The following is a 230,686-nucleotide window of genomic DNA, read 5'->3' on the forward strand; positions in this document are numbered from 1 at the left end:
GAACGCCAGCGATGTGCAATGATTACCGGCTCGAGGTCGACATCGCGTCGATCGCCGAGGATTTCGAAGATCTGGAGATCAACATCGAGATGCCCGAGGGCGTGCCGAACGTCGAAGCACGGGAAGACATCAAGATCACCGACATGGCGCCGATCGTGCGGAGCAGTGAGGGATCGAAGCTCGGCGAACTGGTCAACCGGCGATGGAGCTGGCCCGGACCGACCGGCAAGCCCGTTTATAATTTCCGCTCCGAAGGGCGTGACTTTTCGTCGCACCGCTGCCTGATACTCTGCGACGGATTCTACGAATTCACCGATCCGACGGACAAGACGCAGAAACGCCTCGATAAATGGCTCTTCACGATGAAGGAGCATCGCTGGTTCTGCATGGCGGGCATCTGGCGCGAATATAATGGCGGCGAAGCCTTCACCCTCCTTACCATCGATGCCGGCCCTGATATCGCGCCCTATCATCATCGACAGATCATCCCGCTCGCGCGCGACCGCTGGGCCGACTGGCTCGATCCGCGCGTCCCGGCATCCGAGGTGCTTGGGTGGCTGCCCAAGGGCAGCCTCGAGGTCACGCAGGTCTTCGGTCGGCCACCCGCGCAGGGAGCGCTGGCATTATGAGCGAGGCTTCGGGGCTTGAACGCTTCGTTGCGGCGCAGGGACAGGTTTAACCGCCGCAACTTCGATTGCGCGGTGGGGATGGGGCGAACTGTCGATCGAAGGCATCGGCATTGCGAGAAGGCGTGGTCAGGAATGGGCGAGCGCGAAGTCTAGGGCGGCGCACACTGCGGCCACCTGTGCCAGGACGCATTCGTCCGGCGTCGTGTGCGGGCTGTCGGGATAGACTTCGGTGGTCGTCGTGTAGCGCGCACCCGTGATCGACGGGCATAGCCCCAGCTCTTTCAGCGGATATTCGATCACGCCATGGGAAACGACGGTCGAACCGATAATCTCGCCCTTCGCATCGGGAGGGGCGATATGGGTTACCTGTTCGACCGCGGCGATAATCGATTGCTGGAATTGGAGCTGCGGATTCTCGCTGTCATCGACAAGGTAAAAACCGTCCGGAATTACGCCGGGCTCAAATTGCTCGCCATCGCGCGCGGCACGCGCGGGTCCGAATTCGCTTTCGTCGCTATCGGTCGTCTCATGGAGATCGATATGCAGGAGAAACACACCTTGCGCGGACCGGACGAGTTCGATCAGCGCGGTGGCTTCGCGGGCCGGCCCGTCCGTACGAAAATTCCGGTTGGGATCGATGGCGTCGTAGTTCCAGCGATTGATGCGCTCATAGGCCCACGGGCTGACACATGGCGCCGCCAGAAGGTTGACCTTGCCCGCATAGTCCGCCGCGCTTGTCTCGAGAAACTCGAGCGCCCCGAGAACCCCGCTGGTTTCATATCCGTGTACGCCGCCAGTGAGTAGCGCGATGGGCAGCGTGGGGTCGAAGTGCCGGTCACGCAGGGCGAGCAGTGTGTATTGCTCTCCGGCATAGTCGAGCCCGCCATATTCGATCTTTTCGTAGCGGCCGGCCAGAGCATCGATCCGCGGCACGACATCGACATCGTAACGACGCAACCGCGTTTGGCGACTTCGCCAGCGGTCCAGTTCGATTGCACCCCACGGCTGGCCGAGGGTGCCGACGGGATAGAAGCTCGAATTGGTCATCGCGTTGTCACCTAGCTGAAGGGTATTGCGTAAACAGGGAATGGTCGCAGGTTCAACCGTCAAGAAGCACGGCAACGGAAAACCGTCGTTTCCTCGTCGCGTACGTCTACCGGAAGTCGCGCGGCTTGATCTTGATGCCGTCGGTCGCCCGTCCGGGGACGATCCCCGAGCCGAGGCGTAGATCGGGGATATAGATGTCGCGTGGATTGCGGCCGAGCGGCTTTTCGGCGGGGTCGCGCGGGTCGCGGCCGACCGGGCTTTTGACGACATCGGCGCGGCTGACGCGATAGACATCGGCGACGTCGGCGCGGTTGCCGACGCTCGCGAGCAGGGCCGAGAGATCGTCGAGCCGCTGCGCGATGACATGGATGACTTCGCCCTCCCGCTGGACCTGGCCGCGGACCCCCATCATCGACGCCCCGAGCACGGTACGGCGGTTCGCCTCGAACACCTTGGTCCAGACGACGAGATTGGCGACATTGGTCTCGTCCTCAAGCGTGATGAACATGACGCCCTTCGCCGACCCCGGTTTCTGGCGAACGAGCACGACACCGGCGAGTTCGATCCAGCGCCCGTCCTTGATGCCCTGCAGTTGCTCGCAGCTGATCATCTTGCGGGCACGCAGCTCGTCCCGAAGGAAAGCGAGCGGGTGGGCGCGGAGCGACAGTCCCGAGGCGCGATAATCTTCGACGACCTCGGCGCCTTCGCCCATCGACGCGAGCGCGACGACGGGTTCGTTCGCTTCGCGGCGGATTTGGCGGTCGCGTTCGTCGGCGGATGCGAAGAGGGGAAGAGCAGCGTTGCCAAGCCCTTTTACTTCCCACAGGCCCTCGCGACGCGAACAGGCGAGTGAAGCGAACCCGTCGGCATCGCCGATCCGGTCGAGCGCGCCGCGCCCGACCTCGGCGCGGCGCTGGATCTCCTCGACGCTGGTGAAGCGCTGATCACCGCGCGCGGCGACGATTGCTGCGCCGTCCTCGTTGGCAAGGCTGCGCACCATACGCAGCCCCAGGCGCACCGCGAGATATTTACCGCCACTTTCTTCGAGCGTGCAGTCCCAGCGGCTGTGGTTGACGTCGATCGGACGCACCTCGACGCCGTGCTGGCGCGCATCGCGGACGATTTGCGCGGGCGCATAAAAACCCATCGGCTGCGCGTTGAGCAGCGCGGCGCAGAAGACGTCGGGGTGGTGGCACTTCAGCCATGACGAGGCGTAGGCGATTAGCGCGAAGCTCGCGGCATGGCTCTCGGGAAATCCGTATGAGCCGAAACCCTCGATCTGCTTGAAGGTCTTTTCGGCGAACTCATGCTCATAGCCGCGATCGACCATGCCGTTGATGAGCTTGTCGCGGAAATGGCTGACCCCGCCGGTAAGCTTGAAGGTCGCCATCGCGCGGCGGAGGAGATCGGCCTCCGACGGCGTGAACCCTGCACATTCGATCGCGACGCGCATCGCCTGTTCCTGGAAGAGCGGGACGCCGAGCGTCTTCTCGAGCACGCGGCGCAGCTCGGGGGTCGGATAGGTGACCTCTTCCTCGCCGTTGCGCCGACGGCGATAAGGATGGACCATGTCGCCCTGGATCGGGCCGGGGCGGACGATCGCGACCTGGATCACGAGGTCGTAGAAGGTGCGCGGCGCCATCAGCGGGATCGACGCCATCTGCGCCCGGCTCTCGATCTGGAAGACGCCGAGCGTGTCGGCCTTGCGGATCATCGCATAGGTCGCGGGGTCTTCGGCGGGGATCGTCGACAGATCATGCTTCAGCTGCTTGTGCTCGGCGAGAAATTCGAACCCGCGGCGCATGCAGCTCAGCATGCCGAGCGCGAGGATATCGACCTTCATGAAGCCGAGCGCGTCGATATCATCTTTGTCCCATTCGATGACCTGGCGGTCGTCCATTGCCGCGGGCTCGATCGGTACCAGCTCGTCGAGCCGGTCGCGCGTCAGCACGAATCCGCCGGGATGCTGCGAGAGGTGTCGCGGGGTGTTGATCAGCGTGCGCGCGAGCTCGAGCGTGAGCATCAGCCGCTTGTCGCCCATGTCGAGGTTCAGCGCCGCAGCATGGCTTTTATCGACGCCTTCGCGGCTATAGCCCCACACCGCGCCCGCGAGCCCGGCGGTCATATCTTCGCTGAGGCCGAGCGCCTTGCCGACCTCGCGCACCGCGCCGCGCGAGCGGTAGCGCGTGACGACCGCGGTCAGTGCCGAGCGCGTCCGGCCATAAGTCTCGTAAATCCACTGGATGATTTCCTCGCGCCGTTCATGCTCGAAGTCGACGTCGATATCGGGCGGCTCGCGCCGTTCGGCCGAGACGAAGCGTTCGAACAGCAGTTCGGTGCGGATCGGATCGATCGAGGTGATGCCAAGCACGTAACAGACCGCGCTGTTCGCCGCCGAACCGCGCCCCTGACAGAGGATTTCGCGGCGGCGCGCCTCGGCGACGATCGAGTGGACCGTCAAAAAATAGGGTGCGTAATCGAGCTGGCCGATCAGTCGAAGTTCATGCTCAAGCTGCGTGCGCACCTTGCCATCAATGCCTTCGGGATAGCGAAGCGGGGCCTTCTCCCATGTCAGCCGTTCGAGTTCCTGTTGCGGCGTGCGTCCGGGGTCGCGGATTTCGTCGGGATATTGGTAGCGCAGCTCCTCGAGGCTGAAGGTGCATCGGTTCGCGAATTCGACCGTGCGTGCGACGGGCGAGGGGTCCTTCAGATAGCGGCGGAACAATCGCTCCATCTCGGCGGCGGCTTTGAGGTGCCGGTCGGCGAAGCGCTCGCGGCGATCGCCAAGATCGTCGATCGTGCATTTTTCCCGGATGCAGGTGACGACATCCTGCAGCAGCCGGCGTTCGGGGGCGTGATAGAGGACATCGCCGGTCGCCACCGTCGGCACGTGCGCGGCGGCGGCCTGCGCGGCGAGGTCGCGCAGCCGGATCGCATCGCGCGGGCGGCGGCGGATCGTCAGCGCCATATAGGCGCGGTCGCCGAAGATGCGCCGCGTGCGTTCGAGCGCGGCCTCGTTCCTCGCGTCGGCGCGGCCGGGGATAAGGCAGGCGATCAGCCCTTCGTTCCATTCTTCGACATCAGGCCAGTCGAGATGGCAGGCGCCCTTACCGGCGCGGCCTTTTCCGACGCTGAGCAGCCGGCACATGCGTCCGTAGGCCGCCTTGTCGGTCGGATAGACGAGGAGCGTAGTGCCATCGAGGAGATCGAGCCGCGACCCGACGATCGCGCGCACGCCGGTCGCCTTTTCGGCATCCCACGCGCGCACGATCCCCGCGACCGAATGGCGATCGACGATGCCGAGCGCGGGCAGGCCGAGCAGCGAAGCCGCGGCAAACAGTTCGTCGGGTGAGGAGGCGCCGCGCAAGAAGCTGAAATGCGTGGTGACCTGCAGTTCGATATAGGCGGGTTCGGCCGCACTCAAGCGAAGGCTCCGTGAATGAACCAGCGCATCGATCCGGTCGAGGCGTGGACGCCGTCGCCGAGGCGAAACAGCCAGTAGCGCCCACCCGCCTCGGTCTCGACCTGGTAATAGTCGCGCACGCTGAGCGGGGTTTCGCCTTCGATCCCGCCATCGCGCCACCATTCGCCCTGCAGGCGTTCGGGCCCGTCGCCTTGCGTCACGCGATATCTTTTGCCGCGCCACATGAAGAGGCGCGGGGCATCGTCGGGCAGCAGCGCGATCACATCGACGGGCTCGGGCCGCGCGAGCATTCGCGACGGGCGCGGCAGCTCGTCGGACCATGTCGCGCCGTCGACTTGCCGAAGCGCCGGGGTGATCGCCACCGATCGCTCGGGCATCGCGCCGGCGCGGGGCACCGTCCGGTGCAGGCTGCGCTGACCGAAGCGGTTGGCGAGCGTATCAACGAGCGCGGGAAGGTCGGGACCGCGCCGCGTCAGGCTTTCGAGGCTCTCGCCCTGCCGCAGCGCCTGCACCTCGACGAGCGGCGCGACGAGCGTCATCGCCTCGATGCCGAGCCCGGGCTCGACGGTCTCGATCTTTGCCGACAGCAGTTTCGCGAGATGCTTCGGGTCGCGCGACGGCGCCGCGGTACCCACCCGGATCGCCTGCACCTGGCCATCGACGCGGTGGAAATAGCAGTCGAGCCGGCGCGCACCCTTGCCGAGGCGGCCGAGTTGGCCGGCGATGTCGTGCGCGAGATCGCCGATGACCTGCGCAAAGGCTTCGGCGGTCGCGATCGGCTCCATGAAACCGCGCCGAGTGCGCGGCAGCTCCTCTGGAAAGATCGGCTCGATCGGCTCGGGCAGGGTACCGAGCGCCTGGTCGAGGCGGCGATGCAGCTCGCGTCCGAATCTCTTGGCGAGCGGGCCGCGCGGCGCTCCGATCAGCTGCTCGATCCGCTCGAAGCCGAGCTTGCGCAATCCTTCGACGTCGGCGGGGGGCAGGCGGAGCGCGCGGATCGGCAGCAGCGCGATCGCCTTGCGGTGCGCCCCGGGTTCGATCGTCACCGGTCGGCCGGCAGGGACATGCCGCGCGACGGCGTGCGCGCAGCCAGCGGTGTCCGCGACCGCGATCTGGAGCGACAGCCCGAAAGCGCAAGTGCGGCGGTGGAGATCCTTGAGCAGCGCGCGCTCGCTTGAGAAGAGCGCGGCGCAGCCGGTGATATCGAGCCACAGGCCATCGGGCGGATCGGGCGCGACGACCGGCGAATAGCGCTGGCCCGCCCACAGCGCGAGACGGCGCAGACCCTCGAAGTCGGCGTCGGGCTCGGCATCCACGACATCGAGCTCGGGCGCAAACGCGCGCGCCTTGGTGATCGTCATGCCGGGAGCGATACCGAGCGCGCGGGCGTCCTTGTCGACCGCGGCGACGATCCGCCGGCCATGATCGGGGATCGCGGTGACGAGCGGCCGGGCAGGGGCGGCGCCGTCAGGCCGCAGCTTGCCGGTCTTCCTGCGCAGCCGGTCGGTCGACCAGTGCGGCAGGAAGAGCGATACGACCCGTCGCATCGCAGCCCTCCAATATCCAGAAATGTGGGTTGCCGCCGCGGACGCGCTCGAGCGCGACGCGCCAGCGCGGACGGCCAAGGCTCGGAATGCCGAGATCCTCGCTCGGGCTCGCGGTGATCCGCCAGCGCGTTACCGCGGCGCTGCCCTCGGCCGCCTGCTCGGCCTTGCAGCCGCGGCGAAAGACGAACGCGGGTACGCCCGAGGTCTCGGCGGCGAGCTGGAGCCGCTTCGACGCCGTCGTCGAATATTTGCTGACTTCGCCGACGACACCGGCAAGGCCGGGGTGCCGGAGGCATTCTTCCATCGCGAGCAGGACATTGGTGTCACTGCCCGCCTCGACATGGATCACGCGGTCGGGGTGCAACCCCGCGAGGTGAAGGGCAGGGGCGAACAGGTCGTGCCAGCGCAGGCACCAGAAGACGGCGCCCTCGGTCCGCGCGAGGATGCCGGCGAGGAAGATCGTCGCGCTCGCATCGTCGGCGAGATCGGAGCTTCCGGCAACTTCATGGAGCGCGCCGGTCGTGATCCCGCCGCTTGGAAGCCGCGAATCGACCGCCTCGACGCCGAACGGAATGACTTCGTGCCGCGCGCAGACGCCTTCGATCCGCGCAATTTTGGCGCGAAGATCGGCGAGGACGGCAGGGTGGCGCATGATGTCATAGGACTCGTCAGATAGTTGATTCGTTCCCTCTTTGTTCCTTCTCGGCTTGCCGAGTCAAGCGCGACGCTGGAACTTGCGTCCAACCGAAGCGCGATCCTGTCCATTTTGAATCGAGTTTGGCTTGCCAGAGTCTTGATTGTCCGCCAGATTCAGCGATAGAAATGAAAACGGACATCGATCATCTTCCGCAAAGGCAGCAGGGCGAACTCCAGCGCATCAAGGATGTGCTGATGGAGGAATTCGCGCGTTCGATCGAGCGCGCGACCAAAGCCGAGAAGCGCAACGGCAAGATTCTAAAGATCGTCCTGTTCGGCAGCTATGCGCGTAACGACTGGGTCGACGAGCCTGAAAACGGCTACCAGTCCGACTTCGATCTGCTCGTCATCGTTAGCCACGAAGACCTGACCGATATTTCGGACCATTGGTATATCGCCGAGGACAAGATCCTTCGCGATCCTGCGGTTGGCCGAACGCTCAACATCATCGTCCATACGCTCGCCGACGTGAACCGGGCGCTCACCCGCGGCGAATATTTCTGGGTGGATATTCTGCGCGACGGTATTCTGCTGTACGAATTGCCTAATCATCCTTTGGCGGTCCCGAAGCCGCTGACGGCGGCCGATGCGTATCGAATGGCGCTAGAGTATTTTGAAACGAACCTGCCGGCGATCGATGTTCAATTGCAGACTGTCGATTTTCAGGTCCAGCGCGGTGATACAGACTTGGTCTGGCGAAAAGCGGCCGCGTTTTCGCTTCATCAGGCGGTTGAGCGGGCATATGCATGCTTCTTGCTCACCAGTACCTTCTATTTCCCGCGCTCGCACAACATCAAGTTCTTGCGCTCGCTAGCCGAAGACCGCGAACCGCAGCTTATCGAAGCATGGCCGCGCGAGAGCAAATTGGATCGGCGCCGTTTCGAGCTGTTGAAGCGGGCATACGTCGAGGCACGATATTCGCCGAGCTACGAGATCACCGCCGACGATCTGGAAGCGCTCGCAGCCTCAGCGCGCAACCTGCGCGAGATTGTCGAACGGCTTTGCCGGGAGCAACTCGACGAACTGCGTTCGGCTGCCGAGCTCTAGTCGCGCCAGATCAACGGGGCGTATAAGCCTTCCCATCGCCGAAAAATTTCTTGCTGCGCGCCTTCGCATCGGCTCGGATCACAGCCATCTCGGCATTGCTGCATTCCTCGCCGCGGACCGATCCGTCCTGGCATCCCGCGAAAACCTCTCGGGCCTCGTCGACATGTGCGTCGAAATATTGCTTGCTGCGTGGCTCGGCCTTGCCGCAGCTCGCGAGCGCGGTTCCGAGAAGCACGATTCCAATGACTTGCGTGTTCATGAGGCTCTCCTTTGCGAGCCGGCAAATTATCGTGAAGCGCCACGACTGAGCAACAAAAGAGCGAAGAAACTCTCAAATCGAGAGCGATTGTTTGTCCGCGCAGTCGCCAGAACGCCGGACATTTGATAAAGGCGACGCCGCCGGGCGGCCGCCGCATATGTGCAAGCCTCGGCTAAAAGCGGCGGCGCAAGTTCTCGAACTTGTTCTCAACGCCCGGCCTATCCTCCATAAACGGCCGGTTTGCGCCCGATCTAAGCCGTAGCCGGCCGCGAGGCGGCCGCCTGAAACCTGCCGTTCGCGAATGTCAGAGCAGGAAATCAGCAATGCGCCTGATTTCGTTAGTTCGACATGCTGACTACTCAACGGAAACCAGCTCCTCATTCGTTGCAGCTTGCGCAAGAGGAGAAGGGCGTGAGTGCCAATAAGGGCGCGACCTGAGTGTGCTCACAACAGCCCGAAGCGCCCCTCAGCCGGGTTGCGCGTAAACACTGTAAGGTTGAGGCCCGCGAGCTCGCTATCTGGCGGATGCTGATTTTCAATGATGATCACCTGGCTTTCAACGCTATGATGTGCCTTGAGGTAGCCATAGAAGCGCTCTTTCAAATCAGTACCCTGCAGCGCGGTATCCTCGTCCCCTTCGGGCTTGAAATAGGCAAGGAGCGGGGAGTCCAGGAGCAGAAAGCCCGGGTGCGGCAGTTCATGCTCTTGGCAAAATTCGAGCAATGCGATCGAAACGGCGGCATGCGTAATTGCGCGCAGTCCCTTGCCGCGACTGCCTCTGGGTTTACCGTCGATGACGAAATCGCTCGCATCCTTGTCGTAATGGACGCGGCATTCGCCAGGAAAATTCCACGCTTTGAGGATCTGTTCGACCTTCAACGAGAACTGGTGTGCGACCACTTCCGAGAAGCCAATCGCAACCTTAGCATTTGCGGCAGGCTCTGGCGCCACGTCATCGAGACTTGCGCGGCGCGCCTCAAGCTTTTCGAACCGATCGAATAAGGCCAAAAATCCGCGGACCGCTGACCGGGTTTCGATGATGTCGGTGAATTTGGCGCGGGCCTCTTCCACCTCGGGCGCCATGGTCTGCCGGATCTCTGCGTCAACATTCGCAAAGGCATTCTCGACTGTCGCCCGTAGCTCTGAAAGGCTGTCTTTTTCGGCCAGCAGGTCAGTTACCGTCGAGGCAAGTTCCTCCGACAGTCGCTCAATTTTACTGATTTCGGCCGTCGCCGCTTCGACGATCGTCGCAACATTCCCCTCGCAATCGGCTTCAGAATGCTGCGCCTCGGGGTCCGCTCCGCATAATGGACAAGCCACACGCCCGACATACGCGAACAGCGTCCCGCTCTCCTGGATGGCCCTCAGGCGCTCCCGGTCGACGCCATAATGCTCCCGAAGCAGATTGAAACGCGCGAGCAGTTCAAGGATCTCGTCGAGACGGTCGTCGATTCCGCGCCGCTGCTTCGCTAGTTCTCGGCGCTCCTCCATCTGCGCGTCAAGGGTCCTCTGCGCATTGGACACGCTGTCCCGATGTTCCGCCACGGAGGAATCGAGCTTTTCCAACTGCGCTTCGAGCTCGCCTTTCTCCTCTCCCATATCGATGATTTCCGACGCAAGGTCTGCGATCATCTCGTCGAGCAACCCGATTTGTCCGGCTTGGTCGGGTTCGTCGGACGCGGCCGACACGACGGCGGAATCATCAATGCCGGTCAGGAGTAGCTTGATCGTGGCGAGTTCGGCCGTCTTTAGCGTGTACTGCCCGCCCCAGAAAGGCGATCCCTTTTGCTGGATTTCCCCTTCTTGCACTATCACCAGACGCGCAAGATTACGAAAGCTGAGGCTATTCGTCTTGCTCTTCGTGCTGCTCTTCAGGATCCGCTTTCCGAGAAGACCGATTTTCTCCAGTAGGAATCCCGAGACATTGTCTACGCGCTCATGGGCATGCGATTGGCGCAGCTTTTCTGTCACACCGCCCTGACGCAGGGCAAAATCCCCGCCCGAGATCGCGCGTTCGAAGGTCCAGGATTCGCCTTCGGTGCTGGATAGACCGAGCTCGATCGTGCTGTAGCCTTCTCGTTCCGGGATCACCTTCAGATCAGATCCGCCGAGCATAAAATCGACTGCCTCGGCAAGGAACGATTTGCCGGTGTCCGACGCGCCACAGATCACGTTGACGCCCGCATAAAAGCGGATTTCGCTGTGCTTGGAAGGACCTGTAAAGCTCAGTTGGTCAAGACGCAGATAGTCGCTCACGCGGTAGGTCCCCGAAGCTGCCCAGGTTGGAACTGGGTAGTCCATCTCTCGAAGAAACGCTGGGTAATGGTGCGGATCGCATCGGTGGTCATATGGCCGAATGCCTGCACGGCCCAGTTTGCTCGGGCGCGCAACTCAGTTGAGTAAGGCGCGCTCAACGCTGCCATGTAGGGCGCCGCAGCCTCGCCTGCGCGATAGAAAATCCCGTCCGGGCTCGCTACCCGTTCTACCAGCCCGCGGCTCGCCATCAACAGCAGTCCCTTCTCGATGATTTCCCTGCGCACCAGCAGTTCGCCCGCGCGCATAGGCAGGGCGGCGTGCAGGCTCTCCGGACCCCCGGCGTCCCCGGAATGAACCACGAGATAATCAAGTTCGACCAGCCTCTGCAAATCGCAGCCGTTGGGGTGCGCCGCCTCCAGAATCGACAGCGCGCGGACGCCGGTTTCCAACGGGCTGTTGAACGGGCTCACGCGTTTACTCATCGGGCGATATCCAATGAAGGCGATCCTCGTTGACAAGCTGATGACAAATACCCTGCCGATCCTGAACGCGTGTTGCTGGGGCCAGCGGGTTGGATGTCGCGGCTATCTGGGCCGCTTGCGACACGGTCGCCTTCATGCGTTCGAACCCCGTAGAATGCGAACTCTCGCATAGGTCAACGACGCCTTGGAAGACTTCCTCCTGCAGGGCGTCGAACGTGCCCTCGGGCACGGTGTCGCGAGAGAAATTCCTAAGCGCCTCCGCGCTGTAAAAGCGTTCGCGCTGCCTACTGAAATCGCGTTGCAGCGGCGGCTGCAGGGCGAGGGCGGGGAGATCCGGCACCTGTTCGCCCAGATGGTCTCCATAAGCATCTAGGAGTTGCCGGATATACCTGCTCTCGTGCGCGGCGGGCTCCGCCGGGGGACCATGTGGGGCCGGACGCGGCGGAAGGCCGCCGCCGAAACGAACCGAGTGGAATTTGGTCATTTCATGTTGCGCAATCAGGTCCAGCACGCTCTTTGAAGCGAAGATCGAAAAGTCAAAGGCGTCGAAATAGGAGAGTAGGTCTCCTGTGAGTGCCACGTCTGCCGTCGTTGTGATTTGATGCCTGCACTGCTTTTCCCAAGCCTGCCCGACGCTTTCCTTAAGTTTGTTTGAATCAAGGAGAAGCTTTGCGGCCGTAGTGCCTACGTCTCTGCTCGCGGCGAAATAGTGCCTTCTCGGCACCGTATATTCACCTAGCCACGAATAGTAGATGATCTTTCCAATTTCGACATGGATGTCTGCGGGCCGCAGCGGATGATTGTATCGCTTGCACTGATAGTTGTCCCAAGGTGCGCTGAAGCCGGCAGCATCGGTGAAGCCGGCGACATCAAGGCCCATGTCTCCGGCGCCGGCGAAGCGCCGCACGATGGCATAGCCTGTGAGCGAACTGGCCCACTCCTCAGTGAATCCCTCCCAGTCGTCCGGAGAAAAAATCTGCACGCGGGCCGCCTTCGGGATAGGTAGCCCAGATTGGACATGATTTGCGGAAGCGGCGTGTACAATCTCTTTCGGCACAACCGCCTTGAAGTCGGAATTTTGAACCAAAAGCGACCAAACCTTCCCCAGGCTGTGCGCCATCAAAGCGCTACTAACAGACAGAAACAAACGAAATTAGAATCAAATCGGACTGATAGACTACTCTTTCTCAATCAGGTGAAGCTGGACGTTGAATCCCATTCGATCGATGCGCGCGGCTGCGGCGCGAAGCGCCACTTTGCTGAAGAACGGAAGGTTGAGATTTTTCGACTTTTTGTGCGCATGACGCATCACGCCATATATGACAGTGAAATCCTTGGCAGTAGGCCTAGTGCGTCCGTCCGGAATGAGGGCGGCAAAGCCCTGGCGATTATATTTCGCCTCGCGCTTTGTTACGGCCCGCCGAAAGTCGCCCCGAAATTTTGAATCGCTCATAAACGCCTCGGCGGAGATCAACGCTTGGTTCCATAAATGGCTGAGCGGGGCCGATGAGTGGCCGTCCTTGAGATGGATCAGCTCGCTTTGTCGAGAGAGGAAATCGCAGGCCTCGATCTTGGCGGTGGGTGCGCCGGCAGGATTGGAGCGGGTCTGATCGAGGCAAAGAAGTCGTTGGTCGGCGATAAGCGCCGCGATCAACGCCTGCTCCGTTTTCGCTACCGTTTTGGTTAAGAACGACGGTTTCAGGAGGGCTTGGTAGCTGCGTTCGACGTCTTTCTGAAACTTGTCCTCAATCAGATACCATATCCCGTCAAATAGGACGTAGCTATTGTCCGCATCGCTCGTCTCGAAGACAAAGCAGGAATACAGCTTTCGGCGATGTGTGCCGTCGCTGCGTCCGTTTTTCATTACGCGAATCTCGTGCGATGGTTTGAGTGCCCGCATGTCAGTGATGGTGTCGAACTTCCCTTTTCTAAGCTCGGAAACGTAGTCCTCGATCGCCAGCTCCAGATAGCTCTCCTTGCCGGAGCTCAGCCCCAGACCAAAATAGCCTATCTCTACCGAGTCCTCTGGACCCAGTATGTCAGGGATTGCGAGATGCAGGTCGGAGACGCCGCCATCGACCAAGATCTTCAACTCCTCGAAAACCATGTCATCGAGGGCCTGGATCAGCGTACGACTGGAGACGGGCTGCACGTGGTCGATAAAGCCGAAGTCGCGTTGGTAGGACGTCTCGCCATAGAGTTCGAGCGCACGCTCGCACTGAGCAACTACACGCGTCGGAGCAAGGTGCGCCCGGAATTTTAGCGCGTCGCGGCCGGTAAGCGCCTTAGCAAAGTCGCTCGATGACGGAATGCCCGACGCGAGCCGAACCAAATCTCGGTCTGTATCCACTTCGAAAGCACCAAGATCTGCATTACGACTCGCTTGAGTGCGCTTTTGCATAACGGTCGAGTCGAGCTGTGCGCTATCAATGACACGCAGACGATCGCGCGATACGAGGTTAAGCGTAACCTTCAAGCCGAACCCCGTCTCGACGGCGCCGTCGGCCAATGCATGATGGCCCTGCCCAAAACAAATGGCAAACAGCCGCTTGGCCGGGTGTTTGGTTTCTACGAACAGGACGGCCGAGCAGCTTTGTGCACGGAACTCGTCGCGCGCTGCCGGTGCAATCTCTTCCAAGAAATTCACCCAACCCGGCGGGTGCGCAGCGGACTGGTTGAAATAGAGCTGCCCGATACTGCTCGGCATCGGCGTGAAGTCATGATCATCCTTTAGCGCTTCTTCTGCCGTCGATCCGCGCATGAGTCGCAGCGAAATCTCAACAATGTTTGGCACTGGCCCCACGAGAGCTCCGGCATCAGCCACAGCACATCTCCCTCATCCCCGGACTTATGTGACACAATCGGAAGCGATTTAAAACTGATTTTGCCGAACCTTTATTGTCATAGGGGAAGCGAATTATGGTCATCTCTCCAGAGATATTTGGCGAGGATGGAGAAATCCAATTTCATCGTCCACCATTAGGATCAGATTGGCCTGGTCCCAAGATCGTTTCGGTCTGGAATATTTCGGGAAGATTGACCGGCTTGTAACCAGGCACTGCGCCTTGCCGGTCGATCACTGACGTATGCACCCTCGCGTTTGGTAAAATCGTGCGTGGCTCACCGCGCGGAAGATAATAGCCGAGAAATGACCGCCGTTCGGTCCAGTCGAGATACTTCTTGGCCTTGGGGACGATCTCGAAAGGGGTCCAGCCCCAGCTCAGCGAGCGATGCAACAGGCCGGCGGGATCGGGCTTCATATAGTCTCGTGCGCCTTCGCGCGGCTGACCGCGCGCGATATGATTGACCATCGAGGTGCGAACGCGCAGGCCGTGCTTTTGGGCCTCTTCGATCATCCAAATAAGCGGATATTTGGAGAGCGCGCTTTCGGTTTCTGCAAAGCCGCCACCGACATCGGAGTGACAGCCAGCGAACCAGACTTGGCGACAATCCTGCGCGGGGAAGGTTTCGTCCTGAGAATAGCGATTGGGCCGAAATTCTTGGGGCTCCTTCCACGGGAGAATGCGGAACATGCGGCGGAACTCGTCGATTGCCATTGCGTGGCGAAACACGGCGACAGCGGGATTGTGGCGGGTGAACGGAAGTTCCTCGAGCGTCGGGTCGGATAGGGGTGTGCTCCCCGGGACGATGACCGAGGCGACAGTATCCCACACGCCGAGGAAATCAACGGCGGCCACCTGCGGCCGCACGACATCACGAAACTCGCGTGCGGTCGCGTGTCCGTCGATCTCGCTCGATCGCTTGTAGGCTTTAAGTGCATATTCGGCGAAGTTAATCTGATGCTCGCGCAGCAAGCCTACGAGATAGATCATGCCCGCGAGCACGCGCACGGTGTAAGCCCCGCGGCTGAAACCGAAAAGATAGATGCGGTCCCCTTCGCGGTAGTGGCGGCAAAGGAAGCAATAAGCCGCAAGAACGTCGCGATCGAGCCCATGCCCCGTCATCATCTCGAAGAGCGATGAGGTCGTCCGCCGCCATTTTCCCCAAGTGCCCGGCATTGCAATCGTGCCGATCCCGGGGTGGTAGTAAGCGATCTGACGCTCGCTCTTCTCGGCAATCTTGTAGAGCTTCAGGACATTCGAAAGCCGCGTTCCGATTTCGTTATTGGTCCCGTCACAGCATATGACGAGATTGCGACCCTCGGTTTCGTCTTTTGCCATCTTCGTCTCCCGTCGGCTCCGGCTGCGGCCGGCGCTGATCGCGGCGAATGTCGCCGCTAGTCACTCAAACCGCTGTAACCTGAACGGATTGAACCGCCGGGGCCGATATCGATCAGGATATTGTCGCATCCGCCCGGCATCTCGTCGGCGTCCGGCCCGACCTTACGGTCGCGCATTTCACAAGCGCGCGCATCATCTTCGAGGCGAAACCCATCTTCGCGGTCGGTTCGCAGGACTTGGCCCCGCCGCTCGAGTTCGGAAACGATCTCGGCATCGGGTAGCCTTACGCGGTGATAGGGGTAGGGGCCTGACGAAATCGCATAGATTAATGCGCCCACCGCATCAAGAAAAGCTGTTCGGGACGAAGTGAGGCTGCCGTGATGGCCGACAATAAGGACGTCGGACTTGAGATCGGCGGCGCAGCATAGAAGGAGCTTCGCCTCGATACTCCGCGGGCTAGGAGGCGTCGCGGGGAGCTCACGTTCTCCACCTTCAGCGTCGCCCGCAAGCAATATACGTTTTTCGCCGAGATCGAGGCGTACAACCACGCTGTTGCCGTTAGGATCGGAATAGGGATGTGCGTCGCGATAGAGAAACCGCATCCGCCCGCCCGTCCCGAGCTCGACCGGTGCCTCGCTCATCATCTCAGCCTGACGCACGGTCACGGTGCCGTTGCAGCCGGTTCCGGTGAAGGTCACGTTGCGCGTCGCGTTCGACGCAATCGCATCATGATAGCGTGCGCCCGGTTCCGCCATCGCGGCCTTGAGGAAATGGCAATAGCCATCGGTCTTGTTGACGCGCCCTGACTCCCAGACGTTGCCGATCTGAAACGTGTCGAAGACTGCAGGCATCAACTGAAGATGATCCTTGTGCGGGTGGCTGAGGATCAGGTGATCGATCCGTGTGAGGTCGGGGCGCGCCGCGCGGATGTAGGCTACGACGCGGTTCTCATCGCCGTCGTGGAGATCGTCTTGGCTTCCGGCATCGTAAAGCAGCGTGAAGCCGGGGCCTTCGACGAACACCGCAAGGCCGGTGCCGACATCGATGACATGGATCTTGTAACGGCTCTGTGCGAGCGCCTCGGTGCCTTCTTCGGCACGAACGATCGTCCACGCCTTGCTGACATAGCCGCGAGTGCCATCGGCGAGCTCGACGACGTACCAGCCGCTAACTTCGCCGATGAGCGTCGCGCTGTCACCGGGTCGCAGACGTGCGAGGACGGGCGTGTCTGTCGACGGGCCCTCGCGCACGAGAACCGCGCTCGATACACGGGCGCTCGGCGCGACATCGTCTGCCGTCGCTGGCGACGACATAAGCGTGCCGACGCTGAGGAACAGCGCCGCAAAACAGGATCGAAGCGTCATGAGGCCCCTCCTCGCAAGGTCGAGCCTAGCGACCAATTCGCGTGAGGAACAGGGTGGCCGTCCTTTCGCGAAGCAGAGATGTACCCAAATTGGCGGCTATCGCATCGAAGCGCCCGGTTTCGAACTTGCCTGCCAATTTTTGCAAAGGGCGGCTTCATCGAATGATTCGCCTTCTGATCGCCTCCCTCCGTCGTTCGATTTCGTCAGGTGGTATCGTACACCGGGAACGCGGCGCCAGCCGTGTGAGCATCGCACCGAGATGCTCGGGATCGGTGCCGGCGCGTTCGAGTTCTCCGATCAACCACAACAGGCTGCGGCACTCGATGCCCAGCTTCGTCCCTTCGCCGTGCAGATGACCGCCCCCAATCAGAAGCGGCCACTTGCGAGCCTCGCCAATCGCGAGGGCGAAGGAATCGCTGACCGAAATGCCGCGGCACGATCGCCGCAGCATCGTCGCGCGCAACAATTCTACCTCGTCAAGCATCTCGACCCGCAAACGGCTTCCAAAGATTTTTTCCTGTTCCGCACCTTGGATCTCGCTTTCGTAAAGCGCGTCGCAAACCGCAAACTCGAGCGGCAGCCCCAATGCCGGCTCGATCATTTCGCTATGCTCGAGATCGAGCAGTACTGGCGTGTCGGAAATTACGACAATCATGCGTGCTTGCGAATTGCCTCCCAGGGCGCCGACATCCGGCGATCGAGTTCGCGGACCGTAATACCCAAGGCCTCGGCGGCGCGACCTTCGGATAACATGTTCTCCTGGACCGCGCGAAAGCAAAGTCGGGACAGGCGCTGCGCCGCCTCTTTCGGTACTGGATCGGGTTCGGCATAGGGTGGCGACCGCCAACCCTGGGCCTTGAATTCGTCGAACAGCCTTTTGAAGAGGGCCGGGCCGACGATACCAAGATCCTTGCAGCGATAGGTGAGCGCCTGCACCGATACGCCGAGAAGCCTCTTGAGCGAAAATAGCTCGCCGAGGCTGACGTTCGTGCGGTGCCGCCCAATTTCAGCCCATAATATCTCTGCGGGCATCAGGAACGCGCCGGCGAACCGGTGCGCCGCCTTTTCGATCTCGGCTTCGCCGAGCTCGCTCCCCATCATCATAATGATATGACCAAGCTCGTGGGCAAGCGTGAAGCGCTGCCGCTCACCCCAATGCCGCGCGTTGATGACAATCACAGGAATCGAGCCTCCGTCGGCACGACGTATATATGCCGTCATGCCGTCGATCGCGTCCGCTAGCGGCTCACAGACTACCTTCAGCCCTCTTTCCTCGAGCAACTCGACGAGGTTGGGGATCGGATCGCGGCCAAGACCCCAAGCTTCGCGAAGCTGCATCGCTGCCTGATCGGCTTCGACGATGTCGTGCAGCGGGTAGGGCGCATGGCGCGGTTTGTCCCAAACCATGCTTTCGAGTGCGAGAATTTCTTCGACCATCAGGTAATTTTCGACACGGTGGAGTAAGGTTGCCTGCACCTGCGCCTCCTCACGGCGGCTGGAGCTCGGCTTCTTGCGAAAATCGACCCCTTCGAGCGCGAGCTGATCGGCGTTCATCAGATAATCGCGCGAGACGCCAAGCACCCTGATCATGGCGCTCAGAACCGCCGAGCCCGGCATCGCTTCGTCACGTTCATATTTGCCGATGGCCTGCGCGCTGACGAGACCGTCGATCGCCGCCGAAAGATCGCGCAACGACAAGTCTGCGGCCGTTCGTGCCAACCGCAACCGTGATCCGATCATTTTTTGACCCTTCCCCTTGATGGTTTACAAACAGTGACTATATTGGATGAACTGTAAACCAACGATCGTTGCCATAGTTCCCATGCGAGGGAAGGGCAATGGCTAAATACAGGGAGTTGTTGGCATGGATCGTCCTTCTTTTGACCGCTTTGGCCCGATCGCATCGGAAGCCGACCTCCTCCTTGCGGAAACCTTGGGATCGGTCCAGCTGCCGCCGAGCGACTATGCCAAGGCGGAGGGCCGCTACCATACGCTCGCCGACTGGATCGAGCGCGAGGGCAGCCCACTTCGCGGCCGCGTCGAGCGGGTCTACGGGCAAGGCGGCGTGGCACAGGGTTCGTCGGTCGCGGCCCGCGCGACGAACGACGAATTCGACGTTGACGCGATGGTCGAGCTGCACCCCGACGTCGATCGTGGGCCGGCGTATGTTCTCGACCTCCTCCACCGCACGATCCGTGGCGAGCCGGGGTCGCGCTACTATGATGTGACGACGCGCTGCACGCGGTGTGTGCAGGTGCAATATGCCGACAAGATGCATGTCGACCTGACGCCTGCAATCCTGCAGTTCGGCGTGCCCGACCGGCAGAGCACGATTTTTCACCACCGGGTTGAAACGCCGCACATCCCCGGCAAGCGGGTGACCGCCAATCCCTATGGCTTTACCGAGTGGTTCAAGGAGAACACGCCCGCCGAGCCGCTGTTCGCGGTCGCGATCGCCCGGGATTCAGTTGCCGTCGCGAAAGCCGATGTCGAGCCGCTCCCCGACCAGGTGGCGCCGCACGGCATGTCGCGCGCGCTTGCCAGCCTCCAGCTGTTTAAGCGTTATCGCAACCTGCGTTACGATCGCCGCGATGGACGCTGCCCGCCGAGCGTCCTGCTAGCCAAGCTAGTCGCCGGATATCATGCGTCCAGCCTAACGTTCGCGGCGGCGGTGCTTGAACATGCCGTCGCGCTGCGCGACCGTTTCCAGTTCGAGGTGGAGCGCAACCAGTTGATCGCCGAGAGCAATCCGCGCTGCCGCGAAGACGTCTTCACTGACCGCTGGCCGTCGGCAGCCTATGAGCAGACTATTTGGCTTGGCGATCTCAACCACCTCGTTCGCCAGCTTGCGCGCTATGTCCGCGACACGCTGACGCTGCGCGAGCGGCAGGAAATTCTGGGCGATCTCTTCGGGGAACATGCGGCGGGCAAGGCGATCCGCGATTTCGCCGAACGCATGGGCCGCGACAAGGAACTGGGCACATCGCGTTACGAGGCTGGGTCGGGGCGCTTGATCCTTCCCGCGACGATGCTGCCTTCTGCAGCGCACGCCCGCCCGGTTCCGGCAACCCAATATTATGGAGGTCGTCCGTGGCGGTGATGCCGCTCGCCGAGCAGGACCGGTTGATCCGGCGGGCATGGCCCTTTCGAACTATCCTTCTCGGCAGCGGCATGGCGCTGTGGCGGGGAACGGTTACCGCGTTGTCCTGCCCGTATGATGTGTCGATTTTCTATGTGCAGCGTCGCAATTGCGACAGCTTCAGCTTCGCACATGCAGATTTTCCGGAAGTCAGGGTCCACAGCCCGCCGGTGACCCGGCGCGCGGAAGAACCGGACACGCCTATTCCGCACGTCTTTGACGAAGGCCTTGTCCGCCTACCGCCGCTCTGTCTCTTCGATCCCCGCGAACGCGGCTGGGACGCGTCGCAAGCCATCGCTGAGACAACCATCCCTTGGATTGCCGACTGGCTGCGTTTCTACGAGGCTTGGCAAGCGACGGGACATTGGGCGGGCGGCGGGCGCGAGCATGATCGGCGCGTCGTCGCGGGTCCAGGGGGCCGCTGCCCTGCGCGGCTTACCACCGCAATTGACGAATTCTTCGGCATGGGCGCGAGCCGTGCCGTGATCACCACCGCCGAGGCTCGCGCGGCAGCACCCGTCGCGCGCGCGCAGCTGGCGGATCATCTCCAGGATCTGCCCTTTGACACGGTGGTCGCGGGCTCACTTGCCGCTTCAACCACGCAGCTTGCTGCATGAGCGTCGTAGCGGCGAACAAGGGACGCGCAGGCGTAAGGGTTTCGGAGAAGAACCGTCTGATCCTGTGGACGGGCGCGGCGGGTCGCTGCCAGTACGAGGGATGCAACGAGCTTCTACTCGGCGACATTGTCTCGGGCCGCGAGAAACTCAATAAGGCCTATATCGCCCATATCGTCGCAGCGGCGCCCGATGGCCCCCGGGGCGATTCGGTACGGTCGGCGTTGCTCGCCAATTCGGTCGACAATCTCATGCTGCTTTGCGATCCGCACCACCGGCTGATCGACCGCGAGGACGTGCCGGGCCATCCCGAGCCGGGCCTGCTCGCGATGAAGCAGGCGCATGAAGAACGGATCGCCATGGTGACAGCCATCGCTGCCGACCGGGGAACGCACATCCTTCACTATGCGGCGCGGATCGGTGAGCATGATTGCCTCGTGTCGACCGCGATGAGCAAGGCGGCGGTTCTTCCCGGACGCTACCCGCTTCAGGCGCCGATCAGCCTCGAAGTCATTGGCTCGGACTATCGCGACAGCGAAGCACAATATTGGACGCTGCAGGTCGAGAATCTGCGGCGGCAATTTGCGCTCAAGGTCGGGGAGCGCCTCCGCAGCGGGGAAATGCGTCATGTGTCGGTCTTTGCCATCGGACCCCAGCCGCTGCTCGTCGAACTGGGGCGCCTGCTCGGCGATATTGCCGATGTCGATGTTCGCCAGATCAGCCGTGAGCCGCGAGGGTGGGCCTGGCGCGAGGGCCGACCAGAGATCCTCTTCCGGGCCCGGCGCGCCGGAGCGCGCGGCGCGGCGAAGGTCGCGCTGAATCTTGGCGTCAGTGCCCATATCGCCGACGAGCGGATCGCCGCTGTCCTCGGCGCCGATTGCCCGATCTGGACGATCGAGGCGGCCGAGCCTGGCAATGACATTCTGGCCAATCCCGACTGTTTAGCGCGCTTTCGGACTCTGCTACGCGAGACGTTTGGCGAAATCCGGCGCGAACATGGCGGCGAAGCGGAGATCCACCTGTTTCCGGCGCTGCCGGTCGCCATGGCAGTTGAAGTCGGGCGCGTTTGGATGCCCAAGGCCGATCTTCCCCTGATCATTCACGACGAACACCGCGAGCTCGGGGGCTTTTTTGCTCGCCATCGAATCGAAGGCGCGCGGCAAGCCTAGTATTTGCGCGTCGGCGGCTCCGGCGTCAGCCGCCATCGTCCGTCGCGACCAAGACGCTGTCTATTTCAACCACGAAGCAACCAACGTCTGCTTTCGTTGTTTGGCGCTCAAAAGCTGCCTGTCTCCAACCGGCCAAACCTCACGCGCCACGCGCAAACGAATTTCGGCTTGCCGCCTCAGGTAAAGCTGCGCAATATCTTGGCAAATCCATGGGGGTCGCAAAATCTTGCCCATTGGAGACCTTCCATGAATATTCGCAGTTCCGTTCCATGCGGCCTTCTGTCCCATCTCGCGATGCCCTCCGCGGAGGTACGCCCATGACCACCAGTCGTCGGAAATTCCTGGCTGCGACCACGGCGGTGCTAGGGGCCTCGGCGGCAAGCCGGACAGCATCGGCTCAATTGCTCAAGGGGCCACTGCGCAAGATCGCGACCGAGGAAGCATTTGCCACGCCGGAGCTCGCAAAGGCATGGTTGGAGATTGCCCGGTCACAGCCCAACTCCAGCCTGGATATTCCCACCGGCATCCTGTCGATTTTCGACAATCCGCGTCCCGGATCGAACCAGGAGCGGTTTCGCCGCCAGCTGCTCGATGTGGACGCCGAGCGCATCCGCGACATGGACGAAGCCGGCGTCGACATGCACCTTCTGTCGGTGACGATACCAGGCGTGCAAATCTTCGAGCCAGCCCGGGCGAGCGAGCTTGCAGCGACAACCAATGACTATCTCGCCGCCGCCATCGCGCGGCACCCGGCACGCTTTGCCGGGCTTGCCTGCTTTGCACCGCACGATCCGGTTAGAGCGACGCGGGAAATGGAGCGCGCGGTCAACGTGCTTGGCCTGAAGGGCTTTATCGTCAATTCACACACTCACGATCTTTATCTGGACGATCCGCGCTTTGCCCCGATCCTTGAGGCGGCGCAGGCGCTCGATCGTCCGATTTATCTTCACCCGCGCGCACCGTCCAATGGCATGGCCGCTACGTTTCGGGACTACAGCATGGGAGGGTCGATCTGGGGCTTCGGTGTCGAAGCCGGGACGCATGCGGTACGGATGATCCTGAGCGGGGTTTTCGACCGTTATCCGCGGCTGCGCATCATCCTTGGGCATATGGGGGAAGCACTGCCCTTCTGGATGTGGCGCCTCGATCATATGGCGGCGCGCCGGGCAAAGGACGGGCGGATGAAACCCTTGTCGCTAGCGCCCAGCGACTATTTCCGGCGGAACTTCGCGGTGACGACCAGCGGCTTTGAATCTCCCGATGTGCTTGATCTCGTGATCAAAGTTGCCGGCATCGAGAATGTCATGTGGGCGATCGACTATCCCTATGAAAGTTCGCGCGATGCGGTGACCTTCATCGAAGGCGCCGACCTGACGGCCAGCCAGCGCGCCAGCATCTTTCATCGCAATGCGGAGCGGCATTTTCGCCTGTCTTGAGACGCTTCTCGGCGAGCCTTGATTTGGCAGAAATGGCTCGCCAATGTCTGCGGATATTCGGTATAGATTTTCACACATGCAAACGAGGGGGCTTGGATGCATCGGTTTTTTTTGGGGATATTGCTGTCGATCGCCGTCGTGACCCCTGCCAAGGCGGAATATGGCTGGTGCACGATACAGAAGGACGGGTCTTACGACACATATCTTTCAGCGGTCGTCGACATCGGCGAGGGATCGAATGTCCATCAGGAAGTGCTGACGCGCCAGTTTGGCCGCGCGTTCCAGAGCTATGTTGCACAGTTTGAGACAATCGTTCGCGAGCCCGACTGCCATTCCTCCAAACGACTGAGCGATGCCGAAGAAGGCAACAGGCGCTATTCGATGAGCGTCGGAGAAGTCATTCGGACCAACTGGCGGGGAGCATGGCCCGCGCCCGGCGCATCCTCTGGTCCAGTCGCGGCATCGGGTAGCCATCTTACCGTCTCGTCACCGCCAGCCCCCGCGGCTCCGGAGTGGAGCGAGGCGCAGCAGCAACAACAGCGTCAGGCGGCTGCGGAACTCGCCCGCAACATCGCCGCCAGCGCCAAGGCGAGGGCGGAATCGGAGGCGGCGCTCACGGCGTTTCTCGACGCCATGCGCAAGCGGGGGCGCGCGCAATGAAACATCATCTGAAGCTCTTCGTGCTGGCGATCGCGGTCGCGATGATTGGCGGTCCCGCGATGGCGCAGATCGAAAGCGCACAGCCTTTGCCGGTCGGCCAGCCGTTCACGCTTGCGGCTGGTGAGCGCAACGCAGTGCGCTATTTCTATTTTGCCGGCGTGCCCGGGGAAACGCGAAGCATCGACGTCAGTCTCGCCGGGAAAGTCATCATCGAAGTCTATGACGCCGCCGGAACGCTGTTGATGGTGCGGAGTGCGAGCGCTGGGCGGTCATTCGACTTCATACCCTCCTACGCCGAAACCTATGTCATCGCCGTCATCCGACCGGGCGCGCCGATCGAAGCGGTGCTGCGAACCTCCGTCGTGGCTCCAACCCTACAGCAATCGATCATGGCCATAGGCGTGGGCTATGAGTTCGCAACCGAGCATGGTGTCTCCCGATCGTGCTGGAGCGAGCAAGGCGCCGAGGTCACGCACACAGGCACGCTTCGGAAGGGCGACGCCTTCACGATGCGTATCAGGCTCGGCGCGGATCGATTGTCGCAAACCAATGAGACGCTTGTCGGGGCCATCGCTTCGCGCAGCACGGTCCGTAGCTGGCTGGAGGGTGCCAACAGGGTCAGCGAAGTCGACACGAACGGCACGGTCAGCGTTTCCAAACAGGTAAACGATCCGGCCAGCTTCCGCTGGCTGCCCGGCGTCGCGCGCAAGTGGTATCGCTACACCTGTCCAAGCTAGAGGGAGGCGGATACTCGCGACGCTGCAGGCGGCATTTGGACGATCCACTTCGTCACCGAGAACCCCTTCGATAATTTCCGCTATCTTAAATCCACGGCTAGAAGCCGCCAATCCCTGGTCGACCAATCTTACTCAGCAAGATGACCGGTGATCCTGTGGCGGCCGGACTCTGCGGCAGGTGTGAAATCGACGTGACAGCAATTGCTCGGCGCGGCAAAGTGCAAGCCTGATTTCCCCCCGCTCGGAGGCTCAATTGGCGACCGTTGCACACCCGCGGCCCGGTTACGGCCGAGACGACCGGTTCTTTCTCTTCATGGCGCTCGTCATGGCAGCCATCATAGTCGCGGGATTTTCCATGCAACTGGCGATGGGGCGCTCGAGCTTCTCGGCTCCGCCGCTCGTTCATTTTCATGCCGTCATATTCTTCGGCTGGGTCGTGATTTATGTAACGCAAAGCGCCCTTGTGACGCGCGGATCGATGCCGCTTCACCGTCGGTTAGGCTGGCTCGCCGCAGCCTGGGCCACGACGATGGTCGGCGTCGGTATCTTCACGACCATGACCATGGCGCGTCAGGGGACCGTCCCCTTCTTTTTTCAGCCTGCCTATTTTCTCGTCATGAACTCGATGACGATGCTCTGCTTCGGCGGGCTTGTCGCGGCCGCCATCACACTGCGCATGCGGACCGAATGGCACAGGCGCCTCCTCTTTTGCGCGATGGCCTTTCTCACCGGGCCCGCGTTTGGCCGCCTGCTGCCCATGCCGCTCCTCATCCCGTTTGCCGAATGGGCCGTGTTTGCGGCCGTGATGGTCCTGCCACTCGTCGGCATCGTTTCGGACATGCGGCGTCGCGGATCGGTGCACGCCGCCTGGTGGTGGGGTATGGCTGCGATGGTCACATCGCAGCTCGCAATGACGTTGATCGCGCACAGTCCACTTGGCCTCGCCATCTACGGGCAAGTAACGCGCGGGTCGCCGGGCGCGGCTGCGCTGCCGTATGAATTCGCGCCTCCGCCCGAAAGCCCTTTAATTACGGGCCGCGGTTAGCCGTTTAAGCCTGCCAAGCGTCGCGCGGTTTCTTATTTGTCTGGCGGTGCGCGAGCATAAGGACCCGGCGCAAGTCTGGAAGCTGGACGGCGGCCGGGACCAGCGACCGCCGCCCTACTTGATGCCGCATGTGTGTGGGGCACATGGGGGTGCGGCACGGGGAGATCGTGGCGCCAGATGGTTAAACAAACCTTAATTTTCAGGCAAATTGAGATGAGGTGAATGCTGTGGGGAGTCTCACCGCGACAGTTCCCGTCGAGCCAAGCTATCAGCCGAAATGGTCGCGTGCCCGGGATCGGTCGATTGACGTGATCGCGGAAAGGCGATCGCCGATGTCCGCTTCTCGATTTTCGGCCCCGAAAGCCGCCGGTCGGCTGGCGTTGAGAGTTTCAGACGCCGCCAGGCGTCGGAAAGTCTTCGATGCCCGAACCGCGGGCTGCACAGACTGAGCTATGGGGAAAGCGGTTTTGCGCAGACCGTGGGGTTGGACGTTGCTGCCCAAAATCGGACGCATCTGAGAGCGGACCGTCCGGATTTAGGTCGAGCGAGCGGACGCCGAAAAGCGGACGGGCCGATTTTGATATAGCGGCGTCTGCTTTTGGGCAGTGCGAGCGCAAGTGTGTCCGCTTCCGGACGCAGGGCTGCGCCGGGTACGGGAGTGGATGAGCCGTGCCGGATCACGGCGCCTGTGTTCCGGATGAGAGTGATGGCGGTGGCGGCGCTCGGGGTTGATAGCGACGTTCGAAGACCTCGATGATCACCATGGTGCCGCCGCAGCACGGGCACAGCGGCCGGGCCTCGGGCTCATCGATCGAGTCGGCGGCCGGTGGAGGCGCGGCGCTGAGCAAACGGCGGGCGCGTTCGAGATGATCCTTGCGGCGTGCGCTGGCGAGGAGGCCGTAGTGGCGGATGCGGTGGAACCCGCGCGGCAGGGCGTGGAGAAGAAAGCGGCGGATGAACTCGTCGGCCCCAAGGGTCATGACCTGCTGCCGTCCGGCACCGGCCTTGCGGTAGTCCTTGTAGCGGAAGGTGACCCCGGCTTCGTCGAACCGGAGGAGGCGGCTGTTCGATATCGCAACGCGGTGGGTGTAGCGCGCGAGGTAAGCGAGCACGGCCTCGGGCCCGGCGAACGGGGCCTTGGCATAAACGACCCAGCGCTTTTTGCGGACCGGCGAGAGGTGCCGCAGGAATGCGCGTCGTTCGGCGAGATGCGTGAGGCTGCCAAAGAAGGCGAGCTTGCCGGCATCGTGCAGCGCGCGAAGGCGGGTCAGGAACAGCCGGCGGAACAGGGCGCCGAGCACGCGGACCGGCAGCAGGAAGGCCGGGCGTGCTGATATCCAGCGTGTCCCATCGCGCGAGATGCCGCCGCCCGGTACGATCATGTGGATGTGGGGATGATGGGTGAGCGCTGAGCCCCAGGTATGGAGGACGGCGGTGATGCCGATCCGGGCGCCGAGGTGCCTGGGGTCGGCGGCGATGGTCAGCATCGTGTCGGCCGCGGCCTTGAACAGCAGGTCATAGACGAGCGCCTTGTTGTGGAAGGCGATCGCGGCGACCTCGGCAGGGAGGGTGAACACGACGTGGAAATAGCCGACCGGGAGCAGGTCGGCCTCGCGGGCCTCGAGCCAGGTGCGTGCAGCAGCGCCCTGGCACCTCGGGCAATGCCGGTTGCGGCAGCTGTTGTACGCGATCCGCCAGTTCCCGCAGTCGGTGCAGGCCTCGACGTGGCCACCTAGGGCGGCGGTGCGGCAATGCTCGATCGCCGACATGATCTTGAGCTGGTGCAGGCTCAGATGCCCGGCATGGGCGGCGCGATACGCGGGCCCTGCGGCCCGGAAGATGTCGGCGACCTCGAGTGAGGCGCGCATCGGCCTCAGCCGTCAGCCGCCTCCTCGCTGGGCGATGCGAGCGCGAGCCTGTCGAGCGGGCTGACGATCGAGCGAACGGTCTTGGTGGCAACCTGCGTATAGAAGGCGGTGGTGTTTAGCTTGGCATGACCGAGCAATGCCTGGATGACGCGGATATCGACACCGTCCTCGAGCAGGTGGGTGGCGAAGCTGTGGCGGAGCGTATGCGGTCCGATCCGCTTGTCGATGTCCGCCGCCTCCGCGGCCTCGACAACGACACGGTAGAGCTGGCGGGTGCTGATCGGCGCCGCGGCGCTCTGTCCGGGAAAGAGCCAGCCGTCGGGAACGAGGATGCCCTGCAGTCGTCCCGCGCGCCACCAGTCGCGCAGCAGCAGGAGCAGCCCTTCGGGCAGCATGGCGTTGCGGTAGCGCCCGCCTTTGCCGCGCTCGATCCGCAGCAGCATGCGCTTGCTGTCGATATCGCTGACCTTCAGCGCCGACACCTCGGCGACGCACAACCCCGCGCCATAGGCGACCGACAGCGCGGCCTGGTGCTTGAGGGAACGGGTCGCATCGAGCAGGCGCTTCACCTCGGCCATGGTCAGCACCACCGGGATCTTGCGCACCTGCCTGGTGCGGACCAGCTTGCGCGCGAGATCGGGGCGGTCGAGCGTGTGCGTGAAGAAGAACCTCAGCGCGCCGACGATGCTGTTCATCGTTGGTGCGGGGACGCCCGCCTGTTGCTGCTCGATCTGGAACTGCCGGACATCCTCGGCGCTCGCGGTGTGGGGCGAGCGTCCGAGCCAGGTCGCGAACCGTCCGACATCGCGAAGATAGTTGCGCTGCGTCTCCTTCGAGAAGCGGCGCATGGTCATGTCGTCGATCAGGCGCTGGCGCAGCGGGCTGATCGGGCCAATCTGGATAAGCTCATTCATCGTTCGACTCCTCAGGTAAAGGAGCCGAAAGGGTCTGCCTGCGGCAGCCCGCGTTCAATCAGGTGCGGCGATCGCTGGGCCGCTTTACATCGAGGCTAGCACCAATCCGCGCAGCGGTTCGTGCATCGGCCACAGTCAGCCAGAGGCGCTCAGAACTCGGTTCTTAGCCTTAGCAAACGACCGTTAAGTAACGCAGCCCCGAAGCGGGGTCACCGCCGATCGGGGGCGGCACGAAAAGTGACCTCGACCAATTGTTCGGGGAAGGCGAGACGTGAGACCCCGATAAGATTGCTCACCACCTGTGGTTGCTCGCACCCATAAAATTCCTTGCGGACCTTGGCGGCAGCTGGAAAGGCCGCATCGACATCGAGAACATAAATCGTTTCCTCGAAGACATCGTCAAAGGTGGCTCCAAACTCGGCCAACAGCCTTCCCGCATTTTCATACGTGCGGCGGAGTTGGGCCTCGGTATTGCTGAAGTCTGATGGTTTTCCATCCTCGTCCAGCTGCGCCGGCGATACAAGTTTTCCACACACATCATGGCTTAACTGACCGGAGATATAAATGATGCCGTCCCGCCGCAGCGCCTGGACATAACCGAACGCTTCTTCCCAAGGCACGCCAAAAGTGGCGACGTCCTTCTGCGTCTTGAATTTCTCTTCCATGTCGTCCTCCTTGCTGTCTACCGTCTATTCAGCGGCTAATAAAGTGGCGCACCACTGGCGGGCGATCGTCCGACTGGAAGGCCGCAAGCGCGTCCTGATGAACGCGGTCGGCGTTCGTGACGCGGTCGTGCTGGCGCAGATGCTCGAGCCAGCTTTCGACGGTGAAGGTCTCGACGACCGTCCCCGGCTGCGCGGTATCCTCATAAACGCCCCAGTGGATCGCGACGTCGCGGCGGCGAATGCGGCGCATCTCCTGAATCGCTGCAAAGAAATCGGAAACCTTGTCGGGCGCGACGCGATATTCGATCGTGACGAGCACCGGACCGCTGTCATGTTCGACTTGGCCGTCGACCAACGGGGTCGGCCAGTGCGCCGAGGGTGACAGATCGAGTGCGCTGGTGCGATCGAACGGGAACCGCCATGCGAGGATCACACCCGCGGCCGCGAGCAGCGCCGCAGCCGCGAGCAAGGTCGAAGGCACGCCGATGCGCGAGGCAACCGATCCCCACAGCGCCGACCCCGCCGCCATCGACCCCTGAAACACCAGGAGATAGATGGCGAGCGCGCGTGCCTTGATCCAGCCGGGCGAGGTCGCCTGCGCGCCGCCATTGAGCGACGCCATCATTGCGATCCACGCCAGCCCGGCGACAACAGCGTCGCCGAAGCCGACCAGAATCCGGTGGCCAGCGACAGCGCCGCCATCGCCGAGGCGAGCAGGATCGACGCCGCCAGCGTGATCGCATTCGCGCCCATCCGCCCGCGCAGTCGCGGCATCAGAATCGCGCCGCTGATCGCGCCCAGCCCCATGAACGTCAGCAGCCCGCCATAGCCCGCGGGGCCAAGGCCCAGATCGCGCCGCGCGATAATCGGCAGCAGCGCCCACAGCCCGCTGGCAAAAAGGAAAAAGCCGACCGAACGGATGAGAACGACCTGCAGTTCGGGCGCGCGCATCGCATAGCGCAGCCCCGCGCGCATCGCACCGACCATATGTTCGGCGGGCAAATGGCGCTCGGGTGCGGCGCGGCGCCAGCGGACAAGGACGATGATCACCCCGACCACCGACAGGGCATTGACCGCAAAGACCGCGGCGGGCCCCGACGCCGCGATGATGACGCCGCCGAACGCGGGACCGATCGCGCGTGCAATATTGACCCCGAGCGAGTTGAGCGCGACCGCCTGTTGCAGCGCCTTCGGTTGCACCAATTCGGGGACGATCGCTTGGAACGCGGGCGCCGAAAATGCGGCGCCGACGGCGATCACGGCCGTGAAGACAAGTAATACCCATGCCGTCGTGAACCCTGCCAGCGTGATCAGCGCCAGACCGGCAGCGCCGATCAGGCCGAACAATTGCGCCGCGATCAGCAGGCGGCGCCGGTCGACGATGTCGGCGAGGGCGCCGGCGGGCAGCGCGAGCGCAAACATCGGAAAGGTCGTCGCCGCCTGAACAAGCGCGACCATCAGCGGATCGGGCGACAGCGACGTCATCAGCCAGCCGGCGCCGACATCGTGCATCCAGGTGCCGACGTTCGACACGATCGTCGCGATCCACAAGGCCCGGAACATCGGGCTGGCGAGCGGCCGCTCGGCTTCGGATACAGCCGCGCTCATGCCCGACGCTCGCGCAGGATGGCGGCGAGCATCAACCCGCCGATCAGTCCGACATGCTCAAGGAATGCGTTGCGTTCATGAAAGCGCGCCATCGGATCGGCGACCTGCCAGAATGGATGCGCGATCAGCGTGGCAATCGCGGTGAACATGCCGAGCGCACCCGCGCCGAGCCATGCCTGGCGGCCGACGATGATCAGCAGCGAACCGCCGATCTGGACGAGGATCGTCACGGCGACGACAAGCGCTGCGGGTTCGAGCCCGAAATGCCGCGCCTCGCCAAGCGCACCGGCGAGATCGAAGAGCTTCGCGACACCGCTGGTCCAATAAGGCAGCGTGAGGAGCGTCGCGGCGAGCACCGCAAAGCGCGTGTCGCCGAGCAAGCGGGTTATGGGTACAGGCGCCATCGCTCAGACTGCCCAGCAGCCGCAACCGAACGCGCCCCAGAAACTCTGGACGTCGGCAGCGGGGACATTGGCGCCGAGCGCCGCGGCATGGTCGTGGCCATGCACGTTGCAGGAGGAAGCACAGCCGCACGCCGAAGCCATCTTCTGCGCGCCCTCGGGACGGCGATAGTGACCGCCGAAGGTCGCGACAGGCGACCAGTCGGGCATGGGTTTGGGCAGCGCGGGCGCAATGGGGCCATAGTCGCCCTCGCCATGTACGACCTTGCCGCCCAATATGGTGAGCACCGAGCGGAGGTGGACGATCTCGCTTTCGGCGACGCCGAAATAATCGCCCGAGAGCAAGGCGAGATCGGCAAGCTGACCCGCCTTGATCTGCCCCTTCTTGCCGACTTCGTTCGAGAACCAGGTGTTTTTCTCCGTCCACAGGCGCAGCGCCGTCTCGCGGTCGAGGCGATTGCGGACCGGATAGAGCGTCGCCCCGCCCAGCGTCGTTCCAGTGACCAGCCACGACAGCGAGACCCACGGATTATAGCTTGCGACGCGCGTTGCGTCGGTGCCCGCGCCGACGGGAATGCCGGCATCCATCATCCGCTTGATCGGCGGGGTCGCCTCGGCCGCCTTGGCACCATAGCGTTCGATGAAATATTCGCCCTGGAACATCATCCGGTGCTGAACCGCAATCCCGCCGCCGAGCGCGGCGATCCGGTCGATATTGCGTTCGCTGATCGTCTCGGCATGATCAAAGAACCAGTTGAGCTCCGATAGCGGGATGTCACGGTCGACCTTCTCGAAAACATCGAGCGCGCGACTAATCGTCTGGTCATAGGTGGCGTGGAGCCGCCATGGCCATTTGCGTGTCGCAAGGAGGCGCACGACGGGTTCGAGATCGGCTTCCATGCTGACGGGCATATCGGGCCGCTCGACGCGGAAATCCTCGAAATCCGCCGCCGAATAGACGAGCATTTCGCCCGCGCCATTGTGGCGATAGGTGTCGTCGCCGTCGCCGGGTTTCACTTGCGTCGACCAGCTGGCAAAATCCTTGAGCTCTTCCTTCGGCTTTTGCGTGAAGAGATTATACGCGATGCGCAGCGTCATCTCGCCGTCCTTGTGCAGCTTTTCGATGATCTGATAGTCGTCGGGATAATTCTGGAACCCACCCCCGGCGTCGATCACGCTGGTGACGCCGAGCGAATTCAGTTCGCGCACGAAATGCCGCGTCGAGTTAATCTGATAATCCTCGGGCAGCTTCGGCCCCTTGGCGAGCGTCGAATAGAGGATCGTGGCATTCGGCTGCGCGAGGAGCAGCCCGGTCGGGTTGCCCGCGGCATCACGGACGATCTCCCCGCCCGGCGGGTTCGGCGTATCCTTGGTGTAGCCGACGGCGCGCAGCGCGGCGGCATTGAGCAGCGCGCGGTCATAGAGATGCAGAATGAACACCGGCGTCTCGGGCGCAGCAGCGTTGATTTCGTCCAAGGTCGGCAGGCGCTTTTCGGCAAATTGATGTTCGGTGAAGCCGCCGACAACGCGCACCCATTGCGGCGGCGGCGTGTTTTGCGCCTGTTTCTTGAGCATCGCCATCGCGTCGGCGAGGCTGGGAACGCCGTCCCAGCGCAATTCCATATTATAATTGAGCCCGCCGCGGATAACGTGGATGTGGCTGTCGATCAGCCCCGGGATCAGGCGGCGGCCCTTTGCATCGATCACGTCGGCGTCGGGCCCGGCAACCGCGCGGACCGCCTGCTCGCTGCCGACGCTCAGAAATTTGCCGCCGCGGATCGCAACCGCTTCGGCGACCGGGTTCGCCCGGTCAAGCGTGGTCACCTTGGCATTGACGATGATCAGGTCCTTGGGACTCATGGCGAAGCTTTCCGATGCGGTGAGAAGGGCAGTCGTGGCGGCGCCGGCGAGCGCTTGGCGGCGAGTGATGGGGTTCATGCCTCGCGGTCGTTGCGCTGCGTGGGCGTACCCAATATTTGCGGCGCGCAATCCTCGCGGACGAATCGACTGAGTTCAGTCCGGTCCGCCATTCGCTTGGCAACCGGGATGATCTGTTCCCCGATCAACATGCCCGCCAGTCCGATAAGCGCGACAATCGGTGGAGCCGGAGATCGGACGCTGAGCAGGCTGTAAACGACGCCGACGAGCAAACCAGCACCCAACGACACTAGATAGACCTTCATTGCTTCATCCTCCTTAGATTGGTCGACGGGCTTGAACGAAGGCAAACGGACCGGGGCTCACCAATCGCGCCACAAAGGAAAAGTGTTGCCGTTTGTGTGCACGAGGCTTCGCGCAGCATGAGCAAGCATCTCGCAGGCTGACTTCAGTCGCTGGTTAGTACCCACAGTCTCTCGCGCAGTTCGGCATTTTGCTGTTCGAGCGCGCTGATCCGATCATGCAGCGGCTTCACAGCGACACTCACCTCTCGCTCCGAAAAGCGGGGGGTGATGTGCTGCGGGCAATTCCAGTCGTACGCGTCCAGCGTGAACCGAAAAACTCGCTCAGCGATGGCCCGGTAGGACCCGTCGGTCAGATTCGCTGTCAATTCACGATCAGCATCGCGTGCGAGCTTCTCGGCGCGGCCAAAAATCTTCAGCCGCGCCCGATCGCGATAGTCGACCAGGATCAGGCATATGCGGCTGTTTGCGAGCACATTGCCGGTACTGATATATTGCCGATTGCCGCGATAATCGAGAAAAGCGAGTGTCCTCTCATCGACCATCTTGAGAAAACCTGGCGGTCCTCCGCGGTGCTGGACATAGGGCCAGCCCGTCTCCGAAACTGAAGCCATGTAGAAACTGTCCCGCTCCGCGATGAACGCGGCCTCGCGCGGGGTAAACCGGTCGAACGCGCGTTTGCCCTTGAAGTCAGTCCAGAGCGTTTCGGCTCCCATCTCGATTTGGGCGGCGCGGACGCTGGGCGTCAGCGCTATTTCCATAAAACCATAAGGCATCGACTCCTCCTATTCGAGGCTCGCAATCCCAAACTCTGATCGTCAACCAAGCGTCTTTAGCTGGCCTCTCTCGCGGCCTGCTGCGCTCGCACATAACTCTCGGCGACCGCTGCATAATGAGGCGCGACAAGACCATATAATTTTCCAAGCTCAGCCGCCTCGGGGCGCGCCCAGGTGCGATGAAGTTCGGACAGCAGCGCATTGGTCGACGTGGGCGTGACACCGCCCTGAACGAAACGTGCGAGGGAAATCCGAGATGCCATCTCGCTTGGATCACCCGATGCGTCGAGCACGGCGTAGACATCATAGCCCGCTGCCTTGGCGTCGAGCGCAGGAAACATCACGCAAACACTGGTCCATACACCGGCCATGACGAGCGTCTTGCGCCCTGTTGAACGTACTTCAGCCACGAAGTCGTCATTGTCCCAAGCGTTCACCTCGCCTTTGCGCGGCACATAAACAGCGTGCGGCGCATGCTCGTGGATCTCGGGCATGAGCGGGCCGTTCGTCCCGGCAGGTTCGGATGCGGTCGTGATGACGGGAATTTTCAGGAGCGTGGCGAGCTTCGCGATCATTTCGACGTTCCGGCGAAGATCCGTGATCGAAATATCCTTCACTGTCTGGAACAGGCCCGATTGATGATCGAGGAGCAGGATCAGCGTGTCGGCTGGGTCGATCAACATCGCACCGCCGCCCGACGGAAGAACACTCGATTTCGATGTAAGGCTATTCATGATTTTTCTCCTCATATGTCGCGGGATTTGGCGGAACCAAATGGCGCGCCAGAAAATCGTGGATTAGCGGAATCATCTCATCCGCTTTGTCTTCGAGTGCGAAGTGTCCGGTATTGAGAAAGTGGAGTTCGGCATCGGGCAGATCGCGAAGAAAGGCGGTCGCGCCCTCGGGTGCGAAGATCGGATCATTTTCGCCCCACAGGATCAGTGCGGGAGGGCGATGCGCGCGGAAATAACGCTGAAACTCGGGATAGAGTGCCACATTGCTCTGGTAGTCGTAGATGATATCCAGCTGAATTTCGACACTGCCGGGCCGATCCAGAAACAGTTGGTCATGCAGCCATGCAGCTGGATCCACGCGCGTTTCGTCTTTCACACCGGAAAGATATTGAAACTTGGTTCCTTCCAGCGTGAGAAAGGGCCGCATGGCATCGCGATTCGCTTCGCTGCCATCGACCCAATAGGCACGAGTGGTGGTCCAAAATTCTTTCATGGCTTCTTCATAAGCGTTGCCGTTCTGGACGATTATTGCGGTAATCCGTTCAGGATGCCGCAGCGCCAGCCGAAAGCCCGTCGGAGCGCCATAATCCATGATGTAAAGCGCGTATGTTTCAGCGCCAAGTTGTTCGAGCAACGCGTCGATGATCTCGGCAAACTTTGCGAAACTATATTCGAAATCGCCGCGCGGCGGCATCGCGGAGAGCCCGAAACCGGGCAGATCAGGCGCGATGACGCGGTAGCGGTCCGCGAGGGCGGGAACGAGTTTGCGATACATATGCGACGAGCTTGGAAAACCGTGCAGAAGAACCAAAACGGGCGCTTTGGCGTAGCCAGCCTCACGAAAGAATATCTCGACGCCGTCGACGCTGATTGCCCGGTGGTGCGTAACCTGACGAGAGACCGCCTCCCACCCCATCAGTCAGATCCGGCTGCTGCCGCGATGAAATCGGCAACCGCCCCGGGGTGCGACAGCATCGCAGCATGACTGCTGCCGATCTCGGTGACGGCGGCTCCCGCGCGCTGGGCCATGCGACGCTGCGCGCTTGGCGGCACCATACGGTCGTCAGAGGCAACCATGTAATAGCTTGGTTTGACTCTCCAACTGGCCCTCCCGACGGTGGCCGTCACCGCGCCGAGCCCCCAAGGCAGTTGTGCGGCCGCCATAAAGTCAGCCTCCGCCGGATCGATGTCCGCCGCGAAGGCTTTATGAAATGCGGCGGGGTCGACGATCAGGTAGCCATCTTGCGGGGGAAGCAGTGGCGCCTTTGCTTCGCCGGACTCTGCCGGTACTTCATTCAGCATCGCGACGGACTCACCTGCATCGGGCACGAATGCCGCGATGTAGGCAATGGCCTTCACCTTTGGATTGTCACCGGCCTCGGTGATAACCGCGCCGCCGTAGCTGTGGCCAACAAGAAGAACTGGGTGGAGGGCAGACGCGATCACCCGCTCACAAGCGGCGACATCGCCTTCCAACGAGATCGTCGGGTGCTGCACAATCAGCACCTCAAAACCGCGGGCCGAAAGCAGGTCATATACCGGCCGCCATCCCGATCCATCGACAAACGCGCCATGGACTAGAACGATCGATAGGCTTTGTGCTTCAATTGCCAGGGCTACCGGTTTCTTGCTGGTCATGGATCTTTTCCTTTGCGGACGTAACGCAGGGCGTTCGACCCCGCGTCGCGCGTCATTTGCAGATCTTGCGGTCAAGAAAGTCCCGAATAAGCGGCGCCATAACGTCGAGCTTGTCCTCAAGTGCAAAATGGCCGCTATTGAGGATATGCATCTCGGCGTCGGGCAGATCGCGCAAATAGGGATGGGCGCCGGCTTCGGGAAAGATCACGTCGTTTTTGCCCCAGACAATTAGCGTCGGCGGCTTGCGCTCGCGGAAGAATGCCTGGAATTGCGGGTAGAGCGGCACATTGCTGCCATAGTCGCCAAGCAGATCGAGCTGGATGTCTTTGTTGCCGGGCCGATCGAGGAGCGCCTGATCGACCACCCAATTGTCCGGGCTGATCCGCGCGACGTCGCCCATGCCATCGGTATACTGGAACTTGGTCGTCTCGAGCGTGAGGAGACCGACGAGCGCTTCGCGGCGTGCAGGCGTCTTTTCCGCCCAATAAGCCTTGATCGGATCCCAGAAGGCCGCGAGACCTTCGGTATAGGCATTGCCGTTCTGGACGATCAGGCTTTCGACGCGCTCGGGATGTTTGAGCGCGAGCCGGTATCCGATGGGCGCGCCATAATCCATGACGTACATGCTGTAGCGTCCGGCGCCGACCTTCTCGGTCAGCTTTTCTACGATATCGGTGAGGTTCGCGAAGGTGTAGGCGAACGTCTTGTGATCGGGCGCATCGCTCTGGCCGTAGCCGGGATAGTCGGGGGCGATGACGCGATAGCGGTCCGCGAGAAGCGGAATGAGATTGCGGAACATGTGCGACGAAGTCGGGAAGCCGTGAAGCAGGAGGATGACCGGTGCATCCTTGGGGCCGGCCTCGCGATAGAAGACTTTCACGCCGTCGATCGATACCGACTTGTAATGAATAACAGGTATCGACTTTACGGGCTGCCCGGATTGCGGAATAGAGCATCTTTCTTCAGCGATCGCCGGTGTTGCAATAGCTGAACAAAGCGCCGCAATTAATATGAGCCGTTTCATGTTTCCCTCCGCTTGCATCTTATCCAATGTCATGGGTAAAACGCTTCTCAGTGCGGATACAATGCCTACTTGGTCGTTGTTTTTTATTCAGAGATCTAGCGAAACTCGACCTTCGTCTAGCCTCGGCGCCGCGACCATTTGCCCTGTCGAGACCTTAGCGATGGCGCCTGCGATGGCGCGAGCCGTGTCTAGCGGGTGAAGCAGACTTCGAGCACGAGGGTACGCGGCGGCGTTATGGTCGACCTCGGTTCGCCAAGTACAACGAAGTTATGGCCTATCCGGCGCTCATTCGTGAGATTCTTCGCAAGGAGCCCAATCGACCAACGACGATCGGCGGTCCGATAAGCCAAGCGGCCGTTGAAGAGGTGGGTGGGCGCGCGCGAAAAAGCCGTCAAATTCCCCGGCTGGTGGTACAATCGGCTCATATGCTCATATTCTCCGCGGACCGCGAATTCGGCCCCGCTTTCGAGCCGAAACGCATATTGTGCGCCAAAACTGGCTTTCAGCTTGGGCGCCCGATTCAGCCTGGTGCCTGAATAATCAGCCAAGGTCACAGGATCGATAAATTCACCGTATCGGGCGTCGAGAACAGCAGCGATGGCGGTGAGATCAAGGCCCCGTATCGGCTGCGCCGACATCTCGAGCTCCAGCCCGTCCACGCGCGCATTCGCTGCATTCCTGACAATCAAAAACCCAAACGCATCGGTCGTGCGTACTTGCAGATCCTTATAGTCATAGTGAAAAGCCGTGATGTTCACCCGCAGGTCGTCGTTGAACCAGTCGCTCTTGATACCTGCTTCAAACGCTTCGAGCGATTCCGGAGCGAAAACGTTGGGGACCGGGGTAGTTATAAGGCTGACCGAGGTCGAGCCGCCGCTTTTGAAACCGTCCGAATAGCTCGCATAGACGAGGAGATTATTAGAAGCCCGATAGTCAACCGCGATGCGCGGCGACACGTCGGTCCAGCGGGTTTTTTGCCGCGAACGCGGGTAGCTGCTGAAAAGTGGCGGGATATCAATCGTGAATTGCTGGTTGAAGGTGAATATCTTCTGCTCTTTGCTCCAACGCAGTCCGCCGCTGATCGTCAACTGATCGGTTAACTTAAAACTGGCTTGTCCAAACAGAGCGAAAGCCTTGGTGCGGTTCGTCGCTTCGATCGTCTGCGTGGTAGGGCTCGGCAGGCCCAAATTCTCGGTGAAGTCTAGGAAAATGGGGCTAAACGTGTCTGCATCCTCTTGGAAAAGATAGATGCCCGCCAGCCATTGGAGGCGCGTCTTGGGGGCCGAGTTCAATCGTAGTTCCTGGCTCCACTGCGCGGTTGCGTCAAATTGACTGAACTGAATTGCCCTCGTTGGGCCAGCATCGGTGTCGATGACATTTGTCAGCCTGGCTTCGCGGTATCCGGTCACCGATATCAGCTTTACCGATCCCAGATCATAAGCGGCATCGAGCGAAACGCCCCAATAGTCGCGGTCTTCTCGCGGAGCGGAGTCAAGCTCGATACGCTCAGGATCGAAGTTTGCGCCCAAGCTGCTGTGCACAACCACTGGCATGTTGTGATACCCGCGATCGGCATTCAGTTGCACATCGAGCGATGGACTTGGGTTCCAGCGCAGCGCTGTCCTGACCGCGAAACTTTTCTCGGGGTCGAGGTCTGCGCCCGACCGCGCCTCTTTTGTATAACCCTCGCGCCGACTTGTGGCCAAGGCGATCTTCCCGAAAAAATTGCCGCCTAGTGGTCCCATGGCAAGTGCTTGAGCTCCCCAAGCGTCGTAATTTCCGTATCGCGCCTCGCCCTGAACTACGACTTCAGGCCCGGGGCGTCGGCTTATGACGTTGACCGCACCGCCGGTCGCGTTTCGGCCATAAAGCGATCCTTGCGGACCGCGCAGGACCTCGATCCGCTCGACGTCGACCAGCTCGAACAGATTCATATAAGGGCGCGCAAGATAGACTCCATCGAGATACACCGCGATCGGCGCGTCCGCCCCGATACCGAGATCATTTTGCCCCACCCCCCGGATCGAGATTGGCACCGCGCCTTGACCCTCGCCCGTGCCGATGGTCAGGCCGGGCGTAAAAATTGCGACATCGCGAAGGTCGCGAACGCCGCTCCGCTCCATCTGTTCGGCAGAGTATGCCGAGATCGCAATCGGCGTGTCCTGCAGCCGCGTCTCCTGCCGCGTCGCGGTGACGACGATGTCGGTTTCGTGTTGTTCAAGCGATTGGGCCGACGCGTCTGCCGACACCACAAAGCTCGTGACCAGCAAGCCGATACGAAAAAACGCCAGCTCCCTCTGCAACATTTCCGCCCCCCTGGTCATAGTTTACGGCATCGCCTTGCCCCGCCAGCCCGAGCGGCGCCCTTGTCCTGCTGCGGTCAAAGACAGGTGTCTTTCGGTCCTTTCGCGCTAGTCACCCTGACAGGCTGTCTCAAGGGGCTCTTCGTCGCAATTTCGTAGCCGAAGGTAGGAGGCCTATCGACCTTGGTCGAGATGGATGAGGCGCCTTGAACCTCCTAAGCTCCTTCGTGGCTTGCAGTGACGGCACAGCGAAGGATATGGCTTTCAGCGACCGGCCCAGACAACGGTTTGTTTCCCGGACAGATGGAAAGGGCTTCGCGTGAATGCTCATCCGCCGCTCGCTGCACCTGGCGAAGACGCGCCGCAATCCCGGAGCCTTGGCCCGCAAAAGCCTTGGGAGGAGCTCAATGATATTGAGCGCCTCGTAAATCTTCCAAAAACCTGGGCCGGACTTGATCCTACCGCGATTGCCGAGAGCGTCATGCAGACGTTGCTCGATATGCTCGATCTGGACTTCGTAGCAATTCAGTTCAGCGACGCTACGCCCATCTTCCTGCACTTTAGCGGTCCGCCTCGCTCGGCGCCGTATCGCGCGGAAGTCAGCGACGCGATTGAGCGCTGGTTGCTTTCCGAGGCACTTGATCGTGAGGCGAGCCTCTCCTTTGCCGGTCATAGTTTCGCGATCACATGTTCACCGCTCGGGCATTTTGCCAACGTGGGAGTCCTTGTGGCTGGCGCACGGCGGTCGAATTTTCCGCTATTAGAAGAAACGCTTCGGCTCGATCTTGCTGCATCTCAAACCGGGCTTGCGTGCCGTGAAGTGCGTGAACTTAGCGATCGAAGTACCCCTGTTGATACGCGAACCGAGAAACCGACAGGCGACGCGCTTGCTGAAAACGAATGGCGGCTGAACCTCATCATCAACACGATGCCCGCAATGGCATGGTCATCCACCCCCGACGGAATGATCGATTTCGGTAATCAGCATTTTCTGGATTTTATCGGCGGTCCTTTCGAGGAGATAGCCGGCCTGAATTTTTATCGGATTTTTCACCCCGACGATACGCCTAAGCTCCTTGCTGCCTGGCAAGAGATTATGGCGACGAAACGCAGTCAGGATATCGATGGCCGGCTTCGGCGCGCTGACGGGGAGTTTCGCTGGTGTACACTTCGTCAGAAGCCGCTGTTGAATGAGAGCGGCGAGGTCATAAAATGGTACGGTCTGGTGTTCGACATCGAGGATCGAAAACGAGCGGAAAATGCCCTTCGGGAAACCGAGAGCGCGCTTCTAGCAAGTGAGCAGAATCTCAATCTCATCATCAATTCGCTTCCGGTTCTCGCATGGTCTGCTCGGCCCGACGGGACCGCCGATTTTATCAATCAAAGCTGGCTCGATTATGCCGGCGTATCGGAAGATCAGATTCTCGAGTGGGGGTTCCAGGATCTCTATCATCCGGATGACATTGACGGGATGATGGACATCTGGATACGCGATCTCGAAACTGCGGGAGCAACGTTCCTCAAAGGACGCATTCGCCGGTGGGACGGTGAATATCGCTGGTTCTACTTCTCCGGACGCAAGTTCACTGACGCGAACGGCGTTGAACGCTGGTTCGGGGTAAATGTCGATATCGAGGATTTGCAGCGCGCCGAGGATGCCCTCAAAGCCAGCGAGGCAGCATTGCGGGAGAGCGAACGGCGCTTGCAGCACATTATCGATACGATCCCGGGCTTAGTGTGGTCATCTGACGCCCATGGCTCCGTTACCTTTCTGAGCCAGAGTTTTCTCGACTACATCGGCCTGGGTCCCGAAGAAGCGAGCGACGGCGGCTGGGCCGCTGCCTTGCACCCGGAGGACGCGCAAGCGCACCTCAAAACATGGTCCGCGGTCATGGCTTCTGGCCGACAGGGCGAATGTGAGGCCCGCCTGCGCGGTCGGGACGGACGGTATCGCTGGTTTTTGTTCCGCGCGAACCCGTTTTACGACGAGGCAGGCGATTTGACCCAATGGTCGGGCGTCAACATCGATATTGAGGAACGCAAACGCGCGCTGGAAAATTTACGGCAGAGCCAGACAGACCTCGCCCATGTCACTCGCATGACGACCATGGACGAACTGGCCGTCTCCATCGCACACGAAATCAATCAACCGCTGATGGCTGTTGTGACCAATGCCGGAACCTGCTTGCGCTGGCTGGAAGAGGCGCAGCTCGACCTTGTGCTGGCGCGGCAAGCCGCTGAGCGGATTGTTCGTGACGGCCACCGTGCCGGCGACATTATTGCGAGCATCCGCGCGCTCGCGCGCAAGGCACCTCCGGATATGGTGCCCATCCTACTCAACCAGGTTGTTCAGGAAGTCCTGGACCTCTTGGGCGGCGAGCTGCGACGGCGGGGCGTGCGGGTCGAAACGGAATTTTCCTCCGAGCCGCTCCGCATCATCGGCGATAGTACGCAGTTGCAGCAAGTGGTTCTAAACGTGGTGCTGAACGGGGTGGATGCGATGGAAGCGAAGGACAAGGAAGATCGCCGATTGTCGATCCGTACCCTTGCGGCCGACCTTCACGCCGTGGTGGAGGTGGCGGACAGCGGCGTTGGATTGCGTTCAGGGCAAGAGGGAAAAATTTTTGAAGCCTTCTTCAGCACGAAATCAAAAGGAATTGGCATGGGACTCGCAATATGTCGCTCGATCATCGAAGCGCATGGGGGCAAAATTTGGGCGAACGCGAATCGCCCAAGCGGAAGCATTTTCAGCTTTTCGGTTCCGCTCCAGCAACGGGTAGATGTCATTGTCTGACCACCGCTCAAACGACGAACCTGTCGTCGTCGTTATCGACGATGACGATAGCGTGCGAGAGGCTCTCCAAGGCCTGTTTCAATCGGTCGGTTTACGGACGGAATGCTATGGTTCGGTGCAAGATTATCTCGCGATCGACCGAGTTGGCCGTGCGGGATGCATTGTACTCGATATTCGCCTTCCGGGCATGAGCGGTCTGGAATTTCAGGAAATTTTGGCAACTGACGAGATCCCCGCGTCGGTGGTCCTCGTAAGCGCGCATGTCGACGTCCAGATGGCGGTTCGTGCGATGAAGGCAGGCGCGGTCGACGTTCTCACCAAACCGGTCCGAGAACAAGACCTGCTGGAGGCTGTCAATCAAGCCATCGCCCAAGATCAACAGAGGCGCGGCGACATCTCGCGTGGTGCGGCGCTGCAGAGCCGCTATGCCACGCTGACCGAACGTGAGCGCCAAATTATGGGATTGGTCGCCGCGGGCCTTCTCAACAAGCAAATCGCTGAAAAAATCCATATTACGGAGGCGACTGTGAAGCTTCACCGTGGTCAGATGATGCGGAAAATGGAAGCTACGTCAGTTGCTGATCTAGTAAGAATGTCAGACGCCATAATGCTGGGTCATTAACGCATTGAGCGTTCGGCCGGTCTTCGTTTCGGGAATGGCTACCTCCGCGATCCTAGTGCCTCGGTGGGCGCCGAAAGCTTTAGCACCGCTCCGAGGAAAAATGGTGACGCTGTCGAAGGGCAGCTTCTCTTAATTTCGACCTGAAAACCGCCGGTCCGCTTTCGGCCACTTTGCGCTCCGATCAACGCCTGAGGCGCGAGACAATCAGGTCCGGGTCAGCATAGGCGAGTAGCCGTCCATGGTTCGGCAGTATTTCAAACTCGCCTTGGGGTAGTAGCTCACGCCAGTAAGCGAGGGCGTCGGCGGGATCGGAAAGGGTATCGTGCCCGCCGACGAGAATCGACCAGCCGGAGCCGTCGACGGGATATTCGAACGTCTTGCCGCGGGCAAAATAAAGCTGTTCGCGTACATAGCCCTCGAGCCGCCCGGTGGCGAACATTCGGACGGCGCGGTAATAATCGTCAACGACATCATCATCGGCCAGCAGGGCCTCGTCCGGCGGGCTGCCGCGCATCGATTTGAGCAGCACCTTCCCGAGATAGTCGCGCGTCATCGCCCGCGCGATAAGCCGGGCGGCGGGAAGGATCAGCCCGGGGCGGCGCTGATAGGCTTCCTTGAACGAACCGAGCACGCCCCACCGGCGCTCGTCGCGCGAAGATATGGGGTCGGGATTGACGAGGACGACCTTTCCGCAGCGGTCTGGATAAAGTCCCGCGAACGCGACTGCGGCCTGTGCGCCGCCGCGCCCGATGACGTCGATCTGGCCTATGCGCAGCTTGTCGAGCACGAGCGCCATGTCGTGCGCGGCGTCGGCGAAGACATCCTGTTCATCTGTCCCGACAGCTGGCGCGCTCGGATCGGTCATACCGAAGCCGGGACGGTCGATAGTGATCACCCGATAGTCTGCGCTCACCAGCCGGGCGACCAGCTGCCGGGGCGGGTGCCGCGTCGTCATGCTGCTGTGGAGGATGACAACCGGCCGGCCTTTGGGACGGCCATATTCGGAGATAGCAATTCGCCGCCCGCCCGCGGTATGGACGAAGCGGAGCGGCTCGGAACTGCCGTCGATCCAGCCGATGCGGCTGTGGCTTGCGGACGTCAGCGCCTGCATGACGGTTGCGACGCTGATCAAGCGGACCATGTCGGCCGCGCCCGACACGCCCAGGATCTGGAAGAGGATGTCGGCCTGCTTTTTCACCGTGGCTTCGGAAATTTCCATGGCGCGGGCGGTTTCGGCGCGGGTAAGCCCCTGCGCCAGCAGCATCGCGATCTGCGTCTGTCGCGGCTTCAGTCCCCAGCGATCGACGAGTATCGCCGGCGCCTCCTCGCCTGTCTGAAAAATGCCGAAGGCGAGGAGCGAAAGGCTGTGCAGCAAACCGGGCAACCGCCGGGCGCCGACCTTGGCGAGCGCGGACGACATGGCCTCGCGTGCGGTCGCATAACTTACGCGCGCAGCAAGCGCGCCGTCGCGGATACTGCCTGCTTTCAGCGTCGCTTCGGTCACGCGCGTCTCGAGGCCCGTCATCGCGAACGCCTTGCAGGCGCGCCGCAACGGCCGTTCAGGCGTCGCCGGCGTGGCGATGACCAGAGCTCGGTCTTCGGATTTGTCCGTGAGTGCGTTCGCGATGACATCGGGCAGGTCCCACGTCATTGCCTCCCGGCCGGGTACATAGATCAGCGACGGCAGCCCCACCGGTCCGCTTCCGAAGGGCTCGACCCGAACCTCCGCCTGTAGCTGGGCAGCTTCCGCCGCATCCCAGTCGATGTGGCGCGCGATATCCGGAAAGTCGAAGCCGGTCGACGCGAGAAGTTGCCGGGAGCCCAGTGCGGCGACTGCCAGATGCAGTGCTTCGCTGTCGACCAGCGAAGTTGCCGTAAACGCGTGCGCAGCGTCGAGCCCGTGAAAATAGGCTTCGAGCGCGTCGGGCTCCGCTCGGGCCCGATCGAGCAGCCGCTCGGGCTCGCTCAGCCAATCGAGCGCATAATCGGCATCCGCCGGTCTCGTCCCCTCATTCGAATCGCTGCGTGGCATCGGTCTTTCGATAGCGAGAGGGCCGATACCCTACAAATGGGGATATGCGTAGCCAGCCGCCCGCGGCATTTAGTCCCGAAATGAGTGGCTTGTAGAGGGGTATGGGAAAAGTCGGGACGATAGGCGCAGGCGTATTGGTTTCGCTGACGGGCGCAGTCACCGCCGGCGGGGGCGCGGCGGCTGCGGGCGAGGGAACAGCGATCTTCTATTGGTGCAACGCCCGGCCTGCCGCCCCCGACATGATCGTGCGGCAATCGCGCATCTATCGTGCGCATCTGCCGCTCGACGGGTTTCCCGATGCCGGAGGCGCGCGTGCTGCGTTCCAACGCGACCTGGAACGCAGCAGTGTCACCGGCATCGGGATCCTCAACTGCCTTGGTCCCTTCGACACTCGCCGCGAAGGGGTCGCCGACCGCCTGCGCAAGGCTGAAATCGCGCGGATCAAGGGCTGGACGGTGATTTCCGCCAATGGAGGAGTTGAACGATGAATATGGGCAAGCGCTGTTTATTCCTGATGGCTGCCATTGCAGCAGTGAATCCGGCGGCCGCCATGGCGCAGACCGGCTTCTCGAAATGGTATTTCCAGGACGAGAGCGACGGCGTCGAGGTCTATTACGCCGTCAAGGTGGACCGCGACGAAATCAGGGTGGCGTGGAAATGCGTCAACACCGGGTCCGAGACGCGCGCCTGCTCGATCGGTGCCGGCGGCGACAAGACCTATCTCTGCCGCCGTGATGGCGTCGGCGCGGGGGTGACATCGTCGCTGGGCGAGCGAGCGACGGTCGGCGCTGGACGTGAATATGTGTTCCCGTCCGACTTTGCATGCCGCGGCAAAGCCGCGAACGAGGTGCAGCCTTCGGTACGGATCTCGATCGAGCGCTGACCGGCAAGCGCTGCAAAATCATTCGATCGATTGTCGGGGGACATCAATATTATGGAAATACGCATTCCTTCAGCGGCGATGGTGCTGGTTGGCGCTCTTGTGGCAGCAATGCCGCCCGGCGCGGCGCCTGCGGCCGCGCAATCCGTTGTTGCTACAAGCGACGCCTGGGGCATCGCCAAGGCGCAATGGGTCCGGCTCCCAGCACCCGAACTCAGGCGGCTGGCGGGGCTTCCAGCGTCGGCGCCGCAGCTACTTGCGGCTGCCGAGCGAGGCGACGCGCATGCGATGGCCCTCATCTCCAGTGCCTATGCCACCGGGGCGGGGGTGCCCAAGGACCCGTCCCAGGCGTTTCGCTGGGCGCAGCGCGCCGCCGACACGGGTCTTCCCTTTGGCCTCCACGCGCTCGCTCTCGACTATTTCTATGGCACCGGCGTCGCTGTCGATCACGGCCGATATCTCGATATTCTGCGCAAGGCGGCCGATGCGGGATCGATCCTGGCAGCCTCGGAATATTCGCAGGCGCTTTTCGTTGGCGCGATTACGCCCAAGAATTTCGCTGCGGCGAAGCCCTATGCCAAGATCGGAGCCGAGGGCGGCGATGCGAAGAGCAAGATGCTCTATGGCACGCTGCTCTTCGATCGCTCGATACCCGGCGCGGATCCCGTTGAAGCTGCAAAATGGATTCGTGCCTCGGCCAGTGACGGCTTTCCCTTCGCGCAGCAGGCGGCCCGCGCTCTCGCGCTGCAGGAGGAGTTTTCCGAGAGCTCGGCAAAGCTCTTCGTTTCGAACTTCGGCAATGCGCTCGTCGGCGCCCATACCCTGTCGGCGCGGCCCGAGGACCCCTGCGTGACCCGCATCGTCGTCGACCACAACGGGACGACGGGCGTGTTTCTCGTGAACTGGCAAGAAACCTCAGTCGCCACCGCCGGCGACAGCTTCCTCAACCTGACGGGCGCCATCCTCAACGGAACCGATCCTAAAGGCGGCGATGTCCGCACCAGCTTCGGACTGTCGCTGCATCGGGATCAGCTGGACGTGCCCGAGGAGCGCGATCGCGTGGCTATGCTGGGCGACACGGCGCGAGCTCTGTCCGCCACATGCCGAACGCTTTGAAAATGGGATCGGTAGGAAAATGGCCTTTCGGATGAAATATTTTGCGGCCGTCGCAGTCTCGCTGACCGCATTGACCTCCGCGCCCGTCGCTATCGGGCAAGCGCAAACGCAGGAAAATGCCGTTCGCTTCCTGAACCTGTTCGCGTCGCAGAACCCGATCCCGATTGGATTCACGGCGCGTTTCGATCGACTGGACGCCATGCAACGGCTTCAACTGGCGGTTCCGGGTACGAGGCTGGTCGGGGCCAGCACATTTGATCAAGAAGCGCCCTGTGTCACCGATATCAAGACCTCCGACGGCAAAACCACCTATCTCCACTGGGCGAAGTCTGAAGTCTATTTCTGGCCGCGCTCGGGTTGGTCGGAGGCGCTGCTCGCCTCCGGCTACGGCCCTTCGGTCAGGACGATGATCGAAGTCCGCCGCCTTGACCAAGGCTTCAGCGACGTGTTCTGGCCGGCCGACGAGGCGCAGGGAGCACGGTTTTTCAAGGCGATGCAATTTCTCAGAGACAGCTGCGATCCGATGAAGGCCACGGGCTTTTAGCTTCATCATCACGAGAGGGAAAATGATGCGAACTGCGACTTTAATGATAGCTCTGATGCTTGCAGCAGCGCCTGCTACCGCCCAGACGGTGCCGGACTTGCCGGCGGATCCCGTCAAGGCGATCGACGGCGAGTGGTACGGCGTCGATCACAAGCTGAGGCTATCGGTGGTGAATGGCGTCGTCACGGTGGTGGAAAACGATACGGCGGACCTCCATCTGAAGAAGATCACGGCTCCCGCGGGAACGGTCATCGCGCGTCTCACCGGCGCCGAGGCGACCGGACCGAAATCAGCGCGGTTCGTGGGGCAATGTCTCGAGCTGATCGATACCTCGCGTTCGCAGATGCTCCCGTGTCCGACCCACGCCTTCGTGCAGTCTGCGGCCTATGGCGGCAAGCCCGGACTGATGCTTCATTTCTGGACTGCGGACTTCCTTCGCAAGGATAATATTCCGTCCTACCAGTGGCAGTACCGCAAGTAGCGCTCGGCCAGAGGTAGTACGCACCCGTGAGGCATCGGCTGCGGCTAAAATTTATGCCAAAGGCCCCGCACAGCTTCCGGGGGAGGGCGGCATATTGATTGGGGGTCGGATGACGAGGGTTTTTATGCCGCAGCAGCGATGTCGAACGGCACCGCGCGTGAGAGTTCCGGCGGTGCGATGCGCGCTGTTGCCCGTCGCCGCGCTGCTTCTCGTCGCGGGCGGCGAATCGATGGCCGGGGCAGCCGATGCCCCTCCTCCCCATGCAGGCAGCCAGGTCGAGCGCGACGACGGGGCAGCGCGGCTGGCGGCCCAAGCCATCGATGCGGGCCACCCGGCCGAGGCCGCCGGCATCCTTGAGACCCTGGTGGCGCCGCGGCATCATATGCTCACGATAGGGCCCGGCTGGCATCGCGATCTCGCGCGCGCCTATGCGGCGCTCGGGCTGATCGACGGGGCGCAGGGACAATATCGGCTCGCTTTGGCCGGGACGGCGGGCGACGAAGGCGCGGCCGGCGAAGAGCTTGCCGCGCTCATTGCCCGAGCGGGGCGGGCAGACGTCGTGCCGGACACGCTGGGGCCAAATGGAGCCAAATATTTCGATCTCCGCTGGGTCGATCGTGGCAACGCGACGATCGATTTCGTCACCGCCTTTGTGCTGCCGCAGGATGATGCCGACGGTGGGGCGTTCACGACGGCGACCTACCGCGCCGACTGTGCCGCGCAGAAGACACAGTTGCTCGGCGGCGCGGCCTTTTCGGCCGCGGGCAAGAGGCTGCGATCGTTCGGCGAGGGCGAGGCAGCAAGGCCCGCCAACGACCTCGCAAACCATAGCCTGAGAATGATCTGCCGGCGCGATCCGGCCCTGCAGGTGAAGCGCGTGCCCTCGATCGATGGCCGCGCGCTGCTTACAAGCTACCGCGAGCAGCGTCTCCGGCGGACGGCCCCGCCGTCATCCCCAGGCGAGCGCGGCGCACGCGAGACGGCGTGCCGCGCGCACGTCGAGTTGTTCGTCGGTCAGCTCGCCGCCGACGGGCAGGTGTCGGGGCCGAGCTGGCAGGTCCGCGATTGGTGGGACATGCGCACCGAAGGTTTGCCCAAGGAACGACTCGCCGCGGCGACGTCGGCGGTGGCGGCGCTGGCTCGTGCCGATCCGGGCGCCGCGCGCGCTTTCCAACAGGCCTGCGTGCAAGAAGCGCTGGCGGGCGGAGCCGTGCCCGGACTGTAGCCGTCTACCGAAGCCGGACTTGACGACGCCGGACGTGAAATCATTCCCCCGTGCAAAGACAAGAATTCGCGCCGCGTTCCAAACGTCTGCTTCTCTCAATTTAGGCCTTAAAGCCGCCTGGCCGAAATCGGCCAGTATGTACGACTTGGTTGTCCCATTTTGAGCATCGCGTCCTTGACGGTGCTGCCCGCGAGCGCCCCAGCCGCAGCGAGAGGAAAGCGTTTCCGACGAAGAACTCCGAAACCCCCACGACGGTGCTGAAGGCAACCATTGCGCACGTGGCTAGGAATCGATGCTGCCATTGAATACGGAGCCCAATCGGAAAATTCTGCCGTTCGTGCCGCTCTCGCTCAACGTAAGGTGCAGCAAAACGTGCCACGCGAATGCGCTTCTCGGTCCGCCAGACGTGGTCTTTCGCATTTTATCTGCGGACGAAGCAAAACGTGGTCCGTCCCGGTTTTAAATCCCACAGTCGAGCGCAGCGAAAGAGTTGGAAATTTAACCTATGGTTAACTTTTTGAGCGCTTATTTCCGTTTTAGATATTCAGATAAATTGAGGAAATCGGACCGGTATAAATAGGCTGCCTTGGGAGATTGAAGATGGCGCAGGGTAAACTTGTCGACTATGTGTTGATCAACAAAGTATCTGCGCGCCAGATATCTTCTGCCGGCAATCGAATTGACCTGAAGTCTCCAACGATCGTGAAAGTCTTCTCGCGCCGTGAAGACGTCAAAGAAATCGTACGCGACGGCGATGACGTGATCGTGCGGTTTGACAACGGCGATGTTCTTACGATCGAGAATTTCTTCCTGGAAGATGGCGAATTTCCAAACGATCTCGTTTTCGAGGACAGGGATAGCGGCGGGCTGTGGCACTGGGCTCCCACCGGCGCCAGCGTCGACGGCCTGGTCCCGTTACAGTCCGTTGAATCGCTATTGATTGCCGAAGAAGGCAATTCGATCGCACCGATCTTGCTGGGCGCGGGCGCGCTTGCAGGCTTGGCAGCGGTCGCCGCAGGCGGCGGTGGGGGCGGCGGCAATGACGGCCCCGGCAATGGCGGGAGCACCAACAGAGCTCCCGTTGCCGTAGATGATACCGCGAGCGCGACCGAAGACACGCCGTTCAGTTCGACGGTTCGACTGCTTGCCAATGACACCGATGCCGATGGCGACACGCTGACCGTCGTGGCCCGAACCTTTGCGACGGCGCAGGGTGGCAGCGTTACGATCAACGCCGATGGCAGTTACGTCTACACGCCGGCCGCCAATTTCAACGGGGCGGACAGTTTCAACTACACCGTAAACGACGGAAAGGGCGGGAGCGATATCGGCACCGTGACGCTGACCGTCGCTGCAGTCAATGACGCGCCAACAGCGGGACCAGACTCCGCCACGACGTCCGAAGACACCGCCGTGGTCATCAATGTTTTGGCCAATGACAATGATGTCGAGGGTGGCACTTTGGCGGTGACAGCCGCGACCGCGCCGAATGGCACGGTGACGATTAATCCCGTGACCGGGGCGCTGACTTATACCCCGAATGCGAATTTCAACGGCAGCGATACGATCACCTATACGCTCAGCGATGGAAATGGCGGCACCAGCACCGGGACCGTGACGATCACCGTCACGGCGGTCAATGACGCGCCGGTGGCAGGAGCCGATACGGCGTCGACGCCCGAAGACACGCCTGTCGTGATCGATGTACTGGCGAATGACAGCGATGCCGAAGGCGGCGCATTGACGGTAACCGCCGCTACTTCGCCCAATGGCACAGTCACGATCGATCCCGTGACGGGCGCACTGACCTACACTCCCAACCCCGATTTCAGCGGCAGCGATACGATCAGTTACACGGTGAGCGACGGCGCGGGTGGCACGAGCACTGGGACAGTTGTGGTCACAGTATCACCAGTGGCGGACACGCCCATCGCGGTCGACGACGTCGTTACAGTTACCGAGGACACGCCATTCAGCTCCACCATAAGCCTGATCGCGAATGATACCGACGGCGATGGCGATCTATTGACGGCGGTCGCCGGCACCTTCGCGACGGCGCAGGGCGGCAGCGTTACGATCGCTGCCGACGGCAGCTATATTTACACCCCCGCCACGAACTTCAACGGCACCGACAGCTTCACTTACACCGTGTCCGACGGCACCTTGACCGATACCGGCACGATGACGCTGACCGTGACGGCGGTGAATGACGTTCCGGTCGCCGGGGCTGACACCGCCGCGACGGCCGAAGACACGCCCGTGGTGATCGATGTTCTAGCCAATGATAGCGATGCCGAAGGCGGACCGCTGACGGTCACCGCGGCGACCGCTCCGAACGGAACGGTGACGATCGACCCGCTGACCGGAGCGCTGATTTACACCCCGAATGCGAACTTCAATGGTAGCGATACGATCACCTACAGCGTGAGCGACGGCGCCGGGGGCACGAGCACGGGAACGGTTGCGGTCACTGTGTTGCCTATCGCTGACGCGCCGGTCGCGGTCGATGACGCCGTGACGGTAACCGAAGACACGCCATTTAATTCGACCATAAGCTTGATCGCCAACGACGCCGATGGCGATGGGGACGCGCTGACGGCGGTAGCCGGAACCTTCGCGACGGCGCAGGGCGGCAGCGTCACGATCGCTGCCGACGGGAGTTATGTCTATACGCCTGCGGCGAACTTCAGCGGCACCGACAGCTTCATCTACACTGTGACCGATGGCTCGCTCGCTGACACCGGAACGGTGACCCTGACCGTGACGGCGGTGAATGACGCTCCGACGGCCGGGCCAGATTCGGCATCGACGGCCGAAGACACGGCGGTGGTGATCGATGTGCTCGCCAATGACAGCGATGCCGAGGGCGATCCGCTGACGGTTACGGCCGCCACCGCCGCCAATGGCGTCGTGACGATCGACCCGGTAACGGGTGCACTGACTTACACCCCGAACGCGGGCTTCAGCGGCAGCGATACGATCAGCTACACCGTGAGCGACGGCGGCGGAGGAACGAGCACGGGAAGCGTTGCAATCACGGTCTCGCCGGTCGCCGATGCGCCGATTGCAGTCGATGACACCGCGACGGTGACCGAGGATACGACTTTCAGCTCGGTCGTCAGCCTGATCGCCAACGACACCGATGGCGATGGGGACACGTTGACCGCAGTGGCGGGAACCTTCGCTACGGCGCAGGGCGGCAGCGTTACGATCGCCGCAGACGGCAGCTTTGTTTATACCCCTGCGGCGAACTTCAACGGCACAGACAGTTTCATCTATACCGTGACCGATGGTGCGCTCACTGACACCGGAACGGTGACGCTGACCGTCACGGCGGTGAATGACGTCCCTGTGGCAGGCGCCGATACAGCGTCGACCGCCGAAGATGTCCCGGTGGTGATCGATGTGCTGGCCAATGACAGCGACGCCGACGGCGATCCGTTGACGGTCACCGCTGCGACAGCAGCCAATGGTGTCGTGACGATCGACCCGGTCACTGGCGCGCTGACTTATACTCCCAATGCCAATTTTAGTGGCAGCGATACAATCAGCTACACGGTCAGCGACGGCGCTGGCGGAACGAGCACGGGAACGGTTACGGTCACCGTATCACCAGTGGCGGACTCGCCAGTCGCGGCCGATGATGTCGCGACCGTTACCGAGGACACGCCGTTCAGCTCGGTCGTCAGCCTGATCGCGAACGACACCGACGGCGATGGCGATACCTTGACCGCTGTCGCGGGCACCTTCGCGACGGCGCAGGGCGGCAGCGTCACGATCGCTGCCGATGGCAGCTATGTCTACACGCCCGCCGCGAACTTCAACGGAGCCGACAGCTTCATCTATACAGTCACTGACGGCGTGCTGACCGACACGGGCAGCGTGACGCTGACCGTGACGGCGGTGAATGATGTTCCGGTCGCAGGCGCCGACACCGCCGCGACGGCTGAAGACACGCCGGTGGTAATCGACGTGCTCGTCAATGACAGCGACGCCGATGGCGATCCGCTGACGGTTACCGCCGCTACCGCGGCCAACGGAAGTGTGACGATCGACCCGGTCACCAGCGCGCTGACCTATACTCCCAATTTGGGTTTCAGCGGCACCGATACGATCAGTTATACGGTGAGCGACGGCGCGGGTGGAACGGCTGCGGGGACGGCGATCATCGTCGTCTCGGCGGGCGCGGCCGCGCCGGTGGCCGTCGACGATGCGGTTAGCGTGACCGAAGATACACCGTTTACCTCTGCCGTGAGCCTGATTGCCAACGACAGCGATGCGAATGGCGACCCATTGACGGCTGTCGCCGGCACCTTTGCAACAGCGCAGGGCGGCAGTGTCACGATCGCTGCCGATGGCAGTTATGTCTATACGCCTGCCGCGAACTTCAGCGGCACCGACAGCTTCATTTACACGGTGACCGATGGCGTGTTGACCGACACCGGAACGGTGACCCTGACCGTGACGGCCGTCAATGACGCTCCGACGGCGGGCGCCGACACGGCGTCGACGGCCGAAGATGTCCCGGTGGTGATCGATGTGCTCGCCAATGACAGCGATGCCGATGGGGATCCGCTGACGGTAACGGCCGCCGCCGCAGCCAATGGCGTGGTGACGATCGACCCGGTCACTGGCGCGCTCACTTATACGCCGAACGCAAACTTCAGCGGCAGCGACACGATCAGCTACACGGTAAGCGACGGCAATGGTGGGACGAGCACTGGGACTGTTGCGGTGCTTGTGTCGCCGGTCGCCGATGCGCCGGTCGCCGTCGATGATGCCGTAACGGTGACCGAGGACACGCCGTTCAGCTCGGTCGTGAGCCTGATCGCGAACGACACCGATGGCGATGGCGACGCGCTGACGGCTGTCGCGGGGACCTTCGCGACCGCGCAAGGCGGAAGCGTCACGATCGCGGTCGATGGCAGCTATGTCTATACCCCGGCCGCGAACTTCAGCGGCACCGACAGTTTCATCTACACCTTAACCGATGGGGCGCTGACGGACACCGGAACAGTCACCCTGACCGTGACGGCAGCTAACGACGCTCCGGTGGTAGGCGCCGATACAGCGTCAACGGCCGAAGACACGCCGGTGGTAATCGACGTGCTCGCCAATGACAGCGACGCCGATGGCGATCCGCTGACGGTCACGGCCGCCACCGCGGCCAATGGCGTCGTGACGATCGATCCCGTTACGGGCGCGCTCACCTATACGCCGAACGCCAACTTCAATGGCAGCGACACGATCAGCTACACGGTGAGTGACGGCGCCGGCGGAACAAGCACGGGGACCGTCGCGGTCACTGTGTCGCCGGTCGCCGACGCGCCGGTCGCAGTCGATGATACCGGGGCGGTCACCGAAGACACGCCGTTCAGCTCGGTCGTTAGCCTGATCGCAAACGACTCGGACGCCGACGGCAATACATTGACGGCTGTCGCTGGCACCTTCGCGACGGCGCAGGGCGGCAGCGTCACGATCGCCGCCGATGGCAGCTATGTTTACACGCCCGCCGCGAACTTCAGCGGCACCGACAGCTTCACCTACACGGTGACCGACGGCGCGTTGACCGACACCGGAACGGTGACCCTGACAGTGAACGCCGTCAATGACGCTCCGGTAGCCGGCGCTGATACGGCGTCGACGGCCGAAGATACGCCGGTGGTGATCGACGTGCTGGCGAACGATAGCGATGCCGAAGGCGATCCGCTGACGGTCACTGTTGCCACAGCGGCCAATGGTGTGGTGACGATCGATCCGGTGACCGGCGCGCTGACCTATACGCCGAATGCAAACTTCAACGGCAGCGATACAATCAGCTACACGGTGAGCGACGGCAACGGCGGCATCAGCGTGGGTTCCGTAGCGGTCACGGTGGCGGCGGTGAATGACGCGCCAATCGTGTTCGACGCAGTCGCCGGCGTGGAGGAATCGGGCCTTCCCAATGGTTTGCTCGACGGAGGAGCATTGCCGGTTTCTCCATCGGCGGCCGGGACAATGTCGCTGACCGATGTAGACGGCGTCGTCGCGAGCGTGTCGGTGACGGGTCCAGCAGGCCTGACATCGAACGGAACGGCGATCACTTGGGCCGGGGCCTTCGTGGGCGGCGTCTATACACTTACGGGGACCGCGGGCGCATCAACAGTGGCAGTTCTTACGTTGAACACCTCCGGAGCCTATACATTCGACCTTGTAGCCCCGCTCGATCACCCCGGCATCGCCCAGGATATTCTCGCGCTGGGCTTCAACGTCACTGCAACCGACGATAGCGGCGCGTCGAGCGCCGGTGTGCTCACGGTCGAAGTTCTCGACGACGGCCCCATGGCCCAGCCGGCAGACCATGTCGCGGTTGGCGTACCGGGCGATGCTTCTGGCGACCTCGTCGTTGGCTATGGCGCCGACGGCGGCTACGTCCAATCGATCACCCTCGGCACCTATACCCTCGTCTTCGATCCCGCGAACGATGCTGTGACAGGCTCCGGAGTCCAAGGTGCGGTGGCGAGTTGGAACTTCGACCCTGTCAGCGATCAGCTCACGATCAATACCACTGCCGGCGAAACGATCGCGGTCGATATGGTGACCGGCGAATATAATTACGCCGCCCTTGCGACCGCCGCTTCGCAGGCGGCGGGGCCGGTGGTCAATGTCAATCCGTCGGCGAGCTTGCTCGGCCTTGGTAACGCCGACGCACTCGACCTGATCGGCATCGGAACCGACCAGATGCTGACCGCAGTCGATGCCAATAACGATATCTTGCAAGTGCAGGTCCGTGCGGAAGCGCTTCTGGGTGCAGGCCTGAGTCTTGGCACAAGCGCCGGCTATAATCTGGCATGGTCCGCCGCAATGGCCGCCGAGTTTGGCCTGACCGTTGTCGAAACCAACGATATTTTCGCGATCACGATCGGCATTCCGCCGCTCGCAATTACCGTCAATACGCAATCATTCTCCGGGCTGTCGATAACCTCAACCAACGGCCAGCCCGTCGACAACCTGCGCCTGAATGAATTTCTTGCGACCGTCTATGTCCAGCAAAGCGGTGGGCTCAATCTTGCAGCGCTCAATATTCTTCCGGACATCTCGATCACCGCAACGGATTCGCAGGCGAGCGTGGCAACGGATTCGGACAGCGACCTGCTCGGAACGAGCCTGCTCGACCCGGGTAACGATCCGTCAGGAATCTGGGAAGGCAACTCCGCCGCGAACAGTCAGACGGGTACCGCCGATGACGAACGCTTCTACGGTTATGCGGGCAATGACGACCTGAACGGCGGCGGCGGAAATGATCTGCTTCGCGGTGGTCTCGACATCGATATCCTGAACGGCGATGCCGGCAATGACATCATCGTTGGCGGCAAGGGAAATGATACGCTGACCGGTGGTTCCGGCAACGACCGATTTGTATGGGAGGCGGGCGACGAGGGAACGGCTGGCGCGGTCGCCCTGGACGTGATCACCGATTTCAATGGCGCGCCCGTCAGTGGGGGCGGGGATATTATCAACCTCGCCTCACTGCTGCAGGGGGAAGGCGCGGTCGGCAACATGGCGGGCAATCTCGCCAGCTATGTTCATTTTGAATTTGTTGGCGGGAACACCATCGTCTCGATCAGCGCGACTGGTGCGTTCGCGGGCGGCTTCAATGCGGCACTCGCGGATCAGCAGATTCAGCTGGCGGGCGTCGACCTGGTCGGCGGGCTCACGTCGCAGGCCGAAATCATCGGCAAGCTCCTGGCCGGCGGGAATCTGGTTGTCGACCAAGCGAACAGTGCTGCCCAAGCGAACGGCCTGACGACCATCGATGCCGTGATCGCGGATAACGACGGCGACACGACATCCACGTCCGTGTCGTTCGATAGCCGCACGCCCACCGTGACACCCGGCAATCAGGCACCGATCGTTCAGGCCACCGACGTCGATCTTCTGGGTCTGGTCGGTGTGAACGCTCTCGATGTTGTGGACCTCAGCCAACAGGCGATGATTGCGCTCGACCCGAATGGCAACCTTCAGCAGGTGGTTGTTTCCTACGCCGCCCTCGTCAGCCTCAATCTGGCGGATGCGGCATTGACGGCGTCCAGCGCCCTTGCCGCTGAACTCGGGCTTTCCTTTAAGGTTGTGAACACCCCTGGAGTCCTCGGCGTCGTCGGTCCGACATCGACGCTGACGATCACATCCGCCGACGGGAGGCTGATAGACAATTTTGCGGTGAATCAGTTGCTCGCGACGGTGCATCTCGAATCGAGCGTTAATTTGCTCAGCCTTCTGCCGCCAGCGAGCCTGGACGTCAGCGTTCTCGGCAGCTTCACCATTACCGCGACCGATTCAGACGGCACATCCGATACCGATCTGGTATCGACGCTCGCCAATGCGTCCGTCCTCGAAGGACTGTTGGGACCGGGCGGCAGCGACGATCTCGTTCTGGGCACCTCGGCGAATGACAATCTTGTCGCAACCGTTTCCGGAACCGCGTTCGAGCGGCTCTATGGTCTCGCTGGAGACGACACCCTCAACGGCGGGAGCGGGAACGACCTGCTGCTCGGCGGGTCTGGCGACGACGAACTGATCGGCGGAACTGGTAGCGACATCCTTGTCGACGGCGATGGGTCGGATATCTTCAACGCCGGTGACGGGAACGACATCCTCATCCTGTCGGGGCTCGATTTCCTGTCGATCGACGGCGGCGCTGGCAATGACACGCTCGTTCTCGACGGAATCGACCTCATCCTCGACGGCAGCAGCGCTATAACCGGAATGGAAGCGATTGATCTTGGTTATGACGAAGCGAGCAATATACTTGATGTTTCGGAAGCAGGCATATTGGCCGCGACCAGCGGCGGCATTTTGCAGGTCACCGGCGATGCCAACGATATCGTCAAGTTGAGCGGAGCATGGGCTGCCGGGGCGAGCCAGGACATCGGCGGTACGATCTACGACCAGTATATGCTGAATGGATCGACCGTGCTGATCGAGCAAGGGGTGCATGTAATCGCATAGTGCGCCCCACTCCGGCCGATCTCGCGTCCCCCACGTCTTACGCGGGATCGGCCGGACTCCTCGTTCGCTGTTTAACAATAAGTTCTATAATGCTGCGAGTTTCTGAGGCATGATTGGCAGGACGCCAGCAAAAGACGGCGCGGCAGGGGGATACGTGTTCAGGGAATCACGGCACTTAATATCGGCAGTGATGTTGACGCTGTCGAGCTTGCCTATGCTTACTCCCGCTGGCGCAGGTGCGCAGGAAGAACCGGCTCCGCTCCAAGGACCTCCATCCCAGACAGCCGCGAGCCTGGAAGCTGTGCCCTGGTTCGATCCGCAACTTCAGGAGTTGGCGGACCGCGCCGTATCGGACCATCCTTCGATTGCCGCCGCGAAAGCCAACGCCCGCGCCGCGGGGGCCGATCTCAGGGCATCGCGCTGGCAACGCTTTCCAAGCCTCGGGGTCGAGGGCCTCATCCTCGGCCAACGCAGCGATCGGGCGCAAGCCACCGTCACCGTCGAACAGCCGTTGTGGACGGGCGGCCGGATCAAAGGTTCGATCAGCAGAGCGAAGGCTGCCGAGCAGGCGGCGCTGGCGGGCTACGAACAGGCCGTGCTCGATATCGCGTTGCAGGTGGCGAGCGCCTATTATGAGTATTTCCGGGCAACGCAGCGCCGGGCCATTCTCGACAATAGCCTCGAGCAGCATCAGCGGCTCCTCGGGTCGATGGAGCGCCGGGTGGCGCAGGAAGTTAGCCCTCGGTCCGATCTCGAGCTCGTCCGCGCGCGCACTGCGCAAGTGTCGCAGCAGATCAATCTGACGGTTGCGCAGCAGCAATCGGCCGTTCAGCGCCTGCGCGAACTTGTGGGCGATCCGTTCTACATGGTCTCCTCACCCTATCGGGAAGCCGCCGATTTGCCGAAACTTGACCGCGACGCAATTGTCGCCGACGGCTTGACCTTTGATCCTAGTCTCCGCCGCGTGCGCCTTGAAGCCGAAGTGGCCGATGCCGACGCCCGGATCGCGAAGGCGCAGACGCTGCCTCAGCTAAACGCCCAATATGGCTATGGCGAGTTCAACGGTCATCAGGTCGGACTGGCTGTCCGGATGCAGATGGATGGCGGGCTTTCGCGCTTCGCTGCTGCCGATGCGGCGCGGCTGCGACAGGTGTCGAGCGAGGCGCGGATCGGAACCGCCGAACGCGAATTGCGCGATATTCTCGTCATCGACCATGTCGAATATGAATCGGCGTCGGCGAGGGCGGAGACGACGCGCTTCTCGGCCGAAGCGTCGCAGCGCGTGACCGAATCCTACATGCGCCAGTTCACCAGCGGCAGGCGTACGTGGCTCGACGTGATGAATGCGGTGCGCGAGAGCACGACCGCGCAGATCGACGCGCTCGACGCGCAAGTGAATATGCTCGTTTATCTGAGCCGGCTCATGATGCGGACGGGGCAGTGGCAACCGGCGGAACAGGCGGATAGCCAATGAGCCAGCCGTTTCTGGAGCTGGTCGAAACCCTCGCTCGGAGGCGCGGCGTTACGCTGGCGCCAGACTGGGCGGCGGGGGCTCCCGATGATCTGGAGCTCGATGATCGCGAAGCATCTTCCCGGCTCGCTTCGGCATTGGGCTGGCCGGAGCCGCAACGGGTAATGGCAAGGCCGCGCGCCAACGCCTTCCCTATGCTTGTCTTTACGCCGTCGGGCTGGGCGCTGGCCGAGCAATGGGAAACGCGCACGACGATCCGCGCGCTGGCGATGGGCGGGATCGAAGAGGTTGTCTGGGACCGGAACAGCCTTCTGGTCGAAATTCGCTTCCCTGCGAGGGCCGAACGACAGAGTTTTGGGCGGGCGCGAAGCATATTCTGGTCAGCCATCATGCGCCGCAAGCATATCTTGTTCGAGACTGTTGTCGCGACCGTCGTCGTCAACGCGCTCGCGCTCGCGACCTCGCTCTATTCGATGCAGGTCTATGACCGTGTCATTCCGCGCGGCGGCTTCGCGACGCTCTGGGTGCTGACGGCGGGGATCGGCTTTGCGCTACTCATCGACTTCATGATGCGCGTCATTCGCGCCTTGATGGTCGGGCGTGAAGCGATGGCGATCGATGCCGAAGTCTCCGAATATTTCTTCGATCGCATGCAGGCCGTTCGCCTCGACGCGCGGCCGCCGGGAATCGGAACGATGGCCGCCCAGCTGCGCGGGCTCGAGCAGGTGCGCCAGATTTTTTCGTCGGCGTCGATCTTCGTGATGGCGGACTTGCCGTTCGCGCTGCTTTTCCTCGTCGTGATGGGTGTGATCGGCGGCGTTGTCGTCGTCGTGCCGCTGGCGATCTTTGCGCTTTCACTTCTGCTCGCCGTCCTGTTTTCAAAGGGAATTCGCGAGCATGCCGACCGAACGCAGGTTACCGGCAATCGCAAGAACGGCCTTTTGGTTGAGGCGCTCGATGCCTCGGAAACGATCAAGGCCAACCGGGGCGGCTGGCATATGCTCGCTGCGTGGAACAATCTGATCGATGCGGTGAACAGCCATGATGTGAAAGTTCAGCGATGGTCGGTCTTCGCCAGCCAGACCTTCTCGTTTCTTCAGCAAATCGCTTATGTCGGCATCGTCGTGTGGGGCGCTTACCGCGTCAACCAAGGTGACATGACCATGGGCGGGCTGATTGCCTGCACGATCATCAGCGGCCGTATAAACGGCCCGCTCGTCGCGTCGCTGCCCGGGTTTGTGGTTCAATGGGGCTATGCTCGCGCATCGCTTCGCGCGCTGGATCAATTGCTGGCAATGCCGAGCGATCAGCCGCTCGATATGCAAAAAATCCGGCCGGACACGCTTGGATCGGCGTTGAAGGTCGAGAATATCGCGTTCGCGCATGGCGAATCGCGTTTCGGTCTGGTTGTGCCCAAATTGGAAATCGGGCCGGGCGAACGTGTCGGAATTATCGGGTCGGTCGGTGCTGGCAAATCGACCTTGCTGCGGCTGCTGGCCGGTCTCGTCCCGCCGCAAAAGGGGCATGTGCTGCTGGGCGGCATTGCGCTCGACCAGATCGCCGAAGACAGTCTCCGGCGCGAAATTTGCTATTTCCCGCAGGACTACCGGCTGGTTTCGGGGACTTTGCGCGACAATCTGACCATGGGTCTGTCGACGGTCTCGGACGATCGCCTCATGGAGGCCGCTTCGCGCACGGGCCTCGATGACCTGGTGCGAATGCATCCCAAAGGATTCGATCTTCCGATTTTCGAAGGCGGCGGCGGATTGTCGGGGGGACAGCGCACCATGGTGGGGCTGGCACGCGTATTCCTGTTGAGACCGCGTTTTCTGCTGCTCGACGAGCCGACGTCGAATCTCGACCAGGAGAATGAGGCGCGTGTTCTTGAATTTCTTGCGAAGGCAAGCGAGCCGTCAACGTCGATCGTCATCGTCACGCATAAACTGCAGTTTCTCGGCGCGATGTCGCGCTTGCTCGTCATGCAGGGGGGCAAGGTCGTACTCGACGGCGACACCGCGTCGGTGATCGATAAACTGCGCCGCGCGAAGGCGGCTTCCCCCATTCCGCATCCGCCGACTGGAACCGAAACATGAGGTTGCCAAAAATTTTTCAGCGATCCAGCATGGTCATCAACGTGACCGCGGTCGCATTGATCGGCCTGCTCATTTGGGCCGGCTGGGCGGAGATTGATCAGGTCAGCCGCGCCATGGGACAGGTCATTCCGGCGGGGCGAGTGCAGGTGATCCAGAGCGCAGACGGCGGCGTGATCGGCGAAATCCTCGTTCGCGAGGGCGATCGCGTCCGGCGTGGACAAAAGCTCGTCGTCCTTGACCCCGTCCGCATCCAGGCAGTCGTCGAAGAGTCGCGGGCGAAGGTCGCCAGTTATCGCACGGTCAAAAGCCGCATCGAGGCCGAGTTGTTCAATCGTCCGCTCGCTTTCACGGACGATGTGCAGGCGTTCCCGGAATTCGTGGCGAACCAACGACAGCTTTATAGCCGCCGGCGCACCGCGCAGGCTGAAGACATAGGCACATTACGCAACATGCAGGCGATCGCGCGCCGCGAACTCGAGATGAACATGCCGTTGCTCGAATTTGGCGACGTCAGCCGCAGCGAAATCATGCGCCTTCAACGGTCGGTTGCCGATATCGAGGGACAGATTGCCAATCGGCAGAATAAATATCTGCAGGACCTACAGGCCGAATATAGCCGGACCGAGGAAGAGCTTGTCGTCGCCGAGCAGACGCTAAAACAAAGGCAGGCCGCGCTGGATGCGGCCATCCTGTTCGCGCCCACCGACGGGGTGGTCAAGAATGTGCGCTTCACAACGATCGGTGCCGTTCTACGTCCCGGCGATGAAGTGCTGCAAATCGTCCCCACCGGCGACAAACTCATCATAGAAGCGAAGGTGTCTCCAGTAGATATCGCCTATTTGCGGGTCGGCCAGAACGCATCGGTGAAGTTCGATGCCTATGATTCCTCGATCTATGGCTCGGCCAACGGGCGGGTCACCTACATCAGTCCCGATACGCTGACCGAGCAGAAACCCTCTGGCGAGCAGATATTCTACCGCGTTAACGTCGCGGCCGACGCCCGTTCGCTACGCCCGAGGGTGGGTGAAAGGATCGAAATCCAGCCGGGTATGACCGCCACTGTCGAGATCAAGACTGGGAAAAACACGGTGCTGGGATATCTGTTGAAGCCGATATCAAAGACGTTCGGCGATTCTATGGGCGAACGTTAAGCCAGAAAGGCTGCTGCCTCCACGCATCTTCCCGGCATTCCACTTTATGCTTCGTTTCTTATTTTAGCCATGCTCGCGGTATTCTTCATGCGATCGTCCGGGAGATGAGGCGCTGCAACGCTTTAAATGAGCAGGAAGTGTGACCCGCTAAACATCTGTTCACGGCATTGCGGTAGCAATTCTTCTCGACACGCTTACGCGGAGCTTTGCAATGTTCGAGAAAGGAAAGATTCGGGTTGCGTCGGTCATCGGGCCGCTTGGCGAAGCTTTGACGCTCGACACCATACCGCCCGCCACGACAACCCGGTGGGTAAGCCGGCGCAAGGCTGAGGTGGTCGCCGCCATCAATGGAGGCCTGCTGACGATGGATGAAGCGTGCGAGCGCTATCGGCTTAGTGTGGAGGAACTGGCCTCTTGGCAGCAGGCGCTTGATCGGGCTGGGGTTCCGGGACTTCGTATCACAAAACTACAACATTATCGCGGGCGACGCGACGTCTAGTCGCGAGTTGCTCGGATTTACGATGCGATTGCCTTCCTCGCTCCGGCTTGCAGCGGCGCAGGTCTTGCCGTGCCCTGTGCATGTTTGAGGAGCAGCGCCGTCGTCGCATCGCGATCGACGGCCTCCGAATACAGATAGCCTTGACCGAGGTGACAGCCCGCAGTGCCGAGTTGACGCGCCTGGTCCTCGGTCTCGATCCCCTCGGCAATGACCCGGATATCAAGCTTTCTTGCGATCTGGAGGAGTCCCTCGACGATAGCCATGCTGGCGTCACCCGGTTCGAGGCGGGCAACGAAGCTCTTGTCGATCTTGATGATATCGACTGGTACCGTCAGCAGGTGCGTAAGGGACGCATAGCCGGTGCCGAAGTCGTCCAGGGCGACCAGCAGGCCCTTGGCGCGAAGCGCTTCGACCGCGCGTTGAACAAGACGATCGCCTTCGCCCATATAGACTGTTTCGGTTACTTCGAGAACCACATGCTCGAGCGGCACATTCTCTCGTTTGAATGCGTCGGCCAGAAGGCGGTCGAGCATTCCGCCGTGCATGTCCGCTGAAGAAACATTGATGCCGACATGCTGGAACGGAATGCCCATGTCGAGCCAGGCGCGGACATCCGCAGCGACGAGGGCCATCATCCGCGCCGTCATCGCCATCGCGACATGAACGTCGTTCGTCGCTTCCTGAAAATCGGCGGCGGCGACGACCCGGCTGCCGATGCGCATTCTGCATAGAGCTTCGAGCCCAACGATTTCACGCGTGTCGAGCCGCACCACAGGTTGGTAATAGGCGTCGATCCGATGATCGCGAAGCGCCGCATCGACATCTCGGATATTTCCGAGACGGCGCGTAATGTTTGTGCCGAGGCCGGGCCAGTAGCGCACGAAGCCTCCGCGTCCCGTTTCCTTCGCATGGTACAAAGCGAAGTCGGCGTTCTGGCGGACGCGCTCCGCGACCCGGTCGCCGGCGGACAGTGCGGCTCCGCCAATCGTCGCGCGCGGAATGATCATATGATCTGCGCATTGCGCGGGCTCGGCTAGCGCCGCTAAGATATCCTCGGCCGTCTTGTCGAGGTCAACCAGCGCCTCCGCAGATTGCAACACCGCTGCAAATTCATCGCCGCCGATCCGGAATGTGGGGTTCGGCGCGACTGCGGCGGCTATGCGTTGTCCCGCGACTTTGAGGAGGCAGTCGCCGGCATAATGGCCGAAGGTATCGTTGATGATCTTCAGATTATCGAGGTCGATGACGAACAGCGCCCAATCGCCCGGCGTGCCGCAATCGAGAGCCCCCAATGCGGCGTTGAAAGCCGCGCGGTTCGGAAGTTCGCTGAGTGCATCGGTGAAGGCGCGCTGACGATGCGCCCGAATCCGGCGTTCACGGTCGAGCGCGATGGCGCAAAGATGGACGCACTGGCGGACGATTTCGCGCTCGTCCTCGGTCGGCCCCCTGGATAGCCGATAGTAAAACGCAAACGTTCCGACGGGTTCGCCGGCAGCATCCAGGATCGGGCTCGACCAGCAGGCGCGGAGCCCGATCGGTAAGGCTAGATGTCGATAGTTAGCCCAGCGAGAATCAGTTTCGATGTCGGTCACCGTCACTTCCGACCGCAAATAGGCAGCGGTCCCGCACGACCCGGCGGTGGGGCCCATCTTGATACCTTCAAGCGCCGCCGAATAGTCGGAAGAAAGACTTGGGCCTGCCAGGGGATGAATAATGCCTGCGCCGTCGACTGTTAGGATCGAGCAAATCGCGCTCGGGACTAGCTTTTCAGCTTCGAGGCATAGCCGGGTGGCCGTGTCGGCCAGCGGATCGCCCTTGGCGATCATTTCAAGGATAATGTTTTGGAGCGCTAACACCATTTCCTCGCGGGAGGCGCCGGCCGTTGAGATGGGGTTCGGACCATGGCTAAAACTACATGGAGAGGGTTTAAGATTCACTTTCAAACCCGTCCGAAATGACATCGTTCCAGCCTCCGCATTTCTAAGAGGGCCATTCCCGCATACCCGCCGCTTTTGCTCGCCGAAGCGGACTTTTGGAACTTCCTGTGCCCTGTGGCGTTGTCAGCCTGAGGCTGGAATTTAAGGGGGATGCGGTGGCGGTAGTTCAGATTTCAACCGCCCGTGCGCATCGCGAGCGTATCAGCGAAGCTGCGAGCTGGATCGCCGCGAATGTACCGTGGACTGAAGATGGCGCCGACTGGCCAGCGTTCCGCGAGCGCTGGCCGGCCATGTCCCCGTCTGATATTGCCGAAATCGAAGCCGAGTTGCAGCACCGCGGCGAGATAATTTGCGCGAGCAATGTCGACTTGGACCGCATCTGTGAGACACTGTCTGGTCGTCCAGAATTGTGGAAGGCGGCAGCGTCTTGGCTCCTTGAGCACTTTCCTGAGGCCGAGATCTGCCATCCGGAATTTATCGCACGATACGGACGGCTGACGCGCGAAGAATTGCTGCTTGCCGCGATCGAGCATCGACGTATCCTTTGTTTCTCAGGCCCGCAGGCGGGGAGAAGCACTCATCGGTTCACGCACGCTCGGGCTTGATGCCCCGGTCCTGTGCTCGTCCGCGATCCGCATCGGTGCCCGATGAGGGAAGCCACAGGCAACGAACAATTCGTGCACTGTGTCTTGCCGTCGGGCAGTCCGTCCTTAGCATCGGAAAATGCTTGTGCTTTGCTCACTTCAAAGCAAGTCCCCTCCTGACGCCATATAGATGCTCTCTGCAGTGCGATAAGGCGGCGGCGATCCTCGCCCTGTGCTGGAACTGTGCGGATGTCGGCTTCTTGCGATTTGCGCCTAAAAGCGGACGGTCTCAAAGCGGCCAATGGTCGACTGTCAGGTCGCGGCTTTCTCACAGGACCTAAAAATCCTGATCGCCGGAAAACCATAAATAATCGCGCCGGTGGAGCAAGCTCCGCCGGCGCGCTGTCGTTTGAAGCGATCTAGATTCCCTGACCGCCCGATACCTCGATGCGCTGGGCATTGATCCACCGATTTGCCTCGGACAGCAGGCTGGCAACCATCGGCCCGATATCGTCGGGCATACCCACCCGGCCGAGCGCGGTCATGCCGGCGAACTGCTCGTTGAGATCTGGCGTGTCGCGCACCGCGCCGCCGAGAAAATCGGTTTCGATTGCGCCCGGCGCCACCGTGTTGACCGCAATGCCCCGCCCGCCGAGCTCCTTCGCGAGATAGACGCTGAGCACCTCGACGGCACCCTTGGCGGCCGAGTAGGCCGCAAAACCGGGAGCCGACACCCGGGTCAGACCGGAGGACAGGTTCACGATGCGCCCGCCGTCGGCGAGGAGCGGCAGCAGCGTCTGCGTCAGGAAGAAGACGCCCTTGAAGTGGACATTCACAAGCGCGTCGAACTGGGCCTCGGTGGTGTCGGCAATCATCGCGAACTCGCCGTGACCCGCATTGTTGACCAGGTGGTCGAAGTTGCTTCGCTGCCAGGTGTCACGAAGCGCAGCCTGCAGCCGGTCCGCAAAATCGCCGAAGCCAGCGACGGCTCCGCAGTCGAGCTGAAGCGCGACCGCCTTGCGGCCCATTGCCTGAATCTCCGCAACGACGGCGTCGGCATCGCTAGAACGGCTGTGGTAGGTACTGATGACATCGCCGCCGGCGCGGGCGATGCTGAGAGCGGTGTTGCGGCCGAGGCCCCGGCTAGCACCGGTAATGAGCGTGATCTTGGTCATGGTCGGTCTCCTGTGCCGTGAGTGGCCACACCGATATGCCGCAGCCGCACCCCGAGAGGTTGCCGGCACCTCGCTTATCTTTGCCTAATCCTCCAAAAGCGTGGCGACGGCTGGACTCCTGCGCTATACAGGCGGGCATGAACGACCTGCTCACTGCCGTCAGCCGATACGCCAATACCCATGCCGATGCGAACGGCGTCGCCGCCACCCCGATCGCGGGCATGTCGACCATTCGCGCAACCGCGCCCAGCGATCTCGTCTATGCGATTTCGCGCCCGCTGGTCGCGCTCGTGGTGCAGGGCAGCAAGCATGTCACCATGGGCACGACTGGATTCGCCTTTTCGGGAGGCGAATCGTTACTTATCGCCGCGGATGTCCCGACCGTCAGCCAGGTCACGCGGGCGAGCATCGCCGCGCCCTATTATTCGCTCGTGCTCGAACTCGACACCGCCATCGTGGCCGAGCTGGTTGCCGAGATGAAGCCGGGGCTGGTCCATGACCATGCCCGCGTGAGGGTCGACCCGACCGATACGGAAGTGGCCGACGCGGCCCTGCGGCTGATCCGCCTGCTCGATCGCCCGGCATCCATCCCGGTGCTCAAGGCGCAGCTCCTGCGCGAGATGCATTATTGGCTGCTGGTCGGCAGGCACGGGGCCGCGATACGCCACCTCGGCTGGCCCGATGGTCATGTCCAGCGTGTAGCCCGCGCTGTCGCCATCCTGCGCTCCGACTATGCAAGGCCGCTGCCGGTCGAGCGGCTGGCGGCCGCAGCAGGCATGAGTCCGTCCGCTTTCCATCAGCATTTTCGCGCCGTCACGTCGCTTTCTCCGCTCCAGTTCCAGAAGCATTTGCGGCTCGTCGAGGCCCGCAGGTTGATGCTGTCTGAAGGAAAGACTGCCAGCAACGCCGCCTTCGATGTGGGATATGAAAGCGTCTCCCAGTTCAACCGCGAATACAGCCGGATGTTCGGCCAGCCGCCGGTCAGAGACATAAGGCTGGCTCGCAGCAGGGCCGTCGCTGCCTGACGATCCAGAGAGATGCTAGTCTCTTCGAAGCCTTAGGAAGGCGCGGATGATGTAGCCGAGTCGTGTATCGCTATTCGATGAGGTCGGCTTCACGTCGTGTCGAACTTAAAGCTGATTGTCGGCTATTGGCCAGATACCGTCGGCATCAATGCCGATGCCGACGGTTCGTATTGCGATATTTCATTAAGCGACGTCGGCGAAGCGCAGCAGGTCGATCATCTTGAAATCATCGCCCTTCTTCGATGCATCGACGGTCGGCAGGAACGGCTGCCATTCGGGATCCTGCGAAAGATAGGATCCCTTGTCGCCCTGCAGCAGTCCGAGGAACACCTCGGTGACGATCCGCGCGCCAACCGGCCCGAGCCGCTCGCCATTCTGCGTCACCTGCGCCTCGCGCAAGATATAGAACCAGAGCGGCGTCCGGTCGTCGAAGCCGTGGGGTTTCAGATCGGCAAGGTCGCCCTTCGACAATTCGGGCAGCTTCATCGCACGCGCGACCCGCTGTCCCGACGGCAGCGAGAAGGTCAGGTGACGCAGCAGGTTGCGCTGCGCGAGCGAGGCCGGGTTCGTCTTGGGATCGGGGTTCGGGACGACCGATCCCGGCAAGCGGAACAGCGACGTCGACAGCGTCGAATCGATCTTCTTGTTCGGCTTCACATTGCCGTCGCTGAAATCGAAGAAGGTCGGCCAGTCGATGAAACGCCGCGGGGCGCGGCAACCGCCCGACAGGTCGTCGGGATCGTTCGGGTCCGACGGCGTCGGGGTAAAGATCATCGCAAAGAAGGGACTGCCGCCGTTGCCGGTGAAATTGGCGCGATACGACGGCCGCACCTGGCTGTGCCCGAACCGATAGGCCGCGACCGAAAATTCGACCGGAATATAGGGCTCGTTGTGCCAGTTGTAATATTTGCGCCCGTTCGTCAGCACATCGTCGACCACCGCGTCGCCGCACGTCTTGCGTAGGAATTCGTGGACGATGATCCACTGATAGTGCCAGCGCACGATCCGCTGCGCCTCGGCGAAAATCTCTTCCGATCCGGTCAGCTTGATCTTGGTCTTCACATGCTCGACGACCTGATTGTGGAATTTCAGGAAGGCGACCTGAAGTTGGCCGATGATCAGATTCTCGTCGTCGCGCGGGTCCGCGATCAGGGCGACCTTCTGGCTGTTGCGCGGGACGTCGAACTTGTTTGCGGTGCCCGTCGGCTCGAGCAGGAATTTGCCGCCCTTGCCGCCTTGCGTGTCGTACAGATGCGGGCTGCCGCCGGGTCCGGCGCCATAGACATTGTCGAGGCCCAAACTCGGCGTGCGAAAATTGGCGATCTGTTCGGGATCGACCTGCCGCTCCAAGCTGGAGGTCGGGTCAAAGGTCATGTCGTGATCGAGAAACTGGCCGAGGAAGGTAAAGCCCGCGGTCAGCGTCGGATTGTCGCTGTTCTTTGCCGACAGCGCCGGGTTGGTGATCAGCTCGGCGGGGGTCTTGGTCAGATTGTCCTTCGCATCCATGATGCCGCCGACCTTGCCGATGTCGAGCAGCGCGGCGCGCACATCGGGGGTGTCGGCAGCAAAGGGCGGCAATTCGCCAAACATGCGGCCAAAACGGCCAGAGTCGGAATATTTGGAGCGCGGCGGAACGATGTCGCGCGGATATACGCCGTGACGAGGCATGGCATTCTCTCCTGTGGTTTATATTTTTGGGTTTTTCGGGACGATCCACCCACCAAGAGAGCTGGCATCCGCTGTTTTAGGTGCGAACCTAGAGCGGGGTGTGCACCCTATCGGCGCGCAGCCCCAAGACTATAGGTGGCTAATGTGAAATTAAGCTGCCGGACCGCGGCGGATTCGCGACGGAGCGAACATATTCAGCCTTTACGCTTGGCCCGAATTTCGCCGGCTGATTTGGCGTTTCCATTCAATCGCGGCCCCGAACACAGCCCTAACAGCGCCGCGCGACTCAAGAGAGCCCGACCTCGCAAGAGGGCAAAATTCCTCATCTGGCGCCTGGGTGGGTCCAAGCCGGGGCAATAGGGCCGCCTTATGTGCCCCTGGCGACCCAGACGAGCTGTTCCTCACCGAGGATAGATATCCCCATCTGGCGCCCGCCCGATCTCGATTTTAAGGGCGCTGTTTTTTCGGGCGCAATGCCAGTCGCGCTCAAGCCCATTCATATACGCGGCAAATCAACTGCTCGATTTCCCATGGAAAGTTGATGTCGCTTTCGCTCGCTTGAAAACCATGTTTCAATGCTGCGATGCGGAGGAGCGAGGCCGAGTTTGCCTTCCCGTTCCGGATGTCGAGGTCTGCGCGGTAAGCGAGTTCGAGCACGAACAGCCTGACGAACTCGGCAAGCGCCGGGAAGCCCATCTCATCGAATCCGGCCCGGGCAGCACCCCAACTCAATACCCTTGCATCGGACGGCACCGCAATCCTGCGGTCTCCGGTCATGACGGAGATCACGAGGGCGGTGTTCCAGATGAGCTTTTCAGAATCGGTCAGCGCGTCCCGGCCATGTGTCGCGATTGTTTGCGCGATGGCACGAAGGACCGCGTTCGGTGCCTCTGGATGACTTCGTGCCACGGGGATGCGCGGCCCGGCGTCGCGCGCCGAAGCTTTTGCCAGCTTTCGGACCAGGAGACCTAGCAACACAGCGGCAGCGTCGGCACGGGCATGCCGGGAAGGACCGGCGGCGCGTTGGCCGGTCGCCGCACTAGTGCATTGGCCTGCGCCAGTCGCGCCTGGCCCGAGGCATCCTGTCGATCGCTGAGTTCGACGCCTCTGAACGATGTCGCCGCGCACAGGAAAGCCTCGCGCGGGCCATTGGCTTCGATGGGGCCGAGGGCCGGGAGCAGTTGCCAAGGCAGGGCGTCGGCAACGTTTCCGCCCAGAAGACAGGTGACGAGAGGTGAAAGGAAAAGGCGGGCGGTCGTCAGCGCCGCAGTGGGATTTCCGGGGAGCCCGAGGATATGCCGCGCTCCAACTTTTCCATACCAGACTGGCTTGCCGGGTTTCATGGCGACGTCGGCGAAAGCGATTTCCAGGCCGAGCGGAGCAAATGCCGCGCGGCCATGGTCTCGATCGCCATGCGACGCCCCGCCGAGGACGACGAGGATGTCGGCCGATGCGGATTCCATGGCTCGGGCAATCACGTCCGGGTCGTCCGGGAGCCGGGCTCTCGATATCACCGTCGCACCTGCGGAATGGCAGAGCAGCTCAATCGCTGCGCTCAGGCTGTCTGGGATGACGAATGCGCTGCCCGCTGCGGCGCCGGGCGCAACAATCTCGTCGCCGGTCGCGAGGAGCTGAATGCGCGGGCGCGGCGATACGAGCAGTTCGTGATGGTCGGCGGCCGCCGCTGATATAGCCACCGCCGGTGTAACTTTGGTGCCCTTGGGAATGAGAAGCTGACCCAACGCAAAATCCGACCCTCGCTGCCTGATATGCGGCTTCCCGAGCGGCGAATGCTCGATCGCGACGCCGCCTTCGCTTTGGCGGCAATATTCGATCATGACGACGCGATCGGCGCCGCGGGGCACCGGAGCCCCCGTCATCACGCGCATCGTCTCGCCCGGTCCGATTTCCCCGGCGTCGTGGCTGCCAGCATAGCTGATGCCAATTGAACGGAACGTCGCGGCACCCCTGGAAAGGTCGCATTCGCGCACGGCATAGCCGTCCATCGCGGCGCAGGCGTGCCGCGGAGAGTCGAGGAGGGCGTGGATTGGCTCCGCCAGATGGCACCCGCCCGCGTCAGAGAGCGGAACGGCTACCGGTTCAAGCGGCCTTGCACCGGCAGCAAGTATGGCTAGTGCTGAATCGAAATCGATCGAGGCAGCGCACGCTGCGGTGATTTCACTCAGCTTAACCACGGGTCGACCGCACGACATTCGTCAATCCGGAACGCGCGACATCGGCCTGTGTCACTGCCGCTCCGACGACGATCAAAGTGGGGGCGTCGGCGGCGAATGATCGAGTCGCCAGTTCGAGCAGGTCGAGGCGAGTTGTGAGACGCTGTTCGCCGGGCCCGCTGACATGACACGCAATCATGACGGACGTGTTTCCGACCATCCCCGCACGCATGAGGCCGCGCATGATCTCTCCCGCGGCCTCACGTCCCATGTAAAACGCCAAGGTCGATCCACCGCCGGCGAGTGAATTCCAGTCGACATCGAGCGCCGCACCACGCTGGCTGTGCGCGGTGACGAAGCGAACATCGCGTGCGACGCCGCGAAGCGTGAGCGATATTCCAGCCGAGGCAGCGGCCGCGCACGCGGTCGTAATGCCCGGGCAGATGGAGACCAGATATCCAGCTTCGCGCAGCGCACCAAGCTCTTCCGCCGAACGGCCGAAGATGGAAGGGTCGCCTCCCTTGAGACGAACGACCCTTTTGCCGGCCGCCGCCGCCTCGACGAGGAGCGCATCGATCGTCCGCTGGTCTTTGGAATGCCGTCCCGATCTTTTGCCGACGCTCACCGTCTCGGTCTTGGAAGGGATGAGGCTCAGGATGCCGGCTCCGACAAGCGCGTCGTGAAAGACGATGTCGGCGCACTCGATCAGCTTCACTGCCTTCATCGTCAGCAGGTCCGGATCACCGGGGCCCGCGCCGACCAGCCATACGGTCCCCGGGGCAAAATCGTCACGCTGCATCGCTTGTCTCCTCGGCCAATATTCTTGCAAGTGCCGGACGGCACGACCCGCAATTGGTGCCAGCCCCGATCGCTGCGCCGATCGCGGCAACGTCGGCGAGTTGCTGGTCGCGGATCGCCGCGGCGATCGTCTTCAGGCCGATGTCGAAACAGATGCAGATGATCGGGCCGCGGTCGGCCTGAGCGCCGGGTGCACGACCGGCGAGTAGCGTCGGGGCGACTTCGGGTGCGGCAAGCTGCGCGATCAGCCAGTCGCGCGGGGGCAGCTCACCGCTTTCTGTGATGAACAGCGCGGCAGCGAGGCGGCCGTCGGCGACGATGGCGACGCGGCGCGTCCCGCGCGCGGCGTCCTGTGCGTCGATCCGCTCACCGCGCGGGAGCAGCGCTTCGATAGACTTCAGGTCGCCGTTGCCGGCGAGTTCCCATAGCGTGCCCGACGGGACGGCGATGCGCGTCGCCCACAGGCATTTCGGCGGCGCGTCGAGTTCGTGCGCCAGCAGCAGGAAGCCGCGCCATTTCGTCGCGACCGCCGCGATCGATGCCGGGGTTCGTTTGAAACCCGGCTGGCCCGAGACGGGGTCGACGAGCGGCCGCGAGAGCAGGCCGGTGCGGCCGCCGCTGCTGGTGCGGTCGGTCCAGTGGATGGGCACGAACAGCTCGCCGGGGCGCTGCCCAGCGCTGAATTGAACGCGATATAAGCTGTCACCCTGCGGCGTGTCGACGCGAGCGAGGCCGCCGTCGATGAGGCCGAGGCGCTCGCCATCGTCGGGATGCACCTCGACGAGCGGCTCCTCGCGGTGGCGCGCGAGCTTGGGCGAGAGGCCGGTGCGCGTCATGCTGTGCCATTGGTCGCGGTAGCGGCCGGTGTTGAGCGTCAGCGGCCATTTTTCGAGCGGCGCGGGCAGGGGCTTTTGCGCAACCGGAACGAGCCGCGCGCGCCCGTCGTCGGTGGGGAAATATCCTTCGGCCAAAATGTAATCGCCGCCCCAGCGGAAAGGCTGCATGTCGTTGTAGGCGGCGTTGCCGCCCGGCGGCGCGCCGGGCAGCGCGAACAGGCGGCTGCCGTCATTGTCATAGGTCGAGAGGCGGCAATGTTCGCGCCAGATGTCGGCGGCGCGGTCGTAGGCGAAGGCGTTTTTCCATCCCATCCGCCGCGCGACCTCCTTGACGATCCACCAGTCGGGCATCGCTTCGCCCGGCAGCGGGAACAGCGCGCGCTGGCGGCTGATCGTCCGGTCGCTGTTGGTGACGGTGCCGTCCTTCTCGCCCCATGCGGCGGCGGGCAGCCGGACATGCGCGAAGGCGCCGGTGTCGGTCTGTTCGATGACGTCGCTGACGACGACGAAGGGGCAGGTGGCCAGTGCTTCGCGAACCCGGTTCGCGTCGGGCATCGACACCGCGGGGTTGGTCGCCATGACCCATAGGGCCTTGATGCGGCCTTCGCCGATCGCGCGGAACATATCGACCGCTTTGAGGCCGGGCTTTTCGGCGATTGCGGGTGCCGCCCAGAAACGCTGGACGCGGTCGCGGTTCGCGGGGGCGAAATCCATATGCGCCGCGAGGGTCGAGGCAAGCCCGCCGACTTCGCGCCCGCCCATCGCATTGGGCTGTCCGGTGATCGAAAAAGGCGCCGCGCCGGGTTTGCCGATGCGGCCGGTGGCGAGGTGCAGGTTGGTGATCGCGTTGACCTGGTCCGTCCCCGACGTCGACTGGTTGATGCCTTGGCTGAACATCGTGACCGTCCGCGGCGTCGCGGCGAACAGCTCGTAGAAACGCCTGAGGTCGGCAGCCGGCACTTCGCATGTCCGTGCCACCGACCACAGGTCGTTCCCCTCTCCAAGCTGGTCCCAGAAATACGCGGGCACCGCGACGTGCGCGGCGAGGTATGTTTCATCGACGACGCCCGCCTCAAGGCAATGCTGGAGCATGCCGTTCATCAGCGCGACGTCGCTGCCGGGGCGGATCGCGAGGTGCAGGTCGGCTTCCTCGGCGGTCTCGGTGCGGCGCGGATCGATGACGACGAGCTTCGCGCCCGCTTCGCAGCGCGCGCGGATGCGCTGATAGACGATCGGGTGGCACCAGGCGGTGTTGCTGCCGACGAGAACGATCAGGTCGGCGGCATCGAGGTCGTCGTAAGTGGCAGGGACGATGTCCTCACCGAAGGCGCGCATGTGGCCGGCGACCGCGCTCGACATGCAGAGGCGTGAATTGGTGTCGATGTTCGCTGTGCCGATGAAGCCCTTCATTAGCTTGTTCGCGACATAATAGTCTTCGGTCAGCAATTGCCCCGAAACATAGAAGGCGACGCTGTTCGGGCCGTGGCGCGCAATCGTCTCCTTGAAGCGCTTTGCGACGAGATCGAGCGCCTTGTCCCAGCTGGCGCGTTTCTGGCCGATCATGGGATGGAGAAGGCGGCCTTCGAGGCCAACGGTCTCGCCCAGATGCGTGCCCTTGGAACAGAGTTTGCCGCGGTTGGCGGGGTGGTCGGGGTCGCCCTCGATCCGGACCTCGCGCGCCGCCGTCACCGTCGCGCGGATGCCGCAGCCGACGCCGCAATAGGCGCAGGTCGTGCGGACCGCTTCGCTCATCAGGCGGCTGCCTTCAGCGTACTGGCGCGGCAGATAAGGACGCGGCCGGCATCGATCTTGACCGGAACGGTCGGGGTGCAGCCCTTGTCGTCGCCGAGCGCCTCGCCGGTCGACAGGCTGATCCGCCAATTGTGCAGCGGGCAGGCGACCGCGCCGCCATGGACGATCCCCTGGCTGAGGCGGCCCTGCTTGTGTGGGCAGCGGTCGCGGAGGGCGAAGACCTTTCCCTCGGCGGTGCGGAACACCGCGATGTCGTCGCCGCCGGCGACCTGCACGGTGCGGCTGCCGCGCACGGGGATTTCATCGACCCAGCCGATGTCGAGCCAGTCGCCGGTCATGCCCATTCCTCCTGCGGGGTGAAGCGCGCCATCGGCGCATGATGCTCGGCTTCGGCGCCCTCGGCGCGCTGCGCCCAGGGGTCGTCCTGCGAAAAGCTCTGGGCATAGAGGAAGCGCGCGCGGAGCGCTTCGCGGCCGACGGCATCGTCGGCGATCCGCGATTTGATGTAGTCGACCCCGACGCGCTCGATCCACGGCGCGGTGCGTTCGAGGTAGCGCGCCTCCTCGCGATAAAGCTGGATGAAGGCGGCGCAATAATCCATCGCCTCCTGCTCGGTCGCAACCTTGCAGAGCAGGTCGGTGACGCGCACATGAATCCCGCCATTGCCGCCGACGTGGAGCTCGTATCCGCTGTCGACGCAGACGATGCCGAAGTCCTTGATCGTCGCCTCGGCGCAGTTGCGCGGACAGCCTGACACCGCGATCTTGAACTTGTGCGGCATCCAGCTGCCCCAGCTCATCCGCTCGATCTTGACCCCGAGCCCGGTCGAATCCTGCGTGCCGAAGCGGCACCATTCGGACCCGACGCAGGTTTTCACCGTGCGCAGCGCCTTGCCATAGGCATGGCCCGACACCATCCCCGCGGCGTTGAGGTCGGCCCACACCGCGGGCAGATCCTCCTTTTTGATCCCGAAGATGTCGAGCCGCTGACCGCCGGTCACCTTGACCATCGGCGCTTCATATTTCTCGACCACGTCGGCGATCGCGCGCAGCTCGGTCGGGTTGGTCAGCCCGCCCCACATGCGCGGGACGACCGAATAGGTCCCATCCTTCTGGATATTGGCGTGGAGGCGCTCATTGACGAAGCGGCTCTGCTGGTCATCGACATAGTCGCCGGGCAGCGCGCAGAGCAGGTAATAGTTGAGCGCGGGGCGGCACGAGGAACAGCCGTCGGGGGTGGTCCAGTGCAGTTTCTGCATCACCTCGGGGATCGAGCGCATGTCCTGCGCGACGACTTCGCGGCGGACGTCGTCGTGGCCGAAGCTGGTGCATTTGCACATCGTCTTGGGTCCGGCCTGCACCTCGTCGACCAAGGTGAGCGCGAGCAGATTTTCGACGAGGCCGGTGCAGCTGCCGCAGCTCGCCGACGCCTTGCAGGTGCCGCGCACCGCGTCGAGGCTGTGCGCCCCCTTGGCGATGCACGCGACGACCTGGCCTTTGGTAACGCCGTTGCAGCCGCAAACCTCGGCATCGTCCGAGAGTGCCGCAACGGCCGCCTTAGGGTCCGCGGCGCCTCCTCCCGAGGCGAAGGACTGGCCGAAGATCAGCAGGTCGCGGAGATCGGAGACATCCTCCTGCTTCTTTAGGAGGTCGAAATACCAGCTGCCGTCAGCGGTGTCGCCATAGAGCACCGCGCCGACGATGCGGTCGCCCTTGACGATCACCCGTTTGTAGACGCCGCGGCTGGCGTCGCGGAGCACGATGTCTTCGCACCCATCGCCACCTGAAAAGTCGCCCGCCGAGAACACGTCGATCCCCGACACCTTGAGCTTGGTCGATGTCACCGAGCCGCGATAGCCGCTGGGTTTCTCGACCAGCCCGTCAGCGAGGCTGCGGCACATGTCCCACAGCGGCGCGACGAGGCCATAAACCTGCCCGTCATGCTCGACGCATTCACCGACCGCGAGCACGGCGGGGTCGCTCGTGACCATATGGTCGTCGACCTGAATGCCGCGCCCGACCGCGAGGCCCGCGTCGCGTGCGAGCGCCACCGAGGGGCGGATGCCGACCGCCATGACGACCAGGCTGGCGGGGATCAGCCTTCCGTCCTTGAGCTTTACGCCCTCGACCTTGCCGTCGCCGACGATCTCGGCGGTGTCGGCGCCGGTCAGGATGCTCTGACCGCGCGCTTCGAGCGCGTTTTTTAGCAACCAGCCCGCGGCTTCGTCGAGCTGGCGTTCCATCAGTGTCGGCATCAGATGGATGACGGTGACCTTCATCCCGCGCAGGCTCAGCCCGTGGGCGGCCTCGAGCCCTAGCAGCCCGCCGCCGATCACCACCGCGTCGCCGCCAGCACCGGCAGCCGCGAGCATCGTGTCGACGTCATCCATGTCGCGGAACGCGATCACGCCGGACAGATCCTTGCCCGGTACCGGGATGATGAACGGGTCCGAACCCGTCGCAATCAGCAGCCGGTCATAGCTTTCGGTGGTGCCGCTGCGCGCCGTCACCGTTTTGGCCGCCCGGTCGATCGCGGCCACCGGGTCGCCCGCGACCAGCGCGATACCGTTTGTCGCGTACCAGTCGGCATCGTTGATCACGATGTCGTCAAAGCTTTTTTCGCCCGCGAGGACGGGTGAAAGCATGATGCGGTTGTAGTTGACCCGCGGTTCGGCGCCGAAAATCGTTACGCGATACCGGTCGGCGTCGCGCGCCAGCAGTTCCTCGACCGCGCGGCAGCCCGCCATGCCGTTGCCGATCACGACCAGATGCTCGCGCGTGTCGGCCTTGGGCTTGAGGGGTTTGTGTTCCATCAGAGCATCCAGTCCAGTTGGAGCCAAAATTTGTCGGTGTCGGTGGCGAAGCCGTCGGCGCTGTAGTGGGCGTAGCGCACCGAACCGGTGATCTTGCCGAGCTTGGCGCTGGCGAGCAGGTCGATCTCGTCGCCATAGGATCGCGCGGCGCGGTCGCTGCGATAGTCGTGATAGGCCGCCTGCACGGTGACGGCTTTTAGCGGACCCACCGCTTTCCAGCTCCACCCCGCGCTCGCATACAGGTCGTGCACCCCGTCGGGCGGGGTGACCAGAAACTTGTCGGCCCAGCCCTGGAATTTGAAGCCGGTGGCCAGCGGGGTCTGGAAGCTGGTGAGGGCGGTGCCCCCAATTGCTCCTGAACCGGCGCCGAGTATCTCGTATCCGACGCCGACCCGGGGGCCACCAAGATCGACCGCGAAGTCGGCCAGATAATAGTCGGCGCTGTAGTCGTTGGGGTTGCGGTGCCAGTCCGACTGGCGGGCATAGCTTAGCTGCCAGCCGATCTTTGCCTTACCGAGCGGCCTTGATCCGTCGAGGCGAGCGCCATAGCTCTGGCTCGACATGCGGAAACCCTGCATCGCGGCTTCGTCCTGATCGACGAGATAGGCAAAGCCGCTGAGCTTGCCGACGGGGGTCTGGGCGCCGACATTGGCGAAGACATTGTCGCCCGAAACCGCCTGCTGCCGCGCGCCGGCGCCGTCGAAGCCCCAGATGGTGCGCACGCTCCACGCATAGGCGATATCGACCTTCACGCCCTTGAGCGGCGTCACTTCGGCCCGCACCGCGTCATAGCTCTGGCCGTTCTGGCGAAAGCCGACGCCGCCGACGAAACGCTCGTCGTCGAAACCGATCCGCTGGCGCCCTGCGGTCACCGCGAAGGCAGACGAGGCGTAGCGGAGCTGGGCGCGGGTGAGGGCGATGTTTTCGGGATCGGCGACGATCGGACGTGTCGCAGCACCGTGGAGCCCGTCGAAGTAATTATCGACGACCGCCAGATTGCCTTGCCCTTCGACCAGCGCCGACCAGCGTCCCGCCTTGGCCTCGACCCCGGCGCGCAGCCGCAAGGTCAGGGCGTCGGCGTTGGCGGCGAGGCCGTCCTGATCGACTGTTTCATAGCGGAGGCGGGCTTCGCCGAGCGGCTTGATCTGGACGGCCTGGGCATGCGCCGTCCCGGCCGGCGCGAGCGCCAGCAAGAATATGAGGGTGCGGGCCATGACTAGATCCGCACGCCTTCGGCGGCGCCCCAGGTCGCGCGCCACTGGCTCTTGACGAAGAGCAGGCCGACCAAGGCGACAACGGCCAGTCCGGCGAAGATGTAGAAGCCCGGCGCAAAGCTGCCGCTCCACTGCTTGGCAAAGCCGAGCGACGAGGCGAGATAGAAACCGCCGATGCCGCCCGCCATGCCGACCAGCCCGGTCATCACGCCGATCTCGGCCGAAAAGCGCTGCGGCACGAGCTGGAACACCGAGCCATTCCCGGTGCCGAGCGCGAGCATCGCGATCACGAACAGCCCGAGCGAAGCGGGCAGTGTGTCTGCCTGCGGCACCCCGGCGAGCGCCAGCGCCGCGACAACGAAGACCATCATCAGCGCCTTGACCCCGCCGATCCGGTCGGCGAGCGCGCCGCCCATCGGCCGCACCAGCGATCCGGCGAACACGCACGCTGCGGTGCAATAGCCCGCCATCACCGGGGTCAGGTGGAACTGGTCGGTGAAATAGATCGGCAGCGATGCGGCGAGTCCAACGAAACCGCCGAATGTCACCGAATAAAAGGCCATCAGCCACCAGGCGTCGGCGGTCTTGAGCGGTTCGAAATAATGCGCGAGCTTCTTGGGTGCAGGCGCATTGGGCGCATCCTTTGCCATGACAAGGTAGATGAAGAAGACGATGGTGAGCGGGATGCAGGCGAGGCCGAGCACCGCATTCCACCCGAACATCACCGCAAGGCCGGGTGCGAACAGCGCCGCGAGCACGGTGCCCGAATTGCCCATGCCGGCGAGACCCATCGCCTTGCCCTGATGCTCGGGCGGATACCAGCGGCTGGCGAGCGGAAGCGCGATGGCAAAGCTGGCACCTGCAAAGCCGAGCACCACACCCAGCGCGAGCGTGCCGGTGAAGCTGGTGACTCCCATCAACCAAGCGAGGAACAGCCCGGCGATGACGATCACCTGGCTGATCGCGCCGGCGCGCTTGGGACCGATGCGGTCGACAAGCAGGCCGTTGACGACGCGCAGCAGCGCCCCGGCGAGCGTCGGCACCGCGACCATCAGCCCCTTCTGCGCCGGGCTGAGGCCGAGGTCGGCGGAGATCGCGGGCGCGAGTGGGCCGAGGATGACCCACACCATGAAGGCGAGGTCAAAATACAGAAAGGCTGCGACCAGCGTCGGCCAGTGCCCGCTGGACCAGAAATTCGATTTGGGCGCCGTAGCCGTCCCCGCTTTTGCCGTCGTCATCGTCCGTCCCCTTGTGCGACGGGCAATAAAAAAGCCGCCAGGACGGCGGCCACGCGGGCGCATCCTGACGGCTTCATTGCCTGTTGGATTACGGGAAAAGGCTTCCCGCCTGCCGCGCGGACCGGCCCCGTCGTTGGAGCCGTAGCCGCTTTATCCTGCCCCGGCAGCCTTGCCGAGTGCCTTTAAGCTGCCTGATTCGCGGCCCCACCGCAAGCGGTTATTTCGCAGGTGCAGCATAAAATAAAAACTAAGGAAGATCGGCAAGATAGCCCTGAATATCGTCGGGATCGAAGGCGCGGCCATCGAAAAACCGATCGCTACCGAGCAGCAGGCGCCCCTGCACCGACCCGGCCCCAAGCGGGGTATCGATGCCGCCCTCCAGCTTCGAACTCGCCCCCGGCAGCGGTGCTCCCGATCCGGCGAGCGCGGCGCGATAGATGTCGGGGCGGAACACCGCGGCCGCAGTGGCGGCGTCGGCGCTCGAATAGGGCGCCGCGTCCCAGCGCAGCATTTGTGAATAGAGCCACGCCGCCTGGCTGCGCCACGGGAAATTGGCGGCTTCACGGTGCTGGAACATGAAATCGGGATAGTGGATCGCGTCGCCGCCCGGGGTCAGCCGGACGCGGTCGGTGATCGCGCGCAGCACCGCATCGCGCGGCGCGTTAAGATATTCGGGGCGTGACAAGATGTCGGCACTGTCCTCGGCGGTGCCGGGTTCGACGAAATGGGCGGCGGCAGCGTGGAGTGCGCGGAGCAGCGCCTCGACCGCATCGCGGCGCTCATCGACGACGGCGTCGCGCAGCGCGAGCACTTTTTCGACGCCGCGGCGCCAGATCTGCGCAGTGGCGAGCGCGATATGGCCGACGCCGCGCTCGACCGCGATCGAGTTCCAGGGTTCGCCGACGCAAATGCCGTCGACCTCGCCCGCGGCCAGCGCATCGGCGGCAAAGGGAGGGCTGGTAACGACAATATCGATATGGAGGTCGGGACGAATGCCCACCCCCGCGAGCCAGTATCGCAGCATATAATTATGGCTCGAATAGCGATGCACAACGCCAAAGCGCAGCGGCTTGCCCGCAATTTTACGCGCCGCCGCCACGCGCTGCAGCGCCGCGCCGATTGTGGCGGGATCACCAAGCGTGTCGCCCAGCCCGACATCCTTGGCGAGCTGGGTGGAAAAGGTCACGGCATTGCCGTTGAGCCCCAGCACGAACGGCACCGCCATCGGCACCGCCGGCCGATCGCGGCCAAGCGCAGTGGCGATCGCCAGCGGTGCGATCATGTGCGCGGCATCGGTATGGCCATAGAGCAGACGGTCGCGCACCGTCGCCCAAGTCATGTCGCGGACCAGTTCGATCTGTACGCCTTCGCGCGCTGCAAAACCCAGCTCGTGCGCCAGAATCGGGAGCGCGGCATCGACCAGCGGCAGAAAGCCGATGCGGAACGTCTCGGCGCTCATTCCATGTCTCCCAGCAATGCGTCGCTGGTCACGATCGCTTCCGCTATTTCCGAAATGCGGCGGTTGGTGCGCATCGCCTGACCGCGCAGCAAGGCATAGGCGGCGGGTTCGTCGATCGCGCGCCGTTTCATCAGGATCGCCTTGGCGCGATCGATCGTCGCACGTTCGACGAGGGCATTTTTCGCTTCGTCGAGCTCGCGTTGCAGCCGCGAAAAGGCTTGGAAGCGACGGATCGCGAGGTCGATCACCGGCTTGATTCGCTGTTTTGACAGCCCGTCGACGACATAGGCCGACACCCCGGCATCAATTGCGGCGCCCGTCGCCTCGGCATCGCTCTGATCGACGAACATCGCGATCGGCCGCGCCAGCGCGCGCGACATGGCGAAGAAATCCTCGAGCAGGTCGCGGCTGGGGTTTTCGAGGTTGATCAGGACCACTTCGGGCCGTGCCGCTTCGATCTGGGCGGCCAGCGGACCCGCGGTGTCGATCAAGACCAGGTCGTCGAGCCCAGCCTCGCGCAGCCCATCCGAAATGATGGCAGCGCGCGTCGTGCTGGTGTCGATGATCGCGATCCTCATGACCGCGGCTTTACGCTGCAGCGCACAAATCTGCTAGCAGGTTTCAGCTTTTCTATGGATATCTGCTGCCGAATGGCCGCTATTTGACATTTTGAGCTCAAAGCCGTCAGGCAGCTATCGGCCACAAGCCCCGCGAGATTAATGCTCGACAGCCGAAATCCTCTTCTTCTCGGCGGCTTTGATCGCATTGATCCGTTCGAACGTCGCCGTGTCGGTCGGTTGAAGGGCCCCTGACTGTTTCAGCGCATCTGTTTGGTCGCTCTGACTGCCAAGCCATTCGTGGACAATCTCGTCGGTTTGTTCGCCCATGAGCGGTGCCGCTTTGCCTGTCGGGGCGTGGGAGAAGCGGTGGTTGCCTGCTGTGCGTTCCGAAATCACGGGGTCGGCAAGATACGGGTGGCTGTCCACGCGGAAACTGCCGCGTTCGAGGCAATATTCGGAATTTGGCAGATCGGCGACGCGCAGCATTGGCGCTGCCGCAATGCCGACTGCCTGCAGGCGGACTGCCGCGTCGAATGCGGACTGGCCGCAGACCCATTCTTCGAGCGACACACCGCCGAGCAGGCCGCGAAGTGCGGCGTCGTCGCATGGAACCGTGATGGCACACCACTGATCTTCGCCGCTGGCCGGCAAGACGAGAGACTTAGGTCTCCCCTCCATTTGGATTTCAGGCATGAGCAACTCGGCGAATTGTCCCAGCATCACTTCGGCCTGCGACACGCTTGCGGTGCCGCCGCGGCCGGTCCGCAGACGTCGGATCAACAATGCGGTCGCCCCGAGCGCGCTGATGCGGCCCGCGACATGGTCGGGGTACACCGTCACCGCGTCGCTGTAGCTGGCCGGATCGTCAGCGTATCGCCACATATCTGTTAGTCCCGTCGCCGCGCGGACGAGCGGGCCATAGCCGAGCCGCTTCGCCCATGGCCCCGTCGGCCCGAAGGCCGAGCTGTCGGCCATCACGAGGCGCGGATTCGCCGCGGCCAGCACATCGGCGCCGAGGCCGAGCGAGTCCAGCGTCCCCGGCTTGAAGTTGGAAAGCAGCACATCTGCTCGCCGCACCAAATCGAGGAACAATGCGCGTCCCTCTTTTTGCCGGAGGTCGAGCCCGAGGCTCCGCTTGTTGCGGTGCCCCGCCGCAAAGCTCGCCGACAAACCATAGGGCAGATAGGATTGCCGTGATCCGTCGGGAAAGGCGGCGCTCTCGACCTTCACGACATCGGCGCCGCCGTCAGCGAACATCCGCCCCGCCTCGGCTCCCACGACAATAACGCCGAGGTCGAGGACTCGCAGTCCCTCGAACGGCCGGGCGAGCGTCTCGTCGCCGATCGCCATAGCAGGCGGGGGTGACACCGTGCCAACCGGCCCCATGCGCGCATCGTCGATCGTCAGAACTCCGTTCGGCAGCGTAACGCGCCGCCCATCGGTCAGCGTCACCTCGGCCAGCGCGTCGCGCGCCGCGACCTGCTCGCTCGACGCAAATTCTTCGAAGCTCAGCAGTCCCGCGATCGGCACGCCATATGCTTGGCCCTCGACTTCCAAATCGGCTCGCTTTCCTCGCGCGAAGAATGCCGCCAGCGCCGTGTGCAGCGCCTCGGACTGCTGCCGCACGGTGATCTTGGCAAACTCGGGCCCGGCAAAGACCGCTGGCTCGCCCATCCAACGGAACATGCCTTGCCACTGGCGCGGTGCGAGAAGGCAGATCCGCACTTGCCCGTCGGCACAGGGAAAGATCGGATATTGCGTGCCCTTCGCGGGCCGGTCCCGCGAAAGCAGGTGGATCGGGCGTCCCATCGTGGCGCTGCCGTTGATCCCATAACCCGGATCGAGCGCCTGCATCGCGCCGTCGAGCGCGGAAAAATCGATCAGGTCGCCGCGCCCCGACAGGAGCGCCTTGTAACAGGCGGCAAGGACGACATAAGCGCCCTGCGCTGCGGCGCATTGCCAAGCAATCTCGCCAGGCGGCAGCAACGGCGCGCGGCCGCGAATGCCCGAGCGCGAGAGGCTGCCCGACAAGGCGTGCAGCACCGCATCGCTCGCGTTCCATTCGCTGAAGCTGTTTCCCGTCCCAAACGGGCTGACGTGCATCAACACCAGCGCGGGATTTGCCCTGGACAGCGCCTCATAGTCGAGGCCGGCCGATGGCGAAGCGACGATGATGTTCGCAGCGTCCAGCGCCGCCGCGTCGATCCGTTCCGTATGCAGGATCTTCCCCACATTTGCCGCGATGTCGGCGGCGTCGCCCTTGGCCAGCACGTAACGATCGACGCGCGCGCCGAGCTCGGCGAGATAGCGCGTGATCGGTGCGAGCGGCCCATCGGCGAGGTCGACGACGCGCAGCCCGGCAAGCGGTCGATCGGCGGTCATCCAGGATTGCGCGGAAATTGCGGCAGCCCGGCGGGAATTTCGACCCACGGTAGCGCCGACGACGTCCATACGTGAATTGCGGGAGTGAATTGCCCCGGATTGTCGGCGGTACCCGCTTTGACGATCGCGACCTTTGGTGAGGCGGCCGACAGCGAGCGGATCGGCGAGCCGCAGGTCGCACAAAATTGCCGCAGAACCGGCTCGCCGCTCTCGGTGTCCGGATCCTCCCATGTGGTGAGGTCGCCGGTGACCTGCATCGCGTCGCCGCGGAAAACGACATTGACTGAAAAGGCGCTGCCCGACTGCCGGCGGCAATTGCCGCAGTGGCAGACGGCGACCGCCATCGGATCACCGGTCAACCGGTAACGCACGGCGCCGCAATTGCATCCGCCCTCGATTTTGCTCATCTCGCTCTCCCGCATCTTTTCATGTTGCGCTTTTATCTAATGACATTAGGTTATGGAGTCGGCAACAGACAATCGATCCGCAACAAGCGGACCGCAAGAGGTGGAGAGACGAATGAGCGAGCATTTTGCGATGACGATCGATGGCCTGGCCGTCGAAGCCAAGGCGGTGATCGAGGTGCGGAACCCCGCGACGGGTAAGGTGTTCGCGACCGCGCCCGACGCTGATGCCGAGGATCTGGACGCGGCCGTTGCGGCGGCGACGCGCGCCTTTCCCGCATGGCGCGACACGCCGCTCGCCGATCGCAAGGCCGCGCTCGTCAAGGCCGCCGAGGCGATCGAGGCGCATGCCGACGAACTCGCCGCCTTGTTCGTGAAGGAACAGGGGCGCCCGCTCCCCGGCGCGAAGATGGAAATACTTGGCGCCGCGATGTGGATGAAGGCGACGACGATGCTCGATATACCGGTCGACGTCACCGAGGACAGCGACACGCGGCGGGTCGAAGTGCATCATGTGCCGCTCGGCGTCGTGTGCGGCATCGTACCATGGAATTTTCCAGTGCTGCTGGCGTCGTGGAAGATCGGCCCGGCGCTGATGGCGCGCAATACGCTCGTGCTCAAGCCGTCACCGTTCACACCGCTTTGCACGCTGCGGATTGGCGAACTCATTCGCGACGCGTTTCCTGCGGGTGTCGTCAACATCATCAGCGGCGGCGACGCGCTGGGGCCGTTGATGACGGCGCATCGCGGTTTCGCAAAGATCAGCTTCACCGGATCGACCGCGACCGGGCGGCGCGTGATGGAATCGGCGGCGAAGGATTTGAAGCGCATCACGCTCGAACTCGGCGGCAATGATGCCGCGATCGTGCTGCCCGACGTCGATGTCGATGCGGTCGCTGCGCAATTGTTCGAAGGGGCCTTCCACAATACCGCGCAGGTCTGCGTTGCGACCAAGCGGCTCTATATCCACGCCGATATCTACGACCGGCTGCGTGACCGTCTCCACCAGTTGGCGAAGGAACTTCCCGTCGGTGACGGTGTGGAGCAGGGCAATCGTTACGGCCCGATCCAGAATGAACCGCAATATCGCCGCGTCCTCGCGCTGCTCGACGACGCGCGCGCCAATGGCCTAACCTTGCTCGAAGGCGGCGCCGTCCCCGACACGGGCTATTTCGTGCCGCTCACGCTTGTCGACAATCCGCCCGAGGACAGCCGGGTCGTGGTGGAAGAGGCTTTTGGCCCCGTGCTGCCGCTACTCAAGTTCACCGACATCGACGATGTCGTCGCGCGGGCCAATGACAGCGAATATGGGCTGGCGGGCGCGGTCTGGTCGGCGGACGTCGCAGCGGCGACCGCGATCGCGCACCGGCTCGACACCGGCACCGTGTGGATCAACCAAAATCTCCAGTCGACGCCTTTCACACCGCTCGCGGGTGCGAAGCAGTCAGGCTTTGGGCAGGAGAATGGGTTGCCGGGTTTGCTTGAATTTACGCGGCCAAAAGCGATCTTCATTCCAAAGGCGGCATAGGCGATGGAGCTTAGCGCTGAAGATGAAGCCTTCCGCGACGAGGTTCGTGCGTTTTTCGCGGCGGAACTGACGCCGGAACTTCGCCGCGCGGGCAAGCTGATGACGTCGGTTTACGCTGACCATCAATCGCAAATGGCGTGGCAGGAAACGCTCTATGCAAAGGGATGGGCCGCGCCCGCCTGGCCCGTCGAGCATGGCGGCTGCGACTGGAGCGTCGTCCAGCATCATATTTTCGCGACCGAGCGCGTCCGCGCGGGTGCGCCGCCGGTGTCGCCGATGGGGATCAAGATGTGCGGTCCCGCGATCATCGGGTTCGGCACGGACGAGCAGAAGGCGTTCTTCCTGCCGCGCATGCTGAGCGGCGAACATTTCTGGTGTCAGGGTTATTCGGAGCCGGGCGCCGGGTCGGATCTTGCCGCGCTGCAGATGAAGGCGGTCCGCGACGGAGGCGATTTCGTCTGCACCGGCACGAAGATTTGGACGACCCATGCGAATGTCGCGAACTGGATCTTCTGCCTTGTTCGCACGGCGAAGGCCGAGCGAAAGCAGCAAGGGATCACATTCCTGCTGATCGACATGACCTCGCCGGGGATCGAGGTGCGCCCGATCATCATGGCGTCGGGCGAGCATATCCAGAACCAGATCTTCTTCGACGATGTCCGTGTGCCGGCCGGCAACGCGTTGGGCGACATCGATAATGGTTGGACCGTCGCCAAATATCTCCTCGAATTCGAGCGCGGCGGCAGCGCCTATGTGCCAGAGATCGAGGTCGCGCTCAATGAATTGGCGCAGCAGGTCGGGGCTCAGCCGGTGGGACCGGCACGGATGCTGCTCGATGTCAGGATCGCGGAGGCGCGCATTCGCTGCGATATTCTCGCACGGATCGAAAGTGACATCCTCTCGCGCCTGTCTGCGGGGGGCCCGACCGGCGCCGATGCGTCGATGATGAAAATCCTCGGCACCGAGTTGCAGCAGCGCGTGACCGAGCTTGCGCTCGACGCAGCGGGGCCGTTCGCGCGAGCCTTTCAGCCCGGCGTTGCGATGCCAGGCGGGCCGATACCCGCGCATGTTCCCGACGATTATTGCAGCGGTGAGATATGGCAGGCGATCGCGCCGCTCCACTATCTCAACGAGCGCGCGAGCAGCATTTATGCCGGCACCAACGAAATCCAGCGCGGGATATTGGCAAAGGCCGAGCTGCGAATCTAGGAGAGCGCCATGTAACGCGCGAGATGGTCGTCGCGCGTGCCGAACTCGCTTTCGATCACGGTCAGCCGCTTGAACAGCGACGACACCGGCAATTCCTCGGTCATGCCCATTCCGCCGTGCAACTGCACCGCATTTTGACCGACAAAACGGCCGGCGTCCGCGATCGTCACCTTGGCGGCGCTGATCGCTTTCGACCTTTCGGCCGCATCGAGGTCCAGTGCATCGGCGGCGAGTGCTGCAGCGGCGGCCGCGCGCCGCGCCTCGATGTGCATGTCGACCAGGCGGTGCTGCACGACCTGAAAGCTCGACAGGCTTTGTCCGAATTGTTCGCGCTGAACCACATAATCGCGCGTGTCGGCAACGAGGCGCGCCATGATCGCGGCCGCCTCGGCGGCGACCGCAGCCGTGCCCGTATCAAGGATATCGTCGATCTCTTCGGGCTCGATCGCCAGCCGGGCCTCATTCGGAACAGTCGTATCGTCGAGCAGCAGATCTGCAGCGCGGCGGCCATCGATCGTCGGATAGGCTTTCATCGCGAGCGCCTCGCGCGCGATCAGAAAGGCCGCCATGCCATCGTCGGTCGCTGCCGTCACGATTACCGCATCGGCCTCGGCGGCGCCGACCGCGAGCAGCTTGCCGCCGGACAGGCGCCACCCCGCGGCGTCGATCACCGCGCGCGCCGGTTCGCGGTCGTCGATCCATGCGAAAGCGAGTTTCGCTTCACCCGCCGCCACGCGCGGCAGCCAGCGTGCTCCCGCTTCGCCGCCTGCGCGATCGAGCAACGAGCCCGCGAGCAAGACGCATTCGAGATAGGGCAGGGGCAAAGCGCGCGCGCCGATGACTTCCAGAACTGTAAAGCCCTCACTTGCGGAAAGACCAAGGCCATCATGGGCTTCGGCAAAGGGCAGTCCAAGGACTCCGGCAACGGCCAGCGCTTGCCAGCCGTCCTCATGCGCCTTCAGCCGATCGAACCTCGCTTCGAGTGCATCTTTCAGATCGGAATTCATCTCAACCAGCCTTCACTTGCGGCGCGTCGCGCAGGATGATGTCGGCGCCGCGCCATGCCATGGCCATCGTCGGGCCGTTGGTGTTCCCCGACGGGATAACGGGCATGATCGACGTATCGATGACACGAAGTCCTTCAACGCCGCGAACCCGCAACGCCGGATCGATCACCGACACCGCATCCTTGCCCATCCGGCAACTGCCGACCGCATGATAGCCGCAGGTTCCGAAGCGATCATAGGCGTCGAGGATCTCGGCGTCGCTGTTGTATGCCGGACCCGGTAGTGTCTCCTCGGCGATCATGTCGGCGAGCGGGGCTTGTTTCGCATAATCGCGCATCACGCGCACCGCGCCAACCATTGCCGCCCGGTCCTCGTCATTCGCCCGGTAATTGGGTTTGAAGCTTGCCGCCGCGTCGGGATCGCGCGTCGCGATGTGGATGCTGCCGCGCGAGGTCGGGCGCAGTGGATAGATCACGGCATTCATTCCCGGATGTTTTTCCAGCGCGGCGCGCTGCGTCGCCATGTCGAAGCTGAACGGCGCAATCAGCATCTGCGCGTCAGGGCGATTGAGTCCGGGGCGCGTCTTGAACCAGCCGCCAATTTCATAGGCTGCGGCCGACATTGGACCGTCGCCGGTCAGATAATAGCGCGCCGTCGCGAGCAGCAGCCGCCAGCCTCCGAACACGCGATTTTGTGACAGCGCCGCCTTGGTAAGCTTCCACTGCATGATGATCCCGCGATGCTCGATCAGCCCTTCGCCAACCTCAGGACTATGATGCACAAGCGGGATGCCGAGCGCGGCGAGCCGATCCTTGTCACCCACCCCAGAGCGTTCGAGGATTGCCGGGCTTGCCATTGCGCCGCCGCACAGGATCACCTCATGGTCGGCATCGATGCGCTTGTGCGTGCCGGCATGCAAAACTTCGACCCCTACCGCGCGGGTCCCGTCAAAGATCACCCGGTCGACGGTACGATCGGTCAGGATCGTGAGGTTAGGGCGCTTTTCGGCCGGTCGCAGAAACGCCTGTGCGGCGCTCTGGCGCTTGCCCTTGAAAATGGTGCGCGGCGCATAGCCGATCGCAACCTGATCGTCGGGCGCATTGATGTCGGACTTTTTCACCCAGCCCATCGCTTCGCCCGCCGCGACCTGCGCATCGCTGATCGGCAGATGCTGCGTCGGCATCGATATTTTGAGCCGCCCCGCGTCGCCGCGGGTTTCATCGGCGCCGAGCTCGTGATTTTCCAGCGCGCGATAGGCGCCGCCGATATGCGCCCAGGCCCAGTCGTCGCTCGATTTCTCCGCGATTGCGTCGAAGTCGGCGGGCTGGCCGCGCACATACATCATCCCGTTCACCGACGACGATCCGCCGAGCACGCGCCCGCGTACCCACGCTTCGGACTGGCCTGCGGTCGATGCTTCGGGTTCGCTCATATGAACCCACAGATGCTTCGGATCCTGCATCACCTTGGCGAGCCCCTTGGGCATGGCAATGAAGGGATGCCGATCGCGCGGTCCCGCCTCGATCAACGCGACTCTGATCGCGGGATTTTCTGACAGGCGGTAGGCGAGAACGCATCCGGCCGCCCCGGCGCCGCAGATGATATAGTCGAAGCGCATCCTCATTTTCCCTTGGATCCGGCCGCTTTTGCAGCGCTAGTGACACTCTCCATAAAAAACTATTGTCATTAGGTAAAGGGTCGAATAGGCTGATGCCAACGATAAGGAGAGGATCTGCAATATGAATGGAGTTGCAGAAGTCGCGCGCGCGGCGCGCAAGGTCACAACGCTGGCGGAACTGACGCCGAGCCAGATCGAAGCGATCCGCAAGATCCCCGCCGAAAAGGACGCGGTGATCGTGCCCTTTGGCGCGACACGTCCCAATGCCATCTTTACCGGCCGCGAGCGGTTCGAACTCGAACAGGAAAAAATCTTCCGTCGCTATCCGGTGCCCGTAACCGTGTCGGCGCTGCTCGAAACCGGCAGCATCATGGCAAATGACAGCTATGGTTTTCCGATGCTGGTTTCGCGCACGCGGGACGGAACGATCAAGGCGTTTATCAACGCATGTCAGCACAAGGGCTCGAAGCTTCTCGAGGATTGCGCGGTCCACAAGCAGGGGCGGGTAACCTGTCCCTATCACGCCTGGACCTATGGCATCGACGGCAAGCTGATCGGTGTCTCGCGCAGCGAAGCGTTCGAGGATTTCGACAAGAGCAAACGTGGTCTCGTCGAACTTGAAGCGCGCGAGTGGGGCGGCATTGTCTATGTCCAGCTCAATCGCGACATTCCCGCCGACTGGCCGCAGCTCTCGCAGCAGGTCGCTGATGATTTCGATGCGATCGGCATCCCGTCGGCGCATGTCTATGGCCGCAAGACCTTTGATCTCAAAGCGAACTGGAAGGTCGTGCTCGAACCTTTCCTCGAAGGCTATCACGTCCAGCGGCTCCACGCCGCGTCGATCGGCGACCGTTTTCAGGACGCGCCGAATATCGTCGACATGTTCGGCCCGAACATCCGTCAGGTGTCGGGGCGTATCGGCTATGTCCCCGAAATGCTCGACGAAGACCCGGCGACGAACGTCCACAAGCTGGTAACGCATGCCTATACGGCTTTCCCCAACTGTGTCGTGGTAACGAGCCAATATTATACGAGCGTGATGCTGCTGATGCCGCGCGATGCCGATCGTACGACAGTCGAATATTTCATGCTGACCCCCGAGGTTGCATCAACGCCAAAGGCCGAAGAAGTGTTCGCGCGCTCCTATGAGCTGATCCTGGGCGTCTTCGGCGGCGAAGATTTTCGCGCCGCCGAGATCAGCCAGCAGGGGTTGAATGCGGGCGTGCCCGAAGAAACCGTTTATTGCGGGCTCGAGACGAACATCGTGCGCTATTATGAAGCGATCGAAGCGCTTCTGTGATGACGGAACCGGCAAAGACCGGATGGAGAGGGATTGATGGCGCAGACCTTGCCGAGCGCAATGGATTGGTGGGCGCGAATGCGGCCCGAGCAGCCGGCGGTGGTGCTTGGCGGCGACCGGCTGAGCTATGGCGAATATAAGGCGTGGTCCGACCGGGTTGCCGCGATGCTCGAAGCCGATGGCCTCCAGCCGGGCGACCGCGTCGCGATCTGTTCGACGAACAGCCTGGCCTATTGCGCGTTGCTGATGGGCGTGATCCGGGCGGGCGGGATCGTCAATCCAGTCAATTTCCGTTTCACCCCGCGCGAAATTCGCGAGCTGTGCGAAACGACTGAGCCGCGCTTCACCTTCGCCGCCGCCGATTTTGAAGCCAATGTCAGCGCAGCGGGGCTGACCCCGCGGCCGATGGCCGAGATCGAGACACTGCGACAGGGCGCGCTCGTTACGCCGGCGCATGATCCGCAATCTGACGCGCCGGTGGTCATCATTGCGACGAGCGGGTCGACCGCGAAGCCCAAAGGCGTCGTCTTCACCAATCGTTCGATGACCGCCTATGCCGCCTGCTGGTCGCTCGAAGAAACCTCGTCGTCGGCCGGCGCCCGGATCATCAGTCTCGCGCCGCTCAACACGTCGGCGGGCTTTGTCCAACTCATCCATTACACGACGCAGGGTTGCACCATCTTCATGGAGCCGGTCTTCGCGCCCGACGCGATCCTGCAATTGCTGCAGGATGAGAAGATCAGCTGCTTCGGCGCGGTGCCGACATTCTTTGAGGCAATCGCACGCTGCCCCGGCTTTGCCGATGCCGACCTCTCGTCGATCCGTCTCGCGACCGCGGGCGGCGCACGCGTCAGCCGCCAATTGCTTGATGCCTATAAGGCGAAGGGGATCACGATCCGACAGATATACGGCCAGACCGAGGTCGGCGGGAATGTTACGATGATGCCCGAGCATCTCGCGCTCGAAGAGCCGGAAAAATGCGGTTGGGGTGGGATCTTCATGGCGGTGCGTGTCGTTCGTCCCGACGGCAGCGACTGCGATCCGGGCGAAGCCGGCGAGATTGTCATGCGGTCGCCGGGAATGATGCAGGGCTATTGGCGGAACCCCGAAGAGACGGCGAAAGCGATCCGCGATGGCTGGCTGTGGTCGGGTGACATCGGGACGCTCGACGAACGCGGGCTCCTCACCTTTGTCGACCGGATGAAGGATTTGATCATTTCGGGCGGGCTCAATATCTCGGCTGCCGAAGTCGAGCGCGTCGTGTGCGAGTTTCCGGGCATCGTCGAGGCGCTGGCGATCGCGGCGCCCGATCCGAAATTCGGCGAGACGCCCTTCATCGTCTATCATGCCGCGGCGGAAATCGACGTCGCGGCGCTGATCGAGCACTGCAACATCAATCTCTCAAACTATAAGGTGCCGCGCTACGTCGCGTTCTCGGCCGACCCGTTGCCGCGCCTTGCCACCGGAAAATTGTCAAAACCCGCCGTGCGCGAGCTGTACGCCGACGCGCATCAGACGATGGATCGCGTGCGATGAGGAACAAGACATGACCGCCCCGAAGTTGGCCATCGCGCCGGTACCGCCGCATATTTCGGAGGCCCTTGTCTTCGACTTCGATATCTATGCCGATCCACGGATCAGCGAGGATGTTCAGGGCAGCTATGCGGCGGCGCTGACTGATGCACCCGACATTTTCTGGACGCGGCTTAATGGTGGGCACTGGATCGTCAAAAGCTTTGACGCGATCAGCAAGGTGGTCCTCGATCCGGAGCATTTTTCGGTCCGCGAAATGCAGATTCCGCGTGTCGAAAACCCGCCCTTCTTCATTCCGCTCAGTCTCGATCCGCCTGAAAATCTTCCCTATCGCAGGGCGATGATGCCGATGTTCGGGCCGAACGCGATCAAGGCGCTCGAACCGCGTATTCGCGAATGGGCGGTCCAGCTGGTCGACGCGGTCGTTGCGAAGGGTGCGTGCGATTTCCAGGCCGATCTGGCGAAACTGTTTCCGGTTAGCGTGTTCATGGAACTGATGGGAATGGATCTGTCGCGCCTCCACGACTTTCGGCATCTCGCCGAGGCCTTTTTCTCGGCGCAGAATGACGAAGCTGAGATGGGGCGCCTCAGCGCTGCCATCCTCGGCGAGATGAAGGCGCTGATCGAGACGAAAAAGGCTGCGCCCGATGACAAATTGATGTCGCACTTCATCAGCGTCGATATCGACGGCCGGACGATGAGCGACGACGAGATTCTCGCGATGAGCTTTGTGCTCTTCCTCGGCGGCATGGACACCGTCACCAACGTCACCGGCTTCGCTTTTCAGCAGCTGGCGCAAATGCCCGATGTGCAGGCGCGGCTCGCCGCCGATCCGTCGTTGATCCCGGCTTTCGCCGACGAAGCCGTCCGCCTCTACGGGGTGGTCAATACCCCTCGGCTGGTCGTTCAGGATCAGGCGATCGGCGACGCGCAGTTTCGCGAAGGCGAGATGGTGTTGAACATTCTTTGCCTCGGCAGCCGCGATCCCGCAAAGTTCGAGGCACCCAATGCATTTGATCTGGATCGCAAGAAGACCTCGCACCTGACTTTCTCGTCGGGTCCGCATCTTTGCGTGGGGCATGTTCTTGGGCGCGCCGAACTGCGGATCCTGACCGAAGAATGGGTGAAGCGTGTGCCGGCGTTCCGCGCGACACCGGGCGAACGACATGCCTTCCGCATCGGCACCGTGATGGCGATCGACACATTGCCGATCGAGTGGACGGTGGCGGTCTGACCATGCAGGTAAATGACGGCGCCGACGCGCCCTATTGGAACCGATTGGCCGAAGGTCGCCTGCAGCTGCCGCGATGCGCAGGTTGCGGCGAGTGGATGTGGCCCGCCATGAGTCGCTGCAGCGCGTGCGCCAGCGAAGACATTGAGTGGGTGCAACGCGAAATGCGTGCGACGATCTTTTCGTGGACCCGCACCTGGCACCGCTTCGGCTTCACCGAAAGTATCGATCTGCCGTTCATTTCGATCGTCGCAACGGTCGACGATTGCGGCATCCGGTTGCTCGGCAGGCTGGACGATCCCGATCAGATCGATCCTCTCATCGGTCAAGCGATCGTCGGGCGCATCGGCGCGACGCGCGTCGAAGCGCGTGACATTCCCACCATCATCTGGAGCCGCGGCTGATGCACCCGCTATATGGAAGTACCGCCGTCGCGGGCATCGGGATGCGCCAGTATAAGCGCGGTACCGCGCCGATGCCCGAGCAGGGCGTGCTGGTCGAGGCCATTCTTGCCGCCTGCGCCGATGCGGGTTTCGACCCTGCCGAGGTCGATGGTTTTGTCTCCTACGGCGACGACAAGAATGAGCCGGTCCGGCTGATGCCAGCGCTCGGCACGCGCGAACTCAAATGGTCGAGTGTTGTTTGGGGCGGCGGCGGCGGCGGCGTGGCGGGCGCTTTCGGACTGGCAGCAGCAGCCATATTATCGGGGCAGGCGAGCGCAGTGATCGTGTTCCGCGCGCTGGTCGAAGGATCGAGCGGGCGATTGTCGGCGGCGGTGATGGCGCATCACCTCAACGACCATATGCTGGCGGCGGGCATTGTCGCGCCCGCGCAGGTCTGCGCGATCCGTGCCAACCGCATGTATGAACATCATGGCGTGCCGACATCGGTCGCCGAGGAACTGGTTCGGGCGTCCTATTATCACGGCGCGCGAAACCCCGAAGCGGTCGCCTATGGAGCCGAATTCGATCTTGAGGAGATGCGAAGCTCGCGCTGGATCGCCGAGCCGTTCCGCCTGTACGACTGCAGCCGCGAGAATGACGGCGCCGCAGCCTTCCTCATGGTGTCAGCCGCGCGCGCGCGCGATCTTGCGAAACGGCCCGTCTATCTGCTGGGCTGCGCGAATGGCGCCGAAAAAGGGTGGGGCGATCTCCTCGAGAATGACGATGAGGCGCTTTATCCGACTGCGGGGTTCCGCCCGATCGCACGGCGCCTCTACGCCGATACGGGGCTCTCGCCTGCCGATATCGACGTCGTCCAGCTTTACGAGAATTTCAGCGCGCAGGGCGTCGCTTCGCTGATCGACCACGGCTTTTGCACTTACGAGAATGTCGCCGAGGTCGTTCGCTTCGACAATCTGATCGCGCCGGCCGGAAAGCTCCCCGTCAACACCGGCGGCGGCAATTTTGCGCAAGGCTTCATCCACGGCATCGGCACCGCCTACGAAGCCGTGAAGCAGCTCCGCGGGGAATCCGCAAACTCCGTTCCCGATGCCAAAACCTGTTTGCTCGCCGGAGGGCCGGGTGCGCCGACGGTCAGTTCAGCGATCTTCGCAAACGAAATCCCGTAGTCGAGCGCCCTGGTCGAGCGCCCTAGTCGAGCGATTTTCCGATCGAATCCGAAGCGATGCGCTCGCGCACGCCGACGAGGAACGACCGAAGCGATTCCACGAACAATTGCTCGTCGTCGAAAGGATTTGCCTCAATCGCTTTTGCGAGGCTCGGATATTTCTCGCCATCGACGGCCGGCATCGGATCGATCCCCCGCGCGCGCGCCGACGCCTCGAACAGCGCGGCGCCGTAGGTATATTTCTCGACCGCGTCGATCACCGTCATCTGGATCGCGGGCGGATAGGGCTCTTCTGACGCTGCCCGGTTATAGGCGGAAAGCAACATATGCCGGGGAAAGTATCGCAAAATCAGCGGGGCGGCGCTGGGGTGCTTGAGCAATGTCTGGCGCGTCGCGACGCAGCGCGCGATGATCTGCTCCTCGAACGACTGGCTCGTAGCACTGACTGCAGGCATCTTGACCAGCATGATGCGCGCGACTTCCTGCAGCAGCTCCGACTTGTCCTTGAAGTGATGATAGAGCGACGGCGGGCGCACGCCGATCTTCTTGGCGACGAGGCCGAGGCTCAATGCCTCGAGCCCATGCTCGTCGATCACGGCAAGGGCCGCTTCCGCTGCGTTGGCGCGGGAGATCAATGGTTTCGACGGTCGTGCCAAATGGATGTCCTCTGTTTTCGTCCCTCATGGCAGCAGGGGAGCGCGAGTGCCAGCCTAAAAGGGTTCGGTTTAGGTCAGCGCAGCATGATCCCGCCATCCACGACGATGCTCTGGCCGGTAATGTAGGATGCCTGCGGCGAGGCAAGAAACAGCGCGGCGGCAGCGACCTCGGCGGGCGTTCCAAAGCGTCGCAGCGGGATTGCGCGCAACGTATTGCCCGCTTTGCGTTCGTCGGCCCGCACACCAGCCGTCATCCGCGTTTCGATGAAACCGGGCGCGACGAGATTCACGCGGACTCCGTCGCGCGCCCATTGATCGGCGACCGCGCGGGTGAAACCCAGCAGGCCGGCTTTGCTCGCGGTATAGGCCGGCGCATATCCGATCGCGACAAAGCTGGCGACCGAGCCGACGTTGACGATCGAACCGCCGCGTTCGCGCAGGATCGGGTGGAAAAGATAGCAAAGCTCGGCGGCGGCATTGAGATTGACCTCGATCACCTGGCTATAGCCCGTCATCGAAAATTCGTCGGGATGCGACTGGCCCGCATTGTTCACGAGGATGTCGATGGAGCCCGCCGCCTCGACCAAAATGGCGCGATCATCGGGTTGGTCGAGGCGCGCGCGCAGATAGGTGAAACGCGAGAGATCATCTTCATAGTCGGTCGCGCTTTCGCGCGTTCCGCTGACAATCACCTCGGCGCCACTGTCGACGAAGGCCTCGGCGATGCCGAGGCCGATGCCCTGCGTGCCGCCTGTGACAAGTACGCGTTTGCCCTGAAAATCGAAACGGATCATCGACACTCTCCCAATATCTTAAATCTATTGACGTTAGATAACGGGAGGCGCAGTCTTTTGGCAAGCAGGAGAGAAATTATGGCGAGCGATTTGCAGCGCAGGACTTTTGTCGCGCGCGATGGCGTGCGGCTCGTGGGCGATTGGGGCGGCGATCCGCGCGCGTCGGCAGTAATCCTTTTGCACGGCGGCGGGCAGACGCGCCATAGCTGGAGCCGTGCGGTCACGCGGTTGCTCGCGGAAGGGCTGCAGGTGATCAACTATGATGCGCGCGGGCATGGCGAGAGCGACTGGTCGTCCACGGGGGCGTATCAGCTGGCCGACCGTGCCGACGATCTTGCGACCGTCGTTGCCGGTCTCGACGTGCCCTTCATCCTCGTCGGCGCCTCGCTGGGCGGGGCGACATCGATCGTGGCTGTCGAACGGGGGCTGCGTCCCGCGGGGCTGGTGCTCGTCGATATCGTGCCCGAACCCGACCCGCGCGGGATCGAGCGGATCGTGTCCTTCATGCGTGGCAATCCCGACGGATTTGCGACTGTCGACGAGGCGGTGGTGGCGGTCGGCGCGTATAATCCGCAAAGGTCGGCGTCGCCTGACAGTGCCGGAATGATGAAAAATCTGCGCGAGGGCGCTGATGGAAGGCTGCGTTGGCATTGGGATCCGCAAATCATCGCGGACGCGCCTGAGCATCATCACGGCGTGGTTCAGAAGGCGGCGCAAGCGCTGGCGGAGCTTCCTAATTTGCCGGTACTTCTCGTCCGCGGTCTTGCCAGCGATGTGGTCAGCGACGCCGGGATCGAGACGTTCCGCCGCGTCTTGCCGCGGCTCGAATTGCTCGACGTCGTCGGTGCCGGCTATATGGTCGCAGGCGACCGAAACGATGCCTTTAACAATGGCGTAATCGCTTTTTCTCGACGCGGGCTTGCTACCATGGTGTAAAGGATGTGGTGATTAAGATATTGTATTAGATATATAAAATATGTTCAGGCGAAAACCTTACGGCGTTAATTTTAGCGATTGACTTTAAATCTAATAAGAATAGGTTATTCGGCAAGGCCGCAGATGATGGCCCACATTTTGGAGAGGACCAGTCATGGAACGCCGTGCTTCGTTTCGCGCTATTCGCTACGCCTGTCTCGCCTCGGTCATCGCCGTCGCAGGGGCCGCGTTTCCGGCGCATGCTCAGACCGCCGCAGCCGATGCTGCGCCCATCGCCGAAGATAGTGCGTCGGCGCCCGCCGATGGCGAAATCATCGTTACCGCACGCCGCCGCGATGAGCGCCTGATTGACGCACCTGTCGCGATCACCGCGCTCGGCGGCGCCGCGCTCGACAATTATGCGGTTACCGATTTCAGCGACATGGCGTCGCTCGTCCCGACGATGGTCGCGGGCAAGGCAGCCTCGGGTTCCTCGGCCAGCATCTTCCTGCGCGGCGTCGGTTCGACCGCGCTCAGCGCTGGTTTCGACCAGTCGGTGTCGTTCGTGGTCGACGGCATGCCGATGAGCCGCGGTCGCGAGATCGGGCTGAGTCAGTATGACGTTCAGCGCGTCGAAGTGCTCAAAGGTCCGCAGGCGCTCTTCTTCGGCAAAAACGCAACCGGCGGTCTGATCGCGGTGACGACGAACAGCCCGCGCGACGTGTTCGAAGCGGGCTTCAAGGCCGGGTACGGCTTCGAGGCCAAGGAAAAATATGGCGAAGGCTATATCTCGGGACCGCTCGCCGACGGGCTGCGCGCGCGTCTGGCGTTTCGCGTTTCAGACAGCGAAGGCGCCTTCACCAACACGGCGGCGCTGACCTATCTCGATCCGCTCGGCATGGAGCGCCATCGCAACAGCAAGCATCGCGGTGGCGGTCGCACCTACAGCGGCCGCGCGACGGTCGAATGGGACGCGACGGACAATCTGACTTTCCAGGTCAAGACCGGCTATACCGATCAAAAGGACGGCGGTCCGACCGACATCGTTGAGCGGATTTGCGGTGGCGGCAGGACGACACCCTTCGCGGCCAATGGCATCCCGCCCAGCCCGAACGCCGATTGCCGCATCGATGGTGGCTCGGACAGCTCGACAATCCCGCTCGCGGTTGCACAGGCCAATTACCGCTACGCCGGCGACGGGCACATGTATTCGCGGCTTAAATCGGGTTACGGCATATTGACGGCAACGCTCGAAAGCGACGTTTTCGACGTGACCTCGATCACTTCCTATTATCGCTTCAAGCAGACCGACCTCAACAATGTGTCGGGTGAGGCGTATCCCGCGACCTTCTCGCAGTTGGCCGATTATCGGCAGACGTCGGAAGAGCTCCGCTTCCAGTCGAAGTGGGACGGTTCGGTGAACGTGCTGTTCGGCCTGTTCGCGTCGAGCAACAAGTTCATCTTCAACACCGACGCCTATATCTTCCCGGTGCCGATCAGCCCGGTGACGAACACCTACACCACGTTCAAGCGCGACAATGGTTTTTCGGGCAGCTCGATGTCGGCGTTCGGCGAAGTGACGGCGAATGTCACCGACTCGATCGAACTCGCGGGCGGCGCGCGCTGGAGTTATGAATCGCGCGACAGCTATCAGACGTCGCAGCCTGCGCATCTTGCCTTTGCCGGTGCCTTCCCGGCGGGGCTGCGCCTCGACGACCGTTACCGCGAAACCGATGTGTCGCCGCAGGTCACGCTGCGGTACAAACCCTCGCGCGACCTGACCTTTTACGCAGCCTATAAGGAAGGCTTCAAATCGGGCGGCTTCAACATTTCGCAGACGCTGACGCCCGCGGCGACCGTGGCGGCTGGCGAATTCGGTGCCGAACGGGCGCGGGGCGGGGAGCTGGGTGCGCGCGCCATATTGATGGGCGGCGCACTCTCGCTCAACGCCACCGCTTATTATTACGACTATCTCGACCTGCAGGTGCAGAATTTCGACCCGGTCACGATCGGCCAGGTGGTGGCGAACGCCGGTACGCTTCGCGTGAAGGGGATTGAGGGCGACTTCAACTGGCGCTCGGGCGGCTTCTCGCTACGCGGCGCGGCCGCTTTCAACGATGCGTCATACAAGGACTATATCGGGCAATGCTATGGTGGTCAGACCGTCGCGGCGGGCTGCCACCTGCTGGCTCCGACGCCCGGTGCAGCCTTTACGAGCCAGGATTATGACGGCCGCACGCCGCCCAAGGCGCCGCGCTTCGCCGGACGTCTTGGCGCAAGCTATGATGTCCCGCTGACCGCTTCGGGCTGGACGCTGAAATTGTCGAGCGACGTCAGCTACACCGGCAAATATAATTTCACCGATACGCTGCGGCCCGATGGGGTGCAAAAGGCCTATACGAAAATCGACGCAGCGGTGCGTGTAAATGGCCCCGATGACCGCTGGACCCTCGGCGTCATCGGCCGCAACCTGACCAACAAGCTGGTGGTCACTGCGGCAAATGACATCCCGTTTGCCGGTGGTACGGGAACGGGCGCAGCGGGGCCGGGCGTGCTCGCCGACATGTCCGCCTTCGTCGACAATCCGCGCGAAATCCTTGTCGAGGTCGGGTTCAAGTTCTGACCGGACGGCCGCGTAGCGGTTAGCCGTATCATCTCAGCGCCGCGTTTCTGTTACCATCGGCAGGATCGCGGCGTCTCAGTTCCCTTTCCGCAGCCAAGCCGGAGGGCCTGTTTTCGCCGTGTCCCTTGCAGGATGCAGGCTTCGCAAACCGCAAAGAAGCATGGAACAATCGATGCCAAAACTGATCGTCGTGACGCGCGACGGGACCGAGCATGAGATCGAAGGCGACACCAGCCTGACGATAATGGAGAATATTCGCGACGCCGGCTTTGACGAGTTGCTCGCGCTGTGCGGCGGTTGCTGCTCGTGCGCGACTTGCCACGTCCATGTCGAAATCAAAGATACCGGATTGCTGCCAGCAATGAGTGACGACGAGAACGACTTGCTCGATTCGACGGCCGATCGCGGCGACAATTCGCGTCTATCCTGCCAATTGCCGTTCAGTGACGCGCTGAACGGCCTGCGTGTTCGGATCGCCGACGAGGATTAAACCCCGAACATGTCGGTCTGGAAAGCGGCTGCTGCCCGCGCATCGACACTCACACCGGACTGTCGCGGCCAATCGCTGCCATCCGAATCTGCATATGACGCTAGGTCCGCTTTCCAAAATTTCTCTTCAAAAGCGGACGGTCTCCAAACGGCCATTCAGCGCCGGCGGCCTCGCGGGATTTCCGGACAATGAAATGACCGGAATACCGAGGGAAATGGACCATTAACCCTTGTCTGCCATTGCAATGCGTTAGTCGAAATCGAGAGTCTGCGCTGTGCCGAATTTTGCGTCTTTCCCGACCTTAGGCAGTGTGATGAATGACCGTTTTCGCGGGCATGCAGACCGGGACTTTTCTGTGTGGGGAGAATGTTACGCATATACGCAAGCATGCGATGTCCCGGCCGATGCGCAAAATGCATGGATAGGTCGGCAAAAGCTTAACTATCGGGGCATTGTTGGACGGCAGAACTTACGCCACCTGATCAGCGGAAATGTCGATCAGCCATTCCTGAACGAAATTGGCAGTCTCGTCGGTCTCGATCGGCTTGAGTTGGAGTGGCCGATGGTCGCCAAAGACCTTAGCCCGCTGCTGGCCCTGAAAGGCCTGACTTTCCTGAGCATTGATAGTCCACGACATATCTCGGACTTTCGAGTTTTGCTCGAGCTTCCGGCGCTTCGCACGCTGATCATCACCAATCCAAAGAAAATGGCCGATTTAGGCTGGCTTGCTGATGCGCACCATCTTGAGGTCATCGGCATCGAGGGCGGAATTCTGACCCCATATAATATTCCCACTCTTGAGCCGCTCTCGGGACTACGTTCGCTGCGCGCCTTTCTCGGCGTGTCAACGAGGCTTGCAGACCAAAGCCTTGAACCTTTGATAAATTGCCCGCGCCTTGAGTATCTTGGCATCGCCTGCGTCGCGCCTCAGCCCGAATTTGATCGGCTCAAGAACGCAAAGCCAAACCTTATTTGTGATTGGTTCAGACCTGAAATGTGGGCCGCTCTTCGAACAGCGCGAATTTAGCGATGTGGAGCCGAATAGTCTTTTGTCGTCTCCGAAGGGCGTTCGACGGTGGGAGGCCGGAGCGGTGAGCGCGCGGATGATATTCACATCACACTGGACCGGCCGAATGGGCAGCCATGGAACACACTAGGCGCAACCTGGTGATCGGCGGCTCCATTTTTGGAGTCTTTGCCCTCGGCGGGCTGCTGCCTTCTGCCTGTGCCTTGCTTCAGATCGCGAAAAAGCCAGCGATGCCGATGGGCAGCATCCCCAAGCGGCCAGAGGGCGAAGCGAAGCCGATGCTGGAGGAAGACATTGCTCCGGTGCTCGCGCGTCTCGACGCTTGGTATGGCCCCAATCTGGCAGCCGATAAATATATGTTCAATCCACCGGCCACTGATGCGGATATCGATGCCTTTGAACGGCTTGTCGGTTTGAAGATGCCGAATTCGTATCGCCAGCTTTACAAGTGGCATGATGGCGAGAACGATGATCGCTGGGGTCACATCTACGGACTTCCGCTGCTGTCGCTCAAACACGCAGTGGCCGATTGGAAGTCTTGGGCGAGCACATTGGTCGGGTTTGCAGGCAATCGTTACGCCGTCCCAGGCGGAGCTTGGCCCGAAGGCGCAGTGGATCCAGCTTATATCAATCCTAGTTGGATACCTCTGACCAATGACAGCTCTAGCAATCATGTTGGTCTCGACTTTGACCCGTGGCCCGGCGGCCGGGTTGGTCAAGTGATCCTCTACGGGCGCGATGAAGATGTGAAGGTCGTTCTCGCGGAATCCCTCGGTCAGTTTCTCGAATGGATCGCTGGATTGCTAGAGGGGGGCAATTTCCGATTGGGTGCGGCAGCCGACGAGGTCGTGTTGCGGCAGTTCAGATTGAAAGAACCGCGCGTAGACCACTTCCATGAAGGGGCGCGAATAATTTTAGGCGCTCCCGGCCAGTTCTTGTAATAAGCCATGGGTCGCATCCCAAGAAAAGACTGATAGCAATAGCCGCAGCATTCATAGGTAACGTCGCCGGCTTGGAACGGGGAATTTAGGGTCTGGCCATGCAACCAATTCCAACGAATGCCAAAGAAGCCTTAGCAATCTATACTGATCCCAATTCAGAGGATTGGGAGCGCGATTACGCCGCGAAACTGATTGGCGGATTGAAAGAGGGTCGGGATGCTCTGTTCGCGACTGCTGGGGACGACAATGCAGATGGCATGCTTCAACAGCGGGCGGCGGAATGCTTGTCATATGCGTGGCGTGACCTAGGCGTCCTTATGTCTGCGGATATATCGGGATTCACATCGACGGCGCTCCAAGAGATTCTGTTTCAGCGGGGGAGGGTCCACCATTCCGCGTATGAACGTCTGCATCACATGAATTCTCGCCGATAGCGGCCTTGCGGCAAGCGGCTATAGTCGGCAAGCTCCCGAATTGTTCACCGCTGCTCGATATACACAGCATACCGCAGGTGGCTTGCATCACTTTCTCGATGGTTCACAATCGACCCGGTGGAAATTCTTAGTCAGCCAGCCCATTCGGCCGTCCGCCGTTTTGTTCGCTCTTTCGGACAGCGTCGCGTCTCGCTGACGGGCGTGAATGTTACAACACCGCTCGCAGCCCGGCCCGACCAATTTATCGAATTCTATCTTGGCGAACGCTACCAGATCAGCATGGAGGAGGGGCCCTCGTCGCTCGTGCCGAAGACGGCCGTCGTCGGTCCGCAGACCCGGCCCGGATTACGATTGCACATGAGCGGCGAGATCGAGGTCTTCACCATCCGGTTTCAGCCGACCGGCTTTCATCGGCTGTTTGGGGTCTCCATGCCGGAACTTGCGGACCAAGGGCTCGCGATTACCGACCTGTTAGGTCGGGTCGCGATCGGTCTCGACGATGCGGTCCGCTGCGCTCATAGTTTCCAAGACCGCGTAAGGGCAGCACAGCATTGGCTGCAGTCGCGCTCCGAGAAGAGCAGCAAAACGAGCCGGCTCGATTATGCGGCGCGGCTCCTTGTTGCCGCGCGAGGACGGGCGCGAGTCGATGCGATCGCCGACCGCTCAGGTTTGAGCCTGCGTCAATTTCAGCGCCGTTTCGCCGCCGAAGTTGGCGTTGCACCGAAATTCTATGCCCGCACGCTGCGGCTTGAGGCAGCGCTCTTAGCGAGACGTCGGTTTCCGGAGCGCAGCTGGGCGGCCATCGTGCATGACGCGGGCTATGCCGATCAGGCGCATTTCATTCGTGATTGCCAGCTGCTCGCGGGCGCAACGCCGACGACTTTTGTATCCCAATCGTCGGGCGTGGCAGAAATGTTCAATTCCGAAACGGCGTGATCCCGTAACCGACGGTCTTGAACGGAGGCCAATATGAAAAGGCGCGAACTATGCGGTGCAATTTTGGCGGGATCGGCTCTGATGGTCGGAGGGACGGCGATGGCTGCTGAAGAAACGCTGGCTTACAAGGCTGACAAGGCCATCAACGCTTGGATCGATGCGTGGAACCGCGAAGACCTCGATGCGATGTTCGCACTGTTCACGCCCGACGCGCATTGGGTCAATATCGTCGGCATGCACTGGCAGGGCCGTGATGCCGTAGAAAAAGCCCACCGCGTTTATTTCGACATCATGTTCCGCGGCGTTAAACAGCGATTGCTGGCCACGGAAAGTCTCACCCCCCTGCCTGGGGGCGGGGTGGTCGTGGTTGTTCGCCTCGCTGTCGATGCGTTCCGGCAGCCGAATGGCGTCGTCAAGCCGCCCAGCGAAGACCGGCTGACGCTGATTATGGTTCCGCGCGGAAGCGATTTGGCAATCGTCCACGGCGCGAACGTTGCCATCGTTGCCGAAGCGCAGCAGCACGATCCGGTGCTCAGAAAACCGTAGGACCGCTTACAGATGCGCGGCACTACAACGGTGTTTGCTGGCAGGAACGCCGTCATGCCATCAGGAAGCGCGTACCGACATAAGGCCGGATTACCTTTGAGGGCATCTGCCGAAGGGCCTCTTCGATGAAGACCTCACCGGTGCAGTGCATCGGGACCATATAGTCGGGATTGATCACCTTGAACGCCGCGACGGTCTGCCGCGCCTCCTCCTCAGTGCGCGGGCGCACGAGATGAAAGCCGCCGATCACCATATGAACCTTTGAAATGCCGCTGATCGTCTGCGCGCGCCGGACAGAATTGAGGACGCCGCGATGACTGCATGATGCGATCACCACCAGACCAAGCCCATTGACAGCATAGCAAGTGGCAAGCTCATGCTCGCCGTCGTCAGTGACTTCGGCGAGATCACGCTTGTCACTGCGCAGCCCGGCCCGCTCGCAGCCGGTTCCGGGCCGCATCCGCGTCGGGATCGCCGTGCGCTCTGACGTTTCGAGCGGGATGATACCGGTCGTGAACGCCTGATCGGCGATGATCTGAGGTGCTGGTGCGATGCGGACCTCGAATCCGGCTTTGGTCAGCGCCGCGCGATCGAGCACGCCCATCACCGGCGGTGGATCACCGATCATAGCGACCCGCTCGCAGAAAGTTTCCTCCCCGCCTACATAGAGCGGTAGCGGACCGCCGCGTTTTCCAGCGCTGCCGGTAAGAGCAGAAAAGCCGCCATAATGATCAAGATGGCCATGGCTTAGCACGGACGCGTCGATGCTCGACGCATCGATAACCAGCATCCCCATATTGTGGGCGAGGACCTCAGCCGTGTATCCGAAGTCGACGAGCACTCGGCGCGACACGTCTCCGACGCGCGAGTCCGCAAGCAGCGACAGCCCAAACTCCCCCATCAAAGCCTTCTTCGACATGCGCGCGTAGCCAGGGGGGCTTCCATTGCCGGCGCGCAGTACCTTTAGACCGGGAAGGTCTAGATCGGGAAGAAAAGGTCCGAATGTACCGCTGTCGGTGAGAACGGTCAGCGTGAGCGAGCCGACGACCGGCACTCGGAAGTCGGCATCCTTTGCACGTAGCGGCAAGCCGGACATCGCGGCCGCCCCGATAGCCCCTGCCAGCATCGATCGGCGTGTGAATGGTCCCAGAGCCTCGGCTTTCATCTGCGCCTCCGAATTTTTCCGAACGCTAACCTATTGGCCGCCCGATTCCTACGGATATGAAGTTCGCCGTGCGACTGACCGGCAAGAAGATTGCGTAGGGATCGGGCGCTATGATGAGGGTCGGCTCAAGACCAGCAATGTCAGATTTCTCCTCATCGCGATCCGAAGCGCCTGTTCGCGATCGGCCGCTTCGAGAACTCATTTCAGCTAATCTAGCACGCAAAATTTTGAGTTTGCATGCGATCACAAGCTTTCAAGGAGCGGAACAAAATTGGCAACGATGGCAGACCGCGCGGCGGACTGCGCCAACAAAAGGTCGTGTCCTAGCACCCCGGCCGCATCGCCCAGAGCCGTGTCGCCGAAAAATCCGGCCGTTCCGGCGAGGCGGTGCAGGTCGTCGAGAAACTTGTCCCACTCGTCGTCGGAGGCGGTCGTCGAGGTGGCCAACCATGTCGCTTTTTCAAGTATTTCCGCCCTGCGCGCGCGATATTGCTCGTGCAATGTGTCGGGCAGGTCGGCGTCGGCCGCTTCACCTGACAGTTCCAGCGCCTTCGCGCCGCCGCGGCCGAACTGCGCGATCGCGTCGGTCAAAGCCGATGCGGAAATCGGCTTGCTCAAATGATGCTGCATGCCCGCCTCCCGGCAAGCGGCAATGTCGTCTGCATAGGCGTTTGCCGTCAGCGCGACGATCGGTAGCCGTTCGGCATCGAAACCCATTTCGCGAAGGCGCCGGGTTGCCTCGAGACCATCCAGCACGGGCATCTGCACGTCCATGAACACAAGATCGAACGGCCGCTCCCCCGATGCACGGTCCTCGATGGCCCCGATGGCTTCCATCCCATTGGAGGCAATGACGATCTGGTAACCGAGCTGGGCCGCCATGGCCCGCATCAGGGCCTGGTTGATGTCATTATCCTCGGCTACCAGGATCAGCGGAGCCTGGTCGCTCTGGCGCGAGGCCTCGCTCGCCGTCGGGGCGTTCGTGGGCAGCGGCGCATCCGCTTCGGCGGCACTGAGCGGCAGGCGAACCGTGAAGGTCGATCCCGACCCTTGAACGCTGTGCACGTCGATCGAACCGTGCATCAACCCGACCAATTGGCGGGTGATCGAGAGGCCGAGTCCCGAGCCGCCAAACCGGCGGGCGATCGACGTGTCTTCCTGCGCAAAAATGTCGAAGATCGCGCTGGCCCGCTCGGGCGCTATTCCGATTCCGCTGTCAGACACTTCGATCTGAAGTTCGGCGCCCACTTTTTTCGCGTCGACGCTGACGGCGATCGCGACATGGCCATGATCGGTAAATTTGATCGCGTTGCCGATCAGGTTCAGCAGGATCTGGCGAAGCCGAAGCGGGTCGCCGACGATCCTGTCCGGAACCTCGTCGGATACTCTTGTCCGAACTTCGAGGCTCTTTGTATGAGCGCTGGGCTCCATCAACCGGACGACCCCGCGGAGCAGGTGCCTAAAATCCAGAATCTCGGCCGCGATCTGCATTTGGCCGGCCTCGATCTTCGAGATGTCGAGGATGTCGTTGAGCAAGCGCATCATCGTGCGTCCGGAATCGGCAATCATGTCCACCTGCTGTCGCTGCGCGGGAGCGAGATCGCTGGCCTGCAACAGTTCGGTAAATCCGATCACGCCATTCATCGGAGTCCGGATTTCATGGCTCATATTGGCGAGAAAGGCCGATTTGGCGACGGCCGCCTGCTCCGCCCGCCCGCGCGCATCGCGCAGTTCCGCTTCCAACTGCTTGTTCGCCGAAACGTCGCGGAGCGATGCGATGATCTCGCGCGGAAGGTTCGTCGCCGGATCGCGGAGCAGGGCACAATGCGCTTCCATCCAGCGGTAACGGCTACGATCGAGCGGCGAGGCCGAGCGGAAGGCGATCAAGGCGCGATCGGTCGTACCCTCGGCCAGCGCGTCAAATTGCGCGCGGACACGCGCGTCATCGTCGGGGTGGAATTCTGCGATCATATTCTGGCCGACGAGGACCTCGGGCGGAAGCTCGAACAATTCCTTGGACGACGGCGACGCATAGAGACATTCGCCGCTGAGCGTCAGGCGCAATATGGCGTCGGTAGCGTTGTCAGCGAGCAGGCTCAGTTCGGCCTCGCGGTCGGCGAGCGCTTCGAGCGCGGCGCGCCGATCGGTGATATCGAGCACGACGCCGATATAGCCCCGCGTGGTGCCGTCCGGACCCAGTTCGGGGCGACCCACGGCATCGAGCCAGGCCGTTGCGCCATCAGGGCGGATCCAGCGAAACTCGGAGCGAAACTCGCGTTTTCCGACGACAGCCCTGGTCCATTCGGAAACGATGCGATCGCGATCATCGGGATGGATCGCCCGCTGCCACGCATCGCCCTCCCACTCGTGCTCATCGAGACCCGTCATGCGGAGCCAATCCGGGTTAACATAGGTCATGCCGCCGTCGGCGTTGGCGCGGAAGATTCCCGCGGGTGCAAGCTTCGCGAGCGCCTCATATCGGCGCTCGCTGTCCGCTAGGCGTTCGGCAGCCAAGCGCTGCTCGGTGATGTCGATGATAACGCCGATAAAGCCGGTGACCCGCCCCTCATCGTCGAATTCCGCCGTGTTTACCGTCTCTACCCAAAGGTCAGCATCGTCGGCGCCGCGAAAGCGTGCGATGCGTCGCTTGACGTCTCCGGGCCCTTCAAAGCCCTGCCACGGCGGATCGGCAAGAAAAGGTGTCACATCGGCAAGTGCTGACATCCAGCCGTGGCCAAGCGACTGCTCGAGCGTTAAGCCGACCTTTGCGCACCAAGCGGCGTTGACATAGGTGAGCTTCCCTTCGGCGTCGGCGCGAAAGATTCCAACAGGCGCGGCTTCGGCCATGCGGCGAAAGCGCGCCTCGCTCTCGGCCAATGCGCGCTGCTGCAATACAAGGGGGGTGACGTCGCGGATGTTGCCGCTCGTTCCCAGGAAGCGTCCGTCGGCATCAGCGAGCCGTCGCACGCTGACTTCGATATGCGACCATTCACCATCGCGGCGCTTGAATCTCTGCCGCAGCGTGGCTTCTGCAATCGTGCCGGACGCGAGGTCGGGGTAGACATTTCGTGCCGCCTCGATGTCGTCGGGATGAAGCAAACGCGCCGTCCGCCAGCCAATGCTTTCCGCCACGGCGTATCCGGTGAATGCCTCCCAGGCCGGATTGAGAAAGGTCCAGCGACCCTCGGCGTCGGTCTGGAACACCACTTCGCGCATATTGTCGAGGATCGACCGATTGCGCGCTTCGCTCGCGGCTAGTGCGCGAACAGCTTCGGCGCGGCTTTCGAGAACCGCCGCGACGGGCAGGCTCATGGCAAAATTGACCGCCAGAAAGGCTTGGAGCACATGCAATCGGTCGGTGAGGTCGCCGTGGACCAGCGCGATCGGACCCATATCGCGCGCGGTGGCCACCGACGCGACCACGGCGACGAGGATGGTTGCCGCGGTCGCGCCGAGGCCGCCAAGCCGGAACGCCGCGATCAACACGACGGGCGTCGCGAGGAACAGCAGCGGAAATCGGGCTTGGGAGAAGAGCATGGTGACGACGAACAGCCCGCCGCCCATGATCGCGAGCCATTCGACAATATCCTGGCGCGATGGGCGTGTGCGGTGCTGCCAAGCGCGCATTGTCACCCAGATCGCGGGCGCCACGATCAGCAGTCCCAAGGCGTCGGTGAGCGCCCACCCCAGCCAAAGAGCGATGAACGAAGTGCCCGGCGCGCCAAGGATCGATGCCGCGATCAAGGCGCTCGTCGCTGGGGCGAACAGCCCGATTGCGATAAAGGCGACCAGATGATCGAAGCGCAGCATGTCGGGCCGCGCGAGACCTTGCCGCCGCATGATGTGACAGACGATTCCCATTTCGACGCTGTTGACGAGACTGAGCGCGGCAGCGCGGAAGGGAGGGTCGCCAGCAGCCAGGTTGGCGACGATGTTGGCGGCGCAGGCGGCGGCGATCTGAAACGGGTCGGCGCGGCCCTGGCGCAGCATGAAGGCGACGAGCACCGCGTTCGGCAACCAGATAGCCGCTATGCGATGCTGATCGCGCGTATAGGTGATCGCGAGATATGCGAGGAGGCCGAATAGCAGCGCTAGCCCGAATATGCGCGCAAGTCGGACCACCGACATCGGCTGGGTCATGACCGGCGCGCCTGGTCGCCCCTGACTGGCGTTGGCGGCGACGCTGTGCCGTCCTCTTCCGTTGCCAGCATCGATGCCAAATCGTCCGCCGTTTCGCGGCGTTCATCAGTGAGCGGCCATTCGGTCTTGGTCTCGATTGCGCGCGTGAACCCGGTTCGCGGCACCGCCGCCCAGCTGCTGTCCTTGCGCAAATAACGCCACATGCCGCGCAGGCGAAACACCAGGTTTGCTTGGCGGTAGCCGAAATTCTCGACGAGCGCGGCAAGGACGATGCGCGCGAGATCGGCGGCGCTGGGCGTCCGCCGTAGCTGGCGTTCCTCGAGCGCGAGCGTCGCCACGCTGATCGCGGTGCCGAAGACGAAGGTCAGGCAAAGAAAGGCGATTGCCGTTTCCGGAGCCAGGATGCCGAGCCACCAGGCGATCGGGAAGACCAGATAGCCGATCAGCTCGAGTGGTGGGCCGAGGACATCCTCGATCACCATCAATGGCATTGCGATCGTGCCGATCCGTCCGTACCGCGGATTGCCGATCATCCGGCGATGGAAGGTCAGCGTTTCCAGCGCGCCCTGCTCCCAGCGCATGCGCTGATTACGCAATCCGCCAAGGGTTTCGGGCGCCTCGGTCCAGCAGACGATCTCGGGCACGAATTCGATCCGGTACGGGGTCTTGAGCTCGCGCATTCGGCGGTGGATGCGCGTCACGAGCTCGAGATCCTCGCCGACCGTGTCGTGACGATAGCCCCCGATATCCACGACAACCGACCGCTTGAAGATGCCGAACGCGCCCGAGATCAGCATTAGCATCCGAAAGTCGGCGTTTGCGACGCGCGCGGTCAGAAAGGCGCGCATATATTCGACCATCTGGAACCGCGGCAGCCATTTGTCCGAAATTCCGATCCGTTCGATATGGCCGCCGCGCACCTCACTGCCGTTGACGACGCGGATCGCCCCGCCCACCGCGACAAGGTCGCCGCCGTCGGTCATGAAGGGTTCGACGGCGCGGAGCAGCCCGTCGGGTTCGATGATAGAGTCCGCGTCGATCACGCAGACGAGCGGCGTCATCGCAAAACCGATACCCGCATTCGCGGCGTCGGCCTTACGGCCATTTTCCTTGTCGACCACCAGTAAATTGGGGTGGCGCCGTGAACCATAGACGCCGAGGATACGCGTCTGCTGGAGTGCGGCGAGCTGCTGGCGCTCGACAGGATGCATGTCGAAAGCCGCGAGCAGCTGGGCGAGGGTCGCATCTTTCGACCCGTCGTTGACCACGATCACTTCATGCTCGGGATAATGGAGCGCGAGGAGCGCCTGGACGCTGTCGACGATCGAAAGCTCCTCGTTGAATGCCGGCGCGACGATCGTCACCGGCGGTGCCAGATCCTGATATCGCGACCAGAGATCGACCGAATTTCGGGCGGGTTTGATGCGGCGGGCGAAGACGCGCGCAGCGCCGAGTAACTGCACGACCGAAACGCCATTGCGCAGCGAGATGACAATCAGGCTGAACCAGGCGAGCGCGAGAATCCCGCCGTTGACGGCGGCAGAAATCGGCGAAACTTCGGTCATTTGCGCAATCCGGTCACGGCGAAGGGTGCCGGCTGGTCGGGGCGCAATATGGCAAGCGCCTCGGCTGCGCGCGTGCGCACCCACCATGAGGAGTTTTCGACGAGCTTCGCGAGGATCGGGATCGCTTCGGTCAATCCGAGCTGGCCGCAGGTGCGCGTGGCCTGGACGCGCACATTGTCATCGGGGTCGAGGAGCAGGGGAATCGCCCAGTCGCGTACCCCGGGATGGCCAAGATGGCGAGCGGCCTTCAGGCTGGCGATCCGCGTTTCGGCCGTGGCCGCTCCCGCGAACAGGGCGAGATCGGGCAGCATCGCAAAGTCCTCGCTCCAGCCGAGTGCTTCGATGAGCATCGACTGCAACAGCCCCGACGGCACGTCGCGCGCGAGCGACACGATCTCGGCGGCATGGCGCGGTGCGCCCGCGCGAAAAATCGCAGCGTGAAGAAGGTTGGGCACCCGCGCTCGCAGGTCAAGCGCGTCGATGACCTCTGCGGGAGAGGGCGGCCGGCCGATCCGCGACAGCGTCGCAGCGGCCTCGGCGCGCGTAGGAGCGTCCGGATCGGCGGTCATCCGTTCGTGGATTGCCGACACCACTTGGTCTGACGGGAAACGTTCGAGGATATGCAGCGCGTCGATGCGGCGCGCGGCGCTGCGGCTGCGCAAGTCAGCCAGCGCGCGTTCGGGAATGTGCAATGCATCGGCGACGGCGAGGAGTCGCTCGCGGTCTTCGCCGCGAACCAGCTGGACGAGATGCGAGAACACGCGCTCGAGATCATCGGGATCCAAGCTTTCGGGCAATGTCATCGCGCGGCCGCGGCCCGCCGAGCCAAGGGCATTCATCAATTGCCGCGACAGGTCGCGATCGGCTTCAGCCTCATGTGGCGCCTTACGTTCGTCGAGCCGTCTGCGGATATAAAGAATCAGCACCGCCACCAGCGATAGGGCGGCGAACAGTAGCGACGCGCCGATCGCGAGATGCGCCGGATCGAGCAAAAGGGGGAATGCATCGATCAAAATCGAATGCTCACCGCACCGACGACACCGTTGCGGCGGTAGGTCTGCACGCGGCGATCATGTTCGTAAGTCACGCGAAGCGTTGCGCGCTCGCCCAGCGCTACGATGACGCCCACAAAGGCGGAGCGCGTCCGGCGCGTCACGCCGGCTTCCGTATCAGGATAGGTTGCGCCACCAGCGACGATCCGTAGGGCGTCGCTCGCTTGGAGCTCACCCCGCGCCGACCAGCCACTACGATAGCCGTCGTTCCACAGATTAATCGATTTCACCCCGAGCGCCCAGCGATCGTCGACGGCGTGCACGCGGATACCGGGTTCGATCGCGACGACTTGGGCGCCGCGATACTCCAGATAACGGAGATCGAGCGTGCCGCTTACGTGGCGAGCAATCGCGGCCTCGCCACCGGCCCGCACGCCCCACTGCTCGCGAAAATCGGAGCTCGGTGTCGACGAGATTGCGACATAGGCGTTGCCTGCTTCGCCAAGCCGCGCATCGGCGCGCAGCTCGATCCGCGTATCGACGATGCCTTCGCGGCTTTCGCGGTCGGCCGATGCCGTCACGGTGGTCTGCGGCGAGACTGGGATCGCCAGGCTCGCCGCGCTGCCGTACCAGGTCGCATTTCCACCGCGGTCGAACGCTACATCCGAAACGGACTGTGTGAGCGTCAGCGCGGGACGGCGTCCGTTACCAACAGGGCCGCGTCGCGCCTCAACAATCAAACTTTTCAGTTCGCCGATTTCCGGGTTGGACGGCTCGGCGTGTTCGACGGCGTCAGCAATTGCGGACGCATCGTCGAGGCGACCCGCCCACAGATAGGCGCGTGCGAGTGCCAGCGCGACGTCCTGATCGCCCGGGGCAATGGCACGCGCGCGGTTCAGCACTGCAATCGCGTCGTCATACCGGCCCGCGAAAGCGTAGGTCGATCCGAGCAGCCGCAAGATCGTTGCGTCGTCGGGCCGTGTCCGCATTTCCGCCTCGAGCAGCGCGATAGCCGTCCGATAATCGCCGGCCTCACGCGCCGCGAGGGCACGGTCTACGGGCGCGGAAGCTGGCTCGATTATGGCAGGCGGCTGCACGGCCACGAATATTGCCGCACAAAGCATGTCAAGATGTGCCATCGGTCGCCTGGGTTTTGTTCAATACGGCGCGCACGCGCAGGATGAATTCATCGGGGATGAAGGGCTTGGTCACATAGTCGTCGGCGCCCGACTGCAACGCTCCAACCACATCGTCGCGGGCCTTGCGGGCCGTCAGCATGATTACGGGAATTGCTGCCGTTTCGGCTTGGTTCTTTAAACGCTTGAGTGCTTGCGGTCCGGAGAGAACGGGCATCATCGAGTCGAGAATTAAAAGATCTGGCTGCTGGCTAATTGCGGCCGCGCATGCGGCTTCTCCATCGGTAACGACCTCGACGCGATGGCCCGCGGCTTCCAGCTTGAAGCGGACGAGTTCGCCGAGCAGCGGATCGTCGTCCGCCAATATGATAAAAGCCATGTGGATGCTCCTGATGCCGGAGCCAATATACTTAACGGCAATGGTCATATCGTTATCAAGCTTGGAATTATGCGACAGAGCGGTGTCACCATGCGCTCGGGGTTCGCGCCCAGCGCGAGCCAACCGCCGCGTTCAAGCTCATACAAGATCGTATACGGCGAGTGCGTCGGTTGACGTTGAGGAATCGCAGTCGCTGGCGGAAGGTACGAAATCTGGCGAACGTTAAATGGGCGAGCACAGAGCTCCCATGAAACTTCCGCTTTAACCCCGAATCGGAAGTCTTCTTACCGATGCCGCTGCTCTGTATCAGCAAAATGCTCCGGATCGGGACAGACGGCGACAAGCCGTTGGCCGGAATTTTACACCTCGCTAACCCTGCTCTTCTAGCGTCCGCCGCTGAAGGAACTGATATGCTGCGGGTTTACGCGTGCTTGGTGCTTGAGCATGATTGGACGATGGTGTTGCTCGCTGCCGCCATCTGTCTCGTTTCGTGCGTCACGGCTTTTCATCTCGCAGCCCAGATTGACACAATGGGCGCGCGCCGAGGACGAGGCTGGATGCTGCTGCTGGCCTTCGTCACGGGTACCGGAATATGGGCGACCCACTTCGTCGCCATGTTGGCTTACCGGCCCGGTCTTCCCACCGTCTTCCTGGCGGGCCCCACGATAGGATCGATCCTGATAGCGATCGGCGCGACGTACGCAGCTTGGTCCCTGCTATTTTCACACAGTTCGGGTCGCCTCTGGGGCGCTGGCCTCGCGTTTGCCGCCGGCATTGCGGCCATGCACTATACAGGCATGGCAGCGCTTCAGACGACCGGCCGATATAGCTATGATTATCCGCTCGCCGCAGTTTCAATCATCATCGGTTCGCTTTGCTCCATGCTGGCTGCCCGCCTGTTCGCCGCGCGGCGCGGTCGACGGCTCGGAGCGGGGGCCCTTCTCGCTTCTGCTATCTGCGCGATTCATTTTGGTTCAATGGCCGCCGTTTCGATCCGGGCGGACACCAGCGTGCGGCTACCCCCGTCTTCGATGGACGCAAACTTGCTGACCGTTTTCGTCGCGATGGGCGTGGTGACGCTGATGGCGGTCATGCTCGCGACCGCGATCTACGAAGCGCGAATGGCTCGCGCCTCCGAAGACGAAAAGCAGCGGCTCATGAATTTTACCCAGAGCGCGCTCGAAGGTCTTGTCATGCTCGATGGGGAAATGATCGTCGATGCAAACGAGACCTTCTGGTGCATCGCAGGCTACGATCCTTCGCGGCCCCCGACCGGTCTCGCGATCTCAGACATATTGCCGGATCATAGAGCCCGTCCGACGCAGGCATTGGGACCTGCTTTCTTCGAAGCCAAATTGCTGGGAACCGACGGAGCCTTCGTCGAGGTCGAGACCGCGGTCCGGACGGTCTTGATTGGGGGCGTCGCGCTCGAGTCCATCATCGTGCGCGACATAACCGAACGTAAAGCGGCGGCGGCGAAGATCGCGCACCTCGCATCGCACGATTCGCTGACCGGTGCGGGCAATCGCCTGTCTTTCATCCAGGCGCTCGATGGCGCGTTACGGCAAGCTAGTGCGACCGCGCCCATCGCGCTGCTTTGCCTCGATCTCGATCGTTTCAAGGCAGTGAACGATTTACATGGACATCCGGCCGGCGACGCGGTGCTCATCGAGACCGCGCGGCGGATACGCGGATGCCTGTCCGAGCACGAATTTCTTGCGCGCCTGGGCGGCGATGAATTCGCCATCGTCCAGCGGCGCGAAGGCCAGCCGAGCGCTGCGGGGAGCCTTGCAGCGCGTATCATCGAAACGCTCGGCAACGAGATGCGCGTCGGCGAACTCTCAATTCATTTGGGATCGAGCATCGGCATCGCGCTTTTCCCGTCCAATGCGGCCGATGCGGACGATTTGCACAAAAAGGCGGATCTGGCGCTTTATCGCGCCAAAGCAGAGGGACGCGGCACCTATTGCTTCTTCGACAGCGCAATGGATCAGCAACTCGTTCAGCGGCGTCGTCTTGAGGCCGATCTTCGAAGTGCCGTTCAGAATGGCGAGCTCCATCTCCATTATCAGCCCATCGCCTGCCTCGAGTCCGGCCGAGTAACGGGGTTCGAGGCGCTTCTTCGCTGGGATCACCCGGTTCTCGGTGCTGTTTCGCCCTCGGACTTCATTGCCCTTGCTGAGGAAAGCGGGCTTATTCTCGAAATCGGCGCGTTCGTGCTCGAGCGGGCTTGCGCCGACGCCGTCCGTTGGGAGCGGCCGCTCAAGATCGCCGTCAATATTTCGCCGGCTCAGATCGCGCAAGGCGACATCGTGGAGACTGTCCGGGGTGTTCTCGCGAAAACCGGCTTGGATGCGGACCGTCTCGAACTTGAGGTCACCGAGGGAATGCTTGTCAGCAATCCAGAGAAAGCCGTCGCGGCGCTGAGCGCCCTCCAGGCGCTCGGCATTCATATCGCGATGGACGATTTCGGCACCGGCTATTCGTCACTCGGATATTTCAGGTCTTTTCCGTTCGATCAGGTCAAAATCGACCAATCCTTCGTCAGTGGCCTGACCGAGAGCAGCGAAGCGCTTGTCATCGTGAAGGCGATCATTGGACTTGGCAAAGGCCTCGGCCTGGCGATCGTCGCAGAAGGCGTGGAGACGCCGGAGCAGATGCGCCTGCTGAAAGCGAAAGGGTGCCACAAAGCCCAGGGCTACCTCATCGGACGTCCGGCGCCGATCGAGAATTTCCAAGATATTTGCTCCTGGAGCGACGACGGGACCAACCGCGAGGATACCGGCGTGGCAAACGAGACTGCCCAGGTAAACACAAGCCGTCATCTCCGTCCGCTTCATCTTGTTTGAGGGCGAACAGACGTGCAGCGAAGACTTAAAAGCAGTGAGCTTGTAAGCTTCATGCTGCTGCTCGTGGCGTTCCTGGTCCTCGCGTTATAATTCGGGCAGGTGCGATATCGAGTGACAGCAATTGCTCGGCGCGGCAGAGTGCAAGCCTGATTTCCCCTCGCTCGGAGGCTCAATTGGCGACCGTTGCACACCCGCGGCCCGGTTACGGCCGAGACGACCGGTTCTTTCTCTTCATGGCGCTCGTCATGGCAGCCATCATAGTCGCGGGATTTTCCATGCAACTGGCGATGGGGCGCTCGAGCTTCTCGGCTCCGCCGCTCGTTCATTTTCATGCCGTCATATTCTTCGGCTGGGTCGTGATTTATGTAACGCAAAGCGCCCTCGTGACGCGCGGATCGATGCTACTTCACCGCCGGCTAGGCTGGCTCGCTGCCGCTTGGGCCGCGGTTATGGTCGGCGTCGGTATCTTCACCACCATGACGATGGCGCGTCAGGGGACCGTCCCCTTCTTTTTTCAGCCGGCCTATTTTCTGGTCATGAACTCGATGACGATGCTTTGCTTTGGCGGGCTTGTCGCGGCCGCCATCACACTTCGTAAGCGGACCGAATGGCACAGGCGCCTCCTCTTTTGCGCGATGGCTTTTCTCACCGGACCAGCGTTTGGCCGGCTGCTGCCGATGCCGCTCCTCATCCCGTTTGCCGAGTGGGCCGTGTTTGCGGCCTTGATGGTTCTGCCGCTCGTCGGCATCGTGTCGGATGTCCGGCGCCGGGGTTCGGTGCACGCCGCATGGTGGTTGGGTGTCGCCGCAATGACCGTATCGCAGACGGCGATGACGTTGATTGCTCACAGTCCGCTGGGCCTCGCCATTTATAACGAAGTGACGCGCGGGTCGCCGGGCGCGGGTGCGCCGCCATATGAATTTGCGCCTTCGCCCCAGAGCCCTTTGATTACGGGTCGCGGGTAGCAGACCCGCATATCGGAAAGTTTCTTGTTGGCTCGTGATTACTGCCTCTGCAGACCTGCCGTTTCCAGGATGACGCTGCTTGTTGACACGTGATGGGCATGCGAAGCGGCCGGGACATAATAATCACGACGATCCCGTGCAGATGTCCCGAGTATTGCGTGCCTTGACTCGTCCGGGCCGCTTCAAATTATTCCTCACCTCATTACGACCTGGCGACCCGGGAAGTTTGAGGGGCTCCTCTAGCGTAGCCATACCAAGAGGACGGAAGGGTCCCACCCCCGGTGGGACCCTTCCTCGTGTCCCGGTCCGGCAGCGAGATGCTTGTCCGGAGCGGTTCCGATCACCCATGCCTTGTTGCGATAATCGGTTGGGGGGTGCCCTCCCGCGCTTGCGCTCCTTAACATGGATCATAGGCTCAAAATTTAAGACTTGGGTGCGTAACGTGGGCCATGCGAATTCTTATAATCGATGACGAACAAGCGGTTCTGGATGCCTATCGGCACATTCTTGCTTCCGATCCGGTCGACCCTGCCTCCGATTTAGACGCGCTCGCCGACGCGCTGTTTGACGACGCTGCTCCAAATCGGTCTCCTGCGCTCGCTGCTGCAATAACCTATTGCCGACAAGGTGTGGACGGCGTCGCGGAGGTGGAAGCTGCGCTTGCGAGCGGACGACCGTTTCAGGTCGCCTTTCTCGACATCAGAATGCCGCCCGGTATCGACGGCAAGGAGACCGCGCAGCGTATTCGCGCCATCGATGCCAATATCAACCTTGTGATCGTATCCGCTTATTCGGATCACAATGTGACCGACATATCGCTGGTTGCCGGGCCACCGGACAAGATATTCTACATTTCAAAGCCTTTTGCCGCGGACGAAATCCAGCAGATGGCAGTCGCATTATCGCGTCGATGGGAGGTCGACGCCCAGCAGGTGTCGCTCCTCCACAAGAAGATCGACGAGCTCGCCGAGAGCGAAGCACGAGCAAGGCACGCGGCACTCCATGACTTCCTCACCGGCGCTCCAAATCGGCTCGCCTTCCAGCAACATCTCAACGCCAAGGTGCAGACGCAGGATAAGCGCTTCGCGCTCGCTCTGATCGATCTGGATCGGTTCAAGGTGGTCAACGACACTTTCGGTCACGGGGCCGGGGACCATTTGCTGCAAACCGTCTATGAAGCCATCCGCGAGGAGGTGCCTGCTGGCACGCTTGTCGCGAGGTTGGGCGGTGACGAATTCGGAGTCGCGATCGAGGCTGAAACGGTCGAGGCTGCGGAGGAGCTCTGCCAGCGGATCATCGGCCGATGCGCTCGGACGATGATCATATTCGGCAACAGCGTGCAGATCGGCGCTTCGATCGGGATGATCTGGCTTGCGGACTTCATCGGCCGGGACGCAAACGATGTGCTGCGTTTTGCCGACATCGCGTTGTACGAAGCGAAGCGTCGCGGCAGGCAGCAATATTGCCGGTTCGACGCTGCGCTCGATGCGAGCACGCAGTTTCGGCAGACCGTCGAATCGGCACTTCGTCTGGCTGTCGCCAACGACGAGCTCACGGTCCACTATCAACCGATTATCGAGCGCGACAGCCTGGTCGCGATTGGGTTCGAGGCGCTTCTGCGCTGGCAAAGCCCGCTCCATGGGGAAATACCGCCGGCGGTGTTCATTCCGATCGCCGAGGAGACCGGTCTTATTCATGAGCTGGGGGACTGGATCCTTCGGCAGGCGCTGACCGACAGTCTCGGCTGGCCCGAGTTCATCGTGTCGATCAACTTCTCGGCTGCGCAGTTCAAACGAACGGATTTTGTCGAGAATATTTGCTCTGCGGCTCGCAGCCTGGCTGTGCCTTTTGAGCGCATTCAGATCGAAGTGACTGAAACAGCGATGTTCGAGGACATTGATCGCGCCTCTTCGACCCTGTCCACACTCCAGTCGCTTGGCTTCCGTGTGGCCTTGGACGACTTCGGGACCGGCTATTCCAACCTCCTGAGCGTGAAGAATTTCGCGATCGACTGCATCAAGATCGACAAAAGCTTTGTCGATGGTCTGGGCACCGAGTCCGAATCTGCCGCGATCGTCAACGCGATCACGCATCTCGCGCGGGGCCTTGGCCTCAGCGTCACCGCGGAAGGCGTTGAAACCGACATGCAGTGCCAGGCTCTTCGGCTGATCGGTTGCTCGCATATGCAGGGCTATTTGTTCGGCAAGGGCGTGCCGCTTGCAGAGGCCAATGAATATTATCTGGCCTATCGCGACGCGGACCGGCGCGTCGTGGCGGATAGCTCCCCCTATTCGGCAAGAGCGGTTCGTTGAACCGGCTTGAGGGGCTCCGAGAGACGCTTGCCCGTTTCTTTTCCGGCTCCCTCGGGCGGCGACTTGGCCTCAATCTTTTTGCATACAGCCTTGTTGGACTCGCTGCCATTCTGCTTCTGCTTGGAAGCGTCATCGACCACCGTTTCTCGCAGCTTGAGCAGAAGGAAATCGATGGGCATGTCGAACGCACCAAATCGATGCTCGACGGCTTCGAGCAGACAGCTCTGACGCGTGCGCTTGACTGGGCCGTCTGGGATGAAAGTTATGATTATCTAGCTTCGCCCAGCGCGGACTACGAGTCCGGCAATCTGAACTTGAGTTCGATGCAGAATATCGAAATTTCCGGCATGAGCTTGGTGCGGTTCGACGGTTCGTTTCGAAAGACTGTCTATTTCGATCTCGGATCGGGAAGATCCGACGCTGCGGCTGCCGCCGCGTTCGAGCGGACAATCATGGCTCCTGCTTTCGCCAAGGCGATGCGCGACGCAGCAACCAAGACCGGCTTCGTGCAGGTCGAGGATCGGACGCTCGTGATTGCCGCCGCCCAGATATTCCGAAGCGATGAATCTGGGCCGCCGCTAGGTTATCTCGTCATGGGCAAGGAGCTGAAGGACGCGGACATCGCAGAAGCCTTGCAACTTCCTGCCCGCATTCGTGTCAACGCGCCACACGATGCGCCTGTTGTCACGCAAACGGCGGAACGAGTGATGATCGTCGAGCCGATCGAAAATATTGGTGGCGCCGCCGGGGCGGCCGTTCACTTCTCCGTGCCGCGTTCCCTTCATCAGGAGGGATTGAATCTCCTCTGGATTACCATGGGAGGCGTGGGACTCTTGCTGACCATCATGATCATCCTGCTCAACTGGCGCTTGCGCGCCGTCCTCATTCGCCCGGTCGCGGCTTTCCAGGCGCATGTGTCTCGAATATCGCGGAGCGGCGATCTCGCCCACTATGAGGATGAACGCCGCGACGAGCTCGGAGCGCTATACCGTGAATTCAACCTCATGACGGACGAACTGGAGAGCCTCCGTTCGAGAGTTGAAGCGCAGAGCTTTGCGATCGGCAAGAACGACAGTGCGACCGACATCATGCACAATGTCCGCAACGCCATCAGCCCGGTCCAGGCTATTCTGGGCAAGCTTGATCAGCGGCTCCAGTTTCCTGCGGAGTCTAACGTCAGACGCGCGCTGGACGAGCTTGAGCAAGATCAGATGCCCCTGGATCGGCGCGCCAAGCTGCTGGCGTTCGTGAAGGCGGCATTCGTTAAGCTTCAGACCGACTTGGCACAGCACCGCTGCGATGTGCATGAAGCGCTCCGCAGTGTCGGTCATGTCGATGAAGCGATCACGTCCGCCCAATCGTTCGGCTCCGCCGGCGGCGAGGCACCGGCTGAATGCGACCTCACCTCCGTGATTGGCGCGTCCTGCGCGATTGCCCGGCACAGCTCCGTGGCTGATGTGACCGTTGAATTTGCCACCGACGAACGGTTCCGGGTGGCTTTGCCGCGCGTGCTGCTGGCGCAGATCATCGACAATTTATTGACTAACGCTGTCGAGGCCATTGCAGCGACGGCTCGGAGCCACGGCGAAATTCTGATCAAGGCAGCGCGTGACCAGGTTTCCGACCGCCTCGTCCGCGTGGTCATAAAGGACAATGGCGACGGCTTTCCCCCGGATAGCGCGGCTTCGATATTTGAGCGAGGCCACTCGGGCCGCGGCAAGAAGCAGGGCGGCATTGGCCTCCATTGGTGCGCCAACACGCTAAACGCGTGCGGAGGCTCGATCAGATTGTCCAGCGAGGGCAGCGGGAAGGGATCGACCGCGGAGATTTTGTTACCGCTCGCGACATTTAAGCTCGCTGTTGCAGATCAGCCTTTAGCTGAGGATCAATCTTCAGTCGCGAATGCCGCCTGACGTGGCGCGTGTCGGCAATATTCGCGGCGTAGCGATTGTGGCCTTGCTCGTGATGTCATTCCCCGCAGCCGTTTGGGCTGAAGAAACGGCGGTCGATACCGACACGCTGGACGCGTCATTCACTTTATCCGCCGTCTCTGACTATCGCTACCGTGGGTTGTCGCTGAGCAACAAAAAACCCGCGTTGCAGGCTGAATTCTCGGTAAGCCACGATAGCGGGGTCTACACCCGGTTCTGGGGTTCCACGATTGCCGATAACGGAGGGTCCGATATCGAGACCCAGGTCACCGTCGGTTATTATGCTGAATTCGGGGCGTTCAACGCAGACGCTCAAGCGGCATACTATATCTATCCCGGCGCAGCGGGCGACAATTATGGTGAGGTAGCCCTGCGCCTAGGGCGTTCCTTTGGCTCGGCGGAGCTCGGAGCTACGGTCTCATATGCGCCCCGCCAACGACATATCGGGGGCGAAGATAACCTCTATACCGGTCTGGATGCGAGCGTTCCTCTATTCGGCGAGCTGCTCACGCTTTCCGGCAACTTTGGAGTCGAAGACGGCGCGTTCGGCAACAGAAAGCTGGACTGGTCGGTGGGGGTAAGCGGCCGGGCGGACCGTTTTCTGCTGGGTCTCGCCTACGTTGATACAAGCCGAACATTCGGAGATCGCCTCGGTGAACCAAGCATGGTGGCTTCCGTCTCCGCGACTTTTTAAACTGCTGTCGCTAACGAGCCTCCATTATATACGGGGGCCAGTAATTTCTTCGACGATTAGCGGCGGGTTAAATCCCAAATGAATGTCCGCTACCGGGTTCGCGCCTAGGACCAGGCGATCCGAGACCGGCCACGTTTGGCAAACTGCCACGAAGTGAAGGAGCACCGTCCAACCGCCGCGTTCCCAAAATGGTGAAATCCCGCACAACCGCTATAGCGGCGCTCCGGCGCGGGAATGATCCCGGCTGACCTATGGAGATACGTATGAACCACGCCGAACTGTCGGATAGCGTTGCAGCATCGCTTAGCTTGAGCAAGGCGGAGGCCAAGAAGGCGGTGGACGCTGTTTTCGCCGCGATTACCGATGCCGCCGCAAAGGGAGACGAAGTTTCGGTCAACGGATTCGGAAAGTTCAAAATCAAGGCCACACCCGCGCGCGAAGGGCGCAACCCATCGACAGGCGAAACGATCCAGATCAAGGCGGCGAAAAAGCTGACCTTCGGTCCGGCCAAGGCCGTCAAGGATCGCCTGAACGGCTAAATCGGAAAGAGGTCCCGTCGGTGTTCGCCGGCGGGACAAATCTTTCAATCGAGACCGACCGGCGAGCGAAGTTTGAGGTCGGTCTCTTGTTCCTCTGAGGCGTTAGCCGCCTCGTCGTCTCGCACGGGCGACGCCCTGATTTCGCTCGGCTGCGGATCTTTTTCCTGAGCTTCGATCTTTTCGCTGCATCCCGCGATCGATACCAGCGCCGGGACCAACAACAGATATCTAGTTTGCATCGCCACCTCCGCATCTGCAGTGCGATTGTCGGCCAGGGCCGGGTCACCGCGCTGCCGGGGAATCCGCGACGAGCTTTTTGGTTCCCGCGTGAGCGCTACGTGAGGACATTGCTCGCATCTCGCCTTCGCTGGACGATTGGCCCGAAAAATCTACGCCTGAAACCCGCTCGGCAACACGCGGCCAGATCACGATGTAGGTCGAGCAGCCCATGCAATGGTACTGCCTGCGAACGAGAAGCACGGCAGGACGTTTAGCGGCAGTAGTTCCTCGACGTTCCCAGTCGCGCAGGTTGTCGGCTCCATCTCCCGAGAGCTGTGAGACATGCAGTCTCAGGAGATGGAGTTGGATGCGGTACGCGAAACGGCGTCTGAAGTTCCCGAAACTTCCAATATTTTAGAGTGTATTTCGCATATTTTATAGTATTGTACGAATGTTATCACGTATTCCAAAATAAAAGATAGGCTCTTTAAAAGTTGTGAATGATTTCTGAATAATCCATTCAGGATTGAGACAATATCTGGGGCGCTCAAGGGCGGCATGCTTGGGGGCCGTGTGGAGAAATCAGATGAAAACCTTTCTATTAAGCCTGGCCATTTCGGCCGCGGCGATAACGGGCCCTGCGGCTGCGCAGACTCCGGACAATCGGTATCACGACCGGCCCGGAAGCTATCGCGATGACGACGGTGGCCGCGGAAACATGTCTGCCCGCATCGAGCAGTTGCGCGAACGCATCGAGACAGGCGTCCAATCGGGCGCGATCAGCCGCCGCGAAGCCCTGTCACTGCGCTCCTCCCTCCGCTCGCTAACCCAACTGGAGCGCCGCTATAATCGAAACGGCCTGAACAACGAGGAACGGCAGGATCTCCAGAGGCGGTTGCGCTCGCTCCGGCAGGAAGTGCGCCAAGCCGACACTGGCGCGCGGGGAAGCTACGACGACTGGGATCACCAGAGTGGGGGTGACGACGACCGCTATGATGATCGGGACGGCGACCGGGACAATGGGCGCGGATATGATCGCGACGATAACAGGTACGACGATAGCGATGACAGATACCGCGAGCCCGAACAGCGCGGCGGACTCGGCGGCGTGATCGACGGCGTGTTGGGTCGAAATTCTGCAACATTGGAGGTTGGGCAGCGCGCGCCGTCGGATCTTTACGGCGTTCCTTATGAATATCGCGACCGGTACCGCGACACCGACCAAAGCTATTTTCGCTCGGACGGACGGCAGATTTATCAGATCGATGCAAGAACCCAGGCCGTGGTCCGCATTCACGCGATGAACCGATAAGCCTCACGATATTCCCGTCCGGTCGCAGGGCCGGCCGGGATTATCAATTGTGTTGGAGAACGTGGAGCATCTCGTTTACTCCGAGAGAGCTGGCGGTCCGAACCGCGGCTTTTGTCAGCCCCGGCGCAATGCCCATCAGGGCAAAGGCCAATGTCGGCGATCCATGCTTGCTCATGAATGTCTCGTTCAGCCGTCGTTAGGCCCGTCAGGATTATCGCTCTGCGTTCAAAGAAGGAGACGGGCCATGAAGAAATATATTGCTGCCGCGGTTCTCGCGGCCGTTGCCATCCCCAGTGCTCCGGCACTTGCCGACCCGCCGCCTTGGGCGCCCGCACATGGCAAGCGCGCCAAGGATCGCGGGCTGTACGACGGGTCTGGCCGATATTATGAGCCGCGTCGTCTGTCGCAAAACGACCGCATCTGGCGAGCGAAGGATGGACGTTATTACTGTCGCCGCGACAATGGCACGACCGGGCTGATCATCGGCGCCGCCGTTGGCGCGCTCGTTGGACGCGAGCTCGATGGCGGCCGCGACCGGACGGTCGGGACGATCATTGGCGCGGCCGGCGGCGGTTTATTGGGGCGCGCCATCGATCGCGGTGAACTCAAATGCCGCTGAACTGAATGGGCGGCGCGGGAGGGACCAGTCTGCCCGCGCCGCCCTCTTGGTGCCGCGCGCTGTGGGGAACGCGCCGCACCCATTGTCTATTCAAAAATATACTGATCACGAAGGCGCTGCCTGTTTGTAATACGGAGACCGGGCACCCCAGCACGATCGAGCATTCGCCGCCATGCGGCAAGCTCCTCGCGGCTGAGACGATATTGCTCGCAGGCTTCTTCGAAGTCCAATAGCCCACCGTCTATCGCCGACAGAACCTCGGCCTTGCGGCGAGCCGTCCAATAGGTTGTCGAGGACGATGGTAAATCGTCCAGTGTGACCGGGCCCAGCGGTCCGGAGACCGATGTCGGCTTTATCTTTAAATCGAGCACCGCGAACTCTCCATTCGCACGGCTGAAGCCGCTTGCATGCCCCCCGCAATAAAACTGCGCCGATAAGGTTAACAAAATCTTGCCATCTGCGGATCGATGCGACCAACGGTTGATCGCATTAGGGGTACTGCCGCGACCGACAATGTGTCGCGGCGTGTCTGCTTTCCTTGATTTTCGACAAAAAGCGGAACGTCTGAAAACGGCCAACTTTTGCCGTGTAGGGGTAGGGCGACGACGCGCATGATTGCGGTTAGTCGGCAGTGCAATTGCGAATCTCAAGTGCTTCCGCCTGTTTGGACCGCGCTATCCTGTCACCGGGGTTGCGCTAAGGCGTGTCCAAGCCTCTGCCCGCACGGCAATTCATGCCCTTTCCAGCCGGATAATAATCGACATATCGGGCAAATTCTGGCGCTAATCTGCGGATACCGCCCGCCCTTTCGCGCAAATACACGGATCGCCGTTCTGTTAAAATCTGGAATTCGCTTTTATTTTTCGAATATGCTGTTACTAAGCCTGTGCTTACGTCGCATGCGACGGATAATCGGCAGCTTTATGCCACCCCTTTATCCCTTTCTAGCACTATTGAAGCCGGGATGCGCCGCTGTTGGCGTATGCCCGTCATACTTGGGATAAAGGATACCCATATGACTACCGGAACTGTGAAATTTTTTAACGCCGACAAGGGCTATGGCTTTATCGCGCCGAACGACGGCGGCCAGGATGCATTCGTGCACATCTCGGCCGTTGAACGTGCCGGTATGAGTACCCTCCAAAAAGATCAGAGCGTATCGTACGAACTGGAGACCGATCAGCGAGGCAAGACCTCGGCAGTGAACCTCCAGGCTGCATGATCTCTTGGCGGCGGGCTGCATGAGCGTCCGCCGCCATTTATATGTGCCTCAGCGATGTCGCCTATGACGTGGGCGAGTGATGGCCGAAAATCCGCCATGCGTGGCACGCCCTCATTTGGTTTAGGCGAACGGCCCTCCGGCCGCGCCAACAACGATCGATGAGACGTCTAACAACTATCTCGGTGACGTCGGGCGCGGGAGCAATCCCCCTTTCGTGTCGAGCATCGGCATCACGCTTGCCCGCATCGTAACCGCTCATAGCGTGACAAGCGAAGCGGGGCAGCCCTTTCGGAATTAAAAGCCTTTGGCAAAAGAAGAACTGCTGACGATTGAAGGCATCATTGAGGAAATTCTTCCCGATGGACGCTTCGCCGTTCGGCTCGATAACGAGCACAAGATCATTGCTTATACGGCCGGCAAGATGCGCAAATTTCGCATCCGCTCGGTTGTCGGCGACCGGGTGCATCTCGAAATGACGCCCTACGATCTCACCAAGGGTCGGATCGTTTTTCGTGAGCGCGACGCCAGCCAGGCTGGTGCCGCGAAACGGCGCACGAATTTCAGAAAATAGACAAGCGCGGCCAAGGCCACGGACGAGGACAATATGCATAATTCAAACGCGGGTCGCTGCGGCTTTCGCATGACCAAAATTTTCACCAACACCGGCTCGAACCGCCGTGCCTCTACGCAAAACAATGGCACGGGCCAGTTGGCTACCGAAGATCTTCGCCTTCTCGTGGCCGCGATGGTCGACTGAATGCGACTGCAAACGGGGAGGACCCCATAATGCAAGGCTACAAAGAACCGAGTTTTCAGGACCGCATGGCGGTCGCGCAAAATGCGAAAAACAAGGCGCTCAAGCAGATGAACAGCAGAGCTGCTGTCGATCCCGCTGAACGAGATCGCCGCATCGCAGAGCGAGCCGCCAAGGATGATGCGCAGCAGATCAAACGCGCCGCGGCTCAAGAGGCGAAGAAGGCCGTTCAGGCCACCAAGGATTTGGCCAGGCGTGAAGAGGCTCGTTTCGCGGCTGAGGCAGCACTTGCCGAGCCGCCGCGGGTCCTTGATGAGGCTGAATTGAAATCGGCGCGAGATGTACGGTACGCGGCGCGCAAGGCGCGCAAGACGCGACGATCCTGAAGATTATCCCGTCGCGGCGATCTTCGCCGGATGGTGACAGGGGCCACTGTCATTTCTTCAGCCCTGCCAGATCCGTCAACCGCTCTTTCGTGGTGAGAGCCGGGAATAAAAGGATTCCAGATGAATGATATTCCCAGCCTTGTCGCGATGAACCTCATTGAGGCTCACGAGGCGTCGGACGTTTCCGCGATCAATGGAATTGTCAGCCTCGCCAACATCCTGCGCAAGCGGGGCCTCCTGACCGACGCTGAGGCATCGGCCATGTATGAGAGCATGAGCTTGCCACTCGGGCTACCTAAATATGCCGAAAACCCAGAGGTCCAGGACCTTCAGGCAAACCTTGACCGACTGTTTGCGGTGGTCATGGAACCTGAATAACGGGGGCGGGGCAGGCGCGTTCGAGCAGGGGCAACGCTCATACTCCGGCGCTATGGGCTCGGGCAGGCTCGCTAATCAAGGTCTGCAGAGCCTTGGTTTGCGCCCATTTGGAACCTTAGGTTTCTGCTTCGCGTTGCGAGTGGATCCCATCGCGGACGGCGTGCGAGCCCACCCGGGCTAGTCCAGTCTGGTTTGGGCAAAGGACCGCAGTGGGAAATCAGACCATACTCGTAGCAGAAGACGAGTTTCTTATCCGCTTCGTTCTTACCGACGTCCTGAGAGACGCCGGATACCTGGTTGTGGAGGCGCGCGACGGCGAAGAAGGGTTGGCAATCCTTCTGTCTGGCCAAGCGATCGATCTGATCGTTACCGACGTTCGCATGCCCGGTGCCATCGACGGCATGGAACTTGCGCGCCGCTCCAAGGTGTTAGATCCGGCGCGCTGCGTCATTGTTTGCTCAGGGCACCTGCTAGCCGAGGAATCCGACCCCGCAGATGCTTTTATGGCAAAACCTTATGCCACCGCGGCGCTTCTCGAAATCGTGGAGCGGCTCATGGAGAAAAGTGTCCAGCCGCGCACGATCTGAATACTCGGATCGCCACGCCACCCTTCCGAAGACCGTGTCGACGGCCATAGCGGGCTCGATCAGGCGAGATAAGCCATGCCGGCAGCGGCGCGCGCATCGCGTGCGGCTTCGGCGACGCGTTCGCGGCTGTCACGCGCGCTCTCGGTTTGAACCGCGCGCTGCGCCATCTCGCCCCATGCGATCGCCGCGCGAAGGTTGCGGTCGCGGACCTGTGTCAGCTTGGACGCGGTGGCATCGGCCGTGCATTTATCGGCCTGAGCTTGGTAGAAGTCACTTGTCGCAGACATTGCAGATTCCTCTCAGATTAATTGATATGTCATAAATCAGGATTTCCGGCGCGCACGTCGCGAGAACGTCTAATGCGGGTCGCCGAGGCCAAGCGGCATATGATTGTCGGCCAGCGGCAGGCGCGGGACAGAGAGCGTTGACCACGCTTCGGCGCATCCGCTGCGGAACGGGTGCGGCAGCGCTGCAACCGTTCCGCTTATCGGGATCAGCCATCGGCCATATCGCGGGCATGGCTCGAAAACGGTCTTCTGCTTACACTCATGAATGAGAGCGCAACCCTTGGCCAATCATCAGGCGTGCTGGAGATTGACCGCCGAGATCTTGCCATCGCGGCCGGTTTCCAGCTCATAAGAAATGCGCTCGTCCTTGTTGAGCGTCGCCATTCCGGCGCGCTCGACGGCGGTGGCATGGACAAAGCTGTCGCCCGAGCCATTCTCATTGGCGATGAAGCCATAGCCCTTGTCGGTATTGAAGAATTTGACGGTGCCGATCGGCATGGGATGTTTCCTTTCAAACGAAAACAGGAATTCCACCGGCATATGCACCGGCGAAGCTGGAAGCGAGAGAAAGGAAGTATCCGCCCCGAGGGGGTATCAAAAATCCGTCGCAGGCGACGTTAGCGGTTCCCTTATGGACCAAGGCATGAAGAAAGTCAAGAATTCCGGGGTTTCCGGCGTGTGCTTTGCTGGTGTCGAATTTAGCAAATTTAGCAAATGATAGGGTAGGCCGCCGATCGGGCGTTCCCGAGAAGCGGCGACCCGGGAGTCCTTGTCGGGAGCGCTGGCAAAGCAACGTTACCCTTTTCGACAGACGCTTCTGAACACCTCCTGGCGATGCAATTCACGATCGCGACACCACCGCCTGTGCTTAGGCGATGGGGCCGCAGCGCCTCCCATGGCAAACCGTCATAAGAGACGAAGGCATTACAAATGGCAGTGCGAAGGCTAAGCCGCTATGCGAGGCAAGCAGCGAGCGGGGAAGTGGAATGATGAGCGAAAATGCCGAAAAAGTGGGCGCATTGCTCGATACGCCCGACCTGGCGCAGGCGCTCGACAATGAGCGCTTCAAGCAGTTTCTAGACCATGTACCCGTCGCGGTCGCCGTTTCGGAACTCCATCCCTCGGAAACCATCACCTATGCAAACCTTGAGTTCGAGCGCCTGACTGGCCATCCGATTGCGGACATCGAAGGCAAGAGCTGGCGCGCGCTGCCCGGGGTAGCGTCACCCGCGGATGACGACAGACTCCTGCGCGATGCGGTCAGGAAGGATGCCGATTATATCGGGGAGTTTAAGATCGAACAGGAGGCCGGCGCCATCAATGTCGATGCCTGGTCGAACGTCATTGAAAACGAAGACGGCACGCCGCTGTTCCGCCTCGTTGCCCTGGCGCGGACCAGCAGCGAACGCGAACAGGATGTGCAATCCTCGCTGGCGGAAAAGGACGCGCAGCTTCGCGAGCTCCAGCATCGCGTCAAAAACAATCTTCAGATGATCACGGCGCTCATCCGTATCGAAGCCCGCAACATTCCCGACAGCGACACCGGCGAGAGGTTCGATCGGCTCGCAGGCCGGATCAACGCCCTCGGCGTGCTCTATGACACCCTTTCGCGTGAAAATGCGGACGACAGTATCGACCTCGGCATCTATCTCGGACAGATTGCGACATCGGTCATGGCAGCGCATGCAACCGAGGGCGTCCGGCTCGACATGAAGCTCGATAGCTGGATGGCGTCGGTCAATGTGGCGATGCCGGCGGGGCTCGTGGTCAACGAGCTGCTGACGAATGCGCTCAAGCATGCGTTCGCCGGACGTGTAGGGGGCACGATCACCCTCCACAGCCTGATCGACGATGTCGGTTGCCACATCACTGTCTCCGACGATGGCGTCGGTCTGGCCGATAGCGTGTCATGGCCGAAGCCGGGAAAACTTGGTGCGATCATAGTGCAGTCGCTCAAACAAAATGCTTCGGCTCAGGTCATGGTCGATTCCAAGCTCGGCGAAGGCTTGAGCGTGACCATATCCTTCGCAAGGGCAGACGCTGCTCCTGCCAATTAGCCAATTCGGTCTATCCTTGCCGTCCGCTTCCCCGGTTTTGCGACTGATAACGGACCGACCGCTATCGGCCACAAGCGACTGCGCCACTACGCTCCGCTAGACGACGCGTTGGTCTGTCCTTCCATCGCGGCATCGATAAATCCCGCCGATGTCTTCGCTCGGGCCCTCGGCCGCCTTATTGGCGCCTGCGCCGATCATGACGGGGTCTGGCTCGCGCAGCGCCATGATTGCTGCCCAAGCCTCGGGCAGATAATCCTGCCAAAGCGGCTTGCCGTCCATCGTTGCGTCGGCTGGATTGGCATCCAGCTCGCAAAGCGCACGGGCGACTCGTTCGAGGCCAGTCTTCATGCCTGGAGAATATCATGAAAGCGCGCCAATTTGCGGCGCGGTTGCCGGGTTGGCTGTTCGTGCCCAAATAGTCCTGGGCAGACATGGAAGTGACAGCGTTTTGAAGATTGTGAATGGAGCAAGTTTGCAGCCCCGGTCCGGGGCGGCCGCGAACAGCCTCGTCCTGCTGCTGCATGGCTTCGGGTCGAGCGGGACGGACATGATCTCGCTTGCGCCACAGTGGCAGGACGCTCGTCCCGACACCTTGTTCCTTGCGCCGCACGCGCCGCAGCGCTGCGGAATGATGGGGGCAGGCTATCAATGGTGGGGACTTTCCGGGTTTGCGCCTGCGGCGCTCGCTGCCGGCGCGGCCTCGGCCGCGCCGGCGATCGACGCCTTCATCGACCGCAAGCTCGCGCAATATGGTCTGAGCGAGGCTGACCTGGCTATCGTCGGCTTCAGTCAAGGGACGATGATGGCACTGCATGTCGCGCTGCGTCGTCCACAAGCTGTGGCTGCAGTCGTTGGCTATTCTGGCATGTTGGCAGGGACGCTCGGCCTGAATCACGGAGAACTTCCAAAGCCGCCCGTGCTATTGGTGCACGGTACGGCCGATCCGGTCGTCCCGATCGCGGCGCTGCATATGTCGGAGAGCGAGCTCAAGCGTCTCGGCGTCGACGTGACGACGCACGTCTCCTACGGTGTGGCGCACACAATTGATCCGGTCGGACTTCGCCTCAGCCGTGATTTCCTGGCGGAGGCCTTCGCTCGCTAGTCCGCTTTGAGCGGTCCGGTGATGAAACCGGACCGCTTCAGCTCGGCGACTTGCGGTTGAACCGCGAGTCTCGGTCGATGCCAATTAGACCGCGCGGCCTTAACAGTTGCCCTTCACTCCATCGGCACAGTCGCCAGCGGATTCGACGTCTTTCGCTGCACCATCCACCGTGTTGCAAGCAGACAGTGCGAGCATCGAACTGCCAAGTATGAAAATTGTCAGAAGCCTTTTCATTGTCTTTCTCCCAGGGCGAGGTCGAACGGCCCGCCGCTGGAGAATACGGCCCTTTGCAGTGATCGTTCCGTTTCATTGGCCCATGCTGGCCAAAGCGTTCGAAATGCTCGCTCGGCTGACGGCCTTGGTTGACTTGCATCCCAAGAGCCGATTGTCCGCTATCGGCCAGGTCCACCGGTCGGAGGACCTAGCGCGCTCGATTTAGATGGAGGGTCCGACGAGGGGTGGGAAGTAGACACGCCTCTTGTTAGGCATTTGTATCCATCGCAAACCCACGCTCTGGCCCGATGACCCGCATAGAGAACTAGTGCTGGTTACCAGCTAGCGCCGTCGACATAGAGACGCGGCAATTCTGTCCAGAGACTGGGTTCAAAAAGCCGCAAATTGATCCCCATTCGATCATAATCGGGGTCAATCGGGGACCAGTGCGTAATGACTCCGCATGTGTTGCAGTGAAACAGGGTGAGACATTTGTCGCCCTGTACATATCCTATACCTTCGCCGCTCACTTTCACCTTGGTTGGAGAAGAATATGTCCAAAGGGCACCCGTTCTCCGGCAAATGGAGCAATTGCACTCAGACGCGTCAACTGGATCGTCATTGACGGCTATCCGGATTGAGCCGCAATGGCAGCTTCCCTCGTGACTCATAGCTCTACTCCTAAGCCTGCTACCCGCTTGCCTGTGTCTTTCCCTTCCTGCTGCCCCTCAAGATACGATGATCGGCCGCCGACAAAGAGCCGGAAGTCGTTAGTCAGTGATGGGTGGCCATCTTTTGTCATGCGTCATGTCCGCTATTTGTGCCCGACGTTGCAATAGCAAATGGCAGCAATCTGTCGCTTCCCGTCATGGCCATACGACGCACCGCGGACGTCCGCTTCTCTCAGCCTCCCGCCAAAAGCACACCGCCCCTAAACTACCAATGTCCGCCGGAAATGCGCCCAAGGTGTAGTTCGGTGCGGCGGGAATGTACTGTGAATTCGACCGCCTAGCGCGGATTTTATGGGCTCGGGCCCGGACATGATCGTCCGGGCGGGAGCCTCATCATGACCCCGACCAAATTGCTCATCGGCCAGATATTGATCGTCTTCGCGATTGTCATCCTCGGCGTCTGGTCCGCGACGCAATGGGCTGCGGCGATGCTCGGATATCAGTCCGAGCTTGGCGCGCCATGGTTCCGCTTTGGCGGTTTGCCGATCTATCGTCCGTGGGACCTCTTCCCATGGTGGTATCATTTTGACGCCTATGCGCCGCATGTCTTCGACAAGGCGGGCTCGCTCGCAGCTACGAGTGGCTTCATCGGCTGCGGCGCGGCGATTGGTGGTTCGCTCTGGCGCGCACGCCAGAAGGGCCAGGTCACGACTTACGGGTCAGCGCGCTGGGCGAAAGAGCGCGAGGTGGACGCCGCGGGACTGCGTGGCGATGCCGGCGCGTTTCTGGGCCGCCTGTCAGGCCGCTATCTGCGCCACGCCGGGCCCGAACATGTCATGGCGTTCGCGCCGACACGAAGCGGGAAGGGCGTCGGGCTCGTCGTCCCGACCTTGCTCAGCTGGACCGGCTCGGCGGTCGTCCACGACATCAAGGGCGAGAACTGGCAGCTGACCGCCGGGTGGCGATCGCGCTTCTCGCATTGCCTCTATTTCGATCCGACCGATGAGCGCTCGGCGCGCTACAATCCGCTGCTCGAAGTGCGCAAGGGCGCCTGCGAAGTCCGCGACGTCCAGAATATCGCCGATATCCTCGTCGACCCGGAAGGGGCGCTCGAGCGGCGCAACCACTGGGAAAAGACATCGCATTCGCTGCTCGTCGGTGCGATCCTCCACATTCTCTACGCTGAGGAAGAGAAGACGCTCGCGCGTGTCGCGACCTTCCTGTCGGATCCGTCGCGCAGCTTCGCCGCGACTTTGGTGGCGATGATGCGTACCAATCATCTGGGAACTGACGGGGAAGTCCTTGTTCATCCGGTCGTCGCATCGGCGGCGCGCGAACTCCTCAACAAGAGCGAGAATGAGCGTTCGGGCGTGCTCTCGACCGCCATGTCGTTCCTCGGCCTCTATCGCGACCCGACCGTCGCCGCAGTGACATCGGGATGCGACTGGCGGATCGCCGATCTCGTCTCCGCCGAGCGGCCGCTCTCGCTCTATCTCGTCATCCCGCCGTCCGACATCTCGCGGACCAAGCCGCTCGTCCGCCTGATCCTCAACCAGATCGGGCGCCGCCTCACCGAGAAGCTCGACGACGGACGCTCAACGGTGCGGCGCCATCAATTGCTGCTCATGCTCGACGAGTTCCCGGCGCTCGGCCGCCTCGACTTCTTCGAGACCGCGCTCGCCTTCATGGCGGGGTATGGGATCCGTGCCTTCCTGATCGCGCAGTCGCTGAACCAAATTTCCAAAGCCTATGGCGAGAATAATGCGATCCTCGACAACTGCCACGTCCGGGTCGCCTTCGCGACCAACGACGAGCGCACAGCGAAGCGCATTTCGGATGCGCTCGGCACCGCGACCGAGCAACGCGCGATGCGCAACTATGCCGGCCACCGGCTCGCGCCCTGGCTCGCGCATGTCATGGTCAGCCGGCAGGAAACCGCCCGCGCGCTGCTGACGCCCGGCGAGGTCATGCAGCTGCCGTCCACCGATGAGCTGGTGCTCGTCGCGGGGCTGGCACCGATCCGAGCAAAGAAGCTGCGCTATTTCGAGGACGATAATTTCAAGGCGCGCCTCGGTCCGGCGCCCGCGCTGGCCGACGACCGATACGCCGACTGCCCGGCGGTTCGCGGCGACGACTGGAGCGGCTGCGTGGCCGAACCCGTCGCCCCCGAAATCGAGGATGCGGACGAAGCCGGCGACGCCATAGTCGAGGAAGGCGGAGCGCAGCAGGCGAAGGAGCCCGAGCTCGCCGAGCAGCCCGCGGCGCGCGTCGAGACAGTGCGTCCGTCCAATCCGCTCGGCATCGACGACGATGTCGATCCGGCAATCGACAAGAAGCTGATCGATCGCGTCCGTCCGCTCGCGCCGGTGCTGATCGGTCACGCAATGGACGAAGCCGTCTCGCAGGGCGGCGAGCAGCTGGGGCTCGGGCTGTGAGCGCGCGCGGAAGCCAGGTTCGACACCAGCTCTTCATCGAGCGCGGTCTCAGCGACCGACTCACGCTGCTCGCGCGAAAGCCCGGCGTGACCAAATCGACGATACTCGCCGAGGCGCTCGAAGCCTGGCTGACGCGCCAGGGTGTCAACGAACTGCAGCAACGTTTTGGGCCGCGCCTCGACGGCCTCGCGCGGACGCTCGCGCGGATCGAGCGCAACAGCCAGATCGAGATCGAAATCCTCGCGCTCCTCGTGCGCTACCTGCTCGCATCGGTGCCGCCGGTCGTCGAGGGCGACGATGTCGCGCGTGCGCAAGGCCGCGAGCGCTTCGAATGGTTCACAATGAAAGTCGCCGAGGCCTTCCGCGAGGGCCGCGCCAGCTTCGGTTCGGGGGGCGGATCGTGAGCGCGGCCGTCTCGGCAGAGCGCCGGCGCACGATGCTGCGCACCGCGATGGGCCCGGCGATCGAGGCCGCGTTGTCGAACGCGCATGTCGTCGAGGTGATGGTCAATCCCGATGGCGCGCTGCGCGTCGACGTCCTCGGCGAGGGCCGGGTCGATACCGGCGTGCGGATGGCGCCCGATCAGGTCGAGCGCATTATCCGGCTTGTCGCATCCCACGCGCGCACCGAAGTTCATGCCGCCGCACCGATCGTATCGGCCGAACTGCCGCCGCACGGCGAGGGGGCAGGCGAGCGCTTCGAGGGCCTGCTCCCGCCCGTCAGCCTCGCGCCCTGCTTCTCGATCCGCAAGCCTGCCGCGCGGGTCTACACGCTGATGGATTATGTGAGCGCCGGCATCGCGAGCGCCGAGGCCGCGCGCCTCCTTTCGCTGGCGGTCGTCGAACGGCTCAATATTCTCGTCGCCGGCGGCACCAGCTCGGGCAAGACGACGCTCGCCAATGCGCTCCTTTCCGAGATGGCGAGCCTCGACGAGCGCGTGATCCTGATCGAGGACACGCGAGAGCTGCAATGCCCGGCGCCCGATCGCGTCGAACTGCGCACGCGGACCGGGGCGGTGTCGATGGCCGATCTCGTCCGCTCGACGCTGCGGCTGCGGCCCGATCGCATCATTGTCGGCGAGGTCCGCGGCGCCGAGGCGCTCGACATGCTCAAGGCGTGGAACACCGGCCATCCGGGCGGGATCGCTACGGTGCATGCCAACAGCGCGGCGTCGGCACTGACCCGGATCGAGCAGCTCGTCCAGGAGAGCGTCGTCACCGTTCCGCGGCGGCTGATCGCCGAGGCGATCGACCTCATCGTCTTCATCGCCGGACGCGGCGCCGCGCGGCGCATCGCGACAATCGCGCGCGTCGAAGGCGTCCTCACGACCGGCGACTATGCGCTCACCGAACTTCCGATCCAGCCTGAAGGAGAATGTCCATGTCTTTGATTGTTCTTGCATCTCATCGCGTCGACCGCCCCTCGATCCTCGGCGCGGCAGCCCTCGCACTGGGTCTTGCCGGTTCCGCGCTCGCGGCGGGATCGGGCATGCCGTGGGAAGAGCCGCTTCAGCAGGTGCTGGAGTCGGTGCAGGGCCCGGTCGCCAAGATCATCGCGGTGATCATCATCATCACCACCGGTCTGACCCTCGCGTTCGGCGAAACCTCGGGCGGCTTCCGGCGGCTGATCCAGATCGTCTTCGGCCTCTCGATCGCCTTTGCTGCGTCGAGCTTCTTCCTCTCCTTCTTCAGCTTCGGCGGCGGGGCGCTCGTCGCATGAGCCGTCTCGAAGGATTTGAGGCGCCGATCCACCGGTCGCTCGCCGAGCCGATCCTGCTCGGCGGCGCGCCGCGCGGGCTCGCGATCGTCAACGGCACCATCGCCGCGGCGATGGGGCTCGGGCTCCAACAATGGATCGCGGGCCTCATCCTCTGGGCGCTCGGACACACGCTCATGGTGTTCGCTGCGAAGCGCGATCCCGATTTTGCGCCGGTGCTGACGCGGCACCTTCGCCAGAAAGGCGAACTGTCATGCTGAACCTCGCCGAATATAGGCCGCGTGCCGACCGGCTCGCCGACCATCTGCCGTGGGCGGCGCTTGTCGCGCCCGGCATCATCCTCAACAAGGATGGCAGCTTCCAGCGCAGCATCGCCTTTCGCGGCCCCGATCTCGACAGCGCGACCGAGGCCGAGCTCGTCGCCGCGTGCGCCCGCGCGAACAATATGCTGCGGCGTTTCGGATCTGGCTGGGCGCTCTTCCTCGAGGCCGAACGCGTCGCCGCGGCGGGCTATCCCGAAAGCGATTTTCCCGATGCGGCCTCGTGGCTCGTCAATGCCGAACGCCGCGCCGCGTTCGACGACAGCGAGCGCGAGCATTTCGAGAGCCACTTCCACCTGACGCTCGTGTGGATGCCGCCCGCCGACCAGGCCGACAGCGCCGGCCGCGCGCTCATTGAACGGCCCGAGGCGGCGCAAGGCACGCGAGACTGGCGCGAGGCGCTCGCCCGCTTCGAGGCCGAGAGCCTGCGCGCGATCGACCTGATGGCGAGTTTCATGCCCGAAGTCCGCGCGCTCGATGACAGCGAGACCTTGACCTACCTCCATCGCGCGATCTCTCCGCACCGGCACCGCGTCCGCGTTCCCGCGACGCCGATGTATCTCGACGCTTTTCTCGCCGACACGCCGCTCACCGGCGGGCTCGAGCCGATGCTCGGCGACCAATATCTCCGGTCGCTGACGATCCTCGGTTTCCCCTCGATCAGCCGCCCCGGCATCTTCGACCCGCTTAACGGGCAGGATTTCGCCTATCGCTGGACGACGCGTTTCATCGCGCTCGACAAGGCCGACGCGACCGCGGCGCTCACCAAGCTTCGCCGGCAATGGTTCAACAAGCGCAAGTCGCTCTCGGCGCTGCTCCGCGAAGTGATGTACAACCAACCGGCGCAACTGCTCGACAGCGATGCCGACAATAAGGTCGTCGACGCCGATGCCGCGCTCCAGGCGCTCGGCGGGGATCATGTCTCTTTCGGCTATCTGACGACGACGATCACTGTGTCGGACCGGAATCGTGCTCGCGCGGAGGAGAAGCTGCGCGCGGCCGAGCGTATCGTCCATTCCTTGGGTTTCACTGCGATCCGCGAAAGCGTTAACGCGGTCGAGGCGTGGCTGTCGTCGCTGCCGGGCCACGTTTACGCCAACGTCCGGCAGCCACTCATCCACAGTCTCAATCTCGCCCACCTGATGCCGCTGTCCTCGGTATGGGCGGGGCCGAACTGGAACCGCCATCTCGGCGGGCCGCCGCTGCTGCTGGCCGAGACCGGGGGGTCGACGCCGTTCCGCCTGTCGACGCATGTCGGCGACGTCGGCCATATGATGATCGCGGGACCGACGGGGGCAGGGAAGTCCGTGCTGCTCGCGCTGATCGCGCTGCAGTTCCGCCGCTACGCGGACGCCCAGCTCTATTTCTTCGACAAGGGAAATTCGGCGCGCGCCGCGGTGCTGGCGATGGGCGGGCGGCATCATGCGCTCGGCGAAGGCGACACGCCGCTCGCCTTCCAGCCGCTGCGCGGGATCGATCGCGCCGAAGAGCGGAGTTGGGCCGCCGACTGGGTCGCCTCGCTCGTTGCGCACGAAGGCGTTGCGGTGACGCCCGACATCAAGGATGCGATCTGGTCGGCGCTAACGAGCCTTGCGAGCGCGCCAGCACCCGAACGGACGCTTACCGGCCTTTCACTGCTGCTGCAGTCCAATGCGCTGAAGACGGCGCTCCAGCCTTTCACGCTCGAAGGGCCGCACGGGCGGCTGCTCGATGCGGCGGAAGAGGGACTGTCGCTTGGTTCGATCGAATGTTTCGAGACCGAGACCCTGATGGGTCAGGCGAGCGTCGTCGAACCGGTCCTGTCCTACCTCTTCCATCGCCTCGAGGCCCGCTTCGACGGACGGCCAACGCTGCTCATCCTCGACGAGGCCTGGATCTTTCTCGACAATCCGCTCTTCGCGGCGCGCATCCGCGAATGGCTGAAGGTGCTCCGCAAGAAGAATGTCGCGGTGATCTTCGCGACGCAGAGCCTCGCCGATATCTCGAACAGCAGCATCGCGCCCGCGATCATCGAAAGCTGCCCGCAGCGCATATTGCTCCCGAATGATCGCGCGGTCGAGCCGCAGGGTCGCGCCGCCTATGCCGCCTTCGGGCTCAACGAGGCGCAGATCGAGCTCGTCGCGCGCGCGACGCCGAAGCGTCAATATTATCTCCAGTCGGCGCGCGGCAACCGCTTGTTCGAGCTCGGCCTCGGACCCGTCGCGCTGGCGCTCTGCGGCGCATCCGATCCGGCGACGCAGGCGCGGATCGACGCCATCCTCGCCGAGCATGGCGAAGGCGATTTCGCGGCACAGTTTCTACGCGATGGCGACCTCGACTGGGCCGCAGACCTTCTCGCCGGCTTTCCCGAGACCGAGACGACTGACTAGCCAAGCCCCCAAGAAGGAGAATTGCTATGAAGACGCTTGCCCATATGATCCTGATCGGCGCTGCCGTCCCGGCGCTTATGCTGGCAACGCCGCCCGCAGCGGCAATGCCCGTGTTCGACAGCGCAAACTATCAGCAGAACCTGCTCACCGCGGCGCGCACGCTCAAGCAGATCGACCAGCAAATCAGGCAGTTGCAGAATGAAGCGCAGATGCTGTCCAACATGGACAAGAATCTCAAGCGCGTTGATTTCCCCGAACTCCAGAAGCTCAAGGACAATCTCGCGCGCGTCGACGGGCTGATGGGGCAAGCCGAGGGGATCGACTTCGGGGTCGACCGGCTCGACGAGCGCATGGCGGCGCTGTTTCCGAAGGATTTCGCCGGCATGACCCGGTCGGCGAGCGTTGCCAATGCTAAGGCGCGGCTCGAGGCTGCCATGGCCTCGTACCGGCGCACGCTCGCGGTCCAGTCGCGGATCGCCGCCGACGTGAAGGACGATGCTGCGTTGCTGGCCGACGTCGCGGCGCGAAGCTCGGGCGCCGAAGGCAGCCTGCAAGCCCAGCAAGCCACCAACCAGCTCCTCGCTCTGGCAGCCAAGCAGCAAGCGCAACTCCAGCAGATGATGGCCGCCGCCTATGAGGCCGACATGATCGACCGCGCACGCGCGGCGCAGAGCGCGGCGGAAGCACGCGAGCGCATGCGTCGCTTCCTCGGCGACGGCAAGGCCTACACGCCGATCCGCTGACGAGCGACACGGACGGCGCGAGGCTGCCCCTCTCCTGGCCCGCCGTTCGCCGCGGGGTCTCGAACGCTCCCCCGAGACCCCGCGGACCCTTCATCTTCTTCGAAAGCCCGACCGATGGACGATCTCAATGTCATCGACCGCTTCATGGAAGCCTTCATCCGCTACATCGACAGCGGCTTCGGGCTGCTTGGCGGCGATGTCGCTTTCCTCACCAGCATATTGATCGGAATCGACATCACGCTCGCCGGGCTCTTCTGGGCGATGGGGGGCGAGAATGACGTCATCGCGAAGCTGCTGAGGAAGATCCTCTATGTCGGCGTTTTCGCGTTCATCATCGGCAACTTCGGGGCACTTTCGGATATCATCTTCCGCTCCTTCGCCGGGCTCGGCATCACCGCCGGCGGCGGCACGATTTCTGCCGAAGACCTTCTGAAGCCCGGACGTCTTGCCGGCGCGGGCTTCGAGGCGGCGCATCCGCTCATCGACCAGATCAAGGAGCTGCTCGGTCCGATCGATTTCTTTACCAACTTCCTCGAGATCGTGGTCCTCTTGATCGCCTGGGTCCTCACGATCCTCGCCTTCTTCATCCTTGCAATCCAGCTCTTCATCACGCTGATTGAATTCAAGCTAACGAGCCTTGCGGGGTTTGCGCTTATGCCGTTCGCGCTGTGGAACCGGACTGCGTTCCTCGCCGAGCGCGTTCTCGGCAGCATCATATCGTCGGGCGTCAAGGTGATGGTACTCGGCGTGATCGTCGGCATCGGCTCGGGCTTCTTTCCCGATTTTCTCACGACGATGGCGGGCTCCGAGCCCGACGTCGAGGAAGCGATGTCTTTGGCGCTCGGCGCGCTGGCCTTGCTCGGGCTCGGCATCTACGGACCCGGCATCGCTTCGGGCCTTGTTGCGGGCGCGCCCCAGCTCGGTGCGGGCGCCGCCGTCGGTACGGTCGCGGCCGCCGCAGGCACGATGATCGTCGCCGGTGGCGCGGGTATGGCGGCCGCACGCGCAGGCAGCGGCGCCGCGCTCGGCGCGGTCCGCGCCGGGACGTCGATGGGAGCCGCGGCCTCGACATCGTACAAGCTCGGGCAGGAAACCTCGGGCTCGCAAACGATCGGCGCCGGTCTTTCGGGCCTCGCGACCGCCGCGAAAGGTGCGGCGGTCAATGCGTCGCGCCGTGCGGTTGGTTCAAGCGGGATTGGCGAAGCTGCTGCAGCCGGCCGCGATGCGGCCTGGAATGCCGGCAACAGTCCCGCGCGGCTCGCGCCTCAACAATCCAATGAAAATTCCGGTTCAGCGGCCGCCGCGCCAGCGTGGGCGACCGATCTCAAGGCCGACCAGCGCCGTCGTTCGGCGCGGCAGGCGACCGCCCATGTGATTTCCGACGGGAGCCGCGGCGGCAGCGGCGCGAGCCCCGACATCGCCGAGAAGGAGGATTGATCCGATGAAGTTCAAGCGAGCCATTCAGCGTTACGGGCGAACCCCCGAGCCGGTCACACCCTATCAGCGCGCCGGACAGGCGTGGGACGACCGGATCGGCACCTCTCGAATCCAAGCGCGGAACTGGCGGATCATGGCGTTTGGTGGACTGCTGCTCTCGACCGGCCTCGCCGCCGGTCTCGTCTGGCAGTCGGTGCAGAGCCGCGTCACACCGTATGTCGTCGAGGTCGACCGGCTCGGCGAAGCGCGCAGCGTCGCGCCCGCGGCCGCCGACTACAATCCCACCGACCCGCAGATCGCGTGGGCGCTCGGGCGCTTCATCGCTAATGTCCGCGGCATCTCGCTCGACCCGGTGCTGATGCGCGAGAATTGGCTCGCCGCCTATGACTTCGCAGGCGAGCGCGGCGCTCTGTTCCTCAACGAATATGCGCGCAGTTCCGATCCCTTTGCTCAGGTCGGAATGCGTTCGGTCTCGGTCGAGATCACGAGCGTCGTGCGCGCTTCGCCGCGATCGTGGCAGGTGAAATGGAAGGAAAGTGCATACGAGCGCGGCAGTCTTGTAACGACATCGCGCTGGACCGCGATGCTGACTGCGGCGGTGAAGCCCCCGCGCTCCGCCGACGTCCTCCGCAAGAATCCGCTCGGCCTCTATGTCGAAGCGATCGACTGGAGCCGCGAATATGAGCGCGAGGAGCGGCGTCCCGACGCCGCGACCGCACCGCCGCAGCCTGCGCGGGAGCCGCCCGCCGAAATTCCTCCCGTTACCGCAATCTCCGAAGGAGCCCTGCCATGATCTGCTTCCGCCCGATCCTTGCCGCTGCCGGTGCGGCGGTCCTGACCTCGTCCGCCAGCGCCGGCCCGGGGGCGGTCGAGCGCGTGCGTGCGGCGGCGGCCGCCGCCGTCAAGGAGCCGCGCGCGCAGGATTATCGCGGCGCCATCCAGACCTATGCCTATGTCGAGGGCGGGGTGTATCGGCTCGTCACCGCGCCCGAGCATGTCACCGACATCGCGCTCCAGCCGGGCGAGGCGCTGGTCGCTGTCGCGGCGGGCGACACCGCGCGCTGGACCGTCGGCGACACGACGAGCGGCACCGGCGAGGCGCGCCGCGTCCATATCATGATCAAGCCCCTCGCGCCTGCTCTCGCTACGAATTTGATCATCACGACCGACCGTCGCGTCTATCACCTGGCGCTCACGAGTACGGTGCGCACGGCGATGGCCACGGTATCCTGGACCTACCCGCACGACAGTCTTCTCGCGATCGAGCGCGCCGCGAGTTCGACGCGCGCGGCGATCGAGGCGCGCTCGGCGATCAACCCGGTCAGTCTCGAATTCGGTTATGCGATCCGCGGCGACAAGCCCGCTTGGCGCCCACTGCGCGCGTTCGACGATGGGCGCCAGACCTTCATCGAATTCCCGCCGAGCCTTGCGCAGGGCGAGGCGCCTCCGCTGTTCGTGAGCGGAGAGGGCGGCGAACCCGAGCTCGTCAATTACCGCGTCTCGGGCCGCTTCTACGTCGTCGACCGTCTGTTCGCACGCGCCGAGCTGCGGCACGGCGCCAAGCGCCAGGCCGTTGTCCGGATTATTCGTACCGGGGACCCGCGGTGAGCGCGCCGGAGACCGGATCGGCACGCGAGTCCGACGAAGCGGCCCCTGCGGATCGACCGATCGAGCCGTCGGCCGCCAAGGTCGACCCCGAAACCCTCATATTGCGAGGTGCACCGCGGCGCGTTGCACGCTTCCGCCGCGAAATCATCATCGGCGTCGCTGCCGTCGGCGCGCTGGCGATTACCGCTATAATGTGGTTCGCGCTGGAGCCGACGTCGTTCAAGCTCGCGGCAAATGGCGAAGAGATGTTTGAGAAGGGGCAGGGCAAGGCGCCCGAAGCGCTCGCCGGTACGCCGGACCGCTACGACGAGATCCCGAAGCTCGGACCTCCGCTCCCCGGCGATCTCGGCAGACCCATTCTCGAACATCAGCGCAAGATGGAAAGCGAATATCCGTCCGGGCATGCCAAGGAGGATGCCGCGGCGGCAGTCGAGGCCGAGCGCGAACGGCGAATGGCCGAAGAGTTGGCTGCGCGCCAGTCGGCGGTGTTGATGTCGCTTGGACCGAGCCGCACTATGACGTCTGCGCCTGACGAGGCACGCGCTGCGGCGACGGCAGGCTCCGCGGACGCGGGAGCGGCTTCTACATCGCGTGCGGCTACGACAGCGGGCAGTGCCAACGTCAGTCCGCATCAAATCGAAGCGGCGCCCTCGCCGTGGCTGGTCACCAGCGGTAGCGTCATCGCCGCCAGCCTTGTTACCGGGCTCAACAGCGAACTGCCGGGGATCGTGATCGCGCAGGTTAGCGAACATGTCTTCGACAGCGTGACGGGCCGGACCCTGCTCATCCCGCAAGGCGCGCGGCTAATCGGGCGCTACGAGAGCGATACTGGTTATGGCCAACAGCGGGCGTTCGTCGTCTGGAAGCGCATCATCTGGCCCGACGGCGCATCCTTGACGCTGGAGGATGCGCCCGCGAGCGATCCTTCGGGCTATGCCGGCATTCGCGATCGCGTCGACGCGCATGGCTGGCAGCTGATCAAAGGCGTCGCGCTCTCAACCCTGCTCGGCGTTGGCACCGAGCTCAGCTTCGGCGAAAACGAAAGCGATATTGTGCGCGCGATCCGCGAATCCGCCCAGCAGGGTGGCGGGCGTGCCGGCGACCGGCTCGTCGAGAAGAGCCTCGACATGCAGCCGTCCATCGTCGTTCGGCCCGGCTGGCCAGTGCGCGTCATCGTCCATAAAGACCTCGTCCTTGCGCCGTGGGGAGGCTGATATGGCCGATCTCAAGCTCGCCCGGCTGCCCGACCGCAAGCCCGTCAAATTGACGATCGAAATCATGCCTGACCTCGAACAGGCGCTGGCCGACTACGCCGCGGCGTATGAGGCGGCTTACGGAAGGCAAGAGAAACCCGCCGATCTCGTTCCCTACATGCTCCACGCCTTTCTCGAGAGCGACCGCGAGTTCGCAAAGACGCGGCGCCAAAGGTCCGGGCCGTGACCGAAGCCGACGCTGCAGACACTGGGTACGAAGCGACGCCACGGCTCTGCGGCGTCGATCGCGCCGCCGAGATGCTCGAGCTTCACCCCAATACGGTGCGGGAACACGCGAAAGCGGGGCGGTTACCCTGCGTGAAAATTGGTCGGTTCTGGAGGTTTGTGGAGCGAGACCTTGTCGCCTGGATTCGGGCAGGTTATTCTGCACCTGCACGAATGCAGCCGAGTGCCTTTTCAAAGGAGGCGTTATGGCACTCTGGAAACGTGCAGACATTTACTACGTCAAGCTCACAGCTCCGGACGGAACGCGCATTAGACGATCTACTGGAACGTCCGACCGGACCAAGGCCGAAGAATATCACGACAGACTGAAGGCCGAGTTGTGGGATCTTGCCCGCTTGAAGCGGAAACCCCGGCGTAGCTGGGACGAAGCGGCGCTTCGCTGGCTGAAGGAAATGGCGCACAAGAAGTCCTACCGGGACGATGTGAGCCGGATCCGTTGGTTTACGAAGCATCTGCGCGGCAAGATGCTGGATCAGGTGAGCCGGGACATGATCGACGGGATCGTCTCGCGCCAGCTTGCCCGCCGTAGCGATCGCACCAAGGATCTCTATGTGGCGCTCATTCGCGCCATTTTCCGGAAGGCGATGCGCGAGTGGGAATGGCTCGAGCATATCCCTGCGTTCAAGACCTATGTGAGGAAAGCAAAGCCGCGCGTGCGCTGGTTGACCCACGCACAGGCCGAGCGTCTTCTCAAGGAGCTACCGGCGCACCAGCAAGACATGATGCTGTTCGCGCTCGCCACGGGCCTGCGGCAGGGAAATATCAAGCGGCTGACCTGGGAGCAGGTCGACCTTTCCCGCCGCATCGTCACGATCGGGCACGGCGAGACCAAGAATGACGAGGCGCTGGGCGTTCCGCTCAACGACCTTGCCGTCTCGGTCCTTCGGCGGCGCATGGGTATCCAGCACGAACATGTGTTCACTTTCAAGGGCAGACCGCTCGGCCAAGTGAACACGAAGACATGGCGGGAGGCGCTCAAGCGGGCAGGGATCACCGACTTTCGTTGGCACGATCTTCGCCACACCTGGGCGAGCTGGCTTAGGCAGAATGACGTGCCCACCTGGGTGCTTCAGGAGCTGGGCGGTTGGAAGTCCGAGACGATGGTGCGCCGCTACGCGCATATGTCGACGAAGCATCTGGCGCCCTATGCCGACCAGCTGACTTTCGAGGTCACACCCGAGAGTGGCGGACAACCGCCATTCGCGGTTTTGCCCGAAGGTCACAAAAAGGGTCACAGTGAGAGCCGTACGCGGCTCAAGCTCGTGGCCGGCACCGACCTAAGTCGTTGAAGTGTAAGGGAAAGAAAATGGTGGACGCACTAGGGCTCGAACCTAGGACCCGCTGATTAAGAGTCAGCTGCTCTACCAACTGAGCTATGCGTCCACTGCCATTTTCAGGCGTGCCTTGCAGCGAAGAGTTGTCCTCTTTGCTGCGAAGCGAGCGGCCCGCTATCATGGCACTGTGGGGATGGCAATGCCCTCGACCGCTTTTCGGCAAAGTTTTTTCTCAATGAAAGCGCCGCGTGCCCGTTTTGCTGTCGTTTTCGATGGCGAGGATGATACCGACGCACGTCATGATCGTCAGCATCGACGAACCGCCATAGGAGAAAAGCGGGAGCGGAATGCCGACGACGGGGGCGAGGCCCATCACCATCATCAGATTGATCGCAATGTAGAAAAAGATCGTCATCGTCAGCCCCGCCGCGGTGAGTTGACCGAAGCGCGTCCGGGCGCGGAGCGCAACGCGTGTCGACCAGCGAAGCAGCAGGAAGAAGCCGAAGAGGAGCGCAAAACCGCCGATCAGGCCCCATTCCTCGGCCATTGTGGCGAAGATGAAGTCGGTGTGCCCCTCAGGCAGATAATCGAGGTGGCTTTGCGACCCGTTGAGGAAACCCTTGCCGCCGATGCCGCCCGAACCGATCGCGATTTTCGATTGGCTGATATGATAGCCCGCGCCGAGCGGGTCGCTTTCGGGATCGAGGAAGATCAGCACGCGTTTCTGCTGATAGTCGTGCAGAAACGAGAAGAGCACCGGCAGTGCCGCCGCACCGGCAGCCGCCGCGCTGCCGAACCACCAGAAGGGCAGGCCAGAGACGAACATCACCACGATGCCCCCGATGCAGATCGACAGCGCGGTGCCGAGATCGGGCTGCAACATGACGAGCGCCGCCGGCAGGCCGATCATCACCAGCGCCGGCCAGAGCGCAGTAAAGGTCCGCGTATTGCCAGGCGGCAGCTGCGCATAAAAGCGCGCGAGCGCGACGACGATCGTCACCTTCATCAATTCGGATGGCTGGAGGTTCATGAAGCCGAGGTTGAGCCATCGCTGGCTGCCCCCGCCGACGAAACCGAGCAATTCGACGGCGATCAGCAGCACTAGCACGCCGATATAGGCGATATAGGAGAAGTCTTCGAAGATGCGGATCGGAAAGCGGCCGATCACGAGCGCAACGCCGAGGAAGACAAGGAAACGCAAGCCCTGCTGTAAAGCCCACGGCGACCAGTTGCCGCCTGCGGCCGAATAAAGGACGAGCAGGCCGAAGCCGGTGATCCCGGCAAGGATCGCGATCAGTTTCCACGGAATGCGCTGGATGGCGGGCGGGACTGGGATCATTGCGGCACCCCGGGCTCGGGATCGCTCGCCGCGCCCGATTTCCATGCGGCATAGTCGCGGTCCATGCGTTCCTTGATCGTCCCGCCCCAGCCGGCCTCGAATGTCGTGAGCGCTTCCATCGCTTTTTCACGATCGAAGAGGAAGGTCATGAAATCCTTGGCTACCGGCGCCGCGGCGCGCGATCCGCCCATGCCATGCTCGATCACCACAGCTGTTGCGTAACGAGGATTATCGACCGGTGCGAAGCCCACGAACAGACCGTGATCGCGAAATTTCCACGTCCCGCTTTTGCCATTGCCCGTGCCGAGCCCGCGCACCTGTGCCGTGCCCGTTTTGCCCGCCATTGTGATGCCGTCGAGCGGCAGGCGGCTGCGTCCGGCGGTTCCGCCCGGGCCGTTGACAACGAGGTCCATGCCATGGCGCGCGGCTTCGAGAGCCTTGGCCGAAAAGGGCAGGGGTTCGTTCTTGAATTCGCGGTTGATCAGGCGCGGATAAAGCCGGCGACCCGATGCAATCCGCGCCGCCATCACGGCGAGCTGGAGCGGATTGACGCTGACATAACCCTGTCCGATGACCGCGTTCAGTGAGTCCGACGCCGACCATTGCTGGTCATATTTCTTCATCTTCCACGCGCTGTCGGGGATCGTTCCGTAACGCTGGTTGCTCCCCGCAAGCTGAAACTCCTCGCCAAGGCCGAGCAGGCGCGCGGTGGGCGCCATCGCATCATAGCCGAGGCGGTGCGCGAGCCAGTAGAAATAGCTGTTGCAGCTTTTCATGATCGCGGTGGGCATGTCGACGCTGCCATGGGTGCCGAGGCAGCGGAAAAAGCGGCTGCCGAGGCGATAGCCGCCGATGCAGGTGTGCCGCTCGCTCGGATCGACACCATGTTCGACCGCGGCGATCGCCGCCATCGGCTTCAGTGTCGATCCCGGCGGATACAGGCCGCGCGTGGCCTTGTTGATCAGCGGTTGATGATCGTCGGCACGCAGCCATGCATACTCGGAGCTGCTGATCCCGTCGGAAAAGCTGTTGGGGTCGAAACAGGGCATCGACACGAACGAAAGGATATCGCCGTTCTGGCAGTCGATGACGACCGCGGCGCCCGACTCGCGCCCCATGCGCCGCGCGACATAATCCTGCAGGTCGGCGTCGATCGTCAGGTGAACCGTTTTGCCCTGCGTATCGGGCTTTACGCCCAGCTCGCGGACAACCTTGCCGCGTGCGGTGACCTCGACCCGCTTGGCGCCGGGCTGGCCGCGGAGCATCGGCTGGAAATATTTCTCGAGCCCGTCCTTGCCGGTCCGGAAACCCGGCGTGATGTAGAGCGGATCCTTGACCTTTTGGTATTCCTCGGCGGTCGGCGCGCCGACATAGCCGATCAGATGGCCGACAGCAGCGCCGGTCGGATAGTTGCGCGCAAAGCCGCGCTGCGGCGCGATGCCGGGCAATTCTGGCAGGCGGACAAGGATCGAGCTATATTCGGCCTCGGTCATATCCTCGGCCACCGCGACGGGCTGGAAACCCGAAGCGGCTTTCAAGTCCCGGTTGATCCGTTCCATCGTATCGCCGTCGAGGCGCAGCAACGTCCGGAGCTGCCCGAGCACCAGTTCCTTGTTGTGCAAACGGTCGGGAATGATGTCGATGCGCAAGCTGACGCGGTTGTTCGCCAGCGCCTTGCCGTTGCGATCCACGATCCAGCCGCGGCGCGGCGGAACGAGCGTTAGGTTGACGCGGTTGCTTTCGGATTCAAGGACATAACGGTCGTTATCGATGACCGAAATATAAGCCATACGCGCCGCCAGCGCGACGCCCACGGCCGCCTGCGCTCCGCCGACGACAAGCGCGCGGCGGGTGAAGACGATCCCTCTGAAGGCTTCGGTAATTGGGGGGAGTTTTTTGCGCGGCATCGGTAATTTATCGGCGTCTCAGGCGGAAATTGTCAAACTTGCCGGTCAGGCGCATGAACAAGGGGACGAGCAGTGCCGAAACCACGATCTGCGGCACCACGAGGCCGAGTACGCGCCCGGTCGCGGCATGCGGGTGAACGATCAGTGCCGCGAGCGACTGGATGATCGCGATCAGCAACGCTGCAATGGCCCAGTCGTGAAAGAAACCGCGCCAATAGATGCGCTGCGACGAATAATGGATCACGATGCTGGCGATCGTCCACAGGCCCACCGCGGTGCCGATGGGCTGACCGCTGAACAGATCGTCCCACAGACCGAGCGGAAGCCCGATCCACACCGGCCATATTTCGGTGCGAAGCAATTGCCAGCACAGGAAGAAAAGCAGCCCGAGCGGCGGCAGCACCGGCGAGTTGGCGATCAGCGGCAGCATCAACGGCAGCGCCGACGCGAACATCACGCTCGCAATCGGGACGATCCGCATCCGCCACAGCGATGCCGGTTCGCCGAGGCGCGGGCCTTTCTGGTTCATGGCGCGCCGGTGGGGGGCGGGGGCGTAGCGGGGCCGGGCCGGCCATGCGCTTCGATATTGTCGGGGGTATAGGGACGCAGCACCGACACCGCATCGACCTTGCCCGGGTCGGCGAGCGGGCGTGCGAGGGCGCCATCGTCTTGCCGCCGCACGACGATCGCCACCGGGATGTTAGGCGGATAGAGCCCCCCGGTGCCCGAGGTCACGAGGATATCGCCCGGCTTGAAAGGATTGTTCGCGATGTTGAGCGTACGAATGTCGAGGTCGCCGTTGCCGCGACCATTGGCGAGCGCGGGTAGGCCGTCGCGTGCGCGACGGACGGGGACGATATTGTCGACGTCGGTCAGCAGCAGAATCTGTGACACCGACGGCCCGGCGCTGAGCACGCGGCCGATCAGCCCGTCGGCACCGCGTACCGGCTGGCCCGCGGTGACACCCAGATTGCGCCCGATGCTCAGCAGCGCGATGCGCTTGCTGCTCGTCGAGGTCGAGGTCAGGAGATAGCCGTTGGCGAGCGCGGTCTTGTCGGTTTCCTGCAGCTTGAGCAGCCCCTTGAGCTGCCGGTTTTCTTCTTGCAGCGAGCTGGTCGCAACAAGTTCGCGGCGCGTGTCGGCGAGTTCCTTGCGCAGCCGTCGATTTTGCGTGCCCGCGCTGACATAGGCGCCGACGGTGTCGTCGATGCCCGAAATCGATCCGATGACCGACCGCGTCACGCGCGCGACGGGCGCGGAAATTTCCTGGCTCGCCACACGCAATTGGGCGAAGCCGACGGGATCAACGACCGACAGGATCGCCAGCAGCAACCCGGCCACGGCCCCGGTCACCGCAATGACATAGGCCACGAACAGGCTGTATTGGGCCTTTCGGGATTGCCCCGGACGTCGATGTGCCGGGCGGACCATGGTTCAGAGTCGCCCTATCAGGCTTGCTGAAGCACGCCGCGGAAGGCGGGGTCTTCCATCGCGCGGCCGGTGCCGATCGCGACGCAGGTCAAAGGATCGTCGGCCACCGTCACCGGCAGTCCGGTTGCTTCCTTGAGCAGTTCGTCCAGTTCGGCGATCAGCGCGCCGCCGCCGGTCAGGACGATGCCCTGGTCGACGATGTCGGCAGCGAGTTCAGGCGCGGTATTTTCCAGCGCGATGCGCACGCCCTCGACGATCGTGCCGATCGGCTCGGACAAAGCTTCGGCGATCTGCGCCTGGTTGATCGAGATTTCCTTGGGCACGCCGTTCACGAGGTCGCGGCCCTTGATGTGGATCGTCAGCCCGACCCCGTCGGCGGGGATGCGCGCGATGCCGAAATCCTTCTTGATCCGCTCGGCGGTCGCTTCACCGATCAGCAGATTATGGTGGCGGCGGACATAGGAGACGATCGCTTCGTCCATCTTGTCGCCGCCCGCGCGGACCGAGGTGGTATAGGCCAGGCCGCGCAGCGAAAGCACCGCAACTTCGGTCGTGCCGCCGCCGATGTCGACGACCATCGAACCGATCGGTTCGGTGACGGGCATGTCGGCGCCGATCGCGGCGGCCATTGGTTCCTCGATCAGCCACACTTCGCTGGCACCCGCATTCGAAGCGGCATCGCGGATCGCGCGGCGCTCGACGCTGGTCGAGCCCGAGGGAACGCAGATCACGATTTCGGGGCTGCGGAACGCGTTGGGCTTGCCACCATGGACCTTGGTGATGAAGTGCTTGATCATCTGTTCGGCGACGTCGATGTCGGCGATGACGCCGTCACGCAGCGGACGGATCGCCTCGATGCTGTCGGGGGTCTTGCCCATCATCAGCTTGGCGTCGTCGCCAACCGCCTTGACCCGCTTTATCCCGTTGATCGTCTCGACCGCAACGACCGAGGGTTCATTCAGAACGATGCCTTTGCCCCTGACATAAACCACCGTGTTGGCGGTGCCGAGGTCGATAGCCATGTCTTGGGAATTGAATTTGAACCAGCGGGAAAAGAAGGACATCGATACTGCTTCCTGTCATCGAAGCCGCGCCCCTGATGGGCGCGCCCCTATCGTGATTTTACCGTGCGCCCGGCCGGCGACAGCTACAATCAGGGGGAGATTCCGGCTCGTCCACAGGGGGTGGCTGGACAAAATGATCAGGGCTGTGCGGATGGGTCGCGATTTGCGTTCGACTGCGCTAGGAGAGCGGCCATGTCAATACGTCGCCTGCCGGAAAAGCTAGTAAATCGGATCGCAGCCGGTGAAGTGGTCGAAAGACCCGCCGCGGCGCTCAAGGAACTGGTTGAAAACGCCATCGATGCCGGTTCGACTCGCATTTCGGTGCGAATCGCCGAGGGCGGGATCGCGCGGCTGGAGGTCGAGGATGACGGCTGCGGCATGACCGCCGGCGACATGGCGCTCGCGCTTGAACGCCATGCAACCTCGAAGCTGCCGGACGATGCGATCGAGGATGTCACGACGCTGGGGTTTCGCGGCGAGGCGCTGCCTTCGATCGCCAGTGTCGCGCGGCTGACGCTCGAAAGCCGCGTGGCGGGCGGTGACGGCTGGCGGCGAGTCGTCGATAATGGCGCGGTGACGGCCGAAGGCCCTGCGGCGCTGGGCAAAGGGACCCGGGTCGTAGTCGAGGACCTGTTCGCGCGCGTCCCGGCGCGCCGCAAATTCCTGCGCAGCGGACGCAGCGAATATGCCGCGTGCATCGATGTCGTGAAACGGCTTGCAATGGCGCGGCCCGACGTCGGCTTTACCGTCGAGCATGACGGGCGCCGGGTGCTCGACGTGCAGGGCGGGCAGGACCAGCTGACGCGTGTCGCGGCGCTGACCCAGCGCGATCTCGCCGCGAACAGTATCGGGGTCGATATCGACCGAGGCGACGTGCATCTGGGCGGCGTGATCAGCCTGCCGACCTACAATCGCGGCATCGCCGACCATCAATATCTGTTCGTCAACGGCCGTCCGGTGAAGGACCGGCTGCTCGTCGGCGCGCTGCGCGGCGCTTATGCAGACCTGCTTGCGCGCGACCGTCATCCCGTGGTTGCCCTGTTCTTCGATGTGCCGACGAGCGAGGTTGATGTGAACGTCCACCCGGCGAAGACCGAGGTGCGCTTTCGCGATCCGCAGCTGATCCGTGGCATGATCGTCGGCGGCCTCCGCCGCGCGCTCGACGAACATGGATTCCGCAGTGTGCAGCGTCCGGCCGAGGCTGCGCTCGCGGCGTGGCAGCAGGAACCCGTCGCGCCGCAACCGCCGGTGCCCACCTTGTTCGCAGGCAATCCGTCGTACGCGCAAGTCCCGCCTGCCCATTGGGGGGATGGTGCGACAACGGCCTTGCTGCACGACCGCATCGTCGATTTCACGCCGCCGCGCGACGCGCTGCCGATGGGCCGCGCCGAACCTGCGACCGCGCCGGTGCCTGGAGCCGAGGCGCATCCGCTCGGCATCGCACGCGGGCAGATCGCAAAGACCTATATCGTTGCCGAAGCCGAAGACGGTCTCGTCATCGTCGACCAGCACGCCGCGCACGAAAGGCTGGTGCTCGAGCAGCTGCGTCGCGGCATGTCCGGGCAGGCGGTGCCGTCGCAAGGCTTGCTGCTGCCCGAAGTCGTCGAGCTCGACGAGCCCGCATGCGACCGGCTCGAGGCCGCGGCGCTGCAGCTTGCCGCGCTCGGGGTCGAACTCGAGCGCTTCGGTCCCGCCGCGGTGATGGTCCGCGCGACGCCGGCGATGCTCGGCGCGATCGATTGCCAGAAGCTCGTTACCGATATCGCCGACGATCTGGCGGGCTATGACGCGGCGCTGGGCCTGAATGAAAGACTGGAACTGGTCGCCGCGACGATGGCCTGCCACGGATCGGTGCGCGCCGGTCGCACGCTGAACGTCGCCGAAATGAATGCGCTATTGCGCACGATGGAGATCACGCCGCATTCGGGCCAGTGCAATCACGGGCGACCGACATGGGTGAAGCTGGCGATGGACGATGTCGAGAAATTGTTCGGGAGGAAATAGGATGGGGTTTCGGATCATTGCCATGTCGCTCGCGGCGGCCTTGCCCGCGGCAGCTTCCGCGGCTCCTGCTGCGCATTCCTGTCCGGCGGCACCCGTCCTGCCGCCCGAACTCGCAGACTGGGCACGGAACACGTCGAGCAAGACCATCTACGCCTATGGCGCCGACCTTGGCGCCGACTGGTCGCCGCTCGGCGCGGCGCGTACCGAATTGCCGCTGCACAAGTTTGAAAGCCTGCGCTATGGCATCGCGCCTGAACGCAAGCCCGATGTCTACAAATTCGGCGGGATGATTCCGATCGACGTGAAGAAGGCGGGGCGGCTCGTCGTTGCGCTCGATGCGGGCGCGTGGATCGATCTTGTGCGCGACGGCGCGGTGGTGAAATCGCTCACCCACGGACATGGCCCCGCTTGTTCGGGCATCCGCAAGATGGTCGAGTTCGACGTGACGCAGGGGCGCTATCAGCTTCAGATCATCAACGCGCCGACCGCGTCGATCCACGCGATGGCGGTGCTGCGCGACTGATCAGGGCAGGCGTTTCGTAAGCTCTCCCACGGCATCGCTCCGCAGCGGGGCGATCCCGATCAGCCGCATCAACAGCGGATAGACTTCGATATTGTCGACGATCCCGACGTCGCCCGACAGCCCGCTGTTATACGCGACGAACAGCGCCAGCATCTCGGAATCCTGATTGTCATAACCGTGTGCGCCGCCTTTCACGGGCCAGGTCGGCGGCCCGGCAAGGATCGTCCAGCCCGGCTCGGCAATGCAGATGATTGCCGCAACGCGCGGATTCTGGCCGTAATGCAGCCGCTTCGGCAACGCTTCGCGGCGGTTGCACACCATATGATCGTGCGGCTTCAGCAACGCCCTGTAAACGCGATCGTCGGTGCCGGCGGCGGGCTCGATCGCGGCATAGGGGCCGGTCTCGACCGCGATGATGCTCGGCAGGTCGATCATGTCGGCGAGCTGGATCACGCGCGCCTCGTCGATCGCGCGCATGCCATGATCGGCGACGATCAGCATCTGCACCGGCTGCTGCATCGCAGAAAGGCCTGCGACCAGATCGCCGATGCGGGTGTCCACCTGCGCGATCGCCGCGTTCACTTCGGCACTGTCAGGGCCAAATTCGTGCCCTGCATTGTCGACCGCCTCGAAATAGAGGGTGACGAAAGCGGGCCGGATATCCGCCGGGCGGCGCATCCAGTCGAATATGGTGTTGACGCGCTGGGCATAGCCGACATGTTCGTCATAGCGCAGCCAGTCGGGCGGCCGGCTGTCGTGGATCGCAACCTCGCTCCCTGGCCAGAACATCGTCGCGCTGCGGACGCCGGCCTTGCCCGCCGTGATCCACGCCGGCTCGGCTTCGTCCCACCAGAAGGGATCGAGCGACTGCTTCGGATCGCCAAGGCTGAACTTCACGTTCGGGCGTCGCGGGTCGATCATATTGTTGCCGACGATGCCGTTGGTGTCGGGGCGCTTGCCGGTCACGATCGCATAATGATTGGGGAAGGTCTTGGTGGGGAAGGACGGACGCAACTTGCCGTGCGCACCCTCCGCCGCCAGCCGTGACAGGTTCGGCGTGATTCCGCGATCGAGATAGTCGGCCCGAAACCCGTCGATCGAGATCAATATGGTTACAGGCACCCGCGCGCTCTCGTCATGCGCTTGCACGGCGACGGGAAACAGGAAAACGAGCAGCAGCGAGACAAAGCGTATCATGCGGGTTCCGCTAGGGGCGATCCATGACGGTCCGGCGACAGCTCAAGCCATCTTAATCCCGGCGACGCCATTTTCGACGACGCCCGTCGCGCGCTTCGACAGCGTATTGACCGGGGTCGTCACCTTGTCGACGACCATGAAATGCGTTTGCCACGCCTCGCGATTGACGTCGCAAACCATATAGCCGCGCTGGTCGTTCGCGAATTTGAGTTCGGGATTGAGCGCGAGGAAGGTATCGGTGCCGTTGCGCTTGTCGCTGCCGTCGCCGCCGCTCGAAATCGACGTGCCGACGAATTCGGCCCCGACTATCTTGTCCTTCGACACGAGATCGCCGCAGAAATTCTGATGCTCGTCGCCCGTCAGCACGACATTGTTCTTGAGCCCCGCCATGCGCGACAGGATGCGTTCGCGCGGCGCCTCATATCCCGCCCAGCTGTCGAGATTGACGATCTTCTTCGGCTCCTCTGCCTTGCGGCGGCGGTCGAGCGACATCATCGTGATCTGCTGGGCAAAGGCGTTCCACGTCGCGCCGCCCTTCGCCAGATTGCGGCCGAGCCACTCTTCCTGCGCCTTGCCGAGAACTTGCGTACTCTTGTCGAACACGCCCGGACACGCGGGCTTGAAGCCGTCGTCGCATGGCTGGTCGCTGCGATATTGCCGCGTGTCGAGTAACTGCATCGCCATCAGGTCGCCATAGCGAAACTCGCGGTTCATCGCGACCATCCCGCCGCGCGGCAACAACGCCTTGCGCACGGGCATATGTTCGTACCACGCCTGCATCGCTGCCTGTTTCTTCAGCATGAAGACTTCGGGCGGCGCGGCTTCAGGATCGTTGACGTCGAGGTTCAGCTTCCAATTGTCGATGTCGGACACCCAGTCATTGCGGATCTCGTGATCATCGAAGCTCGACAGAAAGGCGTGGACCGAACGCGCCGCCTGCAGATCGATGTCGCCGAGCTGCTGGGCATAGGCGGTACGAAAATCGCCGAGGTCGACGAGTGCGCGATGTGCATGCTTGCGCACCGGGCGCGTCGGCAGCCCGGTGTTGAACAGATATTCCTCGCTATATTCATAGATGAAGTCGCCATAATGATAGACGAAGGCAAGGTCTTCGCGCGCAAGGTGGCGATAGGCGCCGAAAAAGCCAGCCTCGAAATGCTGGCAGCCCGCGACGCCGAATTTCAGCGCGTCGGCTTTGGCGCCCGGCGCCGGCAGGGTGCGCGCGCGGCCGCGCAGGCTGCGCTCGCCGCCGGCGGTAAAGCGGTAATAATAGGGCCGGTCAGGCTGCAGCCCCGCGACCTCGACATGGACGCTGTGCGCCAGCTCGGGTCGCGCAAGCTCTGTACCCTTGGCGACGACATCACGAAATCCGCCGTCGCTGGCGACCTCCCAATCGACCGGCACGTTGGTCAGCGGCATCCCGCCATGCGGCTCCATCGGCTCGGGGGCGATACGCGTCCAGATAACGAAGCCGTCGCTCGCCGGATCGCCCGCCGCAACGCCGAGGCTGAACGGGAACTCGCGAAAAATACCGCCCTCGGCGCGCAGGATAGCGGGGGCGGCAAGGCCGGCGAGGGTGGCCCCGGCAAGGAAGTGACGGCGGTTGAACATGGCTGGGCTCCGTGGGGCGATTCGAAGCCCCTGATAGCCCAGTCCCATGTTTCATCAATGACCGATGCGGCGGCGATTAGAGCCACATCGACGTCATCCACAGCGCCATCGCGACCATCATCACATTTTCGGTCAGGGAAACGAAGCCGAGCGGCACCTTGCTGCTGCCCCCGACACACGCGCATTTGATGTCGCGCTTGTCGATATAGACAGCCTTGAATACCGACACCGCGCCGATGCCGCCGATGAACAGCGCAAGCGGGATCGAGATCAATGGCAATGCATTCGCGGTCATCAGCACGCCGGCCAACCCCTCGGCAAACGGATAGATTGTGCCGTAGGGCACCCAGCGCTTGGCGAGCAGGTCGTAATTCAGGAACATCGTCGCGAACTTATCGACATCTTGAAGCTTCAGCAGCGCGAGGACGATCATGCTGAACGAGATGAACCATTCGACGGCGCGTAGGGTAAAAAGCTCGCCATAGACCGAAAAGCTTGTGGCCAGCGCCATCAGCGCGGTCATTGCGAACAGTGCGATGACGGAGGTGTAGCTGGTGGCGTCGGGATCGGCGACCTTCAGCCCCAAATGGCGGCGCAGATCGTCATGCCCGCCAATCCGCACCCCGTCGATAAAGGTCTGCGGCGTCGTCTTGACGCCATGCTCGGCCTTGAACGCGTCAGTTACCTCGCGCGTCGTCAGCCAGCGGTCGTCGACTATGAAGCCGCGGCTTTCCAGCAGATGTTTCGATTTGAGGCCATAGGGGCAGGTGTGACCCGGCATGACCATGCGATGGAGTGTTGCTTGGTGTTTCATGCATCCCATATAGCCTCCGTACCATGGTACGGAGTCAAGCGATGCAACTCACGATCGGAAAATTGGCCGCCGCGGGCGATGTCGGGGTCGAAACGGTGCGCTATTACCAGCGCCGCGGATTGCTCGATATGCCCGCCCGCAGCGGGGGCGACGGCTGGGGCGGGGGGATTCGCCGTTACGACGCGGACGACGTCAGGCGCTTGAAATTCATCCGCTCGGCGCAGGCGTCGGGCTTCACGCTCGACGAGATTTCCGAACTGCTGGCGCTGGAGGCCAGCGATGATCGCGTGCGTGTCCGCACCCTCGCACGCCAGCGGATCGACGTGCTCGACGAAAAGATCGCGCAGATGACCACAACGCGCGCCGCCCTCGCACGCCTCGCCGACCAGTGTGCGGCGAGCGACAAAGGGCCGTGCCCGATTTTGACAGCATTCGAGCCATAGGGGCCGTCGAAACTTCCGAGAATGGCCGCTAACGACCGATACTGTTGAAAAAGTCGGCCGCGGCGACGCGCACATCGATTCTCAGCAAGAATGATTCACGGCCGCTCGGGCTCGCGAATGATTGATGCGCAGAATGCGCCAGCCCGATTCCGATGTTTCCCGTCAAAACCCCCTTCGGACTTTTTCAACACCATCGACCAATTGCGGACGTTCGCAGCGCGTGCGAAAGATCGACCATGACCAACGATTACAAAGCGCGCTTTGATGAGCGGGTATGGATGCTGATGAAGCATAAGCCGGTAGAGAACCCTGCGTGATGCTTCCTCTTTCTGACAAGGCTTTCTACGCGCTCGCGCTCGTTTGGTTCGCGCTGATTGCAGTCGCCCCCCGTGGGACTATTCTCGCCATAAGCCTTGGGCAGTCTCGCATAAGTGACACAGGCGTGAAGGCGCTTCGTTGGCTCGGGAGATTTTTTGCGCTGGTCGCCCTCGGAAACCTTGCATGGCTGTTTATACGCTAGTCTGCTCGCAAATATGCGATCGCCATGACTTTTGCTGGCGGCTTGCGCCCGCCCACTCTCGAAGAGAGGTGGGGCGATGACCGGAAACGACCAAAATTGGTCGCAGAATGGGCCGATGCTGATTTCCGATAGCGGCCATTGCCGTCGCGCATAGTCGTGATGCCCAACTTCGGAATGGTAGCTGCGCTACGATCCCATGGCAGTGAAGATTTTGCCGAATGCGAAGTAGCTTGTGACGATGAGCGCCGTGAGGATTGCCCACCGGACAACGAAGCGCCATCCGGACAACGGAGCGACGTCATGTGGCGGGGGTCTGAAAGGTGGCGCGCCACGCTTCTTCAGAATAACGAGCGCGATGGCTAGGGCGGCGACGACCAACGTCAGGAACACGGGATATTGTCCTTGCGCGCCGCGCGATAGGCGCATTCAATGATCCTGAAGTGGATCGTCTCCTAATGACCGCTATCCACTCTATCGCTCGAAAAGCAGATGTACAACTAACCACCCCAAAGCAGACCCATCGCTGCTCAAAACAGCTTTCCTACATTATTTCCACATGCCAGCATTCGACTGGCTCTTTGAACACGTCAACCATCTGCTCCTCCGCCTAACGCGACTATGAGACATTTGCGACGCGCACATGTGTCGCCCTAAAGCCGCAAAAGACACAATTCGGACCCACGCATGCCGGGCTTTTGTGGCTTTAAGCGCCGGCCGGCCATGCAATGACGAAGCGGATCAGCTGTGCAGGAAGTGCATCACGTCGCCGTCATGGACGACATAGGCCTTCCCTTCGGCGCGCAACTTGCCGGCTTCGCGCGCGCGCGCTTCGCCGCCCAGCGCGACATAATCGTCATAGGCGATCGTTTCGGCGCGGATGAAGCCCTTCTGGAAATCGCTGTGGATCTCGCCCGCGGCTTCGGGGGCGGTGGCGCCGGTGTGGACGGTCCATGCGCGCGCTTCCTGCGGCCCGACGGTGAAAAAGGTGATCAGGTGGAGCAGCTCGTATCCGGCGCGGATGACGCGGGCGAGGCCGGTTTCGTGAAGGCCCATTTCTTCGAGGAACTCGAGCCGGTCGGCCATGTCCATCGTCACCAGCTCGCTTTCGATCGCCGCCGAAACGACGACCGCCTGCGCGCCTTCGGCGGCGGCTTTGGCGAACACTTTTTCCGAAAAGGCGTTGCCGTTCGCGGCGCTGCCTTCATCGACGTTGCAGACATATAGGACGGGCTTCGAAGTCAGGAGCTGCGCGGTGCGCAGCACGCGGGCTTCTTCCTCGTCCTTGGGTTGGGTCAGCCGCGCGGGCTTGCCTTCGCGCAGCAGGTCGAGCGCCTGCCCGAGTACCGAGGCGGCAATCTTCGCTTCCTTGTCGCCCTGTGCCGCCTTTTTGGTAAAGGCGGGGACGCGCTTCTCGAGGCTTTCGAGATCGGACAGCAGCAGTTCCGTCTCGACCGTCTCGGCGTCGGCGACGGGATCGACCTTGTTCTCGACATGCTGGATGTCGTCATCCTCGAAGCAGCGCAGCACATGGACGATCGCGTCGACTTCGCGGATGTTGCCGAGGAACTGGTTGCCCAGCCCTTCGCCCTTCGACGCGCCGCGCACGAGGCCGGCAATGTCGACGAAGGCGAGCTGCGTCGCGATGATCTTTTTGCTGGTCGCGATGGCCGCCAGCTTTTCCAGCCGCGCGTCAGGCACCGCGACATTGCCGATGTTCGGCTCGATCGTGCAGAAAGGATAGTTTGCCGCTTGCGCCGCCGCGGTTTCGGTCAGCGCATTGAACAGGGTGGACTTGCCGACGTTGGGCAGGCCGACGATCCCGCATTTGAAACCCATAAAAACTCCGTGAGGTTCGGCGCGCTGTTGAATGAGGCGCCGCTGTTGCAGCGCCCCTAGCGCCAAGTCGTCGCCGACGCCAGTCCTTGCCGCCGCGCTTTGCCGTTGCGTCCGGTTCAGACTTGCGCCTTTATCGCATCCGGCATGACGAAACCCCGCTTCCTTCTCGCCGCCGGTATCCTTCTGACTGTTGCTGCAACCGCCGCTGTCGCCGGGCAGAGCCGCTTCGAAGAGGGCGTTTTTACCGAACTCAACCGCTTTCGCAGCGACCCCGCCGCCTATGCCGAATATCTGCGCGACTATCGCCCCCGCTTCGAGGGCAAGCTCCTGGTCAGCAACGACGACAGCGAGATCGACATCATGACGCGCGAGGGTGTCGCCGCCGTCGACGAGGCGATCCGCGACCTTCGTCGCGAAAAGCCGCTCGTCGAACTCGAATGGAGCGACGCGCTGGCGCGCGCCGCCGCCGACCATGTCGCGGTCCAGTCGCGGTCGGGTGCGGTCGGTCATTACACAAGGGGTAGTGGTCCCGGCGAACGGATGAAGGCGCGGGGCGGCGGGCCCTATGTCAACGAAGTGATCACCTATGGCCACCATAGCCCCGAGGGCGTCGTCGACCAGCTATTGATCGACGATGGCGTCCCGGATCGCGGGCATCGCCACAGCCTGCTCCGTCCCGAGCATCGCTTTGCAGGGGTCGCGTGCGGGCGGCACCCGGTGCACCGGACGATGTGCGTTACGTTGATGTCGCAGACGCGCGACGGCTCGCCTCCGCCACCCCCGCAAAGAAAAGCGCCCTGACAGCAAGAACTTGCGCCGTGACTTCGGTAACATGACATTCCTCTGACGCCGCCGCCCGCCTCCGACGTGGAGGCGGGCGGCGCGCTGGATCAGGCGCCTACCGGCTGGGCGTCGGTCCGCCGTACGACGATCGTCGACGAACGCGGCTTCTCGCCAGCGATCGGCCAGTTCCCGGTCGGATGTTGGATATTGACGAAGAAGGTCTTGAGGTCGGGGGTGTAGGCTAGCCCCGTGATCTCGCAGCCGAGCGGGCCGACAAGGAAGCGCTTCGACTGCTTGGTGACCTGGTCGATGTAGAACATCGCATTGTGACCAAAGGCCTGGTCGATCGTCGTGCCCGCAACACCCGAATTGCCGGGAACGCTGTGATCGGTCTGCACCCACATGCGCCCTTGCGGATCGATACGGATGCCATCGGGGCTGGAGAAGGTGTCGCCGTTGATATTCCCGGTCAGGTTGCTGCCGCCGGCCGCGAGCGTCGGGCTGCCGCCGAGCAGGAATACCTCCCAGCTGAACTTCAATGCCAGCGGTGAGTCGCCTTCTTCGCGGAATTTGACGATGTGCCCGTGCAGGTTGGTCACGCGCGGGTTCATCGGGTTGGTGACCCGGCGGCCACTATTGTTCGTCAGGGTAACGAATATTGCCTTGTTGTCCGGCGCGACGGTGATCCACTCGGGGCGGTCCATCACCGTGCCGCCGGCGACGCGCGCGGCCGATTTGCAGTTGATCAGCACATCGGCCTGATTGTTGAAATTGACGACAACCGGCGTCGGAGGGGTCGTGCTCTGGCTCACATTGCCCGGATCGGAGGCGCTGGCCGTCAGGCCATTCTGTCCGACGACCAGTGCGCGCCACTCACCCGTGCCGTCGCCGTTGAAGCGCGCGACATAGAGCGTGCCATAGTCCAGCAGGTCGGCGTTCGCGGCGCGGTTCGACGCGCTGTACGCGCGGTCGGGGACGAATTTATAGATACAGCCCGGGGTTCCGTCATCGCCCATGTAAAAAGCGACGCGACGGTCGCTGTTGGCCATGAAGGCCGTGTTTTCGTGGTCGAAACGGCCCATCGCGGTGCGCTTCGTCGGCGGCGACAGCTCACGCATCGGATCAATCTCGATCACCCAGCCATAATCCGTCTCGGGCTGCGTCGGGTCGAGGTAATTGTCGGTCGATTCTTCGCAGGTGAGATAGGTGTCCCATGGCGTGCGGCCGCTCGAACAATTGTTCAGCATGCCTTTGATCGACCCCGACAGCAGGCCGGCAGCCGGACCGCCGACGCGATAGCTGCTGTTGCCGGTATAGCGGCGGTTATAGGTCGATCCCGCCTGGACTGCCCATTTGCCGTCGCTGCCCTTGGAAATCTCGACGACGCTGATGCCGACCGCCGACAGCGCGAGCGCCTTCTGGTCGGCCGTCGCCGTTGCCGCATTATAGGCACCCGCCATCAAAATGTTGAAGTCGGGCAGTTCGTGATTGATGGCCAACAGGCCGCGGTTGTTGGCATCGACGCCCGGGAAGGCGAAATATTCCATGCCGTCGTGATTGCCGCCGGCCCATTTCTCCGCGACCGCAGGGGTTGGGAAGCTGCCCGAATAAGCGGTGCCCGCCTCGACCGAATCACCTGCTTTAAGAAGAATATCGACAGTATAGCCCGCGGGTACCGTCACGGCGTCATTCTGGTTGGCAGCGACCGACGTGAAATTGACTGCAAAGCTGGCCGGGGGCGGGGTGGGGGTTGGCGTGGGAGTCGGCGTCGGGGCGGGAGGCAGCGTGACAGTCGGATCTCCGCTGGTGTCGTCACACGCCGCGAGCGCCATGGCGGGGAGGACCGAGAGTCCAAGCAGCCCGCCGCGCAGAAGCGAACGGCGCGTCGGATTTTCGGCGATGATCGCCTCCAGACTGTCCGGTGCGCAAATGTCGGTGGTTTCGCCGCGATAAGGCGCACGGAATTCGTCGGTAAGATGTGACATGCAGTCCCCCTGTTTTCGGTTGAGCCCCGGACTGGTTGTCCGGATGAGGTGGCGCACCGATTGCAGAGGGAGGTGTCAGCTCCATGGCTTCACCGTGTCAGCAAAACATGATTCTTGTTACGTTTGAGTGACATGGGGGCGGGTCCCGCGGGATCCGTAACGCCGGGCGGGTCGGATTTTACCGGATGCTAACCATAAGCGGCTAGATTTTGCGCGGGAAGCAGGCCGGGTTCGCTCTGCACGGGAATTGGGGATCAGCCTTGCAAATGCAGATTGCGCGGAATTTCCCGTGGCGCTGGGGCCTGTGGTGGCTGCTGTTGCCCAACCTTGCGTTTATCGCGATGTGGCCGATCGGTGGCCCCCGCATGGCGGCTTCGATGACGATATGCGGCGTGATCGCCGTGCTTCTGTCGAGCTGGGGTCATCATCCCGCGCGCACCATCATCGCCATCGGTCTGTTTGCTTTCAACCTGATGGCCTACATCGCGCTGTCATTTAATCTGGACCTGACGGCGATGCTGGGTTCGATGCAATTTGCGGGCGAACTCGACCCCGTCCAGTCGCCCGAATATCTGATGGGCGCCGTTTTGCTGGCCGCATCCCTCGTAACGCTCGTTGTGCTCGGGCCGCGCATTCCGCCGCTCAAGACGCGCGATCATAAAATTCTGGCGCTTGGTCTCGTTGCTTTGCTGATCACCGTCGATATGGTCGCGACCGCCGGGACGCGCGGTTCCTATCTGATGAGTGCGCCGACCGGCGCCCCCGTCGATTCCGCGGTGATCCAGAACCGTATCGCGCCTTCACAGGTCAGGGCGCGCAATCTGGTGGTCATCGTCGTCGAATCCTGGGGCGTGTCATCCGACCCGTTCGACCGGGCGTTGTCGGACCAGCTGTGGAACCCGGCTCGTTGGGGCGGCCGCTATGAAGTGACGCGCGGACGCAGTCGCTACTATGGATCGACCACCAGCGCCGAGCTGCGCGAACTCTGCGCCGCGTGGGCAGATTTCCAGACCTATGATTTCGATCATGCCGATTGCCTGCCGCAAAAATTTCGGAACGCGGGCTTCCAGGTGGAGGCGTTGCACAGTTTCAACGGCATTTTCTTCAATCGCGCGCACTGGTATCCCAAGATCGGTTTTGAACGCGCGCTGTTCTCGAAAGAGCTTATCGCCATGGGCGCCGATCATTGCGGCAGCGTGTTTCCGGGTGCATGCGACAGCGACGTCCCGCGTCTGATCGGCCAGCGACTGCGCGAAGCGCCGGACCGGCGCAAATTTCTCTATTGGCTGACGCTCAACGGTCATATTCCGGTGCCGTCCGATCCGGAATTGGGCACCGACAATTGCCAGCTCGGCAATGCGACGTGGCGCGATCAATATCCGATGCTGTGCCGCAGCTTCGAGTTGCAGCGGCAGCTGTCCGACAGCATCACTGCAGAAATCATGAAGCCCGATTTTCCCGACACCGATATTCTGATCGTCGGCGACCATATGCCGCCCTATTTCCGGCGCGACCTGCGCGTGCGTTTCGACCATGGGCATGTACCGTGGATCATGCTGCGCAGTCGCAGGGCGGCCAAAGCGGTTAAGCTGCCGGCCGCCTGACAAGCTCCCCCATCTCAAGCGTTCGCGAGGGAGGCTAGCCAGCTTTCTAGTGCGCGCGGATTTCGCAGCCGAACGATGCGGCCCGAATATTCTTTGAGCTGTCGTTCGGTGCGAACGCGCGGACCGTAATTCCATGTCATAAGATAGAACAGGAATTCGAGATCGAAGCGTTCGGGGCATCCCTCGGTCATGTCGGGCCGGGTGCGCCCGCGATATTTCCAGATACGGCCAAGCAGGCGGCGGACGCAAAGGCGGATCGGAAAATCGAGATAGACGACCGTATCGGCGTGACGCAGCCGGACGTCCAGCGTGCCGCCGTAATTGCCATCGATCAGCCAGCGCTGGGAAGCGGTGATGGTGTCGAGCTTGGCACGCAACGCCTCTTTGCCGCCTTCGATCCAGCCGGGGCGCCAATTGAGCTGATCGATGTGGAAGACGGGAAGATCCAGCTTCTCGCCCAGTTTGATCGAAAGCGTCGACTTTCCTGCGCCGCAGGGACCGATGACGAGCACGCGCTGCATGGCATTCAGCCGTTCAGGCGCCGGGCAAGGTCGCTCTGGAACCGTACATCGTCGCCCTCGGCGAGCCATTTCGCTTCGGCCGCGATCGCGCCGAGCAGATCGATCAACGGTTCCATCTCGCTCTTGTGATAATTGCCGAGGACGTGGCCGGTCACGCGGTCCTTGTGCCCCGGATGGCCGATGCCGATCCGCACGCGGCGAAAATCCTCGCCGATATGCTGGATCATCGACCGGATACCATTGTGGCCCGCCGCGCCGCCACCCTGCTTGACCTTGACCTTCATCGGCACGAGGTCGAGCTCGTCGTAGAAAGCGGTGACGTCCTGCGGGGTCAATTTATAGAAATCGAGGGCGGCGCGCACGCTGCGGCCGCTTTCGTTCATGAAGGTGCCGGGTTTGAGCAGCAGAATACGCTGCGATCCGATGCGCCCGTCCTGAATCCATCCCTGGAATTTCTTGGCGGGGGCAGGAAAGTCGTGGACGTCTGCGATGACGTCGGCGGCCATGAAGCCGACATTGTGGCGGTGCATCGCATATTGGGGCCCGGGATTGCCGAGGCCGACCCAGAGCTGCATGCCATCCGCCTTTCGTGGAGGGCCCCTCCCGCCAGGGGAGGGGCCGCCCGAATAAGATCAGGCTTCTTCGGCGCCTTCGGCCGCTTCGCCTTCTTCGCTCGCCGTGTCGCCGGCAGTCGACTTCATAGCCGACGGCGCAACGATCGTCGCGATGGTGAAATCGCGATCGGTGATCGCGCTTTCGCTGCCCTTGGGCAGAGTGACGTTGCTGATGTGGATCGAATCGCCGACATCATAACCGGTAACGTCGATCTGGATGTCATCGGGCATCTTGTCCGAATCGCAGATCAGTTCCAGCTCGTGGCGAACGATGTTCAGCACGCCGCCGCGCTTCAGGCCCGGCGAGGCTTCTTCGTTGATGAACAGCACCGGGACCGCGACCGTGACCTTGGCATCCTTGCTGATGCGCAGGAAGTCGGCGTGGATCGGGCGATCCTTGACCGGGTGGAAAGCGACGTCCTTCGGCAGGGTACGCACCTGCTTGCCATCGACTTCGATCATCACGATCGAGTTCATGAAGTGACCCGTCATCAGCTGCTTCATCAGCAGCTTTTCTTCGACGTGGATCATCAGGGGTTCTTCTTTGCCGCCATAGACAACGGCGGGGACGCGGCCATTACGACGCAGTTCACGTGAGGCTCCCTTGCCTCCCCGATCACGCGTCTCGGCCGACAGCACCAGCTGGTCGCTCATCATTTTTCTCCGAAACAGATTTCACAGTCCGCCACGCCTCCAGGGATGACCATGGACGGAAGCGAGGGCGCTTAGCGGCGGAATGCCCGAAATGCAAGCGCCAGCCCGCTATTGTACGCGGCGAACCTTCAGCCCCTCGGCTTCCAGCATTGCCGGTACGCCGTCGGTCCCGACCAGGTGTCCGGCTCCCACCGCCATCAGCACGGTTCCGGGCTGTTCCAGCCGCTTCCGTGCCCACGCGCTCCAGCGATGGTTGCGGTCGGTGACAATGGCCGCGCGCGCCGCCGGCACGGCATCGACATCTTCGTTGATGACCTTTTCCAGTGCCGCAACATCGCCGCGGCTCCAGGCCGAGGTCAAGGCATTGACCTCTTTGACAGCATCGTTTGATTTCTCCGCCGCACGGGTCAGGAGCTTGCGCTGCGTCGGCGGATCCAGAGTTTCGAACAGCATCAGTTGCTCTTGTGCGGTTTCCAGGCCGCCGATCGGCTTGCCTGCCGCTTCGAACGTTTCGGTGAGGCCCGTTTCGACGCCGTCGGCGGACGATAGTTCGGCGTTCTGCGCAACGCGCTGACCCATCAACACCATGACGGCCCAATCGTCGAAACGCTCGCCGCCAAAATCGTCGCCGGTCGCCTCCAGCGCGCGGTACCGCGCCAGAGCGGTGCCCGAGAGCCGCGCATTGATTGCAAGCGGCGCGTCTCGCGGTGCGAGCTTTCGGAACACGCCGCCCGCCACCGCGAGTTCGGCCGGTGATAATTCCATCACCAGTTCGTCGGCGGCGCTTATCGCGTCCGCGACCTTGCCCGCGTCCCAATCTGTTCCGCGGGGCAGGGCGTGCATCGTACCGAGCATATAAATGCGTGTGTCGTCATCTTCGACAAGCCACATTGCAGGCCGCGCCTTTTGTTCCGGTTCGACGGTGCCGCATGCGGCGAGCAGCAACGGCAAAAGGGCCGCCGCAAAGCGGCGACCCCATTGTCCGGAAAGATGCGTTTCGAGTTTCAATATTTAACCCGCTTTACCGTCAGGCCCTGCGCTTTCAGATAATCCTGCACACTTTTTTCGCCTGCGAGATGGCCTGCGCCAACGGCGACAAACACCGTGCCGGGCTTATCCATTCGCGCTTTCAACTGGTCGGCCCAGCGGGCGTTGCGATCCCATAGCAGTGTCTTGGCGAGTTCGGGGGTCGCCGCCATGCTTTCGTTCATCGTCACGGCGAGGCCGTCCGGATCGCCCTTCGCCCACAGCACGACCATCTTGTCGAGCTGCGGGCCAAGCTTGTCGAGATCCTTGACCACCGCGTTGAGGAAGGTCACCTGCTGCGTTTCGGGAAGCGCGTCGAAGAAGCCGAGCTGCTGGCTCAGCGTTTCAAGGCCCGCAACCGGCTTGCCCGCCTTTTTGGCATGCGCGGTCAGCAGCTTTTCCGCGCCCTGTTCGGGATCATATCCAAGCTTGGTCAGCGGCAGCACCGACAGGGTGATCGCCGGGAACCAGGGTTCGAAGATATCGAACTGGGCGGGCGGCAGCCCGACGCTTGCCATGGCCGCCTGATAGGCCTTGAGCTGATCGGCATCGAGGCGTGAAGACAGCGTCTTGCCGGTCTGGTCGATCGCGAGCGGCATCATCACCTTCGCCATCTCGGCCTGATCCTCGGGCATCACGATTTCGAGCATGAGTTCGTCGGACTTGTCGAACGCGGTTTTCACCGCTTCGTCGAACCAGCTGAGGCCGGGCTTCAGCACATGGACGGTGCCAAAGAGATAGATCGTCGTGTCCGCATCCTTGACGACCCACAGCGCCGGATCGGCATCGGTCGTCGCTGCAGCAGGCGCTGCTGCGGTTTCGGCGGCGGCGGGCGCTGCGCTCAGTGCAAAGGGAATGGCTGCACAAGTGGTGGCGAACAACTTGAACCAGGTCTTCATGGAGAAATTACCTTTTATTTTCGGCGCTTATGGCCGGAATTGACGAGGAATGGGAGTAAAATATTCAGCGGAACTTGAGCCACAGCCAGACGATCGCGTTCACGATCATCGAAAACAGGAACAGCAACATCGTGTCCGCGGGCGGGGCAAGGCCGGCCCGATTCAGGACCCACCAAACCGGGGCGGGAACGATGAAGGCATACCAGCCGGCAAGTCCCGCCCACAGCCATGCCCGCTCTTCATGATCGTCGATCGCGCGGTGATAGATGGTCATCGAAATCGCGAGCCCGACCGCCCAAAAAAGCGATGCGCCGATCGCAAAGCCAGCGCTGAGCGATCCATGGAATGCCGTTTCCAGGCCGTCGCGGCCCGCCGGCTGGTCGGCGACCATCCAGCCGCCGATGATCCCGCCGAGCACGGCGGCAAAGCCAAGCGCAAAACGGTAACGTCGCTGGCGCGGCGATGCGCGACGGCGCGCTTTGGATGGTTGGGCTTCAGTCATCGATATTTCCTTCATGGCCGTCATCGAAAATCTCCTCGATCGGCATTTCGAACAGCCGCGCCAGCTTGAAGGCGAGAGGAAGCGAGGGGTCGTATTTTCCCGTTTCGATCGCGTTCACCGCTTGCCGCGAGACATCGAGCCGATCGGCGAGTTCCGCCTGGCTCCAGTTCCGCATCGCGCGCAGCACTTTCAATTTATTGTTCATCGGCGCCTCGCCAGAATTTCCACCCGAAGGATCTCGGCCTTCCCATAGCGTATCAAAATGCCGGGGAAGGGAATTTTTGTCCGGGCCTTGGGAATGGTCGGGATTGGGGCGACAGGGTCGGATCGTCCTTCGCCAGACAAGAGGCTGGAGCGCCGCCCTATGGAGGGCGCTCCAGCCCAAGTCGCCAGCCGTCACCGGGGAGGCACGGCGCGAGCGAAGCTGTCGCGTTCCTGTCTTACCGGGCGGCGTCGACCATCAGTAGTGCGAGCTGCGTACTGCCTTGTGCGCGGGCGATCGCCTGCCTGGTCTGGAGTTCGACATTGGCGAGGGCGTTTGAAAGGCAGGCCGACCGGCGGGCGCTTTCCGCGGCGCCTCGAAGGCCGGTGTAGCAGACGCTGCGCGCGGCGCTCTTCAACCGGGTGTCGAGACGCTCGCGATCGGCGGCGTGGGTCAGGTTCAGATCGTCGATGCGGACTTCGACGGTGGGGTTTCCGGTTTCGGCAGCCATGACGGGCGCCGCGGCAACAGTGAGCGAAAGGGCGAGGATCAGCGTGCGGGTCATCATGTCTATGTCTCCTTGGATTGGCTGGGTTGGGTCATGTGAACCTGTCTTCATGTCAGGTATGCATGACTATATGTCGCGATTCGCTGACTGTGTCAATAACACCTTACAAAAAGTTTTGGAGACCTGACTAAAGCGCGCCTTTTCATAGTCGAGCAATCGGCGGGGAGCCTTGACCGTGCCGCCCTGCTGCGCCAATGCGGCGACGATTTTTGCACCTGCGAAGGAATTGCGGCCGTGGCCGACGGGGCGGACAAGACACCACTCAGCTTTCAGGACATGATCCTGACGCTGCACGCCTATTGGGCGGCGCGCGGCTGCGCGATTTTACAGCCTTATGACATGCGCGTCGGGGCAGGGACGTTCCATCCGTCGACGACGCTGCGCAGCCTCGGCCCCGAGCCGTGGAATGTCGCCTATGTCCAGCCGAGCCGCCGTCCGACCGACGGCCGCTATGGCGAGAACCCGAACCGGCTCCAGCATTATTACCAATATCAGGTCATTTTGAAGCCGTCGCCCGCCGACCTGCAGGAACAATATCTGGGCTCGCTGGCCGCGATCGGCATCGACCCGCTGCTTCACGACATCCGCTTCGTCGAGGATGACTGGGAATCGCCGACGCTCGGCGCATGGGGGCTCGGCTGGGAAGTCTGGTGCGACGGGATGGAAGTCACCCAGTTCACCTATTTCCAGCAGATGGGCGGCTTCGACTGCAAGCCCGTCGCGGGCGAGCTCACCTACGGGCTCGAACGCCTCGCCATGTATATCCAGAATGTCGACAATGTGTACGACCTGCGCTTTTCCGACCCGGTCGGTGACGTGCCGGGGGTCAGCTATGGCGACGTCTTCCTCGAGAATGAAAAGCAGTTCTCGAAATGGAATTTCGAGGTTGCCGACACCGACACGCTGTTCGCGGGTTTCAAGGCCGCCGAGGCCGAATGCCAGCGCGCGATCGCCGCAAATGTCCCGCTCGCCGCCTATGATCAGGCGATCGAGGCAAGCCACCTCTTCAACCTGCTTCAGGCGCGCGGCGTGATCAGCGTGCAGGAACGCGCCAATTATATGGCCCGCGTCCGCGACCTCGCAAAGGGCAGCTGCAAGGCGTGGATCGACAGCCAGTCCGAACGCTGGACCGCAAAATATCCGGGGTGGACGCTGTGACCGATTTCCTTCTCGAACTGCGCTCGGAAGAAATTCCCGCCCGCATGCAGGCCGGCGCGCGCGCCGAACTCGAAAAGCAGTTCCGTGCGCAGCTTGCCGCTGCGGGCCTCGAAGCCGGCGACCTCACCATCTGGTCGACCCCGCGCCGCCTCGCGCTGATCGCCAAAGGCCTGCCCGAAGCGACCGCCGCGGTCAGCGAGGAACTCAAAGGCCCGCGCAGCAGCGCGCCGCCGCAGGCGCTCGAAGGCTTCCTCCGCAAGACCGGCCTGACGCAGGACCAGCTCGAAGACCGCGACGGTGTCTATTTCGCCGTCATCGACAAGCCCGGCCGCGCGACCGCCGATGTGCTCGCCGAGGCGATCCCCGCAATCATTCGCGCCTTCGCCTGGCCCAAGTCGATGCGCTGGGGCAAGGCCAGCGCGAGCAGCGAAAGCCTGCGCTGGGTCCGCCCGCTGTCGGGCATCGTTGCCATCTTCGGCGAAGAGTTGATTCCGTGTGAAGTTAGCGGGATTTCTGCCGGTTTCGCAACGCGTGGCCACCGTTTCCATTGCCCGGGCGAGATCACCATCGGCTCGGCGTCCGACTATGCCGAAAAGCTGCGCGCCTGCCACGTCATCGTCGACCATGAGGAACGCCAGTCGATCATCCGCGACGGCGCCGCCAAGGCTGCTGCCGACGCCGGGCTGACGCTCGTCGAGGACGAGGGGCTGGTAATCGAGAACGCCGGCCTCACCGAATGGCCGGTGCCCTTGCTCGGCCGCTTCGACGAAGCGTTTCTGGAAGTGCCGCCCGAGGTCATCCAGTTGACGGCGCGCGTAAACCAGAAATATTTCGTCGTGAACGACGCGGCAGGCAAGCTCGCGAACGGCTTCGTCTGCACCGCGAACATCGCCGCGGTCGACGGCGGGACAGAGATTGTTGCGGGGAACCGCAAGGTGCTGGCAGCGCGGTTGTCCGATGCGCGCTTCTTCTGGGAACAGGATCGCAAGACCAAGCTGGAAGACCACGCCAAAAAGCTCGACCGCATCACTTTCCACGAAAAGCTCGGGACGGTCGCCGACAAGGTCGAACGCGTCGCGAAGCTCGCCGAATGGCTGGCGAGCGAAGGCATCGTCCCCAACTGCAACCCCGCGCTCGCGCGGCTGGCTGCGGAATTGGCGAAGGCCGATCTCGTCACCGAAATGGTCGGCGAATTCCCCGAATTACAGGGTCTGATGGGCGGCTATTACGCCCGCGCCGAAGGCTTGCCCGATGCGGTCGCCGACGCGATCCGCGACCATTACAAGCCGGTCGGGCAGGGCGATGATGTGCCCACCGCGCCGGTTACGGTGGCTGTAGCGCTGGCGGACAAGCTGGATACGCTTTTTGGCTTCTTCCGCGAGGATATGTTTCCGACCGGATCGAAAGATCCGTTCGCGCTTAGGCGTGCAGGCATTTCTTCGCTGCGTCTAATTTTGCAAAATGGGTTGAAGCTATCGACTGACGCCGCAGCGACCCAATGGCTTGGTCAAAGCGATCCGGCTGCCCAATTGAACGAAAAGCAGATCGCTGATCGCAAAATTCTAACAACGATTCCTGACTTTTTGACGGAACGCTTGGCGGTCCAACTGCGCGAAACTGGCATATCGGCAGATGTGGTGCAGGCTTCCCGCGAGTGGAACAGCCGAGATGACACCCGGCTCGATCGCACCGAGGCTCGCGCTCGAGACTTGCAAGCATTTCTGGCGACCGAGGACGGCGCCAATCTGCTCGCGGGCTACAAGCGCGCGGCGAATATCCTTAAGCAGGCGGGCGAGGTAAGCGCTACAGCCGCGGCGACGCCGCCGACCGATGCCGACGCCGCGCTGCTCGCTGCGCTTGACGCCGCTGAGCCTGCGGCCTCCGCCGCGGTCACGGACGAACGCTTCACCGACGCCATGGCAGCACTCGCTTCGCTCCGCGCGCCGATCGATGCCTTTTTCGACGGCGTGATGGTCAACGACCCCGACGAAGCGGTCCGCGCCTATCGTCTCGGCCTGCTCGCCCGATTTACCGGCGCGGTGCATGGCGTGGCGGATTTTTCGAAGATCGAGGGCTGACGTTACGGCAACTTTGCAGCGAACGAAGTAAAACTGAATCGACGATAACAATTCTCCACCCTATCCAGCCGCAACCTCCTCCCCGGGGCAGCAGGAGCATAAGATGACGACGATGGTGCATTTGTTCGGCGGCGACGCGACGACGGCCGAACGGTCGAAGGAATTGCTGGGCGGCAAGGGGTCGAACCTCGCCGAAATGGCCTCGATCGGCCTGCCGGTGCCCCCGGGCTTCACGATCACCACCGACGTCTGCACTGCTTATTATGCGAATGGCGAACAATTCCCTGCGGGCCTGATCGAAGAGGTCGCTGCGGGCATCGTCCATATCGAGGGGATTACTGGCAAGAAGTTCGGCGATCCCGCCGATCCGCTGCTCGTCTCGGTCCGCTCGGGCGCGCGCGTGTCGATGCCGGGGATGATGGACACCGTGCTCAACCTCGGGCTCAACGACCGCACTGTCGTTGGCCTGTCCGACGCGTCGGGCGACCCGCGTTTCGCGTGGGATAGCTATCGCCGTTTCGTTCAGATGTATGCCGACGTCGTCATGGGCCTAGACCATGCCGAGTTCGAGGAAGCGTTGGAAATCGCCAAGGAAGACAGGGGCTTCTATCTCGACACCGAGATGTCGGCTGAAGACTGGCAGGCGCTGGTCAAGGAATATCAGGCGATCGTCGAGCGTGAAACCGGCGCGCCGTTCCCGCAGGAGCCGAACGACCAGCTATGGGGTGCGGTTGGCGCCGTGTTCGCGAGCTGGGAAAGCGACCGCGCGAAGGTCTATCGCCGCCTGAACTCGATCCCCGCCGAATGGGGCACCGCGGTCAATATCCAGGCGATGGTGTTCGGCAATATGGGCGACACCTCGGCAACCGGCGTCGCGTTCACCCGCGACCCCGCGACCGGCGAGCGTGCCTGGTACGGCGAATGGCTGATCAACGCGCAGGGCGAAGACGTCGTCGCGGGCATCCGCACGCCGCAGTACCTCACCAAGATCGCGCGCGAAAAGGCGGGTGCCAAGCCGGCATCGATGGAAGAAGCGATGCCCGAGACCTTCGAGGAACTCGGCCGCGTCTTCGACACGCTCGAAACCCATTATCGCGATATGCAGGACATCGAGTTCACCGTCGAACGCGGAACTTTGTGGATGCTGCAAACGCGTTCGGGCAAGCGCACCGCTAAGGCGGCTCTCAAGATCGCGGTCGAAATGGTCGCCGAAGGACTGATCACCGAGGAGGAGGCCGTTGGCCGCGTCGATCCGGGCGCACTCGACCAGCTGCTCCACCCGACGCTCGACCCGAAGGCACCGCGTGACGTGCTGACCAAGGGTCTTCCCGCAAGCCCCGGCGCGGCGTCGGGCAAGATCATGTTCACAGCCGATGGCGCTGAAAAGGCAGCCGAAATGGGCGAGGCCGTAATCCTCGTTCGCGTCGAAACCTCACCCGAAGATATTCACGGTATGCACGCGGCAAAGGGCATATTGACCGCGCGCGGCGGCATGACGTCACACGCCGCGGTTGTCGCACGCGGCATGGGCCGTCCTTGCGTATCGGGTGCGGGCGGGCTGTCGATTGATGGCGCGACGCGCATTTTGCGCGTCGGCGGACGCGAACTGCGCGAAGGCGATATATTGACCCTCGACGGCTCGACGGGCGAAGTGATGGCCGGCGAGGTTCCGACCCTGCTTCCCGAACTCGTCGGTGATTTCGGCACGCTGATGGTGTGGGCCGACCAGGTCCGCCGCATGAAGGTGCGCGCCAACGCCGAAACCCCGCAGGACGCCCAGGTTGCGCGCGATTTCGGCGCCGAGGGCATCGGCCTCTGCCGCACCGAGCATATGTTCTTCGACGCCGCGCGTATCACCGCGGTGCGCGAGATGATCTTAGCCGAAAATGAGGACGGCCGCCGCGCCGCGCTCGCCAAGCTGCTCCCCGAACAGCGAGGCGATTTCGCGGCGATCTTCGGGGTGATGGCGGGGCTTCCCGTCACCATCCGCCTGCTCGATCCGCCGCTTCACGAATTCCTGCCGACGCGTGAAGAGGATTTCGCCGATGTGGCCGAGGCTGCGGGGGTCGGGATCGAAGCGCTCAAGGCGCGCGCCAATGAGCTGCACGAATTCAACCCGATGCTCGGCCATCGCGGCTGCCGCCTCGGCGTCACTTACCCCGAAATTTACGAAATGCAGGCGCGTGCGATCTTCGAGGCGGCGTGCGACGTCGCTGCCGAAACCGGCGCCGCGCCGATCCCCGAGGTGATGATCCCGCTGGTGGCGACGCGCCGCGAATTCGATCTGATGAAGGCGGTCGTCGACGCACAGGCCAAAGCTGTGTTCGCGGAAAAGGGTCGCGAGATCGCTTATCTCGTCGGTACGATGATCGAACTGCCGCGCGCGGCGCTGATGGCGGGCGAGATTGCCGAGACCGCCGAATTCTTCAGCTTCGGTACCAACGACCTGACGCAGACCACGATCGGCATCAGCCGCGACGACGCGGGCCGCTTCCTGACGCAATATGTCGACAAGGGCATTTTCCTGACCGACCCGTTCGTCAGTCTGGATGTCGAGGGTGTCGGGCAGTTGATCGAGCTGGCGGCCGAGCGCGGCCGCAAGACGCGTCCCGACGTCAAGCTGGGCATTTGCGGCGAACATGGCGGCGACGCGCCGAGCATCCACTTCTGTGAAAAGACGGGTCTCGACTATGTCAGCGCCTCGCCTTACCGTGTCCCCATCGCCCGCCTCGCGGCCGCTCAGGCTGCGCTGAAAAAGGGCAAATAACGGGGCGAAAACGGGGAGGGCGCGCATGAAGAGCTGGCACCGCTATGCGATCACATTGGTGGGCGGGATAGCGGCGGGGCTCGGCGCGGCCTGGTGGATCACCGGCGGCGGTCTCAGCGACGGCGCGATCGTCAACGGTCCATGGACGACGTCGCTCGGCTTCGGCACGAAGGCGACAGACCCGATCACCCGCGCCGCGGTGGCGCGCGCCGGGCTCCTCGCGCTGCCGGCGACGGAAACCGTCTATTGGTCGGCGAAGACCGACGCTGGGGGCGCGAAGCTCGACGGCAATTGCCGCTATAGCCTGTCGGGTACGCCGCTCGATGCCCGGTGGTGGAGCGTAACCATCTATGACGAGGCAGGCTATCTTGTCGCGAACCCTGCGAACATCTGGTCGGTGAACGGCGCGAATGTCGCGCTCGATGCCAAGGGCGAGTGGCGCGTCACAATCGCGCCGGCGAAGCCTGTAGCGGGCGCCTGGCTTCCCGGAACGAAGGGGCAGCCCTTTCATCTGACGTTGCGAATGTACAACCCCGGCAAGGGTTTCCGCGCCGATCCTGCGAAGGCGGTGCTGCCGCGAATCGTCAAGGAGGGCTGCTGAGATGCGCAACTGGCTCGGTCCGCTCCTTCTCGGCGTTCTGGTCGCCGCGGGCACCGCATACGCCTCCATTTGGGCGATCCCTTATGGTCTGATGAATGTCGCAATCGACCGGTTGGGGCAGGGCGGTACCAACACCATGTCCTACGGCAATCTCGCGACACCGGAACGCCAGCCGGTCGTGCGGCCGAGCCCCGATCTGGCTTATTCGAGCTGCCCCTATGATCTGTCGGCAGGACCGATCGCGATCGATGTTGCGCCGGTGTCGGGCCGTTATACATCGCTCAGCATCTTCGACGCCGCGACCGACGTGATTTTCGTGCGCAACGATGTCGAAGCAGGCACGAAGCCATTTCGAATCATCGTCGCCCGCGAGGGACAGGCTGTGCCGAAGGGCGCCGAGATCGTGCGCACGAACCATGATCATGGCATCGCGTTGATCCGTCTTTTGCTGAAAGACCCCGCGGAAATTGGCGCGCTGGACGTGGTACGCCGACAATCGTCGTGCGCCACGGTCACAAAGCTGAAATAGGGGGTTGCGCCCCCGCGCGACGCCCCTTAAAGGCGCCTCTCCACGCACCCGTAGCTCAGCTGGATAGAGCATCAGACTACGAATCTGAGGGTCGGGCGTTCGAATCGCTCCGGGTGCACCATTTCCTTCCAGCAGCTTGTTGAAAGCGCCGGAGGCTTTGGATTTCTCCCCTATAGAGTACTGCTGGCCGGTTCTCGGCAGCATGTGCGTCTGTTTCTGAGGGCGACCGGACGGCCCCGTGGCTCGGCCTGCGCCTGAGGTCCGGGCTGCTCGGTCCGCTTACCGAGACAGGCCGCTCAGTCTGGCGGCGATCTTCACTCCTCTCGACGAGAGGATTTCACCCGCGGTGCAATCGGTCAGATCGAAGTCCCCAAAGGAAATCGCCGCGTTGGTGTTGGTGTATGCTACGATCAGGCCGTTGACCATGACGTGCTTGTCGATCGAAGCATCGCGCTCGCCCGATCGCCAACGGACGATCCGCAAGCCGATATCATGGCCCTCGATGCGCGCCACCGACGGGTTTATGGTCGCATGACGGACGTTCGTGGTCTGCGCGTCGATCGTCGCGCGGGCGACATTGCTGCCAATCCTCCATCCGACGCGCTGCGATTGCTCGTCCCAGATATTATATGTTCCATCGTCGGCGTTCCCGATCGTGATCGCGCCGTCGTCGGAGACGGGGTTGCCATGGCCAAAGGCCGTGCAACTTGGAAAGCTGTTGAATCGGTTGCGGTGGGCGCTGGACGGGCCGACGTCCCAGAACGCCTCGCCCTTTTTGGGCGAACCATTCGCGTTGGTATCGGATGCTGAAAAATTGTTCGTCGCGGTGCAGCCGATCGCAGCGCTGTTGGTCGTTCCCCGGTCCGAAAGGCCGGTGAACACGACCCCCCGGCGGCAATCTGTGATGGTCGCATTCCGGACGACCATCGCATCGGAACCGTGGCTGTCGATCGCATGCCAGGTCGGCACGTTACGAATGGTGGGGCTGTCGACCACAATGTCGCGGCTGTAAGGGTCGCGTATGCGATCGGGGGTGCCACCGGTCAGCGCCGTGGCGGTGAAGCCATAGGCATTGAGCTCGCTCGTTGAAGGCTGGCCCGTGTCGAGTTGGCCCGCGAGCGTGCTTACAAAAAGCCGGGTCGACCGGTAAGTTTCGACCGAGTAGCAATAGACGCCGGCATAACCACATTTAAGGCAGCGCAGATTCTCGTCGCCACAGTGCCAGGCGAAGCGCCACTCGACGGCGATATTGCCGAAGCCATCGAAGATGGCGTTCCTGATCCACACATTCTGGATGAAGGTCGGCGCGCTTCGTGCGCCGTTGCGTGTTCCGGAAACGCGGATCGCATTGCTGCCGGCGGAGTAGCCCTTGATCGTCGGTCCCGTGTAAACCCACTGGCCGCCATCGACTTCGCTGCCGTCGGCGCCGGTGTTGAAGGTCAGAGCGGTTACGGGCGCGGCGATCTCGATACGGGCGCCCGTCGCCACGACCCTCACCCTGCGATCGACGCTGACCCCGGAAATTGGCCACGCGTAGGTCTTGCCGGCACGAAAATGCAGATCAGCCCCCCGTGTCGAGGCGGCGTCGAACGCTTGCTGGATGCTTCCATAGTCCTCGACCCTTATGCGCGGGCGATCTGCTGTCGAAGCATCGCTCGCTGCCGCTGCGGCGCCATTGCCAGCGATCGCTCCGCCCATGGCAGAAGCAAGGCCCAGCATCGTCGCCAGCCTGCGATGCGCGACCGCAACGCCGTCGTCGTTCAAATAGATCGTAAAGCTGCCATCGCCGTCATCGACGGCAAATGCCTCTCCGTCGGACGTCGCAGTCAGACCTGCCAAAGTGTCAAGATACGGAGGCTTCACTCGCTCATTCTCCCGGCGCCATCGCGCTCCGCATCATTCGGCCGCGCGCAAATATCCTGCCCCGCCGACGAGGGCGCGCCATATCGTCAATGATGAATATAAACACCCGCGCCACAATCTGCAGCAGGCCAATATATTTTTATGCTGCCGCCGAACTCGGTTGCCGCACCGCTTGCCGGGAAAATTTGAATATCACATCAAGATATTATGGCGGAGCGGGTGGGATTCGAACCCACGATAGGCTTTTGACCTATACTCACTTTCCAGGCGAGCGCCTTCGACCACTCGGCCACCGCTCCGCATGCACTGGAACGGGCGCCCTAATCGCTTGGCGGGGCTTTCGCAAGCCGATTGGGCGTGGCAGACATCGGTCATGAAACATCTGCTCCTGATGGCCGTTGCGGCCGCGTCACTCATCCTTCCCGCTTCCGCTGAGGAGCCCGCACCGATCCCGTCGCCGGGAGAGATCGCCTCCGCCGCACCCGCAAGCGACTGGATCGCGATTGCGCCGTCGGACCTGCTCGTGATGGACCTCGCGCCGGATGCCAGGGGCAAGCCGCGCCGTGTCGTCATCCAGCTGATGCCCGCACCGTTTAGCCAAGATTGGATCGGCAATATCCGTAAACTCGCCGCCGCGCACTGGTGGGACGGCACCAGCATCAACCGGGTGCAGGACAATTATGTCGCGCAATGGGGCGATGCGACCGAGAAGAAGGCACTGCCGACGGGGCTCACGGTGACGCGCGAAGAGGCTTACACCGTCGGATTCAAGTCATTGGCAAGGCGGGGCATGCCAGGCAAATGGAACATCGAGCTGTCGCCGCTGGATGGAGCGTCGCAAGGCATATTGGTGGGCCCGGCCCAGGAGGGCGACGATGCCTATAGCTCTGGCAACCTGTTCTGGAAGGGCTGGCCGCTCGCATTAAAGGGCGATGTGAAGGACGGTGGAATTTTCGTTTCCAAAATCGATGTATGGCCGCTCCATTGCTACGCCGCCGTTGGGGTAGGCCGAAATTTGTCGCCGGATGCGGGAAGCGGAGCCGAACTTTACACCGTCATCGGCCACGCGCCGCGTCATCTCGACCGCAATATTGCGGTTGTTGGCCGCGTGATCAGCGGGATCGAGCATCTGTCCAGCCTGCCACGCGGAACGGGCGCGCTCGGCTTTTATGAGGATGCGGCAGAACGCGTAGGAATAACATCGATTCGTGTCGCCACCGAGCTGCCCGCCGCACAGCAACCGCGCTTCGAATATCTTTCGACCGAGAGCGACGCTTTCGCGCGCTATGCCGAGGCGCGTGAAAACCGGCGCGATCCGTTCTTCATCAAACCTGCCGGCGGCGCGGACATCTGCAACATTCCAGTACCCGTCCGTCCGGTTGCCGCAAAGTAGCGGCGTGGAAGATTTCACCGTCACGGCACCGCTTTGGCGCTGGCAATCGGCGACGGCCCCTGCGGCGTGGTTCTTCGTCACGATCGCTGGCGAAGTGGCCGACGGCATCCGACTTGCGGCGATAGGCGGACAGTGGCTCGACGGACGTAAGGGATTTGGATCGGCACGGGTCGAGGCGATGATCGGCGGGACATGTTGGAAAACATCCGTCTTTCCTCACAAGGAAAGCGGCGGTTGGCTATTGCCGGTGAAGGCCGCAGTTCGAAAGGCCGAGGAACTTTTCGAGGGCGACGACGTGACGGTAACGGTCAGTCTTTAGCCGGGATTTCAGCTTTGTTGTCGCGCGCCTGCGCTTTGCGTTTGCGTAAATTGTCACGCAAGGCCTCGGCCAGACGGCGCTCGCGTTCGATGTCGGCGGGGGAAGGCAGCTTGCTCACGTAAAGAGCCATGCCCGCGAAATTGCCGCATCGTCAAGTCTCGCACCTTGACAGGCGAAGGACGCCCCGCCATAGGCCGCGCCTGCCCAGCAAACATGCGTTTGCAGGCGCACCGGTTGCTGCTGTAGCTCAGTGGTAGAGCGCGTCATTGGTAATGACGAGGTCGACAGTTCAATCCTGTCCAGCAGCACCATTTTTCCTGATTTCAGAACCGGCTTGCGCGGCAGCGCAACGCTCAGATTTTCGCCGCAAGCAGCCAGTCGTGGAACAGCTTGACTGCCGGCTGGCGCAGCGCGCGCGGGCGGCAGACGAACCAATAGCTGTACGGACTGTCGACGTCGAAATCGAACAGGCGGATGAGCCGCGGGTCATGCGCATCATCGAAGTGATGGCCATGCATGAAAGCGACGCCGATCCCCTGCGCCGCGGCTTCGAGCATCAAGGGCCCCGAATCGAAATAATCGATCCCGGCCGGTTCCAGATAGGGCATGCTGATCGCCTTTTTCCACTCGGTGAAGGTCTCGGGCATCTCGCGGTGGAGCAGGATCGTCATCCGCTGCATCTGTTCGGGAACCGTGATCGCGCGGTCACCGTCGGCCAGTGTCCGCGAAGCAATCGGGAACACCTTGTCCTGATCGAGCCGTGCGGCATAGAGCGCCGGATCGATCGAGCGAGCGAGGGCGATCGCCGCGTCGATGCCTTCGCCCAACCGGGCTTCGGCGTGCGACATGGTGTCGATGTCGATATGCAATTCTGGATGTTTGCGCCGCAGTTCGGGAAGGCGCGGAAACAGGCGTTGCTGCGCAAACAGCGGCAGGACGTTGAGGTGCAGGCGAAGCGATGCGTCGGGGCTGCCGACCTGGCCGATCACGGTGCGCAGTTCGTCGAGGATCGGCGACAATTGCTCATGCAATGTGCGCCCTGCTTCGGTCAGGCTGAGGCCGTGGTGATGGCGGTTGAACAGCGGACGCCCGACGGCATGCTCGAGAGTCTGGATGCGACGCGACAGCGCCGGCATCGACAGGCCGAGTTCGATCGCCGCGGCCTTGACGGTGCCATGGCGGGCGACCTCCTGAAAGGCTTCCATGCTGCTAAGGGGAGGAAGGCGTGGCATATCGGTTGCCGATGATGACATGAGCTTGCGGGAGATTCTACAATTTTGTGCAGTGCGGCATAAATTGGCGCGGGCCGATTGCGATCAGGAGGGGTCGCAAATCGGGAACCACCTTCCTATCTTCGCATTCTGACCATTTTGCGGGAGACACGCCTTGGCCGATGCAGCGGTAAAAGAAAAACAGGTAAAACTGCAGGTTGCGAACTCTCGCGCCGAGGAAAGCGGTGGTGGTATCGCACGCATTCCGCGCTCCGTCATGGCCGAACTCGGCGTCACCGAAGGCGACATCATCCAGATCAGCGGCAAGCGGCAAACCGCATCGCGCGTCGTGCTGCCCTATGCCGAAGACGAGGGGCTGGAAGTCATCCGCCTCGACGGGTTGCAGCGCGCCAATGCGGGCGCAGGTGCCGGCGATATGGTGGAACTGAGCCGTGTGGAAGCGCGTCCGGCAACGCGCGTGGTGTTTGCACCGGCGCAGGAAAATCTGCGTCTTCAGGGGTCGGCGAATGCTCTGAAGCGCAGCTTCTTTGGCCGTCCGGTGGTCGCAGGCGATACGGTTGCGACCGCGGGTCAGCAGCGCCTGCCGTCGGGCGATATGCCGCCGCAGCTCCGCCAGATGCTCAACGCGCCCGCCTATGCGCTCGCCGAGGTGCGTCTTCTTGTCGTATCGGCGACCCCCAAGGGCGTCGTCTTCATCGACGAAAATACCGAAATCGAACTGCTTCCCGAATATCAGGAGCCGCAGGACGCGCGGCGCACCGACGTCACCTATGACGATCTCGGTGGGCTTGGAGAGACGATCGATCAGCTTCGCGAGATGGTCGAACTGCCGCTCCGCTATCCCGAGCTGTTCCAGCGCCTCGGCGTCGATCCGCCGCGCGGGGTGCTGCTGCATGGGCCGCCGGGGACGGGCAAGACGCGGCTGGCGCGTGCGGTCGCCAACGAAAGCGACGCGCAATTCTTCCTGATCAACGGCCCCGAAATCATGGGCAGCGCCTACGGCGAGTCCGAAAAGCGTTTGCGCGATGTGTTCGAGGCCGCGGCAAAGGCGGCGCCGTCGATCCTGTTCATCGACGAAATCGATTCGATCGCGCCGAAGCGTGGGCAGGTGCAGGGCGAGGCCGAAAAGCGTCTTGTCGCGCAGCTTCTCACGCTGATGGACGGGCTTGAGCCGCGGCTCAACCTCGTCGTCATCGCGGCGACCAATCGTCCCGATGCGATCGACGAGGCGCTGCGCCGTCCGGGCCGTTTCGACCGCGAGATAGTGATCGGCGTTCCCGACGAGAGCGGTCGGCGCGAGATACTGGGCATCCACACGCGCGGTATGCCGCTCGCCGAAGACGTCGACCTTGCAGAGCTGGCGCGCACGACCTTCGGGTTCGTCGGCGCCGATATGGCGGCGCTCACGCGCGAAGCCGCCATCGAGGCCGTGCGGCGGATCATGCCGAAGCTCGACCTCGCCGAAGGCACGATTCCGGCCGATGTGCTCGAAGAGCTTCGCGTCACGCGCGAGGACTTCAACAATGCGCTAAAACGCGTGCAGCCCTCCGCGATGCGCGAAGTGATGGTGCAGGCGCCCAAGACGCGCTGGAGCGACATTGGCGGGCTTGACGCCGCGCGCGAAAAGTTGATCGAAGGGATTGAACTGCCTTTGAAGAATCCTGAGGCTTTCCGACGGCTCGGCATTCGGCCAGCGAAGGGTTTCCTGCTCTACGGCCCGCCGGGAACCGGCAAGACCTTGCTGGCCAAGGCCGCAGCGCGCGAATCCGACGCCAATTTCATTTCGATCAAATCGTCGGACCTGCTGTCGAAATGGTATGGCGAGAGCGAGCAGCAGATTGCGCGACTTTTCGCGCGTGCGCGCGCCGTGGCACCGACGATCATCTTCATCGATGAGCTCGACAGTCTGGTGCCAGCACGCGGCAGCGGCACGTCAGGCGAGCCGCAAGTAACCGAGCGCGTCGTCAACACGATCCTCGCCGAGATGGACGGGATCGAGGAGATGCAGTCGGTTGTCGTTATCGGCGCCACCAACCGCCCGAACCTGATCGACCCGGCGTTGCTTCGTCCGGGCCGTCTGGACGAACTCATCTATGTTGCGGTCCCCGACAAGGAGGGCCGCCGCCGCATCCTCGAAATCCAGACCGGCAAAATGCCGCTCGCGAAAGATGTCGATCTGGCCGTTCTGGCTGAACGATCGGACCGCTTTACGGGTGCCGATCTGGAGGACCTGACACGTCGCGCCGGGCTCGCCGCGCTCAAGCGATCGCTCGACAGCGAGACTGTGACGATGGACGATTTCGAGGCGGCGCTGACGGACACCCGCGCCTCGGTAACCGAGGCGATGGAAAAGGATTATGAGAAGATCCAGGGCGAGATCAAACAGGCCGCGATGAGTGTCGATCCGATAGGCTTTTTCGCGCCCGGCATGCTCAAGCCCGTTCGCGAGCGCAAGCACGACGATACGGCAGACTAAAGCTTCTGTTCCTTGGGCTGGTTCGGTTTCAGCGCCGACCAGCCCCACAGGACCAGCCAGCCGCAAAAGCCGGCCATCAACCCGTAAGCAACCATCGGGTGCCAGTTATACAGCAGCACGCCGACCGCGGGCGATACGATATAGGCCGATCCGTTAATCGATGCGGTCATCCCCGCGACGCTGCCCTGATCACGGCGAGGCACCGATAGCGAGGCGCCCGCGGTGAAGCCCGGGCGAAACAGTCCGAACCCTAGCGAGGCGAGCGCGAAGCCGATGATGATGCCGTGGAAGTCGTACGACAGGCCTATCATCACCGTCCCGACGCCGCCAAGACTGGCACCGCACAACACTGCGGTACGCGGCGACATTTTCAGTATCGGGATCAACCCCCATTGCGAGAGCAGCGTTGCAAAGGCGCCTGCCATCAGCACGATTCCGGTCATCGCCGCGCCCTCGTCGGGACGGAGGCGCAGATGCAGCCGGTCGAGGATCAGAAAGCCGATCACTCCGAGCACCATCGCTTGTGCCTGGCCGCCGAACAGCCCGGCGAGCAGCCAGGGGCGCACGCGCGTGTCGGTCCAGCGGAGGGGAGGGGCCGCAGCGGCCGACGGATCGACGATTTCGTCTTCGCTTTCGTCGCTCGCAGTTTCGGGTGACCCCGCGGCGGTGGGGTAGGCGGCGATATTGCCGCGCGCGGCATAGCGGGGCACGTCGTCGGGCAGGCGCCAGCGCAGCATCAGCAGCACCACGAGACCAATCAGTGCGAAGACGAGCAGGGGGCCTGCAAGCCCGACGATCGGCAGGATGAAAAAGGGCGCGATCGCGGGGCCGATGACCGTGCCTAACCCAAAGGACGACGAGACGAGCGAAAGCGCCTGCGTGCGTTGCTCCGGATCGGTGCGCGCGGCGACATAGGCCTGAACTGCCGGTGGCGATGCCGAACCGAAGCCGCCGTAGAGGCTCCGAAAGACGGCGAAGATGATGAACGTGACCCCCGCGGCGATATAGCCTTCCAGCCCGGCCCAGAGTGTGAGCCCGCAGAGCGCCATCGAAGACAGGAAGCCGACAACCCCGAGTGCCATCAGCGCTTTGCGCCCACGCTTGTCCGATTGTCGCGCCCAATGCGGCGCGGTGAGCACCCAGAGCAGGGCCGACCAGCTGAACGCCAGGCTGACCCAGACGTCGGGAATATGCAGTTTTGCGCCGATCGCGGGCAGGATCGACTGCATCGCGGTGTTGCCCGCGGCGGCGACCAGCATCACGGCAAACAAGACCGCCATGCGGTCCGAGGGGATGGAATGCGATGTCGTCGCCATGTTCGCCCCTCCTTGCCCGTGGTCGGTAACGCCGCCTCTCCCTACACGCGGGCGCCTGTCTGTCCAGAGTCAAGACAGACTCTTTCCTTGCGCCATCGCGCCGATTTTGCCACGCCTTTGCCAACCGCAACAACGCGAAAGCCATCATGACCAATCCGCGGGCGCAGGCCCAAGACAAGAAAGCTCCGCTGGGCCGCCGGCTTCGCGAGAGCCTCAAGCGCTTTTTCGGGCCGTGGGGCATGTTCGTCCGCGGCTTCATCAAGCATCCGGTCATGGTGGGATCGATTGTTCCGTCCTCACCGACGCTGATCCGCCACATGCTGCGGCCCGTCGACTGGAAGAACACCAAGCTGTTCGTCGAATATGGTCCGGGCGTCGGCACTTTCTGCCGGCCCGTGCTCGAACGGATGGCCGGCGACGCGATGTTGATCGCGATCGACACGAACGAGGATTTTATCGACTATCTGCGCAAGGATATCCGGGACAGCCGCTTTGTTGCGGTCCACGGATCGGCCGCCGATGTCGAAGAGATCGTGCGCGCGCACGGGTTCGAGCATGCGGACTATGTGCTTTCCGGCCTGCCTTTCTCGACGCTGCCCGCCGGAGTCGGCCCGGCGATCGCTGCGGCCACGCACCGCGTGCTTCGGCCGGGCGGCGCATTCCTCGTCTATCAGTTCCGCGCGCGGGCGCGCGATTTCCTCGCGGCACATTTCAATCGCATCGACAATGCGTTCGAGTGGGTGAACGTCCCGCCGTGCTTCCTGTTCTGGGGCTGGAAGGACTGAAGGTCCGCTCTCAGACTTCCGGATCGGGATCGCCGAGCCCGAAGTTGAGCTTTCGCGACACGGTATAATCGACCGCCCCGACGACGAACCAGGCAAGCGTCCAGCGAAGGCGCGTCAGCCAATTGCCACGCGCCTTGTGCGACTCTGGTGTGATCAGTTCACAGTCCGGTCGCAGCTGGCCTAGGAAGTTGCGCATCTTCTGGGCAAAAGCCGTATCGGCGATCCGCACCATCACCTCGACGTTCACGAACAGGCTGCGAACGTCGAAGTTGGCTGACCCGATATAGACGACATCGTCGATCACGATCAGCTTCATGTGCAATTTGCACGGTTGATATTCCCAGACTTCGGCTGTCTTGCGCAGCAGATAGCCATAGAGCAGGCGCGATGCGCCGATCGTTGCGGGGTTGTCCGACTTGCCGGCCATCACGAACCGGGCGCGGCCTTGCCGTGCAACGCGCCCCAATCGGCGGAGCATGCCTTGGCCGGGCGAGAAATAGGCCATGGCCATGTCAAGTTGACGCGCGCCGTCGAGGTCGGCGCGCACCGCGCGCGCCCAAGGCGACAACCGCTGGGTCGGCCCGCCGACGAGCCACGACACCGCGCCGCCATCGATCCGCCATTCGCGCACCAGCCGACGCAACATCAGAACTTTGCCGTCATTGTTGACGGTGTAATCATGGATTGCTGCAAACCACTGCGCCGCGCGCGCGACGGTCGGCCCTTTGACGATCATGCCGATATCGAGCCAGCAGTCGCCGCGCGGCGCGCTCAGATAATCGTCGGCGATGTTGAAGCCGCCAGTGACCGCTATATGATCGTCGATCAGGATCAGTTTCTGATGGTTGCGGATCAGATAGGTCGAACGCCAGCGACGCGAGAAAAAGGTGACGCTGCCACCCGCCGCGCGCAGCGGCTCGAACAGGCCGTATGGGGTGTCACCTGATCCAAAGCTGTCGATGACAGCGCGCACGCGCACGCCGCGCTTTGCGGCGACCAATAACGCGTCGAGGATGCGCTTGCCCGCCGCATCGCCCTCGAAAATATACATGATGATCTCGATGCTGTGCGCCGCGCCGTTGATCAGGTCGAGCAGGCGGAGCAGCCGCTCGCTGCCGTCGAAGATCAACTCCAGCCGATGACCGGCGACGTCCGCCGTCAATCGTTCGGACAAGTCGACAGTGGCACAGGCTTCGGTCATCACCCGCTCATAGGCTCGCGTCGGAGGGCGCTGCAAGGTAGCGCTTTGATTGACATCGAACCGCCGGCCTGCTAGCGCGCAGCGCTTGCCGCCACGCCTCCAAAAAGGCTGGCCTCTCCTATATCTAAGGAAACAACATGGCCCGCGTTACCGTCGAGGATTGCGTCGACAAAGTTCCCAACCGTTTTGACCTGGTTTTGTTGTCGGCGCATCGCGCCCGCGAGATTTCGGGCGGTTCGGAGCTGACCGTCGATCGCGACCGCGACAAGAACCCCGTCGTCGCACTGCGCGAAATCGCCGAACAGACCGTGCGTCCGAAGGAGTTGCAGGAAACGCTGGTCGTTTCGATGCAGAAGGTCGTTGTCGATGATGACGATACGCCCGATGAAATCAGCTCGATCAGCCGCTCGGCCGAAGCGCTTCGCCTGACCGCCGCTGCGCCGCCGCGCAGCCCTGCAGGTGGTGGCAGCGACTTCGAATAAGCGCGCACCAACCTATCTATCGTCAAAAGGGTCGCAGGAAACTGCGGCCCTTTTGTTATGGCAGTTGCGTGAGTTCGGCGACGCGGATGGCTTTCGACGCCAGCATAGGGTCAATGATCCGCTGAATGCGGTGTGCGCGCTGCGAGCCGACGGTGATATTGAACAAGCTGTTCGCGATCACGTCGGCGATCTGGACCCCGTCGCTGCGCTTGCTGTCGGCCAGCGATGCGCGGCCCCACTGGCCAAGCCCGGCCTGTATCTCTGCGCGCACATGGCCCAGAATCTTGGGATCATAGCGCCCGTCGTCGATTACAACATCGGTACAGACTCCGCCCGTTTCGGGCAGCCAGCGGCCGATCGCCAGATTGAGGAGGGCAGCATAGAGCGCAAGATCACTGGGCAGGGTGCCGTCCGGATTCTGCGCAAGCTTGTCGCGCTCGGCGACTGCAACCCAAGCTCGCCCCCCTGCGCGGTCGAAAAGTTCGAGCAGATAGGCGCGTTCGACGATGCTGATACGGCTGCCTTTGAGCTCCCCGCGCAGCCCGGTAACGCTGCGAAAGCGTTCATGGATGTCTGCGGCGACTTTGGGCGTCATCATCACGGCCGAAAAAGTCATTACGCCGGTATTGAGCCCGCCCGATTCATCGCAATAGATCGTCATCTAGCGGATCACCGCACACGCCCGAAGAAAGCGACCGACCGGCTTTGGCCCGGCGCGATGGCATCGGGCCACAACCAACGGACATGGGTGACGTCGGCGGCTGTCGCAGGCCGAGCCGCTGCGTCTTGGACGGGCACGGTCAGGATTGCGATTGAACCGAATGTCTTGCCGCCGTCGATGGAAACGCTGAAATTCGCCGCGTCAGCGGTGTCGTCGAATAACAGACCTTCGGGGATCGGGTTGACCAGATTGATCCCAGCCGCCGGGGCGGTCCCATTGTTCGTGAAGGCGAGGGACACGCGGACGCGGTCGCCCGGAACGACGACGTCGGGCGTGACATAGGACTTTTTCGCAGCCTGGCCATCGCCGACAGGGGTTAGTTTTTCGAGCTCGATCTTGCTCGTCAGCGCGCCGGTTCCCTGCGCCGCCGCCGGCTGCGTGACGGCAGCAAGAACGACCGCCAAGGTCAGGGCATTCCACGCTTTGCCGATCATCGCTGTCTCCTTTGGTCCTGTGCGCACCTTTGGCGCATCAGGCCGGGCAGGGATAGCGTTTCTTCATCAGCGCATCGAACGCCGAATAAACGCTGACCGACTTGCGCGTCGAGACGGGGTAGCTGCGGAGGTGAGAGAGCCATTGGTCGGGGCTCAGGCTTCCCGATTCGGGCGGACAGCTCGTCGTCTTGCGGCCCGCGCGCCGCTCAGCGTCGATCCGAGCCTTATAGCGTTTCCCCGCGGCGACTACTTCGCCCTTGAGCTGATTTCCCTGAGGGGTCGCGAGTGCGAGCGGGCCAAGCCGCTCCAGCGACGTCGCGCGCGCGAGGAAGGCGGCAACGCTCATGTCGCCGGGCGCCATGGCGCAGAGAAAGGGAGCGGCGAGCAGGGCAGGCAAGAGACGTGCATATGTCCGTTTGGTCATATGTCGCAACTTGCCCTCACCCAATGAATAGTCCCTGAATCGAAGGGGCTAGGCCGGAACCTAGGCACTTTGGGGATTGGCATCGCCGAACGGCCGCGGCTTGCGCTTGATCTGCGGAATGCCGCCCGCGTGACCGGAGACCGGCGTACCGCGCTTGTCGGCATCGTCTTCGCGGCCAATGTCTTCACCCTTGATCGCGCGCTTCGACTCTTCGCCCGACAGCGTCTCATATTCGAGCAGCGCACCGGCGAGCAGGTGGAGCTCGTCGATATTGTCGGTAAGAACCTTGCGCGCGACCTTTTCGCCTTCTTCAACCAGGCGTCGAACTTCGGCGTCGATCAGCTTGGCGGTTTCTTCCGACATATTCTGCGCGCGCGACACGCTGTGGCCGAGGAAAACCTCGTCCTGATTGTCGCGATAACGCAACCAGCCGAGTTTTTCCGACATGCCATATTCCATCACCATCGAACGCGCCATGTCGGTCGCCTGCTGGATGTCGTTCGACGCGCCGGTATTGAGCTCGTCTTTGCCATAGATCAGCTGTTCGGCGATGCGGCCACCGAAGCAGAGCGCGAGGCGCGCCTTCATCTGCTTCATATTGGTCGAATAGCGGTCGCGTTCGGGCAGGTTCCACGTCACACCCAGCGCGCGGCCGCGCGGGATGATCGTAACCTTGTGCAGCGGATCGCAGCCATCGACGTGGAGCGAGACAAGCGCGTGGCCGGCCTCATGATAGGCGGTCGATTTCTTCTCATCTTCGGTCATGACCATCGAGCGACGTTCGGCGCCCATCATGACCTTGTCCTTCGCCTCTTCGAACTCGTCGTTGGCGATCAGGCGCTTGCCCTTGCGCGCGGCGAGCAGCGCGGCTTCGTTGCAAAGATTAGCCAGATCGGCGCCCGAGAAGCCGGGGGTTCCGCGTGCGACGCGGCGCAGATCAACGTCGGGGGCCAGCGGCTTTTTGCGCGTGTGAACCTCGAGGATTTTCTGGCGACCCTCGATGTCCGGGCGCGGCACGACGACCTGCCGGTCGAAGCGGCCCGGACGCAGCAGCGCGGGGTCGAGAACGTCGGGGCGGTTGGTCGCCGCGACGATGATGATGCCTTCGTTCGCTTCGAAACCGTCCATTTCGACAAGCAGCTGGTTCAGCGTCTGCTCGCGTTCGTCATTGCCATTGCCGAGTCCGGCGCCGCGATGGCGGCCGACGGCGTCGATTTCGTCGATGAAAACGATGCACGGCGCGTTGCGCTTCGCCTGCTCGAACATGTCGCGGACGCGGCTGGCGCCGACGCCAACGAACATTTCGACAAAGTCCGAACCCGAAATGGTAAAGAAGGGAACGCCGGCTTCACCTGCGATCGCGCGGGCGAGCAGCGTCTTGCCGGTACCCGGGGAGCCAACGAGCAAAGCGCCCTTGGGAATCTGGCCGCCGAGCTTGGAAAATTTGGTCGGATCGCGCAGGAATTCGACGATTTCCTCGAGTTCTTCGCGCGCTTCGTCGATGCCGGCGACGTCGTCGAAGGTCACCTTGCCCTGCTTTTCAGTGAGCATCTTCGCTCGCGATTTGCCAAAACCCATCGCGCCCGAACCGTTGTTCTTCTGAACTTGACGGAAAACGAAGAAGGCGATGCCGAGGATCAGCAGGAAAGGCAGCGACTGGACGAGCATGTACATCCAGAAATTGGGTGCTTCGGATGCTTTGCCGTCATATTTGACATTATTGTCGTTCAGCATCTTGAGCAGTTCGGGATCGCGAACGACGTTGGCAGTGAAGCGCTCGCCGTTCGACAGCGTTCCGGTGACCTTGTCTTCGGACAGTATGACGTCCTTGACGCTGCCTTCTTCGACTTTCTGGCGGAACTCGGAATAGGCAAGCGGACTGCCGGCGGGCTGCGACGCACCGCCGAACATCGAGGCGACAAGGAGCATGGCAAGCAGGATGCCGCTCCAGATCATCACACTCTTCATCCAGGGGTTGCCCTGCGGTTCCTTGTCGTCCTGCATGCGGAATCTTTCCTCAACGGCGCGGCACTGCGCTCCTATCCCGACAAGATAGGATAATCCGGTTAAATGACAATGAGGCAATCAGCCCTTTTTCGCCGCTTTCCGGCGCGGGGCCGCGGAAATGCGCCAAATCGTCCCTTCGAGGCCGCGCACGGCATCAATCAGCAGCGCGCCGACCATCGCCCGCCGACCTTGGTGCATCGCCGCAATCACGCCATCCAGCGAGGCGCCGCGCAGGACAAGCTGCGGCGCATTGGCGCGCAGGCGCTGCGCGACGATGCGGCGGAACATTTCGGGCGGATAGCCATCATCGCGGATCACTGCGATGTCGGAGGCGTCGGGCCACGAAGCGATCAGTCGCTCGACCGACCAATCGAGCGCTTCGTCGGCTTCGGCGAGCCACGCTGCCGATTTCGCCGCGGCGGCGGGATCGAGCGCGGTTTGCGATTGCAATGCGTGACGCAGGCGGGCGCGGTCGAAGCGATTGTCGCTGTTCGATGGATCGTCGACAAAGGGCAGGTCGTTTTCAAGCGCGAGATGCACGAGTTCTTTGCGCCGCCAGGGAAGCAGCGGGCGCAGGACCACGCCATTTTTGGCGCGGATCGCGGCAAGGCCGCCGACGCCGCTGCTGCGGTTCAGCCGCATCACGATCGTTTCGAGCTGATCGTCGGCGTGGTGCGCCGTGACCACATGGTCGAGCGCGTTCGCTTCGCGCCATTGTTCGAGCAAGCGGTAGCGTTCGGTTCGGGCTGCGGCCTGCTGCGACCCCTTGATCGGCGTCGGCGGGCTTAGCGTCGAATGCGGAATATGTTCGCGCTCGCAAAAACCCGCAACCATGCGGGCCTCTTCGTCCGAACCTTTGCGCAGACCATGATCGACCGTTGCGGCCCAGACTTGGCCGGGCAGCAATGACGCCATCAGCCACAGCAGCGCCATGCTGTCGGGCCCCCCTGAAACCGCGACGCCATAATGCAGGCGATGCCAGTCGGATCCGATGAGCTGGGCGAGATCGCCGGCCAGCCGATCCGCGGCGTCGCGGTCAGCAGCCTGCTTTTGTTTTTGCGGCGGCAGCATCGGTGCGGACATCCTGCGGGGCCTTGTCACCATAGACTTCTTCGAGTTCGCGGAATGCCTTGCAGGCGTCGGCCTTGCGGCCGAGCTTGTCGAGCGCAACGCCCATATACATCAGGCTGTGCGGGGCGCGGGCGCCGCTTGGGCGATCCTTGTAATTATTGTAGAAGGCGACGGCGGCGAGGCTCGGCTTGCCTTCGTCGAGATAGGCCCGGCCGAGCAGATTTTGTGCGAAGCTCGCCTGGCTGCTCTTGGGCCATTTGGTCACGACCGTCTTCAGCTGGGCCTGCGCCTCGGGATAAAGCTTGGCTTCCCACAAGCGATATCCATAATCATAGGCATCCTTGGTCTCGTTGCCGCTTGCCGGAACTTCGACCTTCTTGACGAGCGCGAGCCGCGCGGCGTCGCTGGTCGCAGGCTTTGCGGCGGGCTTCTTGACCGGCGTTGCGGCCGCAGTCGCCGCCGTCGCGGGGGGCTTTACCGTCGGAGCGAGGCTGGCGGGCGTCGCAACCGCTTCGCCAGCGGCGGTCGGATCCGCGAAGCGTTTGTCCATTTCGGTTTTGTAGGCAGTGAACTGCTTTTCCAGTTCGCGCAGACGGAAGGCATTTTGTTCGGTCTGGCCGGTCAGTGTTTGCAGCTGCGATTCGAGCGCATCGACGCGTGCGGTGAGGTCGATCACCGGGGCGTTGCTGCGGGCGCGTTCGCCGGGCGTGTTGTCAGGCGTGATCTCGCCTTCAAAGAAGGTCGGACTGCCGCCCGGAAAAACCGAACGCTGAACCGCGCGCATTTCCTTTTCGAGCCGATCGACCCGCTTGACGACCGTATTGTCCTGCGCCGCCGCCGGCATCGCCGTAGCCAGCGCAATCGTTGCCGCTCCCAGGAAAGTGATCTGACGCATCATCATCTGCCGTTAGGTCCCCACTAATTAACCAATTTCGCTGCTCATAACGCGGCAAAGCTGGGCAGCGCAAACCCATTTCGGTGCGCTGCCGCTCTGGCCCGTCCGAATGATGGCCGATTCAGCCCTTGGGCTGAGGCCGGGCGGTCGGCGTTGCCGTGTTTACGGTGCCATTGCCTTCGGCGCGTGCCACCAGATCGGCGGGCTTCAGCGAGACGCCCTTGACCAACGTGTCGGCGGGACCGACGGGACCGATGTCGCGGCCGCCAACGGTGACCTTCAGCGCTTGCGGAATGCTGGTGCGCAGGGTGAATTGATCGATATAGGCGGGGGGGACCTGATAGGTTTCCCCAGCGTCCAGCGTGCGCCAATTTTCGGTCTTGCCCTGCGCGTCGTCGAAGCCGATCCAGACCTCTGACACACCCGTCAGGACAACCGGAGCGTTTGCGGCCACGGCCGAAGCGGTGGCTCCGGCCTTGGTTGGCGATGCAGCGGTAGCGTCGCTCTGCGGCGCTTCCGAGGCATCCGCGGCGCGGTTCTGGGCTGCGATTAGCGCCTCGTCGGGCTCGACCGACAGGAAGCGCCAGACGCCATAGGCCGATGCGAGCAGCAACGTCACGATGACGAGGGTCCAGGTCAGTCGCGCGGTCGGCAGGCGTGCCGGATCTGTGGGCTCATAGGCTTCATAAAGCGGCCGCGAGCCATAGGCGTCCTCTTCGAGTTCGCGGCGAATGGCGGCGCCGACCTCCGCCTCGGGAAGTTCGACGGCGCGGGCATAGGCGCGGGCGAAACCAGTCACATAAGTACGGCCCGGAAGTTCCGAAAAATCAGACTTTTCGATCGCGGCGAGGTGACGCTGCGTGATGCGCGTGCGTGTCGCGACATCGGCGAGCGAGAGCCCTGCCGCTTCACGCGCAAGGCGCAGTCGATCACCCGTACGCGTAATCGCCAGTTCGCCTTGGGTGGCGACCTCTTCGTCTGCCATTGTTGTCTCCGGTGCCGACCGTTCGCAACCCATGTGGATCGTGCCCCGCCGTCATCGCACTGACGGCGCGGCAAAGTCAAATGAAGTTCGGCAATCGACCGGCTGAAAAGAGGGCGATCTAGTTCTGTCCGAAAAACAGCACGTCAGAGCACATATTTGCTGAGGTCGGTATCGCCCACGATCTCCGAAAGCTGGCGCTCGACATAGTCTGCGTCGATCGCCAATGTGGTTCCTGACATATCCTCGGCACCAAAACTGACCTCTTCGACCAGCCGCTCCATGATCGTCTGCAGACGGCGCGCACCGATATTCTCGACGCGTTCGTTCACCTCGGCAGCCAGTTTGGCGACACGCGCGATCGCATCATCGGTGAAGGTGATGGTCACGCCTTCGGTGCCAAGAAGCGCGACATATTGCTCGGGCAGTCCCGCTTTGGTCTCACTAAGGATGCGCACGAAGTCGGCTTCGGTGAGCGCGCTGAGTTCTACGCGGATCGGCAGGCGGCCCTGAAGCTCGGGGAGCAGGTCACTCGGCTTGGCGACATGGAAAGCGCCCGATGCGATGAACAGAATATGGTCGGTTTTCATCGGCCCATATTTGGTCGCGACCGTCGTGCCCTCGATCAGCGGCAGCAGGTCGCGCTGCACGCCTTCGCGGCTGACCGATCCGCCGCGCACATCGCTGACCGCGATCTTGTCGATCTCGTCGAGGAAAACGATCCCGTTCGCTTCGGCATCGGCGAGCGCAATGCGCGCGACATCATCCTGATCGAGGCGCTTGTCCTGCTCTTCCTCGATCAATCGCGTCGCGGCCTCGATAACCTTTAGTTTACGGCGCTTCTTGGGTGCTCCGCCCATCGCCTTGCCGAGCATATCCGACAGATTGATCATGCTCATCTGGCCCGGCTGGCCCGGCAGTTCGAATGGCGTGCTCGGCGCGTCGGCGACTTCGATCTCGACCTCGCTGTCGTCGAGATGGCCTTCGCGGATGCGCTGGCGAAAGCTCTGGCGCGTCGCCTCGCTTGCGCCTTTTCCGGTCAGCGCGTCGAGCAGCCGTTCCATCGCCGCCTCCTCGGCGGCGGCGCGAACGGCCTCGCGGCGGCGGTCCTTCTCGAGCCGCACCGCTTCCTCGACCAGGTCGCGCGCGATCTGTTCGACGTCACGGCCGACATAGCCGACCTCGGTAAATTTGGTCGCTTCGACCTTGATGAAGGGCGCATCGGCAAGCTTGGCCAAACGGCGCGAAATCTCGGTCTTGCCGCAGCCGGTGGGGCCGATCATCAGAATATTCTTGGGGCTGACCTCGTCACGGAGATCGGGTGACAGCTGCTGACGGCGCCAGCGGTTGCGCAGCGCCACGGCGACCGCGCGCTTGGCGGCGTCCTGGCCGATGATGTGCGTGTCCAACGCGGCAACGATTGCCCTGGGAGTGAGATCTTTGTTCATTTTTTACGCCTGGATTTCGATGGTTTCTTGGGTGAACTGGTCGTTGGTGTAGACGCAGATATCGGCGGCAACCTCCATCGCCTTGCGCACCAGCACCTCGGGGTCTTTTTCATAGTCGACGAGCGCGCGCGCGGCCGACAGCGCATAATTGCCGCCCGATCCGATCGCGGCGATTCCGCCCTGCGGTTCCAGCACGTCGCCGTTGCCGGTGATGACCAAAGTCACCTCCTTGTCGGCGACGATCATCATCGCCTCAAGGTTGCGCAGATATTTATCGGTGCGCCAGTCCTTCGCAAGTTCGACCGCAGCGCGAAGCAGCTGGCCATTGTGACGTTCGAGCTTGGCTTCGAGGCGTTCGAACAGTGTGAAGGCGTCGGCGGTCGCGCCGGCGAAGCCGCCGATGACGCTGCCGTCGTGGAGTCGGCGCACCTTGCGGGCGTTGGGCTTCATCACCGTCTGGCCCATCGATACCTGACCGTCGCCGATGATGACGACCTTGCCGGGGCTGCGGGCGGAAAGGATGGTGGTTCCGTGCCAGGGCGCGGCACTTTGCGCATGAGGATTGGTCATGCGGCCGGATATGGGAGATGGCGGGCGGGGCCGCAAGGGGAGGGTATTGGCGCGATCAGGCCCAAGCCAGAAGTGCCCGGGCGCCTTCGTCGATCTCGATAGCCTCCGGATCGGTGAAGAGCACAGCCTCACCGAACGCGACAGGCTCACCAGCGACGCGGCAGCCTGCCGATAGCGGCACGAAAGTGAATTCGCCCGCCGCTCGTTCGAGAAGCGCGACGTCGATCGGCGCGGCAAGGTGCGCGAGATAAAAATGCGGTCCGCTGACCAGCATGATGTTGGCGTGGGGGGCCACGACGGTGTCGCGCAAATCGTGCACCGGGCCGGGCGTCGCGACCTTCAGTCCTTCGTCCAGTTGCAGTTCGCGCGGGCGGCCATAGTCATAGAGGCGATAGGTGCAGTCGACATTCTGCTGCACCTCGACGATGGTCAGCCCGCCGCCGATCGAATGGATCGTGCCCGCGCGGTTGTAAACGAAGTCGTTCTCCTTCGACGGCCGCCAGTCGACCATGTCGACGATCGTGCCGTCGATCGCCGCATTATGGAGCGCTTCGCGTGTAGACGCGGCGGTCAGGCCGACGCCGAGTTCGGCATCAGGCTGGGCGTCGAGGATCAGCCAGCATTCTTCCTTGCCCCGGGGGAAACCCGCAGCCCTTGCCGCCGCATCGTCAGGGTGAACCTGGATCGACAGGCGTTCGGACGTGAAGAGGAATTTGACCATGATCGGGGCGTCGTCGCCGGCGGGATTGGCAAACCAGATTTCACCGATCCGACGCCCGCCGAAATCGCCGAACTCTCTGGGGACGTCAGTGCGACCCCAGGGTTTTTCGACAATGATGGTTTCGAGGCGGGTCAGCATTGGTTCGAGCATGTGGAGTGCCACTTGGGGCGTCAAGCGACCTGCATCAGGCGGCCCTGTGCAGACGATTGCCGTTGCCGCCGTTTGGCTGGTCGAGCCACAGCCCGCGGGTGTCATAGACGATCTTGTCGCCGCGTTCCTCGATCGGGATCGACTTGAACAGGTCATGGTCGACGAGGACGATGAGCAGATCGCACCCGGCGAGTGCGCTGTCGAGATCGATCAGTTCGGCGCCGGTCCCGGCGAATTCCATCGGCAGCCCGCGTGCATAGGGTTCGACGATTTCGATCTGCTTGCCAAACCGGCGCGCGAGCGCGGCGGCGATCTCGACCGCCGGGCTTTCGCGAAAATCGTCGATATTGGGTTTGAAGGCGAGGCCAAGGCAGGCGACGCGCGCCTCCGGATGCTGCGACACCAGCATCTCGGCGGCGCCGATGACATGCGCGGTCTTGGCGAGATTGACCTCGCGCGCGGTGCGGATCAGGCGGCTGTGGTCGGGGGCGCCATGGACGAGAAACCAAGGATCGACCGCGATGCAGTGGCCGCCGACGCCGGGGCCCGGCTGCAGGATGTTGACGCGGGGATGGCGGTTCGCGAGGCGGATCACCTCCCACACATCGACGCCCATCTGCTCGGCCATCATCGACAGTTCGTTGGCAAAGGCGATGTTGACGTCGCGATAGCTGTTTTCGACCAGCTTCACCATTTCGGCGGCGCGCGCCGAGGTGGTGACACACGCCCCGCGCACAAACTGGCGATAGAAGGTCATGGCGCGACGTGCGCAACGGGGGGTGATGCCGCCGATGCAGCGGTCGTTGTCGACGAGCTCGATCAGGATGCGTCCGGGAAGCACGCGTTCGGGGCAGTAAGCGACAAAGATGTCCGCCGCGCCCACACAGGCTCCGGGCACCTTGAGATCGGGGCGCAGTTCGGCGAGTAGCGCGGCGACCTTTTCGGTCGTGCCGACGGGCGACGTCGATTCGAGGATGACGAGATTGCCGGCTTCGAGTTTCACGGCAATCGCCCGCGCGGCGGAGAGGACATGGCTGATGTCGGGACGGTGCTCATCGTCATGCGGTGTCGGTACCGCGATGACGAAAATGTCGGCTGGCGCGACCTCGGTCGAGGCGACAAGCGAACCGCGCGAAACGACGCCTTGGACCAGGCCGTCGAGATCGACTTCTTCGATATGCACTTTACCGCTGTTCACGGTATCGACGACCGACTGGCTGACGTCGACGCCCGTCACCCTGCAGCCCGAGCGCGCGATCAGCGCTGCGGTGGGAAGGCCGATATAACCGAGCCCGAGGACCGTGACTTTCTGTTCCGAATCAATGGGCACGCGCAACAATCTCCGCAATTTGTCTGGCCGCCGTGCCGTCTCCGAACGGATTATGGGCGCGGGCCATGGCCGAATAGGCGTCTTTGTCGTCCAAAAGCTTGAAAATTTCGGAAACAATACGCGCTTTGTCGGTTCCGACAAGCCGCGCGGTGCCCGCGGCGATCCCTTCGGGACGCTCGGTGGTCTCGCGCATCACCAGCACGGGTTTGCCCAGCGAAGGCGCCTCTTCCTGAACGCCGCCGCTGTCGGTCAGCACCAAATCCGATATCGCCAGCAGGCGAACGAAATGCGGATAATCGAGCGGATCGATCAGTGCGACATTGGGCAAGTCGCCCAATATGGGCTCCATCGCCTGGCGAACATGCGGATTGGGATGGACCGGAAAGATGATCGCGACATCGTCGCGTACCGCGATCGCCGCGATCGCTTCGGCGATCGCCTGCATGCCGTCGCCGAAATTCTCGCGACGGTGCGAAGTGACTGCGATGATGCGTTTGCCGATGAAGCGGGCAACGAGCGGGTCTAGTCCCGCGGCAAGCGACGGCTCTTCGTCGATCCGTGCTTTTGTCGCGAGCAGGGCATCCATCACCGTGTTGCCGGTGACATGGATGCGCTCGGCCGGTATATTTTCGGCGCGCAGGGCAGCTGCCGCGGTTTCGGTCGGTGCAAAATGCAGGTCGGCAACGGCGCCGGCGACCTTGCGATTCACTTCTTCGGGCCACGGATGGTAGATATCGCCGCTTCGCAGGCCCGCTTCGACATGACCCACCGGGATTTTGCGGAAATAGGCGGCCAATGTCGCCGCCATGGTGGTCAGCGTGTCGCCATGGACCAATATGCGGTCGGGCTTTTCGGCGTCGAGGGCCTCGCCGAGGCCGGTCACGAGCCGCGCCAGCAAGCTGTCGAGCGTCTGATTGCCCTGCATGACGTCCAGATCGATATCGGGCTGGATGTTTGCGATTTGAAGGACCTGGTCCAGCATTTCCCGATGCTGGGCGGTCACGCAAACGCGTGTGTTCAACGAACCATTGTCCCGAAGAGCATGAATGACGGGGAACATCTTGATCGCTTCGGGCCGGGTTCCAAACACGACCATGACCTTTGGGCGACCCGTATTTTCCATTTCGTCATAAGCCTTTAAAAATCGCTGGAATGGCGCTGTTCAGTAGGGAATCGAGGTTGAGGATCGATTAACCCCGCCGGCGGTCTGCGGTGCCGATGGTCAAAGACAAGCCGAGAATTGGCTGGACCGCAAGGACTAGCGACACGCCCGGTGATCGGTTAAACGGGCGTCGATTTCGAGGCGGCGCTACATTGTGCCGCCGCTCACCTATGCTGGTTCATTGCGTCATGTTTTCCTTCCTGTTTTCGAAAAAGAGCCGAGACGTCGTTTCGGTGCCCCCGCCGCGTTTGCCCGAAGGCCTTCGGATTTATGCCGTTGGCGACATTCACGGCCGTGACGATCTGTTCGCCGAGCTGATGGACAAGATCGAGGCCGACAAGACGGCCCGGCCGCACCCGAATTGCGGATTGATCCTGCTGGGCGATCTGATCGATCGTGGGCCATCGTCCGCGACGGTGATCGAAAGGGCGATCAGACTCCGGCGCGATTGGCCGGTCTTTCACTGGCTTGTCGGCAATCATGAAGAAGTCTTTATCAAGGCTCTGAGCGGCGACGTCGCCGCGCTCAAATTCTTTTGCCGGATCGGTGGTGAAGAAACGATCCTGAGCTATGGGATCGACCACGCGACCTATTCGCGCATGACCTATGAGGAATTGCTGGTCGTGCTGGAACAGGCGGTTCCGGCGGCCCACCGCGATTTTTTGGCGGCGGGTGAGGAAATGGTTTTGCTCGGCGATTATGGGTTCGTCCACGCCGGACTCCGGCCGGGCGTCGCGCTCGACAGCCAGAAGCCGTCGGACCTGCGGTGGATCAGGGAGCCGTTCCTTTCGGCCGACGGCGATTTCGGGCGATTCATCGTCCATGGCCACACGATCACCCAAACGGTGGACGAGCGCGCGAACCGCCTGGGTATCGATACCGGGGCTTATGCCAGCGGTGTATTGACCGCAGTCGCAATCGAAAATGACGAGCGGCGGTTTCTGACGACCTGACCGAAAAGTGCGACAGCGCAAAAAGACGGGCAAGGGATAGTAGCTTGTTCCCTATATGAGATGTCGTTAAAAAGCCGACGAAATAACTTGGATAGGTCGATGTTTGACTTGGTCATTCATCGCCCGGCTTCCGCGTCAACGGCGCGGCAAACATTGCGAGTGACGGATTTGGTAAATTTGAAGGCCAGTAACCAGGCGGACAGCCGTCTGGAAAAGATAAAGGCCTATGCGATAGGCGCTCTGTCCTGGCTGGCCGAGCGGCCGCGCAGCGAGAGGCGCGGCTTTGCCGTCGCGATGGACGCCGTTCTTTGCATTATTGCGGCGTGGATTGCGTTGTCGCTGCGTATCGGCAACTGGCAATTATGGGACCGGTCGATCGCGATCATCATCGGATGCGCGTTGGCGTTCTGGTTCCCGATCGCATGGGCCATGCGCATCTATTCGTCGCTGATCCGTTTCGCGGGGGGGCGAACGATGGCCGGCCTGGGCGTCGCCTGTGCCTATTTTGCGATCCCCATGTTTTTCATCCTCATGGCGGTCGGAATTCCGGGCGTACCGCGCACGATGGGACTCTTGCACCCGATTATCTTTCTGGCGCTGTTGACCCTTAGCCGACTGGTCATTCGCTTTGGCCTCAACGACATTCTGGGCATCGTAAAGGGTAGCGCCGAGCGCCGACGGGTTGCCGTCTATGGCGCGGGGCGGGCGGGGCAGCAACTTGCGCTCGCGATGCGTCACGAGCCCCATATGTGGCTCGTCGCCTTTTTCGACGATGACAGCAGGCTCCATGGGCAATTGCTCGATGGCATTCCGGTATATCATGCGCAGGACCTCGACGCGCAAATCGAGGATTTGCAGCTCGACGAGGTGTTATTGGCGATTCCGAGCGCCTCGCGGGCGCGCCGGCGCGAAATCGTCGAAGGCATATCGGGGCAGAATGTGCATGTCCGGGCGCTTCCCAGCGTCGGCAGCATCATCGACGGCGAAATTTCGGTCAGCGATCTTCGTGAGGTCGAGGTCGACGAACTGCTTGGCCGCGACCCCGTTGCACCCAACGCGCTGCTGCTCGGGCGCACGGTCGCTGGAAAGCGGGTTCTCGTGACCGGGGCTGGCGGGTCGATCGGAAGCGAATTGTGCCGTCAAATACTGAGTTGCCGGCCGCAGCAGCTGGTTCTGGTCGAGCAGTCGGAACTGGCGCTTTATCTTGTCGAGCGCGAACTCTCGCAGCTTCTGCGTTCGAGTGGGCTCGACACAGTGATCGTTCCCCAATTGTGCGACGTGGCGGACGCCGGATCGGCACACCGTATATTCTCTCGCTATCGCCCCGAAACCGTATTTCATGCGGCTGCATACAAGCATGTGCCGCTGGTCGAGATGAACCCCATCGCCGGACTTCGCAACAATGTGATGGGTACGCTGAATTGCTGCCTCGCCGCCGAAAAAGTTGGCGTGGCAAAGTTCATCCTGATCAGCACCGACAAGGCGGTTCGGCCAACCAATGTCATGGGGTCGTCGAAACGTATTTGCGAACTGATCCTTCAGGCACGCGCGCACGACCGGTCGAAAACAATCTTCACGATGGTGCGGTTCGGCAATGTTCTGGGGTCGAGTGGCTCGGTCGTGCCCTTGTTCAAGGAGCAGATCAGCCGGGGCGGGCCGATCACGCTGACCGACCGGCGGGTGACCCGTTATTTCATGACGATCCCGGAGGCATCGCAGCTCGTGATCCAGGCGGGCGCCATGGCAAAGGGCGGCGAAGTTTTCGTGCTCGATATGGGACAACCCATCCTGATCTATGATCTGGCGGTTGCGATGGTCCAGCTTTGCGGACTGACCGTGCGAACGGGCGACAACCCGTACGGCGATATCGAGATATCCGAAGTCGGGCTGCGCCCCGGTGAAAAGCTGTACGAAGAGCTGCTTATCGGTGACGACCCCAAGCCGACCAGTCACCAGCGCATCATCCAGTCGCACGAATCCATGCTGGAGTGGTCGCTCCTCGAACAGCGTCTTGCTGCCCTCGCGGCTGCGTTGGATGCGGGGGATAAGGAAAGCGTCTTGGCGATCATGGCGGAACTGGTGCCGGAGTATCGATCGATGACGCAGGAGAAGGCCGAGACCGCGACGGGTGCGGCTTGACCGGCGTTTGCGAAGGCCCCACGCTGTGGCTTCTTCTGGACGTTCCATTGAGATAATGCCAATGGCGCCCATCATCGATTCGTAAGCTTTATCGCGCCTTCCTCTTCGTCGGGATTATCCATTTATGACGTTTCTTACCGGTGCGGCTCGGCGAGGGGCGCCTCCCAAGAGGGCCTATTTGGCCATTGCGCTCCTGGTTGCGGCGTTCTTGCTCGGCGGAGGATCGCGCGCGGACATCGTCTCGCTACTGCTTCTCCGCCCGTTGTCGGCGGTCGCCCTCGTCTATGCATTGTGGAAATATGGCCCGTTGTTTTGGCAGGAGCGCTGGTTGCCGGGGCTCATTATCGCCATCGTGTTGCTGCCCGTCTTGCATCTTGTCCCGTTGCCGCCGGCCATCTGGTCGGAGCTTCCGGGACGCGGCGTCGTCGCCGATACGTTCCGGGCCACGGGGATGGCGCTTCCCTGGCAAGCGATTTCGATGACTCCCATCGCCACGCTCAATGCTCTTTTGTCGTTGATGCTCCCGGTCGCGATGTTGCTTCTGTGCTTCTCGCTCGACAAGGCGCAGCAGGCCGGTCTTCTGCGCGCCGTCCTGATCATCGGCATGGCCAGCGGGCTGCTCGGGCTGCTGCAGGCGATTGGTTCGCCGACCAGTCCACTCTATCTCTACCGGATTACCAACAATGGCATGGCCGTGGGCCTGTTCGCCAATCGCAACCATCAGGCGATCTTTCTGGCTTGCCTGCTGCCATTGCTCGCCGCGCACCTGTCGCTTATCAGTGCCCGTCAGGAGACGGTGATATTCCAGAAAACTGTGACGATCGCCGCGGCGGTATTCCTGATCCCGCTGATCCTCGTGACGGGCTCGCGCAACGGCCTGTTGTTGACGGGTTTGGCGATTCCGGCGGCGTTCTGGATTTACCGCGCGCCGCTTGCGGTCGGACGCCGCATCGAAATGTCGAGCGTCCGGAAGCTTTCGTTTTCCGCCTATATCACGATCGGGGCCGCGATGGTGGCATTGCTCGTGTTCGCAAGTTTGCGGGCGCCTGCATTTGATCGCCTGTTTACCGAAGATGTGTCGAGCGATCTGCGTTGGACGGCGTTTTCCACCCTGATGCATGCGGCCGGCGAACTGTTCCCCTTTGGCAGCGGGATGGGAAGCTTCGTCGAAATATATAAGGTTTACGAGCCGTATAACTTGCTCTCGCCGAACTATTTCAACCATGCGCACAATGACTATATGGAAATATGGGTGACCGGCGGCCTGCCGGCGGTCCTCATACTCCTGATTGCGGCCATCCTTCTGCTAAGCGCGGTTCGTCTTGCGATTAGGCCGGATCAACGGATGTCGTCCTCGCGCGACGATCTGATCCTGCTCCGGACGGGCGTTTCTGTTCTAACCCTGCTTGCTATCGCAAGTGTTGGTGAGTATCCCCTCCGCACGCCTTCTTTGGCAGTTTTTGCGGCCCTTGCGGTCGCGTGGATAGTCTCTGTCTATCGTCGCGTTTATGGGCAGAAAGTCCCGGCATGACGACGGTTTTTAGGCATTTAAAGGGTATGACATGACGTTTCTGACAAGAGCGATTGGCGTGACGGTCGCTGCTTTGTCGTTGGCCGCGTGCGGGAAGTCCATCCCCCTCGAGACCACCGAAGCCGTAGCTGTCGTTCACCAGGGCGAACTGCCCGCGCCCGTAGGGCTGGGATTGCTGACTTCGGACGGCTATCGCATCGGACCCTTCGATCGCATCATCGTCGACGTCTTCGGCTTTCCCGATCTGATGCGGCGCGAAATCCAGGTGGACGCCGCAGGCCGTTTCTCCATTCCGATGGCGGGCGAAATCCAGGCGCTGGGCCTGACGCCGGCCGAAGCGGCCGCGCAAGTGTCGCAGCGGTTGAAGGCGGGGCATGTCCGTGACCCGCAGGTGTCGGTGAACCTCGACGAGACGACCAGCCGGTTCGTCACGGTGGACGGACAGGTCACCCAGCCGGGCAACTATCCGGCGGTCACCGACATGACGCTGACGCGCGCGATTGCGGCCGCCAAGGGGGCGAATGAATTCGCCAAGCTCGACGACGTCGTCATTTTCCGGACCGTAGGCGATCAGCGGATGGCGGCGCTCTATAATTTGCGCGCGATCCGACGCGGCGTCTATGCCGACCCGAAGGTCTATCCTTTTGACACGATCGTTGTCGGAGATTCACCGGGCCGTCGCATCTTTCGTGATTTCCTGACCGCTGCACCGCTGTTGATATCGCCCCTGGTGGCGGTCCTCGACAACCGATAACCGTTCGCGGCACCGTCTATCTTCCTGTTAAGTGAGTATTTTGATGAATTCTGTGGCAGAACCTTCACTAGGGAATGTCGGTGTCGACGGCGACGATGCCGACGGGACGGGCAAGGCGCTTCCGATCATCTTCCATTACTGGAATATTGCTCGTCGGCGCCTCTGGCTGATCCTCGCGATACTCATTGCCGCGCTGGCGGCAGGGCTGGTGATGACGTTGCTCGCGCAGCCGCTGTATACGGCGACGACGCGGATCGAAATTGCGCGGCAGCAGGCGAATGTGACCAGTTTCGAGGGCGTGCAGGCTCGGGACATGGGGCAGAATCTCGAATTTTATTCGACGCAATATGATCTGCTCAAGGCGCGCTCGCTGGCCGAGCGCGTGGTGAAGGACCTGCGCCTGGCGCGCGACGCGGATTTCGTCAAAACCTTCGGGCTCGATCAGGACGAGGACGTCTTGCCGACCAACGCCGGTTTCGGACAATTGTCGAGCGCTCAGCTCAAGAAGCGCGAGGCGCGCGCCACTGACGTCCTGCTGGACGGCATCAGCATCTCACCGATCCGTGGTTCGGCACTGGTCGATATTCATTTTTCAAGCCCGAGCCCCGGCCTGTCGGCCCGCATCGCAAACAGCTGGGCCAATTCTTTTGTCCAGCAGAGCATGGACCGCAGGTTCGCCTCGACCTCCGACGCGCGTCGCTTCCTCGAAACGCGCCTCGAAGGGCTACGCGAACGTCTGCAGCAATCCGAACGCGCGCTGGTCGATTACGCCGAAAACCAGAAGATCGTCCGGCTTTCCGATTCGCAATCGGTCGATGGCAAGACGCGGACAACGCAAACTCTGGCGCGTGCGGATGTCGAAAGCGTCAACGCCGAACTGGCCAAGGCTGTCGCGGATCGCGTGGCCGCCGAGGCACGGATGTCCGCGTCGGGACGCAATCGCAGCAGCGCTGAAGGCCTCGCCAATCCGGCGCTGAACAATTTGCGCAGCCGTCGTGCGGAAGTCGCCGGCGAATATGCGAAAATTCTCGTCCAGTTCGAACCCGAATATCCCGCTGCGCGCGCGCTGAAAGATCAGCTGAACGCCATTGATGCGAGCATTGCCGGCGAAGAGCGGCGGGTCGGGGATGCCGTGTCGGCGACCTATCGTGCCGCGGTCGATCGCGAAGGCCAGTTGCGTTCGCGCTTGGATTCGATGCTGTCCTTGCTGTCGGGCCAGGATCGGGCGTCGATCCAGTACAATATTTATCAGCGCGAGGTGGATACCAACCGCCAGCTCTACGAAAGCCTGTTGCAACGCTACAAGGAAATTGGCGTTGCGGGCGTCGCGACAAACAATATTTCGATTGTCGATCCCGCGATTTCTCCCGAGAGTCCGTCGTCGCCCCGATTGATGCTCAATCTGGCGCTCGCCCTGCTGGCGGGTATGGGGTTGGCCGGCCTTGCCGTCGTGGTCCTGGAAAATCTGGACGAGGGCATTCGCGAACCCGCACAGTTGAGCGCCGCGCTTCAGCTTCCGATATTGGGCGTGATTCCGGACAGCGGCGACCTGACCAGCGTGGAGTTGATCAGCGATCCCAAATCCGAACTCTCCGAAGCCTATATGACGGTGCGAACCAATCTTGCGCTGACGACCGACCATGGCTTGCCGAGAACCTTGTCGCTAACGTCTTCGGCGCCGGCAGAGGGCAAATCGACGTCCAGCCTGGTGCTGGCGGCGACGATCGCCCGGGTCGGACGGTCGGTCATTCTGGTCGACGTCGATTTGCGCAAGCCGTCGGTATGGAATTACCTTGGACTGCGCAACGAGGGCGGGGTGAGCAACTACCTGACCGGGCAAACCGACTGGCAGACATGGGTCCAGAAGACCGAGCTGAAGAATCTGAGCTTCCTCGCCGCCGGACCGATTCCGCCGAGTGCCGCGGACTTGCTCAGCAACGATCGTTTGAAGCAGCTCGTCAGCGAACTGAGCGAGCATTATGACCATGTCATTCTGGACTCGCCGCCGTTGTTGGGCCTGTCGGATGCGCCTCTGATCGCACAGGTCGTCGAAGGCGTCATCTATGTCACTGAGGCGCAGCGGACGTCCGTTCGCGCCGCGCAGTTGTCGGTGGCCAGGCTGCGGCAGGGTAAGGCGCGTCTGTTCGGCGCCATCCTCACGAAATATCGCAGCGAACAGCATGGCTACGGCTACGGCTATGGCTATGGTTATGGCTACGGCCGCGATACCGAAACGGCCGGTGAGGAAACGCGGTGAGCCGTCGCGGGCGTTCTTCGCGCCTCAAGTTCAAGCTTCCGAGCATCGCCTTGACGGGAAAAGGGATTGTCGCAGCGGCGATTGCGCTGCTGTTGGCCATTCTGTCCTTTGCCGCCGCGGCGTCGAATATCGGCATTCCGATTTCGGCGTTTCGCTGGGCGGCGCCCTTTGGCTACCCCGAAATGAAGCAGATCGACAAGCATGATGCGGCGATTATGGCCAAGGCGCCCGGCGTCGCGGCGGCGAAGAAGCATGTCCAGACACGGCGTGCCTTGCTGACGGCGGCGCCCTTGTCGTCGGCGCTCGTTCGTTCGATCGGGCTTGGATTGAATGCGGCGGGGGACAAACAAGGGGCGGACAGGGCGATGGTCGCCGCGGGACGGCTCTCGCGCCGCGACGGCCTTACGCAAACCTGGCTGGCCAATTCAGCGCTTGGCAAATCGCAGGCGACGGCCGGGCTCAAGCATTTCGACATCTTCCTGCGGACGTATAAACCCTCTGAAACGGCTGTGGTCATCAATCAGCTGGTCGCGGTGTTGTCCTATCCGGATGCGCGCAAGGAACTGGTTCGTTATGTCGATCCCGCCAATCCTTGGTACGCACGGTTCATGGGTGCGGCTGTCGCACGGGCGCCCGCCTCGGCGCATGTCGCGGAATTGCTGCTTGGCGCCAAAAAGATACCCGATGGTGAGTTCCTCCGCGGGCATTATTCGCTGTTGTTCGAACGGCTCATTCGCGAAAAAGCCTATACGCAGGCGATGGCCCTCTACCCGCGCCTTCCCGGCGCAAAGGCGGGGGTTTTGCGCACGGTGGCCGTCACGCCAGAGACGCTTTCGGTCGGATATAGTCCGGCGATTTGGTCTTTCGCCGATGAATCCGATCAGGGGGGCTCCGCGCTTGAAACCAGGTATGGCGGCGCTCTGGAATTTTATGCCACACCCGATACGATCGGTGTAGCGGGACAGAAGCTGATCGAGTTTGCAAATCCCGGGGCATCGCACACGCTTTATTGGTCGATTGCCGAGCGCAACGTCAACGGCGGTTCGAGCGCGTACTGGAAGCTGCGGTGTCTGACGTCGAAGCCTGAAACGACCGTGCAGACCGTCAATCTGCTGGCGGCTAAAACGGGGACGCTGATGCGCATGGCGGTGCCCGCGGGATGCCGTCTTGCGATGCTGGAAATGCATATGACGGGCGGCATCGGGCGTGATCCTGCCCGCATCGTCGTCGATCGCCTTGCTTTGGATGGCGCTGCCCCCGCGACAGCGAAAGCGCGCCCGGCCGAATAATGAAACGCGTGATCGACTTCTCCGCTGCGGTCGGCGCGCTGCTGCTGCTTTCGCCGGTGCTGGTCATCGTTGCACTTCTCGTTCGAACGAAGCTGGGATCGCCGGTCCTGTTCCGCCAGCTTCGGCCGGGCTTGCACGGTCAGGCTTTTGCGATGCTGAAATTTCGCAGCATGACCGACGCGCGCGACGCCAGCGGGGCGCTGCTGCCCGATGCCGAGCGTCTGACATCGTTCGGGAAATTTCTCCGCAGTTCGAGTTTGGACGAACTGCCAGGGCTCTGGAACATCGTGCGGGGCGACATGAGTCTGGTCGGGCCGCGACCGCTTCTCATGGACTATTTGCCGCTCTACAGCACCGAACAGGCGCGGCGACACGATGTTCGGCCGGGGCTGACCGGATGGGCGCAGATCAACGGTCGCAACGCGCTGCAATGGGAACAGAAGTTCGCGCTCGATTGCTGGTATGTCGACAATCAGTCGCTGTGGCTGGATATCAAAATCCTGATGCTCACCATACTCAAGGTTTTGCACCGCGCGGATATTTCGGCCGACGGCGAAGCGACAATGCCGCGTTTTACCGGCACGCCGTCGTCAGCCGACTAAGGCAGGAAAGCCTTTTATCGCTTCTGCGCGACCGCCGTCAGGCACTGTTCCAGCTGACGGGCGAGGGTGTCGCGGCTGAAGCGATCGGCGGCGAGGCTTTTCGCGCGCACGGCAGCGCCCTCAAGCCAAGGGGTGTCGCGTGCATATTTTTGCAGGCACGTGGCCGCTTCGTCAGGGTTTTCACTGCTCATTGCGCAGCCGACGTCATGCTCGACCGCGATCTGGCATTGCCAGCCTTCGTGATTGGAGATGACGGGTTTTCCGGCAGACAAGGCGTCGAAAAACTTGTTCTGCACCGCGTCTTTCCAAAGAATACGCGGTCCCGAGAACATCGCGAGGCAGATCGACGCGCGTTGAATCCATCCGGCGAGCACCCTCTTCGGGACCGCGGGGACGAGTTTCAGGTTGCGGTCGAGGACGCCCAGCTTCGCGGCATGGTCGGCAATCGCGTCGCGATCGGCGCCCGCCCCGATAATGACGAACCGAATGTCGGGATCGCGCGCCAGCATCGCCGCCGCCACATCCGCGAGATAGCCGACATTATTCGCTTTGCCCAACGTGCCCGCGAACAGGATCAGCGGATGATCGCCAAGCCAGTCCGAATATTCGGCGAGTGCGTCGGCGCCTTCGGGCGACACCGTCCCGAAAATATCATTGTCGCAGCCATTGGGTATCACCTCGATGCGTTCGGGGGGATAGCCAGTCCGGGCGACCTCCTCGGCCATGCCGGGGGCCAGTGCAACGACGCGCGTGGCGCGATGATAGGCAATATGCTCCAGCCGATAGGCCAGCCATCGCAAAACCGGATTGTTCAGCGCGCCGAGTGCGATCGGAACAGCGGGCCAGACATCGCGAACTTCAAACACATAAGGCTTTTTAAGGCGCCACGACGCGAAGATCGCCGGGATTGCTATCGTAAGCGGCGTGCTCGTCGCGAAAATGACATCGGCATCTCGGAACGACGCCGCGCGACGCGACGCTGCAATGGCAAAGCCGACAAACGCTTTCATCCGGCCAAGCCAGCCCATGCTGTTGTCGTACGGCTGTCGGGCCCAATGCACCCGGATTCCGGCTTCATCGGTCTCGCGCCAGGCGGGGCCATCGCCCTTCGCCTGCTGATCGGTGGTGATCATGTCGACGCGATGCCCGGCCGCAACCAGTCGCCGCGCCATTTCATACGAGCGGGTACCGCCCGGCTGATCCGGCGTGACGAAATACTGGTGCAGATAGACTATGTGCATCGGTTCCACGCTGTCAGGGCTGGAACGAGCGAACCGCGGCGATAACCTGATCGACGTCGGCCTCGCTCAGATGCTCCCCCATCGGCAGGCTAAGCAGGGTCGGCGCAAGGTCGGAAGCCAGTGTCGGCGTGCTGTCGTCGCGAAGATAGGCATAGGCGGCGAGGTCGGGGAGGGCGATCGGGTAATGGACGCCCGAATCCACGCCTTGCTCTTTCAGCCAGGTCTGCAACGCGTCGCGATGCGTGGTGCGGATGACGAACAGGTGAAAGGCATGACGGACATTTTGCTTGATGGTCGGCAGGCTTAGCCATTCGAGCCCCTGCAAGCCCGCGAGATAGCGCTGCGCGACGCTGTTGCGGCGATCGATCCATCCGTCGAGATGCGGCAGCTTGGCGCGCAGGATCGCGGCCTGCAGACCATCGAGGCGGCTGTTCCGGCCTTCGAACTGGTGATCATATTTGTCGATGCGGCCGTGGTTGGCGATCATCCGCGCTTTGCGCGCCAGGTCGGCGTCGTTGGTCAGGATCGCGCCGCCATCGCCATAGGCACCCAGATTCTTGCCCGGATAGAAGCTGAAGGCACTGATATGACCGATAGCGCCGATGCGGCGCCCGTCGATTTCCGCGCCATGTGCCTGCGCGCAATCCTCGATGATCTTCAGCCCGTGCCGTTCGGCCAGATCCATCAGGCCGGTCATGTCGCAGGGATGGCCATAAAGATGAACGGCAATGATCGCCCTTGTCTTTGGGGTGATCCGGCGTTCGATATCGGCCATGTCGAGCGTGTAGCTGACCGCGTCGGCCTCGCAAAAGACGACGCGGTGGCCCGAGCGGGTGACGGCTTCGGAACTGGCGATGAAGCTGTTGGCAGGGACCAGTATTTCGGATCCGGCCGGCAGGTCCAGCGCTTCGATCGCGATTTCGATCGCGTCGGTGCCATTGGCGACGCCGATGCAATGTTCGGCCTGCTGAAAGGCCGCGAATTCGCTTTCGAACGCCTTCAGGTCGGGACCGCCGATAAACGCCGACGTTGTAATGACACGGCTGATCGCTGCGTCGATATCATCCTTGATCGAATGATATTGGCCGACCAGGTCAAGAAATTTCACCACCTTATAAATTCCTCATCTTCCGGGCTGGGTTGCCCGCATAAATTCCAGGTTCGACGATGTCGCGCGTCACGACCGACCCCGCGCCGATCACGACATTGTCGCAGATCGCTACCGGCAGGATCGTCGCGTTCGAACCGATCGACACCTTGTTGCCGATCCGGGTCGATTTCCACAGGTCGCGATTGCCCATCGCCGGACCGCCCGTGCCGAACAGGTCGTTGATAAACATCACGCCGTGCGCAACCACGCAATCGTCACCGATCGTCACCAGTTCGCAAATGAAACTGTGCGACTGGATCTTGCAGCGCTTGCCGATCGTGACATCCTTCTGGATCTCGACGAACGGGCCGATGAAGGAATGATCGCCGATCGCGCAGCCATAGAGGTTGGCGGGCGCAACGACTTTCACGCCTTCGCCGAAACTTACGTCTTTGATGCCGCTTTGCAGCAGGATCGGATCAGCCATCCTTGCGGCCCAGTTTGGCGTTGCGTGGGTTGAAGCGCAGATCGACCGTCCGGCCGGTTTCGATCGATTCATAGATCGCCGAAATCAGCTCGAGGCTGCGGCGGCCGGTCAGGCCGTCGACCAGCTGCGGGCCGCCGTTGCTGATCACATCGACGACATGTTCGTAATAGGCCTGATGGCCAAAGCCGTAAACGTTGGGCGGATTGACCGAATAATTCTGCACGACGGCATCGTCGTCCGGTTCGGCATCGACGAAGTTCCAGGTTTCCAGCTTGTTGACCGCAAAGCCGCCGATCACGACGGTTCCACCTTCGCCCAGGATCGAGATCGAGCCTTCCAGATCCTTCGGACGCGTTCCGCCCGTTGCTTCGATGATGCCCAGCGCGCCATTGGCGAACTGCAGCGTGACCGCGGCGGTGTCTTCCGCCTCGATGTCGACCAGACGCGTTGCGCTCATGGCGGAAACGCGGACGACGTCGCCCATCATCCATTCGAGCAGGTCGACGTGATGGCTGGCCTGATTGGTCAGCACGCCGCCGTCCTGCGCCCAGGTGCCGCGCCAGCTGTCCTGATCATAATAGGCTTGCGGGCGGCACCAACGGACACGCACCGTTCCCATCACCAGCTTGCCGAAGCGTCCGGTTTCAAGCGCCTCGCGCAGCTTGACGACGGGCACGTTGAAACGGTTCTGCTTGACCACGAACAGGCGCACGCCTGCCTTGTCGCAGGCATCGATCATCGCGTCGGCATCCGACAGGGTCAGCGCCATCGGCTTTTCGACGACGATGTGCGCGCCATATTGCGAAAGCGCGATCGTGTCGCGGGCGTGGTTGCCGCTCTCGGTCAAAATGGTGGCGACCGCAGGTTTGATTTCCTGCATCATCTTGTGCATGTCGGTATACCAGGGGACGCCGAACTGCTCGCCGATCTTTTCGGCCTTTTCGGGAACGACATCGCATACCGCCGCGAGCTTCGCACCCGGGATCACGCCGTTGCCCAGCAGCTCGCTATGCCGCTTGGCAATCCGGCCGCAGCCAACGATACAAAAATCCAGCATTGATTTCCTTCCTGATCAGCCGTGAAGCGCGGCTGGCGCTACGGCCAAGAGCAATTTGGGGAATGTTCCGATACGAAGGATGGCCTGTCCCAATTTTATCGGCGCCGTATCGGGAGGTCCTTGCAGCAACCGGACCGCGGCATATGATTCGGCAGGCATTTTCCAAAGACCCTGGACAGGCAGATGATCGCCGCCCGCATAAAGCCCCTTGAGATTAAATCAATAGGTTGTAGAGGCCCGGACGGGCTGGAACGAGGGCAATCCAGGCTGTTGTGCTCGGCGTCGTCACGGGCAAGTTGAATTATAAGGAGCCCCCATTTGCACGAAAGCAGCGAGAAGAGCGGAAGCCCAGCCATCGGTTCGGCCGGGCATATCGGAATAATCGACTATGGGATCTGCAATGTGGGGTCGGTGCGCAACATGCTGCGCCGTTCGGGCGCACTGGCGACCTGCATTTCCTCGCCGGACGAATTGGGGGATTTCGACCGGATCATCCTTCCCGGCGTCGGCCATTTTCAGGCGGGAATGGCGAATCTCGCGAGCGGCGGCTGGATCGAACCGATCCGGCACATCGCGCTCGTCGAAAAGAAGCCGATCCTGGGCATCTGCCTGGGCATGCAGTTGCTGGCGCACCACAGCGAAGAGGGCGATTGCGAAGGGCTAGGCCTGCTAGATATGGACGTCACGCACTTCGACCGATCACGCCTTTCGGCCGAACTTCCCATTCCGCATATGGGCTGGTCCGAGGTCGACGTGGTCGGCGAGCACCCGCTGACGCACAGCGAGCAAGCGGAAAAGCAACGCTTCTACTTCGTGCACAGCCTGCACGTGTCCTTGCGCAGCGACAGCGTTCAGCCGCTTTTCTGGTGCAATTACGGCTATCCGTTCGTTGCGGGATGTGCACGCGACAACATCATGGGCATGCAGTTCCATCCCGAAAAGAGTCATATGTTCGGTGTGGAACTCCTGACGAATTTCGCGAGGATGTAATGCGGCGCTTACGATTCATTCCGGTGCTTCTGCTCGATGGCACCAGCGCCATCAAAACGCACCGCTTCGCACCCGCACGCTATATCGGCGACATCGTCAACGCGGCGCAGATCTTTAACAGCAAGATGGCCGACGAGCTGATCGTGATCGATGTCGGCGTTCACAAAAAGGGCGCATCGCAGCCCCATGTCATCCGCCATCTGGCCGAGGAATGCTTCATGCCGCTCGCCTTCGGCGGCGGAATTAACAGCGTTGCGCAGGCTGCTGCTTTGTTCAAGGACGGCATCGAGAAGATCTCGATCAACACCGCCTTTGTCGAAGGCGGGACGCTGATCGAGGACGCGGCGAAGCAGTTCGGCAGCCAGAGCGTCGTTGCGTCGATCGATGCCAAGCGCGAGGCCGATGGCCGGTATCAGGTCTACAGCCGCGGCGGGACTCGTGCGCTGGGCGTTTCACCGGTCGAAATGGCGCGCCGTGCCGCCGATCAGGGCGCAGGCGAAATCGTCATCCAGTCCATCGATCGCGACGGAATGCGCTGCGGCTATGACCGCGAGATGGTGCGGTCGGTCGTCGAGGCAACTACATTGCCCGTCGTGGCGCTTGGCGGCGCCGATACTGTGGCCGATCTGGCGCAGATCATCATCGAAGATGGTGCATCGGCGGCGGCGGCCGGCTCGATGTTCTCCTTCTACGGCCGCCTCCAGGCGGTGCTGATCAACTATCCGCGAGCCGATGAGCGCGAGCAGGCGGTTGCGAAGGCGCGCGAAATGGCGGCTGCCTGAAGAGGCTGAAATGAAAAGCGGTCCGGACGCGACCGCCAGAGAAGAATGGGAGACTGGAATGCTTGCGATCTATGGTTCGGGCGGATTCGGACGCGAACTGGTGGCTCCTGCCAGAGCGGCACTCTTGCGTGCCGGTCGGGATCCGGCAGAGCTGGTTTTCATCGACGACAATCGCCCCGCGGGCAACGATCCTTTTTTTTCTGCGTCTGTTCCCGTTCTGCGCCTCGAAGATTTGACGGGCGCCGATGAATATATCGTCGCCGTCGGCGATGGTCAGATGCGCGCGAAGCTGGCGGCCAAGTGCGACGGTGCGGGTTTGAAGCCCTTCTCGCTATTTGCCGAAGACTATATCGAAGGGGTCGATGTCGAAATCGGCGAAGGCGCTGTCTTCGCCGCTCGTACCATGGTGACCGCCTCGGCCCGGATCGGGCTCCAGTTCCAGTGCAACATCTATAGCTATGTCGCGCATGACTGCGTGATCGGCGATTTCGTTACCTTCGCGCCCAGCGTTTGCTGCAACGGCAATGTGCATGTCCAGGACTTTGCCTATATTGGAACCGGCGCCGTCCTGAAGCAGGGCACGCCCGACAAGCCGCTCGTTATCGGCGCTGGCGCGATCGTCGGGATGGGGGCCGTGGTTACGAAGGATGTCGAGCCGGGTGCGGTCGTCGTCGGAAACCCCGCCAAGCCGAGATAGGCTATTTGGCCTTGCGGCCGAACAACTCGCCCTTGGCGAATTTTCGTATGATGGCGGTCACCCGGTTCGAGGTGTGGTCATACAGCCAGCCGTTGTTTGGATAGTCGGTCGCATGCGCCGGCTGGGCACGCATGATGTCTTCCCAGTCGGCCTCACTGAAACCCAGCTTGCGCGAGCAATATTCGATATCGATCATCTTTTCGACCGGGTCGTACATGTCGTGGTCGAGTTCGGCGAGCGCGGCTTCGCGGCTCAGCGTGTCCGAAGCGATCATACTCGAAAGATGGGCGCGACGTTTGTCGAACCCGAATTTGGTGGGCAGATAATATTCCTGGAAAAAGCGGGTAAACCGGCTTTCGCCATGTTTGCGGGCATAGGCGTTGTAGCCGAAACGTTGTTGCATCACCTTCACCGCTTTGGCCTTGCTGTAACCGCCATAGTTCAGCACCGGTACGAAGCGGATTTTGCGGAGCAGGATATATTCGAGGAACTTTGCCGGTGTCAGATGCGGATAGCTTTTCATCCCGATCGCCGGATTGCCAAAGCGCCGCTTGATCGCTTTGATCGAGCGCCAGTCGCGATTGTCATGCCCCCAGCTGCGCGGCAGGATCGATTCCGTTTCGACGTTCGAGCCGCTGAGCAGATAGCGGACACCGTGCTTTGCGGCCATATGATATAGCAGCGCGGTAATCGCATGATCGGTCGCGACCTCGATATTGGGCACCGACGCACGGAACAGCGAGCGCTGGATATCTTTGAACTCTTCCCAGTCCATCACATGAGTATATAAATCGATGTCGAGTTCGCGCAGAAGCAGCTCGATGTTGGAGACCGCAGTGTCGGTGTTCCAGCCATTGTCGAGATGCACGGCGAGGGGGCGCAGGCCCAGCTCATGCGCGCGGATCGCGACATAGCTGCTGTCGGCTCCGCCGCTGACGCCCATGATGCAATCATAAGGTTTTCCGGCCCCTTCGGCCCGGATCTGCTCGGCGATCGCCTCGATCCGGATCAGGCCGTCGTCACCCGGGAAATATTCCTTTTCCAGCCGCGCGCGCGCTTCATGGAAATGATTGGATACACCCTCCGCGTCGAAACTGATCGCGGGATCGGACGTGTCCATGACGGTTCGCGTACAAATCTGATAGGCTTTGGTCATAAAATCTCGTTCGATCGGGAAATCTGTAAGGGCCCTGCGGGCTTTTTCCTGGCCCGCGCCGAAGCCAGTGCATCGGGGAATTTCAGCCCGTAATAAAGGCCGAGGCCGAGGAATAACTCGCGCTGCAATCCGAAGTCGGACACCACCGAGGAAATTGCGACGCCGCTGGCCAGGACGCCTGTGGCAATCATTCGGTCCATCGGGGCAACGATGCCCTTCGCGCGCCTCATAATGACGGTCAACACAAAGGACAGGAACAGGATAAGGCCAAAGATTCCTGTTTCTGCGGCTAGTTCCAGAAAAATGTTATGAGGGTAAACGCCTCGCATGTCGCCGATACCGGCGTCGACCGGAAAGCTTGCCAATCCGACGCCAAAGACGGGATTTTCCGACCATAGCTCGATTGCCAGTCGCCAGAGATTTTCGCGATCCAGCAGCTGAAACTGATCGGCTTGCTGGTTTGAATAGTCGATAAGCACGCGCTGAACGGTCAGGGGCACGTCGCCTGGCCAGACGGCGCTGACCAGCGATAGAAGGTCGACCTTGGTCAGCACGAAAAAAGCGAATGCTGCAAAAAGGACGATAAGGAACAGGCGCATCTTGGGCCGAAACGTACTGAAATAGAGAAGAGGGGCGGCAAGAGAGATGACGAGAAGGCCGACGCGTCCGCCCGTATAAAGAACCTGGAAAACCAGAAGGACGCTGACGAGAAATAGCGCGATCCTCGTGTAGTAGTTGGGATGCGTAACCGCCATGCTCGCAAAGACGATCGCACCGATCGCCAAAACGCGGGAGATGGACTGATAACGTCCGCCGAATTCCTCATCGAGACCCGTCTGGAATCCGACGATGACATCGATGCCGAATATCCAGATCCCCAGCAGAATCACGAAGCTCAGTACGCAAATGCAGTTGGCGAACAGGCGCGTGCGTCCGCTGGCGGCGAGAAAAAAGCCCGCCGCGAACAAGATCGACGGCATGCCGAGCACAAGCGGCAGTTTATACTGAAGATAAACGGTGGATTCGGACCAGATGCTCGTCAGTGCCAGTCCGAAGCTGACGGCAAGGAGCCAGAGCAGAGCTATCATCCCGTTGCGATTTATCCGGCCGCTGAGGACGGCCGCTGCGGTCAGCGCGAGGAAAACGCCAAAACCGTAGGTGCCGACCGGCGCCTTGATCGTTGTAAACGACAGGAAGAGATAGTCGACGGTCGATGGCGACAGCGCGATCGCCGCGAAAGCGGCCAGCAGGAATCCAAGAAGCTCGAATAGCCCGGGCTGGCTCGATCGGACACTCTGCGCGGCCGCATTGGACGAATATGTCGGCGAAAGATTACTCATCGGTCGGAGGTTCCAGTCTGATCCGAAACGGCTTTCGTCATCATCAGGGCAAAATAGGTCAAAGCCACCGACAACAATATCTCCAGTAGCGTCAGCCCTATGGCGGCCGACAGGAGATCTGCGTCGAAGAGCCATAGCGCCACTGCGCCTAGCAACATCAAAGCGACATGCGCAATCGTGATGGCAAGAATCTCTCGTTCGCGTTTTAGCAGGCTGAACACCTGGATCACCGACGGCTGGATCGTGAACGACAGGCCGAGCGCGGCGAGCATGCCCATGACCGGCGCTGCTTCGGCCCATTCAGGTCCCAGAAGCGGCCCCGCTCCGATCCAGATCAGCAATCCCAGAAAGCCGAACAGGAAGAAATTCGCAACGAGGAACAACGCAAGAAGCCTGCGGTCCGCGGCCAACCGGTCGGGGTGGTGCGAAATGCTGTCAGCAATCCGCCGCGCCAGTACCAAGGCGACCGAGCCGCACAATATGTCAGAGGGGAACATCGCGAGCCGATAGCTCATGGTCACCCATCCCGTGGCGGCCGACCCGAAAAGCAGCATCGCGATCCACAGCGGAAACTGGAAACTGATCTGCGACAGGACGAAGGTGAGCGACACCTTGCTGAGCGCAGCATCCGAAAAATTGGACTCGCTGTCGGTCAGCGCGCGGCCTGGGCGCAGCGACGTACGGAACAGACCATCGACCGTGAGGTGATAGATGGCGGCCGGCACGAGGAACGACAACATGCTGGCGAGCAGCAGCGCGGCGCCGCCTGACAATCCGAGGCGGTGCGGAAGCAGGGCAAGAAGTATGGCCCCGCCCGCAAAAACCACCGAGCGAACGATCGTCGACGACGCGATCACGCTATATCTGTCGAGGCGCTGGTGGAGCGATCGGCCGATCGCGAAATAGCTTGCGGCGAAAGCGCCGCCGATACCCGTCAGTAATTCGATTGGGCCGATGCTTCCGCGAATGGCGCCGACGCTGGTCGCTATGGCGAGCGCCAGGACCAGCAGCAGCGCAAAGAAGACGCTCCTGTTAATCGATCGCCGCGCGAGAGCCGCGGCGGCCGAGGTCGAGTTGGTGATCGGAATAATCGATTCGAACCGGAGCGTCATCAACACGCCCAGGATGGTGATCCACGATATTACGAACCCGAAAATACCGAACGCTTCCGGCGTATAGAGCCTGGCCAGAAAGGGCAGCGCTAAAAAGCTGAGGGCGTTGCCGAAAATTATGGCGCCGGCCATGATCGCGGAGCCGACGGCGAACCTGTCGGTGGCGATCCGGCGCATCGTACCTAGCAATCGGGCGATCATATGCCGTCACCATGCGTGCAGCCGCAAAAAAAACAGGGAAGGAAGCGTGGCATGCCCGGCGTCCTTTAGGTTCCAGACGCGAAAAGTAAACTCACTTGGGGTGGGATGGGGGCGCTTTCGGACACCGTCGCACGAGCGTTCTCCGATAATTTCTAAAGCTTTGGAGGCGGGTGAGGGGCGGTTTGACAGCCCCTGCCGTCCGTGCGAAGGGCCGGGCCTTCACTTTCCCCCGGAAGATATTTCATGAGTCCCTGGCCCTCTTTCACGCCCGAAGAAGTCGATGCTGTGGCAGAAACACTGGCATCGAACAAAGTCAATTACTGGACCGGACAACGCTGCCGCGAGTTCGAACGCGACTTTGCCGAGTGGGCCGAAAGCGCGCACGCCATAGCGTTGACGAACGGGACCGTCGCCCTCGACCTGCCTTTGCATTGCCTGGGTGTGAAGCAGGGCGACGAGGTTATCGTGACCCCGCGCAGTTTCATGGCATCGGTCTCCACCGTCGTAAATGCGGGCGCGACGCCGGTGTTCGCCGACGTCGATCCCGACAGCGGCAATCTGAGCGCGGAGACGATCGAGGCCGTGCTGACCCCGCGCACAAAGGCGATCATTCCGGTGCATATCGGTGGCTGGCCGTGCGACATGCCTGAGATCATGGCGCTTGCGCGGTCGCGCGGGATTCACGTTATCGAGGACTGTGCGCAGGCGCATGGCGCACGGATCGACGGCAAGATGGTCGGCGGTTTCGGTGATGTCGGCGCCTGGTCCTTTTGTCAGGACAAGATCATGACCACCGGCGGCGAGGGGGGGATGGTAACGACCGACGACCCCGATCTGTGGAGCGCCATGTGGTCGTACAAGGATCATGGCAAGAGCTGGGATGCGGTTTATAACCGCACGCATGCGCCCGGTTTTCGTTGGGTTCACGAAGGTTTCGGCACGAACTGGCGCATGCTGGAAATGCAGGCGGCGATCGGCGCAATCCAGCTCGGCTATATGCCGGACTGGACCGTGAAGCGAACAGCGAACGCGATGCGGATCGCGGCGGCGCTGGCCCCTTTCGCCGACATCGTTCGATGCCCGCTGCCCGATCCGGAACGCATCACCCATGCCTTTTACAGGCTGTATGCCTATGTGAACCCGGATGCGCTGGCGGACGGCTGGGACCGCGATCGCATCGTTGCCGAAGTCAATGCCACGGGTGCGCCGCTTCTGCACGGTACCTGCTCGGAGATATATCTCGAAAAGGCCTTCGACGGCACGGGATGGCGCCCCGAAGAGCGCCTGCCAACCGCACGCCAACTGGGTGAAACCAGTCTGATGTTCCTCGTGCATCCGACCCTGACCGGCGAAGAAATCGATCATGTCTGCGCAACCGTCGCGGCGGTTCTGACCCGGGCGAGGCGGTAGTCCCTCTATCCCGAAAATTGAGCGGCGGTGTAAACCCGGCCGATCGAGTTGAGCCGTCCCCCGAGGCTTGCTAGGGGGGAGGCGAAGTCCAGCAAAGCTAGGAAAAGCATTGTCGATCCCCAATGGGCAGAATAGCAGCGAACTCAACAAGCCCGTGAAGATCGCGGTCGTGGGAACCGGCTATGTCGGAATTTCCAACGCCGTCCTGCTCGCGCAGCGCAATCATGTGGTCGCGTTGGACGTCAATGAGCGGAAGGTCGAGCAGATCAACGCTCGGATATCGCCAATAGGCGACGCCGAGATCGAAGACTATCTGGCAAACCGCGACCTCGACCTCGTCGCGACGGTCGACCGCGAGGTCGCCTATCGCGATGCCGACTTCGTCCTTGTGGCCACTCCGACAGACTATGATCCCGAAACCAACTATTTCAATACGAGCACCGTGGAAACGGTCATCGGTGACGCGCTGGCGATGGCGCCGAACGCGCTGATCATTGTCAAATCGACGGTGCCGGTGGGCTTCACCGACCGCATTCGCGCCGAGCGCGGCACCGACGCGGTGGTCTTTTCGCCCGAATTCCTGCGCGAAGGCCGCGCGTTGTTCGACAATCTTCATCCGTCGCGTATCATTGTCGGCAACACGCACCCGCGCGCGATGGACTTCGCCCGGCTGCTTCTCGACGCATCGCTCAAGCCCGACGCATCGATCCTGCAGACCGGCAACACCGAAGCCGAAGCGATCAAGCTCTTCGCCAATACCTACCTCGCGATGCGGGTCGCCTTTTTCAACGAACTCGATACCTACGCCGCGGCGCATGGCGCCGATTCCCGGCAGATTATCGAGGGTGTCTGCCTCGATCCGCGGATCGGGATGTTCTATAACAATCCGTCCTTTGGTTATGGTGGCTATTGCCTTCCCAAGGACACCAAGCAAATGCTGGCGAACTACAAGGATGTGCCGCAAAATCTGATCCAGGCGATCGTATCGTCCAACACGACCCGCAAGGATTTCGTCGCATCCGAGGTGTTGAAGCGCAGCCCCCGTGTGGTCGGCATCCACCGTCTTGCAATGAAGGCGGGGTCGGACAATTTTCGCGCAAGCAGCATTCTCGGCGTGATGAAACGCCTCAAGGCGAAGGGTGTAGAGGTCATCGTCTACGAACCGCTCATCGAAGAACCGGCGCTGTTCAATTCGCGCATCGTCCACGATTTGGAAGCCTTTAAGAGCGAGGCCGACGTCATCATCGCCAACCGCGTCACGGCCGAATTGTCCGATGTTGCCGACAAGGTTTACAGCCGGGATCTGTTTGGCGTCGATTCCTGATCAAGGCGTCTTGTCGATTGTCAGGGCGAAGGTCGTTGCGCGCGGATGGAGGGGTTAATTCTGGTGCAGAATGTTCATATCGCGTTGGCCGAAGCGGTGCCCCCTCCGCTACACGGCGATGTGCAGTCGAAACTCGCCTATCTGGACCATCGGCTGAGCAGCGCGCTACTCAATGCAGCCGGCACTGCGATCGACGCGGTGGCCGCCGAAGCCCTTTCGTCCGACGAGTGCAACGCGCTCGAAGCCAAGGCGCAGGCACTTGTGACGTCGATGTGCGACGATGCGTTCATTCCCGATATCCGGACGCTGTCCGAACGGCGGGGCGCAATGCGCTTTGCCGACGACCCGATGCCCGAACTCCTTGCAAGCCGCGAAGTCGTACAAGAGGGGGAGGGATTTTTCGCGATTGGACCATTGCTGACGGGCGTGATGGACTATGTCGAGGCGCGTTTGACCGCAATTGCGAAGGAACAGGGCGCCGCGCATTATCGTTTCCCCGCACTGATCTCTTCGGCGTACCTTGAAAAGGTTCAGTATTTCAAAAACTTTCCGCATAGTCTGGCTTTCGTCAGCCATTTGAACGAGAATGTGGAGGACATCGACCGCTTCGCCCGCGAAGCGCATTGTTGCGGCCCGATCGTCAAGGTCGATCCCGCGGTGATGGCGGCGCCCAAGGCGATGCTGTCGCCGACGATATGCCATCATCTCTATCACATGCTTGAAGGCGTGCGCATCGACGAACAAGGATTCGTCGCGACGGCTTTCGGCCATTGTTTCCGGTATGAATCGCGCAACATGAACGCGCTCGAGCGCGTCTGGAACTTCACGATGCGCGAGCTGATTTTTGTTGGCGACGAGGATTTCGTCGAGGCCGGCATCAATCGCGCACGCGAAGCGTTCGAAGATGTGCTCGCGGACCTTGATCTGAGCTATGCGATAATGACCGCGAACGATCCGTTTTTCGTCGGGACCTATCGCGATCAGGCGGCCTATCAGGCGGCGTTCGAGCTGAAATATGAAGTGCGCGCGCCGCTTCCCTATGCCGACCACTCGATCGCCATCGCGTCGCAGAACAGCCATCGCAACTTCTTCGGCCGCACGCTCGATATCCGCGATCATCACGGCGACCATGCGTGCACCGGATGTTTCGGGGTCGGTTATGAACGGCTTGCGCTGGCCTTTGTCGCACAGCATGGGCTCGAGCGCGACCAATGGCCCGCAGCGGTGCGCGACATTCTCTCTTCGCACGCCCATCGCGGCGGTTTCAGTGAGCAGGAAAAAGCATGAACGACACGGCGATCTGGGACCAACTGACCGCGGTGCTGCGGACGCAGTTCAAGGATGAGGCATTGCCGGTAACGGCCGAGACGACCGCTTCCGACGTTCCCGGATGGGATAGCCTGGCGCACATCCGGTTCATTCTGGCCGTCGAGAAGGGTTTCGGGATCAAGTTTCGGACCGCCGAAATTTCGTCGTTCGACAATCTTGGCGATCTTGCGGCGATGATTGCGCAGAAATTGCAATGACCGGCGGACTGGTCGGGGCGGCGACCGTCGGACCGGACGCAAGGTTGGCCGTCGCCGAGCTCTCACATGAAGCGCTGAAACCTTATTATCACCGGTTGCCTATTCCGGACGACAGGCTTCACATGGTTCTCGCCGACGAGGCATGCGATCCGTCCACCGAACTTGGGGCAGGGCAGGTGAGGCTGATCGACGGGCATGTCGCCGGTTTGATCGTCGCCTACCCGGCCGGCGAGATGCGGGCGCGGCAGCAGGCCAGCCTGTTCCATCTACTGCAAGCCGAGATTGACGAGAGCGAAGCCATTCTGGCGGCCGCAGCAGCACAGGCAGCGGATGTGCCGCCGGTCGCTCCCGATGCCTTTTATCTGGCACGGATCGCCGTCACTGCCGCGCAGAGAGGAACGGGACTGGCGGAAACGCTCCTGTCATCGATCGGCGCAGGCCTGCCTCCCCTGATGCCGATCAGCCTGCATGTTCACCGTGACAATGAACGCGCCATACGTTTTTATCTGCGCTGCGGCTTCGTTCGCGCCGACGATGCGGATTTGGCGTTTCAAGCCTTTGTCCTGCAACGCTAGGCGCGCCGAGTGCTGATCCAGCTAAATCTCTATTTCTGGCTCGCGGCGGCGGCGGTTTTCGTTGCCATCCGCTTGCCGCTGATGCGGACGGGGACCTGGTTCGGCGTGCTGAACCTCGCGGTGTTGGCCGCAGTTCTCGGCCCCCGGATTGCGGTTGCGATCCTGCTTTTGTCGATCCTGCTCTGGCTTGCGGCTGCGGCGATTGCCCGCTTGCCGGAGCGTGCCGGTGACCTGGCATTCGCCGCGACGCTGGCAGGACTGCTCGCGTTGCTGGCGATCCATAAATCCCTGTTCGAACTGGCTATCGGCGGAAATCTGGACGGGCCGTGGCTCATCGCGGCGCGGGGGCTGGAAATGATCGCCTATTCCTATGTCGTGCTGCGTGCATGGGATATGCTGAATGCCGTTCGTGGCGGGGCGCGCCTGATCGACCCGCTGGCCTTGTCGGGCTTTCTCGCGCCATTTTTCATGATGCCGGCGGGCCCGATCAACGCCTATGCGCCTCATGCCGCCTTTGCGGATGGCGATGCGCCGGAGGCGCCCTCCATGGCGATGTTTGCGCGTGGGGTCGAAACCGTGGTCATCGGGCTATTCATGAAGTTCGTACTTGGCGAATTGCTGCGCCTTTGGGTGGTCGGAGCGAACGGCGACTGGCCGACCGGCACGTTGACGGGCAGCGCGGTGACCTTTCTGTATATCTTTCTGGACTTCGCGGGCTATTCGGCCGTCGCGCTCGGCATCGGCACGTTGATCGGGGTGCCGACGCCACGCAATTTCCGCCGGCCCTTTCTGGCGACCAGTCTCACCGATTTCTGGACGCGCTGGCATATTTCGCTCGGCGACTGGTTGAAGCGTAATCTCTATTTCCCGATTCAACTGGCGCTGATGCGCCGGACCGGCGGGGCGTTTCCGGTTGTGACGGCCACGGCGGGGCTGGTCTGCGCGTTCACATTCGCCGGCTTCTGGCATCGGTTCACCCTGGCCTTTCTTGCCTGGGGCATTTTGTTCGGCATCCTGCTGTCGATCGAAAAGGTTGTGCAGGATCGATTCTGGCGGCCTTTTTGCCTGCGCCATCCGCGTGCCGTCATCGCCGCGCGCTGGGTTGGCCCGGTCTATGTCACCTTCACAGTCATCGTGATGCTGCATCTGACCGCGATGGCGCAAATGGTGGGGAGTGATCGATGAAAAGGCTCATCATTCTGGCCCGCTCGCTGGCTTGTCTCGCGATGCTCACCGCCGTGGTCGTCATGACCCAATCGGACACTTCCGCTTTCGTATATGGGGGATTTTGACGTGATCGCCGGATTGCGTCAGGCACTCAAGGCCGCGGCGATGTTGATCGCCCTGCTGCTGATCGGTGCGGCATTTTCGCAAGTGTTGCGCATGATATTTTGGCCGGAACTTCGCGACAGCTACCGGCATGACTTCAGTTGGACGCCCGGATCGCATTTCGGCCGATCGATCGTGACGCTCCGCACGCACGATCGCGAGGCGTGCGTCATCCTCGGAAATTCGGCCGCACGCGAAGCGCTGGATCCGTCCATTCTGTCGGAACATTTTCCACAGCGGGCGTTCGTCAATGCGGCGACGACAGGCGGCAATAATATGGTGTTTGAACTGCAGGCGCGAATACTCGCGGCGCACCATGTTCGTCCGCGTTGTGCGATATTGGCGATGAACAGCTGGAATATGTTTTCGAACGGCGCGCCCCAGATCGCGACCGACGATTATCTGGCTCTGCTCGACTGGGACGAACTGGCGGCATTGTCCTATTCGCCATTTCTCACGCGAGAAGGTCCGAGAGTTCTGGTTGGGCTTGTCCTTCCGCTGAAGCCGCAGGGGAAGCAAATCAACCGGATCGTTCGCGAGCGCGTTTGGAAATGGCGCGTTGCAGCGGGCGAGCCGCTGCCCCTGTCGCGCTTCGCCTATTTCCCGGGCGAGCTCGATCGGTCGCAGACCTATCTCTATGCCGGGAAGCCGGATGTTCTGACGACGCAATGGGCCGAACTGGCGGCGCGCAATCGCGAATATTATGATCCGACCCGCTATGGTGGTCCGAACGAACAGAAGAGTCTGCATGCGGCGCTGGGGACATTGTCGCACCTGAGCGATGAGACGATGATCGTCATCCTGCCGCAGTCGCCGATCCTGGAGCGCGCGTCACGCGTCGCCGATCCGGCGTTCCACGCGTCGCTCGCGCCGTATCGCTCGAAAGTGCGTTTTATCGATTGCTCGGCTGTTAATGCGATCGGCTATTTCCATGACGAGGGGCATCTGAACGCGCGTGGCCGGAAGGCATTGTCGGAGGCGCTGGCGGACGTTCTTGAAGGCGACGCGGGAAGCGGCGCGGAAAAATGCGTCAGGGTCGATCGGGGGCGCTAATTGCCCGCGTCACTATACCGCCTGTACCAATCGACAAACCGCGGTACCCCGACGCCAATCGACGTGGATGGCGCATAGCCGAGGTCGCGCGTTATCGGGGCGATGTCGGCGTAAGTTTCGTAGACGTCACCGTCCTGCATGGGCAACAGGTTGAGCTCGGCCTTGCGGCCGCACGCCTTCTCGACTTCGCCGATCAGGTCCATCAATGGCTCGGGGCGATTGTTACCGATATTATAGACGCGGTGCGGCGTCGTATAACCGCCCGGCTTTTCGGAATGATCGTCCGATGGCGGATTGTCGAGACTGCGGATCACGCCGTCGACGATATCGTCGACATAGGTGAAATCGCGTTTCATGTCGCCGTGGTTGTAAACGTCGATCGGCTGGCCCGACAGGATGTTGGCGGTGAATTTCCACAATGCCATGTCGGGGCGGCCCCAGGGGCCGTAGACGGTGAAAAAGCGCAGGCCGGTCTGGGGGATGCGGAACAGGTGGGCGTAGGTTTCGCTCATCAATTCGCCGGCGCGCTTTGTCGCGGCGTATAGCGAGACGGGATGATCGACCCGGTCCTCGACGCGGAAGGGCATCGCCTTGTTGGCGCCATAGACCGATGACGACGAGGCATAGACCAGATGGCGGATGCCGCGGTGGCGCGCGAGTTCAAGGATATTGGCATGACCACCAAGGTTCGAGCGGACATAGGCGCCGGGATTGTCGAGCGAATAACGAACGCCCGCCTGCGCCGCGAGGTGAACGATGCGGTCGAAATCCTGCCCGGCCAGCGCGCTCGAAATCGCGTGATCATCGCCGATATCGACGCGGTGGACGGACAGCCGCCCCGGCGCGAGCTTTTCCAGCTCCGCGACGCGCGCTTCCTTCAGCGCCACCGAATAATAGTCATTGAAATCGTCGAGGCCGATCACGGTTTCGCCGCGCGCGAGAAGGCGGGCTGCGGCGTGCATGCCGATAAAACCCGCAATTCCCGTTACCAGAACGGCCATGTCCAGATCGCCTCTCATATTAAAGCCAGCCCGCTCGGCGGCGCGCTCGCGCGATGCTATCTTACATATCTCGCAAACGCCGGGTTAACTTTAAGGCGGCGAAATGCAGCGCGCCGGCTCAAAGCTGCTTTTCGCGCCGAAAATAAGGGGTATCCAGATTTTGACCGGCCCCGCGAAACTTGTCATTGCGGCGAACAGGATCGACACAGGGTGACGCCGGGAGCCGCGGAATGGATTTTGCGTTCGACAACAGTTTTCATGATTCGATGGAAGGCTTTTACGCGCCTGCCGAAGCGGCGAAGCCGTCGGCACCGCGGCTCCTGATCTTCAATCACGCACTTGCGGAGCGTTTGGGGCTGGACGCGGCCGGGGCGAGCGATGACCAACTTGCGCGGCTGTTTTCGGGGCAGGCGATGCCCGATGGGGCGAGCCCGCTCGCCTTTGCTTATGCGGGGCATCAATTTGGCCATTTTTCCCCGCACCTCGGCGATGGGCGCGCGCTGTTGATGGGAGAAATCGTTGCTCCAGACCGCGCGCGCTTCGATGTCCAGTTAAAGGGATCTGGCCCCACCGCCTTTTCGCGCAACGGCGATGGCAAGGCGGCGATAGGCCCGGTTTTGCGTGAATTTCTGGTGTCGG

At 62.3% G+C, this 230,686-nt stretch carries 198 protein-coding genes, 4 tRNA genes and 4 pseudogenes (1 of these 206 cut by a window edge); 102 read left to right on the top strand and 104 right to left on the bottom strand.

Annotated elements, in window-relative coordinates; all coding sequences use genetic code 11:
* Positions 1–11 precede the first annotated feature (11 nt).
* Complete coding sequence (locus AC3A43_RS03185; protein ID WP_487791088.1) at positions 12–629, top strand: SOS response-associated peptidase family protein; 618 nt, start codon at positions 12–14, stop codon at positions 627–629.
* A 126-nt stretch (positions 630–755) separates the two neighbouring features.
* On the opposite strand, the gene AC3A43_RS03190 is transcribed toward AC3A43_RS03185, so the two are convergent.
* The 4 genes from AC3A43_RS03190 to AC3A43_RS03205 all read right to left on the bottom strand — a co-directional run bounded on the left by AC3A43_RS03190 (position 756) and on the right by AC3A43_RS03205 (position 7,299).
* Positions 756–1,676, bottom strand: a complete 921-nt coding sequence (locus AC3A43_RS03190; protein WP_487791089.1) for a M14 family metallopeptidase — start codon at positions 1,674–1,676, stop codon at positions 756–758.
* Positions 1,677–1,782: 106 nt separating this feature from the next.
* A complete protein-coding gene (locus AC3A43_RS03195; protein WP_487791090.1) occupies positions 1,783–5,100 on the bottom strand; it encodes an error-prone DNA polymerase in 3,318 nt (1,105 codons plus the stop codon).
* The gene (locus AC3A43_RS03200) at positions 5,097–6,647 is read right to left on the bottom strand and encodes a DUF6504 family protein (RefSeq protein ID WP_487791091.1); all 1,551 of its coding nucleotides are present in this window, start codon (positions 6,645–6,647) and stop codon (positions 5,097–5,099) included. Before AC3A43_RS03200 ends, AC3A43_RS03195 begins: the two co-directional genes overlap by 4 nt.
* On the bottom strand, positions 6,568–7,299 hold the full coding sequence (locus AC3A43_RS03205; protein ID WP_487791092.1) for an ImuA family protein: 732 nt from the start codon (positions 7,297–7,299) through the stop codon (positions 6,568–6,570). The genes AC3A43_RS03200 and AC3A43_RS03205 overlap by 80 nt, the downstream gene beginning before the upstream one ends.
* Before the next feature lie 170 nt (positions 7,300–7,469).
* On the opposite strand from AC3A43_RS03205, the gene AC3A43_RS03210 reads away from it, so the two are divergent.
* Positions 7,470–8,390 carry a HEPN domain-containing protein gene (locus tag AC3A43_RS03210; RefSeq protein WP_487791093.1) on the top strand — a complete coding sequence of 307 codons (921 nt, stop codon included), beginning with the start codon at positions 7,470–7,472 and terminating at the stop codon, positions 8,388–8,390.
* A gap of 10 nt (positions 8,391–8,400) precedes the next feature.
* On the opposite strand, the gene AC3A43_RS03215 is transcribed toward AC3A43_RS03210, so the two are convergent.
* The 9 genes from AC3A43_RS03215 to AC3A43_RS03255 form a co-directional block, all read right to left on the bottom strand.
* Entirely contained in the window at positions 8,401–8,649 is a 249-nt protein-coding gene (locus AC3A43_RS03215; RefSeq protein WP_487791094.1) for an EexN family lipoprotein, read from the bottom strand.
* Between the two features lie 444 nt (positions 8,650–9,093).
* The gene (locus AC3A43_RS03220) at positions 9,094–10,905 is read right to left on the bottom strand and encodes a hypothetical protein (RefSeq protein WP_487791095.1); all 1,812 of its coding nucleotides are present in this window, start codon (positions 10,903–10,905) and stop codon (positions 9,094–9,096) included.
* The gene (locus AC3A43_RS03225) at positions 10,902–11,387 is read right to left on the bottom strand and encodes an ABC-three component system middle component 2 (protein WP_487791096.1); all 486 of its coding nucleotides are present in this window, start codon (positions 11,385–11,387) and stop codon (positions 10,902–10,904) included. The genes AC3A43_RS03220 and AC3A43_RS03225 overlap by 4 nt, the downstream gene beginning before the upstream one ends.
* Positions 11,380–12,507, bottom strand: coding sequence for an ABC-three component system protein (locus tag AC3A43_RS03230; RefSeq protein ID WP_487791097.1), 1,128 nt, complete (start codon positions 12,505–12,507; stop codon positions 11,380–11,382). The genes AC3A43_RS03225 and AC3A43_RS03230 overlap by 8 nt, the downstream gene beginning before the upstream one ends.
* A 57-nt stretch (positions 12,508–12,564) precedes the next feature.
* On the bottom strand, positions 12,565–14,211 hold the full coding sequence (locus tag AC3A43_RS03235; RefSeq protein WP_487791098.1) for a DUF6119 family protein: 1,647 nt from the start codon (positions 14,209–14,211) through the stop codon (positions 12,565–12,567).
* Between the two features lie 142 nt (positions 14,212–14,353).
* The gene (locus AC3A43_RS03240; RefSeq protein WP_487791099.1) at positions 14,354–15,568 is read right to left on the bottom strand and encodes a T6SS phospholipase effector Tle1-like catalytic domain-containing protein; all 1,215 of its coding nucleotides are present in this window, start codon (positions 15,566–15,568) and stop codon (positions 14,354–14,356) included.
* 56 nt (positions 15,569–15,624) lie between these two features.
* On the bottom strand, positions 15,625–16,932 hold the full coding sequence (locus tag AC3A43_RS03245) for an MBL fold metallo-hydrolase (RefSeq protein WP_487791100.1): 1,308 nt from the start codon (positions 16,930–16,932) through the stop codon (positions 15,625–15,627).
* A gap of 154 nt (positions 16,933–17,086) precedes the next feature.
* Positions 17,087–17,587, bottom strand: coding sequence for a PIN domain-containing protein (locus tag AC3A43_RS03250; protein ID WP_487791101.1), 501 nt, complete (start codon positions 17,585–17,587; stop codon positions 17,087–17,089).
* Complete coding sequence (locus AC3A43_RS03255) at positions 17,584–18,672, bottom strand: ImmA/IrrE family metallo-endopeptidase (protein ID WP_487791102.1); 1,089 nt, start codon at positions 18,670–18,672, stop codon at positions 17,584–17,586. The genes AC3A43_RS03250 and AC3A43_RS03255 overlap by 4 nt, the downstream gene beginning before the upstream one ends.
* A gap of 124 nt (positions 18,673–18,796) precedes the next feature.
* Here AC3A43_RS03255 and AC3A43_RS03260 point away from each other — a divergent pair, with 124 nt between their 5' ends.
* The 7 genes from AC3A43_RS03260 (at position 18,797) to AC3A43_RS03290 (ending at position 25,732) form a co-directional block, all read left to right on the top strand.
* Complete coding sequence (locus AC3A43_RS03260) at positions 18,797–20,032, top strand: nucleotidyltransferase domain-containing protein (RefSeq protein WP_487791103.1); 1,236 nt, start codon at positions 18,797–18,799, stop codon at positions 20,030–20,032.
* A complete protein-coding gene (locus tag AC3A43_RS03265) occupies positions 20,032–20,688 on the top strand; it encodes a type II CBASS E2 protein (RefSeq protein ID WP_487792016.1) in 657 nt (218 codons plus the stop codon). The genes AC3A43_RS03260 and AC3A43_RS03265 overlap by 1 nt, the downstream gene beginning before the upstream one ends.
* Positions 20,685–21,854 (top strand): SAVED domain-containing protein, encoded by a 1,170-nt coding sequence (locus tag AC3A43_RS03270; RefSeq protein WP_487791104.1) that lies wholly within the window; start codon positions 20,685–20,687, stop codon positions 21,852–21,854. Before AC3A43_RS03265 ends, AC3A43_RS03270 begins: the two co-directional genes overlap by 4 nt.
* Positions 21,855–22,171: 317 nt before the next feature.
* Positions 22,172–23,290, top strand: coding sequence for an amidohydrolase family protein (locus tag AC3A43_RS03275; protein WP_487791105.1), 1,119 nt, complete (start codon positions 22,172–22,174; stop codon positions 23,288–23,290).
* A gap of 96 nt (positions 23,291–23,386) precedes the next feature.
* Entirely contained in the window at positions 23,387–23,950 is a 564-nt protein-coding gene (locus AC3A43_RS03280; RefSeq protein ID WP_487791106.1) for a hypothetical protein, read from the top strand.
* Complete coding sequence (locus AC3A43_RS03285) at positions 23,947–24,687, top strand: hypothetical protein (RefSeq protein ID WP_432769540.1); 741 nt, start codon at positions 23,947–23,949, stop codon at positions 24,685–24,687. The genes AC3A43_RS03280 and AC3A43_RS03285 overlap by 4 nt, the downstream gene beginning before the upstream one ends.
* Before the next feature lie 325 nt (positions 24,688–25,012).
* Positions 25,013–25,732 (top strand): hypothetical protein, encoded by a 720-nt coding sequence (locus AC3A43_RS03290; RefSeq protein WP_487791107.1) that lies wholly within the window; start codon positions 25,013–25,015, stop codon positions 25,730–25,732.
* Between the two features lie 677 nt (positions 25,733–26,409).
* Here AC3A43_RS03290 and AC3A43_RS03295 read toward each other — a convergent pair.
* From AC3A43_RS03295 to AC3A43_RS03355, 13 genes and pseudogenes are all read right to left on the bottom strand, one after another.
* Positions 26,410–27,600: an IS91 family transposase gene (locus tag AC3A43_RS03295; RefSeq protein ID WP_447952398.1), complete on the bottom strand. Its 1,191-nt coding sequence runs from the start codon at positions 27,598–27,600 to the stop codon at positions 26,410–26,412.
* A gap of 5 nt (positions 27,601–27,605) precedes the next feature.
* Complete coding sequence (locus AC3A43_RS03300) at positions 27,606–28,514, bottom strand: tyrosine-type recombinase/integrase (RefSeq protein WP_487791108.1); 909 nt, start codon at positions 28,512–28,514, stop codon at positions 27,606–27,608.
* Between the two features lie 209 nt (positions 28,515–28,723).
* Positions 28,724–29,179: a Rid family hydrolase gene (locus tag AC3A43_RS03305; protein WP_487791109.1), complete on the bottom strand. Its 456-nt coding sequence runs from the start codon at positions 29,177–29,179 to the stop codon at positions 28,724–28,726.
* A 28-nt stretch (positions 29,180–29,207) separates the two neighbouring features.
* Positions 29,208–30,787 (bottom strand): annotated as a pseudogene (locus AC3A43_RS03310) (MFS transporter).
* Entirely contained in the window at positions 30,784–31,191 is a 408-nt protein-coding gene (locus AC3A43_RS03315) for a DoxX family protein (protein WP_487791110.1), read from the bottom strand. The pseudogene AC3A43_RS03310 and the gene AC3A43_RS03315 overlap by 4 nt, the downstream one beginning before the upstream one ends.
* 3 nt (positions 31,192–31,194) lie before the next feature.
* Positions 31,195–33,126, bottom strand: coding sequence for an amidohydrolase (locus AC3A43_RS03320; protein ID WP_487791111.1), 1,932 nt, complete (start codon positions 33,124–33,126; stop codon positions 31,195–31,197).
* Positions 33,123–33,371 carry a XapX domain-containing protein gene (locus AC3A43_RS03325; protein ID WP_487791112.1) on the bottom strand — a complete coding sequence of 83 codons (249 nt, stop codon included), beginning with the start codon at positions 33,369–33,371 and terminating at the stop codon, positions 33,123–33,125. The genes AC3A43_RS03320 and AC3A43_RS03325 overlap by 4 nt, the downstream gene beginning before the upstream one ends.
* A 143-nt stretch (positions 33,372–33,514) precedes the next feature.
* The gene (locus tag AC3A43_RS03330) at positions 33,515–34,144 is read right to left on the bottom strand and encodes a pyridoxamine 5'-phosphate oxidase family protein (protein ID WP_487791113.1); all 630 of its coding nucleotides are present in this window, start codon (positions 34,142–34,144) and stop codon (positions 33,515–33,517) included.
* A 56-nt stretch (positions 34,145–34,200) separates the two neighbouring features.
* Entirely contained in the window at positions 34,201–34,878 is a 678-nt protein-coding gene (locus AC3A43_RS03335) for an isochorismatase family protein (protein WP_487791114.1), read from the bottom strand.
* Positions 34,871–35,794, bottom strand: a complete 924-nt coding sequence (locus AC3A43_RS03340; protein ID WP_487791115.1) for an alpha/beta fold hydrolase — start codon at positions 35,792–35,794, stop codon at positions 34,871–34,873. Before AC3A43_RS03340 ends, AC3A43_RS03335 begins: the two co-directional genes overlap by 8 nt.
* Positions 35,794–36,516, bottom strand: coding sequence for an alpha/beta fold hydrolase (locus AC3A43_RS03345; RefSeq protein ID WP_487791116.1), 723 nt, complete (start codon positions 36,514–36,516; stop codon positions 35,794–35,796). Before AC3A43_RS03345 ends, AC3A43_RS03340 begins: the two co-directional genes overlap by 1 nt.
* A gap of 52 nt (positions 36,517–36,568) precedes the next feature.
* Positions 36,569–37,540 carry an alpha/beta fold hydrolase gene (locus AC3A43_RS03350; protein ID WP_487791117.1) on the bottom strand — a complete coding sequence of 324 codons (972 nt, stop codon included), beginning with the start codon at positions 37,538–37,540 and terminating at the stop codon, positions 36,569–36,571.
* Between the two features lie 188 nt (positions 37,541–37,728).
* A complete protein-coding gene (locus tag AC3A43_RS03355; RefSeq protein WP_487791118.1) occupies positions 37,729–39,864 on the bottom strand; it encodes a TonB-dependent receptor in 2,136 nt (711 codons plus the stop codon).
* Between the two features lie 298 nt (positions 39,865–40,162).
* On the opposite strand from AC3A43_RS03355, the gene AC3A43_RS03360 reads away from it, so the two are divergent.
* A complete protein-coding gene (locus tag AC3A43_RS03360; RefSeq protein WP_487791119.1) occupies positions 40,163–42,637 on the top strand; it encodes a PAS domain-containing sensor histidine kinase in 2,475 nt (824 codons plus the stop codon).
* Complete coding sequence (locus AC3A43_RS03365; protein WP_487791120.1) at positions 42,624–43,259, top strand: response regulator transcription factor; 636 nt, start codon at positions 42,624–42,626, stop codon at positions 43,257–43,259. Before AC3A43_RS03360 ends, AC3A43_RS03365 begins: the two co-directional genes overlap by 14 nt.
* A gap of 181 nt (positions 43,260–43,440) precedes the next feature.
* Here AC3A43_RS03365 and AC3A43_RS03370 read toward each other — a convergent pair whose 3' ends face one another.
* Entirely contained in the window at positions 43,441–45,291 is a 1,851-nt protein-coding gene (locus AC3A43_RS03370; protein ID WP_487791121.1) for an alpha/beta fold hydrolase, read from the bottom strand.
* Between the two features lie 134 nt (positions 45,292–45,425).
* On the opposite strand from AC3A43_RS03370, the gene AC3A43_RS03375 reads away from it, so the two are divergent.
* The 12 genes and pseudogenes from AC3A43_RS03375 (at position 45,426) to sciP (AC3A43_RS03430) (ending at position 63,739) form a co-directional block, all read left to right on the top strand.
* Entirely contained in the window at positions 45,426–45,779 is a 354-nt protein-coding gene (locus tag AC3A43_RS03375) for a hypothetical protein (RefSeq protein ID WP_487791122.1), read from the top strand.
* Positions 45,776–46,174, top strand: coding sequence for a hypothetical protein (locus AC3A43_RS03380; RefSeq protein ID WP_487791123.1), 399 nt, complete (start codon positions 45,776–45,778; stop codon positions 46,172–46,174). The genes AC3A43_RS03375 and AC3A43_RS03380 overlap by 4 nt, the downstream gene beginning before the upstream one ends.
* Positions 46,175–46,225: 51 nt before the next feature.
* Positions 46,226–47,287: a tetratricopeptide repeat protein gene (locus tag AC3A43_RS03385; protein ID WP_487791124.1), complete on the top strand. Its 1,062-nt coding sequence runs from the start codon at positions 46,226–46,228 to the stop codon at positions 47,285–47,287.
* A gap of 31 nt (positions 47,288–47,318) precedes the next feature.
* The gene (locus AC3A43_RS03390; RefSeq protein WP_487791125.1) at positions 47,319–47,831 is read left to right on the top strand and encodes a hypothetical protein; all 513 of its coding nucleotides are present in this window, start codon (positions 47,319–47,321) and stop codon (positions 47,829–47,831) included.
* 55 nt (positions 47,832–47,886) lie between these two features.
* A complete protein-coding gene (locus AC3A43_RS03395) occupies positions 47,887–48,312 on the top strand; it encodes a hypothetical protein (RefSeq protein ID WP_487791126.1) in 426 nt (141 codons plus the stop codon).
* 157 nt (positions 48,313–48,469) lie between these two features.
* Positions 48,470–49,537, top strand: a complete 1,068-nt coding sequence (locus AC3A43_RS03400; RefSeq protein WP_487791127.1) for a hypothetical protein — start codon at positions 48,470–48,472, stop codon at positions 49,535–49,537.
* A 600-nt stretch (positions 49,538–50,137) separates the two neighbouring features.
* Positions 50,138–58,525 (top strand): Ig-like domain-containing protein, encoded by an 8,388-nt coding sequence (locus AC3A43_RS03405; RefSeq protein WP_487791128.1) that lies wholly within the window; start codon positions 50,138–50,140, stop codon positions 58,523–58,525.
* Between the two features lie 301 nt (positions 58,526–58,826).
* A complete protein-coding gene (locus tag AC3A43_RS03410) occupies positions 58,827–59,999 on the top strand; it encodes a TolC family protein (protein WP_487791129.1) in 1,173 nt (390 codons plus the stop codon).
* A 386-nt stretch (positions 60,000–60,385) separates the two neighbouring features.
* Positions 60,386–61,198 (top strand): annotated as a pseudogene (locus AC3A43_RS03415) (ABC transporter transmembrane domain-containing protein); the annotation flags it as partial.
* Between the two features lie 222 nt (positions 61,199–61,420).
* Positions 61,421–62,089 (top strand): annotated as a pseudogene (locus AC3A43_RS03420) (ATP-binding cassette domain-containing protein); the annotation flags it as partial.
* Positions 62,090–62,118: 29 nt separating this feature from the next.
* The gene (locus AC3A43_RS03425) at positions 62,119–63,240 is read left to right on the top strand and encodes a beta-barrel domain-containing protein (protein ID WP_487791130.1); all 1,122 of its coding nucleotides are present in this window, start codon (positions 62,119–62,121) and stop codon (positions 63,238–63,240) included.
* 211 nt (positions 63,241–63,451) lie between these two features.
* Positions 63,452–63,739, top strand: coding sequence for a CtrA inhibitor SciP (gene sciP / locus AC3A43_RS03430; protein WP_487791131.1), 288 nt, complete (start codon positions 63,452–63,454; stop codon positions 63,737–63,739).
* A 17-nt stretch (positions 63,740–63,756) separates the two neighbouring features.
* On the opposite strand, the gene AC3A43_RS03435 is transcribed toward sciP (AC3A43_RS03430), so the two are convergent.
* From AC3A43_RS03435 to AC3A43_RS03445, 3 genes are all read right to left on the bottom strand, one after another.
* Positions 63,757–65,700, bottom strand: a complete 1,944-nt coding sequence (locus AC3A43_RS03435; RefSeq protein WP_487791132.1) for a putative bifunctional diguanylate cyclase/phosphodiesterase — start codon at positions 65,698–65,700, stop codon at positions 63,757–63,759.
* A gap of 149 nt (positions 65,701–65,849) precedes the next feature.
* Positions 65,850–66,209, bottom strand: coding sequence for a hypothetical protein (locus AC3A43_RS03440; protein WP_487791133.1), 360 nt, complete (start codon positions 66,207–66,209; stop codon positions 65,850–65,852).
* A 470-nt stretch (positions 66,210–66,679) separates the two neighbouring features.
* Positions 66,680–67,435: an SDR family oxidoreductase gene (locus AC3A43_RS03445; protein WP_487791134.1), complete on the bottom strand. Its 756-nt coding sequence runs from the start codon at positions 67,433–67,435 to the stop codon at positions 66,680–66,682.
* A 137-nt stretch (positions 67,436–67,572) separates the two neighbouring features.
* On the opposite strand from AC3A43_RS03445, the gene AC3A43_RS03450 reads away from it, so the two are divergent.
* Positions 67,573–68,460 carry an AraC family transcriptional regulator gene (locus tag AC3A43_RS03450; RefSeq protein WP_487791135.1) on the top strand — a complete coding sequence of 296 codons (888 nt, stop codon included), beginning with the start codon at positions 67,573–67,575 and terminating at the stop codon, positions 68,458–68,460.
* A 183-nt stretch (positions 68,461–68,643) separates the two neighbouring features.
* Here the strand turns inward: AC3A43_RS03450 and AC3A43_RS03455 are convergent, their stop codons facing one another.
* The 13 genes from AC3A43_RS03455 to AC3A43_RS03515 form a co-directional block, all read right to left on the bottom strand.
* On the bottom strand, positions 68,644–70,128 hold the full coding sequence (locus tag AC3A43_RS03455; protein WP_487791136.1) for a peroxidase family protein: 1,485 nt from the start codon (positions 70,126–70,128) through the stop codon (positions 68,644–68,646).
* A 486-nt stretch (positions 70,129–70,614) separates the two neighbouring features.
* Positions 70,615–71,106, bottom strand: a complete 492-nt coding sequence (locus AC3A43_RS03460) for a hypothetical protein (protein WP_487791137.1) — start codon at positions 71,104–71,106, stop codon at positions 70,615–70,617.
* Complete coding sequence (locus AC3A43_RS03465; RefSeq protein ID WP_487791138.1) at positions 71,097–72,341, bottom strand: molybdopterin molybdotransferase MoeA; 1,245 nt, start codon at positions 72,339–72,341, stop codon at positions 71,097–71,099. The genes AC3A43_RS03460 and AC3A43_RS03465 overlap by 10 nt, the downstream gene beginning before the upstream one ends.
* Positions 72,316–73,101, bottom strand: a complete 786-nt coding sequence (gene cobA, locus AC3A43_RS03470; RefSeq protein WP_487791139.1) for a uroporphyrinogen-III C-methyltransferase — start codon at positions 73,099–73,101, stop codon at positions 72,316–72,318. Before cobA ends, AC3A43_RS03465 begins: the two co-directional genes overlap by 26 nt.
* Complete coding sequence (locus AC3A43_RS03475; protein WP_487791140.1) at positions 73,091–75,688, bottom strand: molybdopterin-dependent oxidoreductase; 2,598 nt, start codon at positions 75,686–75,688, stop codon at positions 73,091–73,093. The genes cobA and AC3A43_RS03475 overlap by 11 nt, the downstream gene beginning before the upstream one ends.
* Entirely contained in the window at positions 75,688–76,026 is a 339-nt protein-coding gene (gene nirD / locus AC3A43_RS03480) for a nitrite reductase small subunit NirD (protein WP_487791141.1), read from the bottom strand. The genes AC3A43_RS03475 and nirD overlap by 1 nt, the downstream gene beginning before the upstream one ends.
* Positions 76,023–78,500 carry a nitrite reductase large subunit NirB gene (gene nirB / locus AC3A43_RS03485; protein ID WP_487791142.1) on the bottom strand — a complete coding sequence of 826 codons (2,478 nt, stop codon included), beginning with the start codon at positions 78,498–78,500 and terminating at the stop codon, positions 76,023–76,025. Before nirB ends, nirD begins: the two co-directional genes overlap by 4 nt.
* Positions 78,500–79,714, bottom strand: coding sequence for an alginate export family protein (locus AC3A43_RS03490; protein WP_487791143.1), 1,215 nt, complete (start codon positions 79,712–79,714; stop codon positions 78,500–78,502). Before AC3A43_RS03490 ends, nirB begins: the two co-directional genes overlap by 1 nt.
* 2 nt (positions 79,715–79,716) lie before the next feature.
* Positions 79,717–80,952 (bottom strand): nitrate/nitrite transporter, encoded by a 1,236-nt coding sequence (locus AC3A43_RS03495; protein ID WP_487791144.1) that lies wholly within the window; start codon positions 80,950–80,952, stop codon positions 79,717–79,719.
* Between the two features lie 247 nt (positions 80,953–81,199).
* Complete coding sequence (locus AC3A43_RS03500; RefSeq protein ID WP_487791145.1) at positions 81,200–82,411, bottom strand: CmpA/NrtA family ABC transporter substrate-binding protein; 1,212 nt, start codon at positions 82,409–82,411, stop codon at positions 81,200–81,202.
* Complete coding sequence (locus AC3A43_RS03505; protein WP_487791146.1) at positions 82,408–82,989, bottom strand: ANTAR domain-containing response regulator; 582 nt, start codon at positions 82,987–82,989, stop codon at positions 82,408–82,410. Before AC3A43_RS03505 ends, AC3A43_RS03500 begins: the two co-directional genes overlap by 4 nt.
* A 138-nt stretch (positions 82,990–83,127) precedes the next feature.
* The gene (locus tag AC3A43_RS03510) at positions 83,128–85,353 is read right to left on the bottom strand and encodes a CaiB/BaiF CoA-transferase family protein (RefSeq protein WP_487791147.1); all 2,226 of its coding nucleotides are present in this window, start codon (positions 85,351–85,353) and stop codon (positions 83,128–83,130) included.
* Entirely contained in the window at positions 85,350–85,760 is a 411-nt protein-coding gene (locus AC3A43_RS03515; RefSeq protein WP_487791148.1) for a GFA family protein, read from the bottom strand. The genes AC3A43_RS03510 and AC3A43_RS03515 overlap by 4 nt, the downstream gene beginning before the upstream one ends.
* Before the next feature lie 112 nt (positions 85,761–85,872).
* On the opposite strand from AC3A43_RS03515, the gene AC3A43_RS03520 reads away from it, so the two are divergent.
* Both AC3A43_RS03520 and AC3A43_RS03525 read left to right on the top strand, forming a co-directional pair.
* Positions 85,873–87,285, top strand: coding sequence for an aldehyde dehydrogenase family protein (locus AC3A43_RS03520; protein ID WP_487791149.1), 1,413 nt, complete (start codon positions 85,873–85,875; stop codon positions 87,283–87,285).
* Between the two features lie 3 nt (positions 87,286–87,288).
* Positions 87,289–88,494 (top strand): acyl-CoA dehydrogenase family protein, encoded by a 1,206-nt coding sequence (locus AC3A43_RS03525; RefSeq protein ID WP_487791150.1) that lies wholly within the window; start codon positions 87,289–87,291, stop codon positions 88,492–88,494.
* On the opposite strand, the gene AC3A43_RS03530 is transcribed toward AC3A43_RS03525, so the two are convergent.
* Both AC3A43_RS03530 and AC3A43_RS03535 read right to left on the bottom strand, forming a co-directional pair.
* A complete protein-coding gene (locus AC3A43_RS03530; protein ID WP_487791151.1) occupies positions 88,491–89,501 on the bottom strand; it encodes an acyl-CoA dehydrogenase family protein in 1,011 nt (336 codons plus the stop codon). The two genes, AC3A43_RS03525 and AC3A43_RS03530, sit on opposite strands and share 4 nt — an antisense overlap.
* A 1-nt stretch (position 89,502) precedes the next feature.
* Positions 89,503–91,119 carry a GMC family oxidoreductase gene (locus AC3A43_RS03535; protein ID WP_487791152.1) on the bottom strand — a complete coding sequence of 539 codons (1,617 nt, stop codon included), beginning with the start codon at positions 91,117–91,119 and terminating at the stop codon, positions 89,503–89,505.
* A gap of 121 nt (positions 91,120–91,240) precedes the next feature.
* On the opposite strand from AC3A43_RS03535, the gene AC3A43_RS03540 reads away from it, so the two are divergent.
* Genes AC3A43_RS03540 through AC3A43_RS03560 form a run of 5 tightly spaced genes read left to right on the top strand, consistent with a single transcriptional unit; the run spans position 91,241 to position 96,753 of the window.
* Positions 91,241–92,419 carry an aromatic ring-hydroxylating oxygenase subunit alpha gene (locus AC3A43_RS03540; RefSeq protein ID WP_487791153.1) on the top strand — a complete coding sequence of 393 codons (1,179 nt, stop codon included), beginning with the start codon at positions 91,241–91,243 and terminating at the stop codon, positions 92,417–92,419.
* 36 nt (positions 92,420–92,455) lie between these two features.
* On the top strand, positions 92,456–93,955 hold the full coding sequence (locus AC3A43_RS03545) for a class I adenylate-forming enzyme family protein (protein WP_487791154.1): 1,500 nt from the start codon (positions 92,456–92,458) through the stop codon (positions 93,953–93,955).
* 10 nt (positions 93,956–93,965) lie between these two features.
* A complete protein-coding gene (locus AC3A43_RS03550; protein ID WP_487791155.1) occupies positions 93,966–95,186 on the top strand; it encodes a cytochrome P450 in 1,221 nt (406 codons plus the stop codon).
* 2 nt (positions 95,187–95,188) lie between these two features.
* Complete coding sequence (locus AC3A43_RS03555; RefSeq protein WP_487791156.1) at positions 95,189–95,587, top strand: Zn-ribbon domain-containing OB-fold protein; 399 nt, start codon at positions 95,189–95,191, stop codon at positions 95,585–95,587.
* Positions 95,587–96,753 carry a thiolase C-terminal domain-containing protein gene (locus tag AC3A43_RS03560; protein WP_487791157.1) on the top strand — a complete coding sequence of 389 codons (1,167 nt, stop codon included), beginning with the start codon at positions 95,587–95,589 and terminating at the stop codon, positions 96,751–96,753. The genes AC3A43_RS03555 and AC3A43_RS03560 overlap by 1 nt, the downstream gene beginning before the upstream one ends.
* A 22-nt stretch (positions 96,754–96,775) precedes the next feature.
* Here the strand turns inward: AC3A43_RS03560 and AC3A43_RS03565 are convergent, their stop codons facing one another.
* Together AC3A43_RS03565 and AC3A43_RS03570 are read right to left on the bottom strand one after the other, a co-directional pair.
* Positions 96,776–97,408 (bottom strand): TetR/AcrR family transcriptional regulator, encoded by a 633-nt coding sequence (locus AC3A43_RS03565; RefSeq protein ID WP_487791158.1) that lies wholly within the window; start codon positions 97,406–97,408, stop codon positions 96,776–96,778.
* 74 nt (positions 97,409–97,482) lie between these two features.
* Entirely contained in the window at positions 97,483–98,202 is a 720-nt protein-coding gene (locus AC3A43_RS03570; protein ID WP_487791159.1) for an SDR family NAD(P)-dependent oxidoreductase, read from the bottom strand.
* 78 nt (positions 98,203–98,280) lie between these two features.
* On the opposite strand from AC3A43_RS03570, the gene AC3A43_RS03575 reads away from it, so the two are divergent.
* The 7 genes from AC3A43_RS03575 (at position 98,281) to AC3A43_RS03605 (ending at position 106,114) form a co-directional block, all read left to right on the top strand.
* Complete coding sequence (locus AC3A43_RS03575) at positions 98,281–99,138, top strand: alpha/beta fold hydrolase (RefSeq protein ID WP_487791160.1); 858 nt, start codon at positions 98,281–98,283, stop codon at positions 99,136–99,138.
* A gap of 154 nt (positions 99,139–99,292) precedes the next feature.
* Positions 99,293–101,740, top strand: a complete 2,448-nt coding sequence (locus AC3A43_RS03580) for a TonB-dependent receptor (RefSeq protein WP_487791161.1) — start codon at positions 99,293–99,295, stop codon at positions 101,738–101,740.
* A gap of 172 nt (positions 101,741–101,912) precedes the next feature.
* A complete protein-coding gene (locus AC3A43_RS03585; RefSeq protein ID WP_487791162.1) occupies positions 101,913–102,230 on the top strand; it encodes a 2Fe-2S iron-sulfur cluster-binding protein in 318 nt (105 codons plus the stop codon).
* A 313-nt stretch (positions 102,231–102,543) separates the two neighbouring features.
* Entirely contained in the window at positions 102,544–103,257 is a 714-nt protein-coding gene (locus tag AC3A43_RS03590) for a leucine-rich repeat domain-containing protein (RefSeq protein WP_487791163.1), read from the top strand.
* Between the two features lie 140 nt (positions 103,258–103,397).
* On the top strand, positions 103,398–104,198 hold the full coding sequence (locus AC3A43_RS03595) for an SMI1/KNR4 family protein (RefSeq protein ID WP_487791164.1): 801 nt from the start codon (positions 103,398–103,400) through the stop codon (positions 104,196–104,198).
* Between the two features lie 551 nt (positions 104,199–104,749).
* Positions 104,750–105,568 (top strand): helix-turn-helix domain-containing protein, encoded by an 819-nt coding sequence (locus AC3A43_RS03600; protein ID WP_487791165.1) that lies wholly within the window; start codon positions 104,750–104,752, stop codon positions 105,566–105,568.
* 33 nt (positions 105,569–105,601) lie between these two features.
* Complete coding sequence (locus AC3A43_RS03605; protein WP_487791166.1) at positions 105,602–106,114, top strand: SgcJ/EcaC family oxidoreductase; 513 nt, start codon at positions 105,602–105,604, stop codon at positions 106,112–106,114.
* A 52-nt stretch (positions 106,115–106,166) separates the two neighbouring features.
* Here the strand turns inward: AC3A43_RS03605 and AC3A43_RS03610 are convergent, their stop codons facing one another.
* From AC3A43_RS03610 to AC3A43_RS03635, 6 genes are all read right to left on the bottom strand, one after another.
* Positions 106,167–107,279 (bottom strand): MBL fold metallo-hydrolase, encoded by a 1,113-nt coding sequence (locus AC3A43_RS03610; RefSeq protein ID WP_487791167.1) that lies wholly within the window; start codon positions 107,277–107,279, stop codon positions 106,167–106,169.
* 243 nt (positions 107,280–107,522) lie between these two features.
* Positions 107,523–111,419, bottom strand: a complete 3,897-nt coding sequence (locus tag AC3A43_RS03615; protein ID WP_487791168.1) for a PAS domain S-box protein — start codon at positions 111,417–111,419, stop codon at positions 107,523–107,525.
* The gene (locus AC3A43_RS03620) at positions 111,416–112,984 is read right to left on the bottom strand and encodes a glycosyltransferase family 2 protein (protein WP_487791169.1); all 1,569 of its coding nucleotides are present in this window, start codon (positions 112,982–112,984) and stop codon (positions 111,416–111,418) included. Before AC3A43_RS03620 ends, AC3A43_RS03615 begins: the two co-directional genes overlap by 4 nt.
* Positions 112,981–113,997, bottom strand: a complete 1,017-nt coding sequence (locus AC3A43_RS03625; RefSeq protein ID WP_487791170.1) for a HEAT repeat domain-containing protein — start codon at positions 113,995–113,997, stop codon at positions 112,981–112,983. Before AC3A43_RS03625 ends, AC3A43_RS03620 begins: the two co-directional genes overlap by 4 nt.
* Positions 113,994–115,115, bottom strand: a complete 1,122-nt coding sequence (locus AC3A43_RS03630) for a tetratricopeptide repeat protein (protein ID WP_487791171.1) — start codon at positions 115,113–115,115, stop codon at positions 113,994–113,996. The genes AC3A43_RS03625 and AC3A43_RS03630 overlap by 4 nt, the downstream gene beginning before the upstream one ends.
* Positions 115,102–115,539: a response regulator transcription factor gene (locus AC3A43_RS03635; protein ID WP_487791172.1), complete on the bottom strand. Its 438-nt coding sequence runs from the start codon at positions 115,537–115,539 to the stop codon at positions 115,102–115,104. The genes AC3A43_RS03630 and AC3A43_RS03635 overlap by 14 nt, the downstream gene beginning before the upstream one ends.
* Positions 115,540–115,901: 362 nt before the next feature.
* Here AC3A43_RS03635 and AC3A43_RS03640 point away from each other — a divergent pair, with 362 nt between their 5' ends.
* From AC3A43_RS03640 to AC3A43_RS03665, 6 genes are all read left to right on the top strand, one after another.
* Entirely contained in the window at positions 115,902–118,340 is a 2,439-nt protein-coding gene (locus tag AC3A43_RS03640) for a bifunctional diguanylate cyclase/phosphodiesterase (RefSeq protein ID WP_487791173.1), read from the top strand.
* Positions 118,341–118,585: 245 nt separating this feature from the next.
* Positions 118,586–119,305, top strand: a complete 720-nt coding sequence (locus AC3A43_RS03645) for a hypothetical protein (protein ID WP_487791174.1) — start codon at positions 118,586–118,588, stop codon at positions 119,303–119,305.
* 449 nt (positions 119,306–119,754) lie between these two features.
* The gene (locus AC3A43_RS03650) at positions 119,755–121,617 is read left to right on the top strand and encodes a GGDEF/EAL domain-containing response regulator (RefSeq protein ID WP_487791175.1); all 1,863 of its coding nucleotides are present in this window, start codon (positions 119,755–119,757) and stop codon (positions 121,615–121,617) included.
* Positions 121,614–123,530, top strand: a complete 1,917-nt coding sequence (locus AC3A43_RS03655) for a sensor histidine kinase (RefSeq protein ID WP_487791176.1) — start codon at positions 121,614–121,616, stop codon at positions 123,528–123,530. The genes AC3A43_RS03650 and AC3A43_RS03655 overlap by 4 nt, the downstream gene beginning before the upstream one ends.
* Before the next feature lies 1 nt (position 123,531).
* On the top strand, positions 123,532–124,242 hold the full coding sequence (locus tag AC3A43_RS03660) for a TorF family putative porin (RefSeq protein ID WP_487791177.1): 711 nt from the start codon (positions 123,532–123,534) through the stop codon (positions 124,240–124,242).
* Between the two features lie 263 nt (positions 124,243–124,505).
* Positions 124,506–124,781 (top strand): HU family DNA-binding protein, encoded by a 276-nt coding sequence (locus AC3A43_RS03665; RefSeq protein ID WP_487791178.1) that lies wholly within the window; start codon positions 124,506–124,508, stop codon positions 124,779–124,781.
* Between the two features lie 44 nt (positions 124,782–124,825).
* Here AC3A43_RS03665 and AC3A43_RS03670 read toward each other — a convergent pair whose 3' ends face one another.
* On the bottom strand, positions 124,826–125,020 hold the full coding sequence (locus tag AC3A43_RS03670) for a hypothetical protein (RefSeq protein WP_487791179.1): 195 nt from the start codon (positions 125,018–125,020) through the stop codon (positions 124,826–124,828).
* 566 nt (positions 125,021–125,586) lie between these two features.
* Between AC3A43_RS03670 and AC3A43_RS03675 the strand changes: the two genes are divergently transcribed.
* Positions 125,587–126,312 (top strand): hypothetical protein, encoded by a 726-nt coding sequence (locus AC3A43_RS03675; RefSeq protein WP_487791180.1) that lies wholly within the window; start codon positions 125,587–125,589, stop codon positions 126,310–126,312.
* Positions 126,313–126,556: 244 nt separating this feature from the next.
* Entirely contained in the window at positions 126,557–126,931 is a 375-nt protein-coding gene (locus tag AC3A43_RS03680) for a glycine zipper 2TM domain-containing protein (RefSeq protein WP_487791181.1), read from the top strand.
* An 86-nt stretch (positions 126,932–127,017) separates the two neighbouring features.
* Here AC3A43_RS03680 and sciP (AC3A43_RS03685) read toward each other — a convergent pair whose 3' ends face one another.
* Entirely contained in the window at positions 127,018–127,302 is a 285-nt protein-coding gene (gene sciP / locus AC3A43_RS03685) for a CtrA inhibitor SciP (protein WP_487791182.1), read from the bottom strand.
* Positions 127,303–127,946: 644 nt separating this feature from the next.
* On the opposite strand from sciP (AC3A43_RS03685), the gene AC3A43_RS03690 reads away from it, so the two are divergent.
* The 5 genes from AC3A43_RS03690 (at position 127,947) to AC3A43_RS03710 (ending at position 130,258) form a co-directional block, all read left to right on the top strand.
* Positions 127,947–128,153 carry a cold-shock protein gene (locus AC3A43_RS03690; protein WP_039580950.1) on the top strand — a complete coding sequence of 69 codons (207 nt, stop codon included), beginning with the start codon at positions 127,947–127,949 and terminating at the stop codon, positions 128,151–128,153.
* 304 nt (positions 128,154–128,457) lie between these two features.
* On the top strand, positions 128,458–128,724 hold the full coding sequence (infA, locus tag AC3A43_RS03695) for a translation initiation factor IF-1 (protein WP_487791183.1): 267 nt from the start codon (positions 128,458–128,460) through the stop codon (positions 128,722–128,724).
* Positions 128,725–128,939: 215 nt separating this feature from the next.
* Positions 128,940–129,293: a DUF6481 family protein gene (locus AC3A43_RS03700; RefSeq protein ID WP_487791184.1), complete on the top strand. Its 354-nt coding sequence runs from the start codon at positions 128,940–128,942 to the stop codon at positions 129,291–129,293.
* A gap of 120 nt (positions 129,294–129,413) precedes the next feature.
* On the top strand, positions 129,414–129,671 hold the full coding sequence (locus AC3A43_RS03705; protein WP_487791185.1) for a hypothetical protein: 258 nt from the start codon (positions 129,414–129,416) through the stop codon (positions 129,669–129,671).
* Between the two features lie 209 nt (positions 129,672–129,880).
* Positions 129,881–130,258, top strand: coding sequence for a response regulator (locus AC3A43_RS03710; protein ID WP_487791186.1), 378 nt, complete (start codon positions 129,881–129,883; stop codon positions 130,256–130,258).
* Between the two features lie 59 nt (positions 130,259–130,317).
* On the opposite strand, the gene AC3A43_RS03715 is transcribed toward AC3A43_RS03710, so the two are convergent.
* Positions 130,318–130,545, bottom strand: coding sequence for a hypothetical protein (locus tag AC3A43_RS03715; protein ID WP_487791187.1), 228 nt, complete (start codon positions 130,543–130,545; stop codon positions 130,318–130,320).
* A gap of 291 nt (positions 130,546–130,836) precedes the next feature.
* Entirely contained in the window at positions 130,837–131,043 is a 207-nt protein-coding gene (locus AC3A43_RS03720) for a cold-shock protein (RefSeq protein ID WP_487791188.1), read from the bottom strand.
* 488 nt (positions 131,044–131,531) lie between these two features.
* On the opposite strand from AC3A43_RS03720, the gene AC3A43_RS03725 reads away from it, so the two are divergent.
* Positions 131,532–132,602 carry a sensor histidine kinase gene (locus AC3A43_RS03725; protein WP_487791189.1) on the top strand — a complete coding sequence of 357 codons (1,071 nt, stop codon included), beginning with the start codon at positions 131,532–131,534 and terminating at the stop codon, positions 132,600–132,602.
* Positions 132,603–132,698: 96 nt separating this feature from the next.
* Here AC3A43_RS03725 and AC3A43_RS03730 read toward each other — a convergent pair whose 3' ends face one another.
* On the bottom strand, positions 132,699–132,881 hold the full coding sequence (locus AC3A43_RS03730; protein WP_487791190.1) for a hypothetical protein: 183 nt from the start codon (positions 132,879–132,881) through the stop codon (positions 132,699–132,701).
* A gap of 178 nt (positions 132,882–133,059) precedes the next feature.
* On the opposite strand from AC3A43_RS03730, the gene AC3A43_RS03735 reads away from it, so the two are divergent.
* Positions 133,060–133,704 carry an alpha/beta hydrolase gene (locus AC3A43_RS03735; RefSeq protein ID WP_487792017.1) on the top strand — a complete coding sequence of 215 codons (645 nt, stop codon included), beginning with the start codon at positions 133,060–133,062 and terminating at the stop codon, positions 133,702–133,704.
* A gap of 548 nt (positions 133,705–134,252) precedes the next feature.
* Here the strand turns inward: AC3A43_RS03735 and AC3A43_RS03740 are convergent.
* Positions 134,253–134,588 carry a GFA family protein gene (locus AC3A43_RS03740; RefSeq protein ID WP_487791191.1) on the bottom strand — a complete coding sequence of 112 codons (336 nt, stop codon included), beginning with the start codon at positions 134,586–134,588 and terminating at the stop codon, positions 134,253–134,255.
* 395 nt (positions 134,589–134,983) lie between these two features.
* Here AC3A43_RS03740 and AC3A43_RS03745 point away from each other — a divergent pair, with 395 nt between their 5' ends.
* The 14 genes and pseudogenes from AC3A43_RS03745 to AC3A43_RS03810 all read left to right on the top strand — a co-directional run bounded on the left by AC3A43_RS03745 (position 134,984) and on the right by AC3A43_RS03810 (position 148,004).
* Complete coding sequence (locus AC3A43_RS03745) at positions 134,984–137,023, top strand: conjugal transfer protein TraG (protein ID WP_487791192.1); 2,040 nt, start codon at positions 134,984–134,986, stop codon at positions 137,021–137,023.
* Positions 137,020–137,427 (top strand): CopG family transcriptional regulator, encoded by a 408-nt coding sequence (locus AC3A43_RS03750; protein ID WP_487791193.1) that lies wholly within the window; start codon positions 137,020–137,022, stop codon positions 137,425–137,427. Before AC3A43_RS03745 ends, AC3A43_RS03750 begins: the two co-directional genes overlap by 4 nt.
* Complete coding sequence (gene trbB, locus AC3A43_RS03755) at positions 137,424–138,413, top strand: P-type conjugative transfer ATPase TrbB (protein WP_487791194.1); 990 nt, start codon at positions 137,424–137,426, stop codon at positions 138,411–138,413. Before AC3A43_RS03750 ends, trbB begins: the two co-directional genes overlap by 4 nt.
* On the top strand, positions 138,398–138,742 hold the full coding sequence (locus AC3A43_RS03760; protein ID WP_487791195.1) for a TrbC/VirB2 family type IV secretion system protein: 345 nt from the start codon (positions 138,398–138,400) through the stop codon (positions 138,740–138,742). Before trbB ends, AC3A43_RS03760 begins: the two co-directional genes overlap by 16 nt.
* Positions 138,739–138,999 carry a VirB3 family type IV secretion system protein gene (locus AC3A43_RS03765; RefSeq protein WP_487791196.1) on the top strand — a complete coding sequence of 87 codons (261 nt, stop codon included), beginning with the start codon at positions 138,739–138,741 and terminating at the stop codon, positions 138,997–138,999. The genes AC3A43_RS03760 and AC3A43_RS03765 overlap by 4 nt, the downstream gene beginning before the upstream one ends.
* Positions 138,993–141,428, top strand: coding sequence for a conjugal transfer protein TrbE (trbE, locus tag AC3A43_RS03770; RefSeq protein ID WP_487791197.1), 2,436 nt, complete (start codon positions 138,993–138,995; stop codon positions 141,426–141,428). Before AC3A43_RS03765 ends, trbE begins: the two co-directional genes overlap by 7 nt.
* A gap of 26 nt (positions 141,429–141,454) precedes the next feature.
* Positions 141,455–142,171, top strand: a complete 717-nt coding sequence (gene trbJ, locus AC3A43_RS03775) for a P-type conjugative transfer protein TrbJ (RefSeq protein WP_487791198.1) — start codon at positions 141,455–141,457, stop codon at positions 142,169–142,171.
* Positions 142,172–142,285: 114 nt separating this feature from the next.
* Positions 142,286–143,608 carry a P-type conjugative transfer protein TrbL gene (gene trbL / locus AC3A43_RS03780; RefSeq protein ID WP_487791199.1) on the top strand — a complete coding sequence of 441 codons (1,323 nt, stop codon included), beginning with the start codon at positions 142,286–142,288 and terminating at the stop codon, positions 143,606–143,608.
* 4 nt (positions 143,609–143,612) lie between these two features.
* A complete protein-coding gene (gene trbF, locus AC3A43_RS03785; RefSeq protein WP_487791200.1) occupies positions 143,613–144,401 on the top strand; it encodes a conjugal transfer protein TrbF in 789 nt (262 codons plus the stop codon).
* Positions 144,398–145,216, top strand: coding sequence for a P-type conjugative transfer protein TrbG (gene trbG, locus AC3A43_RS03790; protein WP_487791201.1), 819 nt, complete (start codon positions 144,398–144,400; stop codon positions 145,214–145,216). Before trbF ends, trbG begins: the two co-directional genes overlap by 4 nt.
* The gene (locus tag AC3A43_RS03795) at positions 145,213–146,430 is read left to right on the top strand and encodes a TraB/TrbI/VirB10 family type IV secretion system protein (protein WP_487791202.1); all 1,218 of its coding nucleotides are present in this window, start codon (positions 145,213–145,215) and stop codon (positions 146,428–146,430) included. The genes trbG and AC3A43_RS03795 overlap by 4 nt, the downstream gene beginning before the upstream one ends.
* Position 146,431: 1 nt before the next feature.
* The gene (locus AC3A43_RS03800; protein WP_487791203.1) at positions 146,432–146,656 is read left to right on the top strand and encodes a DUF2274 domain-containing protein; all 225 of its coding nucleotides are present in this window, start codon (positions 146,432–146,434) and stop codon (positions 146,654–146,656) included.
* Positions 146,653–146,835, top strand: a pseudogene (locus AC3A43_RS03805) (helix-turn-helix domain-containing protein); the annotation flags it as partial. The gene AC3A43_RS03800 and the pseudogene AC3A43_RS03805, both read left to right, overlap by 4 nt.
* 65 nt (positions 146,836–146,900) lie before the next feature.
* Entirely contained in the window at positions 146,901–148,004 is a 1,104-nt protein-coding gene (locus AC3A43_RS03810) for a tyrosine-type recombinase/integrase (protein ID WP_487791204.1), read from the top strand.
* Positions 148,005–148,022: 18 nt separating this feature from the next.
* Here AC3A43_RS03810 and AC3A43_RS03815 read toward each other — a convergent pair.
* From AC3A43_RS03815 to AC3A43_RS03840, 6 genes are all read right to left on the bottom strand, one after another.
* Positions 148,023–148,098, bottom strand: a tRNA-Lys gene (locus AC3A43_RS03815).
* Positions 148,099–148,221: 123 nt separating this feature from the next.
* Entirely contained in the window at positions 148,222–149,328 is a 1,107-nt protein-coding gene (gene rodA / locus AC3A43_RS03820) for a rod shape-determining protein RodA (protein ID WP_487791205.1), read from the bottom strand.
* Positions 149,325–151,235: a penicillin-binding protein 2 gene (gene mrdA / locus AC3A43_RS03825; RefSeq protein WP_487791206.1), complete on the bottom strand. Its 1,911-nt coding sequence runs from the start codon at positions 151,233–151,235 to the stop codon at positions 149,325–149,327. The genes rodA and mrdA overlap by 4 nt, the downstream gene beginning before the upstream one ends.
* 7 nt (positions 151,236–151,242) lie before the next feature.
* Positions 151,243–151,764, bottom strand: a complete 522-nt coding sequence (locus AC3A43_RS03830; protein ID WP_487791207.1) for a rod shape-determining protein MreD — start codon at positions 151,762–151,764, stop codon at positions 151,243–151,245.
* A complete protein-coding gene (gene mreC / locus AC3A43_RS03835) occupies positions 151,761–152,666 on the bottom strand; it encodes a rod shape-determining protein MreC (RefSeq protein ID WP_487791208.1) in 906 nt (301 codons plus the stop codon). Before mreC ends, AC3A43_RS03830 begins: the two co-directional genes overlap by 4 nt.
* A 17-nt stretch (positions 152,667–152,683) precedes the next feature.
* Positions 152,684–153,730, bottom strand: coding sequence for a rod shape-determining protein (locus AC3A43_RS03840; RefSeq protein ID WP_088441978.1), 1,047 nt, complete (start codon positions 153,728–153,730; stop codon positions 152,684–152,686).
* A gap of 192 nt (positions 153,731–153,922) precedes the next feature.
* Between AC3A43_RS03840 and mutL the strand changes: the two genes are divergently transcribed.
* Together mutL and AC3A43_RS03850 are read left to right on the top strand one after the other, a co-directional pair.
* The gene (gene mutL, locus AC3A43_RS03845) at positions 153,923–155,734 is read left to right on the top strand and encodes a DNA mismatch repair endonuclease MutL (protein WP_487791209.1); all 1,812 of its coding nucleotides are present in this window, start codon (positions 153,923–153,925) and stop codon (positions 155,732–155,734) included.
* 1 nt (position 155,735) lies between these two features.
* A complete protein-coding gene (locus AC3A43_RS03850; protein WP_487791210.1) occupies positions 155,736–156,257 on the top strand; it encodes a homogentisate 1,2-dioxygenase in 522 nt (173 codons plus the stop codon).
* Here AC3A43_RS03850 and AC3A43_RS03855 read toward each other — a convergent pair whose 3' ends face one another.
* The 3 genes from AC3A43_RS03855 to AC3A43_RS03865 form a co-directional block, all read right to left on the bottom strand.
* Entirely contained in the window at positions 156,258–157,454 is a 1,197-nt protein-coding gene (locus AC3A43_RS03855; protein ID WP_487791211.1) for an alkaline phosphatase family protein, read from the bottom strand. It lies immediately after the preceding gene.
* A 42-nt stretch (positions 157,455–157,496) separates the two neighbouring features.
* Positions 157,497–159,065, bottom strand: a complete 1,569-nt coding sequence (locus AC3A43_RS03860; protein ID WP_487791212.1) for an alkaline phosphatase D family protein — start codon at positions 159,063–159,065, stop codon at positions 157,497–157,499.
* Between the two features lie 76 nt (positions 159,066–159,141).
* Positions 159,142–159,879 (bottom strand): MauE/DoxX family redox-associated membrane protein, encoded by a 738-nt coding sequence (locus AC3A43_RS03865; protein ID WP_487791213.1) that lies wholly within the window; start codon positions 159,877–159,879, stop codon positions 159,142–159,144.
* Between the two features lie 41 nt (positions 159,880–159,920).
* Here AC3A43_RS03865 and AC3A43_RS03870 point away from each other — a divergent pair, with 41 nt between their 5' ends.
* Entirely contained in the window at positions 159,921–160,322 is a 402-nt protein-coding gene (locus AC3A43_RS03870) for a MerR family transcriptional regulator (RefSeq protein ID WP_487791214.1), read from the top strand.
* A gap of 1,258 nt (positions 160,323–161,580) precedes the next feature.
* On the opposite strand, the gene ychF is transcribed toward AC3A43_RS03870, so the two are convergent.
* Complete coding sequence (gene ychF, locus AC3A43_RS03875) at positions 161,581–162,678, bottom strand: redox-regulated ATPase YchF (RefSeq protein ID WP_487791215.1); 1,098 nt, start codon at positions 162,676–162,678, stop codon at positions 161,581–161,583.
* A gap of 144 nt (positions 162,679–162,822) precedes the next feature.
* Between ychF and AC3A43_RS03880 the strand changes: the two genes are divergently transcribed.
* Complete coding sequence (locus tag AC3A43_RS03880; RefSeq protein WP_487791216.1) at positions 162,823–163,479, top strand: CAP domain-containing protein; 657 nt, start codon at positions 162,823–162,825, stop codon at positions 163,477–163,479.
* Positions 163,480–163,568: 89 nt separating this feature from the next.
* Here AC3A43_RS03880 and AC3A43_RS03885 read toward each other — a convergent pair whose 3' ends face one another.
* Entirely contained in the window at positions 163,569–165,446 is a 1,878-nt protein-coding gene (locus AC3A43_RS03885) for a PhoX family protein (protein ID WP_487791217.1), read from the bottom strand.
* Between the two features lie 266 nt (positions 165,447–165,712).
* Between AC3A43_RS03885 and AC3A43_RS03890 the strand changes: the two genes are divergently transcribed.
* A complete protein-coding gene (locus tag AC3A43_RS03890) occupies positions 165,713–167,050 on the top strand; it encodes a sulfatase-like hydrolase/transferase (RefSeq protein ID WP_487792018.1) in 1,338 nt (445 codons plus the stop codon).
* Between the two features lie 14 nt (positions 167,051–167,064).
* Here the strand turns inward: AC3A43_RS03890 and AC3A43_RS03895 are convergent, their stop codons facing one another.
* The 8 genes from AC3A43_RS03895 to AC3A43_RS03930 all read right to left on the bottom strand — a co-directional run bounded on the left by AC3A43_RS03895 (position 167,065) and on the right by AC3A43_RS03930 (position 172,036).
* On the bottom strand, positions 167,065–167,571 hold the full coding sequence (locus AC3A43_RS03895; protein ID WP_487791218.1) for a P-loop NTPase family protein: 507 nt from the start codon (positions 167,569–167,571) through the stop codon (positions 167,065–167,067).
* 5 nt (positions 167,572–167,576) lie between these two features.
* Positions 167,577–168,146 carry an aminoacyl-tRNA hydrolase gene (gene pth / locus AC3A43_RS03900; protein ID WP_487791219.1) on the bottom strand — a complete coding sequence of 190 codons (570 nt, stop codon included), beginning with the start codon at positions 168,144–168,146 and terminating at the stop codon, positions 167,577–167,579.
* A gap of 57 nt (positions 168,147–168,203) precedes the next feature.
* Entirely contained in the window at positions 168,204–168,839 is a 636-nt protein-coding gene (locus AC3A43_RS03905) for a 50S ribosomal protein L25/general stress protein Ctc (RefSeq protein ID WP_487791220.1), read from the bottom strand.
* 108 nt (positions 168,840–168,947) lie between these two features.
* Complete coding sequence (locus tag AC3A43_RS03910) at positions 168,948–169,847, bottom strand: TraB/GumN family protein (RefSeq protein ID WP_487791221.1); 900 nt, start codon at positions 169,845–169,847, stop codon at positions 168,948–168,950.
* On the bottom strand, positions 169,844–170,764 hold the full coding sequence (locus AC3A43_RS03915) for a TraB/GumN family protein (protein ID WP_487791222.1): 921 nt from the start codon (positions 170,762–170,764) through the stop codon (positions 169,844–169,846). The genes AC3A43_RS03910 and AC3A43_RS03915 overlap by 4 nt, the downstream gene beginning before the upstream one ends.
* A gap of 64 nt (positions 170,765–170,828) precedes the next feature.
* Positions 170,829–171,266 (bottom strand): hypothetical protein, encoded by a 438-nt coding sequence (locus tag AC3A43_RS03920; protein ID WP_487791223.1) that lies wholly within the window; start codon positions 171,264–171,266, stop codon positions 170,829–170,831.
* Positions 171,259–171,471: a helix-turn-helix transcriptional regulator gene (locus AC3A43_RS03925; RefSeq protein ID WP_487791224.1), complete on the bottom strand. Its 213-nt coding sequence runs from the start codon at positions 171,469–171,471 to the stop codon at positions 171,259–171,261. Before AC3A43_RS03925 ends, AC3A43_RS03920 begins: the two co-directional genes overlap by 8 nt.
* 235 nt (positions 171,472–171,706) lie before the next feature.
* Positions 171,707–172,036 carry a UrcA family protein gene (locus AC3A43_RS03930; RefSeq protein WP_487791225.1) on the bottom strand — a complete coding sequence of 110 codons (330 nt, stop codon included), beginning with the start codon at positions 172,034–172,036 and terminating at the stop codon, positions 171,707–171,709.
* Between the two features lie 276 nt (positions 172,037–172,312).
* Between AC3A43_RS03930 and AC3A43_RS03935 the strand changes: the two genes are divergently transcribed.
* The 6 genes from AC3A43_RS03935 to AC3A43_RS03960 all read left to right on the top strand — a co-directional run bounded on the left by AC3A43_RS03935 (position 172,313) and on the right by AC3A43_RS03960 (position 179,290).
* Positions 172,313–173,194, top strand: coding sequence for a glycine--tRNA ligase subunit alpha (locus AC3A43_RS03935; RefSeq protein WP_487792019.1), 882 nt, complete (start codon positions 172,313–172,315; stop codon positions 173,192–173,194).
* Positions 173,191–175,272, top strand: coding sequence for a glycine--tRNA ligase subunit beta (glyS, locus tag AC3A43_RS03940; protein ID WP_487791226.1), 2,082 nt, complete (start codon positions 173,191–173,193; stop codon positions 175,270–175,272). The genes AC3A43_RS03935 and glyS overlap by 4 nt, the downstream gene beginning before the upstream one ends.
* Before the next feature lie 103 nt (positions 175,273–175,375).
* Positions 175,376–178,039 (top strand): pyruvate, phosphate dikinase, encoded by a 2,664-nt coding sequence (ppdK, locus tag AC3A43_RS03945; RefSeq protein WP_487791227.1) that lies wholly within the window; start codon positions 175,376–175,378, stop codon positions 178,037–178,039.
* A 25-nt stretch (positions 178,040–178,064) separates the two neighbouring features.
* Positions 178,065–178,640 (top strand): DUF1214 domain-containing protein, encoded by a 576-nt coding sequence (locus AC3A43_RS03950; protein WP_487791228.1) that lies wholly within the window; start codon positions 178,065–178,067, stop codon positions 178,638–178,640.
* 1 nt (position 178,641) lies between these two features.
* Entirely contained in the window at positions 178,642–179,169 is a 528-nt protein-coding gene (locus AC3A43_RS03955; RefSeq protein WP_487791229.1) for a DUF1254 domain-containing protein, read from the top strand.
* A 44-nt stretch (positions 179,170–179,213) separates the two neighbouring features.
* Positions 179,214–179,290 (top strand) — tRNA-Arg (locus tag AC3A43_RS03960).
* 158 nt (positions 179,291–179,448) lie between these two features.
* On the opposite strand, the gene AC3A43_RS03965 is transcribed toward AC3A43_RS03960, so the two are convergent.
* Complete coding sequence (locus AC3A43_RS03965) at positions 179,449–181,032, bottom strand: hypothetical protein (protein WP_487791230.1); 1,584 nt, start codon at positions 181,030–181,032, stop codon at positions 179,449–179,451.
* A 208-nt stretch (positions 181,033–181,240) separates the two neighbouring features.
* Positions 181,241–181,331: transfer RNA gene (locus AC3A43_RS03970), tRNA-Ser, on the bottom strand.
* Positions 181,332–181,405: 74 nt separating this feature from the next.
* On the opposite strand from AC3A43_RS03970, the gene AC3A43_RS03975 reads away from it, so the two are divergent.
* Both AC3A43_RS03975 and AC3A43_RS03980 read left to right on the top strand, forming a co-directional pair.
* Positions 181,406–182,425 carry a peptidylprolyl isomerase gene (locus AC3A43_RS03975; protein WP_487791231.1) on the top strand — a complete coding sequence of 340 codons (1,020 nt, stop codon included), beginning with the start codon at positions 181,406–181,408 and terminating at the stop codon, positions 182,423–182,425.
* Positions 182,426–182,429: 4 nt separating this feature from the next.
* Positions 182,430–182,744: a DUF1905 domain-containing protein gene (locus AC3A43_RS03980; RefSeq protein ID WP_487791232.1), complete on the top strand. Its 315-nt coding sequence runs from the start codon at positions 182,430–182,432 to the stop codon at positions 182,742–182,744.
* On the opposite strand, the gene AC3A43_RS03985 is transcribed toward AC3A43_RS03980, so the two are convergent.
* On the bottom strand, positions 182,734–182,862 hold the full coding sequence (locus AC3A43_RS03985) for a hypothetical protein (RefSeq protein ID WP_487791233.1): 129 nt from the start codon (positions 182,860–182,862) through the stop codon (positions 182,734–182,736). The genes AC3A43_RS03980 and AC3A43_RS03985 overlap by 11 nt on opposite strands.
* 118 nt (positions 182,863–182,980) lie before the next feature.
* Here AC3A43_RS03985 and AC3A43_RS03990 point away from each other — a divergent pair.
* Positions 182,981–183,055: transfer RNA gene (locus AC3A43_RS03990), tRNA-Thr, on the top strand.
* Between the two features lie 42 nt (positions 183,056–183,097).
* Here the strand turns inward: AC3A43_RS03990 and AC3A43_RS03995 are convergent.
* Entirely contained in the window at positions 183,098–183,976 is an 879-nt protein-coding gene (locus tag AC3A43_RS03995; RefSeq protein WP_487791234.1) for a LysR substrate-binding domain-containing protein, read from the bottom strand.
* 154 nt (positions 183,977–184,130) lie between these two features.
* Here AC3A43_RS03995 and AC3A43_RS04000 point away from each other — a divergent pair, with 154 nt between their 5' ends.
* Positions 184,131–186,452: a CDC48 family AAA ATPase gene (locus AC3A43_RS04000; RefSeq protein ID WP_487791235.1), complete on the top strand. Its 2,322-nt coding sequence runs from the start codon at positions 184,131–184,133 to the stop codon at positions 186,450–186,452.
* On the opposite strand, the gene AC3A43_RS04005 is transcribed toward AC3A43_RS04000, so the two are convergent.
* On the bottom strand, positions 186,449–187,768 hold the full coding sequence (locus AC3A43_RS04005; RefSeq protein ID WP_487791236.1) for an MFS transporter: 1,320 nt from the start codon (positions 187,766–187,768) through the stop codon (positions 186,449–186,451). The two genes, AC3A43_RS04000 and AC3A43_RS04005, sit on opposite strands and share 4 nt — an antisense overlap.
* A gap of 146 nt (positions 187,769–187,914) precedes the next feature.
* Between AC3A43_RS04005 and AC3A43_RS04010 the strand changes: the two genes are divergently transcribed.
* The gene (locus AC3A43_RS04010; RefSeq protein WP_487791237.1) at positions 187,915–188,553 is read left to right on the top strand and encodes a class I SAM-dependent methyltransferase; all 639 of its coding nucleotides are present in this window, start codon (positions 187,915–187,917) and stop codon (positions 188,551–188,553) included.
* 10 nt (positions 188,554–188,563) lie between these two features.
* Here AC3A43_RS04010 and AC3A43_RS04015 read toward each other — a convergent pair whose 3' ends face one another.
* Complete coding sequence (locus AC3A43_RS04015; protein WP_487791238.1) at positions 188,564–189,754, bottom strand: phospholipase D-like domain-containing protein; 1,191 nt, start codon at positions 189,752–189,754, stop codon at positions 188,564–188,566.
* A gap of 137 nt (positions 189,755–189,891) precedes the next feature.
* On the opposite strand from AC3A43_RS04015, the gene rpoZ reads away from it, so the two are divergent.
* Positions 189,892–190,236: a DNA-directed RNA polymerase subunit omega gene (gene rpoZ / locus AC3A43_RS04020; protein WP_487791239.1), complete on the top strand. Its 345-nt coding sequence runs from the start codon at positions 189,892–189,894 to the stop codon at positions 190,234–190,236.
* A gap of 55 nt (positions 190,237–190,291) precedes the next feature.
* Here the strand turns inward: rpoZ and AC3A43_RS04025 are convergent, their stop codons facing one another.
* The 12 genes from AC3A43_RS04025 to wecB form a co-directional block, all read right to left on the bottom strand.
* Complete coding sequence (locus AC3A43_RS04025) at positions 190,292–190,897, bottom strand: DUF3800 domain-containing protein (protein ID WP_487791240.1); 606 nt, start codon at positions 190,895–190,897, stop codon at positions 190,292–190,294.
* A gap of 8 nt (positions 190,898–190,905) precedes the next feature.
* On the bottom strand, positions 190,906–191,391 hold the full coding sequence (locus tag AC3A43_RS04030) for a hypothetical protein (protein ID WP_487791241.1): 486 nt from the start codon (positions 191,389–191,391) through the stop codon (positions 190,906–190,908).
* Positions 191,392–191,428: 37 nt separating this feature from the next.
* Positions 191,429–191,815, bottom strand: coding sequence for a hypothetical protein (locus AC3A43_RS04035; RefSeq protein WP_487791242.1), 387 nt, complete (start codon positions 191,813–191,815; stop codon positions 191,429–191,431).
* Positions 191,816–191,875: 60 nt separating this feature from the next.
* Complete coding sequence (gene ftsH / locus AC3A43_RS04040) at positions 191,876–193,819, bottom strand: ATP-dependent zinc metalloprotease FtsH (RefSeq protein ID WP_487791243.1); 1,944 nt, start codon at positions 193,817–193,819, stop codon at positions 191,876–191,878.
* 81 nt (positions 193,820–193,900) lie between these two features.
* Entirely contained in the window at positions 193,901–194,905 is a 1,005-nt protein-coding gene (gene tilS, locus AC3A43_RS04045; protein WP_487791244.1) for a tRNA lysidine(34) synthetase TilS, read from the bottom strand.
* Positions 194,859–195,794, bottom strand: coding sequence for a tetratricopeptide repeat protein (locus AC3A43_RS04050; protein ID WP_487791245.1), 936 nt, complete (start codon positions 195,792–195,794; stop codon positions 194,859–194,861). The genes tilS and AC3A43_RS04050 overlap by 47 nt, the downstream gene beginning before the upstream one ends.
* 115 nt (positions 195,795–195,909) lie before the next feature.
* Positions 195,910–196,773, bottom strand: coding sequence for a helix-turn-helix domain-containing protein (locus AC3A43_RS04055; RefSeq protein ID WP_487791246.1), 864 nt, complete (start codon positions 196,771–196,773; stop codon positions 195,910–195,912).
* 143 nt (positions 196,774–196,916) lie between these two features.
* On the bottom strand, positions 196,917–198,218 hold the full coding sequence (gene hslU, locus AC3A43_RS04060) for an ATP-dependent protease ATPase subunit HslU (RefSeq protein WP_487791247.1): 1,302 nt from the start codon (positions 198,216–198,218) through the stop codon (positions 196,917–196,919).
* A gap of 3 nt (positions 198,219–198,221) precedes the next feature.
* The gene (hslV, locus tag AC3A43_RS04065) at positions 198,222–198,788 is read right to left on the bottom strand and encodes an ATP-dependent protease subunit HslV (RefSeq protein WP_487791248.1); all 567 of its coding nucleotides are present in this window, start codon (positions 198,786–198,788) and stop codon (positions 198,222–198,224) included.
* Positions 198,789–198,843: 55 nt separating this feature from the next.
* Positions 198,844–199,659, bottom strand: a complete 816-nt coding sequence (locus tag AC3A43_RS04070; protein ID WP_487791249.1) for a class I mannose-6-phosphate isomerase — start codon at positions 199,657–199,659, stop codon at positions 198,844–198,846.
* 34 nt (positions 199,660–199,693) lie between these two features.
* Positions 199,694–200,989 carry a UDP-N-acetyl-D-mannosamine dehydrogenase gene (wecC, locus tag AC3A43_RS04075; protein WP_487791250.1) on the bottom strand — a complete coding sequence of 432 codons (1,296 nt, stop codon included), beginning with the start codon at positions 200,987–200,989 and terminating at the stop codon, positions 199,694–199,696.
* The gene (gene wecB / locus AC3A43_RS04080; protein ID WP_487791251.1) at positions 200,979–202,112 is read right to left on the bottom strand and encodes a non-hydrolyzing UDP-N-acetylglucosamine 2-epimerase; all 1,134 of its coding nucleotides are present in this window, start codon (positions 202,110–202,112) and stop codon (positions 200,979–200,981) included. The genes wecC and wecB overlap by 11 nt, the downstream gene beginning before the upstream one ends.
* A gap of 227 nt (positions 202,113–202,339) precedes the next feature.
* Here wecB and AC3A43_RS04085 point away from each other — a divergent pair, with 227 nt between their 5' ends.
* The 7 genes from AC3A43_RS04085 (at position 202,340) to AC3A43_RS04115 (ending at position 211,676) form a co-directional block, all read left to right on the top strand.
* Positions 202,340–203,104 carry a metallophosphoesterase gene (locus AC3A43_RS04085; protein ID WP_487791252.1) on the top strand — a complete coding sequence of 255 codons (765 nt, stop codon included), beginning with the start codon at positions 202,340–202,342 and terminating at the stop codon, positions 203,102–203,104.
* Positions 203,105–203,281: 177 nt separating this feature from the next.
* Complete coding sequence (locus tag AC3A43_RS04090; protein WP_487791253.1) at positions 203,282–205,243, top strand: polysaccharide biosynthesis protein; 1,962 nt, start codon at positions 203,282–203,284, stop codon at positions 205,241–205,243.
* Positions 205,244–205,421: 178 nt separating this feature from the next.
* On the top strand, positions 205,422–206,774 hold the full coding sequence (locus AC3A43_RS04095; RefSeq protein ID WP_487791254.1) for an O-antigen ligase family protein: 1,353 nt from the start codon (positions 205,422–205,424) through the stop codon (positions 206,772–206,774).
* A gap of 31 nt (positions 206,775–206,805) precedes the next feature.
* Positions 206,806–207,528: a polysaccharide biosynthesis/export family protein gene (locus tag AC3A43_RS04100; protein WP_487791255.1), complete on the top strand. Its 723-nt coding sequence runs from the start codon at positions 206,806–206,808 to the stop codon at positions 207,526–207,528.
* Positions 207,529–207,571: 43 nt separating this feature from the next.
* Positions 207,572–209,785, top strand: a complete 2,214-nt coding sequence (locus AC3A43_RS04105; protein ID WP_487791256.1) for a GumC family protein — start codon at positions 207,572–207,574, stop codon at positions 209,783–209,785.
* A gap of 92 nt (positions 209,786–209,877) precedes the next feature.
* Positions 209,878–211,074 (top strand): hypothetical protein, encoded by a 1,197-nt coding sequence (locus AC3A43_RS04110; protein WP_487791257.1) that lies wholly within the window; start codon positions 209,878–209,880, stop codon positions 211,072–211,074.
* Entirely contained in the window at positions 211,074–211,676 is a 603-nt protein-coding gene (locus AC3A43_RS04115) for a sugar transferase (protein ID WP_487791258.1), read from the top strand. Before AC3A43_RS04110 ends, AC3A43_RS04115 begins: the two co-directional genes overlap by 1 nt.
* A gap of 14 nt (positions 211,677–211,690) precedes the next feature.
* Here AC3A43_RS04115 and AC3A43_RS04120 read toward each other — a convergent pair whose 3' ends face one another.
* Genes AC3A43_RS04120 through AC3A43_RS04135 form a run of 4 tightly spaced genes read right to left on the bottom strand, consistent with a single transcriptional unit; the run spans position 211,691 to position 215,551 of the window.
* Positions 211,691–212,917, bottom strand: coding sequence for a glycosyltransferase family 4 protein (locus AC3A43_RS04120; protein WP_487791259.1), 1,227 nt, complete (start codon positions 212,915–212,917; stop codon positions 211,691–211,693).
* A gap of 13 nt (positions 212,918–212,930) precedes the next feature.
* The gene (locus tag AC3A43_RS04125; protein ID WP_487791260.1) at positions 212,931–214,028 is read right to left on the bottom strand and encodes a DegT/DnrJ/EryC1/StrS family aminotransferase; all 1,098 of its coding nucleotides are present in this window, start codon (positions 214,026–214,028) and stop codon (positions 212,931–212,933) included.
* 1 nt (position 214,029) lies between these two features.
* Positions 214,030–214,494: an acyltransferase gene (locus tag AC3A43_RS04130; protein ID WP_487791261.1), complete on the bottom strand. Its 465-nt coding sequence runs from the start codon at positions 214,492–214,494 to the stop codon at positions 214,030–214,032.
* Positions 214,487–215,551 carry a Gfo/Idh/MocA family protein gene (locus AC3A43_RS04135; protein ID WP_487791262.1) on the bottom strand — a complete coding sequence of 355 codons (1,065 nt, stop codon included), beginning with the start codon at positions 215,549–215,551 and terminating at the stop codon, positions 214,487–214,489. Before AC3A43_RS04135 ends, AC3A43_RS04130 begins: the two co-directional genes overlap by 8 nt.
* Before the next feature lie 318 nt (positions 215,552–215,869).
* Here AC3A43_RS04135 and hisH point away from each other — a divergent pair, with 318 nt between their 5' ends.
* Genes hisH through AC3A43_RS04150 form a run of 3 tightly spaced genes read left to right on the top strand, consistent with a single transcriptional unit; the run spans position 215,870 to position 218,020 of the window.
* Positions 215,870–216,541 (top strand): imidazole glycerol phosphate synthase subunit HisH, encoded by a 672-nt coding sequence (hisH, locus tag AC3A43_RS04140; protein ID WP_487791263.1) that lies wholly within the window; start codon positions 215,870–215,872, stop codon positions 216,539–216,541.
* Positions 216,541–217,323 (top strand): HisA/HisF-related TIM barrel protein, encoded by a 783-nt coding sequence (locus AC3A43_RS04145; RefSeq protein ID WP_487791264.1) that lies wholly within the window; start codon positions 216,541–216,543, stop codon positions 217,321–217,323. The genes hisH and AC3A43_RS04145 overlap by 1 nt, the downstream gene beginning before the upstream one ends.
* A gap of 10 nt (positions 217,324–217,333) precedes the next feature.
* Complete coding sequence (locus AC3A43_RS04150) at positions 217,334–218,020, top strand: acetyltransferase (RefSeq protein WP_487791265.1); 687 nt, start codon at positions 217,334–217,336, stop codon at positions 218,018–218,020.
* Position 218,021: 1 nt separating this feature from the next.
* Here the strand turns inward: AC3A43_RS04150 and AC3A43_RS04155 are convergent, their stop codons facing one another.
* Genes AC3A43_RS04155 through AC3A43_RS04165 form a run of 3 tightly spaced genes read right to left on the bottom strand, consistent with a single transcriptional unit; the run spans position 218,022 to position 221,829 of the window.
* Complete coding sequence (locus AC3A43_RS04155; RefSeq protein WP_487791266.1) at positions 218,022–219,176, bottom strand: N-acetyl sugar amidotransferase; 1,155 nt, start codon at positions 219,174–219,176, stop codon at positions 218,022–218,024.
* The gene (locus tag AC3A43_RS04160) at positions 219,173–220,516 is read right to left on the bottom strand and encodes an O-antigen ligase family protein (RefSeq protein ID WP_487791267.1); all 1,344 of its coding nucleotides are present in this window, start codon (positions 220,514–220,516) and stop codon (positions 219,173–219,175) included. The genes AC3A43_RS04155 and AC3A43_RS04160 overlap by 4 nt, the downstream gene beginning before the upstream one ends.
* A complete protein-coding gene (locus AC3A43_RS04165; protein ID WP_487791268.1) occupies positions 220,513–221,829 on the bottom strand; it encodes a lipopolysaccharide biosynthesis protein in 1,317 nt (438 codons plus the stop codon). The genes AC3A43_RS04160 and AC3A43_RS04165 overlap by 4 nt, the downstream gene beginning before the upstream one ends.
* A gap of 243 nt (positions 221,830–222,072) precedes the next feature.
* Between AC3A43_RS04165 and AC3A43_RS04170 the strand changes: the two genes are divergently transcribed.
* The 7 genes from AC3A43_RS04170 to AC3A43_RS04200 all read left to right on the top strand — a co-directional run bounded on the left by AC3A43_RS04170 (position 222,073) and on the right by AC3A43_RS04200 (position 229,046).
* Positions 222,073–223,239 carry a DegT/DnrJ/EryC1/StrS family aminotransferase gene (locus AC3A43_RS04170; protein ID WP_487791269.1) on the top strand — a complete coding sequence of 389 codons (1,167 nt, stop codon included), beginning with the start codon at positions 222,073–222,075 and terminating at the stop codon, positions 223,237–223,239.
* Between the two features lie 154 nt (positions 223,240–223,393).
* Complete coding sequence (locus AC3A43_RS04175; protein WP_487792020.1) at positions 223,394–224,563, top strand: nucleotide sugar dehydrogenase; 1,170 nt, start codon at positions 223,394–223,396, stop codon at positions 224,561–224,563.
* Between the two features lie 63 nt (positions 224,564–224,626).
* On the top strand, positions 224,627–225,850 hold the full coding sequence (locus AC3A43_RS04180; protein WP_487791270.1) for a class-II aminoacyl-tRNA synthetase family protein: 1,224 nt from the start codon (positions 224,627–224,629) through the stop codon (positions 225,848–225,850).
* A complete protein-coding gene (locus AC3A43_RS04185) occupies positions 225,847–226,089 on the top strand; it encodes an acyl carrier protein (protein WP_487791271.1) in 243 nt (80 codons plus the stop codon). The genes AC3A43_RS04180 and AC3A43_RS04185 overlap by 4 nt, the downstream gene beginning before the upstream one ends.
* Positions 226,086–226,664, top strand: a complete 579-nt coding sequence (locus tag AC3A43_RS04190) for a GNAT family N-acetyltransferase (RefSeq protein ID WP_487791272.1) — start codon at positions 226,086–226,088, stop codon at positions 226,662–226,664. The genes AC3A43_RS04185 and AC3A43_RS04190 overlap by 4 nt, the downstream gene beginning before the upstream one ends.
* Before the next feature lie 9 nt (positions 226,665–226,673).
* Positions 226,674–227,849 carry an MBOAT family O-acyltransferase gene (locus AC3A43_RS04195; protein ID WP_487791273.1) on the top strand — a complete coding sequence of 392 codons (1,176 nt, stop codon included), beginning with the start codon at positions 226,674–226,676 and terminating at the stop codon, positions 227,847–227,849.
* A gap of 108 nt (positions 227,850–227,957) precedes the next feature.
* Positions 227,958–229,046, top strand: coding sequence for a hypothetical protein (locus tag AC3A43_RS04200; protein WP_487791274.1), 1,089 nt, complete (start codon positions 227,958–227,960; stop codon positions 229,044–229,046).
* On the opposite strand, the gene AC3A43_RS04205 is transcribed toward AC3A43_RS04200, so the two are convergent.
* Entirely contained in the window at positions 229,043–230,047 is a 1,005-nt protein-coding gene (locus AC3A43_RS04205; protein WP_487791275.1) for an NAD-dependent epimerase/dehydratase family protein, read from the bottom strand. The two genes, AC3A43_RS04200 and AC3A43_RS04205, sit on opposite strands and share 4 nt — an antisense overlap.
* A 230-nt stretch (positions 230,048–230,277) precedes the next feature.
* On the opposite strand from AC3A43_RS04205, the gene AC3A43_RS04210 reads away from it, so the two are divergent.
* Positions 230,278–230,686 carry the 5' end (the start) of a protein adenylyltransferase SelO gene (locus tag AC3A43_RS04210; RefSeq protein WP_487791276.1) on the top strand. The gene runs 1,055 nt beyond the window's last position, so only the first 409 of its 1,464 coding nucleotides appear in the window; the start codon lies at positions 230,278–230,280; its stop codon lies off the right edge, out of view.

Source organism: Sphingopyxis sp. Soil_C_28, from assembly GCF_057657055.1.

What these genes read in the sequence shown, in the direction of transcription:
- AC3A43_RS04030 (WP_487791241.1), bottom strand. Translation starts at nt 191,391, where the DNA reads ATGATCGGCAAAGCGTGGAATGCCCTGACCTTGGCGGTCGTTCTTGCT.
- AC3A43_RS03860 (WP_487791212.1), bottom strand. Translation starts at nt 159,065, where the DNA reads ATGTTCAACCGCCGTCACTTCCTTGCCGGGGCCACCCTCGCCGGCCTT.
- AC3A43_RS03230 (WP_487791097.1), bottom strand. Translation starts at nt 12,507, where the DNA reads ATGGCGCACAGCCTGGGGAAGGTTTGGTCGCTTTTGGTTCAAAATTCC.
- mutL (WP_487791209.1), top strand. Translation starts at nt 153,923, where the DNA reads ATGTCAATACGTCGCCTGCCGGAAAAGCTAGTAAATCGGATCGCAGCC.
- AC3A43_RS03570 (WP_487791159.1), bottom strand. Translation starts at nt 98,202, where the DNA reads ATGATCCGTTTCGATTTTCAGGGCAAACGCGTACTTGTCACAGGCGGC.
- AC3A43_RS03365 (WP_487791120.1), top strand. Translation starts at nt 42,624, where the DNA reads ATGTCATTGTCTGACCACCGCTCAAACGACGAACCTGTCGTCGTCGTT.
- AC3A43_RS03210 (WP_487791093.1), top strand. Translation starts at nt 7,470, where the DNA reads ATGAAAACGGACATCGATCATCTTCCGCAAAGGCAGCAGGGCGAACTC.
- AC3A43_RS03905 (WP_487791220.1), bottom strand. Translation starts at nt 168,839, where the DNA reads ATGAGCGACCAGCTGGTGCTGTCGGCCGAGACGCGTGATCGGGGAGGC.
- AC3A43_RS03200 (WP_487791091.1), bottom strand. Translation starts at nt 6,647, where the DNA reads ATGCGACGGGTCGTATCGCTCTTCCTGCCGCACTGGTCGACCGACCGG.
- AC3A43_RS03435 (WP_487791132.1), bottom strand. Translation starts at nt 65,700, where the DNA reads ATGTCATTTCGGACGGGTTTGAAAGTGAATCTTAAACCCTCTCCATGT.
- AC3A43_RS03920 (WP_487791223.1), bottom strand. Translation starts at nt 171,266, where the DNA reads ATGACTGAAGCCCAACCATCCAAAGCGCGCCGTCGCGCATCGCCGCGC.
- AC3A43_RS04150 (WP_487791265.1), top strand. Translation starts at nt 217,334, where the DNA reads ATGAAAAGCGGTCCGGACGCGACCGCCAGAGAAGAATGGGAGACTGGA.
- ftsH (WP_487791243.1), bottom strand. Translation starts at nt 193,819, where the DNA reads ATGCAGGACGACAAGGAACCGCAGGGCAACCCCTGGATGAAGAGTGTG.
- AC3A43_RS03535 (WP_487791152.1), bottom strand. Translation starts at nt 91,119, where the DNA reads ATGCGCTTCGACTATATCATCTGCGGCGCCGGGGCGGCCGGATGCGTT.
- AC3A43_RS03370 (WP_487791121.1), bottom strand. Translation starts at nt 45,291, where the DNA reads ATGCCACGCAGCGATTCGAATGAGGGGACGAGACCGGCGGATGCCGAT.
- AC3A43_RS03890 (WP_487792018.1), top strand. Translation starts at nt 165,713, where the DNA reads ATGCAGATTGCGCGGAATTTCCCGTGGCGCTGGGGCCTGTGGTGGCTG.
- AC3A43_RS03915 (WP_487791222.1), bottom strand. Translation starts at nt 170,764, where the DNA reads ATGAAGACCTGGTTCAAGTTGTTCGCCACCACTTGTGCAGCCATTCCC.
- AC3A43_RS03300 (WP_487791108.1), bottom strand. Translation starts at nt 28,514, where the DNA reads ATGAATGAGCTTATCCAGATTGGCCCGATCAGCCCGCTGCGCCAGCGC.
- AC3A43_RS03275 (WP_487791105.1), top strand. Translation starts at nt 22,172, where the DNA reads ATGACCACCAGTCGTCGGAAATTCCTGGCTGCGACCACGGCGGTGCTA.
- AC3A43_RS04160 (WP_487791267.1), bottom strand. Translation starts at nt 220,516, where the DNA reads ATGAGTAATCTTTCGCCGACATATTCGTCCAATGCGGCCGCGCAGAGT.
- AC3A43_RS03665 (WP_487791178.1), top strand. Translation starts at nt 124,506, where the DNA reads ATGAACCACGCCGAACTGTCGGATAGCGTTGCAGCATCGCTTAGCTTG.
- AC3A43_RS03575 (WP_487791160.1), top strand. Translation starts at nt 98,281, where the DNA reads ATGGCGAGCGATTTGCAGCGCAGGACTTTTGTCGCGCGCGATGGCGTG.
- AC3A43_RS03725 (WP_487791189.1), top strand. Translation starts at nt 131,532, where the DNA reads ATGATGAGCGAAAATGCCGAAAAAGTGGGCGCATTGCTCGATACGCCC.
- AC3A43_RS03810 (WP_487791204.1), top strand. Translation starts at nt 146,901, where the DNA reads ATGGCACTCTGGAAACGTGCAGACATTTACTACGTCAAGCTCACAGCT.
- mrdA (WP_487791206.1), bottom strand. Translation starts at nt 151,235, where the DNA reads ATGCCGCGCAAAAAACTCCCCCCAATTACCGAAGCCTTCAGAGGGATC.
- AC3A43_RS03690 (WP_039580950.1), top strand. Translation starts at nt 127,947, where the DNA reads ATGACTACCGGAACTGTGAAATTTTTTAACGCCGACAAGGGCTATGGC.
- AC3A43_RS03305 (WP_487791109.1), bottom strand. Translation starts at nt 29,179, where the DNA reads ATGGAAGAGAAATTCAAGACGCAGAAGGACGTCGCCACTTTTGGCGTG.
- AC3A43_RS03330 (WP_487791113.1), bottom strand. Translation starts at nt 34,144, where the DNA reads ATGCCTTATGGTTTTATGGAAATAGCGCTGACGCCCAGCGTCCGCGCC.
- AC3A43_RS03935 (WP_487792019.1), top strand. Translation starts at nt 172,313, where the DNA reads ATGATCCTGACGCTGCACGCCTATTGGGCGGCGCGCGGCTGCGCGATT.
- AC3A43_RS03285 (WP_432769540.1), top strand. Translation starts at nt 23,947, where the DNA reads ATGAAACATCATCTGAAGCTCTTCGTGCTGGCGATCGCGGTCGCGATG.
- AC3A43_RS03615 (WP_487791168.1), bottom strand. Translation starts at nt 111,419, where the DNA reads ATGACCCAGCCGATGTCGGTGGTCCGACTTGCGCGCATATTCGGGCTA.
- AC3A43_RS04050 (WP_487791245.1), bottom strand. Translation starts at nt 195,794, where the DNA reads ATGATGATGCGTCAGATCACTTTCCTGGGAGCGGCAACGATTGCGCTG.
- AC3A43_RS03335 (WP_487791114.1), bottom strand. Translation starts at nt 34,878, where the DNA reads ATGAATAGCCTTACATCGAAATCGAGTGTTCTTCCGTCGGGCGGCGGT.
- AC3A43_RS03475 (WP_487791140.1), bottom strand. Translation starts at nt 75,688, where the DNA reads ATGAGCGAAGCGGTCCGCACGACCTGCGCCTATTGCGGCGTCGGCTGC.
- ychF (WP_487791215.1), bottom strand. Translation starts at nt 162,678, where the DNA reads ATGGGTTTCAAATGCGGGATCGTCGGCCTGCCCAACGTCGGCAAGTCC.
- AC3A43_RS03455 (WP_487791136.1), bottom strand. Translation starts at nt 70,128, where the DNA reads ATGCCTCGTCACGGCGTATATCCGCGCGACATCGTTCCGCCGCGCTCC.
- AC3A43_RS03425 (WP_487791130.1), top strand. Translation starts at nt 62,119, where the DNA reads ATGGTCATCAACGTGACCGCGGTCGCATTGATCGGCCTGCTCATTTGG.
- AC3A43_RS04005 (WP_487791236.1), bottom strand. Translation starts at nt 187,768, where the DNA reads ATGGCGACGACATCGCATTCCATCCCCTCGGACCGCATGGCGGTCTTG.
- AC3A43_RS04135 (WP_487791262.1), bottom strand. Translation starts at nt 215,551, where the DNA reads ATGCTGGATTTTTGTATCGTTGGCTGCGGCCGGATTGCCAAGCGGCAT.
- AC3A43_RS03870 (WP_487791214.1), top strand. Translation starts at nt 159,921, where the DNA reads ATGCAACTCACGATCGGAAAATTGGCCGCCGCGGGCGATGTCGGGGTC.
- AC3A43_RS03605 (WP_487791166.1), top strand. Translation starts at nt 105,602, where the DNA reads ATGAAAAGGCGCGAACTATGCGGTGCAATTTTGGCGGGATCGGCTCTG.
- AC3A43_RS03450 (WP_487791135.1), top strand. Translation starts at nt 67,573, where the DNA reads ATGAACGACCTGCTCACTGCCGTCAGCCGATACGCCAATACCCATGCC.
- AC3A43_RS03395 (WP_487791126.1), top strand. Translation starts at nt 47,887, where the DNA reads ATGCTTGCAGCAGCGCCTGCTACCGCCCAGACGGTGCCGGACTTGCCG.
- AC3A43_RS04025 (WP_487791240.1), bottom strand. Translation starts at nt 190,897, where the DNA reads ATGACGATCTATTGCGATGAATCGGGCGGGCTCAATACCGGCGTAATG.
- AC3A43_RS03975 (WP_487791231.1), top strand. Translation starts at nt 181,406, where the DNA reads ATGAAACATCTGCTCCTGATGGCCGTTGCGGCCGCGTCACTCATCCTT.
- nirD (WP_487791141.1), bottom strand. Translation starts at nt 76,026, where the DNA reads ATGACCGGCGACTGGCTCGACATCGGCTGGGTCGATGAAATCCCCGTG.
- AC3A43_RS03630 (WP_487791171.1), bottom strand. Translation starts at nt 115,115, where the DNA reads ATGGCACATCTTGACATGCTTTGTGCGGCAATATTCGTGGCCGTGCAG.
- AC3A43_RS03500 (WP_487791145.1), bottom strand. Translation starts at nt 82,411, where the DNA reads ATGAGCGCCGAGACGTTCCGCATCGGCTTTCTGCCGCTGGTCGATGCC.
- AC3A43_RS03465 (WP_487791138.1), bottom strand. Translation starts at nt 72,341, where the DNA reads ATGTCGTGCGGTCGACCCGTGGTTAAGCTGAGTGAAATCACCGCAGCG.
- AC3A43_RS03530 (WP_487791151.1), bottom strand. Translation starts at nt 89,501, where the DNA reads ATGAATTCCGATCTGAAAGATGCACTCGAAGCGAGGTTCGATCGGCTG.
- hslV (WP_487791248.1), bottom strand. Translation starts at nt 198,788, where the DNA reads ATGACCAATCCTCATGCGCAAAGTGCCGCGCCCTGGCACGGAACCACC.
- AC3A43_RS03385 (WP_487791124.1), top strand. Translation starts at nt 46,226, where the DNA reads ATGGAAATACGCATTCCTTCAGCGGCGATGGTGCTGGTTGGCGCTCTT.
- AC3A43_RS04205 (WP_487791275.1), bottom strand. Translation starts at nt 230,047, where the DNA reads ATGGCCGTTCTGGTAACGGGAATTGCGGGTTTTATCGGCATGCACGCC.
- AC3A43_RS03955 (WP_487791229.1), top strand. Translation starts at nt 178,642, where the DNA reads ATGCGCAACTGGCTCGGTCCGCTCCTTCTCGGCGTTCTGGTCGCCGCG.
- AC3A43_RS03355 (WP_487791118.1), bottom strand. Translation starts at nt 39,864, where the DNA reads ATGACCAGGGGGGCGGAAATGTTGCAGAGGGAGCTGGCGTTTTTTCGT.
- AC3A43_RS03205 (WP_487791092.1), bottom strand. Translation starts at nt 7,299, where the DNA reads ATGCGCCACCCTGCCGTCCTCGCCGATCTTCGCGCCAAAATTGCGCGG.
- AC3A43_RS04145 (WP_487791264.1), top strand. Translation starts at nt 216,541, where the DNA reads ATGCGGCGCTTACGATTCATTCCGGTGCTTCTGCTCGATGGCACCAGC.
- AC3A43_RS04120 (WP_487791259.1), bottom strand. Translation starts at nt 212,917, where the DNA reads ATGCACATAGTCTATCTGCACCAGTATTTCGTCACGCCGGATCAGCCG.
- AC3A43_RS04170 (WP_487791269.1), top strand. Translation starts at nt 222,073, where the DNA reads ATGAGTCCCTGGCCCTCTTTCACGCCCGAAGAAGTCGATGCTGTGGCA.
- AC3A43_RS04105 (WP_487791256.1), top strand. Translation starts at nt 207,572, where the DNA reads ATGAATTCTGTGGCAGAACCTTCACTAGGGAATGTCGGTGTCGACGGC.
- AC3A43_RS03505 (WP_487791146.1), bottom strand. Translation starts at nt 82,989, where the DNA reads ATGAGGATCGCGATCATCGACACCAGCACGACGCGCGCTGCCATCATT.
- tilS (WP_487791244.1), bottom strand. Translation starts at nt 194,905, where the DNA reads ATGTCCGCACCGATGCTGCCGCCGCAAAAACAAAAGCAGGCTGCTGAC.
- AC3A43_RS03895 (WP_487791218.1), bottom strand. Translation starts at nt 167,571, where the DNA reads ATGCAGCGCGTGCTCGTCATCGGTCCCTGCGGCGCAGGAAAGTCGACG.
- AC3A43_RS03550 (WP_487791155.1), top strand. Translation starts at nt 93,966, where the DNA reads ATGACCGCCCCGAAGTTGGCCATCGCGCCGGTACCGCCGCATATTTCG.
- AC3A43_RS03445 (WP_487791134.1), bottom strand. Translation starts at nt 67,435, where the DNA reads ATGACCAAGATCACGCTCATTACCGGTGCTAGCCGGGGCCTCGGCCGC.
- AC3A43_RS03380 (WP_487791123.1), top strand. Translation starts at nt 45,776, where the DNA reads ATGAATATGGGCAAGCGCTGTTTATTCCTGATGGCTGCCATTGCAGCA.
- AC3A43_RS03240 (WP_487791099.1), bottom strand. Translation starts at nt 15,568, where the DNA reads ATGGCAAAAGACGAAACCGAGGGTCGCAATCTCGTCATATGCTGTGAC.
- AC3A43_RS03345 (WP_487791116.1), bottom strand. Translation starts at nt 36,516, where the DNA reads ATGACCAGCAAGAAACCGGTAGCCCTGGCAATTGAAGCACAAAGCCTA.
- trbE (WP_487791197.1), top strand. Translation starts at nt 138,993, where the DNA reads ATGCTGAACCTCGCCGAATATAGGCCGCGTGCCGACCGGCTCGCCGAC.
- AC3A43_RS04155 (WP_487791266.1), bottom strand. Translation starts at nt 219,176, where the DNA reads ATGACCAAAGCCTATCAGATTTGTACGCGAACCGTCATGGACACGTCC.
- AC3A43_RS04130 (WP_487791261.1), bottom strand. Translation starts at nt 214,494, where the DNA reads ATGGCTGATCCGATCCTGCTGCAAAGCGGCATCAAAGACGTAAGTTTC.
- AC3A43_RS03720 (WP_487791188.1), bottom strand. Translation starts at nt 131,043, where the DNA reads ATGCCGATCGGCACCGTCAAATTCTTCAATACCGACAAGGGCTATGGC.
- trbJ (WP_487791198.1), top strand. Translation starts at nt 141,455, where the DNA reads ATGAAGACGCTTGCCCATATGATCCTGATCGGCGCTGCCGTCCCGGCG.
- AC3A43_RS03590 (WP_487791163.1), top strand. Translation starts at nt 102,544, where the DNA reads ATGAATGACCGTTTTCGCGGGCATGCAGACCGGGACTTTTCTGTGTGG.
- AC3A43_RS04165 (WP_487791268.1), bottom strand. Translation starts at nt 221,829, where the DNA reads ATGATCGCCCGATTGCTAGGTACGATGCGCCGGATCGCCACCGACAGG.
- AC3A43_RS04055 (WP_487791246.1), bottom strand. Translation starts at nt 196,773, where the DNA reads ATGGCAGACGAAGAGGTCGCCACCCAAGGCGAACTGGCGATTACGCGT.
- AC3A43_RS03315 (WP_487791110.1), bottom strand. Translation starts at nt 31,191, where the DNA reads ATGGCGCCTGTACCCATAACCCGCTTGCTCGGCGACACGCGCTTTGCG.
- AC3A43_RS03350 (WP_487791117.1), bottom strand. Translation starts at nt 37,540, where the DNA reads ATGAAACGGCTCATATTAATTGCGGCGCTTTGTTCAGCTATTGCAACA.
- AC3A43_RS03700 (WP_487791184.1), top strand. Translation starts at nt 128,940, where the DNA reads ATGCAAGGCTACAAAGAACCGAGTTTTCAGGACCGCATGGCGGTCGCG.
- AC3A43_RS04070 (WP_487791249.1), bottom strand. Translation starts at nt 199,659, where the DNA reads ATGCTCGAACCAATGCTGACCCGCCTCGAAACCATCATTGTCGAAAAA.
- AC3A43_RS03225 (WP_487791096.1), bottom strand. Translation starts at nt 11,387, where the DNA reads ATGAGTAAACGCGTGAGCCCGTTCAACAGCCCGTTGGAAACCGGCGTC.
- AC3A43_RS03850 (WP_487791210.1), top strand. Translation starts at nt 155,736, where the DNA reads ATGGGGTTTCGGATCATTGCCATGTCGCTCGCGGCGGCCTTGCCCGCG.
- AC3A43_RS03250 (WP_487791101.1), bottom strand. Translation starts at nt 17,587, where the DNA reads ATGATTGTCGTAATTTCCGACACGCCAGTACTGCTCGATCTCGAGCAT.
- AC3A43_RS03675 (WP_487791180.1), top strand. Translation starts at nt 125,587, where the DNA reads ATGAAAACCTTTCTATTAAGCCTGGCCATTTCGGCCGCGGCGATAACG.
- AC3A43_RS04035 (WP_487791242.1), bottom strand. Translation starts at nt 191,815, where the DNA reads ATGACCAAACGGACATATGCACGTCTCTTGCCTGCCCTGCTCGCCGCT.
- AC3A43_RS03610 (WP_487791167.1), bottom strand. Translation starts at nt 107,279, where the DNA reads ATGAAAGCCGAGGCTCTGGGACCATTCACACGCCGATCGATGCTGGCA.
- AC3A43_RS03650 (WP_487791175.1), top strand. Translation starts at nt 119,755, where the DNA reads ATGCGAATTCTTATAATCGATGACGAACAAGCGGTTCTGGATGCCTAT.
- cobA (WP_487791139.1), bottom strand. Translation starts at nt 73,101, where the DNA reads ATGCAGCGTGACGATTTTGCCCCGGGGACCGTATGGCTGGTCGGCGCG.
- AC3A43_RS03950 (WP_487791228.1), top strand. Translation starts at nt 178,065, where the DNA reads ATGAAGAGCTGGCACCGCTATGCGATCACATTGGTGGGCGGGATAGCG.
- AC3A43_RS03255 (WP_487791102.1), bottom strand. Translation starts at nt 18,672, where the DNA reads ATGATCGGATCACGGTTGCGGTTGGCACGAACGGCCGCAGACTTGTCG.
- AC3A43_RS03260 (WP_487791103.1), top strand. Translation starts at nt 18,797, where the DNA reads ATGGATCGTCCTTCTTTTGACCGCTTTGGCCCGATCGCATCGGAAGCC.
- AC3A43_RS03510 (WP_487791147.1), bottom strand. Translation starts at nt 85,353, where the DNA reads ATGACCGCCGATCGACCGCTTGCCGGGCTGCGCGTCGTCGACCTCGCC.
- AC3A43_RS03290 (WP_487791107.1), top strand. Translation starts at nt 25,013, where the DNA reads ATGGCAGCCATCATAGTCGCGGGATTTTCCATGCAACTGGCGATGGGG.
- mreC (WP_487791208.1), bottom strand. Translation starts at nt 152,666, where the DNA reads ATGGTCCGCCCGGCACATCGACGTCCGGGGCAATCCCGAAAGGCCCAA.
- AC3A43_RS03265 (WP_487792016.1), top strand. Translation starts at nt 20,032, where the DNA reads ATGCCGCTCGCCGAGCAGGACCGGTTGATCCGGCGGGCATGGCCCTTT.
- AC3A43_RS03715 (WP_487791187.1), bottom strand. Translation starts at nt 130,545, where the DNA reads ATGTCTGCGACAAGTGACTTCTACCAAGCTCAGGCCGATAAATGCACG.
- AC3A43_RS03515 (WP_487791148.1), bottom strand. Translation starts at nt 85,760, where the DNA reads ATGAGCAAAATCGAGGGCGGATGCAATTGCGGCGCCGTGCGTTACCGG.
- AC3A43_RS03705 (WP_487791185.1), top strand. Translation starts at nt 129,414, where the DNA reads ATGAATGATATTCCCAGCCTTGTCGCGATGAACCTCATTGAGGCTCAC.
- AC3A43_RS03280 (WP_487791106.1), top strand. Translation starts at nt 23,387, where the DNA reads ATGCATCGGTTTTTTTTGGGGATATTGCTGTCGATCGCCGTCGTGACC.
- AC3A43_RS04015 (WP_487791238.1), bottom strand. Translation starts at nt 189,754, where the DNA reads ATGACCGAAGCCTGTGCCACTGTCGACTTGTCCGAACGATTGACGGCG.
- rpoZ (WP_487791239.1), top strand. Translation starts at nt 189,892, where the DNA reads ATGGCCCGCGTTACCGTCGAGGATTGCGTCGACAAAGTTCCCAACCGT.
- sciP (WP_487791131.1), top strand. Translation starts at nt 63,452, where the DNA reads ATGTTCGAGAAAGGAAAGATTCGGGTTGCGTCGGTCATCGGGCCGCTT.
- AC3A43_RS03520 (WP_487791149.1), top strand. Translation starts at nt 85,873, where the DNA reads ATGAGCGAGCATTTTGCGATGACGATCGATGGCCTGGCCGTCGAAGCC.
- AC3A43_RS03765 (WP_487791196.1), top strand. Translation starts at nt 138,739, where the DNA reads ATGAGCCGTCTCGAAGGATTTGAGGCGCCGATCCACCGGTCGCTCGCC.
- AC3A43_RS03190 (WP_487791089.1), bottom strand. Translation starts at nt 1,676, where the DNA reads ATGACCAATTCGAGCTTCTATCCCGTCGGCACCCTCGGCCAGCCGTGG.
- AC3A43_RS03830 (WP_487791207.1), bottom strand. Translation starts at nt 151,764, where the DNA reads ATGAACCAGAAAGGCCCGCGCCTCGGCGAACCGGCATCGCTGTGGCGG.
- trbL (WP_487791199.1), top strand. Translation starts at nt 142,286, where the DNA reads ATGGACGATCTCAATGTCATCGACCGCTTCATGGAAGCCTTCATCCGC.
- AC3A43_RS03740 (WP_487791191.1), bottom strand. Translation starts at nt 134,588, where the DNA reads ATGAGTCACGAGGGAAGCTGCCATTGCGGCTCAATCCGGATAGCCGTC.
- AC3A43_RS03555 (WP_487791156.1), top strand. Translation starts at nt 95,189, where the DNA reads ATGCAGGTAAATGACGGCGCCGACGCGCCCTATTGGAACCGATTGGCC.
- AC3A43_RS03495 (WP_487791144.1), bottom strand. Translation starts at nt 80,952, where the DNA reads ATGACGACGGCAAAAGCGGGGACGGCTACGGCGCCCAAATCGAATTTC.
- AC3A43_RS03585 (WP_487791162.1), top strand. Translation starts at nt 101,913, where the DNA reads ATGCCAAAACTGATCGTCGTGACGCGCGACGGGACCGAGCATGAGATC.
- AC3A43_RS03840 (WP_088441978.1), bottom strand. Translation starts at nt 153,730, where the DNA reads ATGTCCTTCTTTTCCCGCTGGTTCAAATTCAATTCCCAAGACATGGCT.
- AC3A43_RS03620 (WP_487791169.1), bottom strand. Translation starts at nt 112,984, where the DNA reads ATGACCGAAGTTTCGCCGATTTCTGCCGCCGTCAACGGCGGGATTCTC.
- AC3A43_RS03325 (WP_487791112.1), bottom strand. Translation starts at nt 33,371, where the DNA reads ATGAAGGTCTATCTAGTGTCGTTGGGTGCTGGTTTGCTCGTCGGCGTC.
- AC3A43_RS03320 (WP_487791111.1), bottom strand. Translation starts at nt 33,126, where the DNA reads ATGAACCCCATCACTCGCCGCCAAGCGCTCGCCGGCGCCGCCACGACT.
- AC3A43_RS03245 (WP_487791100.1), bottom strand. Translation starts at nt 16,932, where the DNA reads ATGACGCTTCGATCCTGTTTTGCGGCGCTGTTCCTCAGCGTCGGCACG.
- AC3A43_RS03440 (WP_487791133.1), bottom strand. Translation starts at nt 66,209, where the DNA reads ATGCTCGATCGCGGCAAGCAGCAATTCTTCGCGCGTCAGCCGTCCGTA.
- AC3A43_RS04085 (WP_487791252.1), top strand. Translation starts at nt 202,340, where the DNA reads ATGTTTTCCTTCCTGTTTTCGAAAAAGAGCCGAGACGTCGTTTCGGTG.
- AC3A43_RS03855 (WP_487791211.1), bottom strand. Translation starts at nt 157,454, where the DNA reads ATGATACGCTTTGTCTCGCTGCTGCTCGTTTTCCTGTTTCCCGTCGCC.
- AC3A43_RS03540 (WP_487791153.1), top strand. Translation starts at nt 91,241, where the DNA reads ATGAATGGAGTTGCAGAAGTCGCGCGCGCGGCGCGCAAGGTCACAACG.
- AC3A43_RS04010 (WP_487791237.1), top strand. Translation starts at nt 187,915, where the DNA reads ATGACCAATCCGCGGGCGCAGGCCCAAGACAAGAAAGCTCCGCTGGGC.
- AC3A43_RS03925 (WP_487791224.1), bottom strand. Translation starts at nt 171,471, where the DNA reads ATGAACAATAAATTGAAAGTGCTGCGCGCGATGCGGAACTGGAGCCAG.
- AC3A43_RS04185 (WP_487791271.1), top strand. Translation starts at nt 225,847, where the DNA reads ATGAACGACACGGCGATCTGGGACCAACTGACCGCGGTGCTGCGGACG.
- AC3A43_RS03680 (WP_487791181.1), top strand. Translation starts at nt 126,557, where the DNA reads ATGAAGAAATATATTGCTGCCGCGGTTCTCGCGGCCGTTGCCATCCCC.
- AC3A43_RS03580 (WP_487791161.1), top strand. Translation starts at nt 99,293, where the DNA reads ATGGAACGCCGTGCTTCGTTTCGCGCTATTCGCTACGCCTGTCTCGCC.
- AC3A43_RS03645 (WP_487791174.1), top strand. Translation starts at nt 118,586, where the DNA reads ATGGCAGCCATCATAGTCGCGGGATTTTCCATGCAACTGGCGATGGGG.
- AC3A43_RS03405 (WP_487791128.1), top strand. Translation starts at nt 50,138, where the DNA reads ATGGCGCAGGGTAAACTTGTCGACTATGTGTTGATCAACAAAGTATCT.
- AC3A43_RS04190 (WP_487791272.1), top strand. Translation starts at nt 226,086, where the DNA reads ATGACCGGCGGACTGGTCGGGGCGGCGACCGTCGGACCGGACGCAAGG.
- AC3A43_RS03560 (WP_487791157.1), top strand. Translation starts at nt 95,587, where the DNA reads ATGCACCCGCTATATGGAAGTACCGCCGTCGCGGGCATCGGGATGCGC.
- AC3A43_RS03635 (WP_487791172.1), bottom strand. Translation starts at nt 115,539, where the DNA reads ATGACCATTGCCGTTAAGTATATTGGCTCCGGCATCAGGAGCATCCAC.
- AC3A43_RS03545 (WP_487791154.1), top strand. Translation starts at nt 92,456, where the DNA reads ATGGCGCAGACCTTGCCGAGCGCAATGGATTGGTGGGCGCGAATGCGG.
- AC3A43_RS03885 (WP_487791217.1), bottom strand. Translation starts at nt 165,446, where the DNA reads ATGTCACATCTTACCGACGAATTCCGTGCGCCTTATCGCGGCGAAACC.
- AC3A43_RS03640 (WP_487791173.1), top strand. Translation starts at nt 115,902, where the DNA reads ATGCTGCGGGTTTACGCGTGCTTGGTGCTTGAGCATGATTGGACGATG.
- trbF (WP_487791200.1), top strand. Translation starts at nt 143,613, where the DNA reads ATGAAGTTCAAGCGAGCCATTCAGCGTTACGGGCGAACCCCCGAGCCG.
- AC3A43_RS03745 (WP_487791192.1), top strand. Translation starts at nt 134,984, where the DNA reads ATGACCCCGACCAAATTGCTCATCGGCCAGATATTGATCGTCTTCGCG.
- ppdK (WP_487791227.1), top strand. Translation starts at nt 175,376, where the DNA reads ATGACGACGATGGTGCATTTGTTCGGCGGCGACGCGACGACGGCCGAA.
- nirB (WP_487791142.1), bottom strand. Translation starts at nt 78,500, where the DNA reads ATGGAACACAAACCCCTCAAGCCCAAGGCCGACACGCGCGAGCATCTG.
- AC3A43_RS03880 (WP_487791216.1), top strand. Translation starts at nt 162,823, where the DNA reads ATGACGAAACCCCGCTTCCTTCTCGCCGCCGGTATCCTTCTGACTGTT.
- AC3A43_RS03390 (WP_487791125.1), top strand. Translation starts at nt 47,319, where the DNA reads ATGAAATATTTTGCGGCCGTCGCAGTCTCGCTGACCGCATTGACCTCC.
- AC3A43_RS03930 (WP_487791225.1), bottom strand. Translation starts at nt 172,036, where the DNA reads ATGATGACCCGCACGCTGATCCTCGCCCTTTCGCTCACTGTTGCCGCG.
- AC3A43_RS03340 (WP_487791115.1), bottom strand. Translation starts at nt 35,794, where the DNA reads ATGGGGTGGGAGGCGGTCTCTCGTCAGGTTACGCACCACCGGGCAATC.
- AC3A43_RS03215 (WP_487791094.1), bottom strand. Translation starts at nt 8,649, where the DNA reads ATGAACACGCAAGTCATTGGAATCGTGCTTCTCGGAACCGCGCTCGCG.
- AC3A43_RS03760 (WP_487791195.1), top strand. Translation starts at nt 138,398, where the DNA reads ATGTCCATGTCTTTGATTGTTCTTGCATCTCATCGCGTCGACCGCCCC.
- AC3A43_RS03525 (WP_487791150.1), top strand. Translation starts at nt 87,289, where the DNA reads ATGGAGCTTAGCGCTGAAGATGAAGCCTTCCGCGACGAGGTTCGTGCG.
- AC3A43_RS03670 (WP_487791179.1), bottom strand. Translation starts at nt 125,020, where the DNA reads ATGCAAACTAGATATCTGTTGTTGGTCCCGGCGCTGGTATCGATCGCG.
- pth (WP_487791219.1), bottom strand. Translation starts at nt 168,146, where the DNA reads ATGCAGCTCTGGGTCGGCCTCGGCAATCCCGGGCCCCAATATGCGATG.
- wecB (WP_487791251.1), bottom strand. Translation starts at nt 202,112, where the DNA reads ATGGAAAATACGGGTCGCCCAAAGGTCATGGTCGTGTTTGGAACCCGG.
- AC3A43_RS04115 (WP_487791258.1), top strand. Translation starts at nt 211,074, where the DNA reads ATGAAACGCGTGATCGACTTCTCCGCTGCGGTCGGCGCGCTGCTGCTG.
- AC3A43_RS03270 (WP_487791104.1), top strand. Translation starts at nt 20,685, where the DNA reads ATGAGCGTCGTAGCGGCGAACAAGGGACGCGCAGGCGTAAGGGTTTCG.
- AC3A43_RS03295 (WP_447952398.1), bottom strand. Translation starts at nt 27,600, where the DNA reads ATGCGCGCCTCACTCGAGGTCGCCGACATCTTCCGGGCCGCAGGGCCC.
- AC3A43_RS03730 (WP_487791190.1), bottom strand. Translation starts at nt 132,881, where the DNA reads ATGGACGGCAAGCCGCTTTGGCAGGATTATCTGCCCGAGGCTTGGGCA.
- AC3A43_RS03800 (WP_487791203.1), top strand. Translation starts at nt 146,432, where the DNA reads ATGGCCGATCTCAAGCTCGCCCGGCTGCCCGACCGCAAGCCCGTCAAA.
- AC3A43_RS03490 (WP_487791143.1), bottom strand. Translation starts at nt 79,714, where the DNA reads ATGGCCCGCACCCTCATATTCTTGCTGGCGCTCGCGCCGGCCGGGACG.
- AC3A43_RS03185 (WP_487791088.1), top strand. Translation starts at nt 12, where the DNA reads ATGTGCAATGATTACCGGCTCGAGGTCGACATCGCGTCGATCGCCGAG.
- hslU (WP_487791247.1), bottom strand. Translation starts at nt 198,218, where the DNA reads ATGAACAAAGATCTCACTCCCAGGGCAATCGTTGCCGCGTTGGACACG.
- AC3A43_RS03995 (WP_487791234.1), bottom strand. Translation starts at nt 183,976, where the DNA reads ATGCCACGCCTTCCTCCCCTTAGCAGCATGGAAGCCTTTCAGGAGGTC.
- AC3A43_RS03865 (WP_487791213.1), bottom strand. Translation starts at nt 159,879, where the DNA reads ATGAAACACCAAGCAACACTCCATCGCATGGTCATGCCGGGTCACACC.
- AC3A43_RS04100 (WP_487791255.1), top strand. Translation starts at nt 206,806, where the DNA reads ATGACGTTTCTGACAAGAGCGATTGGCGTGACGGTCGCTGCTTTGTCG.
- rodA (WP_487791205.1), bottom strand. Translation starts at nt 149,328, where the DNA reads ATGATCCCAGTCCCGCCCGCCATCCAGCGCATTCCGTGGAAACTGATC.
- trbG (WP_487791201.1), top strand. Translation starts at nt 144,398, where the DNA reads ATGATCTGCTTCCGCCCGATCCTTGCCGCTGCCGGTGCGGCGGTCCTG.